A 224276-nucleotide genomic window follows, 5' to 3' on the forward strand; every position below is an offset into this window, starting at 1 on the left:
CGATCGGCGCCAGCACGTACCGCCACAGCGCGCGCGCCGGGATGACGATGAGGACGCGCAGCAGCCAGCCGAGGCCGCGCCCGATCTGCCGCCACGACCACACGACGGCCGCGGCGAACGCGTGCCACGCCGCGGCGATGCCGCGCCCGATCCACCGGCAGAGCCAGGCGAGTCCGAGCAGCGGCGGGAACAGGACGTACCGCCAGAGCAGGACGAGGGGCAGGACGATGACGACGGCGAGGATCCGTCCGATGCCCCGGAACAGCCATGCCAGCCCGCGTGCGAGCCAGGCGCAGAGCCAGGCGATGCCCCGCCCGAGCGCGCGCAGCGGCCCGAGCAGGACGATGTCGAGGAACCGTCCGATCGGCACCAGCACGTACCGGTAGAGCCAGCGCGCGGCGGCGGCGATGCCGAGGCCGAGCATGCGCAGCGGCCACCACAGGGCGAGGCCGAGCGGCCGCAGTACCCACCGGTACAGCGCGACGGCCACCGTCCCCAAAGCCTGGATCAGGAACCGCCAGCACGCCGCGACGCCCCGTCCGACCACGCGGAGCAGGTCGTACAGGAGCCGGAACGGCACCACCACGACCAGCGCGATGACCCGGGCCGGGACGACGAGCCACGCGGGACCGGTCGGCGGATCCGGCTCGGGCGGCGGCTGCTTGGCGAAGAGGCCGGCCGGCTCGGGGTAGGGGCGGCTCGGCGGGCGACTGTCGGGGGTGGGCAACTCCGCACCTCTATTGCGCTGTTCGTGGGCTTTTCTTGGGACGTGCCCGAGGTTGAACCCGTTCCGCGCCGTTCACCGTACTGCTCCTCGATCAGGACGACCGAGGAGGACACGAGATGCATTTCCCACGTTGGGCGTTCCCCGCCGCGGCCGCCCTCATCGCGTCCGGGATGGTGCTGTCGGCGTGCGGGCAGGAGAACGGGAGCGGGAAGGGGCAGCGGAACGCGGCCTCGGGGAGCAGGGCGCAGGCGGACCCGACGGCGTCGCCGTCGCCGTCCGCGGCGCCGACGACGCTGGAGGTCGCGAGCGTCACCAGGCTCGGCAAGGTCGTCACCGACGGGCAGGGCAGGACGCTGTACCGCTTCGACGGCGACACCGCGAAGCCGCCCGCCTCGACCTGCGCGGGCGCGTGCGCGAAGGCGTGGCCGCCGGTGTGGGCGACGACGTCCGCCACGCAGGTCAAGGGCGTCCAGGCGGCGCTGGTCGGGAAGGTGCGGCGGCCGGACGGCAAGTGGCAGGTGACGCTGAACGGCTGGCCGCTGTACCGCTTCGCCAAGGACCAGAGCCCCGGCGACGTGCGGGGCCAGGGCGTCGGCGAGAAGTGGTTCGCGGCGGCGCCGACCGGCAAGAAGGCGCTCGCGGCCGCCAAGCCCGCGAACAAGTGGAAGGGCTGGACGGTCCTCAAGGCGAAGAACGACCCGAAGTTCGGGATGATCCTCACCGACGGGAACGGCCGCACGCTCTACCGCTACGACAAGGACACCGGCAAGCCGCCGAACTCGACGTGCTTCGGGGCGTGCAAGAAGGCGTGGCCGCCGGCGGTGTTCAACGGCTGGAAGCACCTCAAGCTGGACGGCGTCAGCCGCAGGGTCGTCAACTTCATCGAGCGCAAGGACGACGGGAAGTGCCAGCTCACCGTCAACGGCTGGCCGATGTACTTCTACGAGAAGGACACGCGGCCGGGTGACACCAAGGGCCAGGGCGTCGGCGGGGTGTGGTGGCTGACGAGGCCGAGCGGCGCCAAGGTCACCACCGGTTCCGGCGGAGGCTCGGGCGGCGGGTACTGAGCCTCCGCGCCGCCCCCACGGGCGAAGGCGCGGGAGGCTCGCGGGTCGGTCGGGGTCCGCGAGCCTTCCGCGCCTTCTTCGCTCCGGCGGTCAGGCGCCCTGTTCCTGCTGCTGGGCGGCGAGGCCCAGCGGCGCGCCGTGCCCCAGCCTGCCGAGCGGGTTGGCGTGGCCGTTGACGCCGTGCTCGTAGGCGCTCTCGGCGTGCAGGGCGAGGTCGATGCCGCTCGTCTCGTCCTCGGCGGACACCCGGAACCCCATCAGCTTGTCGATCAGCTTCCCGACCGCGAACGTGACGGTGAACGCGAACAGCCCGACGACCGGCACCGCGATCGCCTGCTTGCCGAGCTGGAGGCCGCCGCCCCCGGTGATCAGCCCGGACGCGCCGCCCGTCATCGAGCGGACGGCGAGCAGCCCGATCAGCAGCGTCCCGATGACCCCGCCGACGAGGTGGACGCCGACGACGTCGAGGGAGTCGTCGTAGCCGAGCCGGTGCTTCCAGCCGACCGCGTAGGAGCAGATGACGCCGGCGGCGAGCCCGACGGCGAGCGCGCCGAGCACGTCCACCGACCCGCAGGACGGGGTGATCGCGACGAGCCCCGCGACGACGCCGGACGCGGCGCCGAACGTGGTCGGGTGCCCGTCGCGGCGCTGCTCGACGAGCAGCCAGCCGAGCAGCCCGGTGCAGCCGGCGACGAGGGTGTTGAGGAAGACGGCGGCGGCGGTCCCGTTCGCGGAGAGCGCGGACCCGGCGTTGAAGCCGAACCAGCCGAACCAGAGCAGCCCGACGCCGAGCAGCACCATCGGCAGGTTGTGCGGCCGCATCGCCTCCTTGCGGAACCCGATGCGGGGGCCGAGGACGAGCGCCATCGCGAGCCCGGACGCGCCGGAGGCGATCTCGACGACGAGCCCGCCCGCGTAGTCGAGCGCGCCGAGGTCGGAGATCCATCCGCCGCCCCACACCCAGTGCGCGATCGGCGCGTACACGAGGAGGGCCCAGACGGGGACGAACACCATCCAGGCGGAGAACCTGGCGCGGTCGGCGATGGCGCCGCTGATGAGCGCGGTGGTGAGGATCGCGAAGGTCAGCTGGAAGGTGACGAACAGCAGCGCCGGGACGTGACCATGGGGTGTCTCCGGGGTGATGCCCTTGAGACCGACGTGCTCGAAGCCGCCGATCAGCCCGAGGCCGCCGAGATCGTGGCCGAACGCGAGGCTGTAGCCGACGGCGAGCCAGGAGACGGTGACCAGCGCGACCGAGACCAGGCTCATCATGATCATGTTGAGGGTGCTCTTCGCGCGGACCATCCCGCCGTAGAACAGCGCGAGTCCGGGCGTCATCAGCAGGACGAGCGCGGTGCTGGCGAGCAGCCACGCGGTGTCGCCCGCGTCGATTCCCTTGGGCACGGCGTCTCCCCCTTCGCGGATCCGGTGTCCGCCATCGAGAATCACCCGTGTCCGTTTCGTGTCTTATGCCGCTTTGTTTCGGCTGTGTTTCGTGTTGCCCCCGCGTTGCGGTTCGCTCACCCCTCACTCTTCGCACCTCGACAGTTACCCAATCCGGTGTTCTCATGAAATCGGACCCGCCATGGATGCGTTCCGGCGAAGCGCCCGCACATGGTGGGTGGCTTCGGGAGGCCCGATGGTCGAGGGAGTCGGACGAGCAGGCAGAACCGGATCACCACTGAGGGCCGCGGTCGCGCTGGCGCTGCTGGCGAGCGGCCTCGCCGCCTGCGGAGGCGGCGGCACCCCCACCCTGAACTGGTACATCAACCCCGACAACGGCGGGCAGGACAAGCTCGCCGCCGCCTGCTCCAAGGCATCCGGCGGGAAGTACCGGATCAAGACCTCGCTGATGCCGGACGACGCGACGCAGCAGCGCGAGCAGCTCGTCCGGCGGCTCGCCGCCAAGGACGCCGGGCTCGACCTGATGAGCCTGGACCCGGTGTTCGTCGCGGAGGCCGCGAACGCCGGGTTCCTGCGGCCGTTCCCCGCGGCCCAGGCGGCGAAGTTCACGCAGGGCGTGTTCCCCGCCGCCGTCGAGAGCTCGATGTGGAAGGGGAGGCTGTACGCGGCGCCGTTCTGGGCGAACACGCAGCTGCTCTGGTACCGCAAGTCCGCCGTCAAGAAGGCCGGCGTCGATCCGAACGCGCCCGACTTCACCTGGGACAAGATGATCGACGCGGCGCTGCGCACCGGCACCACCGTCGGCGTGCAGGGCAACAAGTACGAGGGCTACATGGTGTGGATCAACGCCCTCGTCGCGTCCGCCGGCGGGCAGGTGCTCAGCGAGGCGCAGAAGGGCGACGACGCCTCGATCGACATCGACTCGCCGGCCGGGCGGGCCGCCGCGACGATCATCCACCGGCTGGCGACGTCCAAGGCGGCGAGCCCGACGCTGTCCACCGACATCGAGGAGCAGTCCCGCGCCCTGTTCAACGGCGCGCGCGGCGGCTTCATGGTCAACTGGCCCTACATCTGGGCCGCGGACGCCAGCGACGCCAAGGCCGGCGTCATCGGCAAGACGATCCCGTCCGACATCGGCTGGGCGAGGTACCCGAAGGTCGCGGCGGGGCAGGAGAGCAAGCCCCCGTTCGGCGGCATCGAGGTCGCGATCGGCGCCTACGGCAGGCACAAGAACACCTTCGCGGTGGACGCCGTCACGTGCATCACCTCGACCGAGCACCAGAAGGAGTACATGCTCGCCGAGGGCAACCCGGCCGCGCGTCCCGCCGTCTACGACGACCCCGAGATCAAGAAGCAGTTCCCGATGGCGGGGCTGATCCGCGACTCGATCGACGCGGCGACGCCGCGCCCGATCACGCCGTACTACACCGACGTGTCCGGCGCGATCCAGAGCCGCTGGCACCCGCCCGCGTCGGTGGACCCGAACTCGACGCCGCGCGAGTCCGCGAAGTTCGTCCACCAGGTCCTGCGCGACCAGCGCCTGCTCTGAAGGGACCGACGATGACCGCAGTGCACACCGCCCCGGCCGCCGGGAGGCCCGCGGCGCCCGCGGCGGCGATCTCCGACCGCAGCCGCGCCGAGCGCAGGCTCGGCCTGCTCCTGTCCGCCCCCGCCGTGATCGTCATGCTGGTCGTGACCGCGTACCCGCTGGTCAACGCCCTGTACCTGTCGCTGTTCAGCTACCGGATCACCGCGCCGCAGGACCGCCGCTTCGTCGGCCTCGCCAACTACGGGACGGCGCTGTCCGACCCGCTGTTCTGGCAGGACGTCCTCACCACGTTCATCATCACCTTCGTCACCGTCGCGGTGGAGCTCGTCATCGGGTTCGCGCTCGCGATGGTGATGCACCGGGCGGTGTTCGCGCGGCGGACCGTCCGCACCGCGATCCTGCTGCCGTACGGGATCGTCACGGTGATCTCCGCGTTCGCCTGGAAGTACGCCTTCGACCTGCAGTCGGGGTTCGTGAACTCCTGGTTCGGGCTCGGCGACCACGCCTGGTTCTCCGGCCGCTGGTCCTCGATGACCGTGATCGTCCTGTCGGAGATCTGGAAGACGACCCCGTTCGTGTCGCTGCTGCTCCTCGCCGGCCTCGCGCAGGTGCCGGGCGACCTCGGCGAGGCCGCGACCGTGGACGGCGCGACGGCGTGGCAGCGGCTGCGCCGGGTGACGATCCCGAACATGAAGGCCGCGATCCTCGTCGCGGTGCTGTTCCGCACCCTCGACGCGTGGCGGATCTTCGACAACGTCTTCATCATGACGTCCGGCCAGCAGAAGACCGAGACGCTGTCGTTCCTCACCTACCGGCAGACGATCACCCGGACCGCGATCGGGCTCGGCGACGCGGTCGGCGTGCTGCTGTTCCTGTCGGTGGTCCTCATCGCCGTCGTGTTCATCAAGGGGTTCCGGGTCGACCTGGCGCAGGCGCGCGGCGAGCGCGGGGGAGGCGGCAAGTGATGGAGACGGCCCGTGCGAAGTGGATGTGGGTGCTCGCGTCCCTGCTGATCCTCGTCTGGACGGTGTTCCCGATCCTGTGGATCGTGATGCTGTCGTTCAAGCAGCCCGGCGAGATCGGCAACCAGAAGGGCTTCCTGCCGCACCACTGGACCTGGGACAACTACCGGACGGTCTTCAAGACCGACCTGTTCACCTCCGCGCTGATCAACTCGATCGGCATCTCGGTGATCGCGACCGTGATCGGCGTCGTGTTCGCCACGCTCGTCGCGTACGCGATCGCCCGGCTGGAGTTCCCCGGCAAGAAGGCGATCCTGTCGTTCGCCCTGGCCATCGCCATGTTCCCGGTCGTGTCGCTGGTCGGGCCGCTGTTCGACCTGTGGCGCGACGTCGGCCTGTACGACACCTGGCCCGGCCTGGTCATCCCGTACATCTCGTTCGCGCTGCCGCTCGCGATCTGGACGCTGTCGGCGTTCTTCCGCGAGATCCCGTGGGAGATGGAGCAGGCCGCGCAGGTGGACGGCGCGACGACCTGGCAGGCGTTCCGCAAGGTGATCGTCCCGCTGGCCGCGCCGGGGGTGTTCACCGCCGCGATCCTCACGTTCTTCTTCTGCTGGAACGACTTCGTCTTCGGGATCTCGCTGACCTCCTCGGACAGCGCCCGTCCCGTCCCCGCCGCGCTGGCGTTCTTCACCGGCGCGTCGGAGTTCCAGCAGCCGACGACGGCCATCTGCGCGGCGGCGGTCGTGGTGACCGTCCCGATCGTCGTCATCGTCCTGGCGTTCCAGCGCCGCATCGTGGCCGGGCTGACGTCCGGCGCAGTCAAGGGCTGAGGGCCCGAGGGGGTTGAAGCATGGCCGCCATCACCATGAAGAACATCGTCAAGCGGTACGGCGACGGGTTCCCGGCCGTGAACGAGGTGTCCCTGGACGTGCGGGACGGCGAGTTCATGATCCTGGTCGGGCCGTCCGGCTGCGGGAAGTCGACGCTGCTGCGGATGATCGTCGGGCTGGAGGACATCACCGCCGGCGAGATGCGCATCGGCGAGGAGGTCGTCAACCGGATCGCGCCGCGGCAGCGGAACCTGTCGATGGTGTTCCAGAACTACGCCCTGTACCCGCACCTCACGGTGTTCGAGAACATCGCGTTCCCGCTGCGCCTGGCGAAGGTGCCGGGGGAGGAGGTGGACCGGCGCGTCCGGGAGACCGCGGAGCTGCTGGAGCTCACCGAGCACCTGCACCGCAAGCCGGCGAACCTGTCCGGCGGGCAGCGGCAGCGCGTCGCGATGGGCCGCGCGATCATCCGGCAGGCGAACGCGTTCCTGTTCGACGAGCCGCTGTCGAACCTGGACGCCAAGCTCCGCGGCCAGATGCGCACGGAGATCTCCCGGCTGCAGCGCCGGCTCGGCGTCACGACGGTGTACGTCACGCACGACCAGACGGAGGCGATGACGCTCGGCGACCGCGTCGCGGTGCTGCGCAAGGGCGTCCTGCAGCAGGTCGGCAGCCCGCGCGAGCTGTACGAGGAGCCCGTCAACCTGTTCGTCGCCGGGTTCATCGGGTCGCCGTCGATGAACTTCCTGCCCGCGTCCGTGGACGGCAGGGTCCTCGACACCCCGCTCGGCCGGTTCGAGATCGGGGACGAGCGCAAGGCCGCCGCGGTCGAGGGCCGCGACGTCGTCCTCGTCGGCGTCCGCCCCGAGCATTTCGAGGACGCCTCGCTCGTCTCCGCCGAGAAGCGGGCGCGCGGCAGTGTCGTGCGCGCGCGCGTGGACGTGACCGAATGGCTCGGCAACGAGCTGTACGCCTACGTCCCGTACGAGGCGCCCGACGACGTCGCCGCGCAGCTCCGCGACCTGTCCCGCGAGCTGGACAGCGACCAGCTGCGCACCCAGGCGGTCGTGGCGCTGGACGCGTCCAGCCAGATCACGCCCGGCGACGAGGCGGAGCTGTGGATCGACACCTCGAAGATCCACATCTTCGACCCGGCGAGCGGCGGGAACCTCACCCGAGACGAGGCGCGGGTCGCCGAGCTGGCGCAGGTCGCCGAGCGCGCGCGCGAGGCCCAGCGCCGCGCGCAGCGCCCCGGCGAGGGCGCCGGCGACGCCGCCGACCTGGCCGGCGGCGAGGGCGCCCCGGGCACGCCCGCCGGAGAGGAGGGCGCGGCGACAGCAGGCGCCACAGAGTCCTGACCGACCGTCCGGCCGTGCCGGCCCCCGCCGGGGCCGTGCGCGGCCGGACGGCCCGGCCGGGACCGGGCTGAGCGGTGGGGGTGCTTATGCTGGCGCGGTGCCGTCCTTCGCCGTCGAACCGGTCACGCCCGATCCGCCGAGCCCGATCCGCCACCCGCTGCTCACCCAGTCGTGGCTGGACGTGGCGATGGTCCACTGGGCCGCCGACCCCGACGACGTGGCACGACTGCTCCCGGCGGGCACCCGGCCGGACACCCTCGACGGCGCCGCTCACGTGGGGTTGATCGCGTTCCGGATGCACCGCGTCGGCTGGCTCGGCCTGCCGGGCATTCCGTATCTCGGCGGCTTTCCCGAGACGAACGTCCGCCTGTATTCGGTGGACGACCGCGGGCGGCGCGGCGTCGTCTTCCGGTCCATGGACGCCTCGCGCCTGATCCCCGTCCTCATGGGCAGGATCGGCTTCGGGCTGCCGTACCTGTGGTCGCGGATGTCGGTCCGCCGCGCGGGCGACGTCGTCCTCTACACCACGTCAAGGCGCGGACGCCGTGCCCGCAGCAGAATGGCCGTGCGCGTCGGTGAGCCGATCGCCGAACCGACGGCCTTGGAAAATTTCCTGACCGCCCGCTGGGGCCTGCACAACGCCGCTTTCGGCCGCACGCTGTACCTCCGCAACTCCCATCCCCGCTGGCCGCTGCACCGCGCCGAACTGCTGAAATGCGATGACGACCTGGTGACGGCGGCAGGTCTTCCGGCCCCCACGTCCGAACCGGTGAGCGTCCTGTACTCACCCGGTGTCCCGGTCCGCTTCGGCCTGCCCGCCGGCCCCATGAACGCCGGCGGCTGACTTGAGTCGCCTGATCGCTCACACAGGGCGAGAGTGCGCGGCAGGTCAGCATCCACCTTTCGCTTTGTTGCGGTGCACCCTGATCGAAGTCTTGCCGTCCGAGGCGAAGGCAGGGAGGGGCAGGTTCAGCCGAGACTGCGGACTGGGATGCTCGGCGCTGTATCCCTCAGCCTTTTCGGCGTCGCCGAGCACGGCCGTCACCTCGGCATGGAAATCGTAGGTGGCGTCTCTGCCTATCTCGACGTCGTCGATGAACCACCCGTCGTCGGTGGGGGTGGCGAAGCCGTCGAAGTAGTAACCACCGGACTCGATGGGAAGCCCGCTGGAGGTGACTTCTCGGTCGAACACCAGAAGTTTCTTGCCATCGGGAATGGTGCCGGTCCCCTTGAACGCGGCGCAGGGCGGTACGGGGCCTTCCGTCTTCTTGAAAGCGAGATGTGCCGGGCGGTTCAGGATGACGAACACGGCGACGCCGGCGGCGAGCGCCACGGTCAAGGCTCCAGGGAGTGCGAACCTCAACTTCTTCCGCTGGCGCAGACCGGGATGCAGCGGGAGCAGCCAAACGACCACGAGAATGGCGAACAGCAGCATTATCAGCAGCCGCCCGAGCGAGAGGGCCAGCACTCCGGCGACCGTCGCCGGGACGCCGACGATGAAAGTGGCGGGATTGCTTCTGATCTCGTTGCGAATCGCTGGACTCAAGCCGCGCGGAGGCCGCTGCGCATTCGCCATGCGAACAGGCTACGCCGGCTGTCAGTCGGGGGGTCTCGCCCGCCGCAGGGGGCGGGACGTTCGCTTTGGTTCCCGGACTTCGGGGCGGGTTGTGGCCTGAACCGGTCGGGGGTGGGGCGGATCGGGACCGGGGGTCGCCGAATGGACCGATGGGGCAGGCGGTAAGTTCTGCGGCATGGGGGACTTTTGGGGGCGGTCTGTCCGTGTCGTCGCGGGGGCCGCGGTCCTCGCGGTCGCGCTCGCGGGATGCCAGCGGTCGGCGGCGGAGAAGCCGAAGGCGGGAGCGCCGGCCGGTCCGGCCGGTCCAGCGGCGCCGGAGGTCCGGCATGAACCGGACACTGCGGCGGTTTGGCGGAAATGGGGGCTGAAACCGCTCGCGCCGGCGCCCGCGGCGCCGGTCGACAAGCCGCTCAAGCTCTCCAGGAAGGGCCCGGCGAAGGTCTTCGAAAGCGTCCCGACCAAGGGCCGGGTCGTTTTCGTGACGCTCGACGACGGGCAGGAGAAGGACCCGAAGTTCGTCACGATGCTGCGCGAGCTGAAGGTGCCCGTGACGATGTTCCTCACCAAGGACGACATCCAGGACGACTACGGGTACTTCAAGCCGCTCCAGGAGCTCGGCAACCGGATCCAGGACCACACGATCACCCATCCGGTGCTGCCGACGCTCGGCCCGGAGGGGCAGAAGCACGAGATCTGCGGCGACCGGGACGCGCTCACCGAGCAGTACGGGACGGCGCCGACGCTGCTCAGGCCGCCGTTCGGCCGGTGGAACTCGGCGACGCAGGAGGCCGCGCGGGAGTGCGGCATCAGCGGCATCGTGATGTGGCGCGCGTCGATGCAGATCCACGACTTCCAGTACGACGACCCGAAGAAGGAACTGCATCCGGGCGACATCCTGCTCGCGCATTTCCGCGGCCCGAAGCAGCTCAAGGGCGAGACGATGACGCAGATGTTCGCCCATCTCCTCAAGCAGATCGAGAAGCGCGGTTTCGCCGTCGGGCGGCTGGAGGACTACATCAGCGTTCGATGAACACCCGGACGCTCTTCACCGACGGGTCGGCGGCGTCGGGGATGACCATTCCCGCGTCGACGCCGCTGCGCAGGTAGTCGACGACGGGGGCGGTGATCCGCTCGCCGGGCAGGACGGCCGGGATGCCCGGCGGGTACGGGGTGATCATCTCGGCGGAGATGCGGCCGGCGGCCGCGTCCGCGGGGACCTGCTCGGCGGGGCCGAAGAACGCGTCGCGGGGCAGCACGACCAGTTCGAGGCGCAGCTCGGACGGCGCCGGGACGTGCACCTCCGGGACGCCGGTGAGCGAGCCGAGGTTCGCGCGCAGGTCGCGGAACGCGGTGAGCAGCCGCCCGACGGTGTCCTCGTCGTCGGCGAAGGTGAGCTGGGCGCTGATCCGGCGGTGGTCGGCGAGGTGCATGTTGACGCGGTGGTGTTCGCGCAGCCAGTCGGCGGCGCGGTAGCCGCTGGTGCCGAGGCCGGCGAGGTCGATGACGATCGGGAGCGGGTCGAGGTCGCGGGCGCGGCCGGGGCCGGTGAACTCGTCGCGTCCCTGCACGTCGAAGCCCATGCCGGCGAGCTCTGCGCGGGCGCGGGCGGCGAGGTCGAGCGCGTTGCCGAGCAGCTCGTGCCCGTGCTCGACCATCTGCTGGCGCCACCCGTCGAGGCCCGCGTAGAGCAGGACGGACGGGCTGGTCGTGCCGAGCAGGTCCTCGCGGGCCTTGAGGACGTCGGGGTCGACGAGGGAGCCCTGGAGGTGGAACACCGAGCCCTGTTCGAGGCCGGCGCCCATCTTGTGGACGCTGGTCACGCACACGTCGGCGCCGGAGTCCATGGCCCAGGTCGGCAGGTCGGGGTGGAACGGCAGGTGCGCACCCCACGCCTCGTCGACGATCAGCGGCTTGTCCCGCTTGTGGCATTCCTCGGCGATGGCGGACAGGTACGCGCAGCTCCCGTACGGGGTGGGGCTGGTGACGAGGGCGCCGCGCGCGTCGGGGTGCTCGTCGAACCGGGCCGCGTACGCCTCGGGGGACGGCGGGTGGGCCAGGTGGCGTTCGGCGTCCCACGACGGCTCCACCCAGATCGGCCGGACGCCCGACAGGATCAGCCCGGACACCACGGACTTGTGCACGTCCCGTCCGACCAGCAGTTTCTCGTGCGGACCGGCGACCGACAGCATCGCGCTCTTGACCGACAGGGAGCTGCCGCAGGTGGAGAAGAACGTCCGGTCGGCGTGCACGGCGTCCGCCATCAGCTCCTGCGCGTGCTCCAGCACCTTGTTGCCGGACATGCGGTCGTCCAGCCCGGAGATCGCGAGGAGGTCCGACCGGTACACCGCGTCGCCGAGGATCTCGCGGGCGCGCGGGTCGGCGCCGCGGCCCTGCTTGTGGCCGGGCGGGGTGAACGGGACCTGGCCTTCGCGGTGGTAGGCGGCGAGGGCTTCCAGAACGGGGGCGCGGGTGTGGTCCATCCCGGGCGTGTTCCCCGCGCGGGGGGCGCTCTAACGGGCGGAGCGGGACGCTCTGACGGGCGGAGCGGGACGCTCTGACGGGCGATGCGGGGCGCGCGTCAGGTGGGACGAATGGGACGGCCGACACCGGGTAGGGCGGACCCCATGAACGATCGCATACCGGCCGAGGCGGAGCTGGCCTGGGAGGACTTCCACCGGCTCGTCAACATGACGTCCGACGAGCTGCGCACCTGGCTGCTCACGGACGCCTCGGGCGAGGAGGCGTTCCCGGCCGATCCGGAAACCGGCCTCTCCGAGCTCGGCACACACGTGGTGGACCTGCTGCGCAAGCGGAAGGTCGACCTCACCGACGGCGACGCCGACGTGATGCGCCAGGTCGTGGACTACGTAGAGGAGCATCTGGACGCCCCGCCGCCGGACGGCGCGAGCAACGAGCGGTGGCGGCACGAGCTGATGACCGTGGGCCACGACCCGCTTCGCCCCGAGCCGTCCAGCGCATAGGAGGGATCATGCCGAACCCGCAGCAGCCCGAGATGAGGCGGTCCGGGCGGACCGCCGTGACCGAGGAGCCGGCGCCGGAGGCGACCGACCCGAAGGCGACGCGGGCGAAGGGCCACGCGCACGGCACCGACAAGGGGAAAAAGGGCGGCGGCAAGGGCGGCGGGACACCGCCGGACCAGCAGCCCCCGCACCCGGACTAGACGACGGGCGCCGAGGCCGCCCCGGGCGCGTCCTGGGGCGGCCTCGGCGTGCGGCTTTCCCGGGGCGGACGGACGGGTAGGGACGGAAGGTGCTGGAGCTTTCGCCGGGCCAAGGGCTGCTGCAGATCGGCGAGCTGCTGCTCGCGCTGGTGCTGTCGGCGTGCATCGGCCTGGAGCGGGGGCTGCGCAACAAGAGCGCGGGCCTGCGCACGCACACCCTGGTCGGTGTGGGCGCGGCGCTGTTCATGCTGGTCAGCAAGTACGGGTTCCAGCACGCGCCGGGGCCGGTGTCGTTCGACCCGTCGCGGGTGGCGGCGCAGATCGTGTCCGGCATCGGCTTCATCGGCGGCGGGCTGATCTTCGTCCGGCGGGACGCGGTGCGCGGGCTGACGACCGCGGCGGTGGTGTGGGTGACGGCGGCGGTCGGGATGGCGGCGGGCGGCGGCCTGTGGCTGCTGGCGGTGGCGGTGACGTGCGGGCATTTCCTGGTGGTGTACGGGTTGAGCGCGCTGGCGCGGTTCCTGCCGCTGGAGCGGTTCCGGCCCGCCGGGGTGACGCGGCTCCGGCTCGTCTACCGGGACGGGCGGGGCGCGCTGCGGCGGGTGCTGGTGGAGTGCACGCAGCGCGGGTTCGCGGTGCTGGAGGTGAACGTCGAGCGCGAGTTCCTGCCGGACGACTCCGACCGCGGCCGCGACGAGCGCCGGGACCGGGACGAGGCGACCGGGCGGCGCGGCCCGTGGAACGCGGTGGTGACGCTGCTGCTGGAGGGGCCGGGCTCGGTCGCCGACCTGACGGCGGTCCTGAGCGAGATGGCGGACGTCGCCGGGGTCACGGCCGGCTCCGACCACGGCGACGACAAGGAATGACCGGCCGGAGGGCCCGTCAGGGGGCCTGGGTCTGCGGGCGGTAGCCCTCGTCCTCGCCGCCGGGCGCCTCGGCTTCGGCGTTCGGGGGGTCGGTCTTGCTGGGCGTGTGCTCTTCGGCGAAGTCGTCGTCGTTCTCCTGCGGCGCGCCCGCTTCGGCGCGGCGGTCGGCGAGCGGCTTGTCCTCGTCGCGCTTGTGTTCGGCCATGTGTTTCCCCCTGCTCGGGAGCATCGCGGCTAAACGCCTAGGGTGAACGCATGTTGTACGGGCGGGACGGGGAACTGGCCACGATCGACCGGCTTCTCGGCCAGGTCCGTGAGGGGCGCGGTAGGACGCTCGTACTGCGCGGTGAGGCGGGCATAGGCAAGACCGCGCTTCTCGACCACGCCGCTGCGGAGGCGTCCGGCATGCGGGTGCTGCGCGGTACGGGCGTCGAGTACGAGAGCGGCATGCCGTATGCGGGTCTCCACATGCTTCTGGGCAGGCATCTGGACCGCATCGATTCGCTGCCCGACGCACAGGCGCGGGCCCTGCGCAACGCCTTCAACATGGGCGCTCGCCAAGAGTCGGACGGCGGAGACCGGTTCCTCGTGGGGCTGGCCGTCCTGACCCTTCTGGCGGACCTCGCGGAAGAGAGGCCACTGCTCTGCGTGGTCGATGACGCGCAATGGCTGGACGGCCCGTCCGTGGAGGCGCTGTTGTTCGCCGCGCGCCGGTTGGAGGCCGAGCCCGTCGCGCTGTTGTTCGCGGCCCGCGACCCGGACGCGCCGGAGTTCCCCGTGCCGGGCCTGCCCGAGATGCGGCTGCGCGGGCTGGACAGGGCCGCCGCCACCGAACTGCTCGCCCGGCACGCCGCCGAGCTGCCGCGGCACGCCCACCACGAGGTCCTCGCGGCGGCGATGGGCAACCCGCTCGTGCTCCTCGAACTGCCCGGGCTGCGGACGCAGCCGCACGACGCGTCGTCGGCCTACGAGCGGATCCACCGGTCGTACGCCGGGCGGATCGCCGAGCTGCCGGAGCCGTCGCGGACGCTGGTCCTGCTGGTCGCGGCGGACGACGCCGCCGGGATCGGCACGATCACCGGGGCGGCGGAGCGGCTCGGCGCGTCCGTCGGCGACCTGGAGCCGGCCGAGCGCCGCGGCCTGCTGCGCTCCACCGCGGACGGCCGGCTGGAGGTGCGGCACCCGCTCGTCCGCACCGCCGCGTACGGCGACGCACCCCTGAGCCTGCGGCTCGACGCGCACCGGGCGCTCGCCGAGACCTACCGGGAGCGCGGCGACCGCTGCCACCACGCCTGGCACCTGGCGCGGTCGGCGGCCGGGCCGGACGAGTCCGTCGCGGACGTCCTTGAGTCGACCGCGAGCGCCGAGCGGGAGACCGGCGGCGACGCGTCGGCTGCCGCGATGTACGAGTCGGCGGCCGCGCTGAGCCCCGACCCGGGGGCGCGCGGGCGGAGACTGGCCGCCGCCGCGCGCGCGTACGCGTTCGCAGGGATGCCGGACCGCGCCGCCGAGCTCGCCGCCCGCGCCGAACCCGACCTGGCCGACCCGATCGCGCGCGCCGACCTCACGCTGATCCGCGCGTCCCTCGCCGACGAGCAGGACCGGACGAAGGAGGCGTCGCGGATGTTCGCCGAGACCGCCGCGTCCGTCGCCGGCCTCGATCCGGCGACGTCCGGGTACCTGTTCTTCCAGGCCGCGGGCGCCGCCGCGAACGCCGGGGACTTCGCCTCCGTGGACGCCATCGCCGCGCGCGGCACCGAGCTGGACCTGCCGAACGCGGCGCACCTGCGCGCGCTGGCGCGGGTGTTCGCCGGGCAGAACCCGCTCGCCCCGCCCGCCGACCTCACCGCGAGCCTCGCCGCGCTGCGCGAGCTGATGGACGCGATGACGCTCTGCTACGGGCCGCGCGACCGGGTCCGCGCCGGCATGTGGCACATCATGATCGGCGACTTCGAGGGCGCCGCGGAGGCGGCCGCCGAGCTGGAGCGCCGGTACCGGGCGCAGGGCGCGATCGGGCTGCTGGCGTCCGTCCTGATGATCCGGTCGCGGGCGCAGCTGATGCTCGGCCACCACCGGGACGCGCGGACCGCCGCCGCGGAGGGCCTGCGGATCGCCGCCGACACCGGGCAGCACCGCATCCGCGTGTACCTCGCGACCGTCCTCGCGCTCCTCGCCGCGATCGAGGGCGACGAGGAGACCTGCACGGAGCAGACCGAGGAGGCGCTGTCCCGCGGCGTCCCGCCGAGCAGCGTCCACGCGGCGGCGGCGCGCGCGCTGCTCGACCTGGGCCACGGCCGCCATGAGGCCGCGCTGTCGCGGCTGTCGGACGTCGTCGCCGGGCCGAACCGGCTGGGCGCGATCGCGAGCCTGCCCGATCTCGTCGAGGCCGCCGTGCGGGCGGGCCGTCCGGAGCTCGGCCGGGACGCCGCCGGCTGGTACGCGGACTGGGCCGGGCAGATCGGGTGGCCGTGGGCGGAGGCGGTCGCGCTGCGCTGCACCGCCCTGCTCGCCGCGGACGACGCGGCGGACGACGCGGCGGGCGCGGCGTTCGCGCAGGCCGTCGAGGTGCACCGCAAGGGCGGCACCCCGTTCGAGCGGGCCCGCACCGAGCTGCTGTACGGCGAGTGGCTGCGGCGCGCGCGGCGCCGCAACGACGCCCGCGCGCAGCTGCACTCGGCGCTGGAGGCGTTCGAGCGGCTCGGCGCGGCGCCGTGGGCGGAGCGCGCCCGCGCCGAGCTGCGCGCCGCGGGCGAGAGCCTGGCCGCCGGCGCGGGCGCGGGCGGCGACGACCTCGCCGCCCGGCTCACGCCGCAGGAGCTGCAGGCCGTCCGGCTCGCCGCGGCCGGGCTCAGCAACCGGGAGATCGGCGCGCAGCTGTTCCTCAGCCCCCGCACCGTCGGCTACCACCTCTACAAGGCGTATCCGAAGCTCGGCGTCGCGTCCCGCGGCGAGCTCGCCCGCCTCGACCTCACCTGAACGCTCGTTCACTTGCGGCGTGTCGGCCTTAAACGAGCTCTCTTAAGGCCGACACGCCGCAAGTCAACGGAGGGGGCGGGCCGGCGTGACCTGCTGGGAGTGGATCACGACGTCGAGCAGGGCGCCGGGGGACGAGCCGGGCATCCGGTGTTCCGGGTCGTCCTCGGGGCGGTAGCCGGGGCCGATCACCCGGATCGGCGCCGGCGCCGCGAGCCAGGCGGCGACCTCGGCCGGGTGCCGTCCGCGCAGGTCGAGCAGGTAGTGCGGCGGACCCGTCCGGCCGAGGACGGCGTCGCCGAACGCGGCGGGCGGCGGCGGGACAGGGACGCCGCCGTGCACCGCGCCGTGGTCGAACGTCAGGCCCACCGCCAGGTAGCCGTCGCCGAGGGCCTCGCGCAGGTGTCCGCCCGTGTTGGTGCGCGTGGCGGTCGCGCTGGTCACCCGCTCGCCGCTCGCCGCGTGCGCGATGCCGCCCCAGTAGACGATCTTGGAGCCGGTCCGCTCGTGCCACCAGAGCAGGTTGGCCGCCATGCGCCGCTCGCTGAACGGGATGATCTCCTCGGGCGGCAGGGCGTGGAAGCGGTGGAAGTCGACGACGGCGCGCGCCGCGTGCACCGCTAGATCGTCGCCGGAGACCGCCTTGACCAGCGCATATGCCTGCTCGGCCCGGTCGGTGAAGGGCTGCTTGACGGGCTGGCGGCGCAGCCGTCCGACGTGCTCGTCGATGTCGCCGCCCGGCCGCAGCGGCGCGTAGAGCCGCTCGATCTCGCCGGCCCGGTCCGGCGCCGCCCGCCGGACGTGCTCGATGACCAGGTCGTACGCCGACGCCCGGACCGCGGTGAAGTCCAGCCCGAACACCCGGACCGGATCGTCCGGATGCCGCTCGTTGAACCGCCGGATCCAGAGCAGCGCGTCGAGCACCTCCTCGGTCCGCCAGGGCAGCCACGCGTCCGACAGCAACGCGCGCGGGTCGCCCTCGCCCGTCCGGACGTACGCGTCGAGGCGCAGGCCGCTCGTCCAGTCCTCCTCCAGGGCGAGCGTCCTGAACCCCAGCTCGCCGACCAGGAACCGCAGGACGCGGTCCTGCAGCACGAACAGCTCGCGGGCGCCGCGCGTCGCCGCGCCGAGGCCCGCGACCCGCGCGGCGCGCGCCGCGTCCCGCAGCGGTTCCAGGTCGCCGAGCGGCCCGTCCGCCGGTCCCGCGGCGACCGGGCGCGCCGCCTCCGCTATCCAGCTCTCGACCGCGTTCTGCCTGCTCATGCCGGTCTCCTCTCGTCGCCGCCGACGCTAGGAGACGGCGGACCGGCCGGGCATCCGTCACCCGACCGGTCCGCGTGCCCTCAGCCGCGCATCCCGCCCGCGATCTGCCGGGTCGTCACGTTGATGCGGTTCCACGCGTTGATCGCGGCGATGCACATGATGAGCGAGAGCAGGCCCTCCTCGTCGTAGTTGTCGGCGGCCTCGTCCCAGACGTCGTCGGGGACGCCCGCCGGGTTGTCGGCGAGGCGGGTGGCGGCCTCGGTGAGGGCGAGCGCGGCGCGCTCCTCGTCGGTGAAGTACGGCGCCTCGCGCCAGGTCGCGACCGACCAGAGGCGCTCGTCGGTCTCGCCCGCCTTCTTGGCGTCGTAGGCGTGCATGTCGGCGCAGAAGCCGCAGCCGTTGATCTGGCTGGCGCGGAGCCGGACCAGTTCGAGCGTGCTCTTCGGGACGCTGCTCTTGGCCAGCACGCCCTCCAGGTTCAGCAGGGCCTTGTAGGCGTCGGGGGCGATCGCGGGGAGTCCGGTCATCCGTGCCTGCATGATGTTTCCCTTTCCAAGATGGGAGATATCCAGATTTTGGCGCGCGGCGGTCGGGACGGCCCCGGCGCCGGGTCGGGTGGTCAGGTGGTCAGGTGCGCGCGTACCAGGCCCGCACGTTCTCCTCGATCCGCGGCACCCCGCGCTTCACCGTCGCGCTGACGTCGGCGAGCGTCTGCTCGGCCAGCGCCCGGCGCCAGGCGAGCTCCGCCTTGCGCATGGCGGTGCTGACCGCGCAGGGCCGCCGCAGGACGGACTCGGGGGTGCCCTCGCCGACGCCGCGGCGCCGGATCTCGGTGCACTGGAAGGCCTCCTCCGGGCCCTCGATGGCGGTCACCACGTCCATCATGGTGATCTTCGCCAGCGGGCGCGCGAGGCGGAAGCCGCCGCGCGCGCCCGGCGTCGAGGTCACGAGCCCGGCCTTGACCAGGGCCTGGAGCTGCTTGTTCAGGTAGGGCGGGGGGAGTTCGAAGCCGGCCGCGAGCCGTGCCGTCGGCACGGGCCGGTCCTCGTCCATCCAGTCGAGCAGCAGCAGGCAGTGCGCCGCCCACTCGACCCCCTCGCTGATCCGCATAACCTGGACACTACACGTCTAGATTCAATCCGTCCACCGCCTTGACGAGCCGGGGCGCGTCGTCGCCCTCCAGGACGATGCCGAACTCCCCGGCGAGGACGTCCGGGAGCCGCACCGGCGCCACGGTGCGCGTCTCGCTCGCCCCGGACGGGCGGTTGACGGTCAGCGCCGTCCCGTCCAGCACGAGGTGCGCCTCGGGGGAGAAGCGCTGGACGAACGGCCGGGCCGTGAACGGCGACCGCGGGTTCGTGGACACGTGGTAGTTCAGCGTGTCGAAGTCGACCCGGTACGCCTCGTTCAGGGCGAACGAGTGCCGCCGCATCCAGCCGTCGGGGCCGCGCTGGTGCATCTCCCACACCGGCGCGCCGGGCCGCAGCGCCGGCGCGGTGCGGGCCGGCTGGAGGCGGAAGCCCCAGCCGTCCTGCTCGACGTCCGCGCCGCCGGGGATCTCCAGCGGCTCGAACGGGCCGCCGCCGAACCCGACGTCGCACAGCAGCGCGGGCTCGTCCGGATCCTGGCCGGGCGTCCGGACGTGCAGCAGCGCGTGCGTGGTCGGGCGCATCCGCTCCGCGCCCATGAACACCCGGCCGACCAGCGCGACGACCTCGAAGCCGATCTTCTCCAGCACGGCGGCGAACAGCCGGTTGTGCTCGAAGCAGTACCCGCCGCGCGGCCGGCCGACGAGCTTGCCCTGCACGGTCGCGAGGTCCAGGTCGACGGGCCGGCCGAGCATGATCTCCAGGTTCTCGAACGGGATCGCGGTGACGTGCGCGCGGTGCAGGGCGCGCAACGTGGCGGCGTCCGGTCGCGGAGCGCCGTCGTAGCCGATCCGCTCGAGGTAGGCGGGCAGGTCCAGCAGGTCGCTCTGCCAGCCGTACCCGAGGTCCTCGGTCATGGTGCTCCTTCCGTCGGCACGCGCGCGCGGCCGTGCTCGAACTCGCTCCTGAACAGGGCAACGCCGAGCGCCGCCGTGATCCTCCCGGCAGCTCGGTTGATATCACCCATTTCGGCCTCGGGGAGGGGTGCCCCGGCGGACGCGCGCAGCGCGGCGGCCTCGCCGAGGAGCCGGGCCGCCTCGGCGTGCTCGGCGTCCTCGGTGTGCTGGCCCGCGAGGGAGCGCGCGCCCGCCACCCCTTCGAGCGCGAGCGCGACGGCGCGCGGGTCGCCGGTGGCGCGGGCACCGGCGAGCCCGTCCAGCTGGAGGGCGAGGGCGGCCCCGGCGTCGCCGCGCAGTTCCGCGACGTAGCCGAGCTGGGCGTGCAGGAACGCGATCCCGGCCGTCCCGCCGATGCCGCGCAGCCAGCCGAGCGGGGCGCGCAGGTGCCGCTCGGCGGCGCCGAGGTCGCCGCGCGCCCGCGCGACCAGCCCGAGCCCGACCTCGGCGAACTCCTCGGCGGACCGCGCGGCCTGCCGCGTGGCGATCTCCAGGGCGCGTTCATGCAGGTCGCGGGCCTCGTCGAGGGCGCCGGTCAGCAGCGCGACGCGGCCGAGCCCGGACGTGCGGAACGACACCTCGGGCCACATCCCGAGATCTTCGGCGAGCCGCAGGCCCTCGCGGTGGTGGGCGGCGGCCGCCGCGTAGTCGCCGGTGATCTCGGCGCGGCGGCTGAGCGCGTCGGTCGCCTCCAGCCGTCCCCAGGCGTCGCCCAGGGACGTGAAGAGGTCCATGCTCTCGCCGCCGTCGCGTTCCATGGCCGCCAGGCCGCCGTGGACGATCGCGAACTTGGCGCGCGTCGCCAGCGCGGCGGCCGTGTACCAGGGATCGGCGCGCGCGCGGAACACCGCCAGGGCGTGCTCTACGCGCGACTGGTTCGCGCCGATGTCGCCGTACGCCCAGTGGGCGTGGCTGAGGAACCACTCAGCCCGCGCATAGGCGAACGAGTCCGTGTCCTTGTAGCGCTCAAGGGCGGTGACGCGCAGCCGCTCGGAATCGGTGGTCTCGCCCGCCAGCATGGTGAAACCCGCGAGCCACGTCTCGGCCTCGATGCGCCCCGGCTCCGCCGTAGCGGACGCCTCCAGCGCTTCCTTGAAGGCGCATTGCGCCTCGCTGAACCGTCCGCGCAGGTACCAGTACCAGCCCAGCGCGTTCGCCAGCGGGAGCCCCGCCCCGTGGTCGAGGGCGGCCAGCAGGTTCGCGCCCTCCTGGTCGAGCCGCTCCAGCCATGCGCACTGCTCAGGCCCGCGCAGTGCCTCGGCCGCCTGCTGCGCAAGGCCGGTGTAGTACCGGACATGGCTCCGCCGTAGCGCGGCCTCCTCGTCCGCCTCGCGCAGCCGTTCCAGCCCGTATGCGGCGACCGACTCCAGAAGGCGGTAGCGGCCGTCCCGCGCGCGCACAACGAGCGAGCGGTCCACGAGCCGCGCCAGCACCCCGGCGTCCGCGCCGCAGACCTCCTCCGCCGCCGCGAGGGTGCAGCCGCCCGCGTGGACGGCGAGGCGCCGCAGCACCGCCCGCTCCTCCTCACCGAGCAGGCCCCAGCTCCAGTCGATCACCGCGCGGAGCGTCCGCTGCCGCTCCGGGCCGCCGCGCCGGCCGCCCGCCAGCACCCGGAACCGGTCGTCCAGCCGCGCCGCCAGCTCCCGCACCCCGAAAGCCCGGACGCGCGTCGCCGCCAGCTCCAGCGCGAGCGGGACGCCGTCCAGCCGCCGACAGACCGAGGCGACCCACGGCGCGGACGCCGCGTCCAGTGCGAAGTCCGGGTCCGCCGCCGACGCCCGCGCCGCGAACAGCCGGACGGCGCCGGACTCCAGCAGCGCGTCCGGCGCGCTCTCCCGGCCGGGCAGGTCCAGCGGCGGGACGATCAGCAGCCGCTCGCCCGGCAGGCCGAGCGGCTCGCGCGACGTCGCGAGGACGCGCAGGCCGGGCGCGGCGGCGAGCAGCCGCCCGGCCAGCTCCGCGACCTGCTCCACCACGTGCTCGCAGTTGTCCAGGACGAGCAGCGCCCGCCGCCCGCGCAGCGCCTCGCCGACGCGCTCGACGGCGCCGGAGGGCCCGCCGGAGCCGTCCGGCGCGGCCTCGTCGCGCAGCCCGAGGACGTGCCCGATCCGCCGGGCGACCTCGGCGGACGTCGCCGGGCGGCCCGCCGCCAGCTCGACGAACCAGACGCCGCCGGGATGGACGGCGGCGGACCGGGCCGCCGTCTCCAGCGCCAGCCGCGTCTTCCCGACGCCTCCGGTCCCGGTGAGCGTCACCAGGCGGTGCGCGGCCAGCAGCGCGCGGGCCTGCTCGACCTCGCGTCCGCGGCCGATCAGCTCACCGAGCGCGGCGGGCAGCCGCGGTGCCGTGCGCGGGGTCTCGGTCTCGGCCGGGCCCTGCTCCAGCATCGACTGGTAGAGGCCGGTCAGCTCGGGGCCGGGCTCGACGCCGAGTTCGGCGGCGAGCCGTTCCCGCAGGTCGTGGTAGCCGGCGAGCGCCTCGCCCTGCCGTCCGGCACGGTAGAGGGCACGTAGGTGCGCGGCGCGCAGCCGCTCCCGGAGCGGGTGCTCCGCGACCGCGGCGGCCAGCTCGGCGGCGACCGCCGCGTGCTCGCCCAGTTCGATCCGCGCCTCGGCGTGCTCTTCGAGCGCGGCAAGCCGGCGCTCCTCCAGCCCGGCCGCCACGGCCTCGGCGAACGGGGCCGCGGCGGACGGCACCTCGGTGAATCCGGCGAACGCCGGCCCGCGCCACAGCGCCAGCGCGGCGCCCAGCAGGTGCGCCTTGGCCACGGGATCAGCGGCCTGACCCGCCCGGACGAGCAGCGCCGCGAACTCGCCCGCGTCCACGGCGTCCGGCGGCACGTCGAGCGCGTACCCGGGCGGGCGCGCGACGACCAGCGCCCGCCCGCCGGGTTCGGCGTCCTCCAGGACGCGGCGCAGCTGCGAGATCCGGGCTTGGAGCGTTCCGACCGGGTTGCGGGGCGGCCGGTCGCCCCACAGCGCGTCGATCAGCCGGTCCACCGGGACGGGCCGTCCCGGCTCCACGAGCAGCGCGGCGAGCAGCGTCCGGACCTTGGCCTCGGGCACGCGGACCGGCGTCCCGCCGGACGTCCACCCCGTAAGCGGGCCAAGCACCCCAAAACGCATACCGCCAGCGTAACGAGCGCTACTGACGGACCCGTGGCCGTTCCGTAGCGCCCGAAGCCACCTTGGAGGCCGCACAACAACGCTCTAAGGAGATCCACATGACATCGCCGGTCACCGTCATCGGCCTAGGCCCCATGGGCGCGACCATGGCGCGGACGTTCCTCGCCAACGGGCACCCGACCACGGTGTGGAACCGCACCGCGTCCAAGGCCGCCCCTCTGGTCGAACAGGGCGCGACCCTCGCCGCCACCATGGCCGACGCGCTCGCAGCGTCCGAACTGGTCGTCATCAGCCAGACCGACTACCAGGCCATGTACGACTCCATCGGCGACGCCGACGTCAAGGGCCGCGTCCTGGTCAACCTCAGCTCCGGCAGCCCCGACGAGCTGCGCCGCGCCGGCGACTGGGCCCGCGACCACGGCGCCGACCTGCTGACCGGCGGCGTGATGGTGCCCCCGCCCGGCATCGGCCAGCCCGGCTCGTACGTCTTCTACAGCGGGCCCGAGGCGGTCCTCGACCGGCACCGCGCCACCCTCGCCGGGCTGGGCGACACCACCTTCGTCGGCACCGACCCGGGCTTGTCGATGCTCTACTACCAGTCGCAGCTGTACCTGTTCTGGTCCACGCTCGTCTCGTACATGCACGCGGTGGCGCTGCTCGGCACCGCCGGGGTGTCCGCGCAGCAGTTCCGGCCGTTCGCGTCCGGGACGCTGGAGGCCCTGACCGGCGACGGCCCGATGGGCTTCCTGCGCATCCTCACCGAGGAGATCGACGCGGGCACCTTCCCGGGCGGCGCCAACAGCCTGCGCATGCAGGCCGTGGGCGCCGACCACGTCGTCGAGGCGAGCCGCGAGGCGGGCATCGACGACGCCGGGCCGCTCGCCCTGCGCGACCTGTTCCGGCGCGCCGTCGACGCCGGGCACGGCGCCGACGGCCTGTCCAGCGTCATCGACGCGATCCGCCGTCCGCGGCGAGAGGGAGGCACATGACGAACCGCGCGCCGCGGTCGCTGTCGGCGATGGTGAGGGAGCCGCCGTAGATCTCGGCGATCTCGCGGGCGATCGGCAGCCCGAGGCCCGTCCCCTGCGGGTCGCGCTCGCGCGACTCGCTGAGCCGGGCGAACCGCTCGAAGACGCGTTCGCGCTGGTCGGGGGCGATGCCATGGCCGTCGTCCTCGACCGAGAGCAGCGCCATCGCGCCGTCGCGCCGGACCGTCACCTCGACGTTCGACTCGGCGTGCCGCTCGGCGTTGCTCAGCAGGTTGCCGAGCACCCGCGCGATCCGCACCGGGTTCGCCCGGACGACGACGCCGGGCTCCAGCCGGGCCGTGATCCGCACGCCGTCGCCGCGCCGGTCCACCTCGCGGCGGGCCGTCTCGGCGAGGTCGACCGGCTCCACCGGCTGCGGCACCCGCGAGTCCAGCCGGGACAGCTCCAGCAGGTCGATCACGATGTCGTTGAGCCGCTCGGCGTCGCGCAGCGCCGAGTCGATCAGCGGCCGGGTCTCCTCGTCCACCTCGTCCAGCGCCATCTCCAGCTGCAGATGGAGGCCGGCGATCGGGTTGCGCAGGTCGTGCGAGGCGTCGGAGACGAACCGGCGCTCCCGGTCGGTCGCCTCCTCCAGCCGCTCCAGCGTCGCGTTGACGGTCTCGCCCAGCGCCTGGATCTCGCCGTGCGTGCGCGGGACGAACACGCGCTGCCGCAGGTCGCGGGCGTCGAGGTCGGCGAGCTCGGCGCGGATCCGGTCGATCGGCGCGAAGGCGCGGCCGATCGTGTGCCACGTCCACCAGGTGACGAGCGACAGCAGCGCCAGCAGGAGGAACGCGAGCGTCAGCGGCAGCCCCCACACGTTCAGCAGGCTCGGCAGCGGCTCGGCCGCGACGACCATCACGCCCGCCCCCCACGGCGACGTGCGCATCCGCAGGCCGAAGACCCACGCGCAGCCGGGGATGGAGCGGGGGCAGGTGCGGTGGTCGACGAGCAGGTCCCCGCTGGACAGGCCCGCGGACGCGAACGGCGGCTTGCCGCGGGCCTGCGGCGTCGCCGCGAGCACCCGCGTGCCGTCCGCGCTGACGATCTGCGCCATGCCGGACTCGCCGGGCCGGGTGCTCAACCGCCCGGTGATCCGGCCCTGGACGATGTCGAACGCGATCCGCTCCGCGGTGCGCTCGGCCTTGGCCGCCTGGCCGGACTCCAGCCAGTCGCGGACGAGGAGCATGCCGAGCACGAGGATCACGGTCAGGAACAGCGCCGTGACCGCGACGGTGATGACCGTCGCGCGCCCGCGCACGGACACGAGCAGCCGGTCGCGCCAGTAGCGCGCGCGTTCGCCCCTCGCCTGCGTCACAGCCGTCCCCCGGATCGTCACGCCGTGTGATGGATCGCTACCAAGCGTACGGGGCGGCAAACCCAAGCCGTGGATGCGGCGATCTTGTCATAGTCAGATCATCGGTATATAAAGATCGCATGAGCAAGCCGATGCAGGAACCGACGTTCCTGATCCTCACCGCCCTGGCGGACGGCGCGCAGCACGGCTACGGGATCATCGCCGACGTCGAGCGGATCTCCGACGGACGCACCCGGCTGCGCGCCGGCACCCTCTACGCCGCGCTCGACCGGCTCCAGTCCGAGCACCTCATCGCGCCCGACCGCGAAGAGGTCGTCGACGGCCGGCTGCGCCGCTACTACCGGCTCACCGACGACGGCGCCGCCGCCCTCGCCGCCGAGGTCGAGGCGCTGCGCCGGCGCACCGAGGCCGCCGCCCGCCGCCTCGCCGCCTTCCGCCTCCCCGGCGGCGGCACCGCCCCGGCCTTCGTCGCCCTCTCCCCGAGGGGGCTCCGTTGAGCACGCTCGAAGACCGCTACCGGCGCCTGCTGGCCCTGTACCCGGCCGCCCACCGCGAGGCCCACGGCCCGGAGATGCTGAGCGTCCTGATGTCCACGGCGCGGCCCGGCCGGAACCGCCCGTCGCCCGCCGAAACCGCCGACCTGGTCCTCGGCGCCGCCCGGATCCGGCGCCGCCACGCGACCTCCGGCATCAGCGCCTCACCCTGGACCGACGCCCTCGCCATCACCGGCTTCCTCGCGACGCTCCTCCTCCTCGCCGAAGCCGCGCGGTTCGTCGTGAACATCCCGCAGCTCGCGCAGCTCTCGGCGGACCGCGGCCCGATGCTCGAATACGGGCTGGTCTACGACTTCGGCACCGGCCCGTACTGGCTCGCATGGACCGCCATCGCCGTGCTCGCCTGGCGCGGCCTGCGCCGGCCCGCCACCGTCGCCGCCTGCGCGGTCACCGCCGTCCACACCGTCCTCGCCGTCTACGGGACGGCCCTCCCGCACGACCCGGGCGCGTCCGTCGGCGCGTCCCTGGCCGGCCCCCCGCTGCCGCTCGCGCTGCTGGCCACCGCGTCCCTGCTCGCCTCACCCGGCCCCCGGCACGGCGCCCGCCTGCTCGGCCGCGCGCGCATCACCGCGGCGGCGGCGCTGGCGGGAATCCTGGTCGCGCTCACCTCGCTGCCCCTCTTCACGCTCGCCTTCCAGGGAGACCTGGGAAGCCCCTATGCCCACCCCGGCAGGATCTCCGCGTTCCCGCAGATCTGGAACGCGCTGGGGTTCGCCGCCGTGATCGCGTCGGCCGTCCTCGCCGCCGTCGCCCTCGCGCGCACCCGCGAAGGCCGCCGCGCCTTCGCCCTGGTGGCCCCCAACGTCGCGCCCTTCGTCATGCCGTTCACGATCTTCAGCACGTCGGCCGGGGACGCCGTGACCCTGCCGAACCTGCTGGCCAAGTGCCTGATCGGCTTCGCGGTCACGATGCTCTGCGTCCGCCTCGCCGAACTGCCGTCCAGGAACCGGACGGCCCGCGAGCGCACCGCCGCCTGAACGGCCCGCGAGCGGTCCGCGCGGTGAGAGGATCTTGGGCGTGAAGTTCGATGACCCCGGCACCGTGCTCCCCACGTGCGTTGAACGGCTCGGCGAGACGGCGGGCAGGCAGTTCGCGGGAATGGCCCGCCGCGGATTCCACCTCCAGCGTCCCTCGGACGGCGCCGGGGCCACCGGCCGCTGCCGGCTCGGCGGCCCCGCGCTGCTCGATCCGGGCACGTCCTGGCCCGAGACCGGCGGCTACCCGTACTCGCTGTTCGCGGTGCTCGACACCGACGCCCTCGCCGCCTGGCTCGGAGCGGAACTGCCCATCCGGCCGGGCCTGCTCAACTTCTTCTACTTCGACCCCGACGTGCCGTACGAGGTGTACAGGGAACTGGACTTCGCGCAGGGAACGGGCCTCGTGATCCCCGCCGACCCGGCGCGCGCCGTCGAAATGCAAGCGCCCGCACCGGCCCGGAGCTTCCCCTCCACGCCCGTCCACGCCGCCGAGACGGTCATGCTGCCGGACTGCTGGGACGTCGAGGACGGCGACATCGACTACGACAGGGACGCGCACTGGGGAGCGACATCCGTGCTCCTCGACCGGATGGACGGCCTCGACGGCAACACCACGAACCTCCACTGCGCCTTCGGCTGGCCCGACACCTCGTACGCGGTCCAGGTGATCGAACGCGACGCCGACGGGCTCCCCGACGTCCACCTGCTCCAGATCCCGGAGGATGAGGAACTCGGCGTGAACTGGGGCGAGGGCGGAACGGTGTACTTCACGATCCCCGCGAAGGCGTTCGCGCAAGGCGACTTCACCCAGGCCGACACCCAAGGCCACTGCTGCTGACCCGCCCGCGCGGACGGCTCTCTCAGGTGTTGTCGAGCCGGCCGTGTTTCTCCTGGCCGGTGGCGGAGCGGAACCGGGCGAGGTCGGGGAACCGCGATGTCACGCCGTCCTGGTCCGTCCAGACGATGAGCGAGTGTGGCGTGGAGGAGTCGGACCGCCGGTAGAGGTTCCCGTCGAGCGTGATCTCCGCCGCCCCGGCGGGGCCCTTGCGGGCGACGCGGGCCACGCACAGCAGGCAGGGCGTGCCGGGCCGTGGCGTGGCGAGCGTGTTCCCGCGGACGGTGATCTTCTCGATCCGCCAGGTCATCGCCGGGTCGCCGGCGTGCCGCGGGTCGAGGCCGATCGCGCCGGGACGGTCCGGGCTGCGCGGGTCCTGGGCGAGGTCGATCGTGCGCCCGTTTCCGGCCAGGGTGTTCCCCTCGATCCGCACGTCCGAGGTGTTGTTCACCTTGAGGCCGTCGTCGCCGTTGCCGCTGATGACGCTGCGCGTGACGACGGCCTTGGCGCTCAGCTCCAGGGCGACGCCGTGGCTGGCGTTGCGCAGGATCCGGTCGTCGGTGAGCGTGGCGTCGTAGACCGACTCGTCCAGCCAGACGCCCTTGCCGAGGTTGTCGGCGGCGACGCTGGCGACCAGTGCCACCCGCCGGGACTGGGTGATCTTGATGCCGCCCGAGACCGGTGCGTACTTGAAGTGCTCCAGGTTGTTGTGGTCGGTGCGCACCGACTCCAGGCGCAGGTCGTCGGCGTTGTGGCCGAGCACCCCGAGCATCCCGTTGCCGGACGCGGTGACGTGGCGGATCCGGGCGCCCGGGCCGTTCACGCTGAGGCCGGCCGTCGCCGAGCCGTCGACGACCACGTTCTCCACCGTCACGTTCGGGCCGCTGATCCGCAGGCTGCCCAGTTCGGGAAGCGAGGTGGCGTACCGGCGGATACCGATCCCGCGCAGGGTCGACCGTCCCGCCCGCAGGACGAGCGCATGCCCGAGCGTGCTCGCGCGGACGTCATGGCCGCGCGGGTCGCCGCCCAGGTAGAGGCGCTGGGCGGCTTCATCGACGTAGAACGTGCCGGGCCGGACCTCGGCCCGCGAGGCGACCTGGGTCTGCGGCGAGCCGTCGATCCAGAGCTGGTCGGGGTGCGCCGCCATCGGATGGTCCGGCGAGACGAACCGGAAGTCCGGGTCATCGCTGGGAGCGGCACCCGATGTGTAGGTCGGGCTCGCGTCGAACCGGGCGGTCCAGCCGTCGTGGACCCAGGCGCCGTTGTCCTGACGCCATCCGGTGACCGGTGAACTGCCGTCGAGCCACACGGCCTCGTGCGACGCCGACTGGATGGTCAGCTTGCGTCCCGCGGGGACCTTGACGCTCTCGTGGTAGGTGCCGCCTCGCAGAACGATGGTGCCCAGGACGGGCGCCTTCGCCACGGCGGCGCCGAGCGTGCGCAACGGCTCCCGGACGGTGCCGGCCGCGTTGTCGTCCCCCGAAGGGGCCACGAACAGGGCGCCGACGGGGACGGGGTACGCCGTCGAACCCACAGGCGCCGCCCCGGCCGCGTTGACGGGCGAAGAGGGCGACCGGTGACCGTCATGGCTCCCGCAGCCGCCCACCCCCACCGCGGCCGCCAGCATGCAGGCGAGCACAGCCCTGCTCCTTGTCGGACACGGTCTGCGGGACATGCGAGGAGAACACCTCTGATGAAGACGGAAACGGTTACTCCGGTTACCGTCCGGAATCGTCGCCGACCCGCCAGTGCGGTCAGATGCCGCTGAAAGCCTCGTCGGAGGGTTTCGGTGCCGGCGTTCCCTGCGGGGTCAGCCGCGCCACGGGAACCGCGCCGCGCCGCTTCGCCTCGTACCGCTCGTGAATGGACGCCTGCGCGAACATCCGCTTCCGCAGGCGTTCCCTTTCGCTCTCGCGTTCGATCATGACGATCGCGACGGGATACCAGCGACCGCCGACTTCGATTCTTGCGGACGTCGCGGAACGCAACGACTCCACCAGCGCGCCGCCGTCTCCGCCGTCCGCGACCAGGACGTGGTCGTCGCCGTCACGGAATGCGGTGATGATGTCGGGCTTGCCGTCGGGCGCGAGTCCGACCATCACGCCCGGCATTCCACCGCCGAAGCGGTAGAGGACGACCCGTCCTCGGGTGACCGCGAACACCGCCCGGTTGACCAGGCCGATCACGAACAGCAACGCACCGTCCACCGGTACCCCCTCATGTGGAGCTGCCCTAATTCGACGCCGGATCGTCCGCCGGTGTTCGTGTTCGTGCCGCGAATGCGCCGGGGGTGAGGGCGGTGCGGGCGCGGAAGAACTTGGAGAAGTTGGCCGGGTCGTCGAATCCCGTCCGCCGGGCGCATTCGGCGACGGTGATGCCGGTGTGGGCGAGCAGCCTCTTGGCCTCCAGCACCACCCGGTCGTCGAGGAACTGCTTGGCGCTGCGGCCCGTCACGTCCTGCGTCGCCCGGGTGAGGGTGCGCGGGGAGTAGCCCAATCGGCGGGCGTACCAGGCGACCTCCCGTGAAACGGCGAAATGGGTTTCGACGGCCGCCGCATAGGCGGTGAATGCGTCGCGTCCCGTGGGTGGCGGGGGCGCGCACTCGCCGGCGCGGAGCAAAAGGACTTCCAGAAGGGCGTGCAGTATCGCGGTGCTGCCGGGCATCGCATGGGCGCGGGACGCGTCGTACTCGCGGCGCAAATGGTCGGCGGCGAGCCGGACCAGCCCCTGCCGCGCGGGCTGCCGCCAGCTCACCGGGACGAAGGGGGCGGCGCCCGGCGAGCCCTGCGGCACGGACTCGGGCCGGAACAGCACGAGCGTCCCGTCCACGCCGGCGATGTCGTCCCACCGGTGCACGCGGCCCGGACGGATCCAGACGATCATGCCGGGCTCAAGGCGGTGGTGGACGAAATCCACCGTGACCGTCCCATGCCCTGCGTCGATGATCGCGAGCACGTGGAAATCCGCCCGCTGCATCGGGGGATGCGCGCTGCCTGCCGGCATGGACCGAAGCCGAGGGAACGTGGTCACCTCGACGCCGCCGCCGGGGATGTCGTCCGCCTCGTAGCGCAGCGATCGGATGGCGGCTTGCTGACCGTTTTTCACCATAGACAGGCCGGAGCTTACCTGGTGAGCGGCGACGCCCCGAACCTAGCGTCGAAGCAGACGAAAGGAGAGTCCGGATGGACATGCGATATGTGAGCGTCCAGGGCGGCCCGCTGCCGGTGTGGGTGCGAGACGGAGAGCCGGCCGCACTGGTGTTCCTGCACTACTGGGGCGGTTCCCGCCACACCTTCGCGCCGGTGATCGACCGTCTCGCCTCGGGCGGCACCGTCGTTTCCTACGACCACCGCGGCTGGGGTGCGGCGCGCGACCTCCCCGGGCCGTACGGGATCGAGCAGCTCGCCGACGACGTGCTGGACGTGGTTCGCGGCCTCGGCCTCAGTAACTACGTGCTCGTCGGGCACTCGATGGGCGGGAAGGTCGCTCAACTGGCGGCGTCGCGGAGGCCCGACGGCCTGGCCGGGCTCGTCCTCGTCGCCCCGGCCCCGCCCCGTCCGGCCGTCGACGCCCAAGCGGCGGACGCACTGGCCCACGCCTACGACAGCCGCGCGACGGTCGGCGACGCGCTCCAGCACGTCCTCACTCACGGGCCCCTGCCCGCCGACCTGCGCGAACAGGTGCTGACCGACAGCCTCGCCGCAAGCGACGACGCCCGGCTCGCCTGGCCGCGCCACGGCATCACCGCGGACATCACCACCGCCGCCGCCGGCGCCATCGACGTCCCGGTCCATGTGCTGGCCGGGCAGCACGACCGGGTCGACCCGCCCGCATCACTGGAGGCCAACCTCCTGCCCTTCATCCCGGACGCGCACATGACGGTCATCGACGACACCGGCCACCTGTCACCACTCGAAGCCCCGGGCGCGCTCGCAACCCAGATCGACCGCTTCACCAACGCCCGTTCGTGAAACCCGGCGCTCTCACATCGTGTTGGACGGACGGTCGAGCCAGACCCGCTGCCCCTCCGAGCCCACGACCAGGCCGAACCGGTCGCGTCCAGGACATCCCCACCCGACCCAGCGCAGGTACGCGGCCTCGACCTCGTCCCACAACCGCCGCTCACCGCCCTGAACGACCGGGAAATCGTCCGCGCCCGCCCGGTGCGAACACCGCGCCCACGACGTTCCCGCCTCGTCCGCGAGCACCAGGCACGTCAGCCCTTGGACGACCCGCTCGGCGCCGAGCACGTCAGGCAGCATCCCGGCGATCGCGATGTCCGCCCCGGCCACCGTCCGCGGGTCCAGCCGCGTCCGCGTCTCCTCGCCGTCCCGTTCGAGATCGCCGAACCCGGGGCTGCGCTGCGACCGCAGCATCATGTAGTCGGCCGGGCCGTGGAACCGCCCGATCGCGCGGCCGTCGCCGGTGACCGTGAGCCGCGCCTTGCGCCCGTCCCCGAACGACGGCATCCACGGGAAAAGGACCACCCCGCCCGGCCGCGTCTGCTCGATCCAGCTCAACGGCAGGACGGTGACCCCGCACGTCACATGGACCCGGTCGAACGGCGCCCGCTCGGGAACACCCTTCTCCCCGTCGCCGACCACCAGGCCCGGTGCGAACCCCGCCTCCCGCAGGTTCACCGCCGCCCTTTCCGCGACCCGATCGTCCACCTCGACGGACGTCACCCGCCGGTCGCCGAGCCTGGACGACAGCAGGGCCGCCGTCCACCCCGTCCCCGTGCCGATCTCCAGCACGCGGTCGTGATCGCGAGGCGCGAGCAGTTCGAGGAAGCTCACCACCGCCCCGGGCGCCGACAGCGACGACGTCGACGCCCCTTCACCGGACGCCGGATCCCCAGCTCCGTCGTCCACCTGCGTGACGATCGCGACGTCGGCATAGGCGGCCTCCCTCCACCGCTCCGGGTCGGCGAACCGATCGATCCTGTAGGGCGCCCCCGCCCCATCAGGAACACACCATGCGCGATCCGGAACGAACAGATGACGCGGCACCGCGTACATCGCCCGCTCCCACTCAGGACTGCGCAGGTCACCGCTCTCCCGCAGGAGCCGGACGAGTTCGGAGGTCGTCACTTTCCCCTCTTCCCGCCGCCACCGGTGTTGTCGTCGTCCTTCTTGTCCGGCGGAATCGGCTGCCTCGGACGATGCGTGTCGCCGGTATTGTCGTGCTTCCCCATCGCTTTACCTCCTTGTATGGCCCCGGCCCTCACCGGAACGCCGTTTTCACCGTGTCGGGAACAACCGACAGGTCAGAAGAGCCCCAACCGCCTCCACTCGCCCTTCCGAGCCGCCACGGGAGAGCAGAACCTCGCCCCGTACCGAACGCGCCCGTCGGAAAGTCCGCGCTCCGCGAGCCGCCCGGCCTCGAAGACCACGGCCCCTTACAGGACGCATTTCACCCACGTGACCTTTCCGCCTTCCACCAGCGGGCGCGTCCCCCACGAGAGCGCCAGCTCCGAGACCAGGAAGACGCCGCGCCCGGACGTGGCCTGGAGATCCTCCGCGCACACCACCGGCCGCCCGTCCCCGCCGTCCCACACCTCGATCACGGCCGCGCCGTCCCGCTCGTCCCGGAACACCCGCACCACGACCGGCCCCTCGCCGTGCACGCACGAATTCGTGACCAGCTCGCTCACCAGGACGCGTCCGACGTAGTCGTCGCCGGCCCCCCATTCGCGGAACCATTCCGCAAGGAACCGCCGCGCCAGCCCTGGCGCCTGATCACCCGCCTCCAACACGAGCGTCGGCACTTCCGGTGTCATGGCATTCAGGGACATAGCGCCCACCCTCCCTGGCAGATTTCGGATTCGGCAGGCACCAGAGAACCGCATGAGCAACACTCTGCGTGACAAGAAGAGTTCATTCGCGTAATCACGCCTGTCGAGGTTGGCGGTCGCTCGCCACCACTTGCCGGGCGGCGCGGCACGGTTGCGGGAGGATGCGACATGGTCCGGAAGGCTCGCCACAACTCGCAGGCCATCAGCCCGACGCTCATCGCGTTCGGGAACCAGGTGCGCTACTACCGCGAGCGGATGAAGCTCAGCCAGGACCGCCTCGGCGAGCGCTTCCCCGTCAGCGGCTCGTACATCGGGCAGATCGAGGTGGGCAAGACCCGCTGCACCGAGGAGTTCGCGCAGCAGCTGGACGAGCTGGTCGGCGCTGATGGGTGCCTCGCCCGGCTTTGGAAGGACCTCGTCCAGGACGCCGCCTACCCCACCTGGTTCGACTGGCCCGCCATCGAACGCGACGCCGCGATGCTTCAAGCCTTTGAACTCTCAGTGGTTCACGGCCTCCTGCAAACGCCCGAGTATGCGATGGCCCTACTGGGCGACGAGGCGGCGGTAGAAGCGCGCATGGGCCGGCAGAGCATTCTGAGTCAAGAGAGCCCTCAGCCTCCGAATCTCGCTGTTCTCCTGGACGAAAGCGTCCTGTACCGTGAAGTGGGTGGCTCCGAGGTCATGCGGAGGCAGCTGGAACATCTGATCGCTTCCATAGGAAAACGACTCACGGTCCAGATCGTTCCGTCAGAGGTGCACGATGGCTTGTCGGGGTCGTTCATACTCGCGACGCTGTGGGATCGGAGTGAGGTGGCTTATGTGGAGACGGCCCTTCGTGGCATGACCATGGCGAGTGCGGGCGATATGGCAAAGCTTTCTGAATCTCTCGTGTCCCTCCGAGCCAGCGCCTTCTCGATGAAGGATTCGGTCAGGCTGATGCGTAAGGCGATTGAGGAGAGATGGACTTGACCAGCGTTCTGTGGCGCAAGAGCAGCATGAGCACCAACAACGGCGGCGCGTGTGTCGAACTCGCATCGGTGTCCCGGTCGGTGGCCATCCGTGACAGCAAGGACCCCGACGGCCCCAAGCTGGTCTTCGACCGACACGACTTCGCGGCGTTCCTGGAACGCGTCAAGCGCTAGCGCTGTGTGGACGTGAGCATGGTGAACATGGCCAAGGTCGTTTGGCGGAAGTCGAGTTACACCACGTCCAATGGCGGCGACTGCGTGGAGCTTGCGTCGGTGCCTGGGACGGTAGCCGTCCGAGACAGCAAGGACCCGGACGGGCCGAAGCTGGTGTTCGGACGGCGCGCGTTCACGTCCTTCCTGACCGGCATCAAGCGGTAGTCGCCGGGCGGCGGCTGGGTGCGTTGACTTGCGGCGTGTCGGCCTTATGAGCGGCGTCTTAAGGACGACACGCCGCAAGTCAACGCAGTCGCAGGCTGTAGGTGGCGGCTTTCGTGGGGGCGGCGGGGTGGGGCGGCGGCGTTTTCGGTGTGCCCGGCGGGGGTGTGGGTGTCGGGTGGTTCCAGAGGAGTTGCACGTTCTTGGGGTGGTGGCGGTCGGCCCGGCACGCGTAGCCGGTGCGGCCCGCGCCGATCGCTCCGGCGACCATGGACGACACCGCGGACGTGCTGTCGGTCTCGTAGGGGGCCTTGCCGGGCGTCTGGACGCGCACGTGGAAGCGGTAGACGCGGTCGCCATTGATCGTCGAGCGGGCGTCCCGCGTTCTGAGGATCGTGGCGGTGCACCTCACCGCTTGAGAGGCGCTGACCTCGCTGGTCATGAGCTCGTGGTGCTGTTTCACCACGTAGGTCATCGCCCAGCCGATGCCCACGGCGGCGAGCATCATGATCACTCCGCCGGCGACCGTGCCGTCGTGGTCGCGTATGCCGCTCACGAGGCCGAACAGCCCCATGGCGAAGACGCCCAGCAGCACGAGGTACACGAGGCCGTCAATGATGATCACAAAGTTTTAGATTAAGCACGTATCGGGCCGGGGCGCAGTGTGGAGACGCGGCCGCATTGGGACGGCCGGAGCGGCGGCCGGTCTCCCTCGGCCGGGGAGTGCGCCGAGGGAGACCGGGTTGGTGCTGGTCAGTGGTGCTGCGCCTTGAGCTGCTCGTTCTGCTTCTTGATGTAGGGCTCCTGGGCGCTCCAGGGGACGAGCCGGCCCGGCAGGTCGTTCGTCCAGCCGGACGTCGTCTGCGAGGGGCCGACGGGCAGGTCGCCGTCTCCGAATCCGGCCCATCCTTCGACGCGCAACTGGGTGCTCTTCGGGTCGACGACGATGGTCTCGGTGCCGTCGGCCCGGGTGCCGTCGTCGCTCATGTAGGTGATCTTGAGGCGATAGCCGTCCGCAGTCTTGCCGAGGTTGTCGATGTGGGGCATCCCGGCGAGCGCGCGGAAGGCCGCGGCGCGGACCTTCGGCGGGGCGGGCGTCTCTGAGAGGACCGCCTGGAGCAGGTTGATGGTGGAGAGCTGCGGCTGCTCGCGGGCGGCTGCCGGGGTCGTGGAGCTCTTGAGCAGCGCGGCCTTGAGCCGGGCCGGGTCGGTCGGCAGCCGCTGGAAATCGTCGATGCCCAGATCGGCCTCTCGGAGCACCGACCGCTTCCCGACGCGGCTGACCAGGCCGGGCGCGGCGCTGAGCCAGGTGCGGCCGTCGCGCGCGAACCACGTCTCGCCGGTGTCGGTGACCTTGCCGAGCCGCTGGATGGTCTTGATGTGCCAGTACGTGCCCGAGGTGGCGGGCTTCGCCTCCGCGGTGGTCGCCGCCGCGAGCATGACCTGCGGTCCGGTGAGGACCTGCTCCTTCCTGGTGGTCTTCTTGGCGGGGGAGTCCGGTGCGGACAGGTCGGAGACGACGATGGCCGCCGCTGCCGCCGCCGCGGTGAGCCCGGCTCCGGCCATGATCCAGCGCCGTGCCCGCCGGGGCTTGGCGGGGCCGCCGCCCCGCATCGTGTTTTGGAGCCGGTGCCGGCTGCGGTCGACGGCGTCGGCGGACGGGTCGGGCCCGGCAAGCGCGGTGCCGAGCAGCTTCAGGTCATCCATGGAACGCCTCCGGCGGGATCACATCGTGCAGTTTCTTACGGGCGCGGGAGAGGCGGGAGCCGACCGTGCCCCGGGAGATTCCGAGCGCCTCCGCGACCTCCTCGTACGTGAGGTCGGCCAGCGCGATGAGGAGCACCACGTCGCGTTCGCCGGGGGACAGCGCGGCGAGCGCTTTGGCCAGCTGGGGCCGCAGGCGGCGGGCGGCGACCGCGGTGACGACGCGGTCCTCGTGGCTGCCGGCCGCGGGGACGTCGCCGCCGGTCCGCGCCATCGCCCGGTAGCGGCGCGCCTCCTTGCGCCGGTGCTGCCCGACGAGGTTCGTGGCGATCCCGAACAGCCAGGCGCGCAGGGCGCCCCGCTCGGGGTCGAACCTGTCGCGCTGCCCGAACGCGCGGCAGAACGTCTCGGCGGCGATGTCCTCCGCCGTCTGGGGGTCCAGGCGGCCGGCGACGTAGCGGTAGACGTCCCGGAAGTAGCGGTCGTGCACCTCGGTGAACCGCTCCGGATCCCGCCGGAACCCGGCGGCGATGTCGAGGTCGGTCGGCGACTCACCCAACCCGGTGGTCACGTACCTGTCCTGTCATTGCGCAAGCCCTTCGAGTGTTCGGCCAACGATCACCCATCCTTCGCCGAACCCCGGTTCCGTCTTCCGTCGCGGGACGGTGCGTCAGGCGGTCTCCGGGTGCGGTTCGGTGGCCCGGTGGAAGCGGCCGGCGAACGCGCGCACGAGTTCGACGAGCTCCGCGGGCTCCGTCACGGTGAAGTCCACGCCGAGCAGGCCGAGGTGGACGACGAGCGCCTCGACGCTGCCCGCGCCGGTGTCGAGCAGGCAGCTGGCGTCGTCGATCGGCGTGACGGTGCCGATGGCGGCGTTGATCCGCTCGGCGAGCCGTTCGGCGGGCGCGTGCACGACGACGCGGGCCCGGTACCGCCAGGCCGCCGACGACGCGCCCCGGCGGACCTGGTCGACGGCGTCCTCGGGCGGCTCGCGGGGGGCGAACCGGGGCCCCGCCGGGGTGCGCGGACGGAGCCGGTCCACCCGGAAGGTCCGCCAGCCGGCCCGCTCGACGTCGAACCCGACGAGGTACCACCGCCGTCCCCAGTTGACCAGCCGGTACGGTTCCACGTCGCGCCGGCTCTCGGACCCGTCGTGGCTGCGGTAGTCGAACCGCACGCGCTCGCGGTCGCGGCTCGCCGCGGCGAGGACGCTCAGCGTGTCGGCGTCGACCCGCGGGCCCGGGTCGTCCCGGGGCACCGCGACGGCGTACTCCTGGAGGGCGCCGACCCGGCGGCGGAGCCGGGCCGGCAGCACCTGCTCCAGCTTGGCCAGGGCGCGGAGCGAGGTCTCCTCGACCCCGGTGATCGTGCCGCCGGCGGCGGTGCGGAGCCCGATCGCCACGGCGACCGCCTCCTCGTCGTCGAGCAGCAGCGGCGGCAGCGCGGCCCCGGCGCCGAGCCGGTAGCCGCCCGCGGCGCCCCGCCGGCCGTGCACCGGATAGCCGAGGTCGCGCAGGCGCTCCACGTCGTTGCGGACGGTGCGGGTGGTGACCGACAGCCGTTCGGCCAGTTCGGTGCCGGTCCACTCGCGGGGCGTCTGGAGCAGCGAGAGCAGGCGCAGCAACCGCGCCGAGGTCTCCAACATGCTCCGGAGTCTGCCAGGTGAAGAGGAACGAACCTTGCCTAATTGCCTCCTATGTTGGTGACCACGGCGAACGGCAGAGCCCGTTCCGGGGACTCAGGTAAAGGGAGCACGCTCATGTTTCTCGTCATCGGTGCCACGGCCCACTTCGGACGCCAGGCGGTGGAGGAGCTGGTCGCCGCGGGCGCGCCGGTCCGGGCGCTGACCCGCGCCCCGGAGCGGGCCGGGCTGCCGCCGCAGGCCGAGGTCGTCCAGGGAGATCTGACCGAGCCCGAGACGCTGCCGGCCGTGCTGGACGGCGTCGAGGCCGCCTTCCTCGTCCTGCCGTACGGGATGGACGCCGGCCCGCTGCTGGAGGCCGCGGGCCGGGCCGGGGTCCGGCGGCTGGTGTTCCTGTCCTCGGGGGCGATCGTCCCCGGCGCCGCGCGGCAGCCCGACGTGATCGCCGAGTACCACCGCGGCGTCGAGCGGGCCATCGAGGAGTCCGGGATCGAGTGGACGTTCCTGCGGCTGCTCTTCCCCGCCATCAACTCGCTGACCTTCGCGATGCAGCTCCAGGGCGGCGACGTCGTCCGCATGCCGTACGCCGGGGCGGCCTTCAGCGCCGTGCACGAGCGGGACGTCGCCGAGGCGGCCGCGCGGATCCTGACCGGCGGCGGGCACGCGGGGCGCGTCCACGACCTGACCGGCCCCGAGTCGCTGACCCAGGCGCAGCAGGTCGGCGTCCTCGGTGCGGCGCTGGGGCGCCCGCTGACCGTCGAGGACCTGCCCCCGGAGCCGGCGCTGGAGCAGATGAGCCGGTTCATGGACCCCGATTTCCTGGCGGCGCTGTTCGGCCTCATGGCGCGGGCGGCGGACGGACCGGCACCCGTCAACGACAATGTCGAGCGCATCACCGGACACCCCGCGCGCACCTACGCCCGGTGGGTCGCGGATCACCGGGCCGACTTCGGCGGCTGAGCGGCGGGGCAGGGGAAGGACGGCACGGTGGCACGGGTACTGACGCGACGCGAGCTCGGACGGGCCCTGCTGGCCCGGCAGTGGCTGCTGGAACGGACCGGCGCGACCATCGAGGAGGCGGTCACCGGGCTGGTCGGCATGCAGGCGCAGGCGCCGTACGCGCCGTACTTCGGGCTCTGGAGCAGGCTGCGGGACTTCGGCACCGCCGGCCTCGCGGACGCGCTGACCGGGCGCCGCCTGGTCCGGATCGCGCTGATGCGCAGCACCGTCCACCTGGTCACCGCGGCGGACTACCGCGCGCTGCGGCCATGGGCGCAGCCCGCGCTCGACCGCGAGCTGGACACCGCGTTCAAGAAGGACCTGGCCGGGCTGGACCGCGCGGCCGTGGCGGAGGCGGGCCGGGCGCTGCTCGGCGCGCGGCACCTCACCCCCAAGGAGCTCGGGGCGGCGCTGCGCGAGCAGTGGCCCGACCGCGAGCCCCGCGCCCTCGCCACCGTCGTGCGCAACCTGGTGCCGCTGGTGCAGGTGCCGCCGCGCGCCGTCTGGGGCGCCGGCGGCACCACCCGGTACGCGACGGCCGCCGGCTGGACCGGAGCCGAACCCGACGCCGGCGCCGACGCCGGCCGCATCGTGCTGCGCTACCTCGCCGCGTTCGGCCCGGCCTCGGCCGCCGACCTGCAGACCTGGGCCGGCCGGACCCGGCTGCGTCCCGTCCTCGAAGAACTGCGGCCGCGGCTGGCGGTCTTCCGGGACGAGGGCGGGACCGAGCTGTTCGACCTGCCGGACGCGCCGCGCCCCGGCTCCGACGTCCGCGCGCCGGTCCGCTTCCTGCCCGAATACGAAAACCTGCTGGCGTCCCACGCCGACCGCACCCGCGTGATCTCCGACGAGAACCGGAAGCGGATCGGGACCCGCAACGGGATGCGCGCCGCCCTTCTGGTGGACGGCCAGGTCGCGGGCGCCTGGAAGCTCCATCGGGACAAGGCGCCGGCGACCCTGGAGATCGACCCGTTCCGGCCCCTGACCACCACCGAGCGCGCGGACGTCGAAGCCGAAGGCCACCGCCTTCTGCACTTCGCCGCCCCCGGCATCACCCACGACATCACCTGGTGACGTCCGACGGACTACTCACTCATATGGACATTGACGTCTGTTTAATGTCACCCGAGGCTCTGGCGCCGCCGCGCCGGTCCGTCCAGGATCGGGGCGTGCGCGAACACGACTCCCTGCGGCGCCGGACGAAGGCGCTGGTCACGGCGGCGCTCACCGCGATGGCGGCCGTCTGGTGCCTCGGCGCCCCGGCCCGTGCGGACGCGCCGGCGACGTACTACCTGGCGCTGGGCGACTCGGGCGCGGTGGGCGTCCAGGCGGGCCGGGGGCCGACCGACGAGGGCTACACCGACGACCTGCACGCCGCCCTGAAAGCGCATCGGCCCGGCCTGCGGCTGGTGAAACTGGGATGCCCCGGCGAGACGACCACCACCATGCTCAAGGGCGGCATCTGCTCGTACGCCGCCGGTTCCCAGATGAACGCCGCCCTCGACTTCCTCGAGCGGCACCGCGGCCGGGTCCGGTACGTCACCTTGAGCATCGGCGTCAACGACGTCGGATGCATGCTGGACGGCGACCTGGCCTGCGGCGTGAAGGGCGTCGGGAGCCTCCTCACCGAGTTGCCGCAGATCACCGCCGGGCTGCGGGCCGCGGGCGGCGACGCCCCGGTCTACGCCTCGATGACCTACTACGACCCGGGCTTGGCCTCCTGGGTGAAGGGCGACCGGGCCACGGCGATCGCCTCGGTGCCGCTGCTCGACGCGTTCAACGGCGTCCAGCGCGCGGCCGCCCTGGTCGGCGGGTTCAAGGTCGCCGACGTCAGCGCGGCGTTCGCCGCCCACGACTTCTCGACCGAGGTCGCGCTGCCCCCGTACGGCACCGTCCCGCTGAACGTCGCGCGCATCTGCGCCTGGACGTCCCAGTGCACCCGAGGCGACGGCCACGCCAACGCCACCGGCTACCGCCACATAGCCGCCGCCTTCCTCCACACCGTGACCTGACCCCGCACCGGACCACGGACCCGTGCAGGGCGCCGAAGGTAGTCTGCTGAATACCTGCACCGACCTCGACCGGAGGCGCCACGAGCCATGTACGCGCTGACTCTTCCGTTGCCGTCCGGTGACACGTGGACTCGGGCAGAATACGAGGCGCTGCCGGAGGATCTGCCGGTACGCGTGAGCCTCGTCCATGGAGAACTCGTCGTGAACCCGCGCCCCCGCCCGATTCACCAGCGCATTGCGAGGCGCCTGGCGAACCGGATCGAGGAAGCCGCTCCCGACGCGTGGCAGGTCGACACCGACGTGGACGTCCTCCTCGACGACGACGAGGCGGAAGCGGTCGAGATCGCCCCCGGCATCGTCGTGTACTCCGCCGAGCACGACGTCTACGAACGCCCCATCCCGGCCGCGCTGGTCGGCCTCGTCGCCGAGGTGGTGTCGCCCTCCACCAAGCGTAAGGACCGGCGGACCCAGCCGGCCCTTTACGCGGAGGCCGGAGTCCGGCACTACTGGCGAGCGGAGACCGACCAGACCGCACCGGCGTTCGCCGTCTACACCTACGAGTTGGACGACGCCACCGGCGGGTACGTCGCGACGGGCGTGCACCACGACCGGATCACCACCGGCGTGCCGTTCGGCCTCGACATCGACCTCAAGGGCGTCCGCGAGCGCTGACGCCCGCGCCGCCGCGAGGCGAGGACGTCATGCCGTCGCGTTTCGGGCGTGGCGGGCGGTGAAGTCGAGGACGCGGTGCCACGCGTCGGCGCACGCCTCCTCCCACTCGCCGGAGTCCCGGTCGAAGAAGGAATGCGGGGCGCCGTCGTAGACGTGCTTCTCGTACGCCTTCCCGGCCGCGTCGAAGCCCGACGTGAGCTTGTCGAACTCGGCCGGCGGGGTGGCGGCGTCGTCGCCGGCCAGCAGCATCAGCAGCGGCGCGGACAGCGCGGCGGTCGCATCGCCGAAGAAGCGCGGCGGCCCGTAGAAGCCGACCGCGCCCGCCAGGCCCAGGCCGGTGGCCGCCTGCCGCCACGAGTGGCCCCCGCCCAGGCAGAAGCCGACGGTGAAGACGGGCCCCGGGTGCTCGGCGCGCAGCCGTGCGGCGGCGGCTGCGGTGTCGGCGTCGACGTGCCGGTCCTCCAGCAGCGGCAGGTGCGCCATCGGGTCGAACGACTCGTCGCGGGGCGCGGGGTCTGCGCTGCGCCCGTAGTAGTCGGTCACGATGGTGTGGAAGCCGGCCTCGGCGAACCTCATCGCGAGCGCCTCGTAGAACGGGTGCAGGCCGCGGATGTCCGGGAGCACGACCAGGTTCCGCCCGTTCGGGACCGCCGGGACGGCCCGGTAGGCGGACAGGCGGTTGCCGTCCGCGGCGGTGATCTTCAGGCGTCCGTGCTCGGCGACGTCCCCGGTGACCACGGGTGAAGCGGGCGGCCGGCCGCCGGTCGAATGGCACATGTGCGTTCTCCTTCTCATCGGGTGCGTCCACCGCAGAGGCTCCACGGGCCCCGCGACGCCATCCAGGCCGCCGACATACGGGTACAGGCAGGGCCACCTTCCGGCCGCGGCCGGCGGGCATACTGGCGGCAATGGGAGACCGGGACGAGCTGGGGGCGTTCCTGCGGATGCGGCGCGCCCGCGTCACGCCCCAGAGCGTCGGCCTGCCGGCCGGGTCCCGGCGGCGGGTCCCGGGGCTGCGCCGCGAGGAGCTCGCGCACCTCGCCGGGGTCAGCGTCGAGTACTACCAGCGGCTGGAGCAGGGCCGGGCGACCCGGCCGTCGGACGCCGTGCTGGACGCCATCGCGCGGGTGCTCGGCCTCACCGACATCGAGCGCGCCCACCTGGACGCACTGGCGCGGCCGCCGCGCCGCGCCGCGCCGGGGGCGGCGGCCGCCGGGGCGCCGCCGGAGCTGCGGCGCATGCTGGACCTGATGGACCGGGTCCCGGCGCTGGTCATCGACGACATGTTCGGCGTGCCGGCCGCCAACCCGCTCGCCGCCCGCCTGTTCGCCGCCGGGCTCGCCGCCGGGCTCGCCGCCGGGCCGAGGGCACGGCGGAGATGAACCGCGCCCGGACCCCGGCGGGGGCCGGTGCCGCTGCTCGCCCGGGTGAGGAGGGCTGGGATCATTGGCGGGAGCACTGGTGAGCGGGAGTTGAGGGGGACGGCGTGGAGCTGCTGCACTCGGGGAAGGTCCGGGACGTCTACGCGGACGGGGACGACCTGATCCTCGTCGCGTCGGACAGGGTGAGCGTGTACGACGTCGTCCTGCCGACGCTGGTCCCCGACAAGGGGAAGATCCTCACGCAGCTGTCGCTGTGGTGGTTCGAGCAGCTCGCGGACGTCGTCCCGAACCACGTGATCTCGGCGACGCAGGTGCCGGACGAGTGGGCGGGCCGGGCGATCCGGTGCCGGCGGCTGACGATGCTGCCCGTCGAGTGGATCGCGCGCGGCTACCTCGCCGGGCTCGGCCTGAAGGAGTACGAGAAGGGCGGCACCGTCTCCGGGATCGCGCTGCCGGACGGGCTGGCCGAGGCGTCGAGGCTGCCCGAGCCGATCTTCACGCCGACGACGAAGGCGTCCGAGGGGCACGACGAGTTCATCACCTACGACGACGTCGTCGCGGAGATCGGCGCGGACACCGCCGCGCGGCTGAAGGACGTCACGCTGGAGGTCTACAAGCGGGGCGCCGAGATCGCGGCGGAGCGCGGCATCATCATCGCGGACACCAAGCTGGAGTTCGGGCGCGCCGCCGACGGGACGCTCGTCCTCGCCGACGAGGTGCTGACGTCCGACTCGTCCCGGTTCTGGCCGGCGGACGAGTGGGAGCCGGGCCGCGCGCAGCGCTCGTACGACAAGCAGTACGTGCGCGACTGGAGCAGCACCCTGGACTGGGACCGCACCCCGCCCGGCCCGGCCATCCCGCAGGACGTCGTGGACGCCACCCGGGCCCGCTACATCGAGGTGTACGAGCGCCTGACGGGCCGTACCTGGCAGTCCTGACGGGGGACTCAGAGCAGGGTCAGCAGGTGTCCGGCCTGGTGGACGAGGGTTCCGGGCGGGTTGCGCGGATGGTCCGGGTCGTCCGACAGGAGGGCCAGGAGCCAGAAGAGGGCCAGGAGCCGCCGGCATTCGGGGAGCCGGGCCCGCTCGGACGGGGTCAGTTCGAAGCAGCCGAGCAGCACGCCGGGGTCGAGCACGCCCTTCGCGGAGACGTGCTCGGCGACCTCGGCGAGTTCGTACGCGCGGTCGCCGCGTCCGGAGAACTCGAAGTCGACCAGCCGGACGCGCGTCCCGTCCCACAGGAAGTTGGCGAGATTGCCGTCGCCGGTCCCGAAGACGGGCGGCGGTTCGGCGGCGAAGACGGTGTCGCGGCCCGGGCGGCGGAGCCAGTCGCGGGCGGCGCCGAGGGCTTGGGCGGCGAGCGCGTCCGACGGCGGCAGAACCCGCTCTGACCAGGCGCGGAGGTTCTTCAGGGCGTCCAGGGGATGCAGGAGCCGCGACGGCAGTGCCGCCAGGGTCGCGGCCGGTATCGCGGTCTGGGAGACCGACATCGCCTCGACGAGCGCCGCGAGCTGCGCGCCGGTGAGCGGAGCCGAGAGCGGCTCGCCGGGCAGCCGCGACATGGTGACGGCCGGCGGGGACTCGGCGGTCCCATCGCGCAGCGGTTCGGGGGCGAGGCCGGGCGCGTGCTCGGCCAGCAGGGTCAGCGCCCGCCACTCGCGCTCGGGTTGCGCCATGTCCCAGGAGCGGTACCGCTTGGTGACGGTCGCCGCGCCGATCTCGACGCCGTGGGTGGTCGCCATGCCGGGAGCGTAGCCGCGCGCGCTGAACGTGCGGCGGGGCCGGGGACGTACTTGCCGGTGACGGGCTGCTTCTGCGGAGCGAGGGGGCCGTCTGCATGGACGTTGAGGACGTGCTCGGAACCACCGGGCCCGGCGGCGGCGCGGGCGCGGTGCTCGGCTCGGTCACGCTGCCGGGGGCGCGCAGGTCGGTGGCGACCGCGCGGAGGTTCGTCCGGGACGTCCTGGACGGCCTGCCGGGCCTGGACGACGTGGTGCTCGCGGTGAGCGAGACCGTCGCGAACGCGGTGACGCACACGGCGTCGGGGCTGGAAGGCGGGCTGGTGACGGTGGTCGTCGCGGCCGTGCCCGGAGCGGTGCGGCTGGAGGTCGCCGACGACGGGGCGTCCGGAGCGCGGCCCTACGTGAAGGACGATCCCGGGGCCGAGACGGGACGCGGGATGCGGATCGTGCAGAGCCTCGCCGCGCGCTGGGGGTACCGGGCGGACGGGACGCGGACGGTGGTGTGGGCGGAGTTCCCGGCCCCGGACGCGTGGGTCCGGGACCGGGAACGGTGATGCGGGGGCCGGGGCCGTCAGCGACCCCGGTTGAACTGCCGGGTGGGCGCCCGGCCGGCGTTGCGGCGGTTGTTCGCGAACGACGCCGACCTGAAGTCGGGCTTGCCCTTCCTGGCCTTCTTCTTGGGCGGGACGGGGTTGTTATCCGGGTTGTTGGCGCGCATAAAGAAACCACCTCCGGGCAGAGTCGTGGTGCAGCCGTGAAAGGGTGAGGAAAAGGCCGGAGGCATGGCGAAGAAACCGGTCACGCGGGCATGCGTGAACCAGTGAGAGTATTCGCGGAATTTCGCCTTCGGCGCGGAGGGCGGGAGCGGGCCCGATCAGATGCGGGCGGCTCGACCGTGGGATATCAAAGCTCCATGCCGGTGATCATGCCTGAGCCCGGCAGTCGTGTCAACCCTCTTTTTTCCGGCGGGCCGTGAACCCAGAAGGGCGCGTGCGGAGAGACGTTCCGAACGCGCCTGGAGGTTCGGGATGAAGAAGAGACTGGCGTGGGCGGCCATCGCCGCGGCGGGACTCCTCGTGCTGGGGAGCCTGTCGGCGTACGGGTACTACTGGAGGCTGCAGAGCGCCGTCCATCACGAGGACGTCGACAAGCTGCTCGGCAAGAACCGGCCGAAGAAGCTGAACGACGCGCAGAACATCGTGGTCCTCGGGTCGGACACGCGGGCGGGCGCGAACGCCCGGTACGGCCGCGGGCTGCGGGACAAGCCGCCCGCCTCCGACACGATGCTGATGCTGCACCTGTCGCCGGGCGGCGGGCAGGCGATGGGCGTCAGCTTCCCGCGCGACCTGATGGTGCCGATCCCGCCGTGCACGCGCACGGACGGGTCGAAATCGCCGGGAAAGCCGGTCGCGATGCTGAACGAGGCGATGGCGCTCGCCGGGCCGACGTGCACGGTGAAGACGATCGAGCAGTTCACGCACATCCACATCGACCATTTCGTGCAGGTCGACTTCGTGGGCTTCAAGAGCATCACGACGGAACTCGGCGGCGTCCCGGTGTGCGTGACCGGTGACGTGTACGACAAGAACACGGGGCTGCGCCTGACGAAAGGCCGGCATCTGCTGAAAGGCGAGCAGGCGCTCGCGTACGTGCGGAGCCGGCACGGTTTCGGCGACGGCTCGGACACCCAGCGCATCCGGCGGCAGCAGCATTTCTTCGGCGCGATGGCGAAGCGGGCGATGAGCGGCGGCGTGCTCACCGATCCCGGCCGGCTGAACGGGCTGCTGACCGCCACGGCGAAGTCGCTGACGACCGACAAGCAGCTGACCGTCGCGAGAATGCTGGACCTCGCGCAGGGAATGCGGGACCTCAGCGCCGGGAAGCTGCGGTTCGCGACGGTGCCGTCGGGCCCCTACGCGCTCAACAAGAACCGGGTCCAGCTCGTCCAGCCGGCGGCGAACGCGTTCTTCGCCGCGCTGCGCGACGACCGGACGGTCCCGGAGCCGGCGAAGGCGCCGAAGGCCCCGCCCGGCACGGTGCGGATCTACAACGCGTCCGGGCTGGACGGCGGCGCCCGGCAGGTCGCGGACGAGCTGCGGAACCGCGGCTGGAAGATCGCCGGGGTGGGGAACCTCGGCCGCCGGTCGGCGGCCACGTTCGTCCGGTACGGGTCGGGCGCGCGGCCGCAGGCGGACGCGCTCGCCGCGCTCGTCTCGGCGGGACGGGCGGCGCCGCGCGCGAAGGAGGCGCCGGGCGTGGTCGACCTGGTGATCGGCACCCGGTTCGAGGGGGTGAAGGGCACGTCGATCCCGCTGCAGCAGGGCGAGAGCCGGGCGAGCGACGCGGTATGCGAGAAGGTGGCGTGACCCGTACGGCGCGATCTGTGGGGTACGTGTCGTTGACGCCATGACCGGCCGGGCCGCAGCCTGGAGCCATGCGCGTCGCGTTCGTGATCTATGACGGGTTCCAGGGGCTGGACCTGACCGGGCCGTACGAGGTCCTGCAGGCGACCGGGCGGTACGAGTGCCTGGTCGTCGGGCCGCAGGCGGGCCCGGTCACGTCCAGCAGCGGGCTGCCCGTCGTCGCGTCCCACGGCGTCGGCGACCTGCCGCCGGACGGGTTCGACACCGTCCTCGTGGCGGGCGGGACCGGCGTCGACCGGGCGCGCGACGATCCGGCGCTGGTCCGCTGGGTGACGGACGCGGCGCGGGACGCGCGGCGCGTCGCGGCGGTCTGCAGCGGGGTGGTCCTGCTCGCCGAGGCGGGGCTGCTCGACGGGCGGCGCGTCACGAGCCACTGGGGCCGGGAGGCGCAGCTGCGGGCCGAGTACCCGGCGCTGCGCGTCGACTGCGACCCGATCTTCATCCGGGACGGGCGGGTCTGGACGTCCGCGGGCGTCACCGCGGGCATGGACCTCGCGCTCGCGCTGGTCGAGGACGACCACGGCCGGGAGGCCGCGCACGCGGTCGCGCGGGAGCTGGTGATGTTCCTGCGGCGGCCGGGCGGTCAGTCGCAGTTCAGCGTGCCGCTGTGGTCGGCGCAGCCGGCGTCCGACCCGATCCGCGTCGCGGTGACGGCCGTGCAGACCGACCCGGGCGCCCGGCACAGCGTCGCCGACCTGGCCGGATGCTCGGGGCTGAGCCCGCGGCACCTGCAGCGCCGGTTCACCGCCGAGATGGGGGTGCCGCCGTCGGTGTACGTGGAGCGGGTGCGGATCGAGGCGGCGCAGCGCGCGCTGGCCGGGGGTGACGAGCCCGTCGAGACGCTGGCGCGGCGGCTCGGGTTCGGCACGGGCGAGACGCTGCGGCGCGCGTTCCACCGGCGGGTCGGCGTGGCGCCGTCCGACTACCGGGACCGATTCCGAGGGACGAGGGAGTACGCATGACGACCTACGGGCTGCTGGTGTTCGAGGACGCCGAGGAGCTGGACTTCGTGGGGCCGTGGGAGGTGTTCACGGCTTCGGCGATGCTGCGCGACGAGGGTGACCAGGCGGTGCTGGTCGCCGAAGGGTCCGCGCCGGTGCGCTGCGCCAAGGGCCTGCGGGTCGTGCCGGACCGGACGTTCGGCGACCATCCGGAGCTGGACGTCCTGCTGGCGCCGGGCGGGCGCGGCGCGCGCGAGACGCAGATCGGGAACGCGGCGCTGACGGGCTGGATCGCGAAGACCGCCGAGCGGGCCGACTGGGTGACGAGCGTGTGCACGGGCTCGTTCCTCCTGCACGAGGCGGGTCCGGCCAAGGGGCGCAGGGTCGCGACGCACTGGGCGTCCGAGGACGACCTTGAGGCGCGCGGTGACGTGACGGTCGTGCGGGAGGCGCGCTACGTCGTGGACGGCAACCTGGTCACGAGCCAAGGCGTGTCGGCCGGTATCGACATGGCGCTATGGCTCGTAGGGCGCATCCACGGGCGCGACCACGCGCGCGCGGTGCGCCGCTACATCCAGTACGAGCCCGCCCCGCCGTACATGGCCGACGAGCCGCTCTAGGCGCCCGCTCTAGGCAGAGCCGAAGATCCGCTCGGGGCAGGACCGAAACACCGCCTCAGGCGGGGTGACGAGCCGCTCCGAGCGGGGCGCCGGCCCCGAATCGGGATCGAACATTCCGCCATACCGGTGATGATCTTCGCTTATCGGCATAATCACGCGAATGGCGATGGCGCTTCCGGTGCGGATCCGCGGTGACGGCGTGCGCGTCGCGGTCGAGACCGACCCGGCGCACGCCCCGCTGCGCGACTTCCTGCTCAACGACCTGGGCGAGGACGTCGCCGCGATCATCCGGGCCAAGGGCCGGCTGAGCGACGGGCTCGCGGCATCGGGCGGGCATCGGCCCTGGCAGGAGCTGTACCGCTTCCACCGGCTCGACTTCGACGGCGCGGTCGTGCACCTGCGGGACGTCGGCGGCTGGTCGTCCTGCGACCTGGACCCCGGCGTCCTGCTGCGCTGCCTGGAGGAGTACCTGGAGCAGGTCGGGGCCGTGCGGCACCGGCAGATGCTCGACGGCGTGCTCCAGGCCGGCGCCGAGCGGTTCGTCCCGGACCGGGAGCTGCCCGTCGCGTTCCGCGTGGAAGGCCCCGGCGACGTCGCGTGCGTCCCGGCGCCCGGCAACGAGCCGCTCGCCGGGCTCCTCGGCGACACCGAGTTCGTCCTCGGGCTGGACTGGATGGTCGCCGAGCTGGGCCGCCCCGGCGCCGCCGTCACGTGGCCGGGACGGGTCTTCCGCGTCGCCGTCGCCGACGGCGTCGCCACCATCGAGGGCGAGAACGGCGCCTACCTGTGCCTGGACGGCGAGACGTTCCGGCAGGTCGTCGCCGCCTTCCGGCAGGCGCACGCGGACTCGCACCGAGCCGCAGCGCAGGAGCGCGCCGAGCCCGTCGCGGCGATGCTCGCGCTCGGCGGGACGTCCCGGCGGGCGCGCGGCTGGGCGCTCGTCCGGACGCCCCGCGCCACGCTGGAGGACGTCGCCGGCCTCACCCCGCACCCCGACGCGTGCCTCCCGCACGGCGTCCTCGGCACCGGGTCGGGCGCCTGCTGGGCCGACCTCGCCGTGCTGGACGAGTCGGGCGGCCGGCTGCGCGGCGGCACCAAGACCTTCATGCCGCGCGGCATCGACGCGGACCGGCTCGTCCCCGACCTGCGGGACGCGCTGACCCGCGCCCGTTTCCTCACGTCCGTCCCGGGCGCGTGGGCGTCGTTCGTCGCGGGCGTCCCCGTGCACGGCTACGTCGACCCGGACGCGGCGGTGCGGCTGCCGTGCGAACCGGTGCAGGCCGAGGCCGTCGCGCAGCACGTCCGCGTGTTCTTCCCCGAGTTGGTCGAGTCCGGCGGGGACCTGGAGGCGGCCGCCTCGCGCGCCGCCGGGACCGCCCGCACGGTGAGCGGCGCGCCGCACGTCCTGACCGCGTTCCTGCTGCACGACGTGCAGTGCCACCGGCACCACCTCGACGTCGTCCGCGCGGCGCGTCCCGGCTGGGAGCACACCGGGAACGCCTGCCATCTGCGGGTGGACGTCCGGACCGTCCGGCTGGAGCACCTCTGGCTGGACGGCCACTCCTGCGAGCTGCCGACCGGCGAGTTCGCGCGCGTCCTGGAGGAGTACGAACGCCTCGCCGCGCTCTAACGTGGAGGCCCACGTCTGCGGAGGTTGCGCATGTCCATGGCGGGACGGCTGGTCGACCGTTTCCTCGGGCTGCCCGGGGCCGATGCGGCGGCCACGGACGTCGGCATAGCCCGTGACCTGCGGATACCGATGCCGGACGGCGCGGTGCTGGTCGCCGACCTGTACCGTCCGCGCGGTGCCGGGCCGCTGCCCGCCGTGCTGATCCGGACCCCGTACGGCAAGCGGCAGGGGCTCGTCCGGCTGCTCGCCGGGGTTCTCGCCAGGCGCGGTTTCCAGGTCGTCATACAGAATGTACGTGGCATACACGGGTCGGGCGGCGAGTTCCACGCGTTCCACGACGAACGCGGAGACGGTCTCGCGACGCTCAAATGGGTGCGGGCCCAGCCGTGGTGCGACGGGCGCATCGCGACGGCCGGCGCGAGCTACCTCGGCTACACGCAATGGGCGATCGCGCCCTACGCCGACCCGCCCCTAGAGGCGATGGGGCTCGGCATCACCGCGTCCGAATTCGTCAGCTCGTTCTATCCCGGCGGCGCCCTCGCCCTGCACAACACACTGGTGTGGTCATCGCTGATGGGGACGCGTGACGACAGGAAGCGTCCGCTCCACAACCGGCGCGTCAGGCACGCTATGCGGCACCTACCAGTCGGCGAGGCCGACATGGCCGCGATAGGACGAGCCGAGCCGTTCCTACGCGAGGTCACCGGCAACGCCGAGAACGAGGCGTTCTGGCGGGAGACCGACCACAGCGCGGGCGTCGCCGCGACCACGTCGCCCGCGAGCATGGTGACCGGCTGGTGGGACCTGTTCCTGCGCGGCCAGCTCCGCGACTTCGCCGCCCTGCACGCCGCCGGACGGCAGGTCCGCATCACCATCGGCCCCTGGGGGCACGACGCCAAGGCGCTGCGCGCCGTTCTCGCCGACCAGGTGTCCTGGCTGAACGCGCACCTGCACGGCGACGCGGCGGAACTCCGGCGCGCACCCGTCCGGCTCTACCTGCAGAAGGCGGACCGCTGGCTCGACTTCCAGCAGTGGCCGCCGCCCGAGACCACGCCCACGCCGCTGTACCTCGGCCACGGCCTGACCTGGGACGAGCCGTCCGCACCGCTCGACCCCGCGGCGTTCACCTACGACCCGTACGACCCCACGCCGTCCGCCGGCGGGCCGCTGCTGTCGCCCGGCCGCGGCGGGCAGCGCGACAACGGGCGCATCGAGGCGCGCGGCGACGTCGCCGTCCTGACCGGCGCCCGCCTCGACCGCGACCTCGACCTGATCGGCCCGGTCTCGGCGGCGTTCCACGTCCGCACCGACACCGGGCACGCCGACCTGTTCGTCCGGCTCTGCGACGTCGGCCCGGACGGAACGTCCCGCAACGTCACCGACGGCATGCTGCGCATCGACGCCGCCCCGGGCGAGGTCGTCGAGGCGGAGATCGAGATGCACCCGACCGGCTACCGGTTCCGGCGCGGGCACCGGCTCCGCGTCATGCTCGCGGGCGGCGCGTTCCCGCGCTTCGCCCGCAACCACGGGCGCGGCGAACCCGCCGGACGGGCGGTCGCGTCGCGCCGCGTCCGCATCGAGGTGCTGCGCGGCGCGGAGCACCCGTCGGCGCTCCATCTACCGGTCTGGGCGCCCTGACTCACTCGCCGCCGGAGTCGTTGTCGGCGGCGGCGGCGCGCAGCGCCTCGTACTCCTTGAGCACCTTCTTGCGCGCCCGCGCCGAGAGCCGGTCGATGTAGACCTTGCCCTCCAGGTGGTCGGTCTCGTGCTGGAGGCACCGCGCGAGCAGGCCCGTCCCCTCGACCGTCACCGGGTTCCCCTTGACGTCGAACCCGCGCACGGTCGCGCGGTCGGGACGCGCGAGGCGGGCGTGCGGGCCCGGCACCGACAGGCAGCCCTCCTCGTCGTCGTCGAGCCGCCGGTCCGCGAGCCCGGGCAGCTCCAGGACCGGGTTGACCACCGTCCCCCGGTGCCGCTCGCCGTCCTCGTCCGGACAGTCGTACACGAAGATCCGCAGGTCGACGCCGATCTGGTTGCCGGCGAGCCCCACGCCCTCCGCCGCGTACATGCTCGCGAACATGTCGTCGGCGAGCTCCGCCAGCGCCGCGTCGAACTCCTGCACCGGCCGGCACGCCCGGTGCAGGACCGGGGTCCCCACCAGCGTGATCGGCCGTACCCGCCCCGCCATCCGATCTCCCTTCGCGCTCGGGCACCATCCTGTCCCATCCTCCCGGAGGCCCGCTCGGCGGCGGGCCGGAGGACGGGCCTTAGACGCCCGCCGAAGCGCTCGCGACGGGTCCGCGGCGGCACTTTTTTCACACCACCGTGCAGAAATACCCGCACCCGATCCGCCGTGACTTTGATCAAATGGTGGGGTTCACTTTGCACGGGAGGCGACGTCGGGAGTGACGGACATGCGCACCGAGCGCGGGTCTGAGCAGGAGCGCGAGCAGGTCCGGATCACCGTGCTCGGCCGGGTCGGCGTGGAGCGGGGCGGCCACCGCACGCTGCCCACCTCCGGGATCGCCCGCGCGCTGCTCGGCGCGCTCGCCGTCGCCGGGCTCGCCGGGCTGTCCGGCCTCGGCGACGACGCGCTCAAGTCGCTGCTGTGGGGCGCCCGCGAGACCGTCATCTCCGACTCGACGCTCGCCGTCGCGGTGTACCGGCTGCGCCGCTGGCTGACCGAGACCGCCGGGCCGGGCGTCGAGGTCGTCCGCACCACCAACGGGTACGCGCTGGAACTGCCGGGCGCCGACATCGACGCGGCCGCGTTCCGCCGCGCGGTCGCCGACGCGGCGATGCTGCCCGCCGACCGGCGCGCCGGCGCGCTGGAGCGCGCGCTCGGGCTGTGGCGGGGCCGCGCGCTGGAGGACGTGTCGCCCGACTCCGTCGACCAGGCCGCCGTCGACCGGCTGGAACGCGAGCGGGTCGAGGCGACGATGGAGCACGCCCGCACCGTCCTCGCGGCGGGCGCGCCCGAGCGTGCGCTGCCGCACCTCAGCCCGATGGTGCGCGCCCACCCGCTCGACGAGCAGCTCCTCACGGTCTGGATCGAGGTGCTCGCGTCGTGCGGCCGGCAGGCCGAGGCGCTGGAGGCCTACGAGGAGGCGCGGGTCCGGCTGCTCGACCAGCTCGGCGTCGACCCCGGACCCGAGCTGCGCGACGTCCACGTCCGCGTGCTGCGCCAGGAGACCGCCGCCGCACCCGCGCATGGCGAACCGGCGCACGACGGACCCGCGCACGACGACCCGGACGGCGCCCGTCCCGCCGACCCCGACCCCGGCGGTGAGGGGGACGGCGACCGGGTCCGGCGGGAGCGGCCGAGCCAGCTCCCGCCCGCCGTGCCCGACTTCACCGGCCGCGGCGACCAGATCGACAGCATGCTCGCGCTGCTGTCCGCCGGCGACGGCAACGAGCCCGTGTCGGTGTCCGCCGTCGCCGGGATGGGCGGCATCGGCAAGACGACCCTCGCCGTGCACATCGCGCACCGCATCCGCGACGCCTTCCCCGACGGGCAGCTCTTCGTGGACCTGCGCGGCGCCGAACGCGACCCCGCCGACCCCGCCGAGGTGCTCGCCCGGTTCCTGCGCGCCCTCGGGGTCAACGCCGCCGCCGTCCCGGAGAGCCCCGGCGAGCGCGCCGCGCTGTACCGCAGCATCCTCGCCGACCGGCGCATCCTCGTCGTGCTCGACAACGCCGCCGACGAGACGCAGGTCGAGCCGCTGCTGCCCGGCGGCCGGCTGTCCCGCGCCGTCATCACCAGCCGCACCCGGCTCACCGCGCTGCCCGGCGCCCGCCTCATCGAGCTGGACGTGCTGACCCCCGCGCAGGCCGTCGACCTGCTCGTGCACATCGTCGGCCGGGACCGGCTCGCGGCCGAGCCGGAGGCCGCCGCGGAGCTCGCCCGGATGTGCGGGCACCTGCCGCTCGCGCTGCGCGTCGCCGGCGCCCGCCTCGCCGCGAAGGCGCACTGGAGCATCGCCGGGTTCGTCCGCCGGATGCGCGAGCAGGGCCGGCTGGACGAGCTGACCCAGCGCGGCCTCAGCGTCCGCACCACCCTGCACCTCAGCTATCAGGGCCTCGGCCGGGACGCGCGGCGGCTGTACCGGCTGCTCGGCCTGCTCGACGCGCCCGACTTCGCCTGCTGGACGGCCGCCGCGCTGCTGGACCGGCCGCCCGCCGAGGTCGCCGAGCTGCTCGAGACGCTCGTCGACGCGCAGCTCCTCGACGCGGCCGGCCAGCTCCCGGTGCCCGGCGCCGTCCGCTACCGGTTCCACGACCTCGTCCGCGACCACGCCCGCGAGCTGTGCCGCGCTGAGGACGGCCCGGACGATCGCGCCGCCGCGCTGCGCCGCGCCCTCGGCGGCTGGCTCGCGATCACCGACCGCGTCGTCGAGCTGGTCACCGGCGGCGGCGACTCCCTCGCCGCGGGCCGGGCCGTCCGGTACCCGCTGGACGAGGCGGTCGTCGCGCGCTCGCTCGCGCACGCCCCGGACTGGTTCGAGGCGGAGCGGTTCGGGCTGACCTCCGCGGTCCGGCAGGCCGCGCGGCTCGGCGAGGACGGGCTGGCCTGGGAGATCGCGGTCCGGTCGGCGATCCTGTTCCAGCCCGCGCACTACACCGACGACTGGCAGCAGGTCATCGCGGACGCGCTGCCGGTCGTCCGGGCCGCCGGCGACCTGCGCGGCGAGGCGGCGCTGCTGGAGCGCACCACGGAGCTGGCGTGCGCGCGCCGCGACTACGACCTGGCGCTGCGGTCCGTCCGGTCGGCGCTGCGGCTGTTCGAGGAGACCGGGAACCCGCACGGCACCGCGCTGTCGCTCCGCCAGCTCGCGACCGTGCACCGGATGACGGGCCGGTTCGGCGACGCCGAGGCCGACGGGCGGCGCGCCCGCGAGCTGTTCCAGCGGGTCGGCGACGTCGCGGGCGAGTCGCACGCCGTCCTGGTGATCGGCTGCGCCCAGTACGAGCGCGGCGACGCCCATGACGCGCTCGGCGTGCTGACGATGGCGCGCGACCTCGCGCGCCGCGCCCGCTACACCGGCGTCGAGCTGCAGTCGGTGTACTGGATCGGGCAGGCGCTGCTCGCGCTCGGCCGGCCGGGCGAGGCCAGGCCGCTGTTCGAGCACATCGACGAGGAGGGCACCGCGGCGGGCAGCCGGCTCGTCGGCATGTACGCCGCGCACGGCCTCGGCTGCACCCATTTCGCGCTCGGCCGCCCCGCGGAGGCCGAGCAGTCGCTGCGGCTGGCGCTGCGGCTCGCCGAGGAGCGCGGCGACCCGCTGATGCGCGCGCGCATCCTCTACGTGCTGGGCGACCTGTACTGGGATCGCGGTGACCTCCTCACGGCGAGGCGGCTGCTGGAGCGCGCGCTGAAGCTGGCGACCTCGGTGTCGGTGCCGCTGTGGCGGGCCAAGTGCCTCTTCCTGCTCGGTGCCCTCCTCCAGGTGGCCGGCCCCGGCGAGGGGGACGGCGGCGGTGCGGACCCGCGCCGCGAGGCGCTGGAGATCTTCCGGGAGCTCGGCGTCCCGACCGAGGACGGGACGGCCGCGCACCTCCTGTGGTGACCCGCGCCGTGCTGACCGAGCGCCGGACGGGTGGCGCGCGCCCCGGGCCGACCCCCGTGCGGCCCGTCCCCGAAGCGGTCGATCTCCACGGCGGCAACGCTAGGACGGGCCGATTACAACTCGCTTACACCTCGCCCCGCGCCCGAACCGATCGCCGGCATCGGGAGTCCGTGCGCGAGAGACAGCGGACCGGATCCGATGCGGAGCGTGACCATCTCGTTGCATACGGTTCCGTTCGTCGCACGCGGCGCACCGTTCGTCGACGCGGGCGGTTGAACCCTCGAACCTCGGGTGAGGGGCTCGCTACCTTCTTCTCATCCGCAGGGCGCCCCGCGCCGAAGCCGCTTCGGGGGGAGCGGCCGTCCCCAGTGCGCGAATCAGGGCCGGCCCGCGGAACGGGGGGAGAGGGGTCACTCTGGGGGGAGTGGCCCCTCTCCGTTACCCCCCGTTTGTAGCTTCGCTATAAGCGCCCCGGCCGCAAGGCGTCGATATGTAAGCAGCGCGGCGCGACGGGGCGGCCCACAATTCTGGGACCCGCGGAGACCCACCCGCCGCGGTTTCCGGCCAGTGAAGGGCACGCCCCCCATGCACAGGAAACTCGCCCATTCGTTCCGGCTCCTCTCCGCCGCCGCCGTCCTCGCCGCGGGCGCGGCCCTCGCCCCGCCCGCGAGCGCCGCGGCCCCCGTCAGACCCGCGACCGCGCAGCGGGCCGCGGAAAGGGCCGCCGACAATCCGTACCAGCGGGGCCCCGCGCCGACCGAGGCGAGCATCACCGCCGAAAAGGGCCCGTTCGCGATCGAGACGATCCCCGTTCCGGCGGGCAGCGGCACCGGGTTCAACAAGGGCACCGTCTACGCGCCGACCGACATGAGCCAGGGCACGTTCGGCGCCATCGTCGTGTCGCCCGGCTTCGTCTCGCCGGAGGCGTGGATCTCCTGGTACGGGCCGCGGCTGGCGTCCCAGGGCTTCGTCGTCATGACGCTGGAGACCGACAGCCTCTTCGACGTCCCCGCCTCGCGCGGCGACCAGCTGCTCGCCGCGCTCGACTGGCTGACCGGCAAGAGCAGCGTCAAGAACCGCATCGACGCGACCCGCACCGCCGTCATGGGGCATTCCATGGGCGGCGGCGGGACGCTGGAGGCCGCGAACAAGCGGCCGTCCCTCAAGGCCGACATCCCGCTCGCGCCATGGGACATGACCTACAACTTCCCGGACATCAAGACCCCGACGCTCATCATGGGCGCCGACAACGACTTCATCGCGCCCGCGGCGTCGATGGCCGAGACCTACTACAACAACCTCAAGACGGCGCCGGAAAAGGCGTACCTGCTGCTGAAGAACGCCGGCCACATGACGTTCGTGTCGCCGAACACCACCATCGCGAAGTACTCCATCGCGTGGATGAAGCGGTTCGTCGACAACGACGCCCGCTACGACCGGTTCCTGTGCCCGGCGCCGGCGCCCAGTGCCACCATCGCGAAATACCTCGACACCTGCCCGACCGGCTGAGCCCCGCCCGGGGACGGCGGCGGCGGCCGGACGCACGTCCCGGCCGCCGCCGCCGTCCCGCGGCTCACGCGGGCGACAGCCGCCGGTCCCCGGAGTCCAGGCGGACGAGGTGGTGCAGCAGGAGCAGCAGCTCGATCCGGCGGTCCGGGTCCAGCAGCGCGCCGCCGAGGGCCTCCTCCAGCCGCCGGATCCGGTACCGGACGGTCTGCTCGTGCACGAGCAGCCGCTCCGCCGCCGCGACCGCGTTGTCGCGGCACTCCATGTAGGTCAGCAGCGTCCGCGACAGCGCGTCCCGGCGGTGCGGCGCCAGCTCCATCAGCGGGCCGAGCCGCGCGCCGAGCGCCACGTCCAGCAGCTCCTCGCTCTGCGCCGCGACCAGGCTCGGCAGGTGGTCCAGGCAGCGCAGCGGCTCCTTGCCGGGCAGGACGCCGCGCTCGATCAGCGCGAGGCCGCGCCGCGCCCAGCGCAGCGACAGCGCCGCCCGCGCCGGCGGGACGGTCGGGCCGATCGCCGCGGCCCGCGTCCCCTTCACCGCCGCGGGCAGCCGGCCGCCGCCGGGGCCGTCCGGGTCCGGGCAGACCAGGTACGGGACGGCGGCGTCCCAGTCGGCGAGGAACGCGGGCGGCAGCACCGGGACGGAGGCGCCGGGGGCCGGGCGCAGCGCGACCACGGCGAGCGTCCGCGGCACCTGCCAGCCCGCCGCGCCGGCCAGCTCCCCGACCGCCGCGTCGCTGGCCGGCGGGTCCATGACCAGCAGGTCGCGCAGCCGGCTCCGGAACCGCTCCCGCTCGCCCGCGAGCTCGCCCTGCGCCCGCGCGTACCCGCGCGCGGCCGCGCCCGCGATCCGCTCCAGGAACACGAACAGCGACTCGGTCATCCTCCCGAGGTCGTCCAGCGACCAGCCGAGCCGCCGCGCGTCCTTGATGAACCGGCGGCACGCGACCTGCCCGCTGACCCGGATCGCGGTCTGCAGCCCGTCCAGGCTGCGGCCCTTGCGCGCCTCGTGCGCGCCGATGCCCTCGAAGATGCCGGTGACCGTCCCCCAGTCGGTGCCGGGCCGGCCGATCGCGTCCACGAACTGCCGGACGCTCTGCTCGACGGCCCACCGCATCCGGCGCCCGTAGCGGCTGTCGGGCGGGCGCGCGTACTCGGGGACGAGGCCCTGGATCTCGCCGACCATCTCGGTCGCCGCCGCCTCCAGGTGCGGCCGCAGCGGCTCGGCGAGGTCGGGGGACACGCCGGCGAGCGGGAACTCCTGACCGGCGGACGTCGGGCTTGCGGACGACCTGCCGGCGGACGCGGCGGCGGGACGGGCGGACCGGCTCAAGGCACCCTCCTGGAACTCGCGATCCCCCGCTGCGGTGGCGCAGCACCGGGCCTCCCAGCGTCCGCCCGCCGCCCCCGCGACGCTAGGCAGGGGCGAGATGGATCGGGGCGCCCGGATTGTCAGCGCTCTGACAGACCCCGGCCCGGTCCGGCGGCCGCGTCGATCACGCCGAGGAGTTCGCGGAGGGTCTCGCGCTGCTCGTCCGACAGCGGCGAGAGCACCTCGCGCGCGGCCTCCCGGCGGGTGCCCGCGATGCGCGCGCGGACGGCCAGTCCCTCACCGGTCGGGCGGACGAGCAGGGACCGGCGGTTGGCCGGGTCGGGCTCGCGGGTGACGAGGCCGTCGGCCTCCAGCGCGTCCACCAGCGTGGTCGCGGAGCGGGGGACGATGTCGAGCCGGCGGGCGAGGTCGGTCATCCGCAGCGGCCCCTCGGTGCCGACGATCACCCGGAGGGCGCGCGACTGGGCGGGGGTGAGGCCGAGCGGGGCGAGCCGCTCGACCTGGTGCCGGCGGATCCGCTTGGCCGCCTTCAGGAACAGGTCGGCCAGATCGTTCTCCATGAGACCGAGCTTAGCTCATAGTTGTGCGGAAATAATTATGAGCTAAGCTCAGTTACGTTGAGGGTCGTCCCCCGGAAGGAGCCGCCCATGGCGAAGGACCCCACCACCGACACCACCACCACCGACACCGTCACCCGCTCCGATCGCCGGCGCATTCTGCGCCTGTTCGTCCCCTACCGCGCCCGGCTGTCCGGCGTCGCGCTGCTCGTCGGCCTGTCCGCGCTCGTCTCGCTGGCCTCGCCGTTCATGCTCCGCCACATCCTGGACGTCGCGCTCCCGCAGGGCCGCACCGGACTGCTGTCCGCGCTCGCCCTCGGGATGATCGCGATCGCGGTCGCGACCAGCGTGTTCTCCGTCCTGCAGACCTACATCTCCACCGGCGTCGGCCAGCGCGTCATGCACGACCTGCGCACCGCCGTCTACGCGCACCTGCAGCGGATGCCGCTGGCGTTCTTCACCCGGACCCGCACCGGCGAGGTCCAGTCCCGGATCGCCAACGACATCGGCGGCATGCAGTCCACGGTCACCACCACCGTGACCTCGCTCGTCTCCAACTTCACCTCCGTCACCGCCACCGCCATCGCGATGCTCGCGCTCGACTGGCGGCTCACCCTCGTCACGATGCTCACGCTGCCGGTCTTCGTGTGGATCAGCCGCCGCGTCGGCAACGAGCGCCGCAGGATCACCTCGCGCCGGCAGCGGCAGCTCGCCGCGATGTCGGCGATCGTGGAGGAGTCGCTGTCGGTCAGCGGCATCCTGCTCGGCCGCACCATGGGCCGCGCGCCCGCGCTCACCGACCGGTTCGCCGGCGAGTCCCGCGACCTCGCCGACCTGGAGATCCGCGCGAGCATGGCCGGACGGTGGCGGCAGTCCACCATCCAGATCGTCATGGCGGCGATGCCCGCGCTGACGTACTGGGCCGCCGGGCTCACCGTCTCGCACGGCCACCCGCTGGTGTCGATCGGCACCCTCGTCGCGTTCACCACCCTGCAGACCGGCCTGTTCCGGCCGACCGTCCAGCTGCTCCAGACCGCCGTCGACGTGCAGAGCTCCATGTCGCTGTTCAGGCGGATCTTCGAGTACCTCGACCTCGAACCCGGCCTGGAGGAGCCGGCCGCGCCGCGCCCGCTGCCGCGCGCCCGCGGCCACGTCCGGTTCGAGGACGTCGGCTTCTCCTACGAGCCCGGCTCCGACGCGCTCACCGGCATCGACCTCGACGTCCCCGCCGGGACGTCCCTCGCCGTCGTCGGCGAGACCGGATCCGGCAAGACCACCCTCAGCTACCTCGTCCCGCGGCTGTACGACGCGACGTCCGGACGCGTCACCATCGACGGCGTGGACGTGCGGGACCTGTCGTTCGCCGACCTGTCCGCCGCCGTCGGCGTCGTCTCCCAGGAGACCTACCTGTTCCACGCGTCCGTCGCCGACAACCTGCGCTTCGCCAAGCCCGACGCGACCGACGAGGAACTGCACGCCGCCGCCCGCGCCGCGCAGATCCACGACCACATCGCCGGCCTCCCCGACGGCTACGACACCGTCGTCGGCGAGCGCGGCTACCGGTTCTCCGGCGGCGAGAAGCAGCGCCTCGCCATCGCCCGGACGATCCTGCGCAACCCGCCGGTCCTCGTCCTGGACGAGGCGACCAGCGCCCTCGACACCCAGACCGAGCACGCCGTCCAGCAGGCCATCGACGCGCTCGCCGAGGGCCGCACCACCATCACCATCGCGCACCGGCTCTCCACCGTCCGCGACGCCGGCCAGATCGCCGTCCTCGACCACGGGCGCGTCGCCGAACGCGGCACGCACGCCGAGCTGCTCGCCGCCGGCGGCCCCTACACCGCGCTCGTCTCGCGCGACGAGGACCTGGCGCCCGCCGCCTGACCCGTCGCGGGGCGGCGGCGCGCGGCCGTCCGAAAAAGGCGATCTCCCCGCCCGCGCGCAACGGGAACTCTTGGCAAAGGAATCCACATCATCGGTCAAAAGGAGCCGGATCACCGGCCAATTCCGAGAAGATCGGTGCGGTCGGCGGGACGGTAGTGGCGAACCGGCGCGACGACACTTTTCCTTGATCGCGGCCGGAAAACTTGACGCGTCGGAGGTCGACTTCCGCGGCACGCTGCGGAATGGTCTCCGGCATGGATTCCCGAATTCGAACCTCCACCGCCTCCGGCCCCACCGGATGGCTCCTCACCTTTCTCGGCGCGCGCGAACAGGGGCTGCGCCCGCACGGCGGCCTCGCCGCCGGCCCGGCGGAATGGCTGCTGGTCTTCCTCGAGGTCGAGCGCGCGGAACTCGCCGCCCGGCAGCGCCCCGCACCCGCCCCGCCCCGCCCCGGCCGCACCGAGGAGCACCCGTTCGGCCGCATGAACGCCCGCAGCGCATAGAGACGAAGGTCATGATCATCGAGATGTTCCTCGCCGCCCTGATCGGCGGTGCGATCGGAGTCGCCGAACTCGCCGCCCGCTACCGCGACAAGCCCGTCGCGGCGATGCTGTCCCCGGGCGGGCTGCTGTTCGCCCTGGTCAACACCGGCGCGTCCGTGGTCGCGCTGATCGTCGTCACCGCCGCCGGCTGGCGCTTCGGGCTGCCCTACACGATGCCGCCGAACGCGCTGGTCGTCGCCCAGGTGATCGCCGCCGGGCTCGGCTCCGCCGCCGTGCTGCGCATGTCGTTCGCCCCGGCGCAGACGACGGCGCCCGGCACCGGGCCGGTCGCGCTGCTCAACGGGATCCTGCGGATCGCCGACGGCGAGCTGGAGCGCAAGCGCGCCCTCAGCCGGCTGTCCCACAACGACCTCGCCGACCTGTCGTTCGAGCGCGACCACGCCGCGCTCGCCGAGCTCTGCTGCCACCTGCTGCGCGAGTTCGACCTGTCCGAGGCGCAGCGGCTCGGCGGGCTCGCCGCCGAGCTCAGCGCCCGCGACGACCTCACCGACGCCGACAAGCTGGACTGCTGGGGCCTGGAGCTGACCCGGCTGGTCGGCGAGCGCGCGCTGCGGCAGGCCGCCCGCCGGCTGCGCGGCCGCCCGCAGGAGGAGCCCCGCGCCGCCGCCGAGGACGAGCGGCTCGCGCCGGTCGCCGCCGAGCCCGAGCGCCCGGCCGAGCCCGCGCCCGTCCCGCCGCCCCGGCCGCCGCTCGGCAAGACCTCCCGCCTCGCCCCGCACGCGAACGGCCGGAGCGAGCGCAAGTCGTTCAGCGATGTCTGACAGACCGTGAGAACCGGTGTGCCCCGCCCCGGGGCACACCGGTATTTCATTGCCCGCGCTATTTCGGGCGGGCGGCCGCCGTCACCGATTCGCCCTGCTCTTCCAGAACCGCGGCGATACGGTGCAGCGCCTCCGCCATCGAGATCATCGCCTGCACCTGGGCGGCGGCCATGAGATTCGCCGGCGACGGGTCCGCGGCCTGCGCCTCCGCCGCCGCGTCGCACGCTTGCTGGCTCCACCAATGCACCCGCCGATCCTATTCCAGCCGTCCATTCCGCACCGGCCGCCGCGCGGTCGCAACCGAAAGGCCGCAATTCCGTGAGCGCCCCGCCCGCACCGCGCCCCGCCCGCCCGGCCGTCCCCGACGCGCGCTGGGCCGGCAAGCCGCTGCGCCGCCTCACCGCCGCCGAGCTCGCCGAGGCCCTGCAGTACCTGGAGCGGCACCGGCCGGACGACGACGTCCTCGGCCGCGCCCTGGCCGGCGAGTTCGCCCGCCGCACCGCCGCCGAACACCACGCCTTCCACTTCGACTGACCCCCGTCAGGCCGCGCCCCCTCCGGAGCCGGAGCCGGGGCCGGGGTCGGGCGGCGGGCGAGCAGCCGAGCGCACAGGCTCGACGGGAAACGCGGGAGGGTGTGGGGTATGAACGGGCGCATGGGACGTGATGTGAGAGTGCGCCGCGTCTACGACGGCGTCACGGACGGGGACGGCGAACGGGTCCTGGTCGACCGCGTGTGGCCGCGCGGCGTGTCCAAGGAGGAGGCCCACCTGGACCGGTGGGAGAAGGACATCGCGCCGTCCACCGAGCTGCGCAAGTGGTATGGGCACGATGTGGACAAGTTCGAGGAGTTCCGGCGGCGCTACGACGCCGAGCTGAAGGACCCCGAGCGCGCCGCGGCCCTCGACCGGCTGCGCGGCGAGGCCGATCCGGGGCCGTTGACGCTGATCACCGCGACGAAGGACGTCGACCACAGCCAGGCCGCCGTGCTCGCGGACATCCTCGGGTCCTGACCGGGGGGTTTCGAGCGGCGGTTTCGAGCGGCGGCTTCGGCGCGCCGGGCCGGGGCTTCGGGCGGGGCTGCCTACTCGCCGGTAACTGAGTATTTGCGCCCATGTGCCCGGACGGTCCCGTGCGCCATCGTGGCGGTCATGAACGATCGCACGCCCCTCCTCGGCCACCTCGCCGGTAAGGTCCTCGGCCGGCGCCTGGTCATCGCGGCCCGCGCCGTGCTGTGGGCGCAGGCGGCGCTGCTCGTGTCCGCCGGGGCGGCGATGGTCGCGTACGGGGAGGCCGCGACCGGGAGCGAGGCCCAGGTGGGCGCGGCGATGATGTTCCTCGCCGTCTACCCGTTCGCGCTGGCGATCGCGGCGGTCGTGCTGGCCGCGGCGTTCCGCGGGCGGCGCGCCAGCACGCGCGGCTGCGTCGCCGGTTACGAGGTCTTCCTGCTGCTGGTGGCCGGGCCGTTCGCCGGCCATCCGGACGCCGGCGTCGCCGCTCTCGGCTGCTGCGCCGTCCTGACCACTTCTTTCGTGATCGCCGCCATGGCGTCACGTGCCGGAGCGGCGCACTTCGCTGCGCATCGGCAGTTGAGCGCATAGGAAGGGCGGCGTCCCGGGGACGCCGCCCTCGTGGTTGGGTGAGTCGTCAGCCGGTGGCCAGGCCGAGGGCGCGGAAGGTGATCCGCTGGTCGAACCAGAGCAGCGTCACGGTCATGGCGCCCATCAGCGCGGCGAGCGCGAGGTGCGCGGCGGGGGCGGTCACGTCCGCGCCGGCCGCGGCGAGCGCCAGGTGCAGCCCGCCCCGCAGCGCGATCAGCCCGAACGCGATCCAGCGGGTGCGGCCGTTCTTCAGCATCGCCTTCACCAGCTTCATCCGGCGGCGCAGCACGGTCAGGCCGAGGGCCCCGTTCAGCGCCGCGATCGCCACGATGGCGACCCACGCGACGTGCCACACGTGGCAGATGTCGTACGCCGCGCCCAGCACGCCCTCGAAGGCGAACACCCAGATCGGGAGCGGCTTGATCGCGTCCAGGCCGTCCGTGCGGGCGGGCTCCGCGGTGGCCTGCCGACGCGCGGTGGCCTGCTGACGGTGGAGGATGGCGTTCATTTCGGCTCCTTGGGGTGCCCTGTCCTGCTGACCCCTTGATCGTGCCGCCGGGGGCGGGGGCGGCGGCAGAGCCGTTCCTCGCAGGTTCGGCCGGGACAAATGTCCTGCCGCCGTCCGCCGTCCGCCGTCCGCGCCGCGCCCGCGATGTCGCATAAGGCCGGCCCCGTCGGGCCGCGCGAGCCTTGCGGAGCTGATGCGGCGGTTCGCCGACACGGAGACGCAGCAGGCGGCGGCCGACGAACTGGTCGCGGCCGGTGCGCCGGCCGTCCGGCCCGTGCTGGACGTGCTGTGCGACGAGGAGTCGCCGGTCGAGTGGTCCACCAGCGCCGGCGTGCTGCGCCGCATCGGGCGGCCCGCCCTGGAACCGCTGATGGAGGCGATGGCCGAGGCGCCGACGCAGGAGGTCGCGCGGCGCGCGGGCTGGGCGTACAGCGGGCTGGCGGTCGACGACCTGGCCGCGTTCGAGCCCGGCCTGCGGCACCCGAGCCCGAGGGTGCGGAGCAACACCGCCTACATCATGCAGTTCAAGGGCGAGGCGGCGCTCCCGTACGCGCCGCGCCTCATCGAGATGCTCACCGACCCCGACGCCGACGTCCGGCAGCGCGCCCATTGGGCGCTGGAAGGGCTCGGGGCGCAGGTCGTGCCGCTGCTCAAGGAGGCCCGGCGCTCCCGCGCCGCCGGGCGGCTGCGCGCTCCCACCCTGGCGGCGCTCGCGTCCGTCGGCGGCCCCGCGGCGCTGGACGAGCGCGACCTCGCCCTCGTGCGGCGGCTCGTCCGGATCAAGATGCGGGACGAGGTCCCCGAGCCGATGCACCTGGACGGCTCGTGGTTCGCGCTGCCCACCGGCGACCAGGACGCCGTCCTAGACGCGTTCGCCCTCTCCGACCCCGAGCCCGTCACCATGCGGATGGGCGCGGCGGCCTGGGGGCAGGAACACCACGGCCAGGGCTGGATCAACAGTTCCCGCATGTACGTGACACCCCGGTTCGACGGCTGGACGCTGGTGTTCGGCTGCCCCGTCGACGCCGACGACGCCGAGGTGCGCGACACCGTCCTCGCGTGGTGCGAGCGGCTGAGCGCCCGCTTCGGCGCCGCGCACTGGTACGGGATCAGCTGCGGCGACGGCTGGACGGCCTGGTGCGTCGCCGAGCACGGGCGGGCCGTCCGGTACTACGACGCCTTCGAGGAGGACGACCAGATCGGCGCCGGGCACCCGGCGGAGGACGGCTACCTGCTCCCGCACGAGGACGGGTTCCCCGACGACGCCTTCGACGACATCGCCGCGTCCGGCTCCGAGGCGTTCAGGGCCCGCTACGAGCAGGTCAAGGCGGAACTCGACATCCCGGACACGTGCGAGGCCCCGGAGTTCGCGGCCCGCGCGTCCGTCGACCCGTCCGCGCTGGGGCCGGCGACGCGGGTCGAGGGACACGGCGTCCTGGCACTGACGGCGCGGGGGCGTGAGGAGGGGCATCCGCGGGGAGCCTTGCCGATCTAACGCGCCGGGGGGTGGGCCGGGTGTGGGGTTGTCGGTGGTCAGCCGGCCATGGTCAGGCCGCCGCTCACGCTGAGGACCTGGCCGGTGATGAAGGACGCCGCGTCCGAGGCGAAGAACAGCGCGGCGGCGGCCACCTCGTCCGGGCGGGCCAGCCGCCGGAACGGGATCGCCCTGATCAGCGCCTCTTTCAGCTTCTCCGGCTGGGCGTGGAACAGCGGCGTGTCGGTCGGGCCGGGGCAGACGCAGTTGACGCTGATCCGGTGCCGCGCCATCTCGCGGGCGAGGGACTTGCTGAGCGCGATGACGCCGCCCTTCGCGCCCGCGTAGACGGTCTCGCCGGAGCTGCCGACGCGTCCGGCGTCGCTGGCGATGGTGACGACGCGGCCGCCCTCCCCGGCGTCGATCATCGGCGGCAGGAACGCCTGGCAGAGGTGGACGGGGCCGAGATAGTTGATCGCGACGACCTTGGCGGCGAAGTCGGGCGTGCCGTCGAGGAAGGGGGCGGTGCGGTCCCAGCCCGCGGCGTTGACGAGGACGCGGGGCGCGCCGAGGCCGCCGACAACCTCGTCCCGCAGCGCGGTGACGGCCGCCGGGTCCGCCACGTCCACCCGGTGCGCGGTGATCAGTTCGTGGTGTGCGGCGGTCGCCTCGGCGGACTCCGCGTCGAGGTCGGCGGCGGCCACCCGGTGGCCCGCGCCGGCGAGACCGAGGGCGATGGCGCGGCCGATTCCCGATCCTGCTCCGGTCACCACTGCGACGGTCATGGGGCTTCCTTCCACGTTGCGTAGGCGCGGTTTCGCGGGGCGGTTCGGTGCGGGGTTCGTCAGACGGCGCTTGCCAGGGTGGTGGCGTGGGCCGTCACCAAGGTGCGCAGCAGGCGTTCGCTCGGCTCGTCCGCCGGGGTGAGGACGAAGAGCCGCTGGTCGGAGCCGTCCAGCGCGGCGAGCATGTCGTAGGCGACGGTCAGCGTGCCGGCCGTCGCGTGCCGGAAGCGCTTCGTGCCGCGGGAGCGCTCGTGGACGTGCTGGTCGTCCCACCAGGCCGCGAACTCGGCGCTGGCGGTCCGCAACTCGGCGATCAGTTCGGCGAGGTGCGGGTCGTCGGGATGGCGGGCGTGGTTGACGCGCAGGTTGCCGACCATCTCGCGGGAGAACGCGGCCCAGTCCAGGTTGGTCTCGCGGGTCTCCGGGTCGAGGAACAGCATGCGCGCCGTGTTGCCCTGCCGTCCGTGGCCGAACCCGGGGCCGAACAGCGCGGACGCGGCCGCGTTGCAGGCCAGGATGTCGAAGCGGAAGTCGACGACGTAGGCGGGCAGCAGCGGCATGCCGTTGAGGACGGCGAGCAGGCCGCCGCCGAGCGGGGCCGGGACGTGCGGTCGCGGCGGCGCCTCACCGCGCGCGATCAGGTGCAGGTGGACGCGTTCGGCCGGGGACAGCAGCAGCGCGGCGGCGATGCCGTCCAGCACGGCCGAGCCGGGGGTGCCGACCCGTCCCTGCTCCAGCCGGACGTACCAGTCGATGCTCACGGCGGCGAGTTCGGCGACCTCCTGGCGGCGGAGGCCGGGCGTGCGGCGGCGGCCGAGGGCGGGGAGCCCGACGTCCTGCGGGCGGACCCGTTCGCGCGCGGCCCGCAGGAAGGCCGCCAGTTCGTCGCGTCGTGCCGTCATCGCCCCAGCATCGCGCATTCGCGGCGCGGCGTCGCGCCTGGCCGGCGTCGCTTGGGTGGCACTCCGCGTACCAGGATGCGGACGACCTGTATCGGGTCGCGAGATGGCCGGATCGTTGACGGCATGAGGAAACGAGGCTTCACCGCGCTGACCATCGCCGCCACCGCCGCTTGCGCGACCGCGACCGTGACCGTGACCGCCGGGTCCGTTGCCGTCGCGTCCGCCCAGACCGGGCCCGCGTTCGGGTACCACAAGGTACGGGCAGCTATCCCGAAGCAGGCCGGGCACTTCCGGGTGACGAGCCCCGACCTGGCCCGCGGGACGTTCCCGGCCGCGTCGTACGCCGACACGTTCGGCTGCACCGGCGGGAACGTGCCGCCGCGGCTGTCCTGGTCGGGGGCACCCACCGGGACGCGGAGCTTCGCCGTCACCATGTTCGACCGCGACGCCCCGACCGGCAGCGGCTTCTGGCACTGGTCGGTGCGTGACCTGCCCGCCACCGCCGCGTCCGTGCCGGCGAACGCCGCCGCGGGCGTCAACGACGCCGGGACCGCCGGGTACCAGGGGCCCTGCCCGCCCGCCGGGGACCGTCCGCACCACTACGAGATCACCGTGCTGGCCCTGGACGTCGCGGACGCCGGGGTGCCCGCCACCGCCGGGCCGGCCATGGCGTCGTTCGCCATGGGGTCGCATGTGATCGCGTCCGCCCAGATCACCGCCACCGCCGTCGTCTCTTGATCTGGGTGGGGATTGCGCCGGTCTCGGCTGCTTGCTACCTGTGCTACTTGACGCTTGCCCGCAAGTAGCTGAGACTGGGCGGACTCTCCCCGGGAGGTCCACTTGGACGGGACACGGACGCGGAACGTGTCGACCGAAACCCACACTGCGCTGTACCGGCAGGTCGTCGCCGAGATCGAGGCGCGGCTCCTCGCGCCGCTGGACGTGCTGCTCGACGGGGCCGAGGCGCTCGCCGCGCTGCGCCGGCGCGTCGACGCGGACGCGCAGATGTGGGCGGCGCAGATGCTCGGGCCGGACGCCGAACTCGCCAGGTCCGCGGTGGTTCGGGTGCTGGCGGTCGTCCAGCCGTTCGATCCGGATCCGTCCTGGTGGCGGACGCCGGTGGGGCGCGCCGTCCTGGAGTCGGTCGGGTACCCGGGGCGTGAGTCGGTCAGCCGGTCCGTCGCCGGTGCCATGCTCGGCATCACCCGGCAGGGCGTCCAGGACCTCGTCAACCGCGGCAAACTGGACCGCCACCCGGACGGCGGCGTCTCCGTCGCCTCGATCCGCGCCCGCGCTTCTTCGGCGGGTGGTGGCGATGCTGGTGGCGGTTTCGGTGGCGGTGGTGTGCCGGGTGTCTCGCCGCGCGGCCGCGCGGGTCGTTGAACGCGCTGGAGATCCTCGCCGCGGAGGAGCGGCGAGGGCCGGTCCCGCGTGTGCGCACTTTCCCGCTGCCCGCGGAGTGGGGCGTGACCCTGCATCTGCTGGACGAGTCCGTCCACCCGACCGGCAGCCTCAAGCACCGGACGGTCCGCGCCATGTTCCGGCACGCACTGCGCACCGGCCGGATTCGCGAGGGCACCACCATCGTCGAGGCGACCGGCGGTAATGCGGCGGTCGCCGAAGCGTACTTCGCGCGTCTGCTCGGTCTTCCGTTCGTTGCTGTCATGCCTCGGCGCTCCAGCTTTGAGAAGATCGAGCGCATCGAGCAATACGGCGGGACGTGCCGTCTGGTGCATCCGCCGCTTGCCATTTACGACGAGGCTCGCCGTATCGCGGAGGAATGCGGCGGCCATTACATGGACTACCTCGCCAACGGTTCCCGGGCTGTTGCTGCCGAAGAGGGCGGTGACGTTGGTCGCGTTCTTTTTGATCTCGTTACGCCGGAGTGGGTCGTTGTCGGGGCGGGTAGTGGCGTGACCTCTACGGCGATCGGACGTGAGATCAGCCGGCGTGGTCTCGGTACGCGGCTTGCCGTCGCCGACCCAGAGAACTCCGCCTACTTCCCGGGATGGGCGTTGGGCATCGACGACTACGCGACCGGAATGCCGTCGCGCATCGAAGGAATCGGCCGTCCTCGAATGGAGCCTGGCTTCACAGCGTCGCTTGTGGATCTGGTCGTACCGGTCCCTGATGCTGCGAGCATCGCCGGGATGCGAATCCTTCAGGAGGTCGCGGGGGTGTGTGCCGGGCCGTCCACGGGCACTGCGCTATGGGCCGCTTTTCATCTTGTTGCGAAGATGCGTCGCGAGCGCCGTCCTGGCGCTATAGGTATGTTGATCTGCGACGACGGTGCGCTCTATAAGAACACTTACTACAGCGAAGCCTGGCTCGACTCCAAGGGGTTGGACCCGCTGCCTTGGGTCGGTGCCTTCAGGCGCTTCCTTGAGACTGCCAAGCTCCCTCTGACCTTGGAACATTTGTAACGTGTTCGGGCTGTGGGGGCGCTTTTCAAGAGGCGGCTAGGTGTTCGTGCGATGGCGTTGACGGCGAGATGGTGTTCGGGTGGTGGGGTGGCGCTGGCGTACGGGGCCGCCCCTCCAAAGTCAAGGGCGCCTTCGGCGTCGCTACGCGATGGACTTCGTCCACCCTTGACTTTGGAGCCTCTGCGGCCCCTGAGGCAGCGTTAGGGGCAGGCTCCGCCTGCCCCGCCCCAGGTCGCGCCACCCCACCACCCCCTTCCGTAAGGAACAAAGGGATGGAGGGGATGAAGGGACGAATGCAGGCAAATCTCCTGGGTGAGTCAGTTCGAAAAATCAACCCACGAAATGGTGGCTCACCGGTTCAGTTGCCGGTCACGCATGGTATTCTTTATGTATGCAATCAGTGACGGTCGAGTTGGGGGCCGCGTCCACCATGGAACTGGTGGACGCGCTCTCGGGCATCGCCACTGAGCTCGCTACTCGAGAAGTCTCTGAATCGGCCGCTGCCTGTCTGGAATTGGCTGAGACTCTGGCAGCCGCTACCGATCTGCAGGAAAGCGCCCTTGCGGCTCTCGTCGGGCGGGTGGATGCGGCCGGGGAACAGCAGCGGTGGGGATATCCGTCCACTCGGGCTTGGCTTCGCTCGAAACTTGGCATGCGGGAGAGTCGTGCGAAGGAGCGGCTGACTCTGGCGCGGCAGCGGCATCGGGTTCCGGAGGTGGCCAGGCGTCTGGCGGCCGGGGAGTTGTCGTACGGGTACGCGGTCACGGTTGCTGATGCGGTCGCGCGCTTGGATGACGCGGAATGCGGTCGGGCTGAGGCCCTGTTGTTGGAGATGGCCGATCAGGGGTTCTCGGCGGGGAAGGTCGCGGCGTTCGGTAGTCGGATTCGTGACGTCATCGCCGAGCGGGACGGTATCGAGGACGCACCGGACGAGGACAGCAGGCGCGGGTACGCCAAGTCGTGGATCACCACGACGCGTTCCCTTGATGGTGGTCGGTACGTCAAGGGCTGGCTGAATCCCGAGGACGCTGCGATCTGGGACGGGACGCTTGCCCCACTCGCCAAGCCGGCCGGACCCGCCGACCACCGAGACGTGGCGGAGCGGACAGCAGCAGCCTTGTCGAGCGTGCTCTCGGGCGGCCACAAGGCCACCAAGGTCACGGTGATCTGCGATCTGGAGACGCTGACCGGTGGCGACGCCCCGGCCCGCCTCAGCGACGGGACGCCGATTCCGGCGGCGCAGGCTCGCCGGATCGCGCTGGCCGCCGGGGTCTCGCCGCTGCTGCTTGGACGCGGGAACACGCCGCTGTATCTCGGTTACCGGGAACGGTTCGCCAGTGCTGCGCAGCGGCAGGTGTTGGAGGCGCTGTACCCAGCATGTGCGGTCCGGGGGTGCGAGACGCCCGGGACGTTGTGCGAGGTCGATCATGTTGGCGGGTGGGCGCTCGGGAACAGTCCGACCGATATCGATCAGCTCACTCTGACCTGCGGGTGGCACAACCGGTTCAAGCATGCGAGTCCCGATCAGATCGAGGTCACCAAAGATCGGGACGGGTTGTACGTCTATCGGCTGTTGCCGCCGTCCGATGCCCGCTCGGCGTCCGGTAGTGGTCCGCCGGACGGGGTCGGCTGGGCTGCGTGATCCGGCTCGGCCGGAGCGGTGCGGGTGCGCCATGATCGGGTGGTGGCGTGGGGGATCGGCGGGGTTCCGCGGCCGGGGAGCCGGTCGTCGGAGAAGCCTGTGCTGTACCTGGATATCGACGGGGTTCTGAACCCTGAGGCGCCCGAGCGGGCTGAGGAATTCGCCGAGCATCGGATCGGGCGGATGGTCGTGCGCTTGTCGGGCAGGCACGCGGAGTGGTTGGCCGAGCTGGGGGAGTGTTACGAGCTGGTCTGGGCGAGTACGTGGGAGGAGTACGCGAACACGTATATCGGTCCGCTGCTCGGGCTGCCCGAGTTGCCGTATGTGGCGTTGTCGGCGTACCGGTATCGGGACGATGATCCGAGGTTGCCGGTGACGCAGCTTCCGCGGATGCGGAAATGGGCGCCGATTCTGCGGCATGCGGACGGGCGGCGTTTCGCGTGGGTGGACGACGTCATTCCGTTCCGGGCGCGGCGTCAGGCGTGGCCTTACCGGGACGTGCGTCTGGTTCCCGTCTCGGCTGCGGAGGGGCTTCGGCGGCGGCATGTGGACGGGTTGCTCGCGTGGGGTGGGAAGGGGGAGCGGGGCTTCCCACCCCGGCGAGGTCAGGGCTGGGCGCGGTAGGTGGTCATCAGGGCGGGGACGGTGCTTGCGGTGCTCGGGGAGTCGGGTGCGCGGTCGACGGAACCGGCGCGGTTGTCGGGCGCACAGGCAGATCGTCGGCGTGATCGTGGACGAGCTGGGGCGGCCGTCGAGAGTGTGCTGGTGGAGGTCGCGGAGGCGCAGCGGGGGTGGGCGGAGAACTGAGACTCTTCTGGCATTATGGACATATGCCGCCGGTTGGCATGGAATGGTGGCCATCGCCGTCGAGGTGAATGGAGAGGTCCATGCCGGGGATCACGCAGCGTTCGACGAGGGAACCCGCGGTGAGGACGCGGTTCCTGTCTCATGGAACGCTTAAGATCACCGATGTCGCGGCCAGCCGCCGGTTCTACGAGGAGGTTCTCGGGCTGGAGGTCGTCCAGCCGATGAAGGCGGCGCTCTACATTCGTCTCGGTGGCGACCACACGTATGTGTGCGTGGAATCGAAACCGGATCGGCCGGATATGCCGCTGCTCTATCACAATGGGCTGGACGTGGGCAGCGACGAGGAGGTCGACGAGGCGTATCGCGCGATCAGCGCGGTGGCGGACGAGTACGGCGTCAAGGAGCTGAACAAGCCGGTGCGGCAGCACGGCGTGTACTCCTTCTACCTCAAGGACCTCGACGGGAACTGGTGGGAGATCGGGCATCTGCCTCCCGGCGGCTACCGGTTCCGGTTCGCCGACCCGCGCAACGACCTGACCGGGCGGACGGACCTGACGGCGGCGGAGATCAAGGACGTGTTCGTCAACCCGCGGCTGGAGGACTGACCCGGGTGCGGGCGACCTCGGCGGCGACGGCGCGGAAGGCGGGCAGGGTCTCGCTCTCGTCCGGGTTGAGGAACGTGCTCTTGACGATCACGACGTGGTACTTCGTCGAGACGTAGATGAGCTGGCCGCCGAGGCCGCTGGCGTAGTAGCCGTCCGTGCCGTCGATCCACCAGCCGAGGCCGTAGGACGGGCTGACGCCGGACGGGGTGCCGACCTGCGACACCCAGGAGGCGGGGATGACGCCTCGGCCGCCGTCCAGCATGAGCTTGCCCATGCGGGCGAAGTCGCGGTCGGTGGCGTAGATGCAGCAGTAGCCGAGGGCGTCGCCGTGGGAGTCGTTGCCGACGTAGGCGGTGCCGGCCATGCCGGCGGGGCCCCAGATCTTGTCCTGGAGGTACTGGTAGTACGGCTTGCCGGTGGCCTTCTGCAGGACGAGGGCGAGCACGGCGGTGTTGAGGCTCGTGTAGTTGAACTGGGTGCCCTGCTCGACGGCCTTGGTGCGGGTCGCGGCGAACTGCAGGGTGCTGTAGAGGCCGAGGCTGACGCCGAGGTGCAGCGGGACGTCGTCGATGGTCTCGTTCCACCCGATCCCGGACGCCATGCGGAGCAGGTTCCGGATCGTCACGGACCCGTAGGCGGTGTTGGCGAGTTCGGGGACGTAGGTGCCGGCGGTGTCGTCGATCGAGTGGATCTTGCCTTCGCCGAGGGCGACGCCGATGGCGTCGGCGGTATAGGACTTGGCCATCGACCAGGACTGGAACAGCGAGTCCTTGGAGTAGCCGGGCGCGTACCACTCGTCCAGGATCCTGGTGCCGTCGAGGACGAGGAAGCCCTGCGCGGCGCGGTTCAGGTAGTCCTGCACGGTGTGCGTCTGCCCGTTGTAGGTGTAGGTGACCTTGCCGAGGTCGCGGGGGTCGCTGGTCAGCTCGACGGGGTTCGCGGACGGGGTGAGCGGGTCGAAGTTCGGCAGCTTCGCCGCTTCGAGCGCTGACGCGGCGGACGGCGAGACGGGCGGGCCGGGCGCGGCGACGGCGGGTGCGGCGGTGAGGCCGAGGGTGAGGGCGGTGGCGAGCGCGAGGGCGGCGGGCCTGCGGCGCATGGTGGGCTCCCGGGGGTGGGTGGGCATGCGACGTCGAATCGAATAGCGGTCGTTTCGGATTCGGCCTACCGAAACGTAATCCCGCGTCCGGCCCCGGGCTATGGCCAACGGTGACAAAGCGTGGCGCGGAACGTGCACAACGGGTATGGGCAGGGCATGCCGGAGCTGCCGGACGTCGAGGGGTTCCGCCGGGTGCTGGCCGGGCACGCCGGCGACCGGATCCGGTCCGTCGAGGTCCGCGACGCCGGGGTGCTGCGCGGGGTGAGCGGGGAGCGGCTGGGACGCGCGCTGCGCGGTCACCGGTTCGAGGAGCCGCGCCGGCGGGGCAAGTGGCTGGTCGCGCCGGTCGAGGGGCCGGTGCTGATCCTCCATTTCGGGATGACGGGGTCGCTGTCGTGGCATCCGGCGGGCGAGCCGGAGCACCGGCACGACCGGGTCGTGTGGCGGCTCGACGGCGGTGAGCTGCGCTTCCGGGACATGCGCAAGCTGCAGGGCGTCCGGCTCGCGCGGGATGAGCGGGACGCGGAACGCCTGCTGGCGGGTCTCGGGCCGGACGCGCTGGAGGTGTCCCGCGACGATCTCGCGGCGCTGCTGGCGAGGCGGCGCGGGCGGCTCAAGACGGCGCTGACGGACCAGTCGGTGATCGCCGGGCTCGGGAACCTGCTGGCCGACGAGATCTGCTGGCGGGCCCGGATCGCTCCGCTGCGGCCGGCCCGTGATCTGGGCGAGGACGAGGTGAAGGCCCTGCACCGGGCGATGCGGGACGTCCTGCGCACGTCGATCGAGGCGGAGCGGGTGCCGCCGCGCCGGACCTGGCTGACCGGCGCCCGCGACGATCCCGAGGGCGCCTGCCCGCGCTGCGGTACGCCGCTGTCGCGGGGGCGCGCGTCCGGCCGGACGACCGTGTGGTGCCCGGCCTGCCAGCCCGGGTGACCGAAGGGTCGCAGTGGTCTTACCTGCCGGGGCGGCTGTGGTCGGGTGTCCTGAGTTCGACTAACTTATTGCGAGTGGGTCGCAACTGCGGCTTCTGTGCGTCGTTGAGCGTGAGTGGGTGGGCATGCACATTCCGGACGGGTACCTCAGTCCGCAGACCTGCGCGGTGGGCTACGTCATCGCCGTGCCGGCCTGGGCGGTCGCGGTCCGCCGCGTGCAGCGCGTGGTCCGCAACCGGCACGTGCCGACGCTGGCGGTGCTGGCCGCCGTCAGCTTCCTGGTGATGATGTTCAACATCCCGATCCCGGACGGCACCACCGCGCACGCGATCGGCGCCACCATCATCGCGATCTTGCTGGGACCGTGGGCGGCGGTGCTCGCGGTCAGCGTGGCACTGGGCTTCCAGGCCCTGCTGTTCGGCGACGGCGGCGTGCTCGCGTTCGGCTTCAACTGCGCGAACATGGCCGTCCTCGCGCCGTTCGTCGGCTACGGCGTCTACAAGCTGATCGCCGGGCGGTCCGAGCTGACCGCGCCGCGCCGGGCGCTCGCGGCGGCCGTCGGCGGGTACGCGGGGATCAACGCGGCGGCGTTCGCGGCGGCGATCGAGTTCGGCCTCCAGCCCGACCTGTTCCACAACTCGGCGGGCGCGCCGCTGTACGCGCCGTACCACCTGTCGCAGACGATCCCGGCGATGATGCTGGCGCACCTGACCATCGCGGGCATCGCCGAGGGCATCCTGACCGGCGGCGTCGTGGCCTACCTGCAGCGCGCCAACCTCCCGCTGCTGCGCGTCAACCACGGCGGCATCGCCTCGGACGGCGAGAAGGCCCGCGCGCCGCGCCGCTTCCGGCCGCTGCACGTGGCGCTCGGCGCCGTCGCGGTGATGGCCGTGCTGACCCCGCTCGGCCTGCTGGCGCCCGGCGGCGCGTTCGGCGAGGACGCCCCCGAGGACCTCGACCTGCACAAGTACGGCCTGTCGGCGGTGCCGAGCGGACTGAACAAGTACAACGGCTTCTGGCACCACGCCCTGTTCAACGGCTACGACTTCACCTCGGACGCGCATCCGACGGTCGGCTACATCGTGTCCGCCGTCGTCGGCATCGCGATCGTCGGCGCCGCGATCTTCCTGATCACGATGGCGGTCCGCTGGGTCGCCGGACGGCGCGGGGCGTCCCAGCGGCAAGAGACGGCGCAGCAGTCGTGAGCGCCGCGAACCGAGTCGTCCCCCCTCGGGAGGTGAAGTCATGAGCGAGCAGGTCGTCTCCGAGCGGGTGCAGGTGCCGCAGTGGCTGCTGCAGAGCGAGCTGGCGATGTGCCCGTGCGGCTGCATCGGCAAGCGCAAGAAGGGCAGCTACCTGCGCAAGACGCTGAACGGCGGCGCGGGGCTGCTGCGCCAGGTGATGTTCAGCGACGACACGGCGCGGCAGGACGGCCTGCTGCAGCGGCTCGACCCGCGGGTGAAGTTCCTGTCGGTCGTCGTGCTGCTGGTCGCCGCGGGGCTGGCGCGCAACATCCCGACGCTCGTCGCCGTGTACGCGGTCGCGCTGGGGCTCGCGGCGGCGTCGCGGCTGCCGGTCGGGTTCTTCATCAAGCGGGTCTGGCTGTTCGTGCCGATCTTCACCGGGATCATGGTGCTGCCCGCGACGCTGTCCGTCGTGACGCACGGGGACGTGGTCCTGACGCTGTGGCACTGGCACGGCCGCGCGGAAGGGTTCACCAGCCAGGGCCTGACGTCGGCGGGCCTGATCGTCAGCCGGGTCGCGGTGTCGATCTCGCTGGTGGTGCTGCTGACCCTGACGACGCCGTGGGTGCGGCTGCTGGCGGCGCTGCGCTCGGTCGGCGTCCCGCGGATCTTCATCCTGATCATCGGGATGGCGTACCGGTACATCTTCCTGCTGCTCAACACCGTCACCGACATGTACCAGGCGCGGACGTCCCGTACCATCGGGGCGGCCAAGCACGACGGCGGCGCCCGCGCCTTCCTCGGCGCCAGCGGCGGCGCGCTGTTCGGCAAGGCGAACCAACTGTCGGAAGAGGTGCACCAGGCGATGACGGCGCGCGGCTACCGCGGCGACGCCAAGACGCTCCAGTCGTTCCGGCTGACCGGCCTCGACATCGCCGCCGCCCTCTGCTGCGCCGCGCTCGCCGCGGCGATTCTCATCGGGGACCGTCTCCTTGGAAGCTGAACCGCGGACCGCACCGCACTCCACCGCCACCGCCGACGCGACCTTCGAGTGCCGCGACGTCCGCTACTCCTATCTGGACCGCTATCCGGCGCTGGACGGGGTGTCGCTGACGGTCTGGTCCGGCGAGCGCGTCGCGCTGCTCGGCGCGAACGGCTGCGGCAAGTCCACGCTGCTCAAGCTGCTGGACGGGCTGGTCTTCCCGAGCTCGGGCGAGTTCACGGCGTTCGGCCACCCGGTCACCGAGGACACGCTGGAGGACGAGCAGTTCTCGCAGGCGTTCCGGTCCAGGGTCGGGTTCGTGTTCCAGAACTCCGACGCGCAGGTGTTCTCCCCGAACGTGCGGGAGGAGATCGCGTTCGGGCCGCTCCAGCTGGGGCTGAGCCCGGACGAGGCGTCCGCCCGGGTCGACGAGGTGATCGCGATGCTGGACATCGCGGCGCTCGCCGACCGGGCGCCGTTCCAGCTGTCCGGCGGGCAGAAGAAGCGGGTCGCGATCGCGTCGGTGCTGGCCACGAACCCCGAGGTGCTGCTGTTCGACGAGCCGACCGCCGCGCTCGACCCGCGCTCGCAGTACTGGCTCACCGACCTGATCGAGCAGCTCGGCGCGGCCGGCAAGACGATCGTCCACGCGACGCACGACCTGGACGTTCTGCCGCGCATCGCCGACCGGTGCGTGGTGTTCTCCGAGGAGCACAAGATCGTCGCCGAGGGGACGCCGGCCGACGTCCTGGCCGACCGGGAGCTGCTGCTGTCGGTCAACCTCATCCACCCCGGCTCCCGCCTCCCCTAGCCCGCTTCCCTCCCGCCACCTGGGGTTTCCGGAGAGTGCGCGCGGGCACGGTCCACTCGTTGCCATCGTGGGACCGGAGCACGGGGACGGGAGGTTCTCAATGACGGCGTGGTACGGATCCGGCGGGATGGACCCCTTCGAGGAGATGCTCGCCCGGTTCTTCGGGACGCGGGCGCATCGCCGGCCGACCGAGCGGATCAACCTCGCCCGGCTGATGAGCGAGCCCGCGCGCGAGCTCGTCCGGGACGCGGCGACGCAGGCCGCGCAGTGGGGCAGCCGCGACCTGGACGCCGACCACCTGCTGTGGGCGGCGACGCGGCAGCAGGGCACCCGGCACTGGCTGGAGCGCGCCGGCGCGGACCCGGACGCGATCCAGCACGAGATCGAGAACCACGCGTACCGGGGCGATCCGCGCGAGGTCCAGCCGGAGCTGACCCCGGCCGCCAAGCGCGCGCTGCTGGACTCGCACCAGGTGTCGCGGGCGCTCGGGTCGTCCTACATCGGCCCCGAGCACCTGCTGTTCGCGCTGGCGCTGGACCGCGGGTCGAGCGCGGGGCGCATCCTGGACGCGGCGCACGTCACGCCGGACTCGCTGAAGTCGGCGGCGGGCGGCGGTGGCGGCCAGCCCCCGGCGAACGGCGGCGACGGCCAGACCGGCACCCCGACGCTGGACGAGTTCGGCCGCGACCTGACGGCGCTGGCCCGGGAGGGCCGGATCGACCCGGTGATCGGCCGGGACGACGAGATCGAGGAGACCGTCGAGGTCCTGTCGCGGCGCACGAAGAACAACCCCGTGCTGATCGGCGACCCTGGCGTCGGCAAGACCGCGATCGCGGAGGGCCTCGCGCAGCGGATCGTCGACGACGACATCCCGGAGACCCTGCGCAACAAGCGGATCGTCCAGCTGGACCTGTCCGGCGTCGTCGCGGGCACCCGGTACCGGGGCGACTTCGAGGAGCGGCTGAAGAAGGTCGTCGACGAGATCCGCGGGCACGCCGACGAGCTGGTGGTGTTCATCGACGAGATCCACACGCTCGTCGGGGCGGGCGGCGCGGAGGGCGCGATGAGCGCCGGGAACATGCTGAAGCCGGCGCTGGCGCGCGGCGAGCTGCACGTGGTCGGCGCGACGACGGTGGACGAGTACCGGCGCAACATCGAGAAGGACGCGGCGCTGGAGCGCCGGTTCCAGCCGATCATGGTGCCGGAGCCGTCCACCGACGACAGCATCGAGATCCTGCGCGGGCTCCGCGACCGGTACGAGGCGCACCACCAGGTCCGCTACACCGACGAGTCGCTGGTCGCGGCGGTCGACCTGTCCAGCCGGTACCTGACGGACCGGTTCCTGCCGGACAAGGCGATCGACCTGATCGACCAGGCGGGCGCGCGGGTGCGGCTGCGGTCCGGCACGCGCGACGGCGGGCGCCGCGAGCTGGAGGACCGGCTCGACCGGCGGCGCCGCGAGAAGGACCAGGCGGTCGCCGACGAGGACTACGAGAAGGCCAAGGAGCTGCGCGACGAGATCGGCCGGCTGCAGACCGACCTCGCCGGGATGCGCGACGACCACGAGCCGGTCGGCGTCCCGGAGGTGACGACCGAGGACATCGCGGAGGTCGTGTCGCGGATCTCCGGCGTGCCGGTGACGCAGCTGACGCAGGCGGAGCGGGAGCGGCTGTCGCGGCTGGAGGAGCACCTGCACCAGCGCGTCATCGGCCAGGAGGACGCGGTCGCGGCGGTCGCGCGGGCCGTCCGGCGGTCCCGCGCGGGGATGGGCGACCCGGACCGTCCGATCGGCGGGTTCCTGTTCCTCGGCCCGACCGGCGTCGGCAAGACCGAGCTGGCCAAGGCGCTCGCGGAGGCGCTGTTCGGCAGCCAGGACCGGATGATCCGGTTCGACATGAGCGAGTTCCAGGAGCGGCACACCGTCAGCCGGCTGATGGGCGCGCCGCCCGGATACGTCGGCTACGAGGAGGCGGGGCAGCTCACCGACGCCGTCCGCCGCCAGCCGTACTCGGTGATCCTGCTGGACGAGATCGAGAAGGCGCACCAGGACGTGTTCAACGTCCTGCTGCAGCTGCTCGACGACGGCCGGCTCACCGACGCGCAGGGCCGCACCGTCGACTTCCGCAACACCGTGGTGATCATGACGAGCAACCTCGGCTCCGACCTGATCACCGGGCAGACCGAGATCGGGTTCGGCGGCCGGGACGGCGAGGACACCGGGCTGCGCGACCGGATCATGCGGCGGCTGCGCGAGTCGTTCCGGCCCGAGTTCCTCAACCGGATCGACGAGATCATCGTGTTCCGGCGGCTGGAGGCCGGGCAGCTGCGGCAGATCACCGACCTGCTGCTGGACGAGACGCGCCGCCGGCTGCGCGCCCAGGACGTCACCGTGTCGTTCACGCCGGAGGCCGTCGACTGGATCGCCGAGCGCGGCCACCAGCCGGAGTTCGGCGCCCGCCCGCTGCGCCGCACCATCCAGCGGGAGGTGGACGACCAGCTGTCGGACCTGCTGCTGTCCGGCGACCTGGAGCACGGCCGGCACGTGGAGGTGTCCGCGGCGCCCGGCGGCCTGCAGTTCGACGTGTCCACGTCGGCGACGCCCGCCGACAGCGTCACCTCGCGGTGACGGTTCCGTGGGCGCGCGGCGGGCGCGCGGCCGCATGAGGACGGCCCGCCGCGGGTGAACGGCGGCGCCGCATCGGGCATATAAGGCACATGCCGTTGCGTGCCGTCCGGCCGGCGTACGCGCTCGCCCTCACCGCCGCTGCCGCCGCGCTGTGCGCCTGCGGGGGAGGAGGAGGCGGCGGCGGGCCGACCGCCGCGCCGCCCCCGAGCCGCACGACGGCCCCGGCGCCGCCCACGACGAGCAGAACCCCTCCGCCGACCCCGACCGCGTCCCCCGCAGGATCGGGACGCTGCCGCACGCACGAGCTGAGAGCCCGCATCACCACCGCGGGCCCGGCCGCCGGGCAGCGCTTCGCGTTCCTCACCTTGACGAACGCCTCGGGCGCGGCCTGCCACGTCCGCGGCTACGTCGGGATGCTGCTGCTGACGGCGTCCGACCATCCGATCCGCACGAACCTCGAACGGCTCGCCCCGCCCGGCCCGCAGACGATCGTCCTGCGTCCCGGCGGCAGCGCGTACGCGCGGCTGCAGTGGACCGTCGTCCCGGGCGCGCGCGAGCCCGCCCACGGGGCCTGCGCCCCGCTGCCGCAACTGGCCTGGATCACCCCGCCCGACGAGCGCGCCCACCTCGCCATCACCTGGAACCAGGGCGTGGTCTGCGGCGACGGCCACGTCTCGACGACCCCCCTCCGCCCCGGCCCCGCCCCCCACTGACGGCGGCGCCAAGGTTCCGGCACGGTCTCTCCACGTTTCTCCCGGTCCGGCCGCTGATCGTTTCGGGGTGACCCGTCCGGGGACGCCCCGATCGGAGCCGGGCGGCGCGGCGGGGACGGGGGACGGATGGGGCTGCTCGACCGCAGGGCGGTGCTGTGGATGTCGGTGGGCGGGGTTGTGGCGCCGGTGCTGGCGGGGCGGCGGGGTGCGGCGGAGGGTGTGCCGGTCGCGTTCTCGGTGCCGATGACCGTGCCCGTCGAGGCGCGGCCGGTGCGGTCGACTCGGGACGCCGATCTCTACCGGCTCGTCGCGGCGCCCGCGTGGGCGGAGATCCTGCCCGGTGTGCGGACGCCGGTGCTCGCGTACAACGGCGCGTTTCCCGGTCCGACGATCCGGGCGCGCGCGGGGCGACGTGCGGTGGTCGAGTACGTGAACCGCCTAGGCGGGCCGACGACGGTGCACCTGCACGGCGGCGAGGTGTGGCCGGAGGACGACGGTGGCCCGATGGACCTGGTCGCGCCGGGCACCGCGAGGCGCTACCACTATCCGGACCGGCAGCGCGCGGCGACGCTCTGGTACCACGACCACGCGCACCATCTGGAGTCCGAGCACGTGTACCGGGGGCTGGCCGGGACCTACGTGTTGCACGACCGCCACGAGGCGGCGCTCGGGCTCCCCAGCGGACGCTTCGACGTGCCGATCGTGCTGAAGGACGCCCGTTTCGGCGCCGACGGCAGGCTCGTCTACATTCCCGGGGACTTCGCCGGGCGCACCACCATTCTCGTCAACGGCCGCCCGCAGCCCTACTTTCGCGTCGCGGCCCGCAAATACCGGCTGCGGCTGCTGAACGCCGCGAACATGCGGTTCTTCAAGGTGCGGTTGTCGACGGGCGACGCGTTCCAGCAGATCGCCACCGACCGGGGGCTTCTCCCGGCTCCGCTGACCACCACCGAGCTTCCGCTGTCGCCGGGGGAGCGCGCCGACATCGTCGTGGACTTCTCCAGATACGCGCCCGGCACGCGGATCGTGCTCCGCAACGGTTTCTCCACGCACCCGGCGACGGACGCCGTTCTCCGCTTCGACGTGTGCGGTCGCGTCCGTGACGGCAGCCGCGTCCCGGAACGGCTCACCGCCCTGCCCACCCTGCGTCCCACCACCGTGACCAGGGAGTTCCGGCTCTCGATGGACGAGAGAACCGGCATGGGATTCATCAACGGCCGCGCGTTCGACCCCGCCAGGATCGATTTCACCGTCGCGCGCGGCGCCACCGAGACATGGCGGATCGTCAACGACAACCAGGTGATCGAGCACAATTTCCATGTCCATCTCGCGGCCTTCCGGGTGCTGGACCGCAATGGCGGCCCGCCGCTGCCCACCGAACGCGGCCTCAAGGACACCGTGATGCTGCCGCCCGGCGGGTCCGTGCGGATCCGCGTGTCGTTCGACCCCCGCTACAGCGGCGACTACGTCTACCACTGCCACGTCATCGACCATTCCTCGATGGGCATGATGGGCCGGTTCCGCGTCGCCCGCCATCGCTGAGGTGCGCGGACGCGCCGCCGGGCTGACTACGATGAGGCGGCAGTCCCCGTGCGCAGAAAGCGAGTCCGAGTTGCCGCCGCGTGACCCGACGACGCCCCGCCGGACCGGCGCCGGCGCCGCCCGTCCGAAGGGCGCCTACCACGTGGAGGCGCTCGCGAAGGGGCTGCGCATCCTCGGGCTGTTCTCCGAGCAGCGGCCCGCGATGAAGCTGACCGACATCGTCGCCGAGACCGGCCTGCCGATGCCGACCGCGTTCCGGATGGCGGCCACGCTGGCCGCCGAGGGGTTCCTCGAGCAGCTGCCGGACGGCGCGTACCGGCCGGCGCCGAAGGTGCTCACGCTCGGCTTCTCCGCGCTGCGCAGCCTCGACCTCGTGCAGCTCGCCGAGGGGCCGCTGCGCCGGCTCGTCGAGGCGACCGGGCAGACGGCGAACCTCGGCGTGCTGTCCGGCGACCACGTCCTGTACCTGGTCAGGCTGCGCAACAACGACCTGGTGACGGCGAACATCCAGGTCGGGTCGCGGCTCCCGGCCGTCCGCACGTCCATGGGCAAGCTGCTGCTCGCCCAGCTGGACGGCGCCGAGCTGGACCGCGTGCTGACCGGCGCGTCGTTCGCCGGGACGGCGGGCCCGAACGCCCTGGCCTCGCCGGACGAGCTGCGGCCCGCGCTGGCGGAGATCCGCGAGCGCGGCTGGGCGGTGCAGGACGAGGAGCTGGCCTACGGGCTGCGGTCGGTGGCGGGGCCCGTCCGGGACGCGTCGGGCGCGGTGGCCGCCGCGGTGAACGTGGCGGTGCCGGCCACGGAGGTGTCGACGGCGCGGCTGCTGGAGGAGATCCGCCCGCTCGTGCTGCGGACGTGCGCCGAGATCACCCTGCTCCTCGGCGGCCGCTGACCCGCCTCACGGCCCGCTCGCGGCCTCCTCGCCCGCCTCGCCGTCCTTGTCGGGGACGAGGACGAGGCTGATGATGTGCCGGGCGCGGCCGTCGCCGGGTCCGGTGCGGGCGCGGCGGGCGACGACGGCCTCCAGCTCGTCGACGAGGTCGGCGAACTCCTCCTCGGTCACGTAGACCGCGCCCTGCCGGTAGAGGACGCCTTCGCGGGGCGGGTCGGCGTCGTCGCGGGAGAGGTAGCGGTCGAAGTCGGCCAGCACGGCGCCGGCGAAGACGGCGAAGGCCCGCCGGTGGTCGTCCTTGGTCATCGCGGCGCGCGCGTCCTCGTCGACGAGGGCCTTCTCCTGGCGGACGCGGTAGCTGCGCTCGACGGTGCCGCGGACGGGCCGCTCCCCGGCGACTTCGAGGATGCCGGCCTGGGCGAGGGCGGCGACATGCCGGTACATGGTGGCCGGCGGGACGTCCGGGATCCGCTCGCGCAGCTGGGCGGTGGTCAGCTCACCGGCGCCGATGAGGGTCTGCAGGATGCGCAGCCGGACGGGGTGGAGGAGAAGGTCCGCGGTCGTCACTCCCTCATGCTCTCATAGCTGATAACGTTCTCGCCGTTGATAACATTGCCACTGCTGATAACAGTGAGAGGCGAGACCCTTGCCCGACACCGACATGACGGTCACCGCCGACGACGGGACCCGCCTTGCCGGCACCCTGACCCTGCCGGACGGTCCCGGCCCGCACGCCGCCGTCCTGCTCCTGCACGGCTCCGGCCCCCTCGACCGCGACGGCAACACCCCCAGGCTCCCCGTGAACCTCGGCCCGCCGCTGGCGGCGGCGCTCGCCGCCGGCGGGATCGCGACGCTGTGCTACGACCGGCGCGGTGCCGGCGCCACGCCGGGCCGCTGGCAGGCCGCCGGCTTCACCGGCAACCGCCGGGACGCGGCCGCCGCCCTCGACGCGCTCGCCGCCCGCCCGGACGTCCGTGCCGACGCGGTCGGCGTCATCGGCCACAGCGAGGGCGCCCTGCACGCCATGGCCCTCGGCTCGCGGCCCGGCGTGCGGGCGGTCGTGCTGCTCGCCGGGTACGCCCGGCCGGGCGAGGACGCGTTCCGGTGGCAGGCCCGCTCGATCCTCGCGACGCTGCCCGCGCCCGCACGGCTGCTGCGGCGGCCGATCCGGGCGATCGGAAACCGGGTGCTCGCGCGGATCAGCAGGACGAGCACGGACGTGGCGCGCGTCGCCGGGCTCCCCGTCAACGCCCGCTGGCTGCGGGAGAACCTCGTCCACGACACCCGGGACGACCTGGCCGCGATCAAGGCCCCGGTCCTGGCCGTCACCGGCGCGAAGGACCTCCAGGTCGACCCCGCCGACCTCGACGTGATCCGCGGGCTGGTGCGGGGCGAGGCCGAGGTCCACCGCGTCCCCGGCCTCACGCACGTCCTGCGCCGCGACCCCGCCCGCCACACCCTGCGCTCCTACCGCCGCCTCCTGCGCGAGCCGGTCGACCCCGGCCTGCTCGCGCTCGTCACGTCCTGGCTCGCCCGCCGGCTCGACCCCGCCCCGTGCGGGACGTCCGCCGAGCGGCCGACGGCCTGACCCCCCGCCCCCGACGCACAACACCAGAGAGGCATCCCCCCACATGACCACGTCGCTCCCGGCTCCCGCCGCCTCCCCCTACCGGCGGGACCTGATCATCTATCTCGCGATCGCCTTCGGCCTGGCCTGGGTGTCCTGGGCCGCGGCCATCGCGCTCGGCGGCTCGGTGGAGGACCAGGGCTCGCCCGCGTACCAGCCCTATGTGCTCGGCGCGTTCAGCCCGCTGATCGGCGCCCTGGTAATCCGGGTCCGCCGTCGGCGGCGCGGCGAGCCTGCTCCCGCGCACGCCGTCGCGACCCGCCGCGCGACCCTGGCCTGGGCGCCGCTGCTCCTGCTGCTCGCCGCCGCGATCGTGCTGGCGGGCGCGCTGATCGCGCACCAGGCGGGCGGTCCCGCGATCACCTCGCAGGACGCGAAGGACGCGGTGGACAAGACCCCCGGGCTCCCGGTGTTCCTGTTCGGCATCCTGCTCACCGGCCCGCTCTCGGAGGAGCCCGGCTGGCGCGGCACGATGCTCCCGCGGATGCGCGCGTCGATGGGCCGCGTGCGGGCGGCGCTGCTGCTCGGCGTGATCTGGTCCGTGTGGCACCTGCCGCTGTTCTTCATCGACGGGAGCCGGCAGCACAAGCTGGGCCTGTCGAGCCCGAGCGGCCTGCTCTTCGCCGTCAGCGTCCTGCCGATGTGCCTGCTGACCGTCGCCGCCTACGAGCGCGCCGGGATCGTCGCGTCGATGGCGGTGCACTTCGGGAGCAACCTGACGATGGTGCTGCTGGACGTGCACGCCCCGGTGACGATGGCGCTGATCATCGGGATCCAGGCGATCGCCGCGTCCGCTCTCCTGGCGGCCGCCCGCTCCCGCTACCGCACCCCCGCCGCCGCCCCGGCCGGGGCGTGACCCGCTAGGGGGCCTTGTGGAGCCGGCCGGCCTGCATGATCACCTTGAGGTTGGCCGGGTCCTGGAGGAGGGCGACGTCCCGCGCCGGGTCGCCCCGGACGACCAGGAGGTCGGCGAGGTACCCGTCCGCGAGGACGCCTACCTCGCCGGCCATGCCCATGACCTCGCCGCCCCACTTCGTCGCGGCGACGAGCGCCTCGGACGGGGTGTAGCCGAACAGGTCGACGAACAGCTGCAGGTCGCGGGCGTTGCGGCCGATCGGGGTCTGCGGGAAGCCGTAGTCGCCGCCCGGCAGGACGCGGATGCCGCGCCGCCGCATCTCCGGGTACAGCGCGGTCTGCGCCTCCAACTGGGCGACCGACCCCATGCGCTCGGCCATAGCCCGGTCGATACCGAACTCCTCGGCCTCGTGGACGTTCGCCCACATGATCCCGACGGCGGGGGCGGTGAAAAGCTCGTCCTTGTGCTCTTCGAGCAGGTCGAGGGCCTCCTCGTCGGCGTACGAGCAGTGGTACACCGACCGGAACCCGTTGCGGACGGCCAGCTTGATCGACTCGGGGTTCTGCGCGTGGCAGTTCAGCCACACGCCCGCCTCCCGCGCCGCCGCGCCGGCCGCCGCGGCCTGCCCGGCGGTGTACTGGGTCTGCATCGAGCCGCCGGGGACGAACACGTCGTCGTTGCTGAGCAGGAGCTTCACCGAGTCGAACCCGAGCGCGGCCTGCTCGGCGATGAAGCGCGCGACGCCCGTCGGGGTGGTGTTCTCGGCGCCGTGCCGGACGGGGTTGTTGTCGCGTTCGAAGCTCGCCGCGCGCAGCCGCGGGCCGGGCGTCCCGCCCGCCGCGATCCGGTCGCGGAGCCGGACCTCGACGTTGCCCGGCGTCAGCGAGCCGGCCGAATAGGCGCTGGTGAAGCCCGCGTCGAGGAGGATCCGGGCGTTGCGCTCGGCGAGCGCGAGGTGCTCTTCGGCGGTCGGCGGGTGCGCGAAGAACGACACGTCGACCGGCGGGTTGAAGCCGGGTTCGAGGTGCCCGACGGCGGACGGGAACGTCAGGTGCGCGTGCCCCTCGATCAGGCCCGGCATGACGGTCGCGCCCGTGCAGTCGATCACGGTGGCGCCGTCCGGTGCGGGTGAGCGCCCCGGACGGACGGCGGCGATGCGGTCGCCGCGCACGACGACCTCGCCGGGGAACGGCGCGCGGCCGGTCCCGTCGAACACCGATCCGCCGGTGAAGACGGTGTCGCCCATCCCGGACCTCCTCTCAGCTTTCAATGTATGAAAGTCACTTTCTCAAAGCGGTAGTCGCAGGGTAATCCAGGTCATGTCCGGACGCCACGGGCGAAGTCCAGCGACCTCGCGAAGATCCCGGCGACGTCCGGCGCGTTCCGCCAGATGTGGTCGGCGCCCTCGACCTGCCGGAACTCCACCGGTACGCCCGCCGCGCGCAGGGCGTCCGCCATCCGCTCGCTCTGCGCCATGGGCACGAACCGGTCCGCCGTCCCGTGCCAGAGCTGGAACGGCGGCGCGCCGGAGTGGACGTGCGCGACGGGGCTGGCCTCGGCGGCGAGCTCCGGGATGTCGCCTGGCGGTGCGCCGAGCAGCCGCGCCTCCCGCGACGCCGGATCGCCGGGATCGGGCATCGCGGCCAGGTCGTACACCCCGTACCAGCCGACGACCGCCGCGATCCCCGGGCCGGTGAGCGCGGCGAGCGCCGCCAGGTGCGCCCCGGCCGACTCGCCCCACGCCACGATCCGCGACCCGTCGAACCCGTGCTCGGCGCCGTGGCCGCGCAGCCACCCCACCGCCGCCCGGACGTCGTCGAGCTGGGCCGGGTACCGCGCCTCGCCCGACAGCCGGTAGTCCACCGACGCGACCGCGAACCCGGCCTCGGCGATCCGCTCGAACGGGGACGGCCGCCAGCCCGCGAACTCGTGCCCGAAGTCGCGGCGGGTGCAGCGCTGCCAGCCGCCGCCGTGCACGAACAGCACGACCGGCGCCGCGTCCACCGGAGGCAGGTAGAGGTCGAGCAGCAGCGGCCGGTACCCGACCTCGGCCGCGTACTCGACGCCTTCCAGGACCCGCACGCTCATGAGGCGGTCCCGGCGGCGACGAACCGCTGCGTGATCGTCCCGACCCCCTCCAGCTCGCTGACCAGGACCTCGCCCGGCCGGACGAACCGCTTCGGGGTGCGGGCGTTGCCGACGCCCGGCGGCGTCCCGGTGAAGACCAGGTCGCCGGGGCGCAGCCGGCAGACCCGCGACAGCCGGACGACCAGCTCCGGAACGTCGTAGATCATCGCCGACGTGCGCGCGCTCTGCACCGTCTCGCCGGACAGCCGACACGAGATCGCCAGGTCGGCGGGGTCGCCGAACGCGTCGGGGGTGACCAGCCAGGGGCCGGTCGGGCCGAAGTTCGCATGCGACTTGGCCAGGCTGAACTGCGGCTTCGCGCCCGCGAGCTGCGCCGTCCGCTCGGACAGGTCCTGGCCGAGGGTGATGCCGGCGACGTGGTCCCAGGCGTCCTCGCGGCGCACCCGGTACGCCTCCCGGGAGATCGCGACGACCGCCTCGACCTCCCAGTCCACCGTCTCGGACGGCAGCTCGACGTCGCAGACGGGCCCGGCGAGGCAGCTCGGGAACTTCGTGAACGTCACCGGCGCCGATTCCGGCGGGTATCCGGCTTCGGCGGCGTGCTCGGCGTAGTTGATCCCGATTGCGAACACCTGCGACGGCCGCGGGACGGGCGCGCCGAGATCCTCGACGGCGAACGGGACGCCCTGGGCTGCGTCCAGCCCGCCGGCCCAGGCGCGGAAGGCGTCCCACTCGGCGAAGACGGCCTGCGGGTCGGCCCCGAACCGCCCGCCGCTCGCCTCCGCCACGTCGATCGCCGCGTCGTCCACGATCACGGCCAGGCGGCCCTTGAGGTTGGCGATCCTCACCAGTCGACCTTCTCCGGGGCGGGTTCGCCGTGGGCGTCCTGCCAGGACACGACGTGGTTGCGCAGCGTCCCGATGCCCTCGATCTCCGCCTCGACGACGTCGCCGGGACGCAGGTAGAAGTCGAACGGGTTCGGCTGCACGGCCGCGACGCCGGAGACGGTGCCGGTGGTGATGATGTCGCCGGCGCTGAAGACCTGCGGCGAGTGGTAGGCGACCAGGTGCGGGATCGACACCCGCATCTGCTTGGTGTGCCCGGTTTGCCGGACGTCGCCGTTCACCCGCAGCTGCATCGCCAGGTTCTGCATGTCGTCGATCTCGTCGGCGGTGACGATGTACGGGCCGATCGGGCAGAACGTGTCGATCGCCTTGCTGAACGAGAACACGCCCGACTCCATCTCGCGGCGCTGGATGTCGCGCGCGGTGATGTCGTTGAAAACGGTGAAGCCGGCGATGTGCTCCAGCGCCTCGTCCGGGCCGAAGAACTTGCCGGGCTTGCCGATGATGACGGCCAGCTCCAGCTCGTAGTCCAGCTCCTTGGTGAGGTGCTCGGGGTAGACGATCGGGTCGTCCGGGCCGATGATCGCGTCGACGTTCTGGAAGAACACGATGCCCTTGTGCACCGGATGCGACCAGTTGACGGCCTGGAGCTCCTCGTGGTGGTCGGCGAAGTTCCCGGCGGTGTGGAAGAACTTCTTCGGCGTGATCGGCGCGCGCAGCCGCACGTCCGCCAGCTTCAGCCGCTCGCCGGTCTCGCCGGCCTTCCCGTCGCGCTCGAAGTACGCGCGGGTGGAGGGGACGTCCAGCTCGATGACGTCGTCGCCGTCGAGCCGGCCGACCCGGCCCTCGTCGAAAGTGATCAGTCGCATGCGTTCCAGTTTCCTCGGTGGATGAGTGAATGAGCAGGTCAGGGGCGGTCCGGACGGCCGCGGGAGGCGCGCTTCTCGATCGCCGACAGCAGCGCGTTGACGGCGAGCGCGCCGATGCAGACGACCAGGACCATCGCGTCCAGCGCGGCGGCGCCGTGGTTGGTGATCTGGGTGGAGATGAACGTGCCGACGCCGTCCACCGAGATCATCAGCTCGGCGAGCAGCACGCCGAGCAGCGACAGCGCGGCGCCGATCTTGAGCGCGCCGATGATGTCGGGCAGGCAGGCGGGCACGACGAGGAACAGCAGCCGGCGCAGCCGCCCGGCGCCCATCGCGCGGCCGGAGTCGAGCACGGCCGGCTCGACCGCCGCGCCCGCGGTCATCGTCATGAGGATCACCGGGATGATCCCGTGGATGACGCCGAACGCGATCTCCGAGCCGTCGCCGAGGCCGAGCCACAGCACGAACAGCGGGTACAGCGGCGCCATCGGCAGCGCGTAAAGCACCGACACGACGTCGCGTCCGCCCAGGTAGACGTGCTTGTTGAGGCGTCCGAGCAGCAGCCCGATCGCGGGCCCGGCGACGGCGGTGACCGGGAACGCGACCAGGAACCGGTACGTCGTGTACCCGACGAGGGTCAGCGAGTCGCCCTCCAGCACCTTCGGCAGGCCGTCGGCGACGATCCGGCTCGGCGAGGTCAGGTAGTCGCCGCCCGCGCCGGACAGCCGGGTCACCGCCTCCCACGCGGCGACCAGCGCGGCCACGGTGCCCCAGCGGACGAGCTGGACGGCCGCCGCCTCCCGCGGCCGTCCCGCCGCCCGGACCGAGATCGCGGTCATGTCACTTCGCCGTGCTGATCGCGGTGCTGAGGTAGGCGTCCTGCGCCGGCGACGACGTCGCAATGCCGAGCTTCGGGAGCGCCTTGGCGTAGCCGGCCATGCCCGCCGCGCTGATCGCGCCGTCCGGGGTGAAGCCGCCGACCAGCGCGTCGTAGGTCTGCTCCGCGATCGGCTTCGGCATGCCGAGCTTGGCGACGGCGAGGTCCACGGTCGGCTGCTTGTTCGCCTTCATCCAGGTCAGGGACTTGGTGTAGGCGGCGGCGAGCTTCTTCAGGTTCGCCTTGTTGCCGGAGATGGTGGACTTCTTGGCCATCAGCACGGCGAACTGCGAGCTCGGCCCGAGCACGTCCGACACCTTCTGCGCGATCCTGCCCTCGTGCTTGGCCTGGAGCAGGAACCCGAAGTTGACCGGCAGCACGAACCCGTCGACGTCGCCGCGCTTCATCGCCGACATCGTCGCCGCCGGGTCGCCGAGCGGCACCTCCTTGACCTTGCCGAAGTCGACGCCGGCGGCCTCGGCGGACGCGCGGGTGATGTAGTCGGTGAGCGACCCGGCCTTGGAGATGCCGAGCTTCTTGCCCGCGATGCCGGAGAACCCGGTGATGCCCGACTTCGCCGGGACGATCAGCGCCATCGGGCTCTGCGCCATCACCCCGTAGAACGCCTGGGTGTCGAGCTTCTTCGCGGCGCCCGACACCGCGTCCAGCCCGGTCGCGGCGCCGACGTCGATGGACCCGCCGGTCATCGCCTTGGTGAGGTCGGACCCGGCGCTGAAGTCGACGACCTTGACGTCCAGCCCCTCGGCCTTGAAGAAGCCCTGCTGGGCGGCGACCCGCGCGGGCATCGCGTGCACGAAGTCCTGCGCCTGCACGAGCCCGAGCTTGATCGAGGTGGACGGGCCGGACGACCCGCCGCCGCCGCACGCGGTGAGCGCGCCGGCGCACAGCGCCGCGACCGCGGCGATCCTTGCGGTGACCTTCATCGGTGGACGCCTTTCTGCAGGGCATGGGTGGCGAGGGAGAACAGGAGGTTGACGGCGACCGTGACCAGGCAGGCGACCACGATCCAGGCGAACAGGCCGGGGCTGTCGAGGCTCTGGCTCGCGGTGCCGAGCCGGTAGCCGACCCCGGCGGCGCCCGCGATGAACTCGGCGGCGATGACGGTGACGAGCGCGAGGCCGAGCGACACCCGCATCGCCGCGAGCACCGGGCCGAGGACGGCGGGCAGGACGACCCCGGTGAGCCACTGCGCGCGGGTCGCGCCCATCGTCCGCGCGGCGGTGATCAGCCGGCCGTCCACGGTCGCGGTGGCGCGGGCCGCCGCGATCGCGATGGGGAAGAACGCGTAGAGCGCGCCGAGCGCGATCTTGGAGTGCGAGCCGACGCCGAGAGTCGCCGCCAGCACCGGGTAGAGGATCACCAGCGGGAGCGCGTTCATGCCGGTCAGGACGGGTTCGTAGGCGCGGCGCAGCAGCCGCGACGACCCGGTGAGCACGCCGATCGGGAGGGCGAGCAGCGCCGCGATCCCGAACGCGGCCGCGGTCTCCTCCAGCGTGGTGCCGACCGGCTCCAGCAGCTTCGACGGCTCGGCGGCCAGGTCGGAGAGCGCCTGCCACACGTCGCCGATCGGCGGCAGCAGCAGCGGCGCCACCGCGCCCGTCCCGGCGAGCAGCGCCCACACCGCGAGGACGAACGCGACCGTCCCCGCGTACACCAGGACGCGGCGCGGCGCGATCACCGCACGTCCCCGGGGTCGTCCTCCAGCAGCAGCGCCGACAGCCGGTCGGTGAGCGCGTGGAACTCCGGCGTGCGCAGCACCTGCGGCTCGCGCGGGCGCGGCAGCGGGACCTCGATGACCTCCTTGATCGTCGCCGGGCGGGGCGTCATCACGATGATCCGGTCCGACAGGTACGCGGCCTCCGACAGGCTGTGCGTCACGAACAGCACCGTCTTGCCGTGCTCCTCCAGCAGCGTGACGAGCTGCTCGCCGATCTTCAGCCGGGACAGCTCGTCGAGGGCCGCGAACGGCTCGTCGAGCAGCAGGATCGACGCGTCCGACACCAGCGCCCGCGCGATCGCGACGCGCTGCCGCATCCCGCCAGACAGCTGGTGCGGGAACCGGTGCGGGACGTCGCCGAGCCCGACCGCCTGGAGTGCGTCCAGCGCGCGCGCCCGCCGCTCCCCGCGTCCCACCCCGGCGAACTGCAGCGCGATCTCCACGTTCCGGACGGCGCTGCGCCACGGGTACAGCGCGAGGTCCTGGAAGACGAACGCCACGTCGCGGGGGCGCGGGCCGTCCACCGGCGTCCCGTCCACCAGCAGGTCCCCGGACACCGGCGCGAGCAGCCCGCCGACCGCGCGCAGCGCCGAGCTCTTCCCGCACCCCGACGGCCCGATCAGGCTGACGAACTCGCCCGGCCGCACGTCGAACGTCAGCCCGGTCGCCGCCGTCGTGTCGCCGTAGGCGAGGGTGAGGTCGCGGGCGGCCACCCTCAGCGGCCCGGTCTCCCGAACCCCCGCGGCCTCCCGGACGCCTCCGGCCACGGCGCGCTCCTCGCGCTGCCCCGCCATGGCCCTAGGCCCCGACCATGTTGAACCCGCCGTCGGCGAGCATGTAGGCGCCGGTGATGTGCGAGGCGTCCTCGGTGGCCAGGAACAGCGCGGTGCCCGCGACGACCTCGGGCGGCGGGATCTGGCCCATCGGCGTCTGCGAGATCAGCTTCTCGCGGCGGCCCGACTTCCAGTCCTCCCGCTCCAGCGTCGCGCCGGTCTCCATGAACCCCGGCGCGAACGTGTTGACGCGGACGGCCGGCGCGAACGCCGCCGCGTACGACTTGGTGATGCCGAGCAGCCCGTACTTGGCGGCGGCGTACTGCGGAGCGCGCGCGCTGCCGCGCACCACCACGGTCGAGCCGATGTTCACGATCGAGCCGTGGCCCTGTTCCAGCATCCGGGACCCGAACTCGTGCGTCATCAGCAGCGTGCCCTTGACGTCCACGTCGATGACGCGGTCGAGGGACTCCTGCGTCAGCTCCCGCCACGACATCTGCTCGGTGGCGACGTCGCCGACGTTGTTGACCAGCACGTCCAGCTCGCCGGCGATCCCGAACACCTCGTCGGCCAGCGCGCGGATCGACTCCCACGAGCCGATGTCGGCCTGCACGACGAACGCCTCGGCGCCCGCCTCCCGGACCCGCTCGGCGGTCCGCTCCGCGCCCTGCTTGGAGGAGTTGTAGTGCACCCCGACGCGGGCGCCCTCCTGCGCGGCGCGGACGGCGATCTCGGCGCCGAACCCGGTGCCGGCCCCGGTGACCAGCACCGTCTTGCCCGCGAACCGCGGAAAGATCTTCTGCCCCATGTGGTGGTTCTCCCTTTCGCGTCATTTGTGGGGGACGACCCCCACACCCCCGGCAACTGCCTTTAGACGAGCGTGCGGCCGCCGTCGACGTACATGACGTGCCCCGTCATGAACGCCGCGTGCGGCGAGGACAGGAACAGGATCGGGCCGACGACCTCGGCGGGCGTGCCGAGCCGCCCCGCCGGGACGAGCCGCACCAGGTCCTCGCGGACCCCCGGCCGCTCCAGGTACTCGGCGGTCAGCGGCGTCTCGACGTAGCCGGGCGCGATCGCGTTCACGGTGACGCCGTGCCGGGCCCACTCGGCGGCCATCACCCGCATCATCTGGTTCATCCCGCCCTTGGACGCGGCGTACGGCCCGTGCTTCTGGTGCGCGAGATGCCCCGACACCGACGACAGGAAGACGATCCGGCCGCCGCCCGCCGCGACCATGTGCCGCCCGGCGGCCTGCGCCGCGCCGAACGCGGTGAACAGGTTGGTGCGCAGGATCCGCTCCCACTCGGCCTCGGTGAACTCCAGCACCGGGCGCCGGTCGTTGATCCCGACGCAGTGCAGCAGCACGTCGAGCCCGCCCATCGTCTCGACGGCCCGCGCGACGGCGGCGGCGCCGGCGCCGTCCTCGGTGAGGTCGGCGGCGATGGTGTGCGGCCGCGTCCCGTCCGGGCCGGGCGGCAGCGCGGCGAGCCGTCCGGGGTCCCGGTCGACCGCGGTGACGACCGCGCCGGCGTCGAGGTAGCCGCGGGCGCACTCGGCGCCGATCCCGCCCGCGCCGAGCACCAGCACCCGGGCGCCGTGCAGGCCCAGCCACGCGGTGCCCGTGTCCGGCGCCGCCTGAGTCGTCCCGTCTGCCACTTGCGGTTCCTCGCCTTCCCGAGTTAGCTTTCACTGTATGAAAGCTACTTTCACTAAGCACGAGTATGGTGTGACGCCGGTCATGGCGTCAAGGCACGGATCCGGGTGCGGGCCGTGACCCCCGGGGCCGCGGGCACCGAACCGGACCGCTCGCGCTACCACATCGCCGCCCTCGCCAAGGGACTGCAGGTCCTGAGCCTGTTCGACGGCGTGACGCTGTCCCTGCGCACCAGCGACATCGCCGCGCTGACCGGCATCCCGATGCCCACCGCGTTCCGGATCGTCAGCACCCTCGAAGACCTCGGCTACCTGGAGCGCCGGCACGACGGCACCGTCCAGCCCGGCGTCAAGGTGCTCACCCTCGGCTCGGCCGCGATGCGCGGCTCCGGCCTCGTCCAGCTCAGCGACCGGCCGCTGCGGCTGCTCGCCGACGCCACCGGCGAGACCGTCAACCTCGGCGTCCTCGTCGAGGACCGCGTCCTGTACCTCGCGCGGCTCCGCAACGCCGACCTCGTCACCGCGAACGTGCACGTCGGCTCGACGCTGCCCGCCACCTACACGTCCATGGGCAAGCTGCTGCTCGCCCACCTCCCGCCGGACGAGCTGGACCGCCGCGTCACCGGCGCCTCCTTCGCGCCCGGCGCAGGGCCGAACGCCGTGCAGGACCGCGCCGCGCTGCTCGCCCAGCTGGACGGGATCCGCCGCGCCGGGTACGCCGTCCAGGACCAGGAGCTCGCCCAGGGCCTGCGGTCGGTGTCGGTGCCGGTGCTCGGCCCGGACGGCGCCCCGGCCGCCGCGGTGAACGTCGCCGTGTCCGCGCTGCGCCGCCCCCTGGCCGACCTGCACGGCGACATCCTGGACCGGCTCCGCGCCACCGCCGCCGACATCACCACGAGACTGAGGACCCGATGACCCGCAAGCACCCGTTCCGGCCCGCCGGCCTCGACGGCGACCGCCTCGCCCTCTACCGCTCCATCACCGAGGGGCCGCGCGCCCAGGGGCCGCGCCTGTTCGACCTGGTGTCGGAAGACGGCGTGCTGCTCGGGCCGTTCAACGAGTTCCTGCTGCGCCCGGCGCTCGGCGACGCCCTCCAGCGGGTCGGCGCGGCCGTCCGCTACGAGGGCTCGCTCGGCGGCCGGGCCCGCGAGATGGCGATCCTCGTCGTCGCCGCCGCGTGGGACAGCGAGTTCGAGCGGACCTCCCACGAGGCCGTCGGACGCGCCGCCGGGCTCACCGGCGCGGAGCTCGCCGCGATCGCCGCCGGCGCGCCGCTGGACCTCGACGACCCGATAGAGGCCGCCGTCCTCCGCCTGACCAGGGCACTCGTCACCGGCGACGTGGACGACGCGACCTGGGCGTCCTGCGTGCCGCCGCTCGACCGCGAGACCGTCTTCGAGCTGACCACCCTCGTCGGCTACTACTCGACGCTCGCCCTCCAGATGCGCGTCTTCCGCGTCTGAGCGCGGGCCGTCGCGCACACTGGTCCTCCACTCGGAACGCTACGGGGGGCGATATGCGAGCAGGTCGCGGGCGGCCCGGCGCGACACGCGCCGCCGCCCTGACGCCGTGGCGGTTCATCGTCGTGTTCGGCGTGGTGTCCCTGCTCATGGACGTCGTCTACGAGGGCGCGCGGTCGATCACCGGGCCGCTGCTGGCCTCGCTCGGCGCGTCCGCGGCGGTCGTCGGCCTGGTCACCGGGGCGGGCGAGGCGGCGGCGCTCGGCCTGCGCCTGGTGTCGGGCCCGCTCGCCGACCGCACCCGCCGGTTCTGGGCGCTCACCATCACCGGCTACGCCCTGACGGCGGTGTCCGTGCCGCTGCTCGGCCTGGCCGGCGTCCTATGGGCCGCGTGCGCGCTGGTCGTCGCCGAACGGGTCGGCAAGGCCGTCCGGTCCCCGGCCAAGGACACGCTGCTCTCCCACGCCACCGCCACCACCGGCCGGGGCCGCGGATTCGCCGTGCACGAGGCCCTCGACCAGATCGGCGCGCTCGTCGGGCCGCTGACCGTGGCCGGGGTCCTCGCGGCCACCGCCGGGGACTACGCGCCGACGCTCGGCGTGCTGGCGGTCCCGGGCGTCGCCGCGATGGGCCTGCTGTTCTGGCTCCGCGCCCGCGTCCGCGACCCCGCCCAGTACGAGCCGGTGTCCCGGGAGGCGCCGCGGCCGGAGCGGGACGCCGGCAGGCCGAGGCTGCCGCGCGCCTTCGTCGTGTACGCGGCGTTCACGGCCGTCACCATGACCGGGTTCGCGACCTTCGGTGTGCTGTCGTTCCACCTCGTCCAGCGGCACCTGCTGCCCGCCGACCTCGTCCCCATCGTGTACGCGGGGGCGATGGCCGCCGACGCGGTGTCCGCGCTGGCGAACGGCTGGCTGTACGACCGCATCGGCCCGCGCGCGCTTGCCGCACTGCCCGTCCTGTCCGCCGCGGTGCCCGTCCTGGCCTTCACGCGGTCCCTGGCCTTGGCGGTCGTGGGCGCGCTGGTGTGGGGCGCCGCCGTCGGGATCCAGGAGTCCACGCTGCGCGCGGTCGTCGCCGACCTCGTCCCGTCCCCGCGCCGGGCCACCGCCTACGGGATCTTCGCCGGCGTCCTCGGCGTCGCCGCCCTCGCCGGCGGCACCCTCACCGGCGCCCTCTATGACCGGTCGGTCACGCTGCTGGTCGCGGTGGTCGCCGGGATCCAGGCCGCCGCCCTCGCCCTCCTCGCCGTCCTGCGCGGCCGGACCGGCTCCCGATGAGTACCGGCCTGACCTGCGGGAACAACCTGCCCGAGCGGGCCCCCGGCCGGGGCCGCCGCTGACGGCCGCGCGTCGAGCGGAAAGGACAGGCCATGCCGTCGGATCCCGAACCCGCGCCCCGTGAGGACCCCGGGACGGGTGCGCCCGCGGCCCCGCCCGCCCGCCCGGACGGCGACCCCATGGTCATCGTCGACGGGCTCCACGTCACCTACCGGGTCCTCGGCGCCGAGGACGAGCCCGGGCGGGTCCGCCGCATCCTGCGCCACGGCCGCCCCCGCCCGCGCGAGATCCACGCCCTGCGCGGCGTCTCGTTCGTCCTGCGCCGCGGTGAGGCCGTCGGCGTCGTCGGCTCCAACGGGTCCGGCAAGAGCACCCTGCTCCGCAGCATCGCCGGCCTCCTGCCCGGCGACCGGGGCGACGTCTTCACCTGCGGGCAGCCCGTCCTGCTCGGCGTGAACGCCGCGCTCATGGACGACCTCACCGGCGAGCGCAACATCGTCCTCGGCTGCCTCGCGATGGGCATGCCGCTCAGCGAGGTCCGCGCGAAGTACGACGACGTCGTGGAGTTCTCCGGCCTCGGCAAGTTCATCGACATGCCCATGCGGACCTACTCCACCGGCATGGCGCAGCGCCTCCGGTTCGCCATCGCCACCGCCCAGACCAGCGAGATCCTCATGATCGACGAGGCCCTCGCCACCGGCGACGCCCGCTTCCGGCGGCGCAGCGAGGACCGTCTCAAGGAACTGCGCGAGGAGGCCGCCACCGTCGTCCTCGTCAGCCACAGCCTCGAGACCATCGAGGAGACCTGCGACCGGACGATCTGGCTGGACCACGGCCGCGTCCGCCTGGACGGCCCGTCCGCCGACGTCGTCGCCGCCTACCGCGACGAGCACGAATGACCCCGCGCTACTCCCGGCAGCAGCGCCGCGGAAGGTTCGCGGGACGTCAGAGGTCCATGGCGGACGCGACGACGCGGGGCCGGGCCGGGTCGGAGACGTCCACCGCCGCCTCGCGCTGGAACGGGCCGCCGGTGCCCTCCTGCTGGCCGCCGTAGTAGCGCGGGCGGCGGAAGGCCGACGAGCCGAAGCCGCAGCTGGGGCCGTCCACCGGCTCGGTGTCCGTGCCGGGCGCGGGCAGGCCGGAGCCGTCGAGGAAGGCGCGCAGGCCGGACGCGGTGGTCCGGAAGGACAGCCGCAGGCTGTACTCGCCGAACAGCGGATGCAGGTCGGAGGAGAAGTGCACGTCGGTCGCGTCCGGCGGGACCGGCAGCCGGAAGTGCCCGGTGACCTCGGCGAGGGAGGCGTTGCTGCCCGGGCAGGCGCGGGCGTCCTTCACGTCCGGTCCCCTGGGGTCCCAGGTGAGGACGGAGTGGACGGCGACCGCGCCGGCGACCAGGAGGACGGCGCCCAGCACCGAGACCCGCAGGATCATGGGCCGGAAGCGTACAAGCCGGTCAGCTGTCGAAGCCGAGGCCCAGGGTGTCCATGGTGCGGAGCCAGAGGTTGCGGCGGCCGCCGTTGCGGTCGGCGCTGGCCATGGACCGGCGGGTCAGCTCGATGCCGAGCCAGCGCAGCGGTTCGGGCGGGAACGGGACGGGCTTGGTGCGGACCATGGCGAGGCGGGTGCGCGGGGTGTCGAGGCCGTCGAGGCGGTCGAGGATGACCTGGGCGGCGAAGCGGGTGGCGCCGACGCCGAGGCCGGTGAAGCCGAGCGCGTAGGCGGCGCGGCCCTGCGCGGCGGTGCCGAAGAACGCGGAGAACCGGGTGCAGGTGTCGATGACGCCGCCCCAGGTGTGGGTGAACCGGACGCCTTCGAGCTGCGGGAACGTGCGGAAGAAGTTGCCGGCGAGGACGCGGAAGGTGACGGGCCGCTGGTCGAGGTCCGCCGAGACGCGGGAGCCGTAGTGGTAGACGGCGTCGTAGCCGCCCCACAGGATCCGGTTGTCGGCGGTCAGCCGGTAGTAGTGGAACTGGCTGCCGCTGTCGGACATGCCGTGCCGGTTCCGCCAGCCGATGGCGGCGAGCTGGTCGTCCGTCAGGGGTTCGGTGACCATCGCGTAGTCGTACACGGGGACGACGTAGGGGCGGACGCGGTGGACGAGCGACGGGAACGCGTTGGTGGCGAGTGCGACGCGGCGTGCCGTGACGCGGCCGTAGGCGGTGGTGACGGTGACGCCGGCGCCGCGCGTGCTGAGGGACGTGGCGGGGGTGCGCTCGTAGATGCGGACGCCGAGCCGCAGGCACGCGGCCCGCAGTCCCCAGGCGAGCCGGGCCGGGTTGACGAGGGCGGTGCCGTCGCGGTCGAGGAGGCCGGCGAGGTAGGTGGGGGAGGCGACCTCGGCCCTGACCTGCTCGATGTCGAGGAACTCGGGGGACAGCCCGTGGCGGCGCATCTCCTCGGCCTCGTCGCGCAGCTCGCGGACCTGGTGGGGGCGGGTGGCGACGTTGAGCTCGCCGGTGCGCTCCCAGTCGCAGTCGATGCCGTACCGGCGGAGCGCGTCCTCGATGCCGTCGAGGTTGCGCGTGCCGAGCCGTTCGAGTTCGGCGATCTCGCCGGGCCAGCGGGCGAGGCCGTTGCCGAAGCCGTGGGTGAGGCTGGACGAGCAGAACCCGCCGTTGCGTCCGGACGCGGCCCAGCCGGCCTCGCGGGCCTCGACGAGGACGACGTCGCGGCCGGGGTCGCGCTCCTTGGCGAGCAGGGCGGTCCAGAGGCCGCAGTAGCCGCCGCCGACGACGGCGAGGTCGGCGTGCTCGTCGCCGGCGAGGGCGGGGGCGGCCGCGGGGCGCGCCGGGTCGTCCAGCCAGAAGGGGACGGGTTCGGCGTGCACGAGCGCGCGTGCGGGATCAGCGGCGATGGCCTGCGACATGCCACTAATTTAGCGGCTTTCGGCTTGAATTTCACTAATCGAGTTGTGTCGACCGGGGGCACCTACGGATTTCGTGGTCAGTGCGTGCCCCAGCGGTAGCTCTCCTTGCGGAGCTGGAGGTACACGAACGACTCGGTGCCCGCGACGCCGGGGATGGTGCGGATGCGGGACGCGAGCACGTCCGCGAGGTGCGCGTCGTCGTCGCAGACGATCTCGCAGAGCAGGTCGAAGCCGCCCGCGCACAGCACCACGTAGATCGTCTCCGGCATGTCCGACAGCGCGGCCGCGACCGGCTCGATCGGCCCGGAGACACGCACCCCGACCATCGCCTGCCGGTGCGCGCCGACCAGCAGCGGGTCGGTGACCGCGACGATCTGCATGACGCCGGCCTCGGTGAGCCGCTGCACCCGCTGCCGGACGGCCGCCTCCGACAGGCCGACCGCCTTGGCGATCGACCCGTAGGAGCGCCGGCCGTCCTCCTGCAGCTGCTCGATGATCTGCCAGGAGATGTCGTCGAGGTCGGGCCCGGCCGTGCTCTTCCTGCTCATGCCCCGCATCATCGCAGGGAAAGGGTCACCAGAAGGCGGGCGGGACGATGCGGGGCGCGCGGTCCTCGACGGCCTGCGCGGCGTCGAGGACGACGTCCTCGGCGAACCGGCCGCCGATGAGCTGGACGCCGATCGGCAGGCCGTCCGCGACCGCCGCCGGGACCGAGACGCCGGGGAACCCGAGGACGGGCAGGGACGTCATGGGCCACTGCGCGTCGACGATGCTCCGGCCGCGGACGGGGTCGAGGATGTCGGCGTCCTGCTCGTAGGGGGGTTCGGCGGAGACGGGGGTGAGCAGGAGCATGCCGGTGCCGAGCATCTCCTGGAGGCGGGTGATCAGCGTGGCGCGGCGGGCCCAGCCGGAGGCGTAGGCGGCGAGGCCTGGTTCCTCGCCCCACAGCCCGGCGGCGTGCTCGAACGCGTACCGCATGTGGACGCGGAGGGCTTCGTCCGCCATCTCGAGCATGCCGGGCAGGCCGGGGCGCAGGTCCTCGAACAGCAGCAGCGACCAGAGCCGCGCGGCCTCGGCGAGCAGCGGCAGCTCGATCTCCTCGACCTCGTAGCCGGCGTCGGCGAGCCAGTGCGCCGCCTCGCCGACCGCCGCGTCGACGGCCGGGTGCGGCTTGGCGATGCCGACGTCGCGGACGACCCCGACGCGGATCGGGCCGCCGGCGTGCGGCGCGGCGGCGGGCAGGGCGGGGACGCCGAACGGGTCGCGCAGGTCGGCGCCCGCCATCGCGCGCAGGCCGATCCGCGCGTCCGCGACGGTGCGGGCGAGCGGGCCCTGCACGGCCCACGCCTGGACGGTGAGGGGCGGTTCGGGGCCGGTGTCCTCGGGGGCGATCCAGTTGGAGACGAGCCCGACGGTCGGGCGGACGCCGACGACGCCGCAGCAGCCGGCGGGGAACCGGATGGAGCCGCCGATGTCGTTGCCCTGCGCGAGCGGCGTCATCCCGGCGGCGAGGGAGCCGGCGGCGCCGCCGCTGGACCCGCCGGGGGTGTGCCCGGCGCTCCACGGGTTGAGGGTGCGGCCGTGCGGCTCGTTCTCGGTGAACCAGCGGATGGAGAAGGCGGGCGCGTTGCTGCGGCCGAGGAAGACGGCGCCGGCGGCGCGGAGCGCGGCGACGGACGCGTCGTCGTGCACGGCGGTCATCCCGGCCATGGCGGTGACGCCGTGGCTCATCAGCGCGCCGCGTTGCGGCGTGTTGATCTTGGTGGAGACGGGGACGCCGTGCAGCGGGCCGAGCTCCTCGCCGGCGGCGACCGCGGCGTCGGCGCGGCGCGCGTCGGCGAGGGTCTCCTCGGGGCGGACGTCGGCGAGCGCGTTCAGTTCGGGGTTGACGGCCTCGACCCTGCCGAGGCAGGACTCCGCCACCTCGACCGCCGACACCCGCCGCTCGCGGATCAGCGCGGCGACCTCGGTCACGGGCAACTGCCACAGTTCCATGCCTGCTCCTCGGGCTCCTCGGGAGGTGTCGTGGCCGGAGCGCACCGGCGATGGCGAGGAGCGTACGTGATGCAACGCTGATGTACAACGGTGTTGTATGACGCCTTCTCCGGCGTTACCCTGCGGTCATGCCGGTGGAGATCGATATCGACCAGCGCCTCGCGACCATCGCGGACGCCACCCTGGACATCGTGGCGGCCGACGGTCTCGACGGCGTGTCCATCCGGGCCGTCGCCAAGCGGATCGGCGGCTCGACGACCCTCGTCACCAACTACCTGCCCACGCGGGAGGCGCTGCTGCGCAACGCGATAGAGCACGCCATGCGGGACTGGGACGCCGAGCTGGACCAGGCCGTCGAGGACACCGACGCCCCCGCCCGGCTCGCCGCCATGGCCCGCTGGGCGTGCTCGACCACCGGCAACGACGAGGTGCTGCGCCGGCTGTTCCTGGAGATCCTCGGCCGCAGCGGCCGCGGCTCGGAGGCGCTCCAGCTCATCCGCGACGACGCGCGCCGCAACCTCGACGGGCTCGTCGACGCGGCGCGCGACGCAGGCGCGGACGACGCCGCGTTCGCCGCCGACGTCCTGCACCTGGTGTTCCGCGGCTTCTACGTCTCCAGCCTGGAGGCACCGGAGCGGTGGAACAGCGAGCGGATGGCCCCGCTCGTCGACCGGCTCGTCCGGCTGCTGACCACCGGACCCTAGCGAGGGAGCGCGCTGATGGACCTGGACGCGAAGGCGGGCCGCGGGGGCGCCCGCTCAGCCGTTCGCCCTCGGGATGCGGTGACGCGCTTCGAGGGACGCGAGCAGCTCCCCGGCCAGCGCCTTCATGCCGGCCTGGCGGGTCGCCGGGAAGGGCAGCGGCGCGAGGGTCGAGTGCCCGAACGCCATGCAGATCAGCGCGTACGCGAGCTGGAGGCTCTCGCCCGGCCCGCAGCCGGGGACAGCATCGCGGATCGTCCCGGCGATCTCGCGCTCCAGCCGGCCGTAGCTGTCGTAGATCCGGCCGCGCAGCCGGACGTCGTGCATCGCGCCGCTGATCAGCGCCTCGATGACGAGGTCGTCCTCGTTGCGCGCCATCTGCGGCCCGAACAGGTAGTCCACCAGCGCGGGCAGCCGCGCGGCCGGTTCCCGGTCGTTCAGCGCCTCCCGCATCGAGGCGAAGTACGGGGTGATGACGTGGTCCCACAGCGCGTCGATGAGCTCGTCGCGGTTGCCGGCGTAGTGCCGGACGTGCGAGCGGCTCATCCCGGCCGCCGCGGCGATCCGCTCCTGCGTGCTGCCCGCCAGGCCGTGCCGGGCGACTGACCGGGCGGCGGCCCGCAGGATCTGCTCGCGCCGCTCGGCGGCGAGGCTCGGCCGTCCCAACGGTCCCTCTTTTCGCCCTCGATAGTTCTGCAGAGCGGAAGCTCAACTCGCGCTCAGGATAGCGCCGTGATCCGTTAGGAGGAGTCCGGGGAGGCCCCCGACCTGGCCTGCCGCCGTTTTGTTTTGCGGTATTGACAATCAACTCGGCATCCGATCACGCTGCGTCCACCCCACCCCGAAGGGCTCACCCCATGACACGTCCACGCCTGGCCGCGGCCGCCGCGGTCCTCGCCGGTTCCTGCACCCTCGCCGCCTGCGGGGGCGGCGGCGGGTCCGCGACCGCCGCCGCGCCCTCCCTCACCACGTCCGTCCCGGCGCCGTCCAAGGACGTCGGCACCCTCACCTGGAACCTGCCGCCCGGCGAGCCGCCGACGCTCGACCCGGCGCAGTCCGCGATCGAGTCCGTCAGCACGCCGCTGGCGAACATGTGCGAGGGGCTGTTCGGCTTCGGCCCGAACTACGAGCGGCGGCCCGCCCTCGCCACGTCCGTCGACCACCCCGACGACCTCACCTACGTGATCCACCTGCGCGAGGGCGTGAAGTTCTGGGACGGCAAGCCCGTCACGCCCGACGACGTCGTCTACAGCGTCAAGCGGATCCTCGACCCCAAGCTCGGCTCGTCCTGGATCGGCTGGGCGGAGCGGCTGCGGAGCATCGAGCCGACCGGCGCGCACGAGGTCACGATCAAGCTGAGGCAGCCGGACGTCCTCGTCCCGAACTTCTTCGCCACGCCCGCGTTCGACGTCGTGGAGAAGGCGTTCGCGGAGTCCGCCGGCAAGTCCTTCGGGACGGCCGGGCACGGCGTGATGTGCACCGGCCCGTACAAGCTCGCGGGCTGGACGCAGGGCCAGAACATCACCCTCACCCGCAACGACGCCTGGTGGAACACGCAGGTGAAGCCGAAGGTGAAGAACCTCAGGTTCACCTTCATCACCGACCCGTCCGCGCAGACCGCCGCGCTCGACAGCGGCGACGTGGACGGCCAGTTCAGCGTCCCGCGCGCCGCGCACGTCCGGCTGAAGGACAAGGGCAACCTGCTGTTCGGGCAGAGCCTGTCGCCGACGTTCCTGTCCGTCCTGAACCAGAAGGGCGCGCTGTCGGACCCGGCGACGCGGCAGGCCGTGCAGGCGCTCATCGACTACAAGGGCATCATCAAGTCGGTCTACCAGGGCGCGGCGCAGCCGCTGCGCGCGCTGGTCCCGCCCGCCGCGTGGGGCTACGGCAAGGACGTCTACCAGCAGGCGTACAACGCGCTGCCGCAGCCCGCGCAGGACCTGGAGAAGGCCAAGCAGCTCGTCGCCGGATCGGCGAAGGCCAAGCAGAAGATCGTCCTGGCGTACACGACGGCGATCGACGAGGAGTCGCGGACCGCCACCGCCATCGCGGACGCCGCGTCGCAGGCCGGCATGCACATCCAGCTCAAGCCGCTCACCGCCGAGCAGTACGGCGCGATGTTCGCCTCGCCGCAGGCCCGCGCGGGCGTCGACCTGTTCCTGTCGAGCGGCTACCTCGACTTCCCCGAGCCGCTGACGTACTACCAGTTCTTCACGACCGGCAACTTCTACAACTTCGCCGGATACTCCAACAAGGAGTACGACACCGCGATCCGGACCGCGATCGCGACCCCCGACCCCGCCGCGCGCGCCCGCCTCGTCACCAAGGCGCAGGGCATCATGGCGCACGACCTGGTCAACATCCCGATCGCGACGCAGTACGTCAACGTCTACTACAAGGCCGGGCTGACCGGGCTTGTCCCGCGGCAGAACTACCTGTACGTGCCGTGGGCGACGGAACTCGGCGGCAAGTGATGACCGCCCGCACGCTCGCGCCCTGGATCGGGAAGCGCGCGCTCGGCGCGGTGCTGACCGTCCTGGTCGCGTCGGTCCTCATCTACGGGGCGCTGCGGCTCGTCCCCGGCGACCCGGTGCTGGCGGTGACGTCCGGCCGGCGCCTCACCCCCGACCAGATCACCGCGCTCCGGCACGCCTACGGGCTCGACAAGGGCTTCGCGCAGGGCTACCTCGCGTGGATCGGCGACGCGCTCCAGCTGAACCTGGGACGGTCGCTGACCTACCAGACCAGCGTGACGTCGCTGATCGGCAGCAGGCTCGGCGTGTCCGGCCTGCTCATCGCGTACTCGGCGGTCCTCGCGATCGCGGTCGGGGCGGGCGTGGCGCTGGTGTCGGCGGTCAAGGGCGGCCTGGCCGACCGGATCGCGACCGTCGCCGCTTCCTTGACCACGGCGACGCCGCCGTTCGTCGCGGCGATCGTGCTGCTGTCGGTGTTCGCGGTCGGGCTCGGCTGGTTCCCGTCCACCGGCGCGGGCAGCGGGCTCACCGACCGGCTCTGGCACCTGACGCTGCCCGCCGTCGCGATGGCGATCGCCGCGTTCGGCGTGCTCGCGCGGGTCGGGAACGCGGCGTTCGCCGACGAGCTCGGCCGCGAGCACGTGACCGCTGCGCGCAGCCGCGGCGTGGACGGCGCCGCGCTGATCCGCCGGCACGTCGTCCGCAACGCGCTCGGGCCGCTGCTCACCGTCATCGGGGTGCTGGTCGCGAGCCTGTTCGTCGGCACCGCCGTCATCGAGACCGCGTTCGGCCTGGACGGCGTCGGCTCGCTGCTCGTCACCTCCGTCTCGCGGCGCGACTTCCCGGTCGTGCAGGGCATCGCGCTGTTCGGGGTGCTGCTGTTCGTCGTCGTGAACACGCTGGTCGACCTGGCGCTGCCGTTCATCGACCCGCGCGTCACCGTGGGAGGGCCGCGCCGATGACCCTGACGATCCCCGCACTGCGCGCGCGCGGCGCGAAACGGCGGCGCCGCCGTCCGCTGGCCGTCACGCTCGCGATCGCGTTCCTGCTGGCCGCCGCCGCCACCGGCGCGCTCGCCCCGCTGCTCGCGCCGCACTCGCCGGACGCCACGAGCCTGCTCGACTCGCTCGCGCCGCCCGGCACCGCCGGCCACCTGCTCGGCACCGACTCCACCGGCCGCGACGTGCTGTCCCGGCTGATGTACGGGGCGCGGCTGTCGCTGCTCGCGCCGCTCGGCGTGGTGCTGCTGTCCGGTGTCCTCGGGACCGCGCTCGGGCTGCTCGCCGCCCGCGCCGGCGGCTGGGTGGACGCCGTCCTGTCCCGCCTCATGGACATCGTGTTCGCGTTCCCGAGCCTGCTGCTCGCGATGCTGGTCGTCGCCGTGTTCGGGCCCGGGCTGACCGCCCCGATCTGCGCGCTCGCCGTCAGCTACACGCCGTTCCTCGGACGCGTCGTCCGGAGCGTCGCCATACAGGAGGGCGCCCGCCCGTACATGGAGAGCTACCGCGCCATGGGCTTCGGCGAGCTGCGGACGACCGTCCGGCACCTGCTGCCGAACATGACGCCGGTGCTGCTCGCGCAGAGCGCGCTGTCGTTCGGCTACGCGATGGTCGACCTGGCGTCGCTGTCCTACCTCGGGCTCGGCGTCCGCCCGCCCGCCGCCGACTGGGGCTCGATGATCAGCCAGGCGCAGAGCGCGATCCTGCAGGGCGCGCCGGGGAGCGGGCTGATCCCCGGCGTCGCCGTGCTGCTCACCGTCGTCAGCGTGAACGTGCTGGGCGAGCACATCGGCGGGTCCATCGCGAGGAGAGGGGAGGGGACGTGACCGTGCTGGAGAAGGAGTCCGCGATCCGGCCGGACGCGCTCGGGATCGACGGGCTGACGCTCGGGATCGGTTCCGGGGCGAGCGCCGTTCCGCTGCTGGACGGCGTGACGGTGCGGGTGGGGCGCGGCGAGACGGTCGGGCTGGTCGGCGAGTCCGGGTCGGGGAAGTCGCTGACGGCCCGCGCCGCGCTCGGCATGTTCCCGCGCGGCGCGCGCGCCACCGGGGCGGTGACGGTCGCCGGCGTCGACGTGCTCGCCGCCGGCCGCGCCGCGCTGCGCGACCTGCGCCGCACCCGCGCGTCGATGATCTTCCAGGACCCGCGCGCCGCCATCAACCCGGTGCGCCGCGTCGGCGACTACCTCACCGAGGGGTTGCGCGCGCGCGGCGTGCCGTCCCGCGAAGCCGCCGCCACCGCGCTGGAGCTGCTGGAACAGGTCGGCATCCGGGACCCGCGCGGCGCGCTGCGGCGCCACCCGCACGAGTTCTCCGGCGGCATGCTACAGCGCGTCGTCATCGCCGGCGCGCTGTCCACCGAACCCGACGTGCTGCTCGCCGACGAGCCGACGACCGCGCTCGACGTCACCACGCAGGCCGAGGTCATCGCCCTGCTGAAGGAGATGCAGCGCACCCGCGGCACCGGGATGCTGTTCGTCACCCACGACCTCGACCTCGCCGCCGCCATCTGCGACCGCGTCTACGTCATGTACGCGGGACGGATCGTCGAGGAGGCCGCCGGCACCGCGCTGTTCTCCGCCCCCGCGCACCCCTACACGAAGGCGCTGCTGGAGGCGAGCCCGCCCGTGCACGGCGACCGCACCGAGATCAAGGCGATCAAGGGACGGCCCCGGTCGCTCGCCGAGGCGCCGTCCGGCTGCGCGTTCCGCGACCGCTGCCCGCTCGCCGGCGACGACTGCGCCGCGTCCGTGCCCGCCACGCGCGCGCACGGGACGTCCGCCGTCGCGTGCGTCCGTCCCGAGGAGGTGGCGCGATGACGTCCGAGACGCCCGTGCTGAGCGTGTCGTCGCTGGTCAAGAGGTTCGGGGACGTCACCGCCGTGGACGGCGTCGGGTTCGAGCTGATGCCCGGCGCGTCCCTCGGCATCGTCGGCGAGTCCGGCTCCGGCAAGACGACCACCGCCCGGATCCTCGCCGGCCTCGACGAACCCACGTCCGGCACCGTGCTGCTCGCGGGCGAGCCCGTCACCGGGCGGTCCCGGCGCGCCCGGCTGCACCGCGCCCGCCTCCTCCAGATGATCTTCCAGGACCCGTACGGGTCGTTCGACCCCCGGCAGACCATCGCCGAGTCCGTCGCCGAGCCGATCCGGCTGCACCTGCCGGACCTGTCCGGCGCGGACCGGCGGGCCCGCGTCGCCGAACTGCTCGACCAGGTCGGCCTCAGCGAGCGCGCCGGCGGCTCGCCGCCCCGCGAGCTGTCCGGCGGCCAGCGGCAGCGCGCCGCGATCGCCCGCGCGCTCGGCATCCGGCCGCGCGTCCTCGTCCTGGACGAGGCGGTCGCCGCGCTCGACGTGTCCATCCAGGCGCAGATCCTCACCCTGCTCGACTCGCTGCGCCGCGACACCGGCATCGCCTACGTCTTCGTCTCCCACGACCTCGCCGTCGTCCGCCACATCACCGACACCGCCGTCGTGATGCGGCACGGCCGCATCGTCGAGCGCGGCGACACCGAGACGATCCTGCGCGACCCGCAGCACCCCTACACCCGCCTGCTCCTCGACTCGATCCCCGTGCCCGGCTGGGACCTCGACCGCGTGGCCCGCGACCGCCGCGCCCTCGACGCGTCCCGCTGAGCCCCCCGAACCCCTTCCGGAGAACACGTGCTGAACATCGAACGGGTCGGCCCTGCCGCCGTGCCCGCCGACGCCGACCAGGCCATGGTCCCCATGCGGGACGGTGTCCGGCTGGCCGCCGACCTCTACCGCGCCCCCTCGGCCCCGCCGGGGCCGGTCGTCCTCATCCGGCTCCCTTACGACAAGGACGGCGCCTACTGCTTCATGCCGCTGATCGGACGCTACTTCGCGGCGCGCGGCTACACGGCCGTCGTCCAGGACGTCCGGGGCAAGTACCGGTCCGAGGGCGCCACCGAATTCGCCGTCCACGAGGTCGACGACGGCTACGACACCATCCAATGGGTCACCGAACAGCCCTGGTGCAACGGCGACGTCGTCATGTGGGGCGATTCCTACTACGGCTACACCGCCATCGCCGCCGCGATAAGCGAGCATCCTTCCCTGCGCGCCATCGCGCCCCGCGTCACGGGCTCACAGCTGTCCACCGTCCTGGACTACGGCGACGGCACATTCGACGTCGAGCAGACCAGCCGGAAAGTGTACTTCGCCACCCACTACGTGGACGCCGACCGCTACGAATGGGAGCCCGACTGGACGCGCCGCCCGCTCCGCGCGCCCTTCGACGACTTCTTCTCCCGGATCGGGAAACGCTCAGCGAACTTCGACGCGGAGTTCTCCGGCGAATCCCCGTTCGTCCCGCCGCCGGTGAAGGCGCTCGTCGAAAGCCGGCCCGTCCCCGCGCTCTACACGATCGGCTGGTTCGACAACTGCGCGATCTGGTCCTGGCACGACGTCCGGGCGCTGTCGCGCTCCGCGGGCTGGGCCTCCCACCTGCGGCTCCGGCTGGAGGCCATCGACCACGAGAACTACCGCCTGCGCGACGCGCCCATCGCCCCGTCCGACGACCACGCCGGCGACCCGGCCGCGCTGGACCGGATGCTGCCCGGCTACCTCGACCCCGCGATCGAGTTCTTCGACGCCGTCCTCAACGATTCCGCGGACTCGCTGCCCCGCGTCCGCTACGAGATCTGCCACGGGGACTGGCGGGAAGGCGAGACCTGGCCGCCCCGCGACGCCACCGAATTCGAATACTTCCTGACCCCCGAGGGCCTCGCCGGCGAGCCACCACGCTCGCCGAGCACCGTCGAATGGACCCACGACCCGTCCGACCCGGTCCCGTCCCAGGGCGCGAACCCTTTCGCCGCCCTCTTCGACCGATCCGACCTCAACGAAATCGGCGACCGCGACGACGTCCTCCGCTTCACCGGACCCGCCGTCACCGAGGACACCGACCTCCTCGGCGCCGTGACACTGACGCTCTCCGCACCGACCGGGACGCACGTCCACGCCCGCCTGCTCGACCTCGCAGACGGCGCCGCATTCCTCATCGCCAAAGGTCAGCTGCATTTCGACGCGCCGCGCGCCACCGCCGTCCTCGACCTCCAGCACGTCGCCTACCGGCTCCGCGCCGGCCACCGCCTCGTCCTCGACGTCATGAGCAGCGACTTCCCCGAATACGTCCCGGACGGCGACCCGTGGACGACCCCGCCGGGCCCGCCCGCCCCCAGGCAGATCACACTCGGCGGCCCGGCCCCGTCCCGCCTCCACATAGGAGGCCCCCCGCTCAACTGATGTTCAGATCGCCGTTGACGTCGCGGAGCTGGATGACCTTCTCCGCGTTGCCGTTGAACGTATTGATGACGGCGTCGTCGGACGCCTCGGCCCGCGTCTGGGCATGGTTCCAGACCGCCTCCAGCTCGCCGCGGAACGCGGGATCCTCGTCCAGCAGACGCCGCACGGCGCCCTCCAGCAGCGGGATCCCGCCGGCGTCCTCGGCGGCCCTGGCCAGGGCGTCCTCGTCCGACGCGCGTCCGCGGAACCGCTCGCGGACGCGCCGCGACAGCTCGGCGACGGCGGCGCGCACCGGTTCCCCGGCGACTTCGACGGCTTTGCCGGCCATCGCCGTGGCGATGGCAAGGGTCATCGGATCGCTCACCGCCCCAGTCCACCACGCGCCACCGCCGCCCGCCCAGAGCCGGTGGAAAATCGTCGGCGGCTGCTGGCAGACTCGGCGTGCGGCCCGCACTCGCGCCGCGCCCAAGAGAACACGACGCCTCGATCCCGCGGACGGTGCCGGAGTGGCCGACGACCAGCACGGTGACGCCAACCGCTTCGAGGGGCATGCCCGCAACGTCGTCCAGGCGCAGCGCGTCGAGGTGATGAACGTCTACGGCGCGCACGAGGACCCGCCCGACCCGCCGTACGCGCTGCCGCCCCCGCCGAGCCGGTTCCAGGACCGGGCGCCGCTGCTGCGGCTCGCGAGCGAGGCGGCGTCCGCCGACCGTCCCGGCGGCGAACCCGCGGTGATCATCGTGGCGGGGCTGCGCGGGGTCGGGAAGACGGCGATGGCCGTGCACTGGGCGGGCCTGGAGCGCGAGCGGTTCCCCGACGGGCTGCTGTACGCCGACCTCGGCGGCGGGCTGTCGCGGCGGGGCCTCGGCGGCGGCCTGGGCGAGACGGCGACGTCCCTGCTGGAGCAGCTCGGCGTGTCCGGTGAGCACCTGCCGCGCTCCGACCAGGGCAGGCTCGCGCTGCTGCGGACGCGGCTCGCCCGCCGCAAGGTGTTCCTGCTGCTCGACAACGCGCGGCTGCCCGGCGAGGTGGAGCGGCTGCTGCCGCCGTCGCCGGGCAGCGTCGTGTTCGTGACGACCGACGGCGCGCTGTCCGAGGTCGGCGACCTCGCCGGGCGGCACGGCGCCGAGGTGATCCTGCTGCGCGAGCTGTCCGAGCGCGACGGCCTGGCACTGCTGCGCGCCCTCGTCGGCGACGAGACCGTCGACCGGGACGTCGAGGGCGCGCGGGCGCTGCTGCGGGTCTGCGGCGGCTGGCCGCTGGCGATCCGGCTGGCGGCGGGACGGCTCAAGGTCCGCCGCGGGACGCGTCTCGCCGACCTCGCGGCGCGCCTCGAGGCGGCACGGGACGGGACAGGGGGCGGCCCGCGTCCCGCCCCGCACGGGGAATGGACCGTGCACGTGCTGGGCGACGAGGTCTACGCGGAGATGCCGGACGAGCTGCGCCGCGCGTACCGGCTGCTGAGCCTGCATCCGCGCGGCGGCGACCGGCCGACGCCGGTGCCGGGCGGCGAGCGCGGGCCCGCGCTGCGGTTCGGGACGGGCGCGGCGGCGGCGCTGCTCGGCGTCCCCGAACCGGACGCCGCCGACCTCCTGGACGCTCTCGTCGACCGGCACGTCCTCGACGAGGACGCCGGACGGTACCTGTTCCCCGACCTCATCCGCGCGCACGCGCGGAACCTGGCGGACGGCGAGGACGAGGCCGGCGCCGCGGTCCGCCGGGTGTCCGACTGGTACCTGCGGGCCGCCGTCCAGGCCGACCTGGCGGTCAACGCGCACCGGCCGACCAGCGGGCCCGTCTTCCGGGAGCTGCGCGGCGCGCCGTCCCCGTACGGGACGGGCCGCGCGGCGGTGAGCGCGGCGCTCGCCTGGCTGTCCGCCGAGCACCGCAACCTGTGCGCCGTCGTCCAGCACGCCGGGGACCGCGGATGGCACGGGCTCGTCTGGCAGCTGTGCGAGGCGCTGTGGGGCTTCTACTTCTCGCTCAAGCACTACGACCAGTGGATCGAGACGCATCGGATCGGGCTGCGCGCGGCGGAGGAGCTCGGCGACCCGGCGGCCCGGTTCCGGATGGGCGTCCAGCTCGGCCGGGCCCTGTACGAGACGCGGCGGTTCCGGGAGGCGCACGAGGTGCTGGAACGCACCCTGGAGATCACCGCCGATCCGCTCGACCGGGCGACCGTCCTTGAGTTCATCGGCCGCGCCCACCAGGACGCCGGCGACCCCGAACGCGCCCTCGACTACCTCCGGCAGTCCTGCGACCTGGAGGAACGGCACGACCGGCCGCGCGGCGTCGCGATCAAGCTGCATCACATCGGCCGCGCCCGGCACGCGCTCGGCGACGCCGCGGAGGCGCTGCGCTGCCTGCGGCGCGCGCAGTCGCTGTTCGCGGCCGTCCCCGACCCGTACAACGAGGCGCGGGTGCGCGCGACGCTCGGCGCCCTGCACCTGGCGGCGGGCCGGTTCGCCGAGGCCGCCGCGGACCTGGACGCCGCGCTGGAGACGATGCGCGCGGAGGGCCGGACGTTCCAGACCGCGGAGATCACCGAGGCGCTGGCGGAGCTCGCCGCGGCGACCGGCGACGCCGGCCGCGCGGCGGAACTGCGGCGCGCGGCGGCCGCCGCGTACGACGCGGTCGGCAGCCTCAAGGGCGAGGAGTTGCGCAACCCGCCGTCATGACGCCGCGTCGCAGGTGAACGGCGCGACGACCGTCCCGATGCGGACGGCGAGCCGGGCCGGCAGCGCGTCCGGCGCGCCTCCCCGGGCCGTCCAGGCCAGCACCGCCGACGCGAGGACGCCCGGGTCCACGTCCGCCGCGGTGCGCAGCACGAGGACCGGCCCGTCCGGCAGCCGGAGCCGGCACGAGCCGTCCGCGCCGGTCTCCGCGACCGGCGTCCCCGGATCGCCGGCGACGGGGGCGCCGCCTCTGCCGGCTCGCTGTATCCGCAGGTCGGCGAGGCCGCGGAGGCGGTGATCGGGCTCGGTGTCGTCCACCACGAGATGCCGGTGCCCGCGCGGCGGCGCCGACCGGAGGTCCGCCATCTCGGCGGGCGTCCGCTCGACGGTGAAGACGGCGCGGCCCGGCTCCACCTCCACGGTGACGGCGGCGACGAGCGCGGGCACCTCCCCGTCCTCCCAGCGGCGCGGCTCCGGCCGCGGCGGCGGCACCGGAAGGACTCTGACCCGCCGGGGCGGCGGATCGAGCCGCATCAGCCGGTACGCGGCCGACCGCAGGATCTCCGCGGAGCGGCCCTGCTCGGCGAACACCGCGTCCGCCACCTTCGCGCCGCTTCCGGAAACGGCGGAACCGAGCTGCTCGCGAATCCTCGCGTCATCCAGAAACGCGCTCTCCTCGCCCAGCCCGGCCATTGCCGTCCCGGCGGCGACCCCTTCCCGGGGAAAGGCACCGAGGAATACCGGACGGCCGAGCGCGGCGGCGTAGAGCGTGACGGACCCGTGGTCGCCCACCACGGCATCGGAGGCGACCAGTGCGGCCCGCCAGCCCTCGCGCGGCGGGATCAGCAGCATTCCCGCGCGGCGGCAGTCGGCGAGCCACGCCCGCAACTGCCACGGCCCGGGCTCGTGCCAGGCGTTCGGATGGATCACCGCCGCCACCCGGTACTCGTCGGCGGGCAACTCGGCGAGCAGCCGCGCCATCAGCTCCGGGCGCCGACCGACCAGGGAGCCTTCTCCCCAGGTCGAGGTCGCCACGACCAGCCGCTGCCCGCCGCGCAGCCCGAGCGCCGCCCGGTACCGGTCCCGCCACGGGACGCTCGCCGCGAGCCGGTCGAAGCACGGATCACCGGCGACCAGCACCCTGCCGAGCGCCTCGGGGCATTGCTCGGCGAGCCTTTCCCGCTGCTCCTCATGGGAAAGGACGATGACCGACGGAACGACCTTTCCGTCATGCAGCAGCTGTTCCCGGCTGAGCCCGTAAACCGGGCCGCCCGGGTTGCGGGTTCCGGGTTCCGGGTTCCGGGTTCCGGGTTCCGGGCAAAATCTTATTGTAACCGGCACCATGCGGAATGTTCAGCAAAGGCGCGCGAACGGCATGGAGCGGGCCGCTGCTCGCCGCCGTCATGGCGAGGTCGAATTCCCGCCCCGCGCATTCGTCCCAGCTCAGCGTCCTGGCCTCGATGTCACCGAGGAACGCGTCGACGCCGCCCGGGACGGTGGCGCCGGGTATCGCGGTGAACAGCACCCGGACCCGCCGGTCGTCCTCGAACAGGGCGAGCGCGTCGAGGAGCCGGGTCAGCGACGTCACCGAATGCACGACGGCCAGCACCGACCGGTCCGCGCGTACCGTCGTCCCGTCTCCGGTCAACGTCGGTGCATCCCTCCGTCCGCGCGGTCCCTGGCCCGGACACTCTATCCCGGCAAACCGGCACAACAAGGACGGATGCGGGCTCCGTTCCGGAGCCCGCACGCACCCCTCAGTTGTTGGTGTGGAGGTCGGTGTTCAGGGCGATCGTCGCGCCGTTCCGGGGCAGCGCCTCCACGGCGCCCGTGCCGGAGTTGCGCCGCAGCAGCAGCCCCGACCGGCCCGAGAGCTCCGCCGCCTTCACCGAACCGCCGTCCGGCAGCGCCACCTTGGTGCCCGCCGTCACGTACAGGCCCGCCTCCACGACGCAGTCGTCGCCCAGCGAGATCCCGATGCCGGAGTTGGCACCCAGCAGGCACCGCGCGCCGATCGAGATGACCTGCTTCCCGCCGCCCGACAGCGTCCCCATGATCGACGCGCCGCCGCCCACGTCGGAGTCCGCGCCGACGAGCACGCCCGCCGACACCCGCCCCTCGACCATCGACGCGCCGAGCGTCCCGGCGTTGAAGTTCACGAACCCCTCGTGCATCACCGTCGTCCCGGCCGCCAGGTGCGCGCCGAGCCGCACCCGCGACGCGTCGGCGATCCGCACCCCGGACGGCACCACGTAGTCGGTCATCCGCGGGAACTTGTCCACCCCGTCCACCGTGACCTGCCCGCGCGCCCGCAGCGCCGTCCTGACCTGCTCGAACCCGTCCACCGCGCACGGCCCGGCGCTCGTCCACACCACCGTCGCGAGCAGCCCGAAGATCCCGTCCAGGTTCACCCGGTGCGGCCGGACGAGCCGCGCCGACAGCAGGTGCAGCCGCAGGTACACGTCGTGCGCGTCCACCGGCGGGTCGGCGAGGCTGCCGATCTCCGTCCGCACCGCGACGGTCTCGACCCGCCGCGCCGCGTCCGGCCCGACCTTGACGTCCTCGCCGAACGCCGCCCGCGCTTCCGCCTCGTCGAGCCGCCGCGTCCCCTTACCGGCGTCGCCGGCGAGCTCCGGCGCGGGGAACCAGGTGTCGAGCACCGTCCCGTCGTCCGCCACCGTGGCGATCCCGTAGCCGACCGCCCCGTCCGTAACAAATCCCGTTCCCACCATGTCGAACACGGTAACGGCCCCTGACCGCGCCCGGTCCACGCACCTCGTGGGCCGGACCCGCGCGGCGGCGGCTTCCGGGTCCTGCATCTGACGACTGGGTCTCGGGTGCGTTGAGGTGTCAGGAGGGCGCCGGTAGGGTCCGGCGGGTGGACGATCATGTTTCCGTTGCGGCCGGTCTCCGGCAGGCGGGCGAGAGCCTGGCTGCGAGTCTCAGGATCGTTTCGGACGACGGAGGGCCTGTCCGGGAGCCGCGCTTCACGGGCGGTCCCTATCCGGAGGACTACGTCGCGCTGATCTCCCGGACCGGCCCGGGCACCCTTGCGGGCGTGCTCCGGCTCCTCGCTCCGGGTGGCGATGACGGCTTCGGCATGGAGGCCGAGGAGCGCGGACGTGAGCAGCCGCATGAGGACGCGCGGCTGTGGGGCGTGTTCGCCGGCGGCGAGACGTGCTGCTGGCTGCCGTTCGGCGACGATCCCGCCCACTGGCTGGTGGCGCTGGACGGCCACGGGAACCAGCAGCTCAACCTGTCCACCACCGAGTTCCTCGACGAGTGGCTGGACGGGCGGCTCGACCTGCCGGTGCTGTCGCTGCCGCCCGTCCCGCGCGAGCGCACCCTGACCCGTGCCGGGGACCCGGTCGCGGCTCCGGCCGACCCAGTCCGCGAGGGCGTGCGGGATCCGCTGGCCCAGTTGCGGACCATCATCGGACCGGGCCGCCAGGCCGTGTACGACTGGGAGGCCATCGAGCGAGAGCTGGGCGTCCCCGGACTGCCGGCCGACTACAAGCGTCTTTACGAGACGTACGGCGCCGGCGGGCGGTTCGCCGTCAACGGCATCTTCGTCCAGGCTCCGAACGACCTCGCGGCCCACCTCAAGGAGTACGGCCACATCTACCGGGAGTGGGCGGAGAACAAACGCAATCCCGCGAGCCCCGATCGCCGCTACAAGGCATATCCGGAGTCCGGGGGCCTGCTCTACTGCGGTAGCACCGAAGGCCGCGACGTCCTGTGCTGGGACACCGCCGATCCGGACCCGGACCGCTGGCCCGTGGTGAACCTGGGCTACCGCGAGATCGAGGAGTTCGGGCCGCTGACCGAGCTCCTCGTCGCCGAGCTGACCGGTGTCGGCCTGGACATGACGGATGCCTCCCTCGGCGATCCCGCGGAATGGGCGTGGCCTTACTGGGGCCCGCGCCCGCCCCGGGCCTGAACACGCGGGGTTGTTACGGCGCGAGTGCTCGCGGTATCGCGGCACTCCGAGGGGGCCGCCGCGAAACCGTCACTTGGCCGTACGTAGGCGGACTACCGCTGACTGGTCGTTCGTGGTGTCGCACTTTGTTGCGCTGGACGGGCAGGTGTCTACGGCGATGTAGAGGTAGCCGCGTGCGGTGGAAAGTGCTTCGGCGCCGGCGGTGACGGCGGAGAGGTCGCCGTTCTCGGCGACCTGGTAAATGGTCTGTTGGGCGTCGCGCAGTGAGTTGAAGAAGTTGCGCTGCGACCTGGTGAGGTCGCCGCTCCAACGGAACTTCGCGGAGAGCCCGGTGGCGGTGTTGCCGGGACGGGGGTCGCCGGCGCCGTAGTAGAGGTCGCCGGTGGTCCGGTCGACGGTGATGCTCGCCAGGTGGGACGAGTCGCCGGCGCGCGGGGCGTCGACGTATCCGTTGATCGCCTTGCCGAACGGCTTGAACGGTGCGTCCGGACGCTTGAGCGAGGCCGTGTTGCGGGACGCGACGACGGGATAGATCCGCTCCGTCGCAGTGGCGATTCGCAGGACCGAGCGACCGGTGTGCACGTAGAGGTTTCCGTCGTTCCACGCTAGCGGCGAGGCGCTGGCGCCTACGGGGATGTAGGTGTCCAGGGCGGGGCCGCCGGTCTCGTTCGGATCCGCGTCCGGCAGTTCTTGCGTGGTGCTCAGGGGCTTGCCGGCGATTCTGGTCACCTGGCCCGCGCGCAGACGATGGACGAGGAGCGAGCTGCGCTGGTTCTGCCAGTCGCTGAAGAACACGGTCCCGTCGTCGGCGACCGCGACGCCGTTCACCGACAGGGGCGAGAATTGCTCCAAGGGCACCCGGTCCGTGAGGGGCCGCATGCGCGTCGTCTCGACGACCTTGGTGGCCTTTCCATCCCTGGTGACCTTCCACAGGCCGGCGGCGTCGAGCGCGAGGTAGAGGCTGCCGTCCGGCGCGGCCGCTGCTTGGACTGCCTGGTCCGACGAACCGTCCAGGGCGGGAACGCGCACCCGCTTGACGGTTCCGCCGCGATCGACCGTCCAGAGCTCGTAGCCTTGCGAATCGCGCGTGAACAGGGCGACGTCCCCGCGCTTGTCGGTGGTCATGCTCTGCAGTTCCCCAGCCACTTTGCGCTGGGGTCCCGCGCCGGTGTCGGCGGTGCCGCCGCCCAGAACGAATTCGACCGATGCGCCGCTGGACGAGCCGCGGACCGCGAAACCGATGACGACCGCCGCCACCGCGACGGCCAGGACCAGCGCCGCGAGAACCCAGCGGCGGTGCGTCAGAGTGCGGATCTGAATGACCGGCCTCCCGTTGCAGCGTTCGCCTTGTCGGCTCGGAGCGGCGCGAATGCCGGCGAATCGCCGGAACTCTACCGGTCGTCCCACTTTCGGTCTCGCGGCGCTGCGGGTTGGGCGCCCGACCCGTCGGTCCGCACCGTCCAGTCCCGCGGTATCCGCACGTCCACGTCGCTTCCGTTTGGGAGGGCGCGGGATGATCCGGTCATGGTGGACGTGGTGTTCTTCGATCTGGACGGGACCCTGGTCGATCACCGGCGCGCGGTGTTCGAGGCGATCGGCCGGATCGTCCGGGAGGCGCCTGGCGCGACGGCCCCGGCGGACGAGCTGGCGGCCTTGTGGTGGACGCTTGAGGCGCGGCACATGCGGGAGTACCTGGCGGGCGAGTGCTCGTTCGCCGAGCATCACCGTCGCCGGGTCCGTTCGTTCCTGCCGATGCTCGGGGAGCCGGTTCCGGAAAGTCCCGGCCATCTCGATGAATGGATCGCCGAGCGCTACCTCGGCGTGTTCGAGGAGTGCTGGCGGAGCTATCCGGATGTGCTGCCCTGCCTGGAGGAATTGAAAGGCCGAGGGACGCGGCTGGCCGTTCTCACCAACGGTGATCCTGGGCAGCAGCGTGCCAAGCTAGACCGCTTCGGCCTCCTCCGATACTTCGAGGACGTCCTGACGCCGACGGAGCTCGGGGCGGCCAAGCCGGACCCCGGTGCCTACGCCGAGGCGTGCCGGCGGATGCGGACGGACGCCGCGCACGCGGTCAACGTGGGCGACTCGCTGGAGGGCGACGTGAGGGCGGCCGCTCGCGCCGGGCTCACCGGCGTCTGGCTGGACCGCGGGATCGACTTCGTCACCGGCGGGCCGTCGTCCCCCGCGGACGGGACGGTGCCGCGCGTCGAGCGGCTGACCGACCTCCCCGGCCGGCTGCCGGGAAGCGGCGCCTGACCAGCGTGCGGACGCCCCTCGCTTGAAATCGGTGATCATGGGCGCGGATTCATCGGACGCTGCGCATGGTGAGCCGGTGGTCGGGGGCGTGACCCTCGCGTTCCGCGAGATCGGCGGCGACCGGGGCATCCCGGTCGTCCTGCTGCACGCGCTGGGCGGCAGCGCGGCGACGTGGGACGGTTTCGCGGCGCGGCCGGCCGCCTGCGGACGCCGGGTCATCGCCCTCGACCTGCGCGGACACGGTGCCGGCTCCCGGACGGAGACGTACTCGCCGGCGGCGATGCGGGACGACGTGCTCGGCTTCCTCGACGGCCGGGGGATCGAGCGGGCGGACCTCGTCGGCCATTCGATGGGCGGGGCGGTGGCGGTCCTGGTCGCTCAGCGGGCGCCCGGACGCGTCCGGCGGCTGGTCGTCGAGGACACTCCGCCGCCGCCCGAGGTGCCGGGGGAGCCGGTCGATCCGGTGACCGAGCCGGCTGATCCGCTGCCGTTCGACTGGCGCCTGATCGAGCCGGTCATCACGGAGTTCAGGACGCCCGATCCGGGCTGGTGGGACCTCCTCGCGGCGATCAGCGCGTCGACTCTGCTGGTCGGCGGCGGCCCGTCCAGCCACGTTCGGGTGGACGCACTGGTGCGGACGAGCCGGGCCGTCCGCGACTGCCGGCTGGTGACCGTCGAGGACGCCGGGCACCGCGTCCACAGCGTGAAGCCGGACGGGTTCTGGTCGGCCGTGTCACCCTTCCTCTGCCCGGAACCCGGCCTCTGACGGCGACGCCCCGTCCGACGCGGTGTGGACGAGGCCGGAGAGCGGCAGCGGGCAGGACGGCTCGGCGGCGCAGGACGGTGCGTCGTCGCAGCCCGCGCCGACCGCGTCCCGCAGCGTGGCGCGGACGGTGTGCAGGTCGGCGATCCGCCGCTCCACCTCGGCGAGCTTCAGCCGGGCACGCTCCCGCATCCCGGCGCCGCCGCGGCCGTGCGGGCGCCGAGCCGCGTCCAGCAGTTCGGCGATCTCGTCCAGCGTGAATCCGAGCCGCTGCGCCGCCTTGATGGCGCGCAGGACGGCCACGGTGTCACCGGGGTAGAGCCGGTGGCCGCCGAGCGTCCGTTCCGGTTCGGCGATGAGGCCGCGCCGCTCGTAGTAGCGCAGCGTCTGCGGGTTCACCCCGGCCGCCCGGGCGACCTCGCCCGACCTCAGGCCGTCGCGGGCGCCGCTCATCCGGCCCATCCTCGGGCGATCGCTTCGGGTGGGACGGCGCGTTCGGCGAGCGCCTGCATGCCGTCGAGGGCGGGGGCGGCGCCGTCCGGTGCGGTGATGTCGACCGTCAGCCCCTCCGCGGTGCGCTGGAACGCGAAGGTCAGGAACGCGCAGCACTGCTGTTCCTGGGCGAAGAGGTCGCGGAGGACCGCCTCCCGCTCCTCGCCGGCCGCGAAGGACAGCCGCAGCCGCAGCGGCTCGCGCTCCACCCGGAGCGGCCCGTCGGCGAACGCGGCCTCGAACTCCGTCAGCCGCTCCACCATCGAGGACGGCGCCAGCGTGCACATGATCGGTACATCGGACTCGCTCATCCCGGCTCCTCACCCGAGTGATCCGCCCTGGCCGCGCGGCGACACCTCGACGGTAAGCCTGTACTCGGGTACAGCTTGCAAGACGTCAGGCGTTCAACCGCTCCTCCAGACGGACGGTCACGGTGTCGCCTTCCTCCTTGCCGATCGCTTTGCGCACTTCCGCCTTCACCGGCAGCTTGTGGGTGCCGTTCCCCAGGGCCATGAACGAACTCTGGAACGGATGCCCGTCGATCGTGCCCCGGACCTTCACCAGACCGCGGGTGCCGAAGAACTCTGCCGACTCGGGCCAGACGACATAGGTCCAGCCGCCCCTGTTCGGGCTCTTCCGCAGGGTCGCGGTGAATTGCTCGTCCATCACGTATACCGCCTGTTCAGGAGCCCTCGATAAGGATGAGGTCGTTGCCGTCCGGGTCACGCACAGCGAACATGGGAGGCACTGCGGGCCCCATCCGCAGGACCTCCGCATCCGCATCGACGCCGCGTGCGCGCAGGTCCGCGTGGTCGGCGTCGGCGTCCCGGGTCGTCAGGCGGATGCCGGCCGGCATCCCGTCGGGAACGAGCGCGACGGTCGTCGCCGCTCCGGGCGGCGCCACCTCGATCCAGCGCCCGTCGCCGAAAGGCACGTCTCGGCGCACTTCGAAGCCGAGCTCACCGACGTAGAACTCGATGGCCTTCTGCTGGTCGGTGACGCGGACCCCGACCGTGGCCACCTGTGTGATGTGGGTGGTCCTGCTCATCCCGTGCCTCCTTTCCTTGGTGTGCACCAGGTGAGACCGAGGCGGGCGCGGGAACTCATCGCCGGCCACGAAATTCGACCGGACGGGCTCGTCAACAGGTCGAACGTCGCCTGATGCGGATGGCCCCACCTACCCGGCCCATCCGGTGGCGGCCACCACCTCCTGTGCGATGTCGATGACGAGCCGTCCGTCCGTCGCCACTCGCACGGTCTCCGCGGGGGCTCGCTCGTCCAGGATCCGGGCCTTGCGGACGCTTCCTTCGAGTTCCTGCTCCAGTTCTGAGCCGAGTTCACGTCCCACCAGCCGTTCGCGGGCGGTCTCGTCGGACGCGGTGAGCAGGACTCGTACGATCCCCACTCCGGCCCCCATGGCGCGCTCGAACATGCCCGCCGCCTCGGGCAGCACACTCGCGGTGTTCGTATAGATCAGGCGCCGGTAGCCACGCTGGGCGAAGTTCTCCCACACGGCGGTCAGATTGATCTCAGTGATCTCCGCGCGGTGCGGGTCCCCCTCCGGAGCCGGATGCACCTGCCCCAGGAAGTCGCCATCGATGATCGCGTGAGCGACCGCCTCGGCGCGCAGTAGCGCCGAAACCTCCCACCCCACCGTCGTCTTGCCGACGCCGGCTCGTCCTCCGATGAGCAGTACCTCCGCGCGATCCATGGGGGCAGCGTGCCAGCGGACGGCCATCCCACGCGATCCGATATCGATCCGGCCGCGGACCGAACGTTGACTTGCGGCGTGTCGGCCTTAAAAGCCGCCGCTTAAGGCCGACACGCCGCAAGTCAACGAAGGAGGCCGGGCGCGGAGAGGCCGGGACCGGCCCGGGGCTTGGCGCGTCGGGCGGTCGTGGAAGCCGTGTCGGGGACGCGGGTCAGGGGGACGGGGTGTGCTTGATGCTCGCTAGGAGCGTGGCGAACCCGGCGGGCGTGAGGGTGAGGTGGCCGCCGTCCGGGTCCTTGGAGTCCCGCACCCCGACGCCGACCCCCGGCGCAAGTCGTCCCAGTTCAACGCACTGCTTGTCGTCGATACCGCCGCTGTGGCTGCTCTTCCGCCATTGGATGTTCACGAGTACTGCTCCAAGTACTGCTCGATGAGGGTGCGCGATGCGTCTTGGGGAAGCGCCTTTGCGCCTATTAGTTCGAACTTAGCCGAGAACTCCCTCACCTCGCTTGGGCCCTCGATCAAGCGTCCACCGTTCTGGGCACCGGCATGGGCGACGTCCCGGTCGTCCAGGCAGATGACCTGGAACGGACCATCGAACCCGTAGTGCGCGCCAGCCGCTGTGGGGACGATGCGCATGATGATGTTCGGCTGGCTCGCCGTCTTGAGTAGGTACTCCAGTTGCGGCTTCATCACCTCTGGCCCCCCGACAGGGCAAGCCAGCACGCTCTCGTCCATGAGCATCCACAGGACCGGAGCGTCCGCGCGCTCAATGATCAGCCGCTGGTCTTCGACGCGGGCGGCGACCTCTGCCTCGATGTCCTTGGCAGTGCCTGCTTCCAGGAGTGCACGGATGTACCTCTCGGTCTGGAACGGCCGAGGAATCGCCTTCCCGTGGTACGTCTTGATCGCGGTGGCCTGTTGCTCATACTCCATGCATTGACGTGCCCAGTCGGGATCGTGCGCCATTCGGGCGAACCAGAGTATTAGCTGAAAAAGCAGGCCCGTTCCGTAGTGCCTGTCGAGCAACCGCATCTGATCCTCTTGGGGGCGACGCCTACCTGCCTCCAAGTTGGAAACAGTGGAACGTGCAGCACCCATGAGCTCGCCGCACTGAGCAAGCGAAAGACCCGCCTTCTCGCGCATGAAACGCATGAAGAAGGCCAGGAAGTGCCACATCGAGATCCGCGGGTCGAGGGGCTTGCGGACGTCCGGCATCGCGTCTCCCGGGTTTTCAACTCTGGTGGGTACATCGTCAGATTAAGTGCGGCCGGTGATCCTTGCCACAGGAAATCGGAAACCAGGGCGAGGACGGGGACGATGGTGATGACGGCGACGGGAGATTTGATCATTCCGCTGCTCGGGACGCCGGCCACGGTGGGGCTTGCGCGGACGCTGGCGGACGCGTGGATGCGTAAATGGGGCTATTCGCACATTCTCGACGATGCCCTTCTGGTCGTCTCGGAACTCGTCACGAATGCCGCGCATGAGACGCCGCGCGAGGAGATCCGCTTCCAGCTCAGCCGGGACGCGCAAGGGGTCGTCATCGCCGTCTGGGACTCCGGGCTCGGTGCCCCGCAGCCCAGGCCGTTCAGGCGGCTCACGCTCGACGACCTCGACCTGTCCGAGGAGGCGTTCGACGACAACGGCGGCTGGGGGCTGCACATCGTCCAGGCCCTGTCGGCCCGGTGCGGCGCCACGCGGGATCTGAACGGGGGCAAGTGGGTCTGGGCGCGGATGGCGCCGTAGGGGTTCAGGCGGTTGTCGTGGTGTGGGCCAGGTGGGTGAGGGCCTTGGTGATCTGGGCGGGGGTGAGGCCCTGGCGGCGCTGCTCGGCGTAGACGTCGGGCGCCAAGGGGGCGAGGAGGGCGTCGGCGAGGGCGGCGGGTTCCGGGGTGCCGGCGGCGGACAGCAGCATGCGGACGTGGGCGCGCCAGAAGCCGTAGGCGCCGGCGGCGAAGCGCGCTTCGCCCTGCTCGGCGCCGAGGACGAGCGGGGTGTGATCTTCGAGCAGCTCGACCATGGCGGCGTAGAAGGCGGCCAGGCGGTCGCCGGGGGAGGCGCCCGGGCCCAGGGGCGGGTCGCCGCGGAGGAGGCGCTCCTGGAGGGCGCGTTCGTGGTCGTCGAGGAGTGCGCGGGCGATCGAGACGGTGTCGGGGTAGCGGCGGTAGAGCGTGCCGCGGCCGACGCCGGCGGCCTTGGCGATGTCGTCCATGGTCACGGTGCGCGGGTCGCGGGTCGCGAACAGGTCGGCGGCGGCGGCGAGCACCTTGGCGCGGTTGCGGGCGGCGTCGGCGCGCTCGCGCGGCGGGCCCGCCGGACGCCCGCTGAGCAGGTCGGTGCGGGGCTCCATGGCGGCGACTCTAGCGACGATGTGGACAGCGTGTCCAGATCGTTGCTACGGTCACCGAGCAAGCGGACATAGTGTCCAGTTAAGGAGTTGCTCATGACCACGTTGCTGCACCTGGACGCCAGTGCCCGGCGCCGTTCGATCAGCCGCGAGGTGGGGGACGCCTTCGCCGGGTCGTGGCGGGAGGCCCATCGCGATGGCGTGTACGTCCACCGGGACCTGGCGGCGGAGCCCGTGCCGCACATCGGCGAGGCGTGGACGGAGCTGTGCGATCACGTCCTGGCGCACGGCATCACCGACATCGACCGGTACGCGGAGGCCGTCCGGACTCCGGAGCAGGCCGCGGCGTGGGCGGTCGTGGAGCCGCTGCTCGCCGAGCTGGTGGCCGCGGACGTCGTGCTGATCGCGACCCCGATGTACAACTACTCGGTCCCGTCGTCGCTGAAGGCGTGGCTCGACCAGGTCACGTTCCCGCGGATGTCGCTGGCCGGGCGGCGCTTCGTCGTCGCCACGGCGAGGGGCGGCGCCTACGGTCCCGGCGCGCCCAAGGCCCGCTTCGACCACCAGGAGCGGTTCCTCCGCGACTTCTTCGCCGGGCATTTCGCCGTCGAGGACGCGACGTTCGTCGCGGCGGAGCTGGCGAACTCGCGGATCGACCCGAGCCTCGCCCACCGGCGGGACGAGCATGACGAGCTGTACGCCGCCGCGCTGCGCACCGCGCGCGACCTCGGCAAGGAGTACTGACGGTGAACTGGCTCATGCTAGGGCTGGCGGGCCTGGTGGAGATCGCGTGGGCGCAGAGCATCAGGCCGACGGAGAGCTTCACCAGGCCGCTGCCGACCCTGGTCTGCTTCGTCCTCATGGTGGCCGCGGTCTGGCTGCTGGCGCAGGCGATGCGGACGCTGCCGGTCGGCACGGCATATGCGGTCTTCACCGGCATCGGCGCGGTCGGCGCGATCGCGCTGGGCGTCGTCGTCCACAAGGACCCGGTGACGGCGGGGCGGATGACCGCGCTCGCGCTCATCGTCGCCGGGGTCGTCCTCGCGCGCGTCACCGAGTCGGGGTGACGCTTCAGGGGCTGTTTCTTAGGGTACCGATGAGCTCGAGGAGGGCCGAGTGGGTTTCGGGGTCAGCGGCGGCGATGAGGCCGCCGGGGCCGGTGTGCAAGGGCTGGCCGTGGATGCCGGTCACGACGCAGCCGGCGGCCCGGCACAGCGCGATGCCGGCGGCGAAGTGCACGCTGTCGCGCAGATGGCCGTCGGTGACGTAGGCGGCGCGGCGCCCCGCAGCCACCCACGCGACGGCCAGGGTCGTCGAAACCACGCGGGGACGGAACCGGGCGGCGAATCCCTCGTCGGCGAGGAGGTTGGCCGCGCGGAAGCCCGGCGCGTTGGGGAACGGCGGGTCGAGGTTGACGTCCACCAGGTTCGAGGAGGCCGACGGGACGAGCGGCGCGTCGGTTCCGCCGGTGCGGACGTGGGCGCGGACGCCGTCGGTCCAGAAGACCTCGTCGTTGAACGGGTCGGCGGACGCCGCCGCGACGGTCGCGGGGCCCGCGCGGAGCGCGACGTTCACCGCGACCAGCATCGAGCGGACGGCGTAGTTCAGCGTCCCGCACAGCGGGTCGACGAGCCAGCGGCGGTCGGCGTCGTCCGGGCCGGCGCGGCCGCTCTCCTCGCCGGTGACCGCGTCGTCCGGGCGGGCGGCCCGGATGACGTCGAGGATCGCCTTCTCCGCGGCGAGGTCGGCGGACGTGGCGAAGTCGCCGCCGGACTTGCCGAAGCGGGCGAGGGACGTCCCGTACATGTCCCGCACGACGGCGGCGCCCGCCCGCGCCGCCCGCACCGCCACCTGCGCATCGGTCTCCACGGGCGGGAAGCCTAGCCGCGCCGGCCCGGACCGGGCCGTCCACCTGAGATGGTCAAGAACTGGGTTTCTGCAAACACTTGACTCGTTCAAGAAAACGAGGCAGCCTGTCGTGCGTGGCCACGACCGTGGAATACCGGCAGATGCTGCGCGGTGCCGCCCTCCGTGTGACCCGGCCCCGGGTCGCGGTGCTGGGCGCGGTGCACGCGCACCCGCACGCCGACACCGACTCGATCATCAGCGCCGTGCGCAGGGACGTCCCGAAGGTGTCCCACCAGGCCGTCTACGACTCGCTGCGCGCGCTGACGGACGCGGGCTTGGTCCGGCGCATCCAGCCGGCCGGCTCCGTCGCCCGCTACGAGGCGCGCGTCGGCGACAACCACCACCACATCGTGTGCCGGTCCTGCGGGGCCATCGCCGACGCCGACTGCGCCGCCGGCGAGGCGCCCTGCATGACCGCGTCGGACGACAGCGGCTTCGCCATCGACGAGGCCGAGGTCATCTACTGGGGCCTGTGCCCCGCCTGCTCCACCGTCCCGACTTCCCCGTCCGCCAACCTCGCGCAGCCCTGGAGGGAACACCATGTCTGAGAACGAAGCCGCCGCGGGCCAGTGCCCCGTCGCGCACCAGCGCGCCTCGCACCCCACTCAGGGCGGAGGCAACCGCGGCTGGTGGCCCGACCGGCTCAACCTGAAGATCCTCGCCAAGAACCCGCCGGTCACGAACCCGCTGGGGGAGGACTTCGACTACGCCGAGGCGTTCCAGAGCCTCGACCTCGCCGCCGTGAAGCAGGACATCGCGGCCGTCCTCACGGACTCGCAGGAGTGGTGGCCGGCCGACCACGGCAACTACGGCCCGCTGATCATCCGCATGGCGTGGCACAGCGCGGGCACCTACCGCGTCAGCGACGGCCGCGGCGGCGCCGGCGCCGGCCAGCAGCGGTTCGCGCCGCTGAACAGCTGGCCGGACAACGCCAGCCTCGACAAGGCCCGCCGCGTCCTGTGGCCGGTCAAGAAGAAGTACGGCCGCAAGATCTCCTGGGCCGACCTGATGGTCCTCGCCGGCAACGTCGCCCTGGAGACGATGGGCCTGAAGACCTTCGGCTTCGCCGGCGGCCGCGAGGACGCCTGGGAGGCCGAGGAGGACGTCTTCTGGGGCCCCGAGACCGTCTGGCTCGACGACGAGCGCTACAGCGGCGACCGCGAGCTGGAGAAGCCGCTGGCCGCGGTGCAGATGGGCCTCATCTACGTCAACCCGGAGGGCCCGAACGGCAACCCGGACCCGCTCGCCGCGGCCCGCGACATCCGCGAGACGTTCGCGCGCATGGCGATGAACGACGAGGAGACCGTCGCGCTGATCGCGGGCGGCCACACCTTCGGCAAGACGCACGGCGCGGCCCCGCTGGCGGACGCCATCGGCCCCGAGCCGGAGGCCGCCCCGCTGGAGGACATGGGCCTCGGGTGGAAGAACTCCCACGGCACCGGCAAGGGCCGCGACTCGCACACCAGCGGCCTCGAGGTCACCTGGACGAACACGCCCACCACGTGGGACAACAGCTTCTTCGACATCCTCTTCGGGTACGAGTGGGAGCTGGAGCAGAGCCCGGCCGGGGCGAACCAGTGGCGGCCGAAGAACGGCGCCGGCGCGAACACGGTGCCCGACCCCGAGGACGGCACGCTCAACCGCGCGCCGGGGATGCTGACCACCGACCTGTCGCTGCGCTTCGACCCGATCTACGAGCCGATCTCGCGGCGCTTCAAGGACAACCCCGACGAGTTCGCGGACGCGTTCGCGCGCGCCTGGTTCAAGCTGACGCACCGCGACATGGGCCCCGTCGAGCGCTACCTCGGCCCGGAGGTGCCGAGCGAGACGCTCGTCTGGCAGGACCCCGTCCCGGCGGTCGACCACGAGCTGGTGGACGCGGCCGACATCGCCGCGCTCAAGGCCCGGCTCCTCGGCTCCGGCCTGTCGGTCTCGCAGCTGGCCGCCACCGCGTGGGCGTCGGCCGCGTCGTTCCGCGGCACCGACAAGCGCGGCGGCGCCAACGGCGCGCGCATCCGGCTGGAGCCGCAGCGCAGCTGGGAGGTCAACAACCCGGCCGAGCTGGCGACCGTGCTGCGCACGCTCGAGGAGGTCCAGGAGGCGTTCAACGCCGAGCAGACCGGCGGCAAGAAGATCTCCCTGGCCGACCTGATCGTGCTCGGCGGCTGCGCCGCCGTCGAGAAGGCCGCCAAGGACGCGGGCCACGACATCGAGGTGCCCTTCACGCCGGGCCGCACCGACGCCTCGCAGGAGCAGACCGACGTCGAGTCCTTCGAGGTGATGGAGCCCATGCACGACGGGTTCCGCAACTACCTCGCCAAGGGCCACATCCTGCCGGGCGAGTTCCTGCTGGTCGACCGGGCGAACCTGCTCACGCTGAGCACGCCCGAGATGACGGTCCTGCTCGGCGGCCTGCGCGTCCTCGGTGTGAACCACGGCCAGTCGGACCTCGGCGTCCTCACCGACCGGCCCGGGCGGCTCACGAACGACTTCTTCGTGAACCTGCTCGACATGGGCACGGTGTGGAAGCCGACGACGGAGGAGTCGGAGACCTTCGAGGGCCGCGACGCCTCCGGCGAGGTCAAGTGGACGGGCAGCCGCGCCGACCTGGTGTTCGGCGCGAACGCCGAGCTCCGCGCGGTCGCGGAGGTCTACGCGTCCGACGACGCGGCGGACAAGTTCGTCGGCGACTTCGTCGCGGCGTGGGACAAGGTCATGAACCTCGACCGGTTCGACGTGCGGTGACCTGACGGAGAGACGGCCGGGCCGGTCCTCGCGGACCGTGCCCGGCCGTTCCGTGCCGGTGGTGCACCACTTCATGTGCGAGAAGCCGTGCTCGGCACGGGCGGAAACAAGAAGGGAACCGGCCGCCGCTCCGTGGGGAGCGGCGACCGGTCCGGTGTGCGCGCCAGGCTCACATCCGCGGCCGGCGGGCCGGGACATGGCCGGGACGGCTCAGACGCCGATCACTTGTCGCGCTCGTCGGGCACCTCCGCCCACACGTACTTCCCGCTCCTGGTCTCGGTGTGGAAGCAGCGGCCCAGGGTGAGGCCGCGGACGCTGCGGAGCCCCCAGCCGATGCGGGAGTCGTACCTGGGAGAGGTGGTCGTGAGGTCGTGCACCTCGATGCGGAGGCACCGGCCGAATTCGTTGCGGGTGACGAAGAGCTGGAGCTTGAAGCCCTCCTCGTCAGCGGAGCCGACGACCCCGTTGCGGGGCAGGGGACGGATCGTCACTCGCTGTCCGTACTTGTGGGCGTTGGACAGCAGCTCCCAGTAAACCCACTTGGCGGCCGTCCGCGTCCGCTCGGACAGGCCGCCGAACAGGTCGATCAGCATGGCGTCTTCCCGGGTCGGGTTGTCCACCGTGTAGACCTTGCCGGTCGTCTCGGTACCGGCGAGGGGCCGGTACGCGGGGGTCTTCATCATGAAGACCCTCCCTTCCTGACTCTGTTTGTGACCGGCAGCTGGGGCCGGCGTGCACCTTATGTGCAGTGAGGACCGTCCAGAGCGGACCGCACGCGGCAACAGAAAGCGGTGGAAGCAGGTCGCGCGCGTCCGCGACCGCGACAGCCGGACGAGAGGTGACGGACGCGTCCGACAGAACGCCGGCCCGCGTCCTGGCGGACGCGGGCCGGTGCTTCGCGTCTCGCGCCGCACCGGCGCGAGACGGCATGTCGACCGGTGTCCCCGTGGGGGACGACCGGTCAGGCGGCGGTTTCGGAGCGGTGCTCCGCCGCCGCGATGAACTCCGCACGGTTCACGAAGTAGTCGATCACCGTCTGGTAGACGTACGCCTGGCTCACGTTGCCCAGGCCGCGCCCGTCCTCGGTGCGCTCCTCCGACCACATGCCGAGGTCGTTGCGGGCGTCGAGGACCTCTCGCATCACGGCGTCGGCGCGGTCCAGCATGCCGAGCCGCAGCATGGTCAGCGCCACCAGACCGGTGACGCTGGTGAACAGCGCCTCCTCGGCCTGGCTGACCCCGTCGCCGAACTGGTGCGTGTGGTACCGGACGTGCCCCTTGCCGACCCGGAGTCCCTGGAAGCGGGACGGGACGGTGTGGGGCGTGTCGATGGCGAGCACCGTCGCGCGCACCAGGTCCCTGTCGCCCTCCTTGCGGAGGTTGAACATGTCCTTCCCCACGTGGAAGGCCAGCAGGGCCGACGCGTCCAGCACCGGCAGGCCCGGTGCGGCGACGACGACGCCGTCCAGGACACAGTTGTCCAGGACCCACGCCTTGAGCCTTTCGCCCAGCCCCCGGTACCGGCGGGCCGGCTCCTCCAGGCCCGCCGCCGCGAAGACCGCGGCCGTGTTGAACAGGGCCTGGCCGACGAGGATCTGGGTTGAGGCGTAGGCGACCAGGTCGTCCTCCGGCCGGCGGACCTCCCAGATGCCCGAGCACGGCTTCCCGGCCGCGCGCACGGCCTGTTCGGCCAGGCCCTCGGTGAGGCCCAGGTCGAACCGGCCCCGCTCGCTCAGGAGGCGGAGGTGCTCCAGCGGGTAGACCCACCGGTCGTGCTGCTCCTGGTCTCCCGCCCCGTTGCCGAAGCGGTAGACCGAACCGCGGTGACCCAGCCCGTCGACGATGTGCTCGCCGAACCGGGCCACGTCCCCACCGGACATCCGGTACATGACCTTCGCCTTCCGGCCCAGGTCCGGGAGGCTCCGATACCACTCCAGCCGGGCCGGGAGGACCGCGGCGTCGCCCAGCCTGTGCAGGGTCGACACCGTCAGGCCGGAGTCGCGTAGCCAGTCGCACAGGTAGTCCCACGTCCGCACCGCGCGCGGGTGCTCGCGCGGGTCGTCCTCCGGGAGCCCGCGGGACGCGGCCGCATAGAACGACCCGGCCCGGTGACCGAGCCCGCGGAGCCTGATCGCGGATCCCAGCACGAGGGCGGCGTTCCCGTCGTCCGGGATCCGCAGCTCCCTGGCCCACGCGAGCCACCCCTCCTCGGACTCCCTGAGGAGGTCCTCGACGTCCTCGACGGTCGCCGGGGAGGTGTGGCCGTTCCACCCGATGCAGACGAAGGCGCTGCACCCGGCGTCCAGGGCCAGCTCGCCCCTGATCGAGGTGGCGTCCTCGTCGAACCGGAGGTGCATGTTGGTGGAGAGGAGAAGCGTGCTGCTCCCCGCCGCCGCCTTGGCCTCCAGGAACCCGTCCCGCTCGCGCAGGACGGTCCACCGGACCTTCTCCTCGCCGCGGTGGCCGTGGCGCAGGCGGAGGTCCAGGCGGGCCCGGACGGTCCCCTGCTCGCAGGTGAGCAGGCGCGCGAACCGGCCTCCGGCTGAGGCGAGCGGGGATCCCGCGATGAAGGCCCGCTCGCAGGCCTTGCCCGTGGCGTTCGTCCACGTCGACACCAGGGTGTGCGACGTGTCCTCCAGCCGGCGGCCGACGGGGGTTTTCCGGTCGTCCAGGCGGAGCCGGAACGCGGTCTCCCACGGTGCGTCGTAGAGCTCGTGGCACACCGGCACGCCGTCGGCGTCCGGCAGGTTCCACGAGGTGACGTTCCCCTTGCGGTCGAGGAGAGCGAGCTCCCCCAGACCGTTGGAGATGACGGCGACCTCGTCAATGGCGGGGGACCGCCATGACCGGGGCCGTTTCGAGGGACTCGTTTGCATGTGAGTCACCTTCTCCTTGTCTTTTGTTTGTTGGACCTTGCGAGGCAGACCGTCCGTGGAGGGGGGAGGCCAGCAACAGGCCGAAGGGGCGGCCGGGGGACGCCGGGCACGAAGAATGGCCGGGACGGATGCCCGACGGCGAGCCGCCAGGCAGGGGAGATCGCGCCGAACCTGCGGCGACGCGCAACAGGACCGCTGCCGTCTCACGCCGTGGACGGTACGGTCCGCGAAAAAGGTGCGGCCCCTCCAAGGAGGGGCCGCACTTGTGGGGCGCCGTTCACGGCCCGCAAGGAGACGGGTTGCGAACGGCGCATCTGTGAACGCTTAGCAAGCCGTTAAGAACGTCTGCAAGGGCGACATGACCCGGTGCTCGGCCTCGCCCGAGATCGCCGACAACGCCAAGTGAATGATCTTCAGTTGCAGGACGCTATGCCCCGAGCGGCGGGCCACCCGCAGATTCCGCAGCGCCTTGACCCGGCCGTCGCGCCACTCGGGGATACCGGTCCGCCCCGCCAGGGCGGTCCTGGCGGCGGCACTGCGGGCACAGGCCCCAGAACGTGACGTCGGCCTCGTCGATGAGGTACCCGGCGTCGTCGACCGGGTCCAGGCAGGGCGGGTGCCCGACGGCGCAGTCGACGTCCTTGACCGCGCCGCAGTTGCGGCACACCAGGTGGTGGTGGTTGTCGCCGACGCGTCCCTCGAAGCGGGCGGGGCTCCCGGCGGGCTCGATGCGGCGCACCAGCCCGGCCCTGGTCAGCGCGTGGACGGCCTCGTAGACGGCCTGCAGGGAGATGTGGCCGACGCGGTCGCGCACTCCGGCGGCGATGCCCTCGACGTCGAGGTGGTCGCCCTCCCGGACGGTCTCCAGCAGCGCGACGCGGGCGGCGGTCACCCGCAGGCCGGCACCGCGCAGCTCCTCGGCGGTGGTCGGGGTCTGCGATGCGCACATGGACCCCAGATTACCGTAACAAAGAGCGAACGATTCAAAACAGCAAACGCTACAACTCTGTACCCCGAATCGGAAGCCGCCTCGCCGGACGTTCTGGGACGCGCGCGGCCGGAGTTCAGGCGGGTCCGTCGAGCAGCGCGAGGTCGGCGGGCACGAGCGTCGCCGTGACCAGCAGCTCGATGATCAGATTGTGGTTGAGGGCGTTGCCGATCGGCGGCGGGACCTCCTCCTCCAGCAGCCCCTCGACCCGCGTGCTGAGCCGCCGGCGCACGCCGTTGACGACGCGGGCGGCCCGCTTGGCGCTCCACCGCTCGTCCGGTCGCAGCCCGGCCAGCTCGCCCGCGACCTGCGCCCAGGTGAGCGGCTGCGGCGACGGCTCGCGGCCCAGGTAGCGGCGGCCGAGGCACACCAGCACCAGCCGTTCGAGGTCGGACAGCTCCCAGCCGCGCGGGCCGCGGGTCTCGACGTCGCGCCGGCCGGCGCCCTGCCCGGGCCCGACGGCGACCCGCACCTCCAGCAGGTGCTCGCGCTCCGGCGCGACGATGAACAGCGGCGTGTACGCCGCCGGCAGTTCGGCCCGGTGCCCGCCGAGCACCAGCCGCGCCCCCGGGAACCGGATCGCGAGCCTCCCGGTGTTGTACAGCACCCACCGCGCGTGCTCGCGGACGATGCGGCCGTGCCGCCGGCTGACGTGCGGGTCGTCCGGGCCGACGCAGACGTGGACGTCCGGCTCGCAGCGGCCGAACACGACCTCGAAGCCGGCGTCGGGGGCGACGCGCATCCCGCCGTAGGCGCCCATGACGAACAGCGTCCCGGCGCGGGCCGGGGGATGCCCCGCGGTCAGGCTCCCGATGCCCTTCGGAAGGACGCCGACCTTGCCGAGAGGCCCCCGATCCCGCACCGCCATGTCATCCGTCCTCTCTCGCCCGGCGGCCAACGTAACCGCAGGTGGGCGGGAGGGGTACCGGGCCGGGCGGCCGCGGCGGGAAGGCGCTACCCGGCCGCCCTGTACGCCGCCGACATCTGGCCGACGAGCGTGGCGAACGGCATGTCCAGCGCCTCGTAGACGGCGTTCGCGGCGGGGTCGGCGTTGTCGGCGAGGGCCTCGACGATGAGGCTGGCGTAGTCGCTGACGACGACGCCGGCCTGCGTCATGCGCAGCAGCCCCGCCTCCCGCTTGGTCGCGCTGAAGGTGCCGGAGGCGTCCACGGCCACGTACGCGTCGTGGCCCGCCGCGGTGGCGGAGTACGCGGGCAGGGCCGCGCACACCTCCAGCGACACCCCGGCGATGATCAGCTTGCGCCGTCCGGTCGCCTCGACGGCCACGCGGACGCGGGCGTCGTCCCAGGCGTTGACCGTGCTCCGGTCGATGATGTCCACCTCGGGCGGCAGCGCCGCGACGAGCTCGGGCGCCGTCGGCCCCCACATGCCGTCCGCCGCGGTCGTGGTGACGACGAGCGGGAGGCCGAGCGCCACCGCCGCGCGGGCCAGCGCCGCGACGTTGTGCTTGAGCTCCTCCACGGGCATGTCGCGCACGCCGGACAGCAGGCCGACCTGGTGGTCGACCAGCAGCACCGCCGTGTTGTGCCGGGTGATCGGCTCGAGGAGCGTGTTCGGCTCGGTCATCTTCCTGTCTCCTTCGTTGGTCCGGCGCCGGAGGGCGGCCGGAAGGGGGTGTCAGGCGTGGTCGTGCCGGACGGTGCCGGCGACCACCTCGTACAACGCCGGGTTCGCCGCCACCCGCAGGTCGCCGTCCCCTTCGAGCGAGCGCATCGCAGCGCGGAACTCCGGGTTCGCCATGGCGGCCTGGAACGCCTCGCGGTCGGCCCACCGGGCGACGTTGACGAGCTGGAACCGGGTGCCCGCGGCGACGGCGCGGTGCAGCCGGTAGTCGCGGAAGCCCGGCATGCCGCTCATGATCTGCGCGCGCTCGCGCCAGCCCGCGACGAACGCGTGGACCTGGTCGGCCGGGATCTCGATGACGTTGATGAACGTGACGCCGTCCGTCGACACTTTGGATCTCCAAACTGTTTGGATATCCAAGACCATACACTAGGGACCATGACGAGCGACTCCCCGCCGGCCGGGCCGCAGCTCCCGCGGGCCGCGGAGGTGCGGGAGGTCCTCGGCTTCGTGCCGCTGGTGGAGGCGTACTTCCGGCGCGGCCCCGGCGAGATGCCGGACGAGCTGGCCGAGATCTTCGCCGCGCACCGGCTGACCGCCCGGCACGGCGCCGTCCTGCCGCAGCTGGCGGCGGGCGGCACGCTCGGCGTCTCGGACCTGGCCGCGCGGATGGGGGTGTCGCTGTCCACGGTCAGCGAGCTGGTCGGCACCCTCAGCAGGGCCGGCCTCGTGGACCGGCGGGAGGACCCGGACAACCGGCGCCGCACGCTCGTGTCGCTCGCCGAGCAGCACCGGGCGGCGGTCGAGGGGTTCGTCGCCGTGCGGGCGGCGCCGCTGCTGCGCGTGCTGGACACCCTCTCGCCCCGCGACCGCCAGGGCTTCGTCGCGGGCCTGGTCGCCTGGGCCAGCGAGGTCCAGCGCACCTGAGGCGGGCGCGCCGTCCCGGAAACGCGAGGGCCCGGCCGGTGCGCGGTCGCCCGCGCGCCGACCGGGCCGATACCGGGCCGATCCGAGCCGTCCGTCAGGATGCGGGCGCGGTGACCAGCGCGTTGATCTCGGGCAGGACCGCGTCGGCGACGGTGACCGGGCGCGGGATGAGGCCGTTGGCGTGGAAGAGGTCGGCGGCGTGCTGCTGCTCGGCGACGAAGTCCTCGTCCACCGGGTTCAGGCCCCAGGGGCGGGTGCGGAGCGCGTGCTCCCAGGCGTCGAGGTCGCCGCCGTCGTCGGCGGCGAACAGCTCCGCGGCGGCGCGCGGGTTCGCCTCGATCCAGGCGTCCGACTCCTTCAGCGCGGCGACGATCGCGGCGAGGTCGTCGGGCCGCTCGGCCGCGAACGCCCGGCTGGTGAACCAGAGCGAGCGGTGGCTGAACAGGCCCGGCGTCTCGATCACCGTCCGGACGGGACGCCGCTTCTCGACGTCGGTCAGGTACGGGTAGGAGCCCACCCAGGCGTCGACGTCGCCGTTCAGGAACAGCTCGGCCGCGTTGCCGTAGGCGTCCACCGGCTCGATGTCGCCCCAGGTCAAGCCCGCTTTCTCCAGGGCGAGCAGCAGCAGCGTCGTCTGCCAGGAGCCGTGGCCGAGCGCGACGCGCCGCCCCTTGAGGTCGGCGGGCCCGGCGATCGGGGAGTCGTCCTGGACGACGATCCGGCCGTTCTCCACGCGCGGCCCGGAGATCGCGACGTACACGACGTCGTGGCCCTTCGCCTGCGCGGTGACGGGCGGGGTGGAGCCGGTGCCGATGAAGTCGTAGCCGCCGTCGAACAGGTGGTCGCCGTGCCCGGACGGCAGGCCCTCGGTGGGCGCCGGACGGTCCCCGGCGGGCAGCGACCGCAGGTCCACCCACTCCACGTCCGGGACGGACCGCTCCAGGATGCCGCGGTGCCGCAGCACCCACAGCGAGTTGTTCTGCGGGAAGTAGCCGACGCGCAGGGTCATGCGATCTTTCCTTTCAGCAGGGGGAGGACGTGGCGGCCCACGCGCTGGGCCTCCTCCAGGTGCGGGACGCCGGCGAGGATGAAGGCGTCCACGCCGAGGCCGATCAGCTCGTCGAGCCGCTCGGCGACCTGGTGGTAGTCGCCGACCAGCCCGAACAGCGGGCCGGGGCGGAGCCGGTTGAAGCCGCCCCACACGTTGGGCTGCACTTCGAGGTCGCGGAGGTCGTCGCCGGCCCCGGCGGTGAACTCGCGCCCCCGCCGCCAGCCGACGGACTCGGACGCGTCCGGCGTGCGCTGCTCGCCGCCGAGCCGCGCCCAGCCCCGGCGCAGCTCCTCCCACGCCTCCTCCTCCGTCTCGCGGGCGAGGACGTCCACCCGGACGGCGAACTTCGGGGGCGTGTCGCTGTGCTGGCGGACCAGCGCGAACTTCGCGGCGAGCGCGTCGAACGGCTCCAGCCAGGACAGGTAGTAGTCGGCGTGGCGGCCGGCGGCGGCGATCGCGGCGGGCGACGAGCCGGAGAAGAAGACCTCCGGGAACGGCTGCCCGCGCAGCTCCGGCGGCAGCGCCGCGCCCTCGACCCGGTAGAAGCGGCCGTCGTGGTCGAACGGACCGTCCCACACGCCCTTCAGCACGTCGAGGAACTCCGAGGTGCGGGCGTACCGGTCGTCGTGCGCGACCTTGTCGCCCCACCACAGCTGCTGCGGCCCGCCGCCGCCCGAAATGATGTTGTAGACGACGCGCCCGCCCGTCGCGGCCTGCAGCGACGCCGACATCCGCGCCGCCTGGACGGGATGCAGGAACCCCGGCTGGAACGCGATCATGAACCGGTAGGCGGTGGTCTCCCCGGCGAGCGCGGCGGCGGCCGCCCACGGGTCGTCGGTCTCGGGGAACGACGGCATCAGCCCGCCGACGAACCCGGACCGCTCCGTCGCCCGCGCCACCTCGCCCATGTAGTCGAGCGGCCCGTACCCGTCCGGCGCGCCGCCGCGCAGGCCGGGGCCGAGGGCGCCCGGCAGGTACGGGCCGAAGCCGCCGCGGGTGATGTCGCCGAGGCGCAGCGCGGGCGCGTCGCCCTCCATCGCGATGCGCCAGTAGACGTCAACCGACACCTTCGGTCTCCTTCCGCAGCAGGGGCAGGACGCGCTGCGCCAGCCAGTAGGCGGTGCCCGTTGACTGAGAGGCGGGCGTCGCCGCCGGCTCCACGAAGAACTCGGCGATGCCCGCTTCGGCGCGGCGCAGGATCTCGTCGGCGAGCGCCGCCTCGTCGTCGGTGTCGGCGCGCAGCCGGAGCGCCGCGTCCACGCCGTCCGGGACGAGGCCCGGGTCGTCGTCCGGTCCGATGAGATGTGCGTCGGCGTGCCGCGCCGACAGGGCGAGGGCCTCCGCCGACGTCCCGGACAGGTACACGCGCGGGAACGGGCGCGGCACGCGGGAGCCGGGGAAGCCGCCTTCGAGCACCTGGAAGTGCTCGCCCTCGAAGGTGTACGGACGCTCGCTCCACACGCCCTTCGCGATCGTCAGGAATTCGTCGGCGCGGGCGTAGCGTGCAGGGCCTTCCAGGAAATCGCCGTGTGCGCGCGCGACGTCCGGGGGGAGGTCGACGGCGAGCCGCCACGCGAACCGCCCGCCCGTGTAGCGCTGCAACGACGCCGACAGCTTCGCCGCGTAGACCGGCGTCGCGATCGCCGGATGGAACTCCGCCGCCACCTGGACGTGCCGGGTGTCGCGCAGCACCGCCGCCGCGAGCACCAGCGGATCGTGGCCGCCGGGGTCGAACGGGACGAGCACGCCGTCCAGCCCGCCCAGCTCGGCGGCGCGTCCCACCGCGCGGTGCCCGGGCTCGACCGCCCGGGGCCGCACGTCGGTGACGAAGTCCGGCAGCACCGCCCGTCCGGGCGCGCGGGTCGGCGCCACGACATGCAAGCGGGTCAACGTATCGCTCCTTCCGAGGGCCGTCCGGCCTTCTCGTTCTCGTCCGGTCCGGCGGCGGGGAGGCGGACGCCGAGGTCGCCCAGCAGGCGGCGGCGCAGCGCGGTGAACTCCGGGTCCGCCGCGTCGCGCGGGCGGCGCGCCTCCACGCGCTCGTCGGTGACGAGCCGGCCGTCCTTCAGCACCGCGACCCGGTCGGCCAGCCGGATCGCCTCGTCCACGTCGTGCGTGACCAGCAGCACCGCCGGACGGCGCGTGCGGACCAGGTCGCCGACGAGGTCCTGCATGCGCAGCCGGGTCAGCGCGTCGAGCGCGGCGAACGGCTCGTCGAGCAGCAGCAGTTCCGGCTCGCGGACCAGCGCGCGCGCCAGCGCGACGCGCTGCGCCTCGCCGCCGGACAGCGTGTGCGGCCACGCCCGCGCGTGATCGGCCAGGCCGACCTCCGCGAGCGCCCGCCGCCCTTGTTCCTGCACGGCGGCGCCGCGCGGCAGCCCGACGACGACGTTGCCGAGGACGCGCTTGGACGGGACGAGCCGCGGCTCCTGGAACACGATCGTCCGGGCCTCCGGAACGAGCACGGTCCCGCCGTCCGGACGGTCGAGAGCACCGAGGATTCTCAGCAGCGTCGTCTTGCCGGTGCCGCTGGCGCCGAGGAGCGCGACGAACTCGCCGCGCTCGATGTCGAGGTCCACCCCGTCCAGGACGGCCCGGGACCCGAACACGCGGCGCAGGCCGCGCAGGTGCACAGCGGTGCTCATCGCGCCGCCCCCTTCGCGCGCCACGGCATCAGCACTCGCTCGGCGCCGCGCGCCAGCAGGTCGGCGGCCAGCCCGAGCAGCCCGTACACCAGCACGCAGACCGACAGGATGTCGGTGCGCGAGAAGCTCTGCGCCTGCGTCATCAGGTAGCCGATCCCGGACGTCGAGTTGATCTCCTCGGCGGCGATCAGCGCGATCACGCTGAGCGTCATCGACAGCCGGAACCCGGCGAGCAGCGACGGCAGCGCGCCCGGCAGCACGACCTCGCGGACGAGCCGCCATCCGCCGAGCCCGAAGGTGCGCATCGCCTCCAGCAGCCGCCGGTCCACGTTCCGGACGCCGCCCGCGGTCGAGACGTACATCGGGAACGTGGTGGCGACCGCGATCAGGACGACCCGCGCGGACTCGCCGATCCCGAACCACACCATGAACAGCGGGACGAGCGACAGGAACGGCAGCGCGCGCAGCAGTTGCAGCGGCGAGTCCAGCAGCTCCTCGCCGAGGCGGGAGAAGCCGGTCACGACGCCGAGCAGCAGCCCGGCGGCGAGCCCGCACGCCAGGCCGAGGACGGCGCGGGTCAGCGAGACCCGCAGCGCGTCGGTGAGCTGGCCGTCCGCCCACAGCTCGCGCGCGGCATCGGCGACGGTCGCGGGCGAGGCGAGCACGTCGGGGCTGAGCACGCCGGTCGCGGACGCCAGCCACCAGCCGCCGAGCAGCGCGAGCGGGCCGAGGGTGCGCAACGCGACGCTCATGCCGCGCCGCCTCGGCCTCGGGATGCGCGGCCGCGGGACGACGAGATCGGGATACGCGCGGGTCTCCACCGGCGCGGCGGTCATGTCCCGCTCCCGGGCAGCGCCACCACGTACGGCTTCACGTCGACCTTCGCCGGGGTGATCTTCTGGTCGGCGAAGAACTGCGCGACGCTCGCGAACCCGGCGAGGTCGGCCGCGCCGATCGGCTCGGCGGTCGCGCCCTGCGCGAGGTTCTGTACGGTGAGCCGCTCGGCGGCGCCGCTGACGGCCTGCGGCCCCGCCTCGGTGAACACGTTGACGTAGCCGCCGGGGTTCTTGATCTGGTCCTGTCCCCGGTCGTGCAGGTACCGGTAGAACGCCTTGACGACCTCCGGGTGCGCGTCGGCGAGCTTGGTCCGGACGGCCCACACCGAGTAGTTCTGCGACCCGATCTGCCCGCCGTTCACCAGGAAGTGCGCGCCGCTCGCGGCCATCTCGGGCAGCGAGTACGTCGCCCACACCGCCCACGCGTCGACCTTCCCGGAGTTGAACACGGGCGCGGTCTGCGCGGGGTTGAGGTAGACGCGCTTCACCTGGTCCGGCTTGATCCCGGACGCGGCGAGCGCCTTGAGCAGCAGGTACTCGGCGGTCCCGCCCTTGTTGACGGCGACCGACTTCCCGATGAGGTCGCGGGGCGTCCGGATCGGGGAGTCCTTGCGGACGAGGATCCCCTCGCCGGTCTTGTCCGGGGCGATCTGCGCGAACAGCTTGAAGCCGGGCTTCTGGGCGAGCGCGGCGATCGCGGACGTGATCGAGCCCTGCGCGAAGTCCAGCTCGCCCGCGTTCAGCTCCTGCGCGGCGGGCGCGAACGGTCCGGCGCTGCCCGTCCACTTGACCTTGGCGTGCACCGCCGACAGCGCCTTGGCGAGGCTGCCGTCCTTCTTCCCGGCGGCGAGCACGCCCGAGTTGCCCGGGTCCGGGACGCGGATGGTGACCGTCCCGCCGCCGGACGCGTCCGCGTCCGAACCGCCACAGCCCGCGGCGGCGAGCAGGACCGCGAGGGCGCCGGCGGCCAGGGCTGGGAGGGCGGGGAAACGCTTCATGGATGCTCCTGTGCGACGAAGGCGAGCCGCGGGACGAGGTCGCGCGCGGCGGCGAGGGGTGCGGGGTCGGCCCAGGCGGACACGTCCACCGGGGCGTCGTGGAAGCCGTGCCGGCGCAGGAACTCCTCCTGGCCGGCGAGCAGTTCGAGGCGGTCGGCGTCGAGGGCGGCGTGCAGGTCGCGGTGGAAGCCGTCGCCGTAGGCGCGGGCGACGCCCTCCGCGCCGGACCCGGTCTCGTCCGCGAGGATGCGGGCGAGGCCGCCGGGATCGGCGCGGGCCCAGTCGGCGGCGCCGAGCAGTACGGCGAGGAACCGGACGACGAGGTCCGGGTGCTCGTCGAGGAGCCGCTGGTCGACGGTGATCGGGCGGGGCGTCCCGTTGTTGACGCGCCACCGGCGGTCCGGCAGGGCGTCGAGGTCGATCGCGACCTCCGCGCCGTAGCGGGCGGCGGTCTCCACGGCGACCGAGCCCTTGGTGTAGACGGCGTCGACGTGGCCGTCGCGCAGCGCGGCGAGCTCGGCCTCCCACTGCCCGGGCAGGACGTCGCCGTCGAGGTCGACGAGCTCGGCGTCGGCGAGGGTGAGCCCGGCGTGGCGCAGCGCGCCGTCGAAGCCGCGCAGCGCCATCGCCCGCCAGAAGTCGATCTCGATGGCGCGGCGCGGGACGGCGAGCCGGCGGCCCTTGAGGTCGTGCGGGCCGTGCAGGCCGGCGCCGGGCCGGGCGAGCACGACCTGCCGCTCCTCGAACCAGGTGAGGCCGACGAGGCGGGTCGGCGCGCCGGTGGACCGCGCCCACAGTGCGGGGACGTTGCCGCCCTCGCGGACGAGCGTGGGAAGCCGGTGGCGGAAGTGCTCGCCGCGGACGGCCGCGGCGCCCGCCTCCTGGAGGGAGCGCACGGCGATGCCGTCGGCGGCGAACTCCGCCGCGAGCCAGCCCTGGTCTGCGGCGATGCCGGTGGCGGTGGGGACGGGACAGCGGGTGAACCACAGGTCCGCGGGAGGGGTGCCGGTCATGCCGGGAGTATTGCCAACAATCCCTACCAATTCAATATGGATCCCATAGGGTGGGAAACATGGCACCTCAGACCCCCGGCGGCCAGGCCGTGCGGCGCGCGCTGGACGTCCTGCTCTGCTTCCGCGACGGCGGCCCGCCGCTGACCGCGTCCGGCGTCGCCCGCCGCCTCGGCCTCAGCACCTCGACCGCGCACCGGCTCGCGCAGACCCTCGCCGCCGCCGAGTTCCTCGCCCGGGACGCCTCCGCCCGCTACCGGCTCGGCCCGGCGGTCACCGAACTCGGCCTCCTGTCGTTCCATCGGCAGGGACTGCACCGGGTCGCGCCGGAGCTGGACCACCTGAGCCGGGTCACCGGGACGACCGCCGACCTCGCGATCCGCAGCGGCGACCACGCGGTCCTGCTCGCCGGCGGCACCGTCCGGCGCACCGAGGACGGCGGGGGCCTGCGCCGCCCGCTGCACTCCACCGCGCTCGGCAAGGTGCTGCTCGCCTGGCCCCGTCCCGGTGCGGACGACCTGTCGGCGCTCGCCCCGCTGCGCCCGCTCACCGGACGCACCATCGCGGATGTGGACGAGCTGCGCACGGAGGTCGAGCGGGTGCGCGCCGCCGGGCACGCGATGAACGACGGCGAGTCCGCCGAGGGCGTGCGGACGCTCGCCGTCCCGCTGCTGGACCGGTCGGGCCACGCCCGCTACGCGCTCGCTCTCCGCTCGACGCCCGAGGTGGTCACGGACGCGCGGGTCCCGTGGTTCCTGGCGCACGCGCAGTCGTGCGCGCGGGCGATGGAGGTGCTGCTGCTGGCTCCGGAGGAGCGCCGGGGCTGGCCGGGGCAGGCCGCTTCGCGCCAATAACAGATATTCCCTACCTTTTTAGTTGATTTCTCGCCGCGCGGCTGCTTACACTCCCCGCGTCCGCCGGATGCGCCGGCCCTTGGGAGACGACCGTGACCACCACCACCTGCGACCAGCCCGCCCGGCGGGCCGCCCCGCGCGACCACGCCGGGTGGCTCGAACTGGCGCGGACCACCGCCGCCGGCCCGGCCGTGGACGACCCGGACGGCCGCCACGCCGGCCGCCCGCAGGCGCCCGCCGTCGAGGCCCTGCGGCGGGCCGGGCTGTCCACGCTGCTGATCCCGGCGCGCTGCGGTGGAGGCGGCGCCACCTGGCGCACCGCCTACCAGGTCGTCCGCGAGGTCGCCGCCGTCAACGGCGACATCGGGCTGCTGCTCGGCCACCACTACCTGCTGTCCTGGACACCCGCGCTCGTCGGCACGGACGAGGACCGCGAACGGGTCTGGTCCGGTGCCGCTGCCGGGTGCCAGGTCTGGGGCGGAGCCCCGGACCCGCGCGACACCTCGCTCACGCTGACGCCGCGTCCGCACGGCGGCTCTACCCTGGACGGCGCGACGGCGATCACCTCCGGTGCCGTCCTCGCCGACCGCCTCGCCGTCGGCGCCACGCGCGCGGGCACGGGCGAGCCGCTGATGGTCCTGGTCGATCCAGCCGGTCCGGGTGTCGCACTGTCGCCGGACGAGGGGCCAGGTGGAACGGTCCGTTTCGCGGGGGCCGCGGTGAGCGGGCACGACGTCATCGCACGGGACGGCGCATCCGCCTCGCCGCTGACGGCGCCCGCCATCCAGCTGGTGTTCGCGCAGCTCTACATCGGCATCGCCGAAGGCGCCCTGGACGCGGCCCGCGCGCACGCGGTCGCCCGGTCGCGGCCCTGGCCGCTCGGGCAGGCGCGGCGGACCGGCGGCGACGCGTACCTGTCCGGCGCCTACGGCGGCCTGCTCGCGCAGGTGCGCGCGGCCCGCGCCCTCGCGGACCAGGCCGTCGACGACCTGGCCCCGGCACTGCACGGTGAAGGCGGCGCGGGACCGGCGGGGCGATGGCACTGCGAGGCGGCGGTCATGGCCGCCACCGCCAAGATCGCCGCAGCCCAGGCGTCGCTGGCCGTCGCCTCCCGCGTGTTCGAGCTCGCCGGCGCGGACTCCGCGCGGGCGCGGCCGGGCCTGGCCCGGTTCTGGCGCTACGCCCGCGCCCTGCGCGACCCGGTGGCCCACCGGCAGGCCGAGGTCGGCCGGGAGTTCCTGACCGGCGAGTTCCCTCCCGAAAGGAAGGCCCCACCGTGACCCTGACGTCCCCCCTTGCCTCCCCCTCGGCGCGGGCGGCGCGATGACGGCGCTCGACCTGAACCTGCGGCGCGTCTACGGCGCCTACCCGACCGGCGTCGCGGTCGTCGCGGGCCTGGTGGGCGGGCGGCCCGCCGGCATCGCGGCCAGCTCGTTCGTCCCCGTGTCCCTCGACCCGCCGCTGGTGTCGGTGTGCGTCGCGCACACGTCCACCACCTGGCCGCTGCTGCGCGAGCTGCCCCGCATCGGGATCAGCGTGCTCGGCGCGCACCAGGAGCACGTCGGGCGGCGGCTCGGCGCCCGCACCGGCGACCGGTTCGCCGGGGTCGGGTGGCGGGCCCGGCCGGGCGGCGGCGTGCTCGTCGAGGGCGCGTCCGCCTGGTACGAGTGCACGATCGAGCAGCAGGTCCGGTCCGGGGACCACGACATCGTCGTGTTCCGCGTCCACGACCTGGACGCGGCTCCGGACGTCCCGCCGCTGGTGTTCCATGCCAGCGCGTTCCGCCGGCTCGGATGAGCCGGCGGCGGGCGGTCCCGGGCATATTTCCTACTTTTCTGGTTGGTATTGACGGATACATGCCGGCCCGCCTACGTTGGCGGGCATCCGGCGACCCGATGGGAGAGATCCTGGTGAGAGCGACGCCGACCCCCTGGAGGAGCGCCGCCGTCCTGGCGGCCGGACTGGCGGCGCTGACCGCGTGCGGATCGGGCGGCGGAGCGTCCGGCGCCGGCGCCGGGACGCCCCGGACCGGCGGCACCCTGACCTTCGCGGTCGGCTCCGACACCGGCTGCGCCGACCCGCAGCAGGTGGGCAGCAACGACACCATCTACTCGGTCCGGCAGGTCGTCGACTCGCTCACCGACCAGGACCCGGCCACCGGAAAGATCGTCCCCTGGCTCGCGCAGAGCTGGACGATCAGCGGCGACGCCCGGACCTTCACCTTCCACCTGCGGCCAGGCGTCACCTTCAGCGACGGCTCGGCGCTGACCGCCGAGGTCGTCAAGGCGAACTTCGACGCGATCCCGAAGCTCGGCCCGCTCGGCATCCTCGCGGAGGGCTACCTCAGCGGCTACCAGGGCACCGACGTCGTCGACGACCTGACGTTCAAGGTGCGGTTCAAGCAGCCGAACGCGCAGTTCCTGCAGGCCACCGCCACGCACTCGCTCGGCATCGAGGCGGCGGCCAGCGTCCGCAAAACGCCGCAGCAGCGGTGCAGCGAGGGCATCGCCGGGTCCGGGCCGTTCACGCTCCAGAAGTACGTCCCGAGCCAGTCGATCACCCTCGCCGCGCGCAAGGGCTACGCGTGGGGCTCGTCGCTGTGGAAGAAGCCCGGCGCCGCCTACCTCGACCGGATCGTCTTCAAGATCCTCCCCGAGTCGGGGGTGCGGACGGGCGGGCTCCAGTCCGGCCAGCTCGACGCGATCGGCAGCGTCGGACGCGCCGACGAGTCCGCGCTCAAGGCGTCCGGCGTCCGGCTGCTGGCACGTGCCAACCCCGGCGTCGCCTTCGGCCTGTCCCCGAACAACGCGCGCCCGCCGCTGAACGACGAGAAGGTCCGGCAGGCGATCGCGCTCGGCATCGACCGGCGGCAGATCGCGCAGACCGTCTTCCCGTCCGGCACCCGGCCCGCCACCAGTCCCCTCGCCCACACCACGCCCGGCTACGCCGACGTCGGCGCACCGCTCTCCTTCGACCAGGCGCGCGCCAAGGCCCTGCTGGACTCCGGCGGCTGGACGCCCGGCACCGATGGCATCCGCCGCAAGGACGGCAAGCCGCTGGCCTTCACCGTCAAGTGGTTCGCGAACGCCGCCACCAACAAGCCCGCGCTGGAACTCGTCCAGCAGCAGCTCAAGGCCATCGGCGTCCGGCTCGACCTCAAGGAGCAGGCGATCGCGCAGATCGCGCAGGTCCAGACGTCCGGCGACTTCGACGCGCTGTGGGGCAACGTCACCCGCGCCGACCCCGACATTTTGCGCGGCTCGTACTCGTCCAGGCTCGCCAACACCTACAAGCTGCCCGCGAGCGGCCTCGACGCGCTCCTCGACGGCCAGGCCGCCGAACCCGACCAGGGGAAACGGTTCGACCTCGTCGCCCGCGCCCAGCGCGACATCGTGCGGCACGCCTACACGATCCCGGTCGTGGAGCTCCAGACGGAGCTGGGCGTCGCGAAGAAGGTCCACGGCGTGCTGTTCGACGCGTCGAGCCGCATCCAGCTCCACGACACCTGGGTCGGCTAGCGATGCGACGTTACGCGGCCCTGCGCCTCGCGCAGGCGGCCGGAGTGCTGTGGGCGGCCTACACGGTGTCGTTCCTCGTCCTCGACCTGCTGCCCGGCGACCCCGTCTCGGCGATGGCCGGGCAGGGCGCCGACCAGGCCGGCATCGACCCCGCGCAGATCGCGCGGCTCAAGAGCCAGTACGGCTTCGACGAGCCGGTCCCCGTGCAGTACGCCCACCACCTCGGGCGGGCGCTGCGCGGCGACCTCGGCGACTCGGTGTCCGCCGGGCGGCCGGTGACGTCGGTCATCGGCGAGGCGCTGCCGTCCACCCTCCAGCTCGTCGTCGCGGGCCTCGCGCTCGCGGTGCTGCTCGGCGGCGGCCTCGCGCTCGCCGCGACCTACACCTCGCGGCGGTGGCTGCGGCAGCTGCTGCTCTCGCTGCCGCCGCTCGGGGTGTCGGTCCCGGCGTTCTGGGCCGGGCTGATGCTCGTCGAGGTGTTCTCGTTCCGCGCGCGGCTGCTCCCGGCGTTCGGGAACGGCGGGCCGCGCGGGCTGATCCTGCCGGCCGTCACCCTCGCGATCCCCACCGGCGCCGTCGTCGCGCAGGTGCTGGCCAAGAGCCTGCTCACCACCCTCGACGAACCGTATGTGCAGACCGCGCGGGCCAAGGGCGCCGGACGGCCCCGGATCCACCTGCGGCACGCGCTGCGCAACGCGTCGCTGCCCGCGCTGACGGTCGTCGGCGTCCTCGTCGGGCAGCTCATGGCCAACTCCGTCGTGACCGAGACGGTGTTCTCCCGCAACGGCCTCGGCCGCGTCACCGCCGCCGCCGTCACCGCCCAGGACATCCCGCTCGTGCAGGGCGTCGTGGTGTTCGGGGCGCTGGTGTTCGTCCTGGTCAACCTGGCCGTGGACCTCCTCTGCCCGCTGCTGGACCCGCGGATCGCCGCCGCGGGCGGCCGGCGCTGGAGCCCCGCATGAGCAGCACACTCGACGCCCTCGGCGTGCTCGACGCCGCGGACGGGCCCGGCGTACCGGAGCCCGCGGCCCGCCGCCGCGCCGGCGCCGCGCGGACCGTCCGGTTCCTGCTGCGCCGGCCGGGCCTCGTCCTGTCCGTCCTCGTGCTCGCGGCGGTGGCGCTGGCGTCGTTCTGGCCCGGCCTGTTCACCTCCAGGGACCCGCTGACCGGCGTGCCGTCGCAGGCGTTCCGGGCGCCCGGCGCCGCGCACTGGTTCGGCACCGACGAACTCGGCCGCGACCTGTACGCGCGGGTCGTGCACGGCGCCGCGCTGTCGCTCAAGGCGACGCTGATCGCCGTCGCCGTGTCGTTCGCGGCGGGCGGGCTGATCGGCCTGCTCGCCGGGTTCGCGGGCCGCTGGATCGACGACGTGCTGATGCGGTGCGTCGACGTGCTGCTGTCGATCCCCGCGCTGTTCCTGTCGCTCGCGCTGGTCACCGCGCTCGGCTACGGGACGGTGAAGGTCGCCGTGGCCGTCGGCGTCGCGAGCGTCGCGACGTTCGCGCGGGTGATGCGGTCGGAGGTGCTGCGGGTCCGGCAGGCCGTGTTCGTGGAGGCGGCCCGGTCGTGCGGGACGCGCTGGTACGCGGTGCTCGGGCGGCACGTCCTGCCGAACGCGATCGGGCCGGTGCTGGTCCTCGCGACCCTCGACTTCGGGACGGCGGTGCTCGCGGTGTCGTCGCTGAGCTTCCTCGGCTACGGCGCGGCGCCGCCCGCGCCCGAGTGGGGGACGCTGATCTCCGACGGCCGCAACTACCTCGCGAACGCCTGGTGGATGACGGCGCTGCCGGGCCTGACGATCGCCGCGACCGTGCTCGCCACGAACCGGATCGCGCGGGCCCTCGACGGCGAGCGGGGCCGGCGATGACCGGCCGGGACGACGCGCCGCTCTTGGAAGTGGCGGGCCTGCACGTCTCCTACCTGACCAGGACGGACCGCGTGCAGGCCGTGCGCGGCGCCGGCCTGGACGTCCGGCCCGGCGAGATCGTCGCGCTGGTCGGGGAGTCGGGCTCGGGGAAGAGCACCACCGCGCACGCCGTGCTGCGCCTCCTCGCGCCCAACGCCTCCCTCGACGCCGGAACCGTCCGGTTCGCGGGCCGCGACCTCGCGGCGCTGTCCGAACGGGAGCTGCGGACCGTCCGCGGCGCGCGGATCGGGCTCGTCCCGCAGGACCCGGGCGTCTCGCTGAACCCGGTGAAGCGGATCGGCGAGCAGGTCGCGGAGGTGCTGCGGCTGCACGGGCTCGCCACCCGCCGCACCGCGCCGCTCGGCGCGGTCGAGGCGCTGGAGCGCGCCGGGATGCCGGAACCGCAGGTCAGGGCACGGCAGTACCCGCACGAGCTGTCCGGCGGGATGCGGCAGCGCGCGCTCATCGCGATCGCGATCGCCGCCGGGCCGGAGCTGATCGTCGCGGACGAGCCGACCAGCGCCCTCGACGTCACCGTGCAGCGCCGGATCCTCGACCACCTCCAGCACCTCACCGAGGAGTCCGGCACCGCGGTGCTGCTCGTCACGCACGACCTCGGCGTCGCCGCGGACCGGGCGTCGCGGATCGCCGTGATGTCGCAGGGCCGCGTCGTCGAGTCGGGCCCCGCGCGGCGGATCATCGAGGACCCGCAGGACGCCTATACGCGGCGGCTGCTGCGCAGCGCGCCGAGCCTCACCGCCGTCCGCGCGCGCCCCCGGCACGCCGCACCGGCGCAACCGTCGGAACCCGCGGAACCAGTGCTGGTCACCGCCGAGAACCTGGTCAAGGACTTCCCGCTGCCGCGCGGCCGGACCGTCCGCGCGGTCGACGAGGTCGGCCTCACCGTGCACCGCGGCCGGACGCTCGCGCTGGTCGGCGAGTCCGGGTCCGGGAAGTCGACCACCGCGCGGATGATCCTGCGGCTCGTCCCGCCGACGTCCGGCCGGATCGTCTTCGACGGCGAGGACGTCACCGCCGCGGGCGGGGCGGCGCTGCGGCGGCTGCGGCGCCGCGCCCAGCTCGTCTACCAGAACCCGTACGCCTCCCTCGACCCGCGGTTCTCGATCGGCGAGGTGATCACCGAGCCGCTGCGGGCGTTCCGGGTCGGGGACCGGGCATCCCGCGCGGCCCGCGCCCGCGAGCTGCTCGACCGCGTCGCGCTGCCCGCCGCGACGCTGGACCGCCGGCCCGCCGAGCTGTCCGGCGGGCAGCGGCAGCGCGTCGCGATCGCCCGCGCGCTCGCCCTCGAACCCGACCTCGTCGTGTGCGACGAGCCCGTCTCGGCGCTGGACGTCTCCGTCCAGGCGCAGGTGCTCGACCTGCTCGCCGAGCTGCAGGACGGCACGGGCCTGGCGTACCTGTTCATCTCGCACGACCTCGCCGTCGTCCGGCAGATCGCGCACCGCGTCGCGGTGATGCGCGCCGGACGGGTCGTCGAGACCGGCGAGACCGGCGCGATCTTCGGCGACCCGGCCCACGACTACACCCGCGAACTGCTCGCCGCCATCCCCGGCGGGGACGCGCGCATCGGCGCCCCAGGCGCACGGCTGTTGGAGGAACGGACATGACCGTACAGACCACGACGACCACCGGCACGGCGGACGCGTTCGCCGAGGAGTGGCGGGCCTGGCACGCCGCGCACGAGGCGCGGCTCGCCGGCCGGCACGGCTTCCTCGCGATCACCGGCCTGTACTTCCTGGACGGGGAGCCGCGCCGCCACCCGGACGCGCCGGGCGCCTGGAGCACCGGCCCCGAAGGCGTGACCGTCGTCCTCGGCGACGGCGAGGAGCTGGTCGTGGACGGCGAGACCGTGCACGGCGAGCACCGGTTCGGCGTGCTGCCCGAGCGCGGCGGCGTCACCGCGATCTGGGGCGACGTGGCGATCGAGGTGGCCAAGCGCGGCGGCAACGACATCGTCCGCCCCCGCCACCCGGACCATCCGCTGCGCACCGCCTTCCACGGCACGCCCGCCTTCCCGCCCGACCCGCGCTGGGCGGTGACCGGCCGCTACGTCCCGTTCGACGAGCCGCGCCCGACCGCCGTCGGCGCCGCCGTCGAAGGGCTCCAGCACGTCTACGACGCGCCCGGCCGGATCGAGTTCGAGCTGGACGGCCGGCCCCTCGCGCTCACCGCGTTCAACGGCAAGGAGCCCGGCGAGCGGCTCGTCCTGTTCACCGACGCGACGTCCGGGATCACCACCTACGCCGCGAACCGGGCGCTGTTCGTCGCGCCGCCCGCCGCCGACGGGACGGTGGCGCTCGACTTCAACCGCGCCCACAACCTGCCGTGCGCGTACACCGAGTTCGCGACGTGCCCGCTGCCGCCCGCCGAGAACCGGCTGCCGGTCGCGGTCGAGGCCGGCGAGAAGATCCCCTACGAGCGCGCCGCGGCGCAGGGGGAGGAGTCGTGAGCGTCCTCGTCCTGGTGGGGAACCCGCGCCCGCAGTCGCGGACGCTGCAGATCGCGGTCCAGGCCGCCGAGGCGGTCGCCGCCCGCGTCGGGCGCGACGAAGCCCCCGATGTCGTCGACCTGTCCTCGCTCGCGCCCGTCCTGCTCGGGCCGACGCCCGCGGCCGAGGTGCACGACGCGCTCGACCGGGTCGCGCACGCGGACGTCCTGATCGTCGCGAGTCCGACCTACAAGGCCACCTACACCGGCCTGCTGAAGGTGTTCCTCGACCGCCTGCCCGGCGGCGCGCTCGCCTCGAAGGTCGCGCTGCCGCTGCTGGTGATGGGCGACCCCAAGCACTCGCTGGCCGTCGAGGTGCATCTGCGTCCGCTGCTGGTCGAGCTGGGCGCGACCGTCCCGACGCCCGGCCTGGCGTTTCTGGAGTCGCAGGTGCCGGACGCCGCCGGGGTGCTCGGCGCGTGGGCCGACGCCGTCGCCCCGCAGGCGTCCGCCGCGCTCGCGGCCACGAGTGCGGGAGCCCGCTGATGCCCAAGCAGATCCACTTGGCGGCCCACTTCCCCGGCGTCAACAACACCACGGTCTGGACCGACCCCCGGTCCGCCAGCCAGATCGACTTCGGGTCGTTCGTGCACCTCGCCGAGACCGCCGAACGCGGGAAGTTCGACTTCTTCTTCCTCGCCGAGGGCCTGCGGCTGCGCGAGATGAAGGGCCGCATCCACGACCTCGACGTCGCGGGGCGCCCCGAGTCGCTGACCGTCCTGTCCGCGCTGTCGGCCGTCACCACCCGCCTCGGCCTCGCCGCGACCGTCAACTCCACCTTCAACGAGCCCTACGAGGTCGCGCGCCGCCTCGCCACCGTCGACCACCTCAGCGGCGGCCGCGCCGCCTGGAACGTCGTGACCAGCTGGGACGCGTTCACCGGCGAGAACTTCCGGCGCGGCGGCTACCTCGACGAGGCCGACCGCTACGCCCGCGCCGCCGAGTTCCTGCACACCGCCCGCGAGCTGTGGGACTCCTGGGCGGACGGAGACCTGCCCGCCGACCCGGCGGCGGGGGAGTTCGCCCGCCCCGGCGCCGGCGCGTTCGCGCACCACGGCGCGCAGTTCGGCATCGCCGGCCGGTTCAACGCGCCGCGCCCGCCGCAGGGCCACCCCGTGATCATCCAGGCGGGCGACTCCTACGAGGGCCGCGAGTTCGCCGCCGCCGACGCCGACGTCATCTTCAGCCGGCACGGCACCCTGGAGGACGGCCGCGCCTTCTACAAGGACGTCAAGGGCCGCCTCGCCCGCTACGGGCGGCGCCCCGCCGACCTGAAGATCATGCCGGCGGTCACCTACGTCCTGGGCGACACCGAGGAGGACGCCGCCGAGCGCGCCGCCGAGATCCGCCGCGCGCAGGTCTCCCCGCAGAACGCCATCGCGTTCCTGGAGGGCTACTGGGGGCGGGACCTGTCCGCCTACGACCCCGACGGCCCGCTCCCCGACATCGACCCCGACCTCGGCGACGGCGTCTCCCAGGGCCGCGCGCAGTTCCGCGGCGACCGCGCCGAGACCGTCCGAAGGTGGCGGGAACTGGCTGGCGAGCGCGGCCTCAGCATCCGCGAGCTGGTCATCGAGGCCACCGCGCGGCAGACGTTCGTCGGCACGGCGCGCTCGGTCGCCGACCGGATCGACGAGTTCGTCCAGACCGACGCCGCCGACGGCTTCGTGTTCGTCCCGCACCTCACCCCCGGCGGCCTCGACGACCTGGTCGAGCACGTCGTCCCGCTGCTCCAGGAGAAGGGCGTGTTCCGCGCCGACTACACCGGGCCCACGCTGCGCGACCACCTCGGCCTCCGGCCCCCGGCCGCCGGCTCGGCCCGCTCCGAAAGGGAGGCGTCATGACCGGCCTGCACCTGTCCGTCGCGCTCAACGACGCCGGCTGGCACCCCGCCGCCTGGCGCGACCCCGCCGCCCGTCCCGGCGCGCTGTTCACCGCCGGATACTGGACGGACCTGGCCGCCGAGGCCGAGCGCGGGCTGCTCGACTTCCTCACCATCGAGGACTCCCTCGGGCCCCAGGCCCCCGACGACCGCGCCGACCGGGTCGTCGGACGGCTCGACGCCGTGCTGCTGGCCGCGCGGCTCGCGCCCGCGACCTCGCGGATCGGGCTCGTCCCGACGGCGATCACCACGCACACCGAACCGTTCCACGTCTCCATCGGCATCGCCTCGCTCGACTACGCGAGCCGGGGGCGCGCGGGACTGCGGCCGCAGGTCGTCGGCGCCCGGCTCTCCGACACCGCCCACTTCGGCCGCCGCACCTTCCCCGAGTTCGACAAGCCCTGGTACTCCACGCCGGAAGGGAAGACGTTCAGCGCGGAGCTGTTCGCGGAGGCCGCCGACTTCGTCGAGGTCGTGCGGCGGCTGTGGGACAGCTGGGAGGACGACGCCGAGATCCGCGACGCCGCCACCGGACGGTTCCTCGACCGCGACAAGCTGCACTACATCGACTTCCAAGGCGCCCACTTCAACGTCCGCGGCCCCTCGATCACCCCGCGCCCGCCGCAGGGCCAGCCGCTCGTCACCGCCCTCGCCCACGACGTCGTGCCCTACGAGTTCGCCGCGCGGGGCGCCGACGTCGTCTACGTCACCCCGCACTCGCGGGCGGACGCCGTCACGATCGTCGCGCAGGTCCGCGAGGCGGAACGGACGGTCGGCCGCGTCGGCGAGCCGTTGAAGGTCTTCGCGGACCTGGTCGTGTTCCTCGACGAGGCGCCCGGCGCCGCGTCCGCCCGCAAGGCCCGCCTGGACGACCTCGACGGCGCCGCCCTGACGTCCGACGCCGAGATCTTCGCCGGTACCCCCGGCGACCTCGCCGACCTGCTGCTCGACTGGCGCGACGCGGGCCTGGACGGGTTCCGGCTCCGCCCCGGCGTCCTGCCCTCCGACCTGGAAGGGATCACGCGCGGGCTCGTCCCCGTCCTCCAGGGGCGCGGCGCGTTCCGCACCGCCTACGACGCCGAGACGCTGCGCGGGCACCTCGGCCTGTCCCGTCCCGCCAACCGGTACGCGACCGCATGAAGTTCCTCGCGATCACCCTCATCGTGCACGCGCCCGACCCCCGCACCGGCGCGCTGAAACCCGTCACCGAACGGCTCCGCGACGTCGTCGAGCACGCCGTCCTCGCCGAACGGCTCGGCTTCGACGGCTTCGGCGTCGGCGAGCGGCACGAACGGCCGTTCCTGTCGTCCTCACCGCCGGTCGTGCTGAGCCACATCGCCGCCCGCACGTCCACGATCCGGCTGTTCACCGCCGTCACCACGCTCAGCCTCCTCGACCCCGTCCGCGCCTACGAGGACTACGCCACCCTCGACCACCTGTCCGGCGGGCGCCTCGAACTGATCATCGGCAAGGGCAACGGCACCGCGCAGGCCGAGCTGTTCGACGTCACCGCCGAGGACCAGTGGGACCGCAACCGCGAAGGCTACGAGCTGTTCCGCCGGCTCTGGCGCGAGGACACCGTCACCTGGTGGGGCAAGCACCGACCGCCGCTCAACGACGCCGAGGTGCTGCCGCGGCCGCTGCAGCGCCCCGTCCGCGTCTGGCACGGCAGCGCCACCAGCGAGGAGTCCGTCGAACTCGCCGCCCGCCACGGCGACCCGCTGTTCTCCGCCAACGTCACCAACCCCGTCGAACCGTACGCCGAGCTCGTCGCCCGCTACCGGGAACGCTGGGCGCACCACGGCCACGACCCCGCCGACGCCCTCGTCGGAGCCGGGACCGCCGGCCTCTACGTCGCCCCGAAGTCCCAGGACGCCGTCGAGGTGTACCGGCCGGTGTTCGAGGCGCGGCAGGAACTGTTCCGCCGCAACGGCGTCACGCCCGTCTTCGACTCCGTCGAGGACGCCGTCGAACGCGGCTCCGCGCTCGTCGGCAGCCCCCAGCAGATCATCGACAAGGTCCACCGCTACCACGACCGGCTCGGCCACGAGGTCATGCACGTTCAGGCCGACCCCGACGGGATCCCCGAGGACCTGCACCGCGCGTCCCTGGAGCTGTTCCAGAGCGACGTCGCACCCGTCCTGCGCGAGGAGATACCGAGCCGGCCGTTCCCGACCCCCGCAGGGAGGCGCCCGTGATCCCGCTGTCCGTCCTCGACCTCGCCCCCGTCCCCGCCGGCGGCACCGCGCGCGACGCGCTCCGCAACACCCTCGACCTCGCCCGCCGCACCGAGGCCGCCGGCTACCGCCGCTACTGGCTCGCCGAGCACCACCTCGCGCCCGGCGTCGCGAGCGCCGCGCCGCAGATCCTCATCGAGGCGGTCGCGGCGGCCACGTCCCGGATCCGCGTCGGCTCCGGCGCCGTCCAGACCGGGCACTGGACGCCGCTGTCCATCGTCGAGCAGTTCGGCACGATCGACGCGCTGCACCCCGGCCGGATCGACCTCGGCCTCGGCCGCTCCGGACAGCGCCGCGCCGAGGCGTCCCGCCGCACCCCGCCGCCCGCGCCCGCCCGCGAGGCCGAACTCGTGGACGGGCTGCTCATCCCCGCGCCGTTCGACGTCACCAGGCTCGCCGCGTCCGCCGCGTTCGGCCTGCACGGCGCCCTCCTCCAGCAGCCCGGCGCCGAGACCCCCGACTTCGCCGACGTCGTCGACGACATCGCCGCGCTCCTCGCCGGCACCTACGCCAAGGACGGCCACGAGGCGCACGCCAACCCCGGCGAAGGCGCCGCGCTCGACCTGTGGATCCTCGGCAGCAGCGGCGGGCAGAGCGCCCGCGTCGCGGGGGCGCGCGGGCTGCCGTTCGCGGCGAACTACCACGTCAGCCCGTCCAACGTGCTGGAGGCCGTCGAGGCGTACCGGGCGGCGTTCCGGCCGTCGGACGTCCTGGACGAGCCGTACGTCATCGTGTCCGCCGACGCCGTCGTCGCGCCGACCGACGAGGAGGCCCGCGAACTGGCGTCCCCGTACGCGCTGTGGGTGCACAGCATCCGGTCCCGGCTCGCCGCGATCCCGTACCCCACCCCGGCCCAGGCCGCCGCCCACGACTGGCGCCCGCAGGACCTCGACCTGGTCGCCGACCGCGTCGACACCCAGTTCACCGGCGCGCCCGGCACTGTCGCCGGCGGCCTCGCCACCCTCCAGCGCGTCACCGGCGCCGACGAGCTGCTCATCACGACCATCACCCACGACCACGCCGACCGCGTCCGCTCCTACGACCTCCTCGCCGAAGCCTGGACCACGACGACACCCAACCCGCCGCCCGCCCCACTAGGCGTGGAGGTGGGGGAGGGTGCGGGCTAGGCGGCGGGGGAGCCACCAGTTGGATGCGCCCATGAGGAACATGAGCGACGGGACCAGGACGAGGCGGACGACGGTGGCGTCGAGGATGACGCTGAAGGCGAGGCCGAGTGCCAGCATCTTCACCACGACGGTGGGCGAGGCGGTGAAGGACAGGAACACCACCGTCATGATCAGCGCGGCGCTGGAGACGACCCGGCCGGTGACGGCGAGGCCGCCGGCCACGGCGCGGGTGTTGTCGTGCGTGCCGTCCCAGACGGCGGCCATGCGGGAGAGCAGGAAGATCTCGTAGTCCATGGACAGGCCGAAGACGATCGCGAACATCATCATCGGCACGTACGACTCGATCGGCACGCCCTCGGGCAGGCCCAGGACGGCGTCGCCCCAGCCCCACTGGAACACCGCGACGAGCGCGCCCCAGGACGCGGCGGTGGTGAGCAGGTTGAGCAGGACGGCCTTGAGCGGGATCACCAGGCTGCGGAACACGGCCATGAGCAGCAGGTACGCCAGCACCAGCACGATCCCGATGATGATCGGCAGGCGGCGGGCGACGGTGTCGCGGAAGTCGAGCTGGCCGGCGGTGGTGCCGGTGAGGTAGGCCTTCGCGCCGGTGCCGTGCAGCGCGCCGGGCAGCGTGTGGTCGGTCAGGGTGCGGAACAGGTCGGAGGTGGACGCGGTCTGCGGGCCGGTGGTGGGCGTGACGGTGGAGACGAGGAGCGCGCCGTCCGGGCTCGGCTGCGGCTGCGTGGCGCTCGCGACCCCGTGCGTGCTCTGCAGCGCGTGCGAGAGGCCGGCGGAGATCTGGCTAGCGGGAACGGTCGCGTGCCGGACGTCGGTGACCACGGTGAACGGCCCGTTCGCGCCCGGCCCGAAGCCGGGTCCGGTGGCGGCGGCGATCCAGTCGTAAGCGTGGCGGGTGGTGCTGCCGGACGGGTCCGCGCCCGCGTCGACGTGCCCGAGCCGCATCGAGAACACCGGTACCGCGCACACGACGGGCAGGACGAGCCCGGCGGCGAGGGACGTCCACCGGTGGCGTTCGATCAGTGCGGCGTACCGGTGCCAGGAGTCGCGGGCGCTGGACGTCTCGGCGACGGGCCGGCGGACGGCGAGCCGGTCGATGCTGCGGCCCGCGAGCCCGAGCGCGGCGGGCACCAGGGTCAGTGCCGCGGCGGCGCTGATCAGGACGGCGATCGTCGCGGCCAGCCCGAGCTTGCCGATGAACGACAGGCCGCTGGCGTAGAGGCTGAGCAGCGCAACGACGACGGTGATCGCGGCGACGGCGATGGCGTGCCCGCTGGTGCCCGCGGTGCGGCCCGCGGCGTCGACGGGGGAGCGGCCGTCGATGAGGTCCTGCCGGAACCGGGTGGTCAGGAACAGCGCGTAGTCGATGCCGACGCCGAGGCCGAGCATGGTGGCGAGGGTCGGCGCGGTGGTGGCGAACGTGATGACGCCCGCGACGATGCCGACCACGCCCGTCCCCACGGCGACCGCGACGAGCGCGGTGACCAGCGGGGTCACGGCCGCGCCGACGCTGCCGAACGCGGCGAGCAGGATGACGAGCGCGGCGCCGATGCCGACGAGCTCGCTCAGCAGGTCGTTGGCGGGCGGGCGAGCGATCTGGGTGAAGTCCCCGCCGTAGCCGACGCCGACGCCCGCGGCGCGCGCCGGTCCGGTGGCGTCGTCGAGCCGTGCGGTGTAGCCGTGGCCGAGCTGTTTGAGCTGCTCATCGAACGAGACGGTGGCGGACACCGTCCGGCCGTCCGTGCTGGTCAGCGGGGACGAGACGCCGGTGACGTGCGGCAGCGCCTTCAGGTTTCCAAGGCTCTGGTCGACCGCCTGCTGCTGCGCGGACACGGTGCCGGCGGCGACGTGGAACACGACCTGCCCGTCGGGCCGGTTCGCGGCGGGGTCGGACGCGGCGAGCAGGGCCTTGCCGGTGTCGGACTGGGTGCCGGGCAGGCTGACCTGGTCGCTGAACGTGGGGCCGACGGCCTTGCGGCCGCCGAGCGCGGCCACCAGCAGCACGATCCACGCGGCGAGCACCCACCACGGGTGGCGGGCGCAGAACGAGCCCAGGCGGGCGAGGCCGGCGGGCCGGCGTTCGGGTGCGGCGGTCGGCACGCGGCCTCCCCAGCGACGTCGGGACTGGCAGAAACCGTACGGTCGCGGCGCCGCCGGGCCGCGCCGGCGACCCGCCGCCGTTGGCAAAGGATCGGTCGAGGACCGTCCGGGCGGTCAGGTCCGCCAGTGGCCGACGAGCTCGGCGTAGAGGGGGCTGAGCGCGAGCAGGGCGTCGTGGGTGCCGAGGAGCGGGGCGGAGCCGTCCAGGAGGAGGACGCGCTGGGCGCGCTGGGCGGAGCTGATGCGGTGCGCGATGACGATGAGCGTGCCGCCGCGCGCGGCCAGCGCCCGTTCCGCGCGGGCCTCCGCGGCGGGATGCAGGTGGCAGGTCGCCTCGTCCAGGATCGTGACGGGCGCGCCGGACACGTGCGCGCGGACGAGCGTGACGAGCTGGCGCTCGCCCTGCGACAGGGTGCCGCCGCCGGGCGGGACGGCGGCGTCGTAGCCGCCGAGCCGGTCGACGGTCGCGCGCAGCCCGATCGCGTCGACGGCCTCGTCGAGGTCGGCGTCCGGGGCGTCCGGGCGCAGGTAGGCGAGGTTCTCCCGCAGCGTCCCGGCGAAGACGTAGCTCTCCTGCGGGACGAGCGCGACGGCCGCCCGGAGTTGCTCCTCGCCGAGGTCGGGCAGCGCCACCTTGCCGAGCGTGACGCCGCCCCGCTGGGGGCGGGCGAGGCCGGTGAGGACGTCGGCGAGCGTCGACTTGCCCGTCCCGCTCGGCCCGACCACGGCCAGGTGCGTGCCTTCGGGGATGTGCAGGGACAGGTCGGCGAGGACGGGCGCGGCGGAGGCGGAGTAGGCGAACGTCACGTGCTCGGCTTCGAGGTCGTAGGACGTGGCGGCGACGGGCGCGGCGGTGCGCGGCGCCGCGTCCGGTCCGGCGCAGACCTCGGCGAGCCGGCCGAGGACCACGGCCAGGCTGAGCAGCAGCGTCCCGCCCGCGTCGACCAGCAGCACCATCGCCGGCTGCAGCCCGGTGACCAGGTAGCTCACCCCGCCCGCGACCTGCCCGGTGGTGAGCCGGTGGTCCGCGACGAGCCGCGGCGACAGGGCGAGCAGCGCGAGCAGCGGCAGGTGCACCCCGAGCGCGAGCACCGGCAGCCGGACGAGCCGGGACCGCGCGAACGACCGCAGCGCCCCGGCCTGCGCGTCGATCGCCTCGCCGACGGTCCGGGCGGCGCGCGGTTCGGCCGCGCACGCCACCACGTCCCGGACGCCCTGCACGATCTCCGTCGCGGTCTCGCCGATGCGTTCGGCCTCCCGCACGACCGCGCGGTAGCGGCGGACCTGCACGCCGAGCAGCGCCGCGAACAGCGCCAGCGCGAGCGCCACCGACAGGACGGCGGTGAGGGCGGGCAGTGGCGCGAGCAGCGCCAGCCCGAGCAGCGCGGCGAGGCCGGCCGCGAGCAGCTGCCGGACGTTGCGCAGCGCCGTCCCGAGCAGCATCCGGACGGCCTCCGCCTGCTCGGTGACCTGCGAGATCCCGGCACCCGCGCCGCCGGACGAGGGATCGGCCGCCCGGTCGATCGTGCGGCGCAGCGCCCCGGCGACGACCTCGCCGACGAGCGAGTCGCGGAGCGGTTCGACGGTGGCGGCGAGCCACGGGTAGATCCGCCGCGTGCCGAGGGCGCCGGCCGCCTGGAGGATGCCGAGGGCGGCGAGCCAGGCGAGCCCGGTGAGCGGGCGGCGGGCCAGGAAGCCGTCGTCGATGGCATGCGCGAGCAGCAGCCCCGACGCGAACGACGGCAGGCTCTCGACCGCCGACCACAGCGCGAGCCGGCGCAGCGCGTGCCCCCGCCCGCGCAGGTGGCGGCGGAGCAGCCGGGCGGCGGGCGCGGCCGTGCGGCCCTTCAGCGCGGCGCGCTCCGCGGCGGTCACCGGGCGGGCCCGGGCGCGGCGGCCTGCGGGACAGGGTCACCGGGCGGTTCGCCGGGTTCCGCGGCGAAGACGGCACGGTATCCGGGGTCGGTCCACAGCTCGGCGTGCGGCGCGACCGCGCGGACCCGGCCCGCGTCGAGCCAGGCGACCAGGTCGGCGCGGGCCGCCGTTGCGGGACGCCGCGCCACCACCAGGCTGGTGCGTCCGGCAAGGACCTCCCGCAACGCCCGCGTCACCCGCATCTCCGTCGCTGTGTCGAGGCTGCTCGTGGCGTCGTCGAGGACGAGCAGCCGAGCATCCGCCAGCGCCGCGCGGGCCAGCCCGAGCCGCTGCAGCTCGCCGCCCGACATCGGCGCCTCGGCGAGCGGGGTGCCGTACCCGGCGGGCAGCGCCCGGACGAACCCGTCGGCCGCCGCCGTCCGCGCGGCCCGGCGCACCTCGGCGCGGTCGGCGCCCGGACGCGCGTACGCGATCATGTCGTGCACGGTCGCGCCGAGCAGCGCGGGCCGCTCGAAGGCGTACGCGACGGCGCGCCGCAGCTCCGGGAGCGCGACGTCCGCGACGTCCACGCCGTCGAGCTCGACGCTGCCCTCGTCCGGGTCGACGAGCCGCGCGATCGTCGCCACCAGCATGCTCTTGCCCGACCCGGACGTCCCGACGACCGCGACGGCGGTCCGGGGCGGCACCGCGAGGTCGAGGCGGTCGAGCACCGTCCGGCCCCCGACCCGGACGGTGACTCCGCGCAGCCGCAGCGCGCCGGGACCCTCCGGCAGCGGCGCCGGCCGCTCGGGCGGCCGGACGGCCGGGACCGCGTCGAGGACCTCCGCGACGCGTCCCGCGCCGACCTCGCAGTTCAGCAGCGCGACGAAGGTGTCGAACAGCGCCGCCGCGCCGACCGCCAAGGCCGTGTAGGACGCCGCGGCGACGAGTTCGCCCGCCGTCACGTCGCCGGACGCGAGCCGGAACCCGGCGGCGCCGACGACCATGATCTGCAGCAGCGGCGCGAGCAGCGACAGCCGCCAGCCGACCTGCCCCTGCGCGTCCCACGTCAGCCGCCCGGCCGCGCCGAGCAGCGGCAGCGGCCGCAGGATCCGCCGGACCTCGCGGGCGGTGGTGCCGGAGGCCCGGATGGTCCGGGCGCCCTGCCGGGCGTCGAGCAGCCGCGTGCCGATCTCCGCCTGGTGGCGCTGGTAGTCGGCGAACGGCTCGCCGGCCTTCGCGACGAACATCCGCAGCGCGAGGACGGCCGGCGGCACCCCGAGGGCGAAGACCAGCGCGAGCGTCCAGTCGATGAGGGCGAGCGCGACGACCGCGCCGGCCGTCGTCGCGAGCGCCGCCGCGCCGGACAGCAGCAGGGCCGGGAACGCGGCCGGCCCGCCCGCGCTCTCGGTGAGCCGGGACAGCACGTCCCCGGCGGGGAAGCGGCGCCGGCCGGGCACGCCGAGCTCAAGGACCCGCTCGACGAGGCGGTGCCGGAGCCAGGCGGTGATGCGGCTGCCGCAGTACGTGCCGAGGAGCTCCTCGCCCGCGTCGGCGAGCGCGGCGGTGAGCAGGACGAGCGCGAGCCCGGCGATCGCGGCGCCGAGGCCCCGGCCGGAGCGGACCGCGTCGATCGCCCGGCCGAGCATGACCGGGGTCGCCAGCATCGCCGCGACGCGGACGACCGTGGCGGCCGCGAGCAGGCCCAGGAGCGCGCGGAACCGGCGCACCGCCGCGCGCAGCAGCCGCCGGCCCTCCCGGCGCAGCGCCGCGGGCGCCGCGGGCGGCCCCGCTTCGGTCTCCGGCTCGGGCACGCGTGTCGGCTCCGTTCTCGCCCGGCGGGCATAGGTCTTCAGCGGGCATGGGGTTCTCGGCGGGCATGGGTTCTCGGCGGGCATCGGGTTACAGTGGAAAGTGGGTCCGGTCACGGACCGGCCTTCCGGCCGATCCGTGACCGGTGTCAGCGGACGGGGGTCACCTCAGGCGCCCGGGCCCGCGGAGGGGTGCCGGCATCACGCGCAGGAGATGCCGACGCAGACGGAGTTCAGCAGGGTCAGCAGGCCGGCGCACGCGCACGTGCCGCTGAGCTGAACGCCCTCGATCTCGATGGGGTCGGTCTCGGGCAGCTCGTGCAGCTCCGCCACGAGGTCGCCCTCGAAGATGTTCTCCATTCGGTTCACCTCCCTTCGGTGGTCGTCGCCGAGATCCGCTCCGCCGTGAGGCAGAAGCGGACCACCGCCGTCCGGAGGACCGGGGACCATGCCTGGACGACGGCGGTGTGCCCGTCGTCGGCCTCGATGTAGCCGAGGCCGGTCCCTTCGGTCCTGCCGAGTTCGAGGAGGCGCCGCCGCAGCGCCCGGGAGTGCGCGACGGGGATGACCTCGTCGCGGGTCCCGTGCGCCAGCAGCAGCGGCGCCGTGAGCGCATCGCACATGCGCAGGACGTCGCGCGCTCCGTCCGTTCCGCCGCCCCCGGCCCGGTTGAGCCGGGCGACGCGGTCCCGGACGGGGCCGGGTGCGTCGCGGTACAGGCCGTCGGCGGAGGTGAACGGCGCGAGCGCCACGCAGCCCGACCACAGGTCGGGGCTGTGGCAGGCGGCCAGCAGCGCCAGGAACGCGCCGTAGCTGCCGCCGAGCACGACCGGTTCGGGCAGCCCGGCGTCCCGCCGGGTCCGGACGATGCCGCGCGCCAGGTGGACGACGTCGTCCAGGTCGGGGCCGCCCCAGTCGCCGATGACCGCGCGCAGGTGCGGCTCGCCGTAGCCGGTGCTGCCGCGCTGGTTGGGCGCGACCACCGCGATGCCGGCCGCGGCGAGGTGCTGGAAGAGCGGGTCGAACTCGAACCGCCACGCCGACAGCGGGCCGCCGTGCAGCGCCAGCACCAGGTGCCGCCGCTCGCGCCAGCGCGGGCCGCCGTAGACGACCGCCTCGATCGGCCCCGCCGGGCCCGGCAGCTCGACCAGGTCGGCGGTCCGCCAGTCCGCCGCGACGTCGGGCGCCCGCCGCACCGGCGCCCAGCCCGCGAGCGGCGGGCAGTGCGCCTCCGCTAGCGCCGCCGTGTGCGCCGTCGCCAGCGTGGGGGGCAGGTGCGGCGCCGAGAACCGCAGGTGGATGCGGTCGCCCGTCCACGAGGCGGGCGCGCCGGCCAGCCCGGGCGGGACGGCCAGGGGTTCGAGCCGGTCGTCCGAGAGGGTGTGCACCAGGAGCCGGGACACCGCGCCCGACACCTCGCTCACCAGCAGGCGCGCGCCGGTGTCGTCGAAGGTCAGCGGGACCATGCCGCCGGCGGGCCGGTTGAGCGCGGCGGGGAACCGGACGCGCCCGCCGCCGGGAGTCCACAGCCCGATCCGCAGGGCGCCGGTCCACTGGGCGCCGGGGAGGCCGGTGGTCACCGCGAGGGTCCCGGAGCGGCGGTCGCAGGCGACGATCCGGTCGGCGGTCGCCGCCGCCACCGACCAGACCCGCCGCCAGGAGCGTTCGCGCAGGTCGACGGCGATCCCGTCGGCGCGGTGGTCCGCGGTCGCCTGGTCGAGCGCGAGCGTGCGCCCGTCGTCGAGCCACACGCCGCCCGACAGCGCGCCGGGGACCTCCATGACCGGTTCGAGCGTCCCGGTGGCGAGCGACAGCTCCCAGATCCGCGACCGGTGCTCGTCCTGCACGGTCACCAGGACGACGGTCTGCGGTGCGCCGGGGCTCGCCAGCGCGTACCCGGCCAGCATCGACGGGACCCGCCAGGACCGCCCGACGGTCGTGCCGCCGTGCCCGGCCTGCGCCGCGACCACCGTTCCGTGGCCGGCGGGCGTCCCGTGCGCGTCGACCTCGGCGCGCACCACGAGGAGGCGGCCGTCGTCCAGCGGCAGCGGGCGGCTGTGCCGGTCGACGGGCTCCCGGAGGCCCGGTCCGGAGGCGACGGTCCCGCCGCCGAACACCCGCCGGGACGGCACGGCGCGGGCGAGGTTCCACCGCTCCAGCGTCACGTCGTCGTCGACGGCGCTCAGGCAGGCCGCCCACCGGCCGCCGGCGGAGAACGCCAGGCCGAACCGGGTCGGGATCCCCGGCAGGGCGGGCACCGCCGCCTCCGCGGCGTCGCCCGCGGTGCCGTTCACTGTCCCGTTCACTGTGGCGTTCACGGGGCGGACCCCCGCACGGCCGTCCCGGCCACCGCGTCCTCGGCCGCACCCTGCGCGGACGCGGCGTCGGCCATCCAGAGCCGCTCCCCGCCGTACCGCAGCCGGACCAGGAAGGCCAGCACCCCGCTCAGCCCCTCGCCCCAGCTCATCGAGACGTCGCCGCGCTCGTCGGGCAGGACGATCCGGCCGTCGCGGTGCGCGCGGCTGGCGATGATGATCCGGGCGAGCCGCCAGGCCGCGGCCCGGTGCCGGGCGTCGCCGGTGACGTCGGCCATGTCGAGCAGGAAGTCGCCGTTGCCCGCCAGGCCGTGGCACTGCCCGAGCACCGCGCGCCACGACTGGTCGGTCACCGCGCGGGCGGACAGGTCGGCCGCCCGCACGAACCGCGCGTCGCCGGTGGCGGCGCCCAGCCGGACGAGGAACGTCCCGATCCCGGACGCGCCGTGGCACCAGTAGGGGGCGGTGGGCGGGTCGCCGGTCCCGGCGCCCCACATCGCCGACCGCGGCGTGATGAACGCAGCGTCCAGCAGGCTCTCCCCGACCCGGACGGCCAGCTCCCGGTGCTCGGCGCTCCCCGTCGCCTCCGCGCAGGCGAGCAGGAAGTAGCCGACGCCCGCGATGCCGTGCGCGAACCCGTAGTACGACTTGCCCGCGAGCTTGGACTCCACGTGGGCGGGCGTCCGCCAGACGAGCCCGTCCGGACCCTCCTCGACCGCGGCGGCCAGCGCGTCCGCCGCGGCCTGCGCGCGCTCCGCGAACGACTTCCGGCCGGTCCGGGCCCACAGGTGCAGGGCGGTCATGCCGATGCCCGCGGTGCCGTGGGTCACGTCGGGGCCGGGGGCGGTGACGGGGAGCGCCTCCGCCATCGCGGCGGCCTCCTCGGCCAGGGCGTCGTCGCCGAGCGCGAGGCCCGCGTCGAGCAGCGCCCACGCGACGCCGGCCGTCCCGAAGTAGAGGCCGGACGGCCGCCGGGCGCCGTCCCGCACGCGGTCCAGCATCCAGCGCGCCGCGGTGGCGGACGCGTCCGGCAGGCGCGGGTCGGAGGCGTAGCGCATGTACCGCACCAGCGCGCCCAGGCTGCCCGCGGCGCCGTGCTGGACGCAGCACGGGTCGGGCGCGCCGTGCACGCACGACATCGGCCACAGCGCCTGTGCCGACTCCGGTTCCATGGCCGCGAGCAGCCGCCCGGTGATGCCCCTGACGGCCTGCTCGCACGCCTCTTGCAGCCACTCGTCCGGCCCGGCGTCCTCGTCGGCCCGGCCCTGCGCCTGGGCGGGGACGGGGGACGGTGCGAACGAGGCCAGGACGGAGCGTGCCCGCGCCGGCGTACAGCGGCGTCCGGGGTCGTCCGCCATCAGCTCCACGAGCACCGCCCGCAGGGATTCCGGCAGGTCCAGGCCCTGGGTGCGGGCCGTGAGCCATTCGGTGAGCCGCTGCGTCAGCGGCCGGGGCCGCGGGCGCTCCTCCATGAAGTAGGGCGGCCCGCCGGTGAGGACGTAGCACAGGGTCGCGCCGAGGCTGTAGTAGTCCGCCGTCGCGTGCGGCGGCGCGCCCTCGAACTGCTCCGGCGCGCTGAAGGCGGGGGTGCCCGCGCGCAGCGGCGTCTCCTCGCCGTCGCCCGGCACCACGGCCAGCTCCAGGTCGATCAGGACCGGCGCGCCGTCCGGGCGCACCATGACGTTGTTGGGGTTGAAGTCGCGCAGGACGAGCCCGGTGGCGTGCGCCTCGATCATCAGGTCGGCCAGCCGGCGCGCCATCTCGAGTGCCGGGGCGAGGTGCGGGCCCCAGCCGGCGTCGCGGATGGAATCGGCCGTCCATTCCCGGAGCGGCGTTCCCGGAATCATCTCCTGTGCGAGGAACAGGTGCCCGCTCTCGGTGAACAGGCCGCCCGGCCGCGGCGCGATCCCGCGGTGCCGAATGCGTTCGAGCGCGCGGGCCTCCGCCCGCAGCCGGTCCCGGGTATCGCGGCCTTCCGGATCGGCGGCGACATGCGGCCGTGCTTCCTTGAGCACCACCGCGTCACCGGTGCGGACGTCCACGGCGCGGTAAACGCCGCCCTTGTTGGTGTGCCGGATCGCGTTCTTGACCGCGAAGCGCCCGCCGATCACGAGGTCCTTTCCGGAACGGCCTTCCGCGCGGGTGACGCGCTGGCCGTTGTCGGGAAAGGGGCAGGTGGCCCAGGGGGGAGGCGTGTAGCGGCCGATGCGCCGATCCTCGACCGGATTGCCGTCCGGGTCGATGATCATCCACGCGTAGAATCCGTCATTGGTGAGACGCCGGTCCTCGGTGAAAGCGCCGTAGCGGTAATGCACGAGGCTGTCCGGGGCATAGGGCCGGTCGGAAAGGATGCGCGGGCCCGGCAGGCCGGCCGTCGCCTCGTGCAGGGCGGCGGCGAGCCGGACGGCCTCGTCATCACTTTCGGGATAGACCGTGATGAACTTGCCCGAATGCCCCCGCGGCGTGTTGCGCGCGTTCATGGCCGCGACGTAGTCGGTCGTGGCGGCGAACTTGAACGCCGAGCCGGCCCCGAGCAGGATCTCCAGGCAGCGCCCGAGGATCTCGGGCGCCGCCGCGGGAGTGCCCGTGACGTGCAGTTTCCAGCCCTGCGAGCGGCGGGGCGCCCCGTCCGGAACGGCGGTGCACCACAGGCCGGCCCGGCCCGTCCGCCACCGCCGCGGGGCGGGCGCCCGCCCGATCGCCGCCGCGAGGAGATCGGTGAGAGCCGTGTCCTCGTCCGCGGCCGCCGGGGCAGCCGAGAAAACACTGAAATTGAAATCCACCATGAGGATCTCCGCTCTCATTGCGCGTTTAGAGTGCCGCCCTACGCACGCAAAGATCGAATGCCGCCTTGATCGGGTCCGCCTCTTCCGGTGCCGGCCGGGACTTCTCGGCGAACGGGAACACGGTAACCACGGATTCGCGGAGAAATCCAGAGGCACTATTCTAAATCAAGCCGATCGGTTCAGTAGGGAATATTCTCACTGCGCATTAATCGCCGTGACGGGTGTGACCAGAGTGACGGCAGAGGCGATCAACTGTCCGCAAGAGGACCCGTGGCGGGCTTGACCGGGGCCTTTCAGAAACTTTGATCTCAACAAAAAAGTTATGATCGAGTTTCCGTCCGCATCAGGCCGGGCGCCCGGCGAACGGGCAGCTCGTGGGCCCTTTTGCGACCCACTCGGCGGCGCCGGCGCGGAGATCGGCCCGGCCCGGGCGGGCAATCACGGCGCGGCCGAAAGCAATTCTACTGTCCGTATTTATCCGGATTGTCCGACTGGAGGCGGGATGCGGGCCGCACGTCCGCCGATATTCCGCTCGCTCACTTCACCTTTCGGAACGATCGAAGGGTTGCGGAAAGAAGGATGGACCGCGCCAGAAAAGCGGATCCGCTGCACGGCCCGGAGGCCGGCCCGAGACCGGGCCCGCGCCGGATCCCGGGGTCCGTCTCCGGGCCGGCGCGGCGGCGGCGTCCGGGGCGGGGGCTCGCCGGGGAGTAGATGCGAGTTGGTCGCTACTGCGAAGAGTTTGCAATAATGCCCGGCATGGTGAAACGTCCGGTTATGGCGGTGATGGCCGTTGTCATGGCGGCCTCGGTGGCGTCCGCGTGCGGGCAGGGGGACGAGCCCGCCTCCGGCGGGAAGGACGGGTCGCTCACGTACGCGATCGGGGACGAGCCGGAGACGTTCAACCCCGGCCTGCAGGACGAGCACACCGACCCGGTGACCGAGCTCGTCTTCCGCGGCCTGACCAGGCACGACAAGGACAACAAGGTCGTCCCCGCGCTGGCGAGGTCGTGGACGGTCGCGCCCGACGGCAAGACGTACACGTTCGCGCTGCGGCCGGGCGCGACCTGGCAGGACGGCAGGCCGTTCACCGCAGACGACGTGAAGTTCACGATCGAGAGCGTCCGCGACGCGGGCGCCGACTCGCCGCTGTCGCGCAACTTCACCATGGTGAAGTCGGTCGAGACGCCCGACCCGGCGACGGTCAAGCTCGTCCTCGACGAGCCGTTCGCGCCGATGCTCGACGCGGTGTCGATGGGCATGCTGCCCAAGCACCTGCTGCAAGGGAAGAAGCTCACCGACCCCGGCTTCGGCCGGCACCCCGTCGGCACCGGGCCGTTCACCCTGACCACCTACAAGCACGGCCAGTACGCCGAGCTGACCGCCTTCGACGGCTACTACGAGGGCAAGCCCGGCCTGAAGAAGGTCGTCATCAAGTACGTCCCGGACGACTCGGCCCGCCTGATCCAACTGCGCAACGGCGAGGTCGACGCCGCGAACCTCGCACCGCAGCAGGCGGGCAAGGCCGGCGGCCACCGGCTGGAGGTGTACCCGACCGCCGACTACCGGGCGCTCATGTTCAACATGAAGGACGCGGTGTTCACCGACCGCCGGGTCCGGCAGGCGATGAACCACGCCGTCGACCGCGACGCCATCGCCAAGAGCGTCGTCCTCGGCTACGGCTCCCCGGCGAAGGGGCCGCTGGACGCCGGCCCGTACGCGGCCGCCCCCGGCTTCACGTTCGACCCCGCCAGGACGGCGTCGCTCATGAAGGACGCCGGGTACGCCAAGAACGGCCAGGGGCTGTGGGCGAAGAACGGCAACACGGTGAAGTTCGAGCTGACCACCTTCGCCGAGGACTCGCTGCGCGTCGCGATCCTCAACGTGTCCGCGACGCAGCTCAAGCAGCAGGGCTTCGAGGTCGACCCGCGGCCGCGGCCGCGCGACTGGGTGCGCAAGCACTGGGGCGACCTGCAGGCCATGGTGGTCGGCTGGGGCACCCCCTATGACCCGGACTCCTCGGTGTACGGGCCGTTCGCCTCGTCGCAGGCGCTCGCCAAGGGCGGCTCCAACTACGGCTCCTACAGCAACCCGGCCGCCGACAAGGCGCTGGAGGAGGGCCGCTCCACCCTCGACCCCGCCAAGCGGAAGGCCGCCTACACCGCGTTCCAGCAGGCGCTCCAGGACGACCCGCCGTTCGTGTGGATCTCCTACCTCAAGACCATCAACGCCGTCCCGAAGAACCTGACCGGGCCCGCGCAGCGCACGCTGGGCCACCACGGCTACGGGTTCTTCTGGAACGCCGAGACCTGGCGCTACAACTAGATGCCGCTGCGTATTCTCCGCCGGCCGGCGACGGCGGCGCTGGTCGTCGCCGCCCTGTCGGCGGTCTGCTTCGGGCTCCTGGACGCCGCGCCCGGCGACCCGGCCGCGTCCGTGCTGGAGTCGCGGTCGGGCGGGCGCCCGCCGTCCCCGGCGGCGGTCGCCGAGCTGCGCGGGGAGATGGGCCTCGACGACCCGCCGCCCGTCCGGTACTGGCGGTGGGCGTCGCACGCCGTCCGCGGCGACCTCGGCACCTCGTACATGTCGGGACGGCCCGTCACCGACACGCTCGGCGACACCGTCCCGTGGACGCTGCTGCTCACCGCCGCCGCGATCCTGCTGAGCTTCACCGCCGCCCTCGCCGTCGGGCTCGTCGCGGCGCTCACCCGGCGGGCGTGGCTGCGCCGCGGCATCGACCTCCTGCTGTTCGCGATGGGCGGCATGCCGGGGTTCGTCGTCGCGCTGCTGCTGCTGTACGCGTTCGCGGCGGCGACGCACCTGATGCCGTCCGGCGGGGTCAGCCGCCCCGGCGAGCCCGTCACCGCGTACGGGCTGCTCGCGCACCTGGCGCTGCCGGCGTGCGCGCTCGCGTTCGGCCACCACTTCGGCGTGTACGTGCGGCTCGTGGAGAACGGCGTCGGACGGCTCCGGGACGCGCCGCACGTGCAGAACGCCCGCGTCCGCGGCCTGCCCCGCCGGACGGTCGTCGCCCGGCACCTGATGCGGCCCGGGCTCGTGCCGTTCACCGCCCGGCTCGGCGTCGGCGTCGGGACGCTGATCGCCGGCGTCTACGCCACCGAGGTGATCTTCTCCTGGCCCGGCATGGGCCGCGAGGCGATCACCGCCGCGCGCGCCCAGGACTACCCGCTGCTCATCGCCATCGTGCTGGTCACCGGCCTCATCGTGATCGCCGCGAACCTGGCCGCCGAGCTGATCGTCGCGGCGCTGGACCCCCGCGCCCGGACGGGACGTGCCGATGCCGCCTGACGCCCCCGCCCCCACCCCCGCCGCGACCCGCGTGCGCGGGCTGCTCGCCGTCCGGCTGCGGCCCCGGCGGCCCGCGCTGATCGCCGCCGTCGCGGTGCTCGCCGCGCTCGCGCTGCTCGCCGTCCTCGCGCCGCTGTTCACCTCCCTCGACCCGGTCGCCACCGACACGTCCGCGACGTCGCTGAAGCCCGGCTCGCCCGGCCACCCGCTCGGCACCGACCTGCTCGGCCGCGACCTGTGGACCCGGATGCTCTACGGCGCCCGCACGTCCCTGCTCGTCGGGCTGACCGCCGCCGCGATCACGGTCGGGCTCGGGCTGCTCATCGGCGGGCTCGCCGCGATCGCGCCGCGCTGGCTCGACGGCCTCATCGCCCGCACCGCCGACGTGCTGCTCGCCCTGCCGCTGCTGGTCATCGTGCTCGCGCTCGCCGCCGTCGCGGGCCCGTCCCTCGGCCTCGTCGTCGCCGCGATCGCGCTGACCAGCTGGATGCCGGTCGCGCTGATCGTCCGCGCGGAGCTGCGCAGCCGCCGCGAGCGCCTCTACGTCCGCGCCGCCTACGCGCTCGGCCTGTCCCGGTGGCAGGTGATGTGGCGGCACCTGCTGCCCGGCGCGCTGCCGCCCGTCGCGTCCATCGCCGCGTTCGAGGTCGGGCACGCCGTGCTGACCGAGTCGACGCTCAGCTTCCTCGGCCTCGGCGTCCCGCCGAACCGGCCGAGCTGGGGCAACCTGCTCACCGAGGCGCAGTCGCACCTGCTCACCGGCGAGTGGTACACCGTCGCGATCCCCGCGGCCGCCGTGGTCGCCACGATCATCGCGGTCAACGTCGTCGCCGGCGCGGTCGCCGGCCCCTCCGGTGAAGGCAGGACATGGTGACCGCTGGACCCACCGCCACCGACCCCACCACCACTGGGCTCACCGTGTCCGGGCTCACCGTGGACGTGCCTGGACGCCGCGTCGTCCACGGCGTCGACCTCGCCGTTCCCGCCGGGCGCGTCCTCGCGCTCGTCGGGCCGAGCGGCAGCGGCAAGACCCTCACCGCCCGCGCCATCGCCGGCCTGCAGCCACACGGCGGGACCGTCCTGGTCGGCGGCCGCGCCCCCCTGCGCGGGCGCGACGTCGGGTACGCGTTCCAGGACGCGCTCGCCTCGCTCAACCCGACCGTCACCGTCCGGCGGCACCTCACCGAGACAGTCAAGGCGCACGGCACCGGCGACCCCGGCACCGCGCTGGCCCGCTTCGGCCTCGACCCGGGGCTGGCCGCCGCGCACCCCTTCGAGCTGTCCGGCGGGCAGGCGCAGCGCGTCGCGCTCGCGCTCGCCACCGTGCACGAACCGCCCGTCCTCATCGCCGACGAGGTCACCACCGCGCTGGACCCCGTCACCCAGGCGACCGTGCTCGACCTCGTCCGCGCCCAGGCCCGCGACCGGGCCGTCCTGCTCATCACCCACGACCTGACCGCCGCCGCGCGCTGGGCCGACGACATCGCCGTGATGCGCGACGGACGCATCGTCGAGCACGGGCCCGCCGAGCGGATCCTCGGCGATCCGGAGAGCGACCTGGCGCGGGAACTGGTCGCCGCCGCCACCGCCGAAGTCCCTCCGGTCGGCGAGGCCGCGGCGGTGGGGGAGGGCGAAGCCGTCTCCGTCCGGGGACTGCGGCGCGTCCTGCGGTCCCGGCGCCGCACGACCGTCGCGCTCGACGGCGCCGACCTGGCCGTCCGCCCCGGCGAGGCCGTCGCGATCGTCGGCCGCAGCGGGTCCGGCAAGTCCACGCTCGTCGGCGCCCTCGCCGCCCTCGACCGCCCTGACGGCGGCTCGGTGCTGCGCGGCGGCGCGGACGTCTGGGCGCTGCGCGACCGCGAGCGGCGCGCCGTCCGGCGCCGCACCGGCCTGGTCTTCCAGGACCCGCTCGCCTCCTTCGACCCCCGGCACACCGTCCGGCAGGCCATCGCGGAGGCCGGCCCCTACGACGACGACCTGCTGCGCTACGTCGGCCTCGACCCCGCCATGGCGGCGCGCCGCCCCGGCACCCTGTCCGGCGGCGAGTGCCAGCGCGTCGCGATCGCCCGCGCGCTCGCGCAGAAACCCGACGTGCTGCTCGCCGACGAGCCCACCAGCGGACTCGACGTCCTCACCGAGCAGCGCGTCCTGCGGCTGCTGACCGCGCTGCGCCGCGACCACCGCATCACGATCGCGCTGGTCACCCACGACCTGCGCGTCGCCCGCCGCGTCGCCGACCGCGTCGTCGTCCTGCACGCCGGACGGATCGTCGAGGACCTGCCCGCGCACGCCCTCGACTCGGCGAGCCACCCCGAGACGAGGCGGCTCCTGGACGCCACCGCCCTCACCGGAAAGTGGGCCTAGCACTACCCCCATTGGCGTCCTGCCCCTACGGCCCCCGGGGCGGCTCCGGCCGGAACATGAATGGCATCAGCCGCCGGGAAGGCTCCCGGCTCCGGCCGCACCAGGGAGTGATGGACAGATGAGCGGGTCCAGGACGCGAACGACGGCGCTGTGCGCCGCACTCGCCCTTGCCGGGACGATCCTTCCCACCATGCCGGCGCACGCCTTTTCCGCGCCCCGGGCTTCGGTGCAGAAGATCCAGCCGTCCGGCACCACGGAACTGACCTCCGGATGGGCGATCCGGTCGTCCGCCGACACCGGTGACACCGGCGCGGAGATCTCCAAGCCGGGCTACTCCACGAAGGGCTGGCTGCCGCTTTCCCGGCCCGAGACGCTGATGGCGGGCCTGCTGGAGAACGGCAAGTACCCGAACATCTTCCACAACGACAACATGGCGAAGGTGCCGGCCAAGCAGTTCGACGTGAACTGGTGGTACCGCGAGCAGCTCACCGTCCACCCCCGCAAGGACGGGCGGACGTTCCTGGTGATGAACGGCGTCTCCGGAAAGGCCGACCTCTGGGTCAACGGCACCAAGATCGCCGCGGGTGCGCAGTTCCAGGGGTCGTACGCGCGCCTCGAATACGACATCACGCCGTACGTCCGGGACGGCGCGAACGCGATCGCCCTCGACGTCTCCCGCAACGACTCCGACATCACCAAGTTCGACAAGCCCATGCGGTACCTGACCCAGAACCAGGTCGACTGGAACCCGATGGCGCCCGACCAGAACACCGGGCTGCAGTACGCGCCGCAGATCGTCCAGGAGGGCCCGGTCTCGGTCCGCAACGCGCACGTCCTGCAGGACGACGCCGCCGACCTGTCCACCGCCGACCTCACCGTCAAGGCCGACGTGCGCAACAACACCGCGTCAGCGCAGCGGGTGACGGTGGCCGGCACGGTCACGCACGGCTCCACCCGCATCGCCTGCAGGACGACGGTCACGGTGCCCGCCCGCGCGACCCGCACCGTCACGATCACCAAGGCGGACTGCCCCGGCCTGCACCTCAGGCACCCGGCCGTGTGGTGGCCGTACCAGATGGGCGACCAGCCGATGTACCACCTCGCGCTGAACGCGTCCGCCGGCGGGACGGTCTCCAGCACCGCCGCCGAGGACTTCGGCATCCGCACCGTCACCTCGCGGCTCACCAAGCCCGTCCCCGGCAAGACGCACGGCAAGAACGGCTACCGGCAGTTCATCGTCAACGGGAAGCCGCTCGTCATCCGCGGCGCCGGATGGTCGCCCGACCTGTTCCTGCGCTACTCGCGGAGCAACATCGCCGACCAGGTCTCCTACATTCGCAACATGGGCCTCAACGCCGTCCGGTTCGAGGGCAACTTCCCGCCGGACGACATGTTCGCCCAGCTCGACCGGGCCGGCGTCCTCGCGATGCCGGGCTGGCAGTGCTGCGCCCTCTGGGAGGGCGAGTCGTCCACCTGGACGGACGAGGTGAAGGCCAACGCGTCCAACCAGGCCCGCGCCATGGCGGAGCGGCTGCGCGACCACCCGAGCGTCTTCACCTTCTTCCAGGGCAGCGACAACGCCCCCGACGCCGAGAAGGAAGCCCTTTTCCTGAAGGCTTTCAAGGAGGCCGACTTCCGGCTGCCGCAGGTCGCCGCAGCCGAGTACAAGTCGTCGCCGAAGCTCGGCCCGGCGGGCACGAAGGAGGGCGGCTACAACTACTTCCCGCCGAACGCCCTGTGGAACAACAAGCGCGAGACCGTCAACACCAAGGACCCGTCGCTCAGCATGACCGGCAGCGCCTGGGGATTCGACACCGAGGTCAGCACCGGCAACACCATCCCGACGCAGGACTCGCTGAACCGCTTCCTGCCCCCGGGCGAGCAGAAGAAGATCTGGGACCCGGCCACCGCGAAGGGCCAGACCGCCGGCCAGGACATGTACCACACGTTCCTCTACGCCGACTACACGCGCCTTTCCCGGATGGGCGTCTACAACACCCCGCTGTGGCACCGGTACGGCCCGTGGAAGGACGCCGGCTCGTACCAGAAGACCGTCCAGCTCGGTGAATACGAGGTCACCCGCGCGCAGTTCGAGTCGTACATCGGCAACTCCACCGACAAGGCCAACCCCAGCACCGGGATCATCTACTGGATGCTGAACAAGGCGTGGCCGTCGCTCCAGTGGAGCATGTACGGCTCCGACTTCGACCAGCCCGGCGTCTACTTCGGCGCCAAGAAGGCCAACGAGCCGGTGCACATCATGTACTCCTACGCCGACGGCTCCATCAAGGCCGCCAACCTCACCGGCGCCCGCCAGGACGGCCTGCGCGCCACCGCCCAGATCATCGACCTCGACGGCAAGGTCCGCGCCACCGCGAGCGCCCCCGTCGGCGCGCTGGGCAGCCAGGACGTCCGGACCGTCCTGCACCCGAAGGTCCCCGCCGGGATCTCCAAGACCTACTTCGAGAAGCTCACCCTCACCCGCGGCTCCGAGGTCGTCAGCCGCAACGTCTACTGGCTGTCCACCAAGGCCGACCAGGTCGACTGGCCGAAGACCCACGCGCCCGGCAAGTACACCCCGTCCAACGGCTTCGCGGTCTTCCAGAAGGACGGCTACGCCGACCTCACCGGCCTGCGCTCCCTCAAGCCCGCCGACATCAAGGTCGACGCGACCACCCGCCGCGAGGGCGGCGACATGGTGACCACCGTGACCGTCCGCAACACCGGCCACGGCGGCACCCCGGCCCTGTCCACCCGCGCCGACCTGTTCGCCGGCGGCGAGCAGGTGCTGCCGATCCGCTGGAGCGACAACGACATCACGCTCTGGCCGGGCGAGCAGCAGACCATCACCGCCCGCTACTCCGCCACGTCCGGCAAGCCCGACGTCCGCGTCAACGGCTTCAACGTCCCCACCCAGACCCACCCCACCCGCTGACCCCGCACGCGTGAAGGCCGGACGGACTCGCCTCCGTCCGGCCTTCGCGCGTGCGCTGGCCGACGCCTTTGCGTTGGGGCGGCGGGGCTCGCACACTGGGGGCGTGCCAGGAGCCGACACCCGGACCCGCCTGATCGACGTCGCCGAACGGCTGTTCGCGGAGCGGGGCGTCAACGCCGTGTCGCTGCGCGAGATCGCGGCGGCGGCCGGCCAGCGCAACACCTCCGCCGTCGCCTACCACTTCGGCACGAAGGAGAACCTGGTCACCGCCATCTACCGGCACCGGCTCGGCCCCACCAACGACGTGCAGCTGCGGCGGCTCGCCGAGCTCGACGACCAGGGGCGCGGCGAGGACCTGCGGGCGCTCATCGAGGTGTTCGTCCGGCCGATGATCGAGCGGGTGGGCACCCCGGAGCGTCCGAGCTGGTTCCTGCGGTTCGTCGCGAACGCCCTGTACGTGGAGAAGCTGGCGCCCTACGACCTCGCCGCCGAGGAGTGGACCCGCGCGCTGTTCCAGCTCCACGCGCGCATCAGCGCCTGCGTCGACGACCTGCCCGCGCCGGTGCGGGCGCACCGGCTGGAGTTCTTCATCGGCCTGCTCCTGCACACGCTGGCCAACCACGAGCGGCACGTCCAGGACGGTCATGGCGCCGCCGACCGGGAACTGCTGGCGGCCGACCTGGTGGACGCGGTCGTCGCGGTCCTGACCGCGCCCGTCTCCCCGGCGGCCCGCGACCACCTGTGACCGTCGCGCGTCTCCTCAGGCGGCTCGGCGGTGGAGGGCGTCGAGGGCGGCCAGCGCCTCGCCGGGCAGGCGGATGGCCGCGGCGGCGATGTTCTGCTCCAGGTGGGCGAGGTCGCCGGTGCCGGGGATCGCCAGGACGTGCGGGCCCTGGTGCAGCGTCCAGGCCAGCCGGATCTGCGCCGGGGACGCCCCGAGCTCCCGCGCGACGGCGCCGACCGCAGGCTCGTCGTCGCCGCCGGACCGCCCGCCCTCGCGCCGGGTGCCCGCCAGCGAATAGAACGGCACGAACGCGATGCCCTGCTCGCCGCACAAGCGCAGCATCTGCTCCTGCTCCGCGAAGGCGCCGATGCCGAAGGGGTTCTGGACGCACACGACCGGCGCGATGGCCTGCGCCTCCGCCACATGGTGCGGGCGGACGTTGGACAGCCCGAGATGCCGGATCAGCCCCGCCCGCCGCATCTCGGCGAGCGCCCCGAACCGTTCGGCGAAGCGGTCGTGGCTCCCGAGGATCCGCAGGTTGACCAGGTCGAGGTGATCGCGGCCGAGCTGGCGGAGGTTCTCCTCGACCTGGGCGCGCAGCGCCTCGGGCGTCATCGCGTGCTCCGCCCACCGGCCGGACGCGTCGCGCGCCGGCCCCACCTTCGTGGCGATCGCCAGGCCGTCCGGGTACGGGGACAGCGCGCTGTTGATCAGCTCGTTCGCCGACCGCAGCGGCGAGAAGTAGAACGCGGCGGTGTCGATGTGGTTCACGCCGAGCTCGACGGCCCGCCGCAGCACCGCGACCGCCTGCCCGCGGTCGCGCGGCACCGCGTCCGGCACCAGCGCCCCGCCGGTCTGCGGCAGCCGCATCGCACCGAAGCCGAGCCGGTTGACTGCCAGGTCACCGAGCCGCCAGGTGCCCGCATCGGCCGCATTGATCATGTTCGTGGTCATGCCGGGAGGATCACGCCCGGCCTACGATGGGCGCCACTGATTCACACATGTGCGAAACCTCGGGAGGACGCCCTGGCCGAGCTGGCGTTCTCCGCCGGTGACCTCGCGCAGGTCCGGTTCGCCGTCTCGCCGATGTGGCAGGTGGTGACGAGCTTCCGGCTGCTGCGGGACGCGTCCGCGCCACCCGTCCACCGGCCCTGGCTCCGGCAGGTGCGGCCGCGCATGGCCGGCGGCTGGCTCGCGGAGCTCGTCCCCGCGTCCGGTTTCTGGCCGTACTTCCTCAACCCGGCCCCGGCCGGCGCGTCGCCGGAGCTGCGGGACGAGACGTCCGCGATCCTCGCCGCCGGGCCCGGACGCGTCCGGCACGACCTCGACCACCTCGAACGCCACCAGGGACGGCTCGGCCCGCGGGCGCGCGCGCTGTACCGCTCCCCGGAAACCCATCTGCCGCGCCTCGTGGAAGAGATCCACGCGTACTGGGAGCTGGCGCTCGCCCCCTACTGGGCGCGCGTCCGGACGCTCCTCGACGCGGACGTCCTCTTCCGCGCCCGGCAGGTCGCCGAGCGCGGCGCCGGCGAGGTGCTCAACGACCTGCACGGATCGGTGCGGTGGGACGGGACCGCGCTGCACCTCGTCCGGCGGACCAGGCCGCTGCCCCGCGCGGCGGCGGGGCCCGGACTGCTGCTGGCCCCGTCGGCGTTCACCGGCCCGCGCCTGCTCAGCCGCATCGTCCCGCCCGACCCGCCGCAGCTGGCGTATCCGGCGCGGGGCATCGGCACGCTCTGGGAGCCCGGACCGGCGGGCGGGACGGAGGCGCTGGCCGTCGTCCTGGGCCGCTCGCGCGCCCGCCTGCTCGCCGAGCTGGACGCGCCCGCCTCGACCACCCAGCTCGCGCGCCGGACGGGCCTGGCCCCGTCCGGCGTCTCGCGGTACCTGACGGCGCTGCGCGACGCGGGCCTGGTCAGCGCGCACCGGGCGGGCCGCTCCGTCCTCTACGCCAGGACGGCCGCCGCCGAGACCCTCCTCGCAGCGGCCGCGTCCCGGCACTGAGCCGTCCGCATCCGACGGGACGGTGCCGCGGCCGCCGGGGGCCTATACTCCTGCGGATTGTCGCTGCACCCACGGCTGTGCTCATCAGAACGCAGTCCACAGTGCAATTTTCAACAGCGGACACGCCGACCGAGAACAACCAGGAGTTGTGGATGGAGCTGGACCTCGGGGCCGTCCGGGCGTTCCTCGCCGTCGTCGACGACGGGCAGTTCACGGCCGCGTCCGACCGCCTCGGCATGACCCAGCAGGCCGTGTCCAAGCGCATCGCCCGGCTCGAGGCGGACCTCGGCGTCGCGCTGCTGACCCGCGCCCGCACCGGCGCCGAGCCGACCGAGGACGGCGCCGCCTTCCTGCCGCACGCCCGCGCCCTGATCGGCCTCGCCGACCAGGCCGCCGGGATGTTCCGCGTGCGGCGCCGCGCCCTGCGCATCGACGCGCTCGCCCGCGCCTCCGCGCCCATCGACATCGTCCGCGACTTCTACGAGACCGGCGACACCGACGTCGACCTCGTCGTGTCCCGCGGCGCACTCTCCCGGCGGACGGCGCTCGCCGACGGCTCCGTCGACGCCGCGTTCGGCCGCGTCACCGGCCCCCTCCCGCCGGGCGTCCGGCGCATCCCCGCCTGGCTGGAGCCGATCCCGATCCTCGTCGGCCGCCGGCACCGCCTCGCCCGCCGCCGGCGCGTCGCGCTGCCCGAACTGTCCGGCCTCACCGCCTGGATGCCCGGCAACGCCCGCGACACCGAATGGGCGGAGTTCTACGACTTCCTCAGCGCCGACTTCGGCGTCCGGATCGACACGTCCGGCCCGGTCTTCGGCGCCGACCACATCATGGAGAAGATCGCCGCGTCACCGGACCTCATCACGTTCGCCAACAAGACGCAGTTCCCCGGCTACCCGGACGTCGTCGAGATCACCGTCACCGATCCGGTGCCCGTGTACCCGTGGTCGCTGATGTGGCACGAGGGGAACCGCCACCCGTCGCTTCCGCTGCTCATCGACCACGTGGGGGACCACTACCGCCCGTTCGCGCCCCGGACCCAATGGATCCCGGCACCCGACCACCCCCTCTTCCCCACGGGCCCTTAGCCCGCGCTCCGCGCCGTCCGATGTGCGCGTTCGGCTCCGGCCACTTATGATCTCGGCTGCGCGCCTGCCGGGTGCTCATCGACGACCTGACCCGGCGGGCGCCGCGCAAAATTCCGGCCTTTCCGCACGTCGACGCGCCTTCTCCGGCGTCAGGCCGTCGTCCAGGGGCGGAGCTTGTCCGGGTTCCGGATCGCCCAGATGTGCTTGATCCGGCCGCCGGAGAACTCGAACGCGTACACCGTCACGAGGACGCCGTGCTGCCGGGCGATCAGCCCCGGCTGGCCGTTGACGGTGCGCTCCTGGAGCGTCAGGCCGCCGAACCGGTGGAGCAGGTCGGCGCAGGCCTGCGCGATCTGCGCGCCGCCCTCGATCGGGCGCAGCGCCGTCCTGACCTGGCCGCCGCCGTCCGCGGTGAGGGTGGCGGCGGGGTCGAGGAGGCCGACGAGCGCGTCGACGTCACCGCTCTCCAGCGCGTGCATGAAGCTCCGGACGATGCCGGCCTGGTGCGCCGCCGGGGTCGCGGGCGGCCGGGAGTCGCGGACGCGGCGGCGGGCCGAGGACGCCAGCTGCCGGCAGGCCGCCGGGGTCCGGCCGGTGATCTCGGCGATCTCCGCGAAGGGGTAGCGGAAGACGTCGTGCAGGACGAGCGCGACGCGCTCGGCCGGCGTCATCGACTCGAGCACGACGAGGAACGCCATGCTGACCGACTCGTCCAGCGTGATCCGGTCGGCCGGGTCGGCGCCGGGTCGTCCGCTGGCCCACTGCGCGGGCTCGGGCAGCGGCTCGGGGATCCACTCGCCCACATAGCGTTCGCGCCGCGCGCGCGCCGAGCCGAGCACGTCCAGGCAGATGCGGCTGGCGACCTTCGACAGCCACGCACCGGGCGAGGCGATCGCGTCCTGCTGCGGCCCGGTCAGGGCGTACCAGCGGGCGTAGGTCTCCTGCACGACGTCCTCGGCGTCGGCCAGCGAGCCGAGGAGCCGGTAGGCGAGGTTGATCAGCTGGCGCCGCTCGCTGATGACCGCGGCCAGGCCCGCGTCGGCCCGGTCCTCGCTCATCGCCGGATGGTCGGTCATGGTCCCCAGGCTCCTCTGGTCGGCTCCGCCCTCACCACTCCGACGAGATACCGCGCCGGATTGTGAGGCGGGCGGCGCCGCCTGACATTCCGGCGCGCCGCGTCGTCGGAACGGCGAGGCCCCCAGGGCCCCTCGATCCGACAAGGAGATGATCGTGGCAACAAGCACAACGACCGGGCCGGGCTCGGGCACCGCCGCCGGGACGCAGGCGCGGGATCCGCGGCGGTGGCTGGTCCTCGCCGTCATCGCCGCCGCCCAGCTCATGGTCGTCCTCGACCTGACCGTCATGAATCTCGCGTTGCCGTCGGCGCAGCGCGCGCTCGGCTTCAGCGCCGCCGACCGGCAGTGGGTCGTGACCGCGTACGCGCTGTCGTTCGGCAGCCTCCTGCTGTTCTGCGGACGCCTGGCCGACCTCGCCGGACGCAAGACGACGTTCCTCGCCGGGCTCGCCGGCTTCGCGGCCGCGTCCGCCGTCGGCGGCGCCGCGACCGGCTTCCCGATGCTCGTGGCGGCGCGCGCCTGCCAGGGCGTCTTCGGGGCGCTGCTCGCGCCGTCCGCCCTGTCGCTGCTGGCGACGACGTTCAAGGACCCGAAGGAGCGGGCCAAGGCGTTCGGCGTCTACGGCATGGTCGCGGCCGCCGGAGGCGGGCTCGGGCTGCTGCTCGGCGGCGCGCTGACGTCCTACCTGTCGTGGCGCTGGTGCATGTACGTCAACCTGCTCTTCGCCGCGGTCGCGATCGTCGGCGGCGTGCTGCTGGTGGGACGGCAGGAGCGGGCGCCGGGCGGCCGGCTGGACGTGCCGGGCGTGGCGGCCGTGTCCGCCGGCATGTTCTGCCTGGTCTACGGCTTCTCGAACGCCGCGTCCCACAGCTGGCACACCCCGTCGACCTGGGGTTTCCTCGCGGCGGGCGGCGTGCTGCTGGCCGTGTTCGCGGCCTGGCAGGCGCGCACCGCGAACCCGCTCCTGCCGCTCCGCGTCGTCCTTCACCGCAACCGCGCCGGCGCGTACCTCACCATCCTGATCAGCGGGGCCGCGACGTTCGGCATCTTCCTGTTCCTCGTCTACTACATGCAGGTGACCCTCGGATACTCGGCGGTCCGGTCGGGCGTCGCGATGCTGCCGATGGTGCTGTGCAGCGGGACGGCCGCCGCGCTGGGCAACACCAGGCTGCTGCCGAGGTTCGGGCCGAAGCCGATGGTCATCACCGGCATGCTGGTCAACGCGGCCGGCATGGTCTGGCTGACGCGGATCGACGTGCACTCGACCTACGCGTCGGCGCTGCTCGGCCCGCTCATGGTGGTCGGCGCCGGCATGGGCCTCGTCTTCGGCATGGCGGCCGCCACCGGCACCTTCGGGGTCGCGCCGCAGGACGCGGGGGTGGCGTCGGCGAGCATCAACACCGGGCAGCAGCTCGGCGGCTCGATCGGCACCGCGCTCCTCAACACCATCGCGGCCGGCGCCACGACCGACTACGTGGCCGGCCACCTGCACGGGCGGCCGACGCCGCAGCTGCTCCAGGTCGCCGCCGTGCACGGCTACACCACGGTGTTCTGGTGGTGCGCCGGCATCTTCGCGGCGGGCGCGGTCGTCTGCGGCACCCTCCTCCGCCGCGGCCCCCTGGCACCTCGTCAGTGACGGCCGCTCCGGCGGCTTGACCTTGACACGGTGACAAGGACTTCACTGCGGGGAAGGAGGTGGTCCCGATGACGATGCCGGAGCAGGACACGAACACGGCCAGGGCCTTGCGGGGGCTGGAGAACGGCGACCCGTCGGTGCGGCTGCGCGCGGCGCTGGCCGTCGGCTCGGCTCCGGACGCGCGCTTCGTCGGCGGGCTCATCGAGCGCTGCGCGGTCGAGCCCGACTTCCACGTCCGCGACATGCTCACCTGGGCCCTGACCCGCCATCCGGCGTCGCTGACCGTCCCGGGGCTCGTCGGCGAGCTCCGCTCGGAGCGCGCGCAGGCGCGCAGCCAGGCGCTGCACACGCTGTCCAAGATCGGGGACCGGGGGGCGTGGCCGGCGATCACGCGGGCGCTGCTGTGCGACGCCGACGGCGAGGTGGCGCGCAGCGCCTGGCGGGCGGCGGTCGTGCTCGTGCCCGAAGGCGAGGCGGTGGAGCTGGCAGCTGTACTGTCGTCCCAGCTCGGGCGCGGCGGGCGCGAGATGCAGCTCAGCCTGAGCCGGGCGCTGATCGCGCTCGGCGAGGCGGCACTCCCGGCCCTGCGCACCGCGACGACCGCTCACGACCCGCGTGTGCGCGCGCACGCGATCGCCACGGAACGGCTGCTGCGCGACCCGGACGCCGGTTTCGAGTTCGCGATCGACGAGGCGAAGCGCATCGTGGCGCTGGGTACGACCGGTTAGAGGGGGGGATGCGCGGTGTTGATCGGGGACGTGGCACGACGGTCCGGGGTCAGCGCCCGCATGCTCAGGCACTACGAGTCGCTCGGCCTGGTGCGGCCCACGGGCCGCACCAGCGCCGGCTACCGCGAGTACTCCGGCGAGGACATCCGACGGATCTTCCATATCGAGAGCCTGCGCTCATTGGGGCTGTCCCTGCGCGACGTCGGGCGCGCGCTCGACGACCCCGCATTCGCGCCGTCCGACCTCGTCGGCGACCTCATCCGCCAGACCCGCGAACGCATCGCGAACGAGACGGAGCTGCTCACGCGGCTCCGCCGGATCGGCGCCGCGGAACCCGTCGGCTGGGAGGACGTGCTCCAGATCGTCGCGCTCCTCCAGGGGCTGGGGTCGGAGAGCGCCGGCAAGCGCCAGCGCGCCGCCCTCTCCTCCGCCGCGGACGTCCCGGTGGACGCCCTGGCCGAGGCGGCGCTGAGCGAGGCGGACCCGAACGTGGCCGGTGCCCTCCGATGGGCGCTCGCGCAGTCGGGCGACGGCGCGTTGCCGCTCCTGGCGGACGGTCTCGACTCCCCGGTGCCCGAAGTGCGGAGACGCGCCGTCCAGTCCATCGCCGAGATCCCGACCGGCGAGGCGACCACCCTGCTGCGCAACGCCCTCGCGAGTTCCGACGCCGTCGTCCGCGGGCACGCCGCCCTGGCGCTCGGCCCGCGCGGAGTGCGCGACGCGATCCCGACGCTGATCGGCATGATCGTCGAGGGGACGAACGACACCGACGCGGCCGACGCGCTGAGCGCGCTGGCCGGCGATCCCGCGTCGGCGGACCGGATCGCCACCGGCCTCGTCGACCGCCTCGCCCGCGGCACGAGCGGGCCGCCCGCACGCCGGCGGCTGGCCCAGGCGCTCGCCGACATTCCGGGAAGCACGGCTTTACGCGCCCTGGCGGATTTGTCCCACGACGAAGACCGTGGCGTCGCGCTCACCGCGGCGTACGTCCTTGAGCGGCGAACCGCAATAAACTAGTTGAAAATTCGACGGACGAGGTGATCGTGATCACAATGCCGTCGGATTTCGGCATAGCCGGACCATATAGGCGTTAAGGTTAATTTCAACGCGTTCCTTTTCGCCGTCGGTGGCGAAAACGCTGAACGGCGTTCTGGCATAGGCCACTCCATCACGGTCGCTCCTGCTTTCGAAGGCGACTGCGCCTGATCGTCCACGTCTCGTGACCTGCACGTTCGACGAGTCGACGTCGGCGTTTCCAGTGCGGAACCGAACGGAATGTCGCGGCGACCGAGGTGATGGAACGTGTCCGAACTTACCGCCGGTGCGGCCTCCCTCGCCCCTGAGAGCGCGTCGGAGCCGGTCGCCCCACGTCGCGCCGCCGCCCCCCGCGGGATGCGCGCCGCGATCGCGCTCGGACTCTTCGCCGTTTACGCCGCCTTCTCGCTGCTGCGCCACAGGCGGATGCAGAGCACAGGCTACGACCTGGGAATCTTCGACCAAGCGGTGCAGGCCTACGCTCGCTTTCACGCGCCGATCGTCCCGCTCAAAGGGCCCGGAACCAATCTGCTCGGCGACCACTTCCATCCGATCCTGGTGGTGCTGGCGCCTCTGTACTGGCTCTGGTGGGACCCGAGGACGCTCCTGCTCGCGCAGGCCGCCCTGATCGCCGCCTCCTCCCTTCCGCTGGCACGGCTGGCAACGGCCCGGCTGGGCGCCCGCGCAGGAATCGCCGTGACGCTCGCCTACGGCCTGTCCTGGGGCATCCAGGGCGCGGTCTCCTTCGACTTCCACGAGATCGCCTTCGCCGTCCCGCTCCTGGCGTTCGCCCTCGTCGCGCTCGCGGAAGGACGGTGGCGCGCGGGGGTCGCCTGGACGCTGCCGCTGCTGCTGGTCAAAGAGGACATGGGCCTGGTCGTCGGTGCCGTCGGCCTTTTCCTCCTGCTCAAGAAGCAGTACCGGCTCGGCGCGGTGACCGCCTTCGCGGGACCGGCCGCCCTGCTCCTGAGCATCACCGTGATCATCCCGCATTTCAACGCGTCAGGGCAGTACGGCTACTGGAACCAGATGAGCTCGCACGGGAGCACGCTGCAGCCCTGTGGAGCACGGGCGTCGTGCACTACAACGCCACCCTGATGCCGATCCTCTTCGTCGCCTTCATCGACGCCGTCCCACGGCTCCGGGACAGCGGACACGCACTTGTGCGCCGGTACGGGATCCTGGCGCCGGCGGCGGTGGCCGCGATCGGTCTCGCCTTTCTCCCGTCCTTCCCCTTCTGGAAATTCACCGACGCCTCCTTTTACACGACGTCCGCGCGAGTGGACGAGGCCCATCGGCTCATGGCCCTCATCCCGGACGGCGCGAGCGTCGCCGCGAGCAACAACTTCACACCGCAACTGACCAGCAGATGCAAGGTCACGCTCTTCGCCGACGAGTACCGGCGCCCGGTCGACTGGGTGATCGTGGACAGCAAGCGCATGACCGGCCTCCCCGCGCCACCGCCCGTGCAGCAGGCCCGGCTCCGAGCCCTCCCGTCCGAGGGCTACCGGCTCGTCCGCGACGAGGACGGCATCCTCCTGTTCCGCCGAACCGGCCCCGCCTCGAACTGACCCGGCCGGGCAGGCCCGCACCCATCTTCTGACCGCCGGGTCATGGTTGGTGACCAGCGGTGATTCCGTACCGCGGCGGAAGGGCCGGCATCGGCGTGCGGGGGTTGCGGTTCGGTGCTCGCGCCGAACGGTTCTCCAGGTATGCCGCCCGCGCCGTCGGGTCCGGCGTGCCGGAGAAGGGGGAACCATGTCGGAACTCGGTCCCACGGGGGATCGCCTGCCGCGGGGCGACGGCGCTCCGGGGCGGCCGCTCGCCGGGGTGAGCGGCCGTCCGCGCAGGAAGGGCGGCGCGTGATGGACGAGATCACCAGGCTGGCGCGGCCGGAGATCCTGGCGATGGCCGCCTCCGGGCCGGGCCGGGCGGTGCAGCCGGAGCGCGACGTCCCGACCCGTCTCGACGCCAACGAGAACCCGTACCCGCCGTTTCCCGGCACCGTGGACGGCCTGCCGCACAACCGCTATCCGGAGCCGCAGCCGGGGCACCTGCTCGACCGTTTCGCCGAATGCTTCGGCACCCCCCGGGAAAGGCTGCTGATCACCAGGGGCGTCGATGAGGCGATGGACCTCCTGGTCCGCGCGTTCTGCGCGGCCGGGCGGGACTCCATCCTGGTCTGCCCGCCCGTGTTCGGCAGGCATGCCGTCTCGGCCCGGGTCCAGTCCGTCGCGATCCACGAGGTGCCGCTGCGCGGGGACGCGGGCTTCGAACTCGACGTCGACCGGATTCTCGACGTGCACCGGTCCGATCCGGGGTTGAAGGTGCTGTTCCTCTGCACGCCCAACGACCCGACCGGCAATCTCGTGCGGCGGGCGGACGTGCTGAGGCTGTGCTCGGAACTGCTCGGAAAGGCGCTCGTCGTCGCCGACCAGACCTATGTCGAGTACTCCGGGGACGCGCCGTTGTCCCGCGATATCGACGCGCATCCGAATCTCGTCGTGCTGCGGACGCTGTCGAAGGAGTACAGCCTCGCGGGCGAGCAGGTGGGCGTCGTCGTCGCCCATCCGGAAGTGGTGGGCATCGTCGGGCGGATCGTCATTCCCCGCCCGCTGACCCAGTCGACGATCGCCACCGTCACGGCCGCCGTCACCCCGGCCGGGATCGAGTACGCGCATGCGAACATCCGCCGCCTGCTCAAGGAACGCCGCCGTGTCGAGGACACGCTGGGCGCGATGCCCGGCACCCGTGTCCACCCCAGTGACGCCAATTTCCTGCTGGTCGACGTCGCCCGGCCGCAGGAGCTCACGCAGAGCATGCGGCAGGCCGGCATCAGGATCCTCGACTGCAGCGCCGTCCCCGGAGCCGGGGATTCCGTGCGCATCAGCATCGGTACCTACCGGCAGAACGACGCCATGCTCGCGGTCTTCGGAGCACATACCGCCTTCGGAGGACAGACCGCGACGTCCGTTTGAACCGGGACGAGGAAATCCCGGCCACCGATCACGCCAGGGCGAGCCGGTGCCGGCGCCCGCGACCTTCTGAGGGGATATGAGCATCATGCAGCGGCAGGAGCCGGAGACCATCGCCTCCACGGACCTCCCCGAGGAGAACGGGGCCGGCGCGGCCGGTGAGGGGCCGGCGGAGCAGGACGCCGGCGTCGAGCACCGGTTCGTCGCCGGAGCCTGGGAAGTGACGATGCGCTGGCCGGTTCCGGCCGCCGCCGGGCCGGTGGAAATGGTGATCAGGGGCGCGCCGGGAGCGGCGCCGGGGGAGATCGACGAGGGCATCACGGTCGACGTCCTGCGCTCGATACCGCTGGCGCGGATCTCCAGGGCGGCGAAGGCCGAGTCGAGCATGGTGGAGAGAACCGCCAGAGAGGATTACTGCTCGGAGACGATCGACGGTCTGGCCCGTCATATCGGCCGCACCGCGCGCTCGGTGCGACGGCCCGGAAGGGCGGGCCGTCCGGACGAGTTCTTCGCGTTCGTCGCCGCCATCTATTCCTGGTACGTCGACCTCGGATACTCCGACCCGGTGCGCAAGGTGGGGGAGGCCACCGGGTGCGGCTGGCGCAGCGTGGCGAACTGGGTCCGGCTGGCCCGGGAGAAGGGAATGCTCGCCGAGGCGAGTCCGGGACGGCCGGGCGGCGTCCTCACCGAGCGGGCGCTGCGGCTGCTCGAAGCCCGGGACCACCGCTTCGGCGAGGTTCTCGTCCCGGACGGCGGGTTGCCGAAACGCTCTTCCTCCGGACAGTGAACCTATAGCGCGGCCGGCCTTTCGCCGACCGGTTCAGCGAGTACCTCTGACCTGTGGAGAAGACCTGCCGTGATGGCCGTCGACATGCGCTCCGAGGAGCCGGTGCCGCGGCGGTGGGGGCGACCGGCGCGCAGCCGGTGCCACTTCCGCCCGCCCGGTTCGGTCCGGTTCATGGTTCACCGTCCGTACCGTGACGCCGGCGGGGCAGGGGGACGGCCGTGAGCGCGCGGGAGAAGGCCAGCGGACTCGTACGCGCGCGCGGCGGCTGGTGGGCCGCCGCGCTCCTGGCCACCGCCCTGCTGATGGCCACGCTGCTGGGCGGTGGCCGGGCCGGCCTCGCCATCGCGGCCTCCGACGGCAGCGCCTGGCTGTGGAGCCGGTCGGCCGGCGAGGTCGACCGGGTCAACCCCGACAACGGGCGGGTCGAGCAGCGCCGCCAGGTGACCGACGCCCGCGGCCACCGCGTGCAGGTCACCCAGAACGACCGGTACCTGCTGATCCACGACCTCGACACCGGCCGGGTGTCGTCGATCAACCTCAACGGCCTCGGGTTCTCCGGACGGCTGGACGTCGGCACCCGCGGCGACCCGCACCTGGCGATGGGCTCCGACGCCGCCGCGCTGATCGAGCGCACCTCCGGCGCCGTCCGCGCGGTGGACCCGACCACGCTGCGCCCGGTCGGCCCGGTCCTGAAGCTGCCCGGCCCGCTGGTCGGCGGCGAGTTCGACGACGCCGGCCTGCTGTGGGTGGCGGCGCCCGGGCAGGGCACCGTCGTCGCCCTGAAGGTCACCCAGCAGGGCGCCACCGTCGCCAAGACCGCCGGGGTCGCCGAGCCCGGCCACGATCTCGCGCTCACCGCGCTGGACCGGGGCGCGCTCGTCGTCGACCGCGGCGGCCGCGACCTGGTCGTCGCGACCAGCGACGGCACCCGCCGGTTCACCGCGCCCGTGCCGCTCGACGGCGCGATGGTGCCGGACCGCACGCACGGCCCGCTCGCCGCGGTGACCGTGCCCGCCGCGGGCGCCGTGGTCACGGTCGGCGACGTGCGCAAGGACGGCCCGGTCCGGTCGTTCCCGCTGAGCGACCCCGTCCAGGAGCCCGCCGTGCCGTTCGCCGGCAAGGTGTACCTGCCCGTGCGGACGACGGGGCAGGTCCGGGTGTTCGAGCCGGGCGGCCGGCAGACCGGCGTGCTGAACATGCCGGCCGGGCGCGGCGACCTGGAGGTGCAGGTCCGCGAGGGCAACCTGTTCGTCAACGCGCCGGGCAGCACGGACGCCCTCGTCGTCGGCGACGACGGCGCGGCCCGCACGATCGGCAAGTACCCGGGCGGGCGGGGGCACGGCGGGTCCGGCCCGAGCAATCCCGGCGGCGGGGAGAACAGCCCGCCGCAGATCCCGGTGCCGCCCATCGACCCGATCTTCCCGAACCCGTTCGACCCGGGCACGCCGAGCCGGTCGCCCGAGGCGCCCACACCGAGCGAACCGGGGAAGCCCACCCTGACCGCGCCCGCGCAGCCCTCGTGGCCGAGCCTGCCCAGAGGGCCCCGCACGCCGCGTTCGCCGCACGCGCCGAACCCGTCGACACCGGCGAGGACGACGCCGAGCACCGGCACGGGGCCGTCCCCCGGCGGACGGCCGACCACCGGCCCGACCACGAGCGGCCCGAAGCCGACCAGCCCGCGGCCGAGCACCCCGAAGCCGAGCAGTCCCAAGCCGACCACGCCGAGGCCGACCACCCCGAAGCCGACCACGCACAAGCCGACGCCGACCAAGCCGAAGCCGAAGCCCACGCAGACCCGCCAGCCGTACACGCCGCAGCAGGTCTGCAACGCCTCCGGCGGCGGCAGCTACACGATCCAGCGGTCGGTGTCGTTCTCCGGCGGGCGGGTCTACCTGCTCTACAGCGCCGCCACCAAGAACAACTGCGCGGTCACGATGAAGACCACGAACATCGGCAAGGGCACCAGCGCCTGGGTCCGCCTGCAGAGCCAGACGGGCGGCAAGACCGGGAGCGACAGCGGCACCTTCAAGTACTACGCCGGACCGGTCTTCGTCCACGCGCCCGGGATCTGCGTCCGCTTCTCGGGCGGCGCGTCCGGCGCGAGCGCCTCGGCCGGCTGGGCCAACTGCGGCTAGGAGGGCAACCCCAGTGAGCACCATGACCGCCACGCCCGCGATCCCCCCGGAAGGGGCGGTGCGGGTGGCCGACGCCTTCGACCGGATGGCCGAGGGCGTCCAGACGGCGGCACGCTGCGACCCCGCGACGGTGCGGCTGATCCTCACCGCGTTCGCCGCGGGCGGGCACGTCCTGCTGGAGGACCTGCCCGGCATGGGCAAGACGACGCTGGCGCGCGCGCTGGCCGCGGTGACCGGCGGGACGGTCGGCCGCGTCCAGTGCACGCCGGACCTGCTGCCCTCCGACATCACCGGCGTGACGATCTTCAACGAGGGGACGCGGGAGTTCGACTTCCACCCCGGCCCGGTGTTCGCCAACGTCGTCATCGTCGACGAGATCAACCGGACGTCGCCGAAGACGCAGTCGGCGCTCCTGGAGGTCATGCAGGAGGAGCAGGTCACGGTGGACGGGAAGGCGCACCCGGTGCCGCGCCCGTTCCTCGTCGTGGCGACGCAGAACCCGGTCGACCTGGAAGGGACGTTCCCGCTGCCCGAGGCGCAGCTCGACCGCTTCCTGATGCGGCTGTCGCTCGGCTACCCGGGCGAGGACGCGGAGATGTCGCTGCTGCGCGGCTCGGCCCTGGCCGTCCCCGAGGACCTGGCCCCGGTGCTGGACACCGAGGCGATGGCCTGGCTCGGCCCGACCGCCGAGAACGTCGTGTTCGCCGACCCGGTCTACGAGTACGTGCTGCGGCTGGCCCAGCGCACCCGGCGGCACCCGCACCTGCGGGCCGGGGTGTCGCTGCGGGCGTCCATGGCGCTGTGCCGGGCCGCGCGGATGTACGCGCTGTCCCACGGCCGCGGGTACGTCACCCCCGGAGACGTCAAGACCCTGGTCGGGCCCGTGTGGGCGCACCGGCTGGTGCCGATGTCGGGCGCCGCGACCGCGGCGGAGGCCGCGGAGCTGCTGGACGGCATCCTGGCCGAGGTCCCCGTCCCGGCCCCGCAGGGGAACGGGCACTAGCCGCATGGCCGGCAGCGCTCCCCGCCCCACGGCCCGCGGCTGGGGGCTGCTCGCGTCCGGGGTCCTGCTGTGCGGCGGCGGCCTCGGCTTCGGCTATCCGGCGCCGGCCGTGGTGGGCGCCCTCGCCGTCCTGACCGTCGCGGTGGCGGTGCCCGTCGCCGGACGGCCCCCGGCCGTCCGGGTCCGCCGCCGGGTCACGGCCACGCGGGTCCGCGCCGGCTCGGCCGTCACCGTCGTCCTGGACATCACGCCGGGGGACGGCGCCCGCAGCGCCGTCGCCGAACGCGTCGCCGGCCCCGGACCGGCGGTCGTCCTGCCGCTCGGCCCCGCCCGCGACCGCGTCCGGTACCTGCTGTCGGCGCCGCGGCGCGGCGCGGTCGAGGCCGGCCCGCTCAGCCTGGTCCGCGCCGACCCGCTCGGGCTGGTGCGCGCCGTCCGCCCGGCCGACGACGTGCCGGTCCGGCTGCTGGTGCATCCGCGCCACCACCGGCTCGCCGCCGTGCCCGCGGCCGGCGGCGGAGGCCGGGACACCTCGTCGGCCGCGGTCCGCGCCTCCGAGGGGGCGTTCGCCGGGCTGCGCGAGCACGTCCCCGGCGACGACGTCCGGCAGATCCACTGGCGTACCTCCGCGCGCCGCGGGCGGCTGATGGTCCGCGAGCACATGGACTCCACGAGCCCCGGCATGACCGTGCTGGTCGACGACCGGTACGGCCCCGACGAGCTGGACGCCCTCGCGGAGGCCGCGGCCTCGATCGTGGCGTCCGCCCCGGACGTCCCCGTCGAGCTGCGGCTGGCCGGCGGCGCGCGTTCGGCCGCGTCCGCGGGCACGATCGCGCACCTGGACGTGCTCGCCGAGGCCCCGGCGCGGCCCGGAGCCGACTTCCCGGCGGCCTGCGCGGGCCTGCGGTCCGCCCCGTCCGGGCCGGTGGTCGTGCTGCTGTCCGCCAGGGCGGCGGGCGACGACGTCGCCGCGGCGATGCGGGTGCTCGCCGCACGGCGCACCCTCTCGCTGGTCGGCGTGATCGGCACCGGCGACACCGGCGACGGAGCGTTCGCGCCGCAGGGCAGGGCGCGGCTCCTGCGCGCCCCCGACGCGGCCGCTTTCGCCGCGCAGTGGAACGAGAGCCGCTGGTGGGCCCGGTGAGCCTCGCCCGCACCGCGCTGTCGTCCGCCGCGGTCGCGCTGGCCGCCGCCGCCTCGGCGCCGCTGCTGGCGGCGGGCTACGACCGGCCGTTCCCCGTCTTCACCGTCCTCGCCGCCACCGCGGCCCTGGCCGTGGCGGTGACGTCGGCGGCGCGCCGGCTGACCCGCGGGATCGCCCCCGCCGCGATCCCGGCGGGGCTGCCGGCGGCCATGCTCTGGCTGGTCGCGCTCGCCGCCTGGGCCCCCGGGCCCGTCAAGGGCCCGGTGCCCGCCGCCGTGGACGCGCTGCTGCACTCCGGCGCCCGCATCCTGACCACCGCGCCGCACGCCCCGGCGACCGTCGACCTGCTGGCGTTCCCGGTGGTCGCGGTCTGGCTGGCCGGCGCGATCGGGACGGTGCTGCGCCACGACGGCCGCGTCCTGCCGGCGCTGCTGCCCGGTGCGCTGGTCCTGTGCGGGGCCGCGGTGCTCAACCCGCAGGTGTCCGGGCCCGGCTACCAGTCCGCCGCCCTGCTCGCCGTCGCCGCGGCCGTGCTGCTGGCGACCGCTCCCGAGGCCCGTCCGGACACCGCCCGCGCCGGGCTCGCCGTGCCGCTGCCGGGCCACGGACCCGCGGCCGGTCCGCGCCGCTGGCGGGCGCGCATCGGCGCGGTGGCCCTCGCCGCGGCCTGCGTGGTCGCACTGCCCGGCGCCGTGTACGCGGCCGCCGCGTCCGGGGCGTTCGAGAGCTTGTCGGCGCGCGCGTCGGACCCGCGCCGGGCCGCCGCGCCGCAGACGCCGGTCGAACTGCGCAACCCCCTGTCCTACCTGTCGACCTGGTCGGCCGAACCCAACGCCCCCCTGATGCAGGTGAAGGGACCCGAGACGAGCCTGCGGTGGGTCGCCCTCAGCGAGTTCACCGGACCGGTGTGGCTGCCCGACAGCACCTACCGCCCCAGCGGGTCCGTCCTGCCGCCCGCCAGGGACACGCCCCCGAAGACGGCGCCGACCACGGTCCGCGTCTCGGTCAGCGGCCTGCCCGGCGAGTGGGTGCCGGTCCCCGGCACCCCCACCCGGGTGAACGGGATCGGCGTCGGCGACGACGAGGAATCCGGCACGCTGCTCTCCTCGGACGGCCCCGTCGCCGGCCGGACCTACTCGGCGACCGGGAACGTCCCCGACTGGAGCGACCGCCCCGCGGCCCGCGCCGAGACCGCCTCCGGCTCCGGATACGAGCGCTACCTCCGGCTGCCGCCCGGCGCGCCCAAGAGACTCGCCGACATCGCCCTCTCCGCCGCCGGCGACGGCACCGCGTACCAGCGCGCGTCCCGCCTCGCCGAATACCTGCGCGACTCCTACACCTTCCAGCCGGGCGCCCCGAGCGGGCACGGCTACGGAGAACTCGCCCGGCTGCTGGTCGCACCGGGCAAGAAGGGCGGCGGCGCCACGTCCGAGCAGTTCGCCAGCGCGTTCGCGGTCCTCGCACGCGAAGCCGGGCTCCCGAGCCGCGTGGTGGTCGGATTCGGGCCGGGTACCGGCGGCACCGACCGCGTCGTCCGCACCGGCGACGCGGTGGCCTGGGGCGAGATCTGCTTCGAGGGCCTCGGCTGGGTGCCGTTCGACCCGAACCCGCGCAAGCGCTCGCAGGCCGCCGCGCAACCCCGCGCCAGCGAGCGGCCGGAAGACGACGGCACCGACCCGGACTCGGCCACGTCCGACGACCTCACCGGCGGCGGCACGACCCGGCACGGACGCCACGGTTCGGGCACCGGCGGGACACTGCTCCTGCCCGTCCTCGTGGGGCTCCCGCTGCTCGTCCTGCTCGCCCTCCTGCTGGGCGTCCCGTCACTGCGCGCGATCCGGCTCCGCCGGCTGCGCCGGGGCGCCCCGTCCGCCCGGATCCTGTCCGCATGGACCGAGATGCAGGTGTCGATGCGCATCGCGGGCCTGCCCGTCCCCGCGTCCGCCACCGCCCCCGAGATGACCGAGCGGCTCGCCAGGGAACTGCCGGACGCCGACACCGAGCGGCTGCACCGGCTGGCCGTCCTGGTCGACGCCGCCGGATTCGGCGGGGCGGTCACCCCGGACGACGCGGCGTTCACCGTCGCGGAGGTCCGCGCCCTGACCACCGGGCTGCGGCGCACCCGGCCGATCCCGCGCCGCCTCACCTGGTGGTGGGACCCGCGCGCGCCGCTATGGGCCGCTCGGCCCGCTCACTTGCCGCGGTGAGTGCAGACCGGCTTGGCGTACGCGACCCGGTCGACGTCCACCACCGCGACGACCGTCAGGCAGTACTCCACGCTCGGGTTCAGCGCGGCGACCACGACCTTCGTGGCGCCCGGCTGGGTGTTGGCCAGCGTCGAGGGCCGCTGCCCCTGCGGGCCGCCGACGACGTAGTACGAGGCCTTGCCGCCGGTGGCGTCCTTCCAGCTGACCTCGATCGAGACCCGGCTGTCGACGATCCGCACGTTCGCCGGCTTGTACTGCTCGGCCGGCCGCACCGCCGTCGGGCTGGACGTGGGCACCGCCGCCGCGGGCGGTGACGCGGACGCGGGGGAGGACCCGGCGGGCGTGGCCGCCGCCGCGGGGTGCCGGTCGGGGTTCCCGGACCCGGCCGTCAGCACGGCCGCCGCCGTCAGCCCCGCGACGAGCACGAGCACCGCCCCGGCCATCAGCACGATCTTGCCGCGACGCGAGCCCGACCGCGGCGGCTTCGGCACCGGGACGAGACTCTGCTGGTGAGGCCCCTGCGGCGGAGCACCGTAGGGACCGCCTTCCGGCGGCGGCCCGGCATGCGGCCCGGGCCCGAGCGGCGTGTAGACCACCTGATCGGGTTCCGGCACCGTGTAGGCGTAGGGGTCCGGCTCGGGCGCCGTGTAGGTGTAATGCTCGGGTTCCGGCGCGGTCTCCGTCCACATCCACTCGGCGGCGCCCTGTTGCCCGGCGAGGTTCTCTGCTTCGGCGGGGCCCGGTGCTTCGGCGGGGTATGCGGCAACGTACTGGTGGTCGTCCCCGCCCTCCGGCCGGCCGTGCTGCTCGGGGCTCTCCACCGTCCGCTGCTCGCGGGTCGGATAGGGGGCGTCGGGGAGCTCGTCCCCCTCATCCACCGAATCGACGTCCCAGTCGGTGACCTCGGCGGGTTCCGGGACGGGGGAAGGCTGTGCGGTGACGTCCTGGTAGTCGTCCTCAGGCGGTTCCTCGGCGGGCGCGGGCTGCGGCTCGATCACCGTGGCGACGGCCTGGGCGGGCGCGGGCGCGGGCTCGGGCGCCGGAGCCGGAGCCGGAGCCGTCCACGCTTCCGGCGGCGGCTCCATGAGGAGTTCGCGCCGCGGGGGCGGCGGCGGTTCGGCCGGGGGCTCACGCCGCGGGGCCGGCCGGGCGTTCGGCCGGGTGAGCAGCGCCAGCAGCTCACCCATGGTCAGCGGCCCCATGTCCGCGATCACCCGCGGGTCGAAGACGTCGCCGCGCTCGCTGAAGACCGAGTGCACGAGCACGGTGAACCCGCTCGCCGCCAGCCCGTTGGCGAGCACCGGGACCCCCGCGTCGGGGAGGTCCTCGCCGAAGTCCGGCCCGAACATGAACGTGGCCGGGGAGCCGACCTTGCCGCTCTGGGACAGCTCCCGGAGCGCGGTCGCGGAGGCGACGTCGAACACCGCCGGGAACCGTCCGGTGGCGCGCAGCTTCCGCGCGAGGGCCGCATGTCCCGCCACGATGACGTTGGGCGCAGTGACCATCACAGTTTCCTCAGTGCTCCCGCAGAATCGGCGTCAGAAAGACCGTCCGGCCGCCGGCCTCCGCCGCAACCCGGGACGTCGTCACCACACGATCGCCGAGTCGTCGTCGCCGTCGTCATCGTCACCCCGCGTGCCGGCGCCTGTGCCGGACGCGGCTCCGCTTCGAGGTGCCTTGCCGGCCGCGGGTGCCGTGCCGGTGCCGGATGCGGTGTCGGCGCTGGTGTCGGTCGCGGTGTCGGTCGCGGTGCCGGCGCTCGTGTCCGTTGCGGTGTCGGATGGCGGGACGGTGACGGTCGCCGTGACCCTGACGGGGGGCGGCGGATCATCGGGCGACGGCGGAGCGGGCGGCGGCGGCGGGGCGTGCATCTGCTGGATCATCGCCTCGACCTGCGCCTTGGCGCGGGCGATGGAGTCCTTGTCCTTGCGCTTCCACCAGGGGGTCAGCCACATCTCGACGGGCCGGGCCGTGCCGGCGACGACGACGGCGCGGCCGAAGCGCATGGTCCGCAGCTCCTCGGGACTGAGGATCTGCTTCCCATCGTGCTTGCCCACGAGGTCGGAGAGGTCGGAGATGTCCTTGATCGTGCCGGCGCCGCCCGAGATGATCTTCATGGTGGCGTTGTCCAGCAGGGCCGCGGTGCGGTCCGCTCCCCACTTGGCGCGGGCCTCCGCCAGTGACGTCAGGTAGACGTGCACGGAGATGGAGTACCCACCGGACTCGCCCATGTAGGTCGGCAGGCCGCCCGACACGAAGACGTCGGCGACCTGGTTGAGCTCGAAGGTCAGCGGCGGGTCGAGGCGCCCCGTCGGGTTCTTCATCGCCGCACCGCGCGCCGACCGGAAGTACTGTTCGAGGATCGTGGTGACCACCGGGGCGATGCCGCCCCAGTCGGGCTGCCTCTTCGCGACGAAGTACAGGGTGTTCCGGCCCTTGAGGAACTTGGCGAAGTCGAACTCCTCCCCGGGCTCCGGCGAGCAGTCCTCCAGGACGGGGGGATGCGAGAAGGCATGCATGACCTGCATCACCCCGGGCCACAGGCCCTCGTTCCGCATGTTGAACTCCAGTTGCCCCGTGTACCCCGGGGCGGTCCGGCCTTCCCGTTCGCCCTGCCGCAGGATCTCGAGCGCCTCCTCCCCGTTCGCCTCGTAGATCCAGCGCATCACCTCCCGGAAGTTGACCCTGCCGATCGCGCCGGCGTGCAGCAGGCACCGGATGATGGTGATGACGCCGCTGAGCACGGTGCCGCCTTCCCGGCCGATCGAGAAGCCGCTCGACTCCACGAGCGTGCCGGACCGGACCGCGCACACGTTCGGGTCCTCGCACCCCTGCAGCGGTGACCAGCGCATGCGGTTCGGCCATCCGGTCCAGTTCCACGGGTCGAACACGTAGACCTCGCCGTACTGCGCCCGGATCATGGCGGTGTTGATGAACGTCTCCCGCCGGCTGGAGGTGACGATGACGGGGCCCGGGGCGTCGATGGTGAACGGCGTGACGAAGTGCACGTCCTTGCCCTGCCGCGGCGCGGAGATGAAGATCGCCATGTCCTCGATGGACGCGTACAGCTTGCGCCGGGACCGGATGTCCTTGCCGAGGTAGAAGCCGACCTCCTCCGGCGGGATCGAGCGCGGGGGCTGCCCGTGCGTGGACGGACGGACCTGCCAGGCCATGCTCTGCACCCGCTGGGCGCTCAGCAGCTTGCGGACCTCCCAGCCGGAGGCGTAGCCGAGCCGGAACCGGCGGACCGTCCTGCGGCGCCGGAAGTTGAGGAACAGCCGTACCAGGAAGTACGTCCCCACCGCCGCCACCGCGAGGAACACGAAGAGCAGGGAGAAGAAGATCGGCGCGGACCCCAGGGCCGCCGCGGCGGCGGGCGGCCATGCGCTGTGCGGATCGCTCGGATGGGTCAGGAGCCTGAAGGCGATGCCGATGCAGTCGGTGGGGTCGGAGTCCGGCCACCCACCGCCCGTGATGACACCGGACACCTGACCCGCCAGCCAGGTCAGGAAACTGCTCGCTCCGCCCAGCAGCACGACCAGCAGGCCGATGCCGATGAAGAGCGTGTACACGTCATCGTCGTCATTACCGGCCACAGAACCTCCTCGATCGTGGTGTCCGGATGCGCCCGTTCCCGGGGCACGGCGAGCGCAACTGCCGGCCGGTGCCCATGAGCCTCGCCCTGGTCATGCCGTGGTGACCTCCGAGATCTGCCAGCCGCCGTCGTTCCCGCGGGCCAGGGTGACGAAGGCCGTCGCGTGGACGGGCGCCCCCTTCCAGCCGTCCCGGCCGGTGGGAGTGACGGTGACGGCCCATTGGCGATGGGCGGTGGTGGCGGTGTCGGCGCCGACACCGTCCTCGATGGCCTCGAGCGTCAGGCGGACCCGGGCGTAGGCGCGGTGGTCGCGCCAGAGGGAGGGCACCGCCCCGACCGGTTCGGCGTTCAGCGCCTTGGCGTACTTCGCGGACAGGTACGGCCTGGCTCGCAGGTAGGCGTCGAGCTGGTCGCGGTCGCCCGCGGCATCGACCGTCCACATCACCTGGACGGCCGCCCGCGAGACCGCGGTCGCGTCACCGCGGTCGACGGTCTTCGGGTCGGGGAGGCCGCCGTGCGGAGTGGCGGTGGGCGCGGGCGCGATCGCGGCCGGGGCGGACGGGGCCGTAGCGGAGGCGGAGGGGACGGACGGCGCGTCCGCTTTGCCGCCGTCCGACTTCAACCGCTGCGGAAGGACGTACGCCAAGGCGAGCACTACGGCCACGACCGCCACGCAGCCGAGCCCGGGCCGTGGTACGGACGCTCGTTCCTGGTCGGCCATCCGCTCAGGCCTTCGCCGTCATGGCGAGCCGGAGCGCGGCGACGAGAGCGGCGCGCGGTGGGCGGCCGGGGGCGGCCATGGGATCCTCCTGAAGTCGTGCGCGAAGGCGTGCTGCGGGTCAGGCGTTGAACTTGTCGCCCGCCAGCACGGAGATGTGGACGTGGTCGTAGTGGTTGGCCGTCAGCCCGCCGCGGTCCGGCATCAGCCGCCACCCCTCGCGGGCCCGGGTGGGGTTCCAGATGTGCTGGCGGTAGATGATGTAGTCGATCCCGAGGCGGCTGGCGTTGGCCTTGGCCCAGTTGGCGATGCTGTAGCCGAGTTTGACCTCGTCGGCGTTGGGCGATCCGGAGCTGATCATGAAGTCGCAGGCGCGGCCGAGGGGGTGCTCGCCGCCGCCGGGGATGCCGCCGTCCGCGCGGTAGCAGCCGATCCCGCGCGGCACCGTGAACTTGGTCTTGATCTGGTCCCGTACGCAGGCCATCCGTTTCGTGATGTGGCCCGCGACGAATCCCGCGGCGTCGCGGCAGACCGATCCGGGCGCATAGCTGCCGCCCTCGCCGAACCCGCCGCCGCTGCACGCCATCCCGGCGTTGTTGGAATTGTCGAGGGAGAAGTCGTTCCCGCCGTACTTCTTGGCCCACGACAGCACCAGGTCCACATAGGACCAGGAGTGGTTGTAGGCGTAGATCGCCTTCCTGGTGTTCGAGGGCGCGCCGCTTTTGTGCAGGTAGTTGGCGGCGGTGAAGATCGCGTCCGCCGGGTCGTAGCGGCTCTCGGTGCCGTTGGGCTTGCCGTCCGGCCCGGGCCCGTCGATCCTATTGTCGATCCAGGTGCTTTGCAGGAACTGCATCGGGCCGCCCGCGCCGGCGTAGTTCTCCCCCGAATGCACGCCCGGAAGAGTGGAACGGCCGTGGTCGGTCTCGACCTTTCCGATCCCGGCGAGCACATACCAGGGGATTCCGCCGAACCTCGGGTCCACGGACGCGGCCTTGTAGAACTTGAGGTAGTTCGAGGGAATGGTGTTCGCGGAGCTTCCGCGCGCCAGCGCGACGTTCCGCACGGTCCCGCCGCCGAGCGGTTCAGCGCCGGAACTCATGGTGTAAGCGGCGGGCAGCGTGCTCGGGCCCGTCTTCGAGGGTTTCGGTTTCGGCGCGTTGCTCAGCAGATCCGGCCCGGCGGGATTCGCCGGGGCACAGGCAGGAAGGATGCCGAGGGGGTCTTCTTGCATCTTGGCGACCACGACCGCGGCAACGCAAAGGAGCACCACAAGGACGGCGGACCCCGAGCAGCCCAGCCCGGCTATGAGCCTCAGCCAAAAGACTTTTCTCATTGGGCACTGCTCTTGGAACGGTCGGTGAGGCGACACCGTGCGATCGGTGGTGACACCGCCGATCTCCCGCCGTGGTGGCGAAGCGCGGAGCCGGCGCCGTCGGCCTGCCCTCCCGCCATGTCCCACCTCCCCTGTGACCCGCCGATCAAGACAGTGCGGTCATCGGGCGGTTATGCAAGCCGCTTCAGGCGGCCGTGCTCGTCCCGGCGGTGGGACCGGGCTCCGGCGAGCGCGGCGAACCACCGTCCGGACCGTAGGATGGAGCAGCCGCGGCGACGCGCAGGAGCCGGAGAGCCGAGCGTCTCGTCGGTTGACGATGCCGGTGACCGGCGCACGGTCGACCTCGAACGTGCGGAGCGGCTCGCAACTTCTCTTAGGGGGCATGGTGATGCGACCATCGCCGAGCGGCGCCCGACCGCGCGGGAAAGCCGCCCCGGGGAGCGCGCCGGGCACAGCGATGTATCCCTCTCAGCAGCAGGTGCGCCCAGCTGGAGCCTTCGTTGCGCAGGGGGTCGTCCCGGCGGAGCGAGGGCCTTCGCCGAAGAGCGCGCTCGGGGTGGTCACCTACAGCGGTCAAGGCCCCGCTCTCTGGCTCTCCTCATGTCATGGCGGCGCCGGAGCGTCCACCCTTGCGGCCCTTCTTCCCGCCTGCGGGAGCGCGGGACGCTACTGGCCGGTACCCGTACCGCAGGGACGATCGCGGGTGCTGCTGGTCGCACGCGGCCACGCGTCGGGACTGCTGGCCGCCCAGGCGGCCATGCGCCAGTGGGCCGCGCGGGGGCTCCCGAGCGTGCAGCTGCTCGGCCTCGTGGTGGTCGCCGACGCCCCCGGGAAACGTCCGAAGCCGCTGACGGATCTCCTGCAGCTGATCACCGGCGGCGTGCCCCAAGTGTGGGACCTTCCGTGGGTGGAGGGTTTCCGTCTCGGTGAACCTCCGAATGCGGTGAAACTTCCCTCTGCCTACTCACGTCTGATCCGCGACATGGCCGGTGCGATTTCCGCGGGGCCGGATAACTGACCTGGGGTTCCGTCACCGGTTTCCGGGCTGATCAGGGAAGTGCGGCCGGGCTCGAGCCGCCCGGCCGGTCCGGTATCGGTGTCAGGACGTTCACGGTGGGTGTCCGCCTCGCGGAACTTCCGCGCGCCGCCGAGTTTCCTGCCAGATTTTGTGTCCCCCGATGGTTGCCGATCACACCGGCTCGCGGACCGTTCTGAACGTAGAGCAGAACGGTGCTCGGGAGGTGCTCGTCTCGTCGGTCCAGCCCTGGCCGGCGGAGTGAGCCCCTTCTGAGAGGGGGCCATCAATCATGCGAGTGGCGGACACAGCCCGACCACGGCGGACGTCCGGCGGCACCGGCGCCGGGTGCGCCGGGCCTTCGCCGGTTGCATCGGCCTTGTTCCCGCGCTCCCTTCCTCTCCAGGTCATCAAGGAGCCGGCCGCTGCCCTGGCCGTCCTCGTGCCCCATACCGGAAACCCCGGACGGAACCGTCCGGCACTGTCCGGTGGCCGATCCCACTGGACGGCCCAGGACGTTCCCCGTCGCGTGCACCAACGGCTCCGGCTCCTCCGCGCCGTGCCTCCCGGAGCACGCCGATCCGTCATCGGCCTGCACGCGGCCGGCTCGAAGTCTCAACCACGTCATCTTGGAGGACGCGCATGCTCGATGTGATGATCTCGCAGACGGCCGCCCTGGCCCACCATGTGTCACACCTCCTTCCCCTCGCCGGACCCCACGACCCACCGGCATCCGCCGACCCCGGCACGAACGTGGTCCCGGATCCCGGTGGTTCCTCAGAACCGCCGTTCAAGGCCGCGCTGTTCAAGATGGTCCAGTGGGGGATGTGGGGCGCCCTTCTCTGCTGCGTGGTGGGATTCATCGTCATCGGCGCCAGAATGGCGCTTCAGCACAAGAGGGGCGAAGGGGGCGGCCATGTCGGAAGCATGGCCATCGTGGGGTTCGCCACCGTCGTCATCATGACCGCGCACCAGATCGTGTCGTCGCTCGCCGGGGGTGGGGGCTGATGACCTTCCGGCCCGTCCGCGCAGCACGCGGAGGGCCGCGGCAGGGCACATCATCGCCGCGTCGGTGCATGATGATCCTGCCTGCCGTCGTCATGATGCTGGGGATCGGCCTTAGCGTGATCAGCCTTTTCGGTGTGCGCACCGCTGAGGCGGCTCCCCTCGCTCCGGCTGCGGGTGATCTGGCGGCGACGTCGGCCACCGCCCGCCTTGGGTCTCCTCTCCCTCCTGCATTTTGCAATGACGGCTACTGGTGCAAGACGGAATCGATCCACACCCGTGACTCAGATCCCGGCGGCTACCTTCAATGGGCTCCGAACAAGGGCCGGATCAGGATCTGCGACCACGAGGCGGACGACCACGCCGTGGACGCCAAGATCTTCGACGGGTCGAGCGGGGTGGCCTATGTGTACGAAGGCGGAAAGGGGCATTGCCAGGAGAGGGCGATTCCTCATTATGACAAGAACAAGACGTACAGATTCAAGGTCTGCCTGATCACAGATCACGGGGAAGGGTGGTGCAATACCAGTACCACTGCTCGATTTCCCGACGCCTATTGCGAACAGAAATCCGGGAAGGACAGCTCCGACTGCAAAGGCGCGGACGGTGATGCTTGCAAGTCCGTGCCGGGGCCGGCTGGAGATTATTGTGAAAAGGGCAATGATAAGCCGGCGAAGGATCCTTGTACCGACCTGACGGCGGCGGCTCGCAACCAGTGCGTTGCCGACACCGGCGGCAAGCTCAGTACAGGAGGAGGCGACAAGAATGTTTTCGACATAGGAAAGCCAAATGGAATAAAACCTCCCGGCGGCGACCCTGCGGACATCAACGACAGGCCTGTCCTGTCCCAGCGCCATGCAGGTAAAGCAGGCGCAACCGCCGAACCGATCAAGATATTGCTCGGCTATTTGAAATGGACTGTTCTGGTCGGGTGTGAGGTAGGGATCGTGATCGTCGGGGCCAAGGCCGCGATCAAGCACAAGAGAGGTGAGGCCGGCGCGCACGCCACCGGTTTCACCTGGGTCATGATCGCGTGCGTCGTCGCGGGCTCCGGACTCGCCCTCGCCTTCATCAGTCTTGTGGTCGATCCACTCTAGGCGCCTGATGGCCACGCCCCGTCCGGCGGAGGGCCACGTCGACCGTGATGCGAAGAAAGAGTTCGGCCCCGATGCGATCCGGCGGCGGATTGGAACGCGACAGAAAGCCAAAGAGGGACGACAGGCTGTTTCCGGGCGCGACTGAGGGCGACGGTTACTTGCGACTCCGGTGACGGTGCCCGGCAACTTCTCATCGCATTCCTTTTCTTGGGCGACCGGCTTGACTTGGAGGTTCGTCTTGTTTGCACCGGATCCATTCACGCCCGGCTGGGTGAGCCAGCCCGGTTCGGATCCCATCGAAAGCATTCTTAATGGTATGACCCTCTGGTTCATCAAGGGGGTCACCAAGGGTGCGCTCGAAAGCCTCCAGACGAACCTGACATGGTGGATGAGCGACACCGCTTATAGTGTCAACTTTGGCGGCGATAGCGAGGGCGGCGTACTTAACTCGCTGCGCGAGCACACCAACCTGTTCACCTTCTTGGGTGCGATGGCGGGCTTTCTCGTCGCGGCGTTCCGGGTCGCCATCCAGCGCAAGGGCGAACCTTTCCGAGAAGCGATCTCGCATTTCTTTGAGCTGGCCATCGTCGTTTTCACTCTGGCCACCGCGGTAAACCTGGCGAGCATCGCGAGTGACAGATACTCTACGTGGATCCTCCAGGACGTGACACCGAAGGACGGGGACTGGACCGCGAACTGGCTTGACAATCTCAACTTCTTTAATGGCACAGGAACGATGTTCCTGCTCGGATTCTTCGCGATTGCCGCGCTGATCTCCTCGTTGGTGCAGTTCGTTCTGATGCTGTTCCGGAGCGGCGCTCTCATCATCTTGGTCGGTACACTTCCGGCGATCGCCGCAACGAGGTTCACCTCCTACGGGAACCGTGCCTACAAGAGAAGCGTCGGCTGGCTCATCTCGTGGGTTCTCTTCAAGCCGGTCGCCGCAACGATCTACGCTGCGGCGTTGGACCTGATGCAGTCGGGCAGCAAAGCGGACCGTCTTTTCGGCCTCGCTCTCGTCGGTGGCGCGATTTTCGCGCTACCGGCCACGCTGCGGGCCGTCATGCCTCAGGTCGCCGAGGACAACAGCTTCTTCGGCCTCCGCCAGGTCGGTCACTTCATGTTCGGCGGTAGTGCCCTGAACGCCGTCAGGGGTGACAACGTCGTGACGGGCGCCCGGCAAGGGGCAGGCAGGCTGAGGAGCTTCCTGTTCGGTCCTACGGGCGGCAACCGCACCACAGCCGGCAATCGCACTACTTCGGGGCCTGGTACTCCCGGGGGCACCAGGCCCTCGCGCAGGACGCCTGGACCTGGCACTCCCGGATCCGGTACTCCCAGGGCAGGCGGTCCACGTGGGACCGGTACTCCCGGGACAACTGGCGCACCTGGGACCAGTGCTCCCGGCGCAGGTGGTGCTCCTGGGGCCGGCGGCGCTCCCGGCACTGGGGGTGCTCCCGGGGCCGGCGGCGCTCCCGGCACGGGGGGTGTCCCCGGCACCTCCGGAGCCAACGGCCCTACGGGCAGCTCGACGACCGGGGCCCCGGGTACCTCGACAAGCGGGACGGTTCCAGGCCCGAGCACTCAGAACCGCACGGCCTACACCAGCCCGAGCGGCGCGCCCGTTTGGGGCGGACCCCGGGACGTCGCGGACGGCGTCCGCGGTCCGGTCGACGGTTGGGGGGCGCGGGACTTCCAAGCTCCCGTTGAGAGCGCCAACCCCAACCAGAACGCCAATCAAAGGATCATCATCCCCCGTGACGGGTCCGGCCCGAGCGGCAACGACGGAACCGGCCGCAGAGGCGGCGGGGGCGAAAACACTTCCGGTCCGACCGGCAACTCGGGAACATAGGAATGAGGTGAGCCGACGTGCCTTCCGACTATCGCGAACCCACGTACGGGAACTGGCGTAGACCCGTCTCGCCGGGAATCGGGCGGCTGGGACTGGCCGGCACCCTGATCCTCATGGCAGGGCTGATCATCGTCACCCTGATCGCGACGGTGATGCCGGTGGCCGGCCTGATCGGTGCCGGCGTGCTCGGACTGCTCATGCTTCCCCTGGTCATCCAGGACCAGCACGGCAGGACCGCGCTCCAGTCGCTCACGGCGCGGTCGAACTGGTGGTGGGGCCGTTCCCAGGGGTGGCATCTCTACCGCTCGGGACCTCTCGGCGTCGTCTCCCACGGCTCGTGCCGGCTCCCGGGGCTGCTCGCCGCCTCCCGCCTGGTGGAGGGACACGACTCCTACGGGCGCCCGTTCGCCCTGGTGGTGGTCCCGGCGACCAGGCACTACACCGTGGTGTTTGAGTGCAACGCCGACGGGGCGGCGCTGGTCGATCAGGAGCAGATCGACGTATGGGTCGCCCACTGGGGGCACTGGCTGGCCGCACTCGCCTACGAGCCCGGCCTGGTCGGCGCGAGCGTGACCATCGAGACGGCGCCCGACCTCGGCCACCGTCTCCGGCAGGAGGTCTACGCCAATACCGATCCGAACGCTCCGGAACTGGCCCGGGCGGCCCTGGAAGAGATCGTGTGGAACTACCCGGTCGGAAGCGCCAGGGTCTCCACCCGTATCGCGGTCACCTATGCGACCCTGCCGCATCTCGGCGGCAAGCGTCGTGACCAGGACGCGATGGTGCGGCAGATCGGGATGCGCATCCCCGGGCTGATCTCCGGGTTGGAGATGACCGGCGCCGGATCCGCGCGCCCGATGACCGCCCACCAGCTCGCCGAAGCCGTGCGGATCGCCTACGACCCGGGCGCGCAGTCGGACATCGAGTCCGGTGAAGGCGAATCGGCGCACTGGGAGAACGCCGGGCCGGTCGCGGCGCAGGAATCCTGGGACCACTACGTTCACGACAGCGGCTGCTCCGTGACGTGGGGCATGTCGGAGGCGCCTCGCGGCGAGGTGCTGTCCAGCGTGATGAACGGTCTGGTGGCGCCGCACCCCGACATCGCCCGTAAGCGCGTCACCTTCCTCTACCGGCCGCACAATCCCGCCTCCGCCGCCCGGATCGTCGAGCGGGACCGCAAGGATTCGCGGTTCCGCCTCGACGGGGCCGCGAGCGCCGCCCGCAGCGAGATCGACGTCATCAAGAGCGACCAGTCGGCCATCGAGGAGGCCAGGGGCGCCGGAGTGACCCGGTTCACCATCCTCGTCACCGCCACCGTCCACTCGGCCGAGGAGCTTCCGGTCGCGGCGGCGGCCGTCGACACGCTCTCGGCTCCCGCGCGCCTGCGGCTGCGGCGGATGTACGGCTCGCAGGCGTCGGCGTTCGCGGCCGCGCTTCCGGTCGGGATCGTGCTTCCTGAGCATCTTCAAGTTCCCGCGCTGGTGAGGGAGTCCCTGTGAGCGGTCCGGAGGAATCGGTTCTGGACGGAGAGCCGCCGGCCGAAGAGAGCGGCGGGAAGGGCGGGAAGCGCGGGAAGAAGCGCAAGAACAACAAGAACGACAAGAACAAGAAGACCGACAAGGGCGTACGCGTACCCGGGTACAGGGGTTTCGCCCGCCGTGGCGGAGGCCGGGTCTCCTACGTGGAGATGCCTTCGGAGTGGCGCGGCACCACGGTCCAGGTCTGCGGGCTGTGGCCGTTCGCGGCCGGGACGGGAACTCCCATGGTGGGCGTGCCGCTCGGCCGGGAGCTGATCAGCGGCGCCGCGCTGTGCTGCGATCCGATCTCGTGGTTCCAGCGCGCCAACCTGATCCACAACCCGTCCGCCCTGGTCCTGGGCAAACCGGGGCTGGGCAAGTCGACCATGATCCGCCGGATGCTGCTGGGCCTTGTCGGCCAGGGGGTGTTCCCCATGGTGCTCGGCGACCTGAAACCCGACTACGTCGACCTGGTCCGGGCCATGGGAGGGCAGATCATCAAGCTCGGCCGCGGGCTGGGATCGCTGAACGTGCTCGATCCCGGCGCGACGGCCGCCGTGGCGTCCAGGCTCCCCGAAGGGGCGAGGACCAAGCTGATCGCCGATGCGCACGGACGCCGGCTGAACATGGTCGCCGCGCTGCTCACGATCGTGCGCGGGGCGCCGATCGCCGACACCGAGCGCACCGTCCTCAACGCCGCACTGCGGGTGCTGGACGAGCGCCACCAGGGCGTACCGATCCTGTCCGACCTCATCAAGGTGATCGACGACGGGCCCGAACGGCTCCGCTCGGTCACCCTGGCGCGCGGCGACGAGGTGCGTTACCGCACGGCCGTCGACCCGTTGCACGCCTCGCTGCTCGGGGTGATGGACGGGCCGATGGGCGAGACGTTCGCGCGCCACACCACCACCGCGATCCAGCTGGACAACCCGGGCGGCGTCTGCATCGACATCAGCGGGATCGACGACTCCGACGCCGAACTGCAGGCCGCCGTCCTGCTGGCGTGCTGGTCGGACGGCTTCGCGTCGATCGAGGCCGCGCACGCGCTGGCCGACGAGGGCCTTGGACCCCGGCGGCACTTCTTCGTCGTCCTCGACGAGCTGTGGCGGGTGCTGCGGTCCGGGCGCGGCCTGGTGGACCGGGTCGACGCCCTCACCCGCCTCAACCGGCAGCGCGGCGCCGGCCAGGTGATGATCACGCACACCATGGCCGACCTGCTGTCGCTGGCCGACGAGTCCGACCGGATGAAGGCCAAGGGCTTCGCCGAACGCGCCGGCATGGTGATCTGCGGCGGGCTGCCGCAGGCCGAGATGCCGATGGTGAACGAGGTGGTCCGGCTGTCGTCCATCGAGGAGCGCATGATCGTCGACTGGTCGACGCCGCCGTCCTGGAACCCCGACCTCAAGGAGGACAGCGAGCCTCCGGGGCGCGGCAGGTTCCTGGTCAAGGTCGGCGGCCGTCCCGGCATCCCGTTCAAGGTGGAGCTCACGAGCGTCGAAAAGGACGTCAACGACACCAACAAGCGCTGGGTCAACTCCACCACGAGGCCGCCCGCCTGATCCCTGTGACCGGCGTGGCCCGGAAGTGAATGTTGCGGTGACCCGCGATGCCCGGACGGTGCCTTACGAAGGCACTTGTTCACCGCATCGAGATCCGACCGCAACGTTGAATCTCGGCCACGGAGGTATGGACCGGAATGAGCCTGGTCAACGGCGACCAATCGGCGGACGAGCTCCAAGGACCGGAAAGGGAGCCCTACGGGTTCCTGGAACGGCTGGCCATGGAGTTGAATTCTCAACAACAAATGCGGGCCCGGGCCGAGCGCACGGCGGGAGGTGCATGGGTCCGGGTCGTCAACCCCAAGACCGGCTGGTTCAGCGAGCGGGTGAAGTGCTACCCGGACCCGCTGTCCGGCGACGTCCTCTGCTTCTGGTGGGAGTGGGGCTCGAAGATCGGCACGGCGGACGATGTGCGCGGCTCCGCAGCGGTCATCGCCCGCGTCCTGGACCCGGAGCCCGAACTGAGCGCCGGAACGGTTAACCCCGGGGATGCGTGAACGTCCGAACCCCGGACAGTAGCCATTGAGGCTGCCTCCAGCAGTCCCACCTAAGAGGCCCTGCTCCCTTGGTCGCCAACGGCGCCGGTCAGGGGAGCAGGTGCAATTTACATTGAAAATTAGCGAGCGACCCCGGGCTCCGCGCATTCTTCTGGGGTCACGCGGAAAACTCCTCTAGGAGTTCCGGGCAGCGCCGAACGGCCTCGTCCCACCAGATCCGGTACATGGCGGCACGGTCGATGCCGGGCACACGCGCGCGGGCGGCGAGCAACGCGCGCGCCAGCGGCCGCCCTTCGTCGGGAAGCCCGGCGGTCAACTCGCGGACGAGCCGCAGGACGGCGTCGGCGCCGCCGGCCGACCCGGCCCAGCCGCCCGCCCGCACCCACGACGCGAGGATCTCGGGGCGCCGGTCGGTGCGGGGGGCGGGCATGGTGCGCGTCCATACCGACCGGAAGCCGTCCCAGTACCCCTCATGGCCGCCGGCGCGGACGCCGGTGACGTGGCGCGGCGGAGCGCCCAGCCACAGCAGCAGCCCGTCCAGCACCCCGCGCTCATCGGGTTCGGAGGATCTGGCCTGCGTCAGCCGGATGGTGAGCTGCATGCGCTCGTTGGCGGGCACCCGATCCCGCGCCGTCAGCCAGTCCGCGAGGCCCGGCAGGACGTAGCCGAGCCGCTGCATATCGGACGCGAGCGTGACCAGGTCGCTCACGCAGCCGGTGCCGTGCTCGGCGAGTGCTTCCAGGCCTTTCGGCTCGGCCGGACGTAGCGGGACGAACAGCACATCGCAGAACGGGTCGAGCAGCGACTCGGGCAGATGCCGGGTGAGCATCCTGAACCAGGCGACGAGCGAGTCCGGCGGTCCGAACGCCAGTTCCGTGATCAGGGCGCACAACACGCCGGGGCTCGCGGCGAGCGCGTCGAGCGTCGCGGGCCACCGCGCGGCCGCCGCCGGGTCGACCGCATCGAGGACGATCAGCGCCGCCGTTGCCGCACCGACGGTCTCGTCCTCGCCGCGCCCGGCCGGACCGAGGAGGACGGCGAGCAGATCGTCGGCGCGGCCGAGGTCGCCGGCCAGCTCGACGTACTGGGCCGCGTTCCGCCCGTCCACCGCAGCGGCCCCGCCCCACACGACGCGCCGCGCCGCGCCGCACAGCTCTCGATACGGCGCGTCGCTCGTCCCGGCGATGGCCGTCCAGCATCCGCGCAGCAGCGGCACGTCCCCGGGGTCGTCCGCCCGGATCAGCTCGGACAGGACGGACCGCGCGTCCGCCAACTCTCGGTACCGCCCGCTGCGCAGCAACTCCCGCACGTCGACGAGGTCGCGCTGGTCCTGCACCACCGCGACCGGCCGGCCGAGAACATGGATCGCGGTGCCGGGATCGGCGTCGGCCAACGGCTCGCCCGCCGCCGCGAGATGCGCGATGACGTCTGCAGGCGAGCGGCCCCCTTCTCCGAGCAACTCGACGAGCATCCGGGCGTACGCGCGCCCGGCATTGCTGCGTTCCGGGAGCCGGGGCGTCCGCCAATCCAACTCGGTGGTGCGGTCGCGGACCCGCCGCGCGAACGCCAGGGACACGTTGCGGTTGCCGCTCTGGTCCCAGGTGGCGGCGCTGAACCGGGTGCGCCAGCCGTACGGCAACAGAGCAGCGACGGCGTCGAGGAACGCGAGCCGGTCCGAGGCGCTGAGGTCGGGGGCATTGGTGATGGTGACGGGGCCGTCGAGCAGCAGTGACGCCGCCGCCGCTACCCGCTGGACCCCGAACCGCTCGATCGTCGCCGCAGGCTCCGTCGGGTCGAGGGCGGGGACGTGCAGGTCGAGGCCGTCGGCGGGAAACGGCGGCGCCGCCGCGGCGAGCGCCTCATACAGTCCCGCATACGACACCGGCGCCGCGCGCAAAGCCTCGTACGGGACGCAGAAGTAGCGAGTCTCCGCGATCGGACGGCCGGCGCCGTCGGCCTCGCCCGTCCAGTCCTCCAGTGCGATGCCGATGCGGGTTCCGTCGTCGGCGCCGCGCACCTCGCTGATCGTGATCCATGGCAGCGCGGCTGGCCCCGATCGTCCCGGCGACGGCGTGCCGAGCGCGAAATGCCGCAGGATATGCGCGTAATCGGTGGCACTGAAGTCCGGCCCGCCGCAACCGGTCACCCGGTATTCGTCGTAACTGCCAGGGGGCTTGCCCCGCACCGCCCAGCCCGCCCGCAGATCCGCCACGGGCCCATTCTGGGTGAGGCCGAACCGGCCGGGAAGGGCATCCGCCGATCTTGGGCGCATGGACGGCCGGATGCCCTGGGTGCGTCACATCCGGTAGAACATCCGGGTGGCGGGGAGCAGCACGCGGTGGGGTGTGTTGCGGCTGAAGAACGACGCGGTCCGGATGGCCGGGTTGGGAACGACGACGCGTTTGTTCTTCTCCAGTCCCCGGATCGCCGCGGCCGCGCATCGGTCAGCGGAGATGACCGCGAACCTCGGTGCGTGCGCGAACAGGTTCCGAAGCGTCGGGGAGCCGTCCGCGATCTCGGTGCTGACCGGGCCGGGGCACAGCGCGGTGACGCTGGTGCCGGCCGGGCGCAGTTCGAAATGCAGAGCCTCGGCGAGAGACAGCGCGAAGGCCTTGGTGGCGGCGTAGGTCGCCTGCCGCGGAATGGGTGCGAACCCCGAGGCGGAGGCGACGATGAGGACGGCGCCGGGCCGTTTCTCGAAGCCGGGTGCGTACGCGCTGGTGAGCCCGAGAAGGGCTTCGCAGTTGAGGCGGACCATGTCGATCTCGTGGCAGGGGTCCTGATCGGTGAAGTCGCCGCCGCTGGCGACTCCGGCGTTGTTCACGAGCACACTGACGCGTAGCCCGAGATCGTTGACGCGGCCGGGGAGTTCTTCACGGGCCACGGGATCGAGCAGGTCGCAGGGCAGCGCCTCGGCTCGCACTCCGTACCGTTCCGACAGCCGCCGAGCGAGTTCGACGATGCGGTCCCGGCGGCGGGCCACGAGGGTGACGCCGTGGCCGCGGGCGGCGAGCCGGCGGGCGAGCGCGGCGCCGATTCCGGAGGACGCACCGGTGATGAGCGCCGTGGTGTCGGGCCGGGGAGGCGGCAATGCCATGTCCGGACTGCCTTTCTGACGCTGGAAGCGGATCAGCGAGCGGGTGAGGACGAGCCGGCCGGCCGTCACGCAACTATGAATGAACATCATTCATTCAGTCAAGGAGTTGGGGACGTGAACGACCTTCATTCATACTCATCGGGTGATGGCGAACGCACCCCAGCGGCGACGCCGCACCAGCAAGCCGGCCGAGCAGGTGCAGGCCGACCTTCTCGCGGCGGCGGCCCGGCTCTTCGCGACCCGCGGCTTCTCCGACGTGGCCATCGCCGACATCGCCCGCGCGGCCGAGGTGGCCACGGGGACCTTCTACAGCTACTTCACGAGCAAGGACGACGTCCTGCTCAAGCTCCGATGCTCGGTGCTCGACGGTCTCCTCGAACGTGCCGCGCCGGAGTCGGCCGCGCCGGGAGCGGACTCGTGGTGGCAGACGGCGGCGGCCGTCATCGACTCGACCGTCCGGTTCTGGTTCGAAGACCCGGAGCGCTCAAGGGTGGTGCTGCGCGGCAGCGTCGCGGACGACGCCGCGCAGATCGCCCCCGTGCTGGCCGCGAACTTCGCCGAGGGGATACGGCTGGGCCAGCAGTCCGGTGACGTCAGCCACGACATCGACGCCGAGATGGCCGCCGGACTGCTGATCCACGGCGCCTTCGGGCTCGTCTACCAGGCCATCGTCCACGACCACGTGAAGGACCCCGTGACGCTGATCGCAGGCATCACCGCCCTCGCCCGCCACCTCCTGGGGCCCGCCGTGGCTGACGGCTCGTCCGGCTAGGGCGGAGGTACGGCCAGGACCGACTGCACCGTGGCGGTGACGACGCGCCCGGTCTCCCTGGTCTTCAGACGTCCCGCGCGGTCCTCCTCGGCGGCGCCTTGCAGGACGTAGTGGACGACGTTGACCAGCCGCGTGAGCGGGAGGTCGGTGCGGAAGACGCCTTCGTCCTGGCCGCGCCGGAGGGTGCTCTACGCCAACGTGCCCATCGGCCTGGCGGCCGTCGTCCTGACACCGGGCAAGCAGAAGACGGCCTGACCCGAAAGCCACCCTGGACATCGGCGGCCGGTCCCGCCAGGACCGGCCGCCGATGCCTAATGGACTAGCCGCAGTGCACCTTCGTGGCGCCGCCCTGGTAGTAGACCGAGCCCTTCTTCAACGAACCCACGACCGTGATGCAGCGGCCCTTGGCCCAGATCTTCACCGGCCCGGCGTAGTACTTGAAGTTCTGCTTCTTGCCCCAGCCTTCGGTGACGGTCTTCTCCGGGGCGTAGTTCTTCTTGTCGTACCTGGAGAGCAGCACGGTGATGTGCGACGTGCCCGATCCGTTGGCGCGGACGATGGCGCAGTTCTGCCCGTTGCCGGCGTTGTAGTAGAGGTCGGCGTAGCCGCCGACCTTCTTGCCGTGCTTGATCGGGAAGTGGTTCTTGCCCTTGAGGTAGCGGTACCCCGCCCCGCACGAGCCGGTCGCCGCGTTCGCCGGAGCGGTCACCGCGGTGACCCCGGCACCGGCGATGCTCGCCGCCAGGATGGTGGTGGTGATCTTTGCGATCAGTCGCATCTCTTACCCCTCGCCATAGCCGAACCGAATGTCCGGCTCTCTGGTCCAGAACAGACAGTCCAGGGCGCAATGCAGGGCGCAAGAATGCATTTGCGCTGGACGCCAGAGCCGCTCCAAGGCGCGGATGGTCCGGCCCGACCGGCGACAGCGCCGAGCCGGAGGAGAAAGCCGACCCCTGCCGACTCAGGAGGTCCGGAGCGCGTCCACCGGTGGGACGTAGGCGGCCCGCAGCGCGGGATAGAGTCCCGCGACGGCGCCGGCCGCAATGGCGACCAGCATTCCGCCCCAGAGCGCTTGCGATGGAATGAGCGGGGCCCAGCCTCGAAAGTAGGCCATCCCCGCGGTGACGCCGGCGCCGATGGCGACGCCCGCCGCGCCGCCGAGGGCGGCCAGGACGAGCGCCTCGGTGAGGAACTGCGCGGCGACGTGCTCGCGGGTCGCGCCCAGCGCCCGGCGGAGTCCGATCTCGGTGCGCCGTTCGAGCACGGAGATGACCATGACATTGGCGATGCCGATCGCCCCGACCAGCAGGGCGACGGCGCCCAGCCCGAGGATCAGCGAGTTGCCGTTCTCCTTCACCGCGAGCCGGGCGGTGAGAGCGTCGGACGGGCGGCTGACGGTGACCAGCGACGGGTCCGGCGGGTTGGCGGTCGCGGCCAGCAGGCCGGCCACGTCCCGTATGTGGTCCTTGTCGGCGCGCAGGTACACGCGGCTGGGATGGCCGTTGTAGCCGAGGAGCCGTGTGGCCGCGGCGAAGGAGACCAGGGCGGAGCGGTCGATCTCCGGGGCGAGCGGGAAGGGGTCGAGGATGCCGATGACGGTGAACCAGTGGTGGCCCAGCCAGACCCGCTGGTCCGCGCCGGCCCGGGTGACGCCGAGCGTGGTGGCGGCGTCGTATCCCAGGACGGTGACCGGGTAGGGGCCGGGGTCGAGGAAGCGGCCGGTCAGAAGACCGCCGTCGAGCGTGGTCAGCAGTGTGGTGTCGCAGGCCCGGACGGCCCGGCCGCCGGTCTGGCCGGCGGCGATGTGGTCGTTGCGGTAGACGTCGGCGGTGGTGATCTGCGCGGTCGGTGCCACTGCCCGGACGTGCGGCACCTGGCGGACCATGGGTGCGGTGCCGGTCGGCAGTTCGGCCTCGGTGCCCGACTGGTCCTGTCCGTTGACGATCGTCAGCATGTTGGTGCCCAGCTGGTCGATCCGGGTGAGCAGGTGGGACTCGCTGGAGCGGGTGACGCCGAGCACCGCCACGATGGAGGCGATGCCGATGGCGATGCCGAGTCCCGACAGCAGCGCCCGGAGCTTGCGGAACCGCAGCCCCAGCGTGCCGGTCGGAAGCAGGTCGACGGCCCGCAGCACGCTCCGCCGCGGGTCAGGCGTCGTCACGCGGCACCTCGACCTTCTGGCCCGCCGCGAGTCCCTGGCCGCTGACCTCCGCCAGCCCGGTCGTCTCGTCGAACAGCCCCGTCTCGACGAGGACCGGCCGCGTGGCCGCGCCATCGGCCACGATGACCTGGTACCTGTCGCCGGGCAGGGCCCGCAGCGCCGTGGTCGGCACCGCCAGGACGTTCTTGTGCGCCTGCACCGTGATCGCGATCTGCACCTGGGCCTGGTCGAGGAAACCGTGGGTGCTGCCGGCCACCGTGATGCTCACCGGCGCAGTCGACTGCGTCGTCGTCGACGACGAACCGGAACCGGAGGCGCCGCTCGAAGGTGTCGAGGCCACCCCGCCGATGGCGGTGATCCGCCCGGGGCGGGTGCGGCCGTCGGGCAAGGTGACCACGACGGGGTCGCCGACCCGGACGGTGGGGAGCTGCGCCGGGGAGAGCTGGACGTTGATCACGGGCTTGTCGCTGGTCCCGTGCGCGACGAGGATCCCGGGTTGCACCTGGGCGCCGAGCTTGACGTCGGTGCCGCCGACGCGCACCGCGGAGGGCAGGAAGACGACCCGGCCGAGGGGCAGCGTCCCGGTCACGGCCATGTGGGCGCCACTCTGCCAATGGCGGATCGCCCGGTAGGTCGCCGAGGTGAAATGGTCGTCGACCGTCACGCCGTCGCCGTAGCCCATGGCCCGCAGATTGGTCTCCAATTGCTTGACGTCGGTTCCCTTGGTCATGCCGAGATGGAAACCCCGCCAGGCGGGACGCCTGCCGTAGAGCAGCGTCACCGGCGCGCCGTCCACCTCGAAGGCGGCCCTGCCGCGTTCGAGCTCGTCACCGGCCGCGGGCAGCCGGGTCACCACTCCATGGCCGCCGGAGACGACGTTGAAGGTCCCGGCGTGCCCGAGGGTGCCGTTGACCTGCTGCCGTTCGGCGACCACGGTCCGGACCACCTCCGCGGTGCTCGTGGTCACCGCGGTCACCGGCGCGCCGCCGTGGTCGGACGTCCGGCTTTCGGCCACGGTGATCGCGGCCGCGCCGACCGCCCCGGACAACGCGACGCCCGTCACGATGATCCAGCGCCTGCGGCTCATATCGGCCGCCGCCGTACGCCGTGATCCGGAGCCGGTGCGCCGGGACCGGCGACCCTGCACTCTGTCATGCCCCGAGATTCGCGCCGGCCCCGCCGCTGGCGCTTCCCCCAAATGTGTCCGAGGCGGCACCCATTTTGGGGGGCCGCCGGCCGGGGACCTCCCGGTACCGTGATGATGACCGGATGGCGCCGCGTCCCGCCGGAGCGGGAGGATTTGACGGTGTCATTGCATTCGGTGATGGAGTCGGTCGATGGCCGGTCTTGGTCTGCGCTTTCGCATGGCGGCCTCGTATGTGATCGTGTCCGCGGCGGCGGTGATCCTGGTCGAGGCGGTCCTCCTCGCCGTCTTCGTACCGCGCATCCAGTCCGCCGACGACGGCCTGCGGAAGGCGCGGCAGCAGGCCGCGGCGGCCGACGCGCGGAACCTCCGGTCGAAGGTGGAGGCGCTGGCCCTGGAGACCGCCGCCGCCACGGGCACCGCAGCGAGCCTCGCCTCCTCGATCCGGCCGGGCGCGAGTGATCGCGCCCTGCTCGCCTACGCGGCCGGGCACGGATTCGACGACGACGCCGTGAAACCGCGTGGCGGCGCTCCGCCCAACGAGGTCAAAGCGCTCGGCACCTTGGACGGCCACGTGGTGGCGGCCGTCGGCATGGACGCCGCCGACGTGCCCAAGGCCGCGTTCACCCAGCGCTCCGGCAACGGGATGACCGTGGTCGACGGCCAGTCGGTCGGCTGGGCCGCGCATCCGGTGGAGATCGCGGACAGGTCGCATGCCGGCCCGCGGGTGATCGGGATCGCCTACCGGCAGCTGTCGCGGCCGAGTTCCGTCACGCCGGGCGCCTTGGAGAAGGCGCGGAGCGCCGAGCACGACAGGAAGATGGGATCGCTGCTGCGGCCGGCCCTGCTGATCTTGGTGCTGCTCGTGCCGGTCGGGGCCCTGTTCGGCCTGCTCAGCACGGGCCGGTTGATCAGACGCGTCCGGCTGCTCTCGCTCGGCACCGCGCGGATGGCCGAAGGCGACCTCCAGGCCAGGATCGCGGTGTCGGGCCGCGACGAGGTCGGCCGGTTGGAGCGGTCGTTCAACTCGATGGCCGAGCGGCTCGAAGCCGCGGTCAGGACGGAGCGGGAGGCCGCCGGGGCGGCGGCGCGGCGGGGCGAGCGGTCCAGGATCACACGCGAGCTGCACGACTCGATCTCTCAGGACCTGTTCTCCGCAAGCCTGCTGGCCGGGGGGCTGCGCAAGGCCCTCCCCGATGGCTCGCACCTGCGGCACCAGGCCGAGTCGATGGAGCTCGCCCTGACACGGACGATGCGGGAGATGCGGGCCATGCTCCTGGAGTTGCGGCCTATCGAGCTGGAGGACGCGGGCCTGGTGGTGGCGCTGACCGAACTGTGCCAGGCGTACGAGGAGAGGCTGGACATCTCGATCACCGCCGACATCGGCGAACTCGAACTGGGGCCCCAGGTGGAGCATGCGGTGCTGCGTGTCGTCCAGGAGGCACTCGGCAACGCGGTGCGCCACGGGGAGTCGCGGACGATCGACCTTGAAGTGAACGAGACCGAAGGCCAGGTCGCGGTGGTGGTGCGCGACGATGGCCGGGGCTTCGACCCGCGCTCGGCGCCGGACCGCCACGGACTGGGTCTGGAACTGATGCGGGAGCGGGCCGGCGAGCTGGGCGGCACGTTCGAACTGGTGAGCGCGCCGGAGCAGGGCACCACGGTGCGAGTGCTCTTCCCCGAGGGGGGACGATGATCAGGATCCTCATCGTCGACGACCACGAGGTGGTCCGGCAGGGACTGCGGTTCGTCCTCGAGCAGGAACCCGACTTCCAGGTCGTCGGGGAGTGCGCGGACGGGACGGCGGCGCTCTCGGCGATCAAGGCGATCCGTCCCGACGTGGTGATGCTGGACCTGATCATGCCCGGGATGGACGGGATGAGCGTGCTGCACACGCTGCGCGGAGAGGACGGCGCCCCGGCGGTGATCGTCCTGACCTCCGCGCCCGGTGATGAGCGGGCGCTGGAGGCGGTGCGGGCGGGCGCCTCGTCCTATGTGTCGAAGACGGCCGGTGTCGAGCGCGTGGTGGAGGCGGTGCGGGCCGCGGCGTCGGGCGGCAGCGTTCTGGACCCGGTGGTGACCGCGCTCCTGGTGCGGGAGGTTCGGGAGAGCAAGGACGCGGGCCCGCTGGGCCGCCTGTCGCTGCGCGAGCGGGAGGTTCTCGCGGCCCTGTCGCACGGCCGCTCCAACCGGGAGATCGCCCGGACGCTGTCGATCGGTGAGCAGACGGTGAAGTCGTACGTGTCCAGCATCCTGGCCAAACTCGGCCTGCAGGACCGCACGCAGGCTGCCATCTTCGGGCTCCAGCAGGGAGTCGTCACGCTGGGCGAAGCCCTGCGCAGGCGGGAGTGATCAGCCGACGACCCGGCCGTCGCTCATGACGATGCGCGAGCGGCAGGCATCGGCCACGGCCTCCTCGTGGGTGACGATGACCAGCGTGGTGCCCTCGCCGTTGAGTTCGCGGATCAGCTTGAGGATCTCCGCGCCGTTCGCCGAGTCGAGGTTGCCCGTCGGCTCGTCCGCGAACACGATCGCGGGCCGGCCGACCAGGGCGCGGGCGATCGCGACCCGCTGGCGTTCGCCGCCCGAGAGCTTCGTGACCCGCTGCCGGGCGCGGTGCCCGAGCCCGACCCGTTCGAGTGCGCCGGCAGCGGCGCTGCGCCGGGCCGGCTTCGGCACCCCCCGGTACAGCAGGCCGGTGGCGACGTTGTCGAGCGCGGTCAGCGACTCCAGCAGGAAGAACTGCTGGAACACCACGCCGACGCGGTGCGCGCGGAGCCCGGCCAGGGCCCGGTCGTCCAGCTTCTCGACGGGCCGCCCGTCCAGCAGAACCGAACCGCTGGTCGGCCTGTCCAGGGCCGCCATGATGTTCAGCAGCGTCGACTTCCCCGACCCCGAGGCGCCGCGGACGGCAAGCATGTCCCCGGCCTCGACCCGCAGGCTCACTCCGCGCACCGACCTCACCGGCGGTTCGCCGGGATAGGTCTTGTGCACGTCGCGCAACTCAAGGACCGGCACCGACGACCCCGCCTTCCATGTGGTCGGGAACATTCCTTTGTCCCGGGCTCGGACTACTGCAGGACCATGTGGACGCCACCTGCGGGCTCGAACGACCTGCATGCCACCATCTGCTGCTTGAAGAGCCGCTTGCCGTTCGGCGGGCCGAGCCTGGGCGGCAGGACGAAGTAGCCGTTGGAGTTGGGGTCCGGCCAGTCGGAGATGCCCTTCTCCCGCATGCACCTCGCGAAGTCACGCGCCTTGGCGATGTCGGCGGGCGAGAGCGGCTGGTCGCCGCGGCCGTGTGCGCCGCCCTGCGTCTTCATCTTCCTGACGAGCGATTCACAGGCCGGCGGCACCGTCGGCTGGGCGCCGCCGACGTTGGGGACGGCCCAGCTTCCGTCGGGATTCTGGGTCGGGTCGGGGAAACTCGGCTGACCATGAGCGCGGAAGCACTTCGAGACCTGGAGCTGGATGGGCCGGCGAGCCGGGTCGTCCGTGCCCGCGGGAGTACCCGGAGCCGTCCGGCCGCCGGAAGTCCCACCACCGGAGCCGCTGCCGCACCCGGTGAGCAGGAAGGTCGCAGCCGTGCCGCCGAGAACCAGACGTCGAATCATGGCTCCACCCTCGCGGCCCGGCCTGCCGGGCGCTTCCCCCGAATGTGGCATCGAAGGCACCCACTTTGGGGGACCGAGACCGACCGGCGGGACGGGCTTGATCAAGAGATCGAACCCACGAGAACGCAAAAGCGCCGAGTCAGAAACCCGGCGCCTCTTCATGTGCTTGTGTCCGAGGGGCGACACGCACCGACAGCACATGGCCCACCGCCGCCCCGATCGGCGACGTCCACCGCATCGCCGTGGGGGACTGACCAGCCACCCATATCGTATCCGTCGCGACAGCCCGGGCCCGCGTGCGAACGGTCTGCGTGCGGGCCCGAGACCATCATGAACCGTCCGCCATGAGTATCCCCAGTCCCGAAGAATGGCGATTGGTTTCCTCGCGCCAGTTGGAGCAAAGGAGAGGGCGAATCATCGTTCGCTGCGGCGGCGGTGAGTCAGGCCCCGGACGGGGCCGGGGTGGAGTTCGCCGGCGCACAGCGGCAACCCCGTCCGGCGTGAAGACGGCTTGGAGGCCGCTGGCGTGGTGGTGGACCTTGGTCAGGCGTAGGCGTTGATCGACTCGCCCTTGGTGCCGAGGGCTGCCGGGCGCATCGGTCGATCGGGGTCAGCGTCTTATTGGTGAGCGCTTGTGCCGTCCGCTCGCCTCAGGCACGGAACGGTTTCGCGATCGCGGCCGTACCGCAGTCAGGCGGTTCCCAGTTGTGCTCGATAAGTCGCGAGGATTCTGTCTGCGATTGCAGGCCAGGCGTAGCTACGCGCGTTCTCGGCTCCGGCCGCGCCCAGGCGGGTACGGCTCCCGGGATTGCTGAGGAGCGAGTGGAGGGCGTGGCTGAGCGTTGCCGGGTCGTCGGGCGGGACGAGTACGCCGGTCACCCCGTCGCGGACGTGCTCGCGTAGTCCGCCGACCGCGGATGCGATGACGGGTACGCCGCATGCGGCTGCTTCGAGGGCCGCCGTGCCGAACGGTTCGTAGTGCGGTGCGCAGACGAAGACATCAGCAGAGCGCAAGAGCTCGGGAACGCTTCCATGTGGCATCCGCCCGAGGAGTTCAACTCTGTCTTCTACTCCGTGCCGGCAGGCGAGGGATCGAAGGTGTCGCGCCGTGGGGTCGGTTTGGAGTGCGGCGCGGTGCGGACCGCCGGCGATGAGAAGCTCGGCGTCGGCCGCTCTGGGGAGCCGGGCGAAGGCGTTGATCACCGTGTCCACGCCTTTGCGGGTGACGAGTCGTCCGGCGGTGACCACGCGCAGTCGGCCGTTGCGGGCCAAGGCCGGGCCTTGTGGTGCGAAACGGGTCAGGTTCACTCCGACCGGGACGACTGTGATCTTTGAGGAGGGGACGCCGTTCGCGGCGGTCAGGTAGCCGACCTCCTCCGGTGTCAGTGCGATGATGGCATCTGCCACCTGGGCAACGGTGCGTTCGGATCCGACTCTCTCTCTCTCTCTCTCTCTCTCTCTCGGCGATCATCTTTGAAAGTCTCAGGGTGATGGGCGATCCGTTCGAGGCCCAATGCGTGAAAGGTGGCGATCACAGGGATCGGGGTGCGCCGTGCTCCGGCGAGGGCGGCGATGCCGCTCATCCAGTAATGCGCGTGCACGAGATCGGGCGGTTCCTCTTGCCAGCGCAGGGCCAGTTGGTCGCCGAAGTCGCCCATCAGCGGCGCCAGGTCCTCCTTGGGGAGTTGGCGGGCGGGTCCCGCCGGGACGTGGATCACCTCCGCGCCGGGAGCGAACCGGACCCGCTCGGGCTGGTTCGATGACGTGCGGCGGGTGAACACCGTGACCCGGTGGCCACGGGCGGCCAACTCCAGGGAGAGCTCCCGGACATAGACGTTCTGTCCTCCCGAGTCCGTGCTGCCTATGTCCTCGGCCAGAGGGCTGGCGTGCTCCGATACTTGGGCGATGTGCAGCAGAGAATCGGGCATGCCGTGAGTATCCCCCACAGTTCTCACCCCCGTCGCTCCTGCCCCGACTCGCTCGCGTGGACAAAGGCACTGGTGATCACGGAGACTCGACCCATGGTGAACCCGACGGATGATGCGATCGAGTCCGGCTCCGGTGCGTCGGCGGGTCGGGACATCCACCAGGACGGGCAGTTCGTTGCGGGACGCGACACCCACATCGGGACGATGAGCATCCATTATCACCAGCCGGAGGTGCCGGCGCCCAGAAGCCCCGTGAGCCGTCTGCGCCGCAGGGGAACGACGTTCATCGGGCGGGCGGCGGAGCGCGCGAGCCTACGTGAGTGGATGGACTACGATCGCAATCCTTTCCCGCTGGCGAACGTTCTCAACGGCCCTGGAAGCGGGAAGACCTCGCTTGCGCTCCAGGTGGCCAGGGATGTCGCTCCCTCCTATCCGGGCGGGCAGCTGTTTCTGGAACTGAGTCAGGTGGGGCTGCCGGAGCTGGACGTCTCGGAAGCGCTTTTCCGGCTGCTGCTCCAGCTTGAGGTCCCCGAGAGCCGGATCCCCGGCAGTCTCGCGGGCCGTATCGAACTCTTCCACGCTGAGCTGCGCAAACCGACGCTCCTCGTGCTCGACAGTGTGACATCGGCTCGTCAGGTTATGGACTTGTTGCCGAGCCGGGCCGATTGTGGAGTGCTCATGACGTCCCGGCGCAGTTTCTCCGAGCTGGAGGACATCCGGGAAATGGATCTGGGTAACATGACCGACGACGAGGCCTATGCCCTGCTGGAGGCCCGCATCGGCGCCGACCGCGTCGCCGCCGACCCGGTCGCCGCACGCAGGATCATCGAATTGTGCGGTGGGCTGCCGCTGGCCCTGCACATGGCCGGAGCACAGCTGACCAAACCCGCGAGCAGACGGATGCCGCTGGCGAGGTTCGCCGACCGCCTCGCGGCCGAGCGGTTGGACCTGCTCAAGACCGACCACCTGGACCTGCGAACCAGCTTCTCGCTCAGCTACCGCGAGCTCAGCCCGCAGGCCGCGCGACACTTTCGGCTCCTCAGCCAGATCGCGGTCTCTGACTTCGGAGACGCCCTGGCGGCGGCGGTCGACGGTACCGGAGCATGGGAAGACACGCTCGCCGAGCTGTTCAACACGCATCTGATCGAACCCGTCGGGCAGGATCGGGCCCGCTTCCACGATCTGGTCAAGGTCTTCGCGCAGGAGAGGGCCGAAACCGAGGATGCCCAGGCCGAGCGGGAGGCCGCCGTGGACCGTGCGATGGCATGGGCTCTCGAGACCGCGGCGGGCTGGGGGCGGCATATCGGAGTCGACGGCCGCCGGACCGCCGACGGTGACGCGTATGCCGCGGCGCTGGACGGCCTGGACGGCGAGCACGCGACGTTGTCGGCCATCGTCAGGCAGGCGGCCGCCACCGGACGCGATGACGTTCCGTGGCGCGTCGTCTCGAATCTGGCGGGCTTCTTCGAGATCCGCGGGCACTGGGCGGACTGGCTGGAGGGCGCGGAGCTCGCCGTCGAATCCGCCTCCAGGCTCAATGATGCCGAGGCGCTGGGTGTCGCGCGGCACATGCGCTCCTGGCCTTTGCGGGAGAGCCGCCGGCTCACTGAGGCCATTGAGGAGAGCGTGGCGGCGCTGAGCCTGCTCCAGGGCGTCCCCGGGGCGGAGGTCTCGCGTGCCGACGTCCTGTCTCATCTGGGCACGCTGTACCGAGAGACCCACCGGTACGACGAAGCCGAAGACTGTCTCCGTCAGGCCGTGGAGATCTTCCGCGCAGCTGCGGACGCCCATGGTGAGGGTCTCGTCCTGCGCACACTCGGTCACGTCCAGTTCTGGCGCCGAGATCTCGACGACGCCGCTGCGACCCTGACCAGAGCGGTGGATCTGCTGCGCTCGGCCGGCGACCGAGCGGCCGAGGGGTGGTCGCACAACAACCTGACCTCAGTGCGGGG

The 224276-nt window shown here is 72.9% G+C and carries 215 protein-coding genes (2 of these 215 only partly in view); 120 read left to right on the top strand and 95 right to left on the bottom strand.

The window, feature by feature from the left end:
* A protein-coding gene (locus J4709_RS00850; RefSeq protein ID WP_208235733.1) for a hypothetical protein crosses the window boundary here: on the bottom strand, positions 1-727 show its 5' portion. The gene continues 263 nt to the left of window position 1, outside the view; only the first 727 of its 990 coding nucleotides appear in the window; it begins with the start codon at positions 725-727; the stop codon falls past the left edge of the window.
* A gap of 116 nt (positions 728-843) precedes the next feature.
* On the opposite strand from J4709_RS00850, the gene J4709_RS00855 reads away from it, so the two are divergent.
* Positions 844-1794: a hypothetical protein gene (locus J4709_RS00855; protein WP_208235735.1), complete on the top strand. Its 951-nt coding sequence runs from the start codon at positions 844-846 to the stop codon at positions 1792-1794.
* Positions 1795-1884: 90 nt separating this feature from the next.
* On the opposite strand, the gene J4709_RS00860 is transcribed toward J4709_RS00855, so the two are convergent.
* Positions 1885-3198, bottom strand: coding sequence for an ammonium transporter (locus J4709_RS00860; protein WP_307800839.1), 1314 nt, complete (start codon positions 3196-3198; stop codon positions 1885-1887).
* A 235-nt stretch (positions 3199-3433) separates the two neighbouring features.
* On the opposite strand from J4709_RS00860, the gene J4709_RS00865 reads away from it, so the two are divergent.
* The 5 genes from J4709_RS00865 (at position 3434) to J4709_RS00885 (ending at position 8744) form a co-directional block, all read left to right on the top strand.
* Entirely contained in the window at positions 3434-4747 is a 1314-nt protein-coding gene (locus J4709_RS00865) for an extracellular solute-binding protein (protein WP_208235738.1), read from the top strand.
* Positions 4748-4758: 11 nt separating this feature from the next.
* On the top strand, positions 4759-5712 hold the full coding sequence (locus tag J4709_RS00870) for a carbohydrate ABC transporter permease (protein ID WP_208235740.1): 954 nt from the start codon (positions 4759-4761) through the stop codon (positions 5710-5712).
* Positions 5712-6542 carry a carbohydrate ABC transporter permease gene (locus tag J4709_RS00875; RefSeq protein WP_208235742.1) on the top strand — a complete coding sequence of 277 codons (831 nt, stop codon included), beginning with the start codon at positions 5712-5714 and terminating at the stop codon, positions 6540-6542. Before J4709_RS00870 ends, J4709_RS00875 begins: the two co-directional genes overlap by 1 nt.
* Positions 6543-6562: 20 nt before the next feature.
* Positions 6563-7900, top strand: a complete 1338-nt coding sequence (locus J4709_RS00880; protein WP_269757032.1) for an ABC transporter ATP-binding protein — start codon at positions 6563-6565, stop codon at positions 7898-7900.
* Positions 7901-7997: 97 nt separating this feature from the next.
* Positions 7998-8744, top strand: coding sequence for a YqjF family protein (locus tag J4709_RS00885; protein ID WP_307800841.1), 747 nt, complete (start codon positions 7998-8000; stop codon positions 8742-8744).
* A gap of 45 nt (positions 8745-8789) precedes the next feature.
* Here J4709_RS00885 and J4709_RS00890 read toward each other — a convergent pair whose 3' ends face one another.
* The gene (locus tag J4709_RS00890; RefSeq protein WP_208235744.1) at positions 8790-9476 is read right to left on the bottom strand and encodes a hypothetical protein; all 687 of its coding nucleotides are present in this window, start codon (positions 9474-9476) and stop codon (positions 8790-8792) included.
* Between the two features lie 175 nt (positions 9477-9651).
* Here J4709_RS00890 and J4709_RS00895 point away from each other — a divergent pair, with 175 nt between their 5' ends.
* Entirely contained in the window at positions 9652-10506 is an 855-nt protein-coding gene (locus J4709_RS00895; RefSeq protein ID WP_208235746.1) for a polysaccharide deacetylase family protein, read from the top strand.
* Here J4709_RS00895 and J4709_RS00900 read toward each other — a convergent pair.
* Positions 10493-11956, bottom strand: coding sequence for an aminotransferase class I/II-fold pyridoxal phosphate-dependent enzyme (locus J4709_RS00900; protein WP_208235748.1), 1464 nt, complete (start codon positions 11954-11956; stop codon positions 10493-10495). The two genes, J4709_RS00895 and J4709_RS00900, sit on opposite strands and share 14 nt — an antisense overlap.
* Positions 11957-12100: 144 nt before the next feature.
* On the opposite strand from J4709_RS00900, the gene J4709_RS00905 reads away from it, so the two are divergent.
* From J4709_RS00905 to J4709_RS00915, 3 genes are all read left to right on the top strand, one after another.
* Positions 12101-12457 (top strand): DUF3140 domain-containing protein, encoded by a 357-nt coding sequence (locus J4709_RS00905; RefSeq protein WP_208235750.1) that lies wholly within the window; start codon positions 12101-12103, stop codon positions 12455-12457.
* Positions 12458-12465: 8 nt separating this feature from the next.
* The gene (locus tag J4709_RS00910) at positions 12466-12657 is read left to right on the top strand and encodes a hypothetical protein (protein WP_208235752.1); all 192 of its coding nucleotides are present in this window, start codon (positions 12466-12468) and stop codon (positions 12655-12657) included.
* A gap of 89 nt (positions 12658-12746) precedes the next feature.
* Positions 12747-13523 carry an MgtC/SapB family protein gene (locus J4709_RS00915; RefSeq protein WP_208235754.1) on the top strand — a complete coding sequence of 259 codons (777 nt, stop codon included), beginning with the start codon at positions 12747-12749 and terminating at the stop codon, positions 13521-13523.
* 16 nt (positions 13524-13539) lie between these two features.
* Here J4709_RS00915 and J4709_RS00920 read toward each other — a convergent pair whose 3' ends face one another.
* Complete coding sequence (locus J4709_RS00920) at positions 13540-13728, bottom strand: hypothetical protein (RefSeq protein ID WP_208235756.1); 189 nt, start codon at positions 13726-13728, stop codon at positions 13540-13542.
* 50 nt (positions 13729-13778) lie between these two features.
* Here J4709_RS00920 and J4709_RS00925 point away from each other — a divergent pair, with 50 nt between their 5' ends.
* Positions 13779-16499: a helix-turn-helix transcriptional regulator gene (locus J4709_RS00925; protein ID WP_208235758.1), complete on the top strand. Its 2721-nt coding sequence runs from the start codon at positions 13779-13781 to the stop codon at positions 16497-16499.
* A 63-nt stretch (positions 16500-16562) separates the two neighbouring features.
* Here the strand turns inward: J4709_RS00925 and J4709_RS00930 are convergent, their stop codons facing one another.
* From J4709_RS00930 to J4709_RS00950, 5 genes are all read right to left on the bottom strand, one after another.
* Positions 16563-17759, bottom strand: a complete 1197-nt coding sequence (locus J4709_RS00930) for an erythromycin esterase family protein (protein WP_208235760.1) — start codon at positions 17757-17759, stop codon at positions 16563-16565.
* Positions 17760-17839: 80 nt separating this feature from the next.
* Positions 17840-18298, bottom strand: a complete 459-nt coding sequence (locus J4709_RS00935; RefSeq protein ID WP_208235762.1) for a carboxymuconolactone decarboxylase family protein — start codon at positions 18296-18298, stop codon at positions 17840-17842.
* Between the two features lie 88 nt (positions 18299-18386).
* Positions 18387-18869, bottom strand: coding sequence for an RrF2 family transcriptional regulator (locus tag J4709_RS00940; protein WP_208235764.1), 483 nt, complete (start codon positions 18867-18869; stop codon positions 18387-18389).
* Positions 18870-18879: 10 nt separating this feature from the next.
* The gene (locus J4709_RS00945) at positions 18880-19764 is read right to left on the bottom strand and encodes an arylamine N-acetyltransferase family protein (RefSeq protein ID WP_208235766.1); all 885 of its coding nucleotides are present in this window, start codon (positions 19762-19764) and stop codon (positions 18880-18882) included.
* Entirely contained in the window at positions 19761-22868 is a 3108-nt protein-coding gene (locus J4709_RS00950; RefSeq protein ID WP_307800844.1) for an AfsR/SARP family transcriptional regulator, read from the bottom strand. Before J4709_RS00950 ends, J4709_RS00945 begins: the two co-directional genes overlap by 4 nt.
* A gap of 122 nt (positions 22869-22990) precedes the next feature.
* On the opposite strand from J4709_RS00950, the gene J4709_RS00955 reads away from it, so the two are divergent.
* Positions 22991-23917, top strand: coding sequence for an NAD(P)-dependent oxidoreductase (locus J4709_RS00955; RefSeq protein ID WP_269757033.1), 927 nt, complete (start codon positions 22991-22993; stop codon positions 23915-23917).
* Here the strand turns inward: J4709_RS00955 and J4709_RS00960 are convergent.
* Positions 23874-25274 carry a sensor histidine kinase gene (locus J4709_RS00960; RefSeq protein WP_307800845.1) on the bottom strand — a complete coding sequence of 467 codons (1401 nt, stop codon included), beginning with the start codon at positions 25272-25274 and terminating at the stop codon, positions 23874-23876. The genes J4709_RS00955 and J4709_RS00960 overlap by 44 nt on opposite strands.
* A 119-nt stretch (positions 25275-25393) precedes the next feature.
* Here J4709_RS00960 and J4709_RS00965 point away from each other — a divergent pair, with 119 nt between their 5' ends.
* Genes J4709_RS00965 through J4709_RS00975 form a run of 3 tightly spaced genes read left to right on the top strand, consistent with a single transcriptional unit; the run spans position 25394 to position 27643 of the window.
* Complete coding sequence (locus J4709_RS00965) at positions 25394-25771, top strand: PadR family transcriptional regulator (protein ID WP_232382768.1); 378 nt, start codon at positions 25394-25396, stop codon at positions 25769-25771.
* A complete protein-coding gene (locus J4709_RS00970) occupies positions 25768-26805 on the top strand; it encodes a hypothetical protein (RefSeq protein ID WP_208235772.1) in 1038 nt (345 codons plus the stop codon). The genes J4709_RS00965 and J4709_RS00970 overlap by 4 nt, the downstream gene beginning before the upstream one ends.
* Positions 26806-26845: 40 nt before the next feature.
* The gene (locus tag J4709_RS00975) at positions 26846-27643 is read left to right on the top strand and encodes a DUF1963 domain-containing protein (protein ID WP_208235774.1); all 798 of its coding nucleotides are present in this window, start codon (positions 26846-26848) and stop codon (positions 27641-27643) included.
* A 22-nt stretch (positions 27644-27665) separates the two neighbouring features.
* Here J4709_RS00975 and J4709_RS00980 read toward each other — a convergent pair whose 3' ends face one another.
* From J4709_RS00980 to J4709_RS00990, 3 genes are all read right to left on the bottom strand, one after another.
* The gene (locus J4709_RS00980) at positions 27666-29174 is read right to left on the bottom strand and encodes a right-handed parallel beta-helix repeat-containing protein (RefSeq protein ID WP_208235776.1); all 1509 of its coding nucleotides are present in this window, start codon (positions 29172-29174) and stop codon (positions 27666-27668) included.
* Positions 29175-29394: 220 nt separating this feature from the next.
* A complete protein-coding gene (locus J4709_RS00985) occupies positions 29395-29826 on the bottom strand; it encodes a hypothetical protein (RefSeq protein WP_208235778.1) in 432 nt (143 codons plus the stop codon).
* Between the two features lie 46 nt (positions 29827-29872).
* Complete coding sequence (locus tag J4709_RS00990) at positions 29873-30643, bottom strand: helix-turn-helix domain-containing protein (protein ID WP_208235780.1); 771 nt, start codon at positions 30641-30643, stop codon at positions 29873-29875.
* Between the two features lie 179 nt (positions 30644-30822).
* Here J4709_RS00990 and J4709_RS00995 point away from each other — a divergent pair, with 179 nt between their 5' ends.
* A complete protein-coding gene (locus J4709_RS00995; protein ID WP_208235782.1) occupies positions 30823-31611 on the top strand; it encodes an alpha/beta fold hydrolase in 789 nt (262 codons plus the stop codon).
* Between the two features lie 12 nt (positions 31612-31623).
* Here J4709_RS00995 and J4709_RS01000 read toward each other — a convergent pair whose 3' ends face one another.
* Positions 31624-32730, bottom strand: a complete 1107-nt coding sequence (locus J4709_RS01000) for a methyltransferase domain-containing protein (protein WP_307800847.1) — start codon at positions 32728-32730, stop codon at positions 31624-31626.
* 308 nt (positions 32731-33038) lie between these two features.
* Entirely contained in the window at positions 33039-33419 is a 381-nt protein-coding gene (locus J4709_RS01005; protein ID WP_208235784.1) for an ATP-binding protein, read from the bottom strand.
* A gap of 183 nt (positions 33420-33602) precedes the next feature.
* Here J4709_RS01005 and J4709_RS01010 point away from each other — a divergent pair, with 183 nt between their 5' ends.
* Genes J4709_RS01010 through J4709_RS01020 form a run of 3 tightly spaced genes read left to right on the top strand, consistent with a single transcriptional unit; the run spans position 33603 to position 34780 of the window.
* Positions 33603-34403 (top strand): helix-turn-helix domain-containing protein, encoded by an 801-nt coding sequence (locus tag J4709_RS01010; RefSeq protein ID WP_208235786.1) that lies wholly within the window; start codon positions 33603-33605, stop codon positions 34401-34403.
* Entirely contained in the window at positions 34394-34576 is a 183-nt protein-coding gene (locus J4709_RS01015) for a DUF397 domain-containing protein (protein WP_208235788.1), read from the top strand. The genes J4709_RS01010 and J4709_RS01015 overlap by 10 nt, the downstream gene beginning before the upstream one ends.
* A 27-nt stretch (positions 34577-34603) precedes the next feature.
* Positions 34604-34780, top strand: coding sequence for a DUF397 domain-containing protein (locus tag J4709_RS01020; protein ID WP_372442030.1), 177 nt, complete (start codon positions 34604-34606; stop codon positions 34778-34780).
* 79 nt (positions 34781-34859) lie between these two features.
* Here J4709_RS01020 and J4709_RS01025 read toward each other — a convergent pair whose 3' ends face one another.
* The 4 genes from J4709_RS01025 to J4709_RS01040 form a co-directional block, all read right to left on the bottom strand.
* Positions 34860-35402: a hypothetical protein gene (locus J4709_RS01025; protein WP_208235790.1), complete on the bottom strand. Its 543-nt coding sequence runs from the start codon at positions 35400-35402 to the stop codon at positions 34860-34862.
* Between the two features lie 128 nt (positions 35403-35530).
* Positions 35531-36484, bottom strand: coding sequence for a CU044_5270 family protein (locus J4709_RS01030; protein ID WP_208235792.1), 954 nt, complete (start codon positions 36482-36484; stop codon positions 35531-35533).
* On the bottom strand, positions 36477-37052 hold the full coding sequence (locus J4709_RS01035; RefSeq protein ID WP_208235794.1) for an RNA polymerase sigma factor: 576 nt from the start codon (positions 37050-37052) through the stop codon (positions 36477-36479). Before J4709_RS01035 ends, J4709_RS01030 begins: the two co-directional genes overlap by 8 nt.
* Before the next feature lie 99 nt (positions 37053-37151).
* Entirely contained in the window at positions 37152-38126 is a 975-nt protein-coding gene (locus tag J4709_RS01040) for a helix-turn-helix transcriptional regulator (protein WP_208235796.1), read from the bottom strand.
* Positions 38127-38240: 114 nt separating this feature from the next.
* Here J4709_RS01040 and J4709_RS01045 point away from each other — a divergent pair, with 114 nt between their 5' ends.
* The 4 genes from J4709_RS01045 to J4709_RS01060 all read left to right on the top strand — a co-directional run bounded on the left by J4709_RS01045 (position 38241) and on the right by J4709_RS01060 (position 41806).
* Positions 38241-39083, top strand: a complete 843-nt coding sequence (locus tag J4709_RS01045) for an NAD(P)H-binding protein (RefSeq protein WP_208235798.1) — start codon at positions 38241-38243, stop codon at positions 39081-39083.
* A 27-nt stretch (positions 39084-39110) separates the two neighbouring features.
* Positions 39111-40196 (top strand): winged helix DNA-binding domain-containing protein, encoded by a 1086-nt coding sequence (locus tag J4709_RS01050; RefSeq protein WP_208235800.1) that lies wholly within the window; start codon positions 39111-39113, stop codon positions 40194-40196.
* A 95-nt stretch (positions 40197-40291) separates the two neighbouring features.
* Positions 40292-41134, top strand: a complete 843-nt coding sequence (locus J4709_RS01055; RefSeq protein WP_307800848.1) for an SGNH/GDSL hydrolase family protein — start codon at positions 40292-40294, stop codon at positions 41132-41134.
* An 87-nt stretch (positions 41135-41221) separates the two neighbouring features.
* Complete coding sequence (locus tag J4709_RS01060; protein ID WP_232382769.1) at positions 41222-41806, top strand: Uma2 family endonuclease; 585 nt, start codon at positions 41222-41224, stop codon at positions 41804-41806.
* 27 nt (positions 41807-41833) lie between these two features.
* Here the strand turns inward: J4709_RS01060 and J4709_RS01065 are convergent, their stop codons facing one another.
* Positions 41834-42583 (bottom strand): dienelactone hydrolase family protein, encoded by a 750-nt coding sequence (locus J4709_RS01065; protein ID WP_208235804.1) that lies wholly within the window; start codon positions 42581-42583, stop codon positions 41834-41836.
* A gap of 131 nt (positions 42584-42714) precedes the next feature.
* On the opposite strand from J4709_RS01065, the gene J4709_RS01070 reads away from it, so the two are divergent.
* Positions 42715-43188: a helix-turn-helix domain-containing protein gene (locus J4709_RS01070; protein WP_208235806.1), complete on the top strand. Its 474-nt coding sequence runs from the start codon at positions 42715-42717 to the stop codon at positions 43186-43188.
* Positions 43189-43292: 104 nt separating this feature from the next.
* Positions 43293-44126, top strand: coding sequence for a phosphoribosylaminoimidazolesuccinocarboxamide synthase (locus tag J4709_RS01075; protein ID WP_208235808.1), 834 nt, complete (start codon positions 43293-43295; stop codon positions 44124-44126).
* An 8-nt stretch (positions 44127-44134) separates the two neighbouring features.
* On the opposite strand, the gene J4709_RS01080 is transcribed toward J4709_RS01075, so the two are convergent.
* The gene (locus J4709_RS01080) at positions 44135-44929 is read right to left on the bottom strand and encodes an aminoglycoside phosphotransferase family protein (protein WP_208235810.1); all 795 of its coding nucleotides are present in this window, start codon (positions 44927-44929) and stop codon (positions 44135-44137) included.
* Positions 44930-45024: 95 nt separating this feature from the next.
* Here J4709_RS01080 and J4709_RS01085 point away from each other — a divergent pair, with 95 nt between their 5' ends.
* Positions 45025-45483, top strand: coding sequence for an ATP-binding protein (locus J4709_RS01085; RefSeq protein ID WP_208235812.1), 459 nt, complete (start codon positions 45025-45027; stop codon positions 45481-45483).
* Between the two features lie 17 nt (positions 45484-45500).
* Here J4709_RS01085 and J4709_RS01090 read toward each other — a convergent pair whose 3' ends face one another.
* Positions 45501-45731, bottom strand: coding sequence for a hypothetical protein (locus tag J4709_RS01090; RefSeq protein WP_208235814.1), 231 nt, complete (start codon positions 45729-45731; stop codon positions 45501-45503).
* A gap of 226 nt (positions 45732-45957) precedes the next feature.
* Here J4709_RS01090 and J4709_RS01095 point away from each other — a divergent pair, with 226 nt between their 5' ends.
* The 5 genes from J4709_RS01095 (at position 45958) to J4709_RS01115 (ending at position 52181) form a co-directional block, all read left to right on the top strand.
* Positions 45958-47295, top strand: a complete 1338-nt coding sequence (locus tag J4709_RS01095; RefSeq protein ID WP_208235816.1) for an LCP family protein — start codon at positions 45958-45960, stop codon at positions 47293-47295.
* 68 nt (positions 47296-47363) lie between these two features.
* Positions 47364-48314 carry a GlxA family transcriptional regulator gene (locus tag J4709_RS01100; RefSeq protein WP_208235818.1) on the top strand — a complete coding sequence of 317 codons (951 nt, stop codon included), beginning with the start codon at positions 47364-47366 and terminating at the stop codon, positions 48312-48314.
* On the top strand, positions 48311-48913 hold the full coding sequence (locus tag J4709_RS01105; RefSeq protein ID WP_208235820.1) for a DJ-1/PfpI family protein: 603 nt from the start codon (positions 48311-48313) through the stop codon (positions 48911-48913). The genes J4709_RS01100 and J4709_RS01105 overlap by 4 nt, the downstream gene beginning before the upstream one ends.
* Positions 48914-49073: 160 nt before the next feature.
* A complete protein-coding gene (locus J4709_RS01110; protein WP_208235822.1) occupies positions 49074-50543 on the top strand; it encodes a hypothetical protein in 1470 nt (489 codons plus the stop codon).
* Between the two features lie 30 nt (positions 50544-50573).
* The gene (locus J4709_RS01115) at positions 50574-52181 is read left to right on the top strand and encodes a CocE/NonD family hydrolase (RefSeq protein ID WP_208235824.1); all 1608 of its coding nucleotides are present in this window, start codon (positions 50574-50576) and stop codon (positions 52179-52181) included.
* A gap of 1 nt (position 52182) precedes the next feature.
* On the opposite strand, the gene def is transcribed toward J4709_RS01115, so the two are convergent.
* Positions 52183-52731 (bottom strand): peptide deformylase, encoded by a 549-nt coding sequence (gene def / locus J4709_RS01120; protein ID WP_208235825.1) that lies wholly within the window; start codon positions 52729-52731, stop codon positions 52183-52185.
* Between the two features lie 226 nt (positions 52732-52957).
* Here def and J4709_RS01125 point away from each other — a divergent pair, with 226 nt between their 5' ends.
* Together J4709_RS01125 and J4709_RS01130 are read left to right on the top strand one after the other, a co-directional pair.
* The gene (locus tag J4709_RS01125) at positions 52958-56110 is read left to right on the top strand and encodes an AfsR/SARP family transcriptional regulator (protein WP_208235847.1); all 3153 of its coding nucleotides are present in this window, start codon (positions 52958-52960) and stop codon (positions 56108-56110) included.
* A 585-nt stretch (positions 56111-56695) separates the two neighbouring features.
* Positions 56696-57619 (top strand): dienelactone hydrolase family protein, encoded by a 924-nt coding sequence (locus tag J4709_RS01130; RefSeq protein ID WP_208235849.1) that lies wholly within the window; start codon positions 56696-56698, stop codon positions 57617-57619.
* A 64-nt stretch (positions 57620-57683) separates the two neighbouring features.
* Here the strand turns inward: J4709_RS01130 and J4709_RS01135 are convergent, their stop codons facing one another.
* On the bottom strand, positions 57684-58946 hold the full coding sequence (locus J4709_RS01135) for a PucR-like N-terminal domain-containing protein (RefSeq protein WP_232382770.1): 1263 nt from the start codon (positions 58944-58946) through the stop codon (positions 57684-57686).
* Positions 58947-59065: 119 nt separating this feature from the next.
* Positions 59066-59506, bottom strand: coding sequence for a MarR family winged helix-turn-helix transcriptional regulator (locus J4709_RS01140; protein WP_208235851.1), 441 nt, complete (start codon positions 59504-59506; stop codon positions 59066-59068).
* An 87-nt stretch (positions 59507-59593) separates the two neighbouring features.
* On the opposite strand from J4709_RS01140, the gene J4709_RS01145 reads away from it, so the two are divergent.
* The 3 genes from J4709_RS01145 to J4709_RS01155 all read left to right on the top strand — a co-directional run bounded on the left by J4709_RS01145 (position 59594) and on the right by J4709_RS01155 (position 62711).
* On the top strand, positions 59594-61387 hold the full coding sequence (locus J4709_RS01145; protein ID WP_208235853.1) for an ABC transporter ATP-binding protein: 1794 nt from the start codon (positions 59594-59596) through the stop codon (positions 61385-61387).
* Between the two features lie 254 nt (positions 61388-61641).
* Positions 61642-61890 carry a hypothetical protein gene (locus J4709_RS01150; protein ID WP_208235855.1) on the top strand — a complete coding sequence of 83 codons (249 nt, stop codon included), beginning with the start codon at positions 61642-61644 and terminating at the stop codon, positions 61888-61890.
* Between the two features lie 11 nt (positions 61891-61901).
* Positions 61902-62711 carry a hypothetical protein gene (locus J4709_RS01155; RefSeq protein WP_208235857.1) on the top strand — a complete coding sequence of 270 codons (810 nt, stop codon included), beginning with the start codon at positions 61902-61904 and terminating at the stop codon, positions 62709-62711.
* Between the two features lie 58 nt (positions 62712-62769).
* On the opposite strand, the gene J4709_RS01160 is transcribed toward J4709_RS01155, so the two are convergent.
* Positions 62770-62958 (bottom strand): hypothetical protein, encoded by a 189-nt coding sequence (locus J4709_RS01160; RefSeq protein WP_173097062.1) that lies wholly within the window; start codon positions 62956-62958, stop codon positions 62770-62772.
* Between the two features lie 71 nt (positions 62959-63029).
* Between J4709_RS01160 and J4709_RS01165 the strand changes: the two genes are divergently transcribed.
* The 3 genes from J4709_RS01165 to J4709_RS01175 all read left to right on the top strand — a co-directional run bounded on the left by J4709_RS01165 (position 63030) and on the right by J4709_RS01175 (position 64310).
* On the top strand, positions 63030-63245 hold the full coding sequence (locus tag J4709_RS01165; protein ID WP_208236338.1) for a hypothetical protein: 216 nt from the start codon (positions 63030-63032) through the stop codon (positions 63243-63245).
* A gap of 120 nt (positions 63246-63365) precedes the next feature.
* Positions 63366-63722, top strand: coding sequence for a DUF488 domain-containing protein (locus tag J4709_RS01170; RefSeq protein ID WP_208235859.1), 357 nt, complete (start codon positions 63366-63368; stop codon positions 63720-63722).
* Between the two features lie 138 nt (positions 63723-63860).
* Entirely contained in the window at positions 63861-64310 is a 450-nt protein-coding gene (locus J4709_RS01175) for a hypothetical protein (protein ID WP_208235861.1), read from the top strand.
* Between the two features lie 46 nt (positions 64311-64356).
* Here J4709_RS01175 and J4709_RS01180 read toward each other — a convergent pair whose 3' ends face one another.
* The gene (locus J4709_RS01180; protein WP_208235862.1) at positions 64357-64818 is read right to left on the bottom strand and encodes a hypothetical protein; all 462 of its coding nucleotides are present in this window, start codon (positions 64816-64818) and stop codon (positions 64357-64359) included.
* 193 nt (positions 64819-65011) lie between these two features.
* On the opposite strand from J4709_RS01180, the gene J4709_RS01185 reads away from it, so the two are divergent.
* The gene (locus tag J4709_RS01185; RefSeq protein WP_208235864.1) at positions 65012-66313 is read left to right on the top strand and encodes a HEAT repeat domain-containing protein; all 1302 of its coding nucleotides are present in this window, start codon (positions 65012-65014) and stop codon (positions 66311-66313) included.
* Between the two features lie 38 nt (positions 66314-66351).
* On the opposite strand, the gene J4709_RS01190 is transcribed toward J4709_RS01185, so the two are convergent.
* On the bottom strand, positions 66352-67077 hold the full coding sequence (locus tag J4709_RS01190; RefSeq protein WP_208235866.1) for an SDR family NAD(P)-dependent oxidoreductase: 726 nt from the start codon (positions 67075-67077) through the stop codon (positions 66352-66354).
* A 59-nt stretch (positions 67078-67136) separates the two neighbouring features.
* The gene (locus J4709_RS01195) at positions 67137-67979 is read right to left on the bottom strand and encodes a helix-turn-helix transcriptional regulator (RefSeq protein ID WP_208235868.1); all 843 of its coding nucleotides are present in this window, start codon (positions 67977-67979) and stop codon (positions 67137-67139) included.
* 123 nt (positions 67980-68102) lie between these two features.
* Between J4709_RS01195 and J4709_RS01200 the strand changes: the two genes are divergently transcribed.
* From J4709_RS01200 to J4709_RS01225, 6 genes are all read left to right on the top strand, one after another.
* Positions 68103-68717, top strand: a complete 615-nt coding sequence (locus J4709_RS01200; protein ID WP_208235870.1) for a YbhB/YbcL family Raf kinase inhibitor-like protein — start codon at positions 68103-68105, stop codon at positions 68715-68717.
* Between the two features lie 126 nt (positions 68718-68843).
* On the top strand, positions 68844-69362 hold the full coding sequence (locus J4709_RS01205; RefSeq protein WP_208235872.1) for a hypothetical protein: 519 nt from the start codon (positions 68844-68846) through the stop codon (positions 69360-69362).
* On the top strand, positions 69359-70402 hold the full coding sequence (locus tag J4709_RS01210) for a PLP-dependent cysteine synthase family protein (RefSeq protein ID WP_208235874.1): 1044 nt from the start codon (positions 69359-69361) through the stop codon (positions 70400-70402). Before J4709_RS01205 ends, J4709_RS01210 begins: the two co-directional genes overlap by 4 nt.
* 391 nt (positions 70403-70793) lie before the next feature.
* Positions 70794-72044, top strand: coding sequence for an HNH endonuclease signature motif containing protein (locus tag J4709_RS01215; RefSeq protein WP_208235876.1), 1251 nt, complete (start codon positions 70794-70796; stop codon positions 72042-72044).
* A 99-nt stretch (positions 72045-72143) separates the two neighbouring features.
* Complete coding sequence (locus J4709_RS01220; protein ID WP_208235878.1) at positions 72144-72668, top strand: HAD domain-containing protein; 525 nt, start codon at positions 72144-72146, stop codon at positions 72666-72668.
* A gap of 302 nt (positions 72669-72970) precedes the next feature.
* Positions 72971-73456, top strand: coding sequence for a VOC family protein (locus J4709_RS01225; protein ID WP_208235880.1), 486 nt, complete (start codon positions 72971-72973; stop codon positions 73454-73456).
* Here J4709_RS01225 and J4709_RS01230 read toward each other — a convergent pair.
* Complete coding sequence (locus tag J4709_RS01230; RefSeq protein WP_208235882.1) at positions 73434-74555, bottom strand: serine hydrolase domain-containing protein; 1122 nt, start codon at positions 74553-74555, stop codon at positions 73434-73436. The two genes, J4709_RS01225 and J4709_RS01230, sit on opposite strands and share 23 nt — an antisense overlap.
* A 120-nt stretch (positions 74556-74675) precedes the next feature.
* Between J4709_RS01230 and J4709_RS01235 the strand changes: the two genes are divergently transcribed.
* From J4709_RS01235 to J4709_RS01270, 8 genes are all read left to right on the top strand, one after another.
* Positions 74676-75488 (top strand): Fpg/Nei family DNA glycosylase, encoded by an 813-nt coding sequence (locus J4709_RS01235; protein ID WP_208235884.1) that lies wholly within the window; start codon positions 74676-74678, stop codon positions 75486-75488.
* Between the two features lie 124 nt (positions 75489-75612).
* Positions 75613-76692 carry a cobalt transporter CbiM gene (gene cbiM, locus J4709_RS01240; protein ID WP_232382835.1) on the top strand — a complete coding sequence of 360 codons (1080 nt, stop codon included), beginning with the start codon at positions 75613-75615 and terminating at the stop codon, positions 76690-76692.
* Positions 76693-76732: 40 nt separating this feature from the next.
* Complete coding sequence (gene cbiQ / locus J4709_RS01245) at positions 76733-77674, top strand: cobalt ECF transporter T component CbiQ (protein ID WP_208235887.1); 942 nt, start codon at positions 76733-76735, stop codon at positions 77672-77674.
* Complete coding sequence (locus J4709_RS01250) at positions 77664-78464, top strand: energy-coupling factor ABC transporter ATP-binding protein (protein WP_208235889.1); 801 nt, start codon at positions 77664-77666, stop codon at positions 78462-78464. The genes cbiQ and J4709_RS01250 overlap by 11 nt, the downstream gene beginning before the upstream one ends.
* Before the next feature lie 100 nt (positions 78465-78564).
* Positions 78565-81090, top strand: coding sequence for an ATP-dependent Clp protease ATP-binding subunit (locus J4709_RS01255; RefSeq protein ID WP_208235890.1), 2526 nt, complete (start codon positions 78565-78567; stop codon positions 81088-81090).
* A gap of 89 nt (positions 81091-81179) precedes the next feature.
* Positions 81180-81803, top strand: a complete 624-nt coding sequence (locus tag J4709_RS01260; protein WP_208235892.1) for a DUF4232 domain-containing protein — start codon at positions 81180-81182, stop codon at positions 81801-81803.
* 126 nt (positions 81804-81929) lie between these two features.
* Positions 81930-83345 carry a multicopper oxidase family protein gene (locus tag J4709_RS01265; protein WP_208235894.1) on the top strand — a complete coding sequence of 472 codons (1416 nt, stop codon included), beginning with the start codon at positions 81930-81932 and terminating at the stop codon, positions 83343-83345.
* A gap of 70 nt (positions 83346-83415) precedes the next feature.
* Positions 83416-84237 carry an IclR family transcriptional regulator gene (locus tag J4709_RS01270; RefSeq protein ID WP_208235896.1) on the top strand — a complete coding sequence of 274 codons (822 nt, stop codon included), beginning with the start codon at positions 83416-83418 and terminating at the stop codon, positions 84235-84237.
* 6 nt (positions 84238-84243) lie between these two features.
* Here J4709_RS01270 and J4709_RS01275 read toward each other — a convergent pair whose 3' ends face one another.
* A complete protein-coding gene (locus J4709_RS01275) occupies positions 84244-84804 on the bottom strand; it encodes a helix-turn-helix domain-containing protein (RefSeq protein ID WP_208235898.1) in 561 nt (186 codons plus the stop codon).
* A 79-nt stretch (positions 84805-84883) separates the two neighbouring features.
* On the opposite strand from J4709_RS01275, the gene J4709_RS01280 reads away from it, so the two are divergent.
* Positions 84884-85825, top strand: coding sequence for an alpha/beta hydrolase family protein (locus tag J4709_RS01280; protein WP_208235900.1), 942 nt, complete (start codon positions 84884-84886; stop codon positions 85823-85825).
* A gap of 43 nt (positions 85826-85868) precedes the next feature.
* Positions 85869-86720, top strand: a complete 852-nt coding sequence (locus tag J4709_RS01285; RefSeq protein WP_208235902.1) for a CPBP family intramembrane glutamic endopeptidase — start codon at positions 85869-85871, stop codon at positions 86718-86720.
* Positions 86721-86724: 4 nt separating this feature from the next.
* Here J4709_RS01285 and J4709_RS01290 read toward each other — a convergent pair whose 3' ends face one another.
* The 10 genes from J4709_RS01290 to J4709_RS01335 form a co-directional block, all read right to left on the bottom strand.
* A complete protein-coding gene (locus J4709_RS01290; protein WP_208235913.1) occupies positions 86725-87966 on the bottom strand; it encodes an amidohydrolase family protein in 1242 nt (413 codons plus the stop codon).
* Between the two features lie 71 nt (positions 87967-88037).
* On the bottom strand, positions 88038-88808 hold the full coding sequence (locus tag J4709_RS01295) for an alpha/beta hydrolase (RefSeq protein WP_208235916.1): 771 nt from the start codon (positions 88806-88808) through the stop codon (positions 88038-88040).
* The gene (locus J4709_RS01300; protein ID WP_208235918.1) at positions 88805-89656 is read right to left on the bottom strand and encodes a fumarylacetoacetate hydrolase family protein; all 852 of its coding nucleotides are present in this window, start codon (positions 89654-89656) and stop codon (positions 88805-88807) included. Before J4709_RS01300 ends, J4709_RS01295 begins: the two co-directional genes overlap by 4 nt.
* Entirely contained in the window at positions 89653-90522 is an 870-nt protein-coding gene (locus tag J4709_RS01305) for a fumarylacetoacetate hydrolase family protein (RefSeq protein WP_208235920.1), read from the bottom strand. The genes J4709_RS01300 and J4709_RS01305 overlap by 4 nt, the downstream gene beginning before the upstream one ends.
* Before the next feature lie 38 nt (positions 90523-90560).
* On the bottom strand, positions 90561-91361 hold the full coding sequence (locus J4709_RS01310) for an ABC transporter permease (protein ID WP_208235922.1): 801 nt from the start codon (positions 91359-91361) through the stop codon (positions 90561-90563).
* A 1-nt stretch (position 91362) separates the two neighbouring features.
* Positions 91363-92343: an ABC transporter substrate-binding protein gene (locus tag J4709_RS01315; RefSeq protein WP_208235924.1), complete on the bottom strand. Its 981-nt coding sequence runs from the start codon at positions 92341-92343 to the stop codon at positions 91363-91365.
* Positions 92340-93098 carry an ABC transporter permease gene (locus J4709_RS52775; RefSeq protein WP_208235926.1) on the bottom strand — a complete coding sequence of 253 codons (759 nt, stop codon included), beginning with the start codon at positions 93096-93098 and terminating at the stop codon, positions 92340-92342. The genes J4709_RS01315 and J4709_RS52775 overlap by 4 nt, the downstream gene beginning before the upstream one ends.
* Positions 93095-93904 carry an ABC transporter ATP-binding protein gene (locus J4709_RS01325; protein WP_208235927.1) on the bottom strand — a complete coding sequence of 270 codons (810 nt, stop codon included), beginning with the start codon at positions 93902-93904 and terminating at the stop codon, positions 93095-93097. The genes J4709_RS52775 and J4709_RS01325 overlap by 4 nt, the downstream gene beginning before the upstream one ends.
* Positions 93905-93935: 31 nt before the next feature.
* Positions 93936-94718, bottom strand: a complete 783-nt coding sequence (locus tag J4709_RS01330; protein WP_208235929.1) for an SDR family NAD(P)-dependent oxidoreductase — start codon at positions 94716-94718, stop codon at positions 93936-93938.
* Positions 94719-94780: 62 nt separating this feature from the next.
* Complete coding sequence (locus J4709_RS01335) at positions 94781-95569, bottom strand: SDR family NAD(P)-dependent oxidoreductase (protein WP_208235931.1); 789 nt, start codon at positions 95567-95569, stop codon at positions 94781-94783.
* A gap of 114 nt (positions 95570-95683) precedes the next feature.
* On the opposite strand from J4709_RS01335, the gene J4709_RS01340 reads away from it, so the two are divergent.
* The 4 genes from J4709_RS01340 to J4709_RS01355 all read left to right on the top strand — a co-directional run bounded on the left by J4709_RS01340 (position 95684) and on the right by J4709_RS01355 (position 99202).
* On the top strand, positions 95684-96481 hold the full coding sequence (locus J4709_RS01340) for an IclR family transcriptional regulator (RefSeq protein ID WP_208235933.1): 798 nt from the start codon (positions 95684-95686) through the stop codon (positions 96479-96481).
* Entirely contained in the window at positions 96478-97029 is a 552-nt protein-coding gene (locus J4709_RS01345) for a carboxymuconolactone decarboxylase family protein (protein WP_208235935.1), read from the top strand. Before J4709_RS01340 ends, J4709_RS01345 begins: the two co-directional genes overlap by 4 nt.
* Positions 97030-97082: 53 nt before the next feature.
* Positions 97083-98303: an MFS transporter gene (locus tag J4709_RS01350; protein ID WP_208235937.1), complete on the top strand. Its 1221-nt coding sequence runs from the start codon at positions 97083-97085 to the stop codon at positions 98301-98303.
* Positions 98304-98395: 92 nt separating this feature from the next.
* Positions 98396-99202 carry an ABC transporter ATP-binding protein gene (locus J4709_RS01355; RefSeq protein WP_208235939.1) on the top strand — a complete coding sequence of 269 codons (807 nt, stop codon included), beginning with the start codon at positions 98396-98398 and terminating at the stop codon, positions 99200-99202.
* 46 nt (positions 99203-99248) lie between these two features.
* On the opposite strand, the gene J4709_RS01360 is transcribed toward J4709_RS01355, so the two are convergent.
* The 4 genes from J4709_RS01360 to J4709_RS01375 all read right to left on the bottom strand — a co-directional run bounded on the left by J4709_RS01360 (position 99249) and on the right by J4709_RS01375 (position 103164).
* Positions 99249-99734: a hypothetical protein gene (locus J4709_RS01360; protein ID WP_208235941.1), complete on the bottom strand. Its 486-nt coding sequence runs from the start codon at positions 99732-99734 to the stop codon at positions 99249-99251.
* 22 nt (positions 99735-99756) lie between these two features.
* On the bottom strand, positions 99757-101169 hold the full coding sequence (locus J4709_RS01365; RefSeq protein WP_208235943.1) for an NAD(P)/FAD-dependent oxidoreductase: 1413 nt from the start codon (positions 101167-101169) through the stop codon (positions 99757-99759).
* 77 nt (positions 101170-101246) lie between these two features.
* Positions 101247-101717 carry an Lrp/AsnC family transcriptional regulator gene (locus tag J4709_RS01370; protein ID WP_232382773.1) on the bottom strand — a complete coding sequence of 157 codons (471 nt, stop codon included), beginning with the start codon at positions 101715-101717 and terminating at the stop codon, positions 101247-101249.
* A gap of 25 nt (positions 101718-101742) precedes the next feature.
* A complete protein-coding gene (locus J4709_RS01375; protein ID WP_208235945.1) occupies positions 101743-103164 on the bottom strand; it encodes an amidase in 1422 nt (473 codons plus the stop codon).
* 128 nt (positions 103165-103292) lie between these two features.
* Between J4709_RS01375 and J4709_RS01380 the strand changes: the two genes are divergently transcribed.
* The gene (locus J4709_RS01380; RefSeq protein WP_208235947.1) at positions 103293-103868 is read left to right on the top strand and encodes a TetR/AcrR family transcriptional regulator; all 576 of its coding nucleotides are present in this window, start codon (positions 103293-103295) and stop codon (positions 103866-103868) included.
* A gap of 54 nt (positions 103869-103922) precedes the next feature.
* Here J4709_RS01380 and J4709_RS01385 read toward each other — a convergent pair whose 3' ends face one another.
* Complete coding sequence (locus J4709_RS01385) at positions 103923-104531, bottom strand: TetR/AcrR family transcriptional regulator (protein WP_208235949.1); 609 nt, start codon at positions 104529-104531, stop codon at positions 103923-103925.
* A gap of 191 nt (positions 104532-104722) precedes the next feature.
* Between J4709_RS01385 and J4709_RS01390 the strand changes: the two genes are divergently transcribed.
* From J4709_RS01390 to J4709_RS01415, 6 genes are read left to right on the top strand one after another with little or no spacing between them, the layout of a single operon-like run.
* Positions 104723-106339, top strand: a complete 1617-nt coding sequence (locus J4709_RS01390; protein WP_208235951.1) for an ABC transporter substrate-binding protein — start codon at positions 104723-104725, stop codon at positions 106337-106339.
* Entirely contained in the window at positions 106339-107301 is a 963-nt protein-coding gene (locus tag J4709_RS01395) for an ABC transporter permease (RefSeq protein ID WP_208235953.1), read from the top strand. The genes J4709_RS01390 and J4709_RS01395 overlap by 1 nt, the downstream gene beginning before the upstream one ends.
* On the top strand, positions 107298-108164 hold the full coding sequence (locus tag J4709_RS01400) for an ABC transporter permease (RefSeq protein ID WP_208235955.1): 867 nt from the start codon (positions 107298-107300) through the stop codon (positions 108162-108164). The genes J4709_RS01395 and J4709_RS01400 overlap by 4 nt, the downstream gene beginning before the upstream one ends.
* Complete coding sequence (locus J4709_RS01405; protein ID WP_307800852.1) at positions 108161-109156, top strand: ABC transporter ATP-binding protein; 996 nt, start codon at positions 108161-108163, stop codon at positions 109154-109156. Before J4709_RS01400 ends, J4709_RS01405 begins: the two co-directional genes overlap by 4 nt.
* A complete protein-coding gene (locus J4709_RS01410) occupies positions 109153-109971 on the top strand; it encodes an ABC transporter ATP-binding protein (protein ID WP_208235956.1) in 819 nt (272 codons plus the stop codon). The genes J4709_RS01405 and J4709_RS01410 overlap by 4 nt, the downstream gene beginning before the upstream one ends.
* Before the next feature lie 27 nt (positions 109972-109998).
* A complete protein-coding gene (locus J4709_RS01415) occupies positions 109999-111603 on the top strand; it encodes a CocE/NonD family hydrolase (protein WP_208235958.1) in 1605 nt (534 codons plus the stop codon).
* On the opposite strand, the gene J4709_RS01420 is transcribed toward J4709_RS01415, so the two are convergent.
* Positions 111596-111955 carry a hypothetical protein gene (locus J4709_RS01420; protein ID WP_208235960.1) on the bottom strand — a complete coding sequence of 120 codons (360 nt, stop codon included), beginning with the start codon at positions 111953-111955 and terminating at the stop codon, positions 111596-111598. The genes J4709_RS01415 and J4709_RS01420 overlap by 8 nt on opposite strands.
* A gap of 154 nt (positions 111956-112109) precedes the next feature.
* Here J4709_RS01420 and J4709_RS55345 point away from each other — a divergent pair, with 154 nt between their 5' ends.
* On the top strand, positions 112110-114281 hold the full coding sequence (locus J4709_RS55345; protein WP_208235962.1) for a tetratricopeptide repeat protein: 2172 nt from the start codon (positions 112110-112112) through the stop codon (positions 114279-114281).
* Here J4709_RS55345 and J4709_RS01430 read toward each other — a convergent pair.
* The 3 genes from J4709_RS01430 to dapD form a co-directional block, all read right to left on the bottom strand.
* The gene (locus J4709_RS01430; protein WP_208235964.1) at positions 114276-115418 is read right to left on the bottom strand and encodes a hypothetical protein; all 1143 of its coding nucleotides are present in this window, start codon (positions 115416-115418) and stop codon (positions 114276-114278) included. The two genes, J4709_RS55345 and J4709_RS01430, sit on opposite strands and share 6 nt — an antisense overlap.
* Before the next feature lie 88 nt (positions 115419-115506).
* Entirely contained in the window at positions 115507-115887 is a 381-nt protein-coding gene (locus J4709_RS01435; RefSeq protein ID WP_208235966.1) for a hypothetical protein, read from the bottom strand.
* Between the two features lie 148 nt (positions 115888-116035).
* Entirely contained in the window at positions 116036-117010 is a 975-nt protein-coding gene (gene dapD, locus J4709_RS01440) for a 2,3,4,5-tetrahydropyridine-2,6-dicarboxylate N-succinyltransferase (protein ID WP_208235968.1), read from the bottom strand.
* Between the two features lie 326 nt (positions 117011-117336).
* Between dapD and J4709_RS01445 the strand changes: the two genes are divergently transcribed.
* The gene (locus tag J4709_RS01445) at positions 117337-118218 is read left to right on the top strand and encodes an SMI1/KNR4 family protein (RefSeq protein WP_208235970.1); all 882 of its coding nucleotides are present in this window, start codon (positions 117337-117339) and stop codon (positions 118216-118218) included.
* Positions 118219-118287: 69 nt separating this feature from the next.
* On the opposite strand, the gene J4709_RS01450 is transcribed toward J4709_RS01445, so the two are convergent.
* On the bottom strand, positions 118288-119625 hold the full coding sequence (locus tag J4709_RS01450) for an NHL repeat-containing protein (protein ID WP_208235972.1): 1338 nt from the start codon (positions 119623-119625) through the stop codon (positions 118288-118290).
* A 117-nt stretch (positions 119626-119742) separates the two neighbouring features.
* Between J4709_RS01450 and J4709_RS01455 the strand changes: the two genes are divergently transcribed.
* Both J4709_RS01455 and J4709_RS01460 read left to right on the top strand, forming a co-directional pair.
* A complete protein-coding gene (locus J4709_RS01455; RefSeq protein ID WP_208235974.1) occupies positions 119743-120474 on the top strand; it encodes an HAD family hydrolase in 732 nt (243 codons plus the stop codon).
* Between the two features lie 76 nt (positions 120475-120550).
* Complete coding sequence (locus J4709_RS01460; RefSeq protein ID WP_208235976.1) at positions 120551-121240, top strand: alpha/beta fold hydrolase; 690 nt, start codon at positions 120551-120553, stop codon at positions 121238-121240.
* Here the strand turns inward: J4709_RS01460 and J4709_RS01465 are convergent.
* From J4709_RS01465 to J4709_RS01495, 7 genes are all read right to left on the bottom strand, one after another.
* On the bottom strand, positions 121208-121690 hold the full coding sequence (locus J4709_RS01465) for a MerR family transcriptional regulator (protein ID WP_208235978.1): 483 nt from the start codon (positions 121688-121690) through the stop codon (positions 121208-121210). The genes J4709_RS01460 and J4709_RS01465 overlap by 33 nt on opposite strands.
* On the bottom strand, positions 121687-122040 hold the full coding sequence (locus J4709_RS01470) for a hypothetical protein (protein ID WP_208235980.1): 354 nt from the start codon (positions 122038-122040) through the stop codon (positions 121687-121689). Before J4709_RS01470 ends, J4709_RS01465 begins: the two co-directional genes overlap by 4 nt.
* A gap of 85 nt (positions 122041-122125) precedes the next feature.
* Complete coding sequence (locus J4709_RS01475) at positions 122126-122395, bottom strand: DUF1905 domain-containing protein (protein WP_208235982.1); 270 nt, start codon at positions 122393-122395, stop codon at positions 122126-122128.
* Between the two features lie 16 nt (positions 122396-122411).
* The gene (locus J4709_RS01480) at positions 122412-122777 is read right to left on the bottom strand and encodes a VOC family protein (RefSeq protein ID WP_208235984.1); all 366 of its coding nucleotides are present in this window, start codon (positions 122775-122777) and stop codon (positions 122412-122414) included.
* Between the two features lie 129 nt (positions 122778-122906).
* Positions 122907-123440 carry an AAA family ATPase gene (locus J4709_RS01485; protein WP_232382775.1) on the bottom strand — a complete coding sequence of 178 codons (534 nt, stop codon included), beginning with the start codon at positions 123438-123440 and terminating at the stop codon, positions 122907-122909.
* A gap of 211 nt (positions 123441-123651) precedes the next feature.
* On the bottom strand, positions 123652-123846 hold the full coding sequence (locus tag J4709_RS01490) for a DUF397 domain-containing protein (RefSeq protein ID WP_208235988.1): 195 nt from the start codon (positions 123844-123846) through the stop codon (positions 123652-123654).
* On the bottom strand, positions 123843-124658 hold the full coding sequence (locus tag J4709_RS01495) for a helix-turn-helix domain-containing protein (protein WP_208235990.1): 816 nt from the start codon (positions 124656-124658) through the stop codon (positions 123843-123845). The genes J4709_RS01490 and J4709_RS01495 overlap by 4 nt, the downstream gene beginning before the upstream one ends.
* Before the next feature lie 102 nt (positions 124659-124760).
* Between J4709_RS01495 and J4709_RS01500 the strand changes: the two genes are divergently transcribed.
* Positions 124761-125189 (top strand): ATP-binding protein, encoded by a 429-nt coding sequence (locus J4709_RS01500; RefSeq protein ID WP_208235992.1) that lies wholly within the window; start codon positions 124761-124763, stop codon positions 125187-125189.
* 4 nt (positions 125190-125193) lie between these two features.
* Here the strand turns inward: J4709_RS01500 and J4709_RS01505 are convergent, their stop codons facing one another.
* Positions 125194-125793 (bottom strand): TetR/AcrR family transcriptional regulator, encoded by a 600-nt coding sequence (locus tag J4709_RS01505; protein WP_208235994.1) that lies wholly within the window; start codon positions 125791-125793, stop codon positions 125194-125196.
* A gap of 93 nt (positions 125794-125886) precedes the next feature.
* Between J4709_RS01505 and J4709_RS01510 the strand changes: the two genes are divergently transcribed.
* Both J4709_RS01510 and J4709_RS01515 read left to right on the top strand, forming a co-directional pair.
* Positions 125887-126534 (top strand): FMN-dependent NADH-azoreductase, encoded by a 648-nt coding sequence (locus J4709_RS01510; RefSeq protein WP_208235996.1) that lies wholly within the window; start codon positions 125887-125889, stop codon positions 126532-126534.
* 2 nt (positions 126535-126536) lie between these two features.
* Complete coding sequence (locus J4709_RS01515; RefSeq protein ID WP_208235998.1) at positions 126537-126857, top strand: DMT family transporter; 321 nt, start codon at positions 126537-126539, stop codon at positions 126855-126857.
* Between the two features lie 4 nt (positions 126858-126861).
* Here J4709_RS01515 and J4709_RS01520 read toward each other — a convergent pair whose 3' ends face one another.
* Positions 126862-127659, bottom strand: a complete 798-nt coding sequence (locus tag J4709_RS01520; protein ID WP_208236000.1) for an inositol monophosphatase family protein — start codon at positions 127657-127659, stop codon at positions 126862-126864.
* A gap of 140 nt (positions 127660-127799) precedes the next feature.
* Here J4709_RS01520 and J4709_RS01525 point away from each other — a divergent pair, with 140 nt between their 5' ends.
* Positions 127800-128246 (top strand): Fur family transcriptional regulator, encoded by a 447-nt coding sequence (locus J4709_RS01525; RefSeq protein ID WP_208236305.1) that lies wholly within the window; start codon positions 127800-127802, stop codon positions 128244-128246.
* Positions 128239-130443 (top strand): catalase/peroxidase HPI, encoded by a 2205-nt coding sequence (gene katG / locus J4709_RS01530; RefSeq protein WP_208236002.1) that lies wholly within the window; start codon positions 128239-128241, stop codon positions 130441-130443. The genes J4709_RS01525 and katG overlap by 8 nt, the downstream gene beginning before the upstream one ends.
* 221 nt (positions 130444-130664) lie before the next feature.
* Here the strand turns inward: katG and J4709_RS01535 are convergent, their stop codons facing one another.
* From J4709_RS01535 to J4709_RS01560, 6 genes are all read right to left on the bottom strand, one after another.
* Positions 130665-131126, bottom strand: coding sequence for a hypothetical protein (locus J4709_RS01535; RefSeq protein ID WP_208236004.1), 462 nt, complete (start codon positions 131124-131126; stop codon positions 130665-130667).
* Positions 131127-131404: 278 nt separating this feature from the next.
* The gene (locus J4709_RS01540; protein WP_208236005.1) at positions 131405-133318 is read right to left on the bottom strand and encodes a glycoside hydrolase family 15 protein; all 1914 of its coding nucleotides are present in this window, start codon (positions 133316-133318) and stop codon (positions 131405-131407) included.
* Positions 133319-133745: 427 nt separating this feature from the next.
* Positions 133746-134267 (bottom strand): Fur family transcriptional regulator, encoded by a 522-nt coding sequence (locus J4709_RS01545; RefSeq protein WP_208236007.1) that lies wholly within the window; start codon positions 134265-134267, stop codon positions 133746-133748.
* A gap of 115 nt (positions 134268-134382) precedes the next feature.
* On the bottom strand, positions 134383-135174 hold the full coding sequence (locus tag J4709_RS01550) for an FHA domain-containing protein (RefSeq protein ID WP_208236009.1): 792 nt from the start codon (positions 135172-135174) through the stop codon (positions 134383-134385).
* 86 nt (positions 135175-135260) lie between these two features.
* Positions 135261-135893: an isochorismatase family protein gene (locus tag J4709_RS01555; protein WP_208236011.1), complete on the bottom strand. Its 633-nt coding sequence runs from the start codon at positions 135891-135893 to the stop codon at positions 135261-135263.
* A gap of 51 nt (positions 135894-135944) precedes the next feature.
* A complete protein-coding gene (locus J4709_RS01560; RefSeq protein ID WP_208236013.1) occupies positions 135945-136280 on the bottom strand; it encodes an antibiotic biosynthesis monooxygenase family protein in 336 nt (111 codons plus the stop codon).
* Between the two features lie 48 nt (positions 136281-136328).
* Here J4709_RS01560 and J4709_RS01565 point away from each other — a divergent pair, with 48 nt between their 5' ends.
* A complete protein-coding gene (locus J4709_RS01565) occupies positions 136329-136817 on the top strand; it encodes a MarR family winged helix-turn-helix transcriptional regulator (RefSeq protein ID WP_208236015.1) in 489 nt (162 codons plus the stop codon).
* A gap of 94 nt (positions 136818-136911) precedes the next feature.
* Here J4709_RS01565 and J4709_RS01570 read toward each other — a convergent pair whose 3' ends face one another.
* From J4709_RS01570 to J4709_RS01600, 7 genes are read right to left on the bottom strand one after another with little or no spacing between them, the layout of a single operon-like run.
* The gene (locus tag J4709_RS01570; RefSeq protein ID WP_208236017.1) at positions 136912-137826 is read right to left on the bottom strand and encodes an ABC transporter substrate-binding protein; all 915 of its coding nucleotides are present in this window, start codon (positions 137824-137826) and stop codon (positions 136912-136914) included.
* A complete protein-coding gene (locus tag J4709_RS01575; RefSeq protein ID WP_208236019.1) occupies positions 137823-138935 on the bottom strand; it encodes an LLM class flavin-dependent oxidoreductase in 1113 nt (370 codons plus the stop codon). The genes J4709_RS01570 and J4709_RS01575 overlap by 4 nt, the downstream gene beginning before the upstream one ends.
* Positions 138925-139758, bottom strand: coding sequence for an LLM class flavin-dependent oxidoreductase (locus tag J4709_RS01580; RefSeq protein ID WP_208236021.1), 834 nt, complete (start codon positions 139756-139758; stop codon positions 138925-138927). The genes J4709_RS01575 and J4709_RS01580 overlap by 11 nt, the downstream gene beginning before the upstream one ends.
* A complete protein-coding gene (locus tag J4709_RS01585; protein WP_208236030.1) occupies positions 139755-140513 on the bottom strand; it encodes an ABC transporter ATP-binding protein in 759 nt (252 codons plus the stop codon). The genes J4709_RS01580 and J4709_RS01585 overlap by 4 nt, the downstream gene beginning before the upstream one ends.
* On the bottom strand, positions 140510-141349 hold the full coding sequence (locus J4709_RS01590; protein WP_208236032.1) for an ABC transporter permease: 840 nt from the start codon (positions 141347-141349) through the stop codon (positions 140510-140512). Before J4709_RS01590 ends, J4709_RS01585 begins: the two co-directional genes overlap by 4 nt.
* Positions 141346-142347 carry an NrtA/SsuA/CpmA family ABC transporter substrate-binding protein gene (locus tag J4709_RS01595; RefSeq protein WP_208236034.1) on the bottom strand — a complete coding sequence of 334 codons (1002 nt, stop codon included), beginning with the start codon at positions 142345-142347 and terminating at the stop codon, positions 141346-141348. Before J4709_RS01595 ends, J4709_RS01590 begins: the two co-directional genes overlap by 4 nt.
* Positions 142344-143360: an ABC transporter substrate-binding protein gene (locus J4709_RS01600; RefSeq protein ID WP_208236036.1), complete on the bottom strand. Its 1017-nt coding sequence runs from the start codon at positions 143358-143360 to the stop codon at positions 142344-142346. Before J4709_RS01600 ends, J4709_RS01595 begins: the two co-directional genes overlap by 4 nt.
* A 59-nt stretch (positions 143361-143419) precedes the next feature.
* Between J4709_RS01600 and J4709_RS01605 the strand changes: the two genes are divergently transcribed.
* The 13 genes from J4709_RS01605 to J4709_RS01665 all read left to right on the top strand — a co-directional run bounded on the left by J4709_RS01605 (position 143420) and on the right by J4709_RS01665 (position 157389).
* Positions 143420-144211 (top strand): IclR family transcriptional regulator, encoded by a 792-nt coding sequence (locus tag J4709_RS01605; RefSeq protein WP_232382777.1) that lies wholly within the window; start codon positions 143420-143422, stop codon positions 144209-144211.
* Positions 144212-144303: 92 nt separating this feature from the next.
* On the top strand, positions 144304-145491 hold the full coding sequence (locus tag J4709_RS01610; protein ID WP_208236038.1) for an acyl-CoA dehydrogenase family protein: 1188 nt from the start codon (positions 144304-144306) through the stop codon (positions 145489-145491).
* 43 nt (positions 145492-145534) lie between these two features.
* Positions 145535-146008, top strand: a complete 474-nt coding sequence (locus tag J4709_RS01615) for a flavin reductase family protein (protein ID WP_208236040.1) — start codon at positions 145535-145537, stop codon at positions 146006-146008.
* A 113-nt stretch (positions 146009-146121) separates the two neighbouring features.
* Complete coding sequence (locus tag J4709_RS01620) at positions 146122-147729, top strand: ABC transporter substrate-binding protein (RefSeq protein WP_307800856.1); 1608 nt, start codon at positions 146122-146124, stop codon at positions 147727-147729.
* Positions 147730-147731: 2 nt separating this feature from the next.
* A complete protein-coding gene (locus J4709_RS01625; RefSeq protein ID WP_208236044.1) occupies positions 147732-148691 on the top strand; it encodes an ABC transporter permease in 960 nt (319 codons plus the stop codon).
* Positions 148688-149596 (top strand): ABC transporter permease, encoded by a 909-nt coding sequence (locus J4709_RS01630; protein ID WP_208236046.1) that lies wholly within the window; start codon positions 148688-148690, stop codon positions 149594-149596. Before J4709_RS01625 ends, J4709_RS01630 begins: the two co-directional genes overlap by 4 nt.
* A complete protein-coding gene (locus J4709_RS01635; protein ID WP_208236048.1) occupies positions 149593-151263 on the top strand; it encodes a dipeptide ABC transporter ATP-binding protein in 1671 nt (556 codons plus the stop codon). The genes J4709_RS01630 and J4709_RS01635 overlap by 4 nt, the downstream gene beginning before the upstream one ends.
* Positions 151260-152105: a DUF1684 domain-containing protein gene (locus tag J4709_RS01640; RefSeq protein ID WP_208236050.1), complete on the top strand. Its 846-nt coding sequence runs from the start codon at positions 151260-151262 to the stop codon at positions 152103-152105. Before J4709_RS01635 ends, J4709_RS01640 begins: the two co-directional genes overlap by 4 nt.
* Positions 152102-152629 (top strand): NADPH-dependent FMN reductase, encoded by a 528-nt coding sequence (locus tag J4709_RS01645; protein WP_208236052.1) that lies wholly within the window; start codon positions 152102-152104, stop codon positions 152627-152629. The genes J4709_RS01640 and J4709_RS01645 overlap by 4 nt, the downstream gene beginning before the upstream one ends.
* Positions 152629-153987, top strand: coding sequence for an NtaA/DmoA family FMN-dependent monooxygenase (locus tag J4709_RS01650; protein WP_208236060.1), 1359 nt, complete (start codon positions 152629-152631; stop codon positions 153985-153987). Before J4709_RS01645 ends, J4709_RS01650 begins: the two co-directional genes overlap by 1 nt.
* Positions 153984-155165, top strand: coding sequence for an LLM class flavin-dependent oxidoreductase (locus tag J4709_RS01655; RefSeq protein ID WP_208236062.1), 1182 nt, complete (start codon positions 153984-153986; stop codon positions 155163-155165). The genes J4709_RS01650 and J4709_RS01655 overlap by 4 nt, the downstream gene beginning before the upstream one ends.
* Positions 155162-156223, top strand: a complete 1062-nt coding sequence (locus J4709_RS01660) for an LLM class flavin-dependent oxidoreductase (RefSeq protein ID WP_208236064.1) — start codon at positions 155162-155164, stop codon at positions 156221-156223. Before J4709_RS01655 ends, J4709_RS01660 begins: the two co-directional genes overlap by 4 nt.
* Positions 156220-157389 (top strand): LLM class flavin-dependent oxidoreductase, encoded by a 1170-nt coding sequence (locus J4709_RS01665; protein WP_208236066.1) that lies wholly within the window; start codon positions 156220-156222, stop codon positions 157387-157389. The genes J4709_RS01660 and J4709_RS01665 overlap by 4 nt, the downstream gene beginning before the upstream one ends.
* Here J4709_RS01665 and J4709_RS01670 read toward each other — a convergent pair.
* The 6 genes from J4709_RS01670 to lanL form a co-directional block, all read right to left on the bottom strand.
* Positions 157357-159507 (bottom strand): MMPL family transporter, encoded by a 2151-nt coding sequence (locus J4709_RS01670; protein WP_208236068.1) that lies wholly within the window; start codon positions 159505-159507, stop codon positions 157357-157359. The two genes, J4709_RS01665 and J4709_RS01670, sit on opposite strands and share 33 nt — an antisense overlap.
* A 114-nt stretch (positions 159508-159621) precedes the next feature.
* Positions 159622-161382 (bottom strand): ATP-binding cassette domain-containing protein, encoded by a 1761-nt coding sequence (locus J4709_RS55350; protein WP_208236070.1) that lies wholly within the window; start codon positions 161380-161382, stop codon positions 159622-159624.
* Positions 161379-163175, bottom strand: coding sequence for an ATP-binding cassette domain-containing protein (locus tag J4709_RS01680; protein WP_307800859.1), 1797 nt, complete (start codon positions 163173-163175; stop codon positions 161379-161381). Before J4709_RS01680 ends, J4709_RS55350 begins: the two co-directional genes overlap by 4 nt.
* 198 nt (positions 163176-163373) lie before the next feature.
* Positions 163374-163532 (bottom strand): VenA family class IV lanthipeptide, encoded by a 159-nt coding sequence (locus J4709_RS01685; protein ID WP_208236074.1) that lies wholly within the window; start codon positions 163530-163532, stop codon positions 163374-163376.
* Positions 163533-163537: 5 nt separating this feature from the next.
* Positions 163538-165490, bottom strand: a complete 1953-nt coding sequence (locus J4709_RS55355; RefSeq protein WP_208236076.1) for a S9 family peptidase — start codon at positions 165488-165490, stop codon at positions 163538-163540.
* Complete coding sequence (lanL, locus tag J4709_RS01695; RefSeq protein WP_208236078.1) at positions 165487-168273, bottom strand: class IV lanthionine synthetase LanL; 2787 nt, start codon at positions 168271-168273, stop codon at positions 165487-165489. Before lanL ends, J4709_RS55355 begins: the two co-directional genes overlap by 4 nt.
* Before the next feature lie 759 nt (positions 168274-169032).
* Here lanL and J4709_RS01700 point away from each other — a divergent pair.
* The 6 genes from J4709_RS01700 (at position 169033) to J4709_RS54435 (ending at position 177626) form a co-directional block, all read left to right on the top strand.
* On the top strand, positions 169033-170598 hold the full coding sequence (locus J4709_RS01700) for an ABC transporter substrate-binding protein (protein WP_232382779.1): 1566 nt from the start codon (positions 169033-169035) through the stop codon (positions 170596-170598).
* The gene (locus J4709_RS01705) at positions 170599-171582 is read left to right on the top strand and encodes an ABC transporter permease (protein WP_208236080.1); all 984 of its coding nucleotides are present in this window, start codon (positions 170599-170601) and stop codon (positions 171580-171582) included. It abuts the gene before it with no gap.
* A complete protein-coding gene (locus J4709_RS01710; protein WP_208236082.1) occupies positions 171572-172456 on the top strand; it encodes an ABC transporter permease in 885 nt (294 codons plus the stop codon). The genes J4709_RS01705 and J4709_RS01710 overlap by 11 nt, the downstream gene beginning before the upstream one ends.
* Positions 172450-173946, top strand: coding sequence for an ABC transporter ATP-binding protein (locus J4709_RS01715; RefSeq protein ID WP_208236084.1), 1497 nt, complete (start codon positions 172450-172452; stop codon positions 173944-173946). The genes J4709_RS01710 and J4709_RS01715 overlap by 7 nt, the downstream gene beginning before the upstream one ends.
* Positions 173947-174064: 118 nt before the next feature.
* Entirely contained in the window at positions 174065-176881 is a 2817-nt protein-coding gene (locus J4709_RS01720) for a glycoside hydrolase family 2 protein (protein WP_208236086.1), read from the top strand.
* A gap of 103 nt (positions 176882-176984) precedes the next feature.
* The gene (locus J4709_RS54435) at positions 176985-177626 is read left to right on the top strand and encodes a TetR/AcrR family transcriptional regulator (protein ID WP_208236088.1); all 642 of its coding nucleotides are present in this window, start codon (positions 176985-176987) and stop codon (positions 177624-177626) included.
* Positions 177627-177641: 15 nt separating this feature from the next.
* On the opposite strand, the gene J4709_RS01730 is transcribed toward J4709_RS54435, so the two are convergent.
* On the bottom strand, positions 177642-178559 hold the full coding sequence (locus tag J4709_RS01730; RefSeq protein ID WP_208236090.1) for an aldo/keto reductase: 918 nt from the start codon (positions 178557-178559) through the stop codon (positions 177642-177644).
* Between the two features lie 144 nt (positions 178560-178703).
* Here J4709_RS01730 and J4709_RS01735 point away from each other — a divergent pair, with 144 nt between their 5' ends.
* Both J4709_RS01735 and J4709_RS01740 read left to right on the top strand, forming a co-directional pair.
* The gene (locus J4709_RS01735; protein ID WP_307800860.1) at positions 178704-179609 is read left to right on the top strand and encodes an ArsR/SmtB family transcription factor; all 906 of its coding nucleotides are present in this window, start codon (positions 178704-178706) and stop codon (positions 179607-179609) included.
* A gap of 152 nt (positions 179610-179761) precedes the next feature.
* Positions 179762-180697 (top strand): LysR family transcriptional regulator, encoded by a 936-nt coding sequence (locus J4709_RS01740; protein ID WP_208236094.1) that lies wholly within the window; start codon positions 179762-179764, stop codon positions 180695-180697.
* Between the two features lie 149 nt (positions 180698-180846).
* On the opposite strand, the gene sigJ is transcribed toward J4709_RS01740, so the two are convergent.
* Complete coding sequence (gene sigJ, locus J4709_RS01745) at positions 180847-181773, bottom strand: RNA polymerase sigma factor SigJ (protein ID WP_208236097.1); 927 nt, start codon at positions 181771-181773, stop codon at positions 180847-180849.
* A 154-nt stretch (positions 181774-181927) separates the two neighbouring features.
* Between sigJ and J4709_RS01750 the strand changes: the two genes are divergently transcribed.
* The 11 genes from J4709_RS01750 to J4709_RS01800 all read left to right on the top strand — a co-directional run bounded on the left by J4709_RS01750 (position 181928) and on the right by J4709_RS01800 (position 195423).
* On the top strand, positions 181928-183409 hold the full coding sequence (locus J4709_RS01750) for an MFS transporter (RefSeq protein WP_208236099.1): 1482 nt from the start codon (positions 181928-181930) through the stop codon (positions 183407-183409).
* 68 nt (positions 183410-183477) lie between these two features.
* Positions 183478-184137, top strand: coding sequence for a HEAT repeat domain-containing protein (locus tag J4709_RS01755; protein WP_208236101.1), 660 nt, complete (start codon positions 183478-183480; stop codon positions 184135-184137).
* Positions 184138-184167: 30 nt separating this feature from the next.
* Entirely contained in the window at positions 184168-185154 is a 987-nt protein-coding gene (locus J4709_RS01760; protein ID WP_307800862.1) for a HEAT repeat domain-containing protein, read from the top strand.
* Positions 185155-185439: 285 nt separating this feature from the next.
* Positions 185440-186270, top strand: coding sequence for a DUF2079 domain-containing protein (locus tag J4709_RS01765; protein ID WP_208236105.1), 831 nt, complete (start codon positions 185440-185442; stop codon positions 186268-186270).
* Positions 186249-186743 (top strand): DUF2079 domain-containing protein, encoded by a 495-nt coding sequence (locus J4709_RS01770; RefSeq protein ID WP_208236107.1) that lies wholly within the window; start codon positions 186249-186251, stop codon positions 186741-186743. Before J4709_RS01765 ends, J4709_RS01770 begins: the two co-directional genes overlap by 22 nt.
* Before the next feature lie 294 nt (positions 186744-187037).
* Positions 187038-188150 (top strand): aminotransferase class I/II-fold pyridoxal phosphate-dependent enzyme, encoded by a 1113-nt coding sequence (locus J4709_RS01775; protein ID WP_208236110.1) that lies wholly within the window; start codon positions 187038-187040, stop codon positions 188148-188150.
* Positions 188151-188226: 76 nt separating this feature from the next.
* Entirely contained in the window at positions 188227-188934 is a 708-nt protein-coding gene (locus J4709_RS01780) for a hypothetical protein (RefSeq protein ID WP_208236112.1), read from the top strand.
* 218 nt (positions 188935-189152) lie between these two features.
* Entirely contained in the window at positions 189153-191069 is a 1917-nt protein-coding gene (locus tag J4709_RS01785) for a YncE family protein (RefSeq protein ID WP_208236113.1), read from the top strand.
* Positions 191070-191091: 22 nt separating this feature from the next.
* Positions 191092-192072, top strand: a complete 981-nt coding sequence (locus J4709_RS01790) for an AAA family ATPase (protein WP_208236311.1) — start codon at positions 191092-191094, stop codon at positions 192070-192072.
* A 4-nt stretch (positions 192073-192076) separates the two neighbouring features.
* Positions 192077-193216: a DUF58 domain-containing protein gene (locus J4709_RS01795; protein WP_208236115.1), complete on the top strand. Its 1140-nt coding sequence runs from the start codon at positions 192077-192079 to the stop codon at positions 193214-193216.
* Positions 193204-195423, top strand: coding sequence for a transglutaminase TgpA family protein (locus tag J4709_RS01800; protein WP_208236117.1), 2220 nt, complete (start codon positions 193204-193206; stop codon positions 195421-195423). The genes J4709_RS01795 and J4709_RS01800 overlap by 13 nt, the downstream gene beginning before the upstream one ends.
* Here J4709_RS01800 and J4709_RS54440 read toward each other — a convergent pair.
* The 4 genes from J4709_RS54440 to J4709_RS01820 form a co-directional block, all read right to left on the bottom strand.
* Complete coding sequence (locus J4709_RS54440; RefSeq protein ID WP_208236120.1) at positions 195408-196928, bottom strand: hypothetical protein; 1521 nt, start codon at positions 196926-196928, stop codon at positions 195408-195410. The two genes, J4709_RS01800 and J4709_RS54440, sit on opposite strands and share 16 nt — an antisense overlap.
* An 81-nt stretch (positions 196929-197009) precedes the next feature.
* Positions 197010-199019 carry a type IV secretory system conjugative DNA transfer family protein gene (locus J4709_RS55360; RefSeq protein ID WP_208236122.1) on the bottom strand — a complete coding sequence of 670 codons (2010 nt, stop codon included), beginning with the start codon at positions 199017-199019 and terminating at the stop codon, positions 197010-197012.
* A gap of 90 nt (positions 199020-199109) precedes the next feature.
* Positions 199110-199739, bottom strand: a complete 630-nt coding sequence (locus J4709_RS01815) for a hypothetical protein (protein ID WP_208236124.1) — start codon at positions 199737-199739, stop codon at positions 199110-199112.
* Between the two features lie 118 nt (positions 199740-199857).
* Positions 199858-200835, bottom strand: coding sequence for a lytic transglycosylase domain-containing protein (locus J4709_RS01820; RefSeq protein ID WP_208236126.1), 978 nt, complete (start codon positions 200833-200835; stop codon positions 199858-199860).
* A gap of 691 nt (positions 200836-201526) precedes the next feature.
* Between J4709_RS01820 and J4709_RS55365 the strand changes: the two genes are divergently transcribed.
* The 7 genes from J4709_RS55365 to J4709_RS01855 all read left to right on the top strand — a co-directional run bounded on the left by J4709_RS55365 (position 201527) and on the right by J4709_RS01855 (position 209608).
* Entirely contained in the window at positions 201527-202087 is a 561-nt protein-coding gene (locus tag J4709_RS55365) for a DUF6668 family protein (protein WP_307800865.1), read from the top strand.
* Between the two features lie 639 nt (positions 202088-202726).
* Complete coding sequence (locus J4709_RS01830) at positions 202727-203092, top strand: hypothetical protein (RefSeq protein WP_208236130.1); 366 nt, start codon at positions 202727-202729, stop codon at positions 203090-203092.
* 68 nt (positions 203093-203160) lie between these two features.
* A complete protein-coding gene (locus J4709_RS01835; protein ID WP_208236132.1) occupies positions 203161-204186 on the top strand; it encodes a hypothetical protein in 1026 nt (341 codons plus the stop codon).
* Between the two features lie 316 nt (positions 204187-204502).
* A complete protein-coding gene (locus J4709_RS01840) occupies positions 204503-206035 on the top strand; it encodes a hypothetical protein (protein WP_208236134.1) in 1533 nt (510 codons plus the stop codon).
* A gap of 17 nt (positions 206036-206052) precedes the next feature.
* Positions 206053-207534, top strand: coding sequence for an SCO6880 family protein (locus J4709_RS01845; RefSeq protein ID WP_372442031.1), 1482 nt, complete (start codon positions 206053-206055; stop codon positions 207532-207534).
* Positions 207531-209111, top strand: a complete 1581-nt coding sequence (locus tag J4709_RS01850) for a putative type IV secretion/conjugal transfer ATPase (protein WP_208236136.1) — start codon at positions 207531-207533, stop codon at positions 209109-209111. Before J4709_RS01845 ends, J4709_RS01850 begins: the two co-directional genes overlap by 4 nt.
* A gap of 137 nt (positions 209112-209248) precedes the next feature.
* Positions 209249-209608 (top strand): hypothetical protein, encoded by a 360-nt coding sequence (locus J4709_RS01855; protein WP_208236138.1) that lies wholly within the window; start codon positions 209249-209251, stop codon positions 209606-209608.
* A 157-nt stretch (positions 209609-209765) separates the two neighbouring features.
* Here J4709_RS01855 and J4709_RS01860 read toward each other — a convergent pair whose 3' ends face one another.
* Together J4709_RS01860 and J4709_RS01865 are read right to left on the bottom strand one after the other, a co-directional pair.
* Entirely contained in the window at positions 209766-211820 is a 2055-nt protein-coding gene (locus J4709_RS01860) for a hypothetical protein (protein WP_208236140.1), read from the bottom strand.
* A gap of 84 nt (positions 211821-211904) precedes the next feature.
* Complete coding sequence (locus tag J4709_RS01865) at positions 211905-212795, bottom strand: SDR family NAD(P)-dependent oxidoreductase (RefSeq protein WP_208236142.1); 891 nt, start codon at positions 212793-212795, stop codon at positions 211905-211907.
* Positions 212796-212850: 55 nt separating this feature from the next.
* Here J4709_RS01865 and J4709_RS01870 point away from each other — a divergent pair, with 55 nt between their 5' ends.
* Positions 212851-213477 carry a TetR/AcrR family transcriptional regulator gene (locus J4709_RS01870; RefSeq protein WP_208236144.1) on the top strand — a complete coding sequence of 209 codons (627 nt, stop codon included), beginning with the start codon at positions 212851-212853 and terminating at the stop codon, positions 213475-213477.
* 319 nt (positions 213478-213796) lie between these two features.
* On the opposite strand, the gene J4709_RS01875 is transcribed toward J4709_RS01870, so the two are convergent.
* The 3 genes from J4709_RS01875 to J4709_RS52810 all read right to left on the bottom strand — a co-directional run bounded on the left by J4709_RS01875 (position 213797) and on the right by J4709_RS52810 (position 216725).
* A complete protein-coding gene (locus J4709_RS01875; RefSeq protein ID WP_208236146.1) occupies positions 213797-214255 on the bottom strand; it encodes a hypothetical protein in 459 nt (152 codons plus the stop codon).
* A 183-nt stretch (positions 214256-214438) separates the two neighbouring features.
* The gene (locus J4709_RS01880) at positions 214439-215638 is read right to left on the bottom strand and encodes an ABC transporter permease (protein ID WP_307800866.1); all 1200 of its coding nucleotides are present in this window, start codon (positions 215636-215638) and stop codon (positions 214439-214441) included.
* Positions 215625-216725 carry a peptidoglycan-binding domain-containing protein gene (locus J4709_RS52810; RefSeq protein ID WP_232382781.1) on the bottom strand — a complete coding sequence of 367 codons (1101 nt, stop codon included), beginning with the start codon at positions 216723-216725 and terminating at the stop codon, positions 215625-215627. The genes J4709_RS01880 and J4709_RS52810 overlap by 14 nt, the downstream gene beginning before the upstream one ends.
* A 250-nt stretch (positions 216726-216975) precedes the next feature.
* On the opposite strand from J4709_RS52810, the gene J4709_RS01885 reads away from it, so the two are divergent.
* Both J4709_RS01885 and J4709_RS01890 read left to right on the top strand, forming a co-directional pair.
* Positions 216976-218478, top strand: a complete 1503-nt coding sequence (locus J4709_RS01885; protein WP_208236150.1) for a HAMP domain-containing sensor histidine kinase — start codon at positions 216976-216978, stop codon at positions 218476-218478.
* Positions 218475-219134: a response regulator gene (locus J4709_RS01890; RefSeq protein ID WP_232382782.1), complete on the top strand. Its 660-nt coding sequence runs from the start codon at positions 218475-218477 to the stop codon at positions 219132-219134. Before J4709_RS01885 ends, J4709_RS01890 begins: the two co-directional genes overlap by 4 nt.
* On the opposite strand, the gene J4709_RS01895 is transcribed toward J4709_RS01890, so the two are convergent.
* The 4 genes from J4709_RS01895 to J4709_RS01910 form a co-directional block, all read right to left on the bottom strand.
* Entirely contained in the window at positions 219135-219833 is a 699-nt protein-coding gene (locus J4709_RS01895) for an ABC transporter ATP-binding protein (RefSeq protein ID WP_208236152.1), read from the bottom strand.
* Between the two features lie 20 nt (positions 219834-219853).
* Entirely contained in the window at positions 219854-220105 is a 252-nt protein-coding gene (locus J4709_RS01900) for a hypothetical protein (protein ID WP_208236154.1), read from the bottom strand.
* 981 nt (positions 220106-221086) lie between these two features.
* On the bottom strand, positions 221087-221803 hold the full coding sequence (locus tag J4709_RS01905; RefSeq protein ID WP_208236156.1) for a glycosyltransferase: 717 nt from the start codon (positions 221801-221803) through the stop codon (positions 221087-221089).
* Complete coding sequence (locus J4709_RS01910; RefSeq protein ID WP_208236157.1) at positions 221779-222324, bottom strand: glycosyltransferase; 546 nt, start codon at positions 222322-222324, stop codon at positions 221779-221781. Before J4709_RS01910 ends, J4709_RS01905 begins: the two co-directional genes overlap by 25 nt.
* 93 nt (positions 222325-222417) lie before the next feature.
* Between J4709_RS01910 and J4709_RS01915 the strand changes: the two genes are divergently transcribed.
* On the top strand, positions 222418-224276 hold the 5' portion of the coding sequence (locus J4709_RS01915; protein WP_208236159.1) for a tetratricopeptide repeat protein. Its footprint extends 628 nt past the window's final position; 1859 of the gene's 2487 nt are visible here — the first part of the coding sequence; the start codon lies at positions 222418-222420; its stop codon lies beyond the right edge, outside the window.

Origin of the sequence: Actinomadura violacea, from assembly GCF_017573465.1 — a bacterium.
Classification (GTDB): Bacteria; Actinomycetota; Actinomycetes; order Streptosporangiales; family Streptosporangiaceae; genus Spirillospora; species Spirillospora violacea.

What these genes read in the sequence shown, in the direction of transcription:
- J4709_RS00855 (WP_208235735.1), top strand. Translation starts at nt 844, where the DNA reads ATGCATTTCCCACGTTGGGCGTTCCCCGCCGCGGCCGCCCTCATCGCG.
- J4709_RS00865 (WP_208235738.1), top strand. Translation starts at nt 3,434, where the DNA reads ATGGTCGAGGGAGTCGGACGAGCAGGCAGAACCGGATCACCACTGAGG.
- J4709_RS00870 (WP_208235740.1), top strand. Translation starts at nt 4,759, where the DNA reads ATGACCGCAGTGCACACCGCCCCGGCCGCCGGGAGGCCCGCGGCGCCC.
- J4709_RS00875 (WP_208235742.1), top strand. Translation starts at nt 5,712, where the DNA reads ATGGAGACGGCCCGTGCGAAGTGGATGTGGGTGCTCGCGTCCCTGCTG.
- J4709_RS00880 (WP_269757032.1), top strand. Translation starts at nt 6,563, where the DNA reads ATGGCCGCCATCACCATGAAGAACATCGTCAAGCGGTACGGCGACGGG.
- J4709_RS00890 (WP_208235744.1), bottom strand. Translation starts at nt 9,476, where the DNA reads ATGGCGAATGCGCAGCGGCCTCCGCGCGGCTTGAGTCCAGCGATTCGC.
- J4709_RS00895 (WP_208235746.1), top strand. Translation starts at nt 9,652, where the DNA reads ATGGGGGACTTTTGGGGGCGGTCTGTCCGTGTCGTCGCGGGGGCCGCG.
- J4709_RS00900 (WP_208235748.1), bottom strand. Translation starts at nt 11,956, where the DNA reads ATGGACCACACCCGCGCCCCCGTTCTGGAAGCCCTCGCCGCCTACCAC.
- J4709_RS00905 (WP_208235750.1), top strand. Translation starts at nt 12,101, where the DNA reads ATGAACGATCGCATACCGGCCGAGGCGGAGCTGGCCTGGGAGGACTTC.
- J4709_RS00910 (WP_208235752.1), top strand. Translation starts at nt 12,466, where the DNA reads ATGCCGAACCCGCAGCAGCCCGAGATGAGGCGGTCCGGGCGGACCGCC.
- J4709_RS00920 (WP_208235756.1), bottom strand. Translation starts at nt 13,728, where the DNA reads ATGGCCGAACACAAGCGCGACGAGGACAAGCCGCTCGCCGACCGCCGC.
- J4709_RS00925 (WP_208235758.1), top strand. Translation starts at nt 13,779, where the DNA reads ATGTTGTACGGGCGGGACGGGGAACTGGCCACGATCGACCGGCTTCTC.
- J4709_RS00930 (WP_208235760.1), bottom strand. Translation starts at nt 17,759, where the DNA reads ATGAGCAGGCAGAACGCGGTCGAGAGCTGGATAGCGGAGGCGGCGCGC.
- J4709_RS00935 (WP_208235762.1), bottom strand. Translation starts at nt 18,298, where the DNA reads ATGCAGGCACGGATGACCGGACTCCCCGCGATCGCCCCCGACGCCTAC.
- J4709_RS00940 (WP_208235764.1), bottom strand. Translation starts at nt 18,869, where the DNA reads ATGCGGATCAGCGAGGGGGTCGAGTGGGCGGCGCACTGCCTGCTGCTG.
- J4709_RS00945 (WP_208235766.1), bottom strand. Translation starts at nt 19,764, where the DNA reads ATGACCGAGGACCTCGGGTACGGCTGGCAGAGCGACCTGCTGGACCTG.
- J4709_RS00965 (WP_232382768.1), top strand. Translation starts at nt 25,394, where the DNA reads ATGAGCAAGCCGATGCAGGAACCGACGTTCCTGATCCTCACCGCCCTG.
- J4709_RS00990 (WP_208235780.1), bottom strand. Translation starts at nt 30,643, where the DNA reads ATGCCGGCAGGCAGCGCGCATCCCCCGATGCAGCGGGCGGATTTCCAC.
- J4709_RS00995 (WP_208235782.1), top strand. Translation starts at nt 30,823, where the DNA reads ATGGACATGCGATATGTGAGCGTCCAGGGCGGCCCGCTGCCGGTGTGG.
- J4709_RS01005 (WP_208235784.1), bottom strand. Translation starts at nt 33,419, where the DNA reads ATGACACCGGAAGTGCCGACGCTCGTGTTGGAGGCGGGTGATCAGGCG.
- J4709_RS01010 (WP_208235786.1), top strand. Translation starts at nt 33,603, where the DNA reads ATGGTCCGGAAGGCTCGCCACAACTCGCAGGCCATCAGCCCGACGCTC.
- J4709_RS01015 (WP_208235788.1), top strand. Translation starts at nt 34,394, where the DNA reads ATGGACTTGACCAGCGTTCTGTGGCGCAAGAGCAGCATGAGCACCAAC.
- J4709_RS01020 (WP_372442030.1), top strand. Translation starts at nt 34,604, where the DNA reads ATGGCCAAGGTCGTTTGGCGGAAGTCGAGTTACACCACGTCCAATGGC.
- J4709_RS01030 (WP_208235792.1), bottom strand. Translation starts at nt 36,484, where the DNA reads ATGGATGACCTGAAGCTGCTCGGCACCGCGCTTGCCGGGCCCGACCCG.
- J4709_RS01040 (WP_208235796.1), bottom strand. Translation starts at nt 38,126, where the DNA reads ATGTTGGAGACCTCGGCGCGGTTGCTGCGCCTGCTCTCGCTGCTCCAG.
- J4709_RS01045 (WP_208235798.1), top strand. Translation starts at nt 38,241, where the DNA reads ATGTTTCTCGTCATCGGTGCCACGGCCCACTTCGGACGCCAGGCGGTG.
- J4709_RS01060 (WP_232382769.1), top strand. Translation starts at nt 41,222, where the DNA reads ATGTACGCGCTGACTCTTCCGTTGCCGTCCGGTGACACGTGGACTCGG.
- J4709_RS01065 (WP_208235804.1), bottom strand. Translation starts at nt 42,583, where the DNA reads ATGTGCCATTCGACCGGCGGCCGGCCGCCCGCTTCACCCGTGGTCACC.
- J4709_RS01070 (WP_208235806.1), top strand. Translation starts at nt 42,715, where the DNA reads ATGGGAGACCGGGACGAGCTGGGGGCGTTCCTGCGGATGCGGCGCGCC.
- J4709_RS01080 (WP_208235810.1), bottom strand. Translation starts at nt 44,929, where the DNA reads ATGGCGACCACCCACGGCGTCGAGATCGGCGCGGCGACCGTCACCAAG.
- J4709_RS01085 (WP_208235812.1), top strand. Translation starts at nt 45,025, where the DNA reads ATGGACGTTGAGGACGTGCTCGGAACCACCGGGCCCGGCGGCGGCGCG.
- J4709_RS01095 (WP_208235816.1), top strand. Translation starts at nt 45,958, where the DNA reads ATGAAGAAGAGACTGGCGTGGGCGGCCATCGCCGCGGCGGGACTCCTC.
- J4709_RS01100 (WP_208235818.1), top strand. Translation starts at nt 47,364, where the DNA reads ATGCGCGTCGCGTTCGTGATCTATGACGGGTTCCAGGGGCTGGACCTG.
- J4709_RS01105 (WP_208235820.1), top strand. Translation starts at nt 48,311, where the DNA reads ATGACGACCTACGGGCTGCTGGTGTTCGAGGACGCCGAGGAGCTGGAC.
- J4709_RS01110 (WP_208235822.1), top strand. Translation starts at nt 49,074, where the DNA reads ATGGCGATGGCGCTTCCGGTGCGGATCCGCGGTGACGGCGTGCGCGTC.
- J4709_RS01115 (WP_208235824.1), top strand. Translation starts at nt 50,574, where the DNA reads ATGTCCATGGCGGGACGGCTGGTCGACCGTTTCCTCGGGCTGCCCGGG.
- def (WP_208235825.1), bottom strand. Translation starts at nt 52,731, where the DNA reads ATGGCGGGGCGGGTACGGCCGATCACGCTGGTGGGGACCCCGGTCCTG.
- J4709_RS01125 (WP_208235847.1), top strand. Translation starts at nt 52,958, where the DNA reads ATGCGCACCGAGCGCGGGTCTGAGCAGGAGCGCGAGCAGGTCCGGATC.
- J4709_RS01130 (WP_208235849.1), top strand. Translation starts at nt 56,696, where the DNA reads ATGCACAGGAAACTCGCCCATTCGTTCCGGCTCCTCTCCGCCGCCGCC.
- J4709_RS01140 (WP_208235851.1), bottom strand. Translation starts at nt 59,506, where the DNA reads ATGGAGAACGATCTGGCCGACCTGTTCCTGAAGGCGGCCAAGCGGATC.
- J4709_RS01145 (WP_208235853.1), top strand. Translation starts at nt 59,594, where the DNA reads ATGGCGAAGGACCCCACCACCGACACCACCACCACCGACACCGTCACC.
- J4709_RS01150 (WP_208235855.1), top strand. Translation starts at nt 61,642, where the DNA reads ATGGATTCCCGAATTCGAACCTCCACCGCCTCCGGCCCCACCGGATGG.
- J4709_RS01155 (WP_208235857.1), top strand. Translation starts at nt 61,902, where the DNA reads ATGATCATCGAGATGTTCCTCGCCGCCCTGATCGGCGGTGCGATCGGA.
- J4709_RS01170 (WP_208235859.1), top strand. Translation starts at nt 63,366, where the DNA reads ATGGGACGTGATGTGAGAGTGCGCCGCGTCTACGACGGCGTCACGGAC.
- J4709_RS01175 (WP_208235861.1), top strand. Translation starts at nt 63,861, where the DNA reads ATGAACGATCGCACGCCCCTCCTCGGCCACCTCGCCGGTAAGGTCCTC.
- J4709_RS01180 (WP_208235862.1), bottom strand. Translation starts at nt 64,818, where the DNA reads ATGAACGCCATCCTCCACCGTCAGCAGGCCACCGCGCGTCGGCAGGCC.
- J4709_RS01185 (WP_208235864.1), top strand. Translation starts at nt 65,012, where the DNA reads ATGCGGCGGTTCGCCGACACGGAGACGCAGCAGGCGGCGGCCGACGAA.
- J4709_RS01190 (WP_208235866.1), bottom strand. Translation starts at nt 67,077, where the DNA reads ATGACCGTCGCAGTGGTGACCGGAGCAGGATCGGGAATCGGCCGCGCC.
- J4709_RS01195 (WP_208235868.1), bottom strand. Translation starts at nt 67,979, where the DNA reads ATGACGGCACGACGCGACGAACTGGCGGCCTTCCTGCGGGCCGCGCGC.
- J4709_RS01200 (WP_208235870.1), top strand. Translation starts at nt 68,103, where the DNA reads ATGAGGAAACGAGGCTTCACCGCGCTGACCATCGCCGCCACCGCCGCT.
- J4709_RS01215 (WP_208235876.1), top strand. Translation starts at nt 70,794, where the DNA reads ATGCAATCAGTGACGGTCGAGTTGGGGGCCGCGTCCACCATGGAACTG.
- J4709_RS01230 (WP_208235882.1), bottom strand. Translation starts at nt 74,555, where the DNA reads ATGCGCCGCAGGCCCGCCGCCCTCGCGCTCGCCACCGCCCTCACCCTC.
- cbiM (WP_232382835.1), top strand. Translation starts at nt 75,613, where the DNA reads ATGCACATTCCGGACGGGTACCTCAGTCCGCAGACCTGCGCGGTGGGC.
- cbiQ (WP_208235887.1), top strand. Translation starts at nt 76,733, where the DNA reads ATGAGCGAGCAGGTCGTCTCCGAGCGGGTGCAGGTGCCGCAGTGGCTG.
- J4709_RS01255 (WP_208235890.1), top strand. Translation starts at nt 78,565, where the DNA reads ATGACGGCGTGGTACGGATCCGGCGGGATGGACCCCTTCGAGGAGATG.
- J4709_RS01260 (WP_208235892.1), top strand. Translation starts at nt 81,180, where the DNA reads ATGCCGTTGCGTGCCGTCCGGCCGGCGTACGCGCTCGCCCTCACCGCC.
- J4709_RS01265 (WP_208235894.1), top strand. Translation starts at nt 81,930, where the DNA reads ATGGGGCTGCTCGACCGCAGGGCGGTGCTGTGGATGTCGGTGGGCGGG.
- J4709_RS01285 (WP_208235902.1), top strand. Translation starts at nt 85,869, where the DNA reads ATGACCACGTCGCTCCCGGCTCCCGCCGCCTCCCCCTACCGGCGGGAC.
- J4709_RS01290 (WP_208235913.1), bottom strand. Translation starts at nt 87,966, where the DNA reads ATGGGCGACACCGTCTTCACCGGCGGATCGGTGTTCGACGGGACCGGC.
- J4709_RS01295 (WP_208235916.1), bottom strand. Translation starts at nt 88,808, where the DNA reads ATGAGCGTGCGGGTCCTGGAAGGCGTCGAGTACGCGGCCGAGGTCGGG.
- J4709_RS01305 (WP_208235920.1), bottom strand. Translation starts at nt 90,522, where the DNA reads ATGCGACTGATCACTTTCGACGAGGGCCGGGTCGGCCGGCTCGACGGC.
- J4709_RS01310 (WP_208235922.1), bottom strand. Translation starts at nt 91,361, where the DNA reads ATGACCGCGATCTCGGTCCGGGCGGCGGGACGGCCGCGGGAGGCGGCG.
- J4709_RS01315 (WP_208235924.1), bottom strand. Translation starts at nt 92,343, where the DNA reads ATGAAGGTCACCGCAAGGATCGCCGCGGTCGCGGCGCTGTGCGCCGGC.
- J4709_RS01330 (WP_208235929.1), bottom strand. Translation starts at nt 94,718, where the DNA reads ATGGGGCAGAAGATCTTTCCGCGGTTCGCGGGCAAGACGGTGCTGGTC.
- J4709_RS01345 (WP_208235935.1), top strand. Translation starts at nt 96,478, where the DNA reads ATGACCCGCAAGCACCCGTTCCGGCCCGCCGGCCTCGACGGCGACCGC.
- J4709_RS01350 (WP_208235937.1), top strand. Translation starts at nt 97,083, where the DNA reads ATGCGAGCAGGTCGCGGGCGGCCCGGCGCGACACGCGCCGCCGCCCTG.
- J4709_RS01355 (WP_208235939.1), top strand. Translation starts at nt 98,396, where the DNA reads ATGCCGTCGGATCCCGAACCCGCGCCCCGTGAGGACCCCGGGACGGGT.
- J4709_RS01360 (WP_208235941.1), bottom strand. Translation starts at nt 99,734, where the DNA reads ATGATCCTGCGGGTCTCGGTGCTGGGCGCCGTCCTCCTGGTCGCCGGC.
- J4709_RS01365 (WP_208235943.1), bottom strand. Translation starts at nt 101,169, where the DNA reads ATGTCGCAGGCCATCGCCGCTGATCCCGCACGCGCGCTCGTGCACGCC.
- J4709_RS01370 (WP_232382773.1), bottom strand. Translation starts at nt 101,717, where the DNA reads ATGAGCAGGAAGAGCACGGCCGGGCCCGACCTCGACGACATCTCCTGG.
- J4709_RS01375 (WP_208235945.1), bottom strand. Translation starts at nt 103,164, where the DNA reads ATGGAACTGTGGCAGTTGCCCGTGACCGAGGTCGCCGCGCTGATCCGC.
- J4709_RS01380 (WP_208235947.1), top strand. Translation starts at nt 103,293, where the DNA reads ATGCCGGTGGAGATCGATATCGACCAGCGCCTCGCGACCATCGCGGAC.
- J4709_RS01390 (WP_208235951.1), top strand. Translation starts at nt 104,723, where the DNA reads ATGACACGTCCACGCCTGGCCGCGGCCGCCGCGGTCCTCGCCGGTTCC.
- J4709_RS01395 (WP_208235953.1), top strand. Translation starts at nt 106,339, where the DNA reads ATGACCGCCCGCACGCTCGCGCCCTGGATCGGGAAGCGCGCGCTCGGC.
- J4709_RS01400 (WP_208235955.1), top strand. Translation starts at nt 107,298, where the DNA reads ATGACCCTGACGATCCCCGCACTGCGCGCGCGCGGCGCGAAACGGCGG.
- J4709_RS01410 (WP_208235956.1), top strand. Translation starts at nt 109,153, where the DNA reads ATGACGTCCGAGACGCCCGTGCTGAGCGTGTCGTCGCTGGTCAAGAGG.
- J4709_RS01420 (WP_208235960.1), bottom strand. Translation starts at nt 111,955, where the DNA reads ATGACCCTTGCCATCGCCACGGCGATGGCCGGCAAAGCCGTCGAAGTC.
- dapD (WP_208235968.1), bottom strand. Translation starts at nt 117,010, where the DNA reads ATGGTGGGAACGGGATTTGTTACGGACGGGGCGGTCGGCTACGGGATC.
- J4709_RS01455 (WP_208235974.1), top strand. Translation starts at nt 119,743, where the DNA reads ATGGTGGACGTGGTGTTCTTCGATCTGGACGGGACCCTGGTCGATCAC.
- J4709_RS01465 (WP_208235978.1), bottom strand. Translation starts at nt 121,690, where the DNA reads ATGAGCGGCGCCCGCGACGGCCTGAGGTCGGGCGAGGTCGCCCGGGCG.
- J4709_RS01470 (WP_208235980.1), bottom strand. Translation starts at nt 122,040, where the DNA reads ATGAGCGAGTCCGATGTACCGATCATGTGCACGCTGGCGCCGTCCTCG.
- J4709_RS01475 (WP_208235982.1), bottom strand. Translation starts at nt 122,395, where the DNA reads ATGGACGAGCAATTCACCGCGACCCTGCGGAAGAGCCCGAACAGGGGC.
- J4709_RS01480 (WP_208235984.1), bottom strand. Translation starts at nt 122,777, where the DNA reads ATGAGCAGGACCACCCACATCACACAGGTGGCCACGGTCGGGGTCCGC.
- J4709_RS01485 (WP_232382775.1), bottom strand. Translation starts at nt 123,440, where the DNA reads ATGGATCGCGCGGAGGTACTGCTCATCGGAGGACGAGCCGGCGTCGGC.
- J4709_RS01495 (WP_208235990.1), bottom strand. Translation starts at nt 124,658, where the DNA reads ATGCCGGACGTCCGCAAGCCCCTCGACCCGCGGATCTCGATGTGGCAC.
- J4709_RS01500 (WP_208235992.1), top strand. Translation starts at nt 124,761, where the DNA reads ATGGTGATGACGGCGACGGGAGATTTGATCATTCCGCTGCTCGGGACG.
- J4709_RS01505 (WP_208235994.1), bottom strand. Translation starts at nt 125,793, where the DNA reads ATGGAGCCCCGCACCGACCTGCTCAGCGGGCGTCCGGCGGGCCCGCCG.
- J4709_RS01510 (WP_208235996.1), top strand. Translation starts at nt 125,887, where the DNA reads ATGACCACGTTGCTGCACCTGGACGCCAGTGCCCGGCGCCGTTCGATC.
- J4709_RS01525 (WP_208236305.1), top strand. Translation starts at nt 127,800, where the DNA reads ATGCTGCGCGGTGCCGCCCTCCGTGTGACCCGGCCCCGGGTCGCGGTG.
- katG (WP_208236002.1), top strand. Translation starts at nt 128,239, where the DNA reads ATGTCTGAGAACGAAGCCGCCGCGGGCCAGTGCCCCGTCGCGCACCAG.
- J4709_RS01535 (WP_208236004.1), bottom strand. Translation starts at nt 131,126, where the DNA reads ATGATGAAGACCCCCGCGTACCGGCCCCTCGCCGGTACCGAGACGACC.
- J4709_RS01540 (WP_208236005.1), bottom strand. Translation starts at nt 133,318, where the DNA reads ATGCAAACGAGTCCCTCGAAACGGCCCCGGTCATGGCGGTCCCCCGCC.
- J4709_RS01545 (WP_208236007.1), bottom strand. Translation starts at nt 134,267, where the DNA reads ATGTGCGCATCGCAGACCCCGACCACCGCCGAGGAGCTGCGCGGTGCC.
- J4709_RS01550 (WP_208236009.1), bottom strand. Translation starts at nt 135,174, where the DNA reads ATGGCGGTGCGGGATCGGGGGCCTCTCGGCAAGGTCGGCGTCCTTCCG.
- J4709_RS01555 (WP_208236011.1), bottom strand. Translation starts at nt 135,893, where the DNA reads ATGACCGAGCCGAACACGCTCCTCGAGCCGATCACCCGGCACAACACG.
- J4709_RS01565 (WP_208236015.1), top strand. Translation starts at nt 136,329, where the DNA reads ATGACGAGCGACTCCCCGCCGGCCGGGCCGCAGCTCCCGCGGGCCGCG.
- J4709_RS01570 (WP_208236017.1), bottom strand. Translation starts at nt 137,826, where the DNA reads ATGACCCTGCGCGTCGGCTACTTCCCGCAGAACAACTCGCTGTGGGTG.
- J4709_RS01585 (WP_208236030.1), bottom strand. Translation starts at nt 140,513, where the DNA reads ATGAGCACCGCTGTGCACCTGCGCGGCCTGCGCCGCGTGTTCGGGTCC.
- J4709_RS01590 (WP_208236032.1), bottom strand. Translation starts at nt 141,349, where the DNA reads ATGACCGCCGCGCCGGTGGAGACCCGCGCGTATCCCGATCTCGTCGTC.
- J4709_RS01595 (WP_208236034.1), bottom strand. Translation starts at nt 142,347, where the DNA reads ATGAAGCGTTTCCCCGCCCTCCCAGCCCTGGCCGCCGGCGCCCTCGCG.
- J4709_RS01600 (WP_208236036.1), bottom strand. Translation starts at nt 143,360, where the DNA reads ATGACCGGCACCCCTCCCGCGGACCTGTGGTTCACCCGCTGTCCCGTC.
- J4709_RS01605 (WP_232382777.1), top strand. Translation starts at nt 143,420, where the DNA reads ATGGCACCTCAGACCCCCGGCGGCCAGGCCGTGCGGCGCGCGCTGGAC.
- J4709_RS01615 (WP_208236040.1), top strand. Translation starts at nt 145,535, where the DNA reads ATGACGGCGCTCGACCTGAACCTGCGGCGCGTCTACGGCGCCTACCCG.
- J4709_RS01625 (WP_208236044.1), top strand. Translation starts at nt 147,732, where the DNA reads ATGCGACGTTACGCGGCCCTGCGCCTCGCGCAGGCGGCCGGAGTGCTG.
- J4709_RS01630 (WP_208236046.1), top strand. Translation starts at nt 148,688, where the DNA reads ATGAGCAGCACACTCGACGCCCTCGGCGTGCTCGACGCCGCGGACGGG.
- J4709_RS01635 (WP_208236048.1), top strand. Translation starts at nt 149,593, where the DNA reads ATGACCGGCCGGGACGACGCGCCGCTCTTGGAAGTGGCGGGCCTGCAC.
- J4709_RS01640 (WP_208236050.1), top strand. Translation starts at nt 151,260, where the DNA reads ATGACCGTACAGACCACGACGACCACCGGCACGGCGGACGCGTTCGCC.
- J4709_RS01650 (WP_208236060.1), top strand. Translation starts at nt 152,629, where the DNA reads ATGCCCAAGCAGATCCACTTGGCGGCCCACTTCCCCGGCGTCAACAAC.
- J4709_RS01655 (WP_208236062.1), top strand. Translation starts at nt 153,984, where the DNA reads ATGACCGGCCTGCACCTGTCCGTCGCGCTCAACGACGCCGGCTGGCAC.
- J4709_RS01660 (WP_208236064.1), top strand. Translation starts at nt 155,162, where the DNA reads ATGAAGTTCCTCGCGATCACCCTCATCGTGCACGCGCCCGACCCCCGC.
- J4709_RS01685 (WP_208236074.1), bottom strand. Translation starts at nt 163,532, where the DNA reads ATGGAGAACATCTTCGAGGGCGACCTCGTGGCGGAGCTGCACGAGCTG.
- lanL (WP_208236078.1), bottom strand. Translation starts at nt 168,273, where the DNA reads ATGGTGGATTTCAATTTCAGTGTTTTCTCGGCTGCCCCGGCGGCCGCG.
- J4709_RS01700 (WP_232382779.1), top strand. Translation starts at nt 169,033, where the DNA reads ATGGTGAAACGTCCGGTTATGGCGGTGATGGCCGTTGTCATGGCGGCC.
- J4709_RS01705 (WP_208236080.1), top strand. Translation starts at nt 170,599, where the DNA reads ATGCCGCTGCGTATTCTCCGCCGGCCGGCGACGGCGGCGCTGGTCGTC.
- J4709_RS01710 (WP_208236082.1), top strand. Translation starts at nt 171,572, where the DNA reads ATGCCGCCTGACGCCCCCGCCCCCACCCCCGCCGCGACCCGCGTGCGC.
- J4709_RS01715 (WP_208236084.1), top strand. Translation starts at nt 172,450, where the DNA reads ATGGTGACCGCTGGACCCACCGCCACCGACCCCACCACCACTGGGCTC.
- J4709_RS01720 (WP_208236086.1), top strand. Translation starts at nt 174,065, where the DNA reads ATGAGCGGGTCCAGGACGCGAACGACGGCGCTGTGCGCCGCACTCGCC.
- J4709_RS01730 (WP_208236090.1), bottom strand. Translation starts at nt 178,559, where the DNA reads ATGACCACGAACATGATCAATGCGGCCGATGCGGGCACCTGGCGGCTC.
- J4709_RS01740 (WP_208236094.1), top strand. Translation starts at nt 179,762, where the DNA reads ATGGAGCTGGACCTCGGGGCCGTCCGGGCGTTCCTCGCCGTCGTCGAC.
- sigJ (WP_208236097.1), bottom strand. Translation starts at nt 181,773, where the DNA reads ATGACCGACCATCCGGCGATGAGCGAGGACCGGGCCGACGCGGGCCTG.
- J4709_RS01755 (WP_208236101.1), top strand. Translation starts at nt 183,478, where the DNA reads ATGACGATGCCGGAGCAGGACACGAACACGGCCAGGGCCTTGCGGGGG.
- J4709_RS01775 (WP_208236110.1), top strand. Translation starts at nt 187,038, where the DNA reads ATGGACGAGATCACCAGGCTGGCGCGGCCGGAGATCCTGGCGATGGCC.
- J4709_RS01780 (WP_208236112.1), top strand. Translation starts at nt 188,227, where the DNA reads ATGAGCATCATGCAGCGGCAGGAGCCGGAGACCATCGCCTCCACGGAC.
- J4709_RS01790 (WP_208236311.1), top strand. Translation starts at nt 191,092, where the DNA reads ATGACCGCCACGCCCGCGATCCCCCCGGAAGGGGCGGTGCGGGTGGCC.
- J4709_RS01795 (WP_208236115.1), top strand. Translation starts at nt 192,077, where the DNA reads ATGGCCGGCAGCGCTCCCCGCCCCACGGCCCGCGGCTGGGGGCTGCTC.
- J4709_RS54440 (WP_208236120.1), bottom strand. Translation starts at nt 196,928, where the DNA reads ATGGTCACTGCGCCCAACGTCATCGTGGCGGGACATGCGGCCCTCGCG.
- J4709_RS01815 (WP_208236124.1), bottom strand. Translation starts at nt 199,739, where the DNA reads ATGGCCGACCAGGAACGAGCGTCCGTACCACGGCCCGGGCTCGGCTGC.
- J4709_RS01820 (WP_208236126.1), bottom strand. Translation starts at nt 200,835, where the DNA reads ATGAGTTCCGGCGCTGAACCGCTCGGCGGCGGGACCGTGCGGAACGTC.
- J4709_RS55365 (WP_307800865.1), top strand. Translation starts at nt 201,527, where the DNA reads ATGTATCCCTCTCAGCAGCAGGTGCGCCCAGCTGGAGCCTTCGTTGCG.
- J4709_RS01830 (WP_208236130.1), top strand. Translation starts at nt 202,727, where the DNA reads ATGCTCGATGTGATGATCTCGCAGACGGCCGCCCTGGCCCACCATGTG.
- J4709_RS01835 (WP_208236132.1), top strand. Translation starts at nt 203,161, where the DNA reads ATGATGATCCTGCCTGCCGTCGTCATGATGCTGGGGATCGGCCTTAGC.
- J4709_RS01840 (WP_208236134.1), top strand. Translation starts at nt 204,503, where the DNA reads ATGACCCTCTGGTTCATCAAGGGGGTCACCAAGGGTGCGCTCGAAAGC.
- J4709_RS01855 (WP_208236138.1), top strand. Translation starts at nt 209,249, where the DNA reads ATGAGCCTGGTCAACGGCGACCAATCGGCGGACGAGCTCCAAGGACCG.
- J4709_RS01865 (WP_208236142.1), bottom strand. Translation starts at nt 212,795, where the DNA reads ATGATGTTCATTCATAGTTGCGTGACGGCCGGCCGGCTCGTCCTCACC.
- J4709_RS01870 (WP_208236144.1), top strand. Translation starts at nt 212,851, where the DNA reads ATGGCGAACGCACCCCAGCGGCGACGCCGCACCAGCAAGCCGGCCGAG.
- J4709_RS01875 (WP_208236146.1), bottom strand. Translation starts at nt 214,255, where the DNA reads ATGCGACTGATCGCAAAGATCACCACCACCATCCTGGCGGCGAGCATC.
- J4709_RS52810 (WP_232382781.1), bottom strand. Translation starts at nt 216,725, where the DNA reads ATGAGCCGCAGGCGCTGGATCATCGTGACGGGCGTCGCGTTGTCCGGG.
- J4709_RS01885 (WP_208236150.1), top strand. Translation starts at nt 216,976, where the DNA reads ATGGCCGGTCTTGGTCTGCGCTTTCGCATGGCGGCCTCGTATGTGATC.
- J4709_RS01890 (WP_232382782.1), top strand. Translation starts at nt 218,475, where the DNA reads ATGATCAGGATCCTCATCGTCGACGACCACGAGGTGGTCCGGCAGGGA.
- J4709_RS01895 (WP_208236152.1), bottom strand. Translation starts at nt 219,833, where the DNA reads ATGTTCCCGACCACATGGAAGGCGGGGTCGTCGGTGCCGGTCCTTGAG.
- J4709_RS01900 (WP_208236154.1), bottom strand. Translation starts at nt 220,105, where the DNA reads ATGAAGACGCAGGGCGGCGCACACGGCCGCGGCGACCAGCCGCTCTCG.
- J4709_RS01910 (WP_208236157.1), bottom strand. Translation starts at nt 222,324, where the DNA reads ATGCCCGATTCTCTGCTGCACATCGCCCAAGTATCGGAGCACGCCAGC.